Consider the following 230,686-nt stretch of genomic DNA (forward strand, 5'->3'; position numbering starts at 1 on the left):
TACGTGCTGGACTGGAAATCCAACTATCTGGGCGAGCGCCCCGAGGATTATCTTGGCGAGGCACTGGCCCGCGCCATGGTCGAGCACCGCTACGACCTGCAATACGTGCTCTATACCCTCGCGCTGCATCGTCTGCTCAAGGCGCGCCTCGGTGAGGACTACGATTACGAGCGCTGCATGGGCGGGGTGCTGTATGTCTTCCTGCGCGGCCTGGATGCCGGCGGTGATTCACCCGCGCTTGCGGTGGACGCCGAGGGGGAGACGCCCGGAATGGCGACGCCCGGCGTCTTCCAGCGCCGGCCATCACAGGCGCTGATCGAGGCGCTGGATCTCTGGCTGGGTGGCGACAGCTCCGCATTGGATAGCCTGCTCCTCAGCACCAACGACACCTCGCCACTCACGCAAAGCGGCCAGCAGGGGGCCTTCGATGTCTGACACCATGTCTGTGCCAACGCAGCAGTTCAGCGCTGCCCCTGACGCCCCGACTGCCGACACCCTGCTCGCCACGCTCGGCCTGTGGGTGGAGCTGGGCTGGCTTAGGCGCGTCGATGCCCATCTGGTGCGCTTCATGGCGCGCCATGTGCCGGAGGCCCCGGCCAGCGTACTGCTGGCGGCCGCGCTGGCCAGCCACCAGCTGGGGCGCGGGCATGTGTGCCTGTCGCTGTCGCGGGCGCTGGCCGAGCCACGTGCGACCCTGTCGCTGCCGCCGCTGGAGCAGTCCGAGGCGCATCTGGCCGAGGTCAGCGTGGCCCTGCCGGAGTCCTTCCTGGCGGATCTCGATGCCGGGCGCTGGGCCGAGCAATTGGCGGCATCGCGGCTGGTCAGCGTACTGGCGCAGGCCGACTCCCCGGCAGGCCATCTGCCGCTGCGCCCGCTGGTGCTGGTGGGCGAGCGCCTCTATCTACGCCGTTACTGGCAGGCCGAGCGTGAAGTCGCGGCGGGGCTGCGTGCACGGATGGGGCCGAGCGAGGAGGGCGAGACACGGGTCAGCGATGCGCTGGGCGAACGTCTGCGCGAGCTGTTCGCCAGCAATCAGCCGGACCCGCACGGCGAGCCGGACTGGCAGAAGCTGGCCTGCGCCCTGGCGCTGCGTCAGCGCCTGACGGTGATCTCCGGCGGCCCCGGCACCGGCAAGACCACCACCGTCACGCGCCTGTTGGCGCTGTTGCAGGCTCAGGCGCTGGCGGGTGGCGCTGACGGTGCAGAGGGCGAGGTGGAAGGTGATGAGACAGCCCAACCGCACGAGCGGCGGGCGCTGGATATCCGCCTGGTCGCCCCGACCGGCAAGGCGGCGGCGCGGCTGTCGGAGTCGATCCGGGGGGCGGTGGCGAAGCTCGAGGTGCCAGACGCGGTACGCGCCGCCATCCCGCGCGAGGCAAGCACCGTGCACCGCCTGCTGGGCGCACGTCCGGATTCGCGCCATTTCCGCCATCACGCCGGCAACCCGCTGGCGCTGGATCTGCTGGTGGTGGATGAAGCCTCGATGGTCGATCTCGACCTGATGGCGGCGCTGCTCGGCGCGCTGCCCGCTCATGCCCGTCTGATTCTGCTCGGTGACAAGGACCAGCTGGCCTCGGTGGAAGCCGGCGCCGTGCTGGGCGATCTCTGCGAGCATGCGCTGCCGCCGCGCTACTCGCCGGCGCTGTGTGAAGATCTCACCCGCCTGACCGGCGAAACGCTGGAGCAGGCCATCGCCGTGCCTGATGGCCAGGACTTGGAGGAAACATCAGCGACACGTGGCCGACTCGCCGATCACGTGGTGGTGCTGCAGAAGAGCTATCGCTTCTCTGCCGACAGTGGCATCGGCGCCCTGGCTCGTGCCAGCAACGCCGGGGATCGTCAGGCGCTGCGCGAGGTATGGAAGGCCGGTTATCGCGACATCGCCTGGCTCAAGCTCAGTGGCCCGGAGGACCGCGATCTCGAGAAGCTGGTAGTCAACGGCTACCGCCCGGCGCTGGAGGCCGTGCGTGAGCGGCGCCCGGCGCGTGAGGTGATCGACCTGCTGCTCGAGTTCCAGCTGCTGTGCGCGCTGCGCCGTGGCCCTTACGGCGTCGATGGCCTCAACCAGCGCGTGGCGCGGGTGCTGATGCGGCGCGGCCTGATCGCCGACGAGCGCGGCTGGTACGCCGGTCGCCCGGTGATGGTGACGCGCAACGACCGCGCGCTGGGGCTCTACAACGGCGATGTCGGCATCACCCTGCCGGACCCCGCTGCCGGGGGGCGCCTGCGCGTGTTCTTCCCGGTCGAGGAGGAGGCGACGCCAGACACCGAGCGTGATGGGCAGGACACCGACATCCAGCGCTTCCACCGTGGCGTGCGCGCGGTATTGCCGTCACGCCTCGAGGCGGTGGAGACCGTCTTCGCGATGACGGTCCACAAGTCGCAGGGTTCCGAGTTCCGCCATGTGTTATTCGTGTTGCCTGAGGGCGCCAATCCGATTCTGACCCGTGAGCTGGTCTACACCGGCATCACGCGGGCCAAGTCGCGGGTCACGCTGGCGGGTACCCGCCGCGAGACGCTGGAAGGCGCCATTGAACGACGCGTGGTGAGAGCCAGCGGGCTGGTGCTCTAGGCCGGACACCGACGGATGATCGTCATCTCCGGCTCCGCCGCGCTCGACGGGAGGAGGGGACATGACGGATGTCAGCAGCCGCGTGAAGGAAAGGGCGCGGCAACAGAGCGAGATGCATGCCGTGGCGCTGGCCACGGCGGCCAGTCAGCTCAAGGACCCGCAGGCGGCGGTGGCCGAGCTTGCCCGAACGCTTGATCTGGCGCTGGGAAGTCGTGTGCGGCTCGGCGGGGTGCTGTTCTTCTGCTCGGCGGATTATCCGCTGGCGGCATTGGGCCAGGCGCTGGCAGCCACCTTCGCCGAGGTGCCGGTGAGCGGCTGTACCACCGCCGGCGAGATCACGCCCGAGGGCTATGCGCGCGGCTCCATCACCGCCATCGGCCTGGCGCGCAGTGACTTCGCGCTGGCCCAGGTGCTGATCGATGATCTGAGCGGTTTCGATCTTCCGCGGGCCCAGGCGCAGAGTGATGAGTTGCTGGCGCGCTGTCGCGAGCAGGCCGTGGCGCCGGTGATGGGCAACAGCTTCGCGCTGACGCTGCTCGATGGGCTCTCGAGCAGCGAGGAGCAGGTGCTGGCGACGCTGGATGCGGCGCTGGGCAGCATTCCCGCCTTCGGTGGCTCCGCCGGAGATGACAATCGCCTGTCGCACACCTATGTCTACGCCGACGGCGTCTTTCATGATCAGGCGGCGGTCGTGGTGGTGGTCAATACGCGGCTGCCGTTCGAGGTCATCAGCACCCATCACCTCACGCCGCTGGCCGACAAGCTGGTGGTGACGGCGGTGGATCGCGATTCGCGCCGCGTGCTGGAGCTGAATGCCGAACCCGCCGCCGAGGAGTACGCCCGGCTGGCCGGCGTCGCCCCCGAGGCGCTGGAGGAGGCGGTCTTCGCGCGTTGCCCGCTGGCGGTGCGCATCGGCGAGGCGCATTACGTGCGCTCCATCCAGCGCGTGAATGACGATGCCAGCCTGAGTTTCTACTGCGCGGTGGAGACCGGCATCGTGCTCACCGCCATGCAGGCCACGCCGATTCTCGAGCAGCTCGAGCAGCGCCTGGCCGAGGTGGAGGCGCGCCTGGGGCCGCCCGCGCTGACCATCGGCTGCGACTGCTTCCTGCGGCGCATGGAGATCGAGGCGCTGGCACTGGAGGATGAGGCCTCGCGCATGCTCAGGCGGCACCGGGTGATCGGCTTCAATACCTACGGTGAGCAGCACCACGGCATGCACATCAACCAGACCTTCACCGGCGTGGTGATCGGCCAGCGCCGCTCGGTTGCCGACGGCACGGGAGGACAGGATGTCGCCTGATACGCCGCTGACCGAGCAGGGCTTGCTGATCAGGACAGCCCCCCTGACCGAGCCGGATGCCCAGGCCGAGCCGGACGCTCTGACTCAGACGGACGCTCAAAGCGCCGAACTCGCCGCCCTCAAGGCACGCAATCGCCAGCTGGAGAAGATCAACGCCGCTCTGATCGAGCGGGTCGAATCCAGCAGCCCTTCACCGAGCGCGCCCTACGCCGCCTTCGAGCATGCGGTACTGCTGGCGGATCAGGTGCGCGAGCGTACCGATGCTTTGCATCGCACCCTCGATGAGCTTGGGGCGCTCAATCGACGCCTCACCGCCGCCAAGGCCGCCGCCGAGGCGGCCAATCACTCCAAGACCCGCTTTCTCGCCGCCATCAGCCATGACCTGCTGCAACCCCTGAATGCCGCCCGGCTGTTCGCCAGCGCCCTGGAAGAGCAACTGGCGCGGCTGGCGCTGGATGCTTCCCTGCCGGGCGATGCCATTTCTGACGTCACGCCGGGCGATGCTACGCCGGGCGAGCTGGTGGCGCGGCTGGGGCGCTCGCTGGCAGATGTCGAGAGTCTGCTGGGCACGCTGGTCGATATCTCGCGGCTGGATGCCGGCGTGCTGACGGCGGATGTCGCCATCTTCCCGGTGCGTGAACTGCTGGATGTGCTCGCCGAGGAATATCGCCAGCTGGGCGCCGCCCGTGGGCTCGAGCTGCATTACGTGGCCAGTCATCTGAGTATCGAGTCGGACCTGCAATTGCTGGCACGAGTGGTGCGCAACTTCCTGAGCAATGCGCTGCGTCATGTACCGGATGGCTCGACGCGCGGGCGGGTGCTGCTGGGGTGTCGGCGTCGCGGTGACTGGCTGGAGATCACCGTGGCCGACAACGGCCCCGGCATCGCCGAGCATCAGCGCGAGGTGGTCTTCCAGGAATTCCGACGGCTGGCGCCGCGCCAGGACAACGAGCAGCGCGGCCTCGGGCTGGGGCTGGCGATCGTCAAGCGCATCACCGGCCTGCTGGAGCACCCCCTGTCGCTGACCAGCACGCCGGGGCGCGGCGCCGCCTTCGCGGTTCGCGTGCCGATTCGTCAGCCTGCCAGTGTGGAGGGGCCAGCGGCTGACGCGACTTCTCCCGGCCAGCCTTGCGCGTCACCGCTCGCGCAGCCGCTGCTCGATACCGTTATCTGGGTGGTCGAGGATGATCGGGAGGTGTGTGCCGGCATGCAGTCATTGCTCGGGGGCTGGGGCGCGAGTGTTTACTGCGCCGATGATGCCGAGGTGCTGTTGCAGCAGGCCGTGGCCGCGCCGCAGGTCTTGATCGTCGATCATCAGCTTGGGGAAGGGCAGCCCGATGGCCTGGAGCAGGCGCAACGCCTGCGGCAACGCTGGCCGGGCTTGCCGGTGGTGGTGATCAGCGCGGACCACTCGGCGCCGCTCAAGGCCAGGGCGCGTGCGCTCGGTTTCGGTTTTCTGCTCAAGCCGGTCAAGCCACTGCGCCTGCGCCAGTTGCTGGTCAATTGTCGCTAGCCGCTTACAGAAGTGCTGGAAGAGATGCTGGAAGAGATGCTGGAAGAGATGCTGGAAGGGGGGAGAAAAAGAGAAGCTGGAAAGGGGGAGGGGCTGCAAAAGACAATGGCAAATAGGCGTCCGCCACGGGGGTGATTGAAGGAGTCTATCGAGCACCACGCTTATTTTTAATGAGAATCAATGGCATTTGGTGTGTATGCTGATCACATAGCCTCCCGCATATTTCTTTATCTGTTCGCGGGTCATTGATCTGGCAGGTTTCCCCCCCATGCTGAATGTCATGTCCGATAAATCCGTACGTCATGCCGCAAGCATGTCACTGGGCAGCGAAGGCGACGCCTCTGCTGCCGGTGGTGCACACACAGCTTCCCCTGTCCGTCTCGCTGACCGCCTGCGCCGCGCCTTGCCATTCCTCGGCCCGGCGATGATCGCCGCCGTCGCCTATATCGACCCGGGCAACTTCGCGACCAACATCGAGGCCGGCTCCCGCTATGGCTACACCCTGCTGTGGGTGGTGCTGTGGGCCAACCTGATGGCGATGCTGATCCAGACCCTGTCCGCGCGGCTGGGGCTGGCGACCGGCAAGAATCTGGCCGAGGTCATCCGTGAACGCTTCCCGCGTCCGGTGGTGTGGGCCTTCTGGGTGCAGGCGGAGATCGTCGCCATTGCGACAGATCTGGCCGAATTCCTGGGGGCGGCGCTGGCCTTCAATCTGCTGTTCGGGCTCAGCATGCTGGAAGGGGCGCTGCTGACCGGCGCCATCACCTATGCGGTGCTGGTGATGCAGCGTTTCGGCTTCCGCATGATGGAAATGATCATCGGCGCGATGATTCTGGCGGTTTCGGCGGGCTTCCTGCTCGAGATCATTCTGAGTCGCCCGCCGGTGGAGCCGATCATCTACGGTCTGCTGTCGCCGAACTTCCCGGATAGCCACGCCATCTTCCTGGCGGCCGGTATCCTCGGTGCCACCGTGATGCCCCATGTCATCTACCTGCACTCCGCGCTGTCCCAAAATCGCATCCGGGTGCGTGACAGCGGTCAGCGTCGTCGCGTGATGGGCTACTACCGGTTGGATGTCATCATCGGCATGGCGCTGGCAGGGCTGATCAACATGGCGATGCTGGTGCTGGCCGCCAAGGTCTTCCACGGCAACGGCGAGACCGGCGTAGCCTCCATCACCGAGAGCTACAAGCTGCTGTCGCCGCTGATGGGTCAGGATGCGGCGAGTCTCATCTTCGGCTTCACGCTGCTGCTGGCGGGACTGTCCTCGTCCATCGTCGGCACCCTGTCCGGTCAGGTGGTGATGCAGGGCTTCGTCAACTTCCGCATTCCGATGTGGCTGCGCCGCGTGATCACCATGGCACCGGCCATCGCCATCATCCTGATGGAGTTGCCGGAGCAGCAGGTGCTGGTCGCAAGCCAGGTGGTACTCAGCTTCGGGATTCCCTTCGCGCTGGTGCCGCTGTTGATGTTCACCGCCAACCGCCGCCTGATGGGGGATCTGGTCAATCGTCACTGGGTGACGGCCATCGGGGTGCTGGTCGCGGCGATCATCATCCTGCTCAATGGCTATGTGCTGGTCGGCGAGCTGATGTAGGCTCCATGCTTTATGCCCCAGTGCCTATGCCCTTGTGAGAGGTAAAAGCCCTGCTGGTGGCAGGCCCTCGCAACGCCCCGCTGTGTGCCTCATTCGTGAGCGCCCCGGCGGGGCGTTGCGCGTTATGGAGAGGCAAGGGGCGCGCTCGCGCCAGACACGGCAGGCAGGGCGTGGCTGGCCAGCAGAATCGCCTGTACCCGGCTGGCCACCCCCAGCTTGTGCAGGATGGCGGAGACATGCGACTTGACGGTGGTCTCCGCCACGCCCAGCTGCCAGGCGATCATCTTGTTGGATTCGCCCAGCACCATGCGCTCCAGCACGCCGCGCTGCTTGGTGGTGAGGGTCTGCCAGCGCTGCGCGAATTCCGCCTCGCTGAGGCTCGGCGCGAGTTGAGGCGCTGACGATGGCACTGGTGCTGAGGCTGATGAGGCTGAGGAAGCCGCCTGGCTCGCCAGCGGCGGACGCGGGGCGGCGCGCATCAGGCGGGCGGGCACATAGACCTCACCGGCCAGCATGCGCGCGAGCGCCTCGCGCAATACCTCCGCCGAGCTCGACTTGGAGAGATAGCCCACCGCGCCGAGTGCCAACGCCTCCAGCACCGTCTCGCGCGCCTCGTGGGCGGAGAGAATCGCCACCGGCAGCCAGTCTGCCTCCTGGCGCAAGCGCATCAGGCCTTCCAGGCCGTGGCTGTCGGGCAGGTCGAGATCCAGCAGCAGCAGGTCGAGGCTATCGGCATGCGCGTCGATGAGGCTGAGCGTCTCGGCGAGACTGGCGGCCTGCAGCAGCTCGTAGGGCGGTGCTGGGGCGTCAGCGACGCTCAGGCTCAGGGTACGACTGATGGCATCACGGAACAGCGGATGGTCATCCGCGATCAACAGACGGTACATGGAGGCTCCTGGCCGGTGGCGGGCGATATCCTGAGCATAACGTCATGGCGTGGTGTCGTGCCTTGCGGCCTTCGCGGTATGGCGGCGTTCGTTTCTCCCTCCTTTTCTCCTCCCAAGGGATGAGACGGTCTCCGCCCATGGGGGCATGTCGCGATTGGCGTCGGTGGTCAAGACTGTGAGAGTCGCCTGAACAAGTACCGCTTGATGGATCGGGCAGCGAGTCAGCGCCAACGGGGCCACTGCAGAAGGGCCAACACAGGCGTTTCGCTGACACGACAACGACTTTTCAGTAACGACAACGACTGCGCAGCAACGACAACAACAGGCCGTCGATCACGAGCGCCACTCGTGAATCCGGCCAACAGGAGTTCGCCATGATCTACGCCTCCCCGGGCAGCGCCGATGCGCTGGTCACGTTCAAGGATATCTACGGCAACTATATCGGCGGTCGCTTCGTCGAGCCGGTGAAGGGTGAGTACTTCGACAATGTCAGCCCGGTGACGGGCGAGGCCTTCTGCCGTATCCCGCGCTCGAGTGCGGAGGATATCGACCTCGCGCTGGACGCCGCCCACAAGGCAGCCGCTGCCTGGGGCAAGACCTCGGTGCAGGAGCGCTCCAACATCCTGCTCAAGATCGCGGATCGCATCGAGCAGAACCTCGAGATGCTGGCCGTCGCCGAGACCTGGGACAACGGCAAGGCGGTGCGCGAGACGCTGAACGCCGATATCCCGCTGGCGGCGGACCACTTCCGTTACTTCGCCGGTTGCCTGCGCTCCCAGGAAGGCACCGCGGCGGATATCGATGCCAATACCGTCTCCTATCACTTCCATGAGCCGCTGGGTGTGGTCGGGCAGATCATCCCGTGGAACTTCCCGATCCTGATGGCGGCCTGGAAGCTCGGCCCGGCGCTGGCGGCCGGCAACTGCGTGGTGCTCAAGCCGGCGGAGCAGACCCCGGCCTCGATTCTGGTGTTCGCGGAGCTGGTCGGTGACCTGCTGCCGGCGGGCGTGCTCAATATCGTCAACGGCTATGGGGCCGAGGCCGGTCAGGCGCTGGCCACCAGCAAGCGCATCGCCAAGATCGCCTTCACCGGCTCTACTCCCGTGGGCTCGCACATTCTCAAGTGCGCCGCCGACAGCATCATCCCCTCCACGGTGGAGCTGGGCGGCAAGTCGCCCAACATCTACTTCGCCGACATCATGAATGCCGAACCCGAGTTCATCGACAAGGCCGCCGAAGGCCTGGTGCTGGCGTTCTTCAATCAGGGCGAGGTGTGCACCTGCCCGTCACGCGCCCTGATCCAGGAAAGCATCTACGACGACTTCATGGCCCGGGTGATGGAGCGCGTGAAGACCATCAAGCGCGGCAACCCGCTGGATACTGACGTACAGGTCGGCGCTCAGGCTTCCCGCGAGCAGTTCGACAAGATCATGTCCTACATGGATGTCGCCCGCGAGGAAGGCGCCGAGGTGCTCACCGGCGGCGGCAGCGAGCAGCTGGAGAACGAGCTGGCCAACGGCTATTACATCCAGCCGACCCTGCTCAAGGGCAACAACTCGATGCGTGTCTTCCAGGAGGAGATCTTCGGGCCGGTGGTGGCCGTCACCACCTTCCGTGACGAGGCCGAGGCGCTGGCCATCGCCAATGACACCGAATTCGGTCTCGGCGCCGGTGTCTGGAGCCGCGACATGAACGTCGCCTTCCGCATGGGGCGCGGCATCCAGGCCGGCCGTGTGTGGACCAACTGCTACCACCAGTATCCCGCCCATGCCGCCTTCGGTGGCTACAAGAAATCCGGTGTCGGTCGCGAGACCCACAAGATGGCACTGGAGCACTACCAGCAGACCAAGAACCTGCTGGTCAGCTACGACATCAATCCGCTCGGCTTCTTCTAGGCCTGGCTGGCAGCGCCACCGCGACTGGTGGTGCTGCACGCCTCCCGCGATTCTTGCTTGAGAAAATGACATCGATGCCCGCGCCAGATCCGATTGCTTGATCTGGCGCAGGGCAGGGAGCGCTGCGTCTGGTTTCAATGGAGAGGCAAGCTTTGCACTGGCTCGGGCGCAGGCTCGGGCGCTGGAAAAACGCTGGCATGGGCGCTGGCGTATGCAGGCGCAAGCCCACACTCACCGGCGCAACGCTCCGCCGCAACTCTGCTGGTTCGTTTGTCTTGAATGTCCGTCTTTCTTGAATGTTCGTCAGTCTTCAATGGATGAGGAGTACGTCATGGATAACAGCATGAAAGCCGCCGTGGTACGTGAATTCGGTGCACCGCTGGTGATCGAGGAGGTCGCAGTACCGCGTCCGGGGCGTGGCGAGATTCTGGTCGAGATCGCCGCCTCCGGGGTCTGTCATACCGACCTGCACGCCGCGCATGGCGACTGGCCGGTGAAACCCAATCCGCCGTTCATTCCCGGCCATGAAGGCGTCGGCACCATCGCGGCGGTGGGCGAGGGCGTCACCCACGTCAAGGAAGGCGACCGTGTCGGGGTGCCCTGGCTCTACTCGGCCTGCGGCCACTGCGAGCATTGTCTGGGTGGCTGGGAGACGCTGTGCGAGAGCCAGCAGAATACCGGCTACTCGGTGAATGGCGGCTTTGCCCAGTTCACGCTGGCGGACGCAGGCTACGTCGGCCGCCTGCCGGACAGCGTGGGCTTCGTGGAGATCGCGCCGGTGCTGTGCGCCGGGGTCACGGTCTACAAGGGACTCAAGATGACCGACACCCGCCCCGGCCAGTGGGTGGTGATCTCGGGCATCGGCGGGCTGGGACACATGGCGGTGCAGTATGCACGCGCCATGGGCCTGAACGTGGCGGCGGTGGATGTGGATGATGCCAAGCTGGAACTGGCCCGTCGTCTGGGCGCGACCGTAACCGTCAATGCCATGAAGGAAGACCCGGCGAGCGTCATCAAGCGCGAGATCGGTGGCGCGCATGGCGCGCTGGTGACGGCGGTGTCGCCCAAGGCCTTCGATCAGGCCCAGAACATGCTGCGCCGTGGCGGCACCCTGGTGCTCAACGGCCTGCCGCCGGGCGACTTCCCGCTGCCGATCTTCTCCACCGTGCTCAATGGCATCACGGTGCGTGGCTCCATCGTCGGCACGCGCCAGGACCTGCAGGAGGCGCTGGACTTCGCCGCGGAAGGCAAGGTCGCCGCCACCGTGCAGACCGGCAAGCTCGAGGACATCAACGACATCTTCGGACGCATGATCGACGGCAAGATCGAGGGGCGCATCGTGCTCGACATGAAGGCCTGAGGCGTTCGCTGGCCTGAATCCTCACCACCGATGACAGGCCTGCTGGAAACGGCAGGCTGCCAGACACGACAACGCCAGCCCTCGGGCTGGCGTTGTCGTGTCTGGCATGGCCGTGTGCGTGAAGCGTCACGCGGGCACTGCAAAGAGCTCTCTCTGACGAGCTCGGGCTTCTGCTTACACCGTGCCGAATTTCTCGTTCTCGCCCATGTCCGGGGTGTGGTCCTTGTCGAGGTTGGCGCGCGCCACCTCGTAGAGCTGATAGGCCTTGCTCTCCTTGGCCTTCCAGTGCTCGCCGGATTGCACCGAGATCTCCAGCAGGGTGATGTCGGGGTCATCCTTGCCTTCCGGGAACCAGGCGGCCACGAACGGGTTCCAGAACTTGTCGATCAGGCCCTGATCGCGGTGCAGGTTGGCATGACCGCTCAGCGACACGTAGACGCCATCATCCTGATCGGAAAAGCTCAGGCAGACCTCGCTGTCCTTCCTGGCCTCAAATACCTTCTCGGCGCTGGCGCGGGTGAAGAACCACAGGGTGCCGTCGTAGTCATCCTGCACCAGATGCATCGGGCGGGCGTGGGGCATGCCGTCGCCTTGCGTCACCAACATGCCGACCTTCACATCCTTGATCAGCTTCCAGATCTTCTGCTTGTGCTCCGGGCTCGACATCGTGTGTCACTCCTTTGCGTCATGCGAATGAAAATCCGGCTGGCTAGCCGTTGCACAAGACCTTGGAGCGATACCCCACAACTTCAAGGGATGATGGTGAAGCTTTCGCTTGATGAGTCAGGGCTTGTTGAGTCAGAGATTGATGAGTCAGCGCTTGATCAATCGGGGTTTGATTCAGGCGCCGAGGCGACTCACTGCGCTGCCGGGGCCTGCCAGGCGTCGCTGCCCCACAGCGGCACGCTGCTCAGCGCATGCTTGAAGCTGCCACTGGTTTCCTTGGTGCTGTAGGCGATATAGAGCAGGCTCTGGGAGTCGCGATCCAGAATGCGACGAATCTTGAGGCTCTTGAGCAGCACGCTCTTGGATTTGCGATAGACCTCCTCGCCACTCTTGGAGGTATCGATGTCGGCGATCATCTCCGCCGTGATCGGGCCGGTCTGGCGGCAGGCGATGCTCATGTCGGAGGGATCGGAGAAGTCGAGGTCCGCCTCGATGTTGCTCAGATGGCAGGTCACGCCCGGCACCTTGGGGTCGATCAGGCTCTCGATCTTGATGTCCTTGGTGGTGAACAGGCCCAGTGAGACATCTCCGACCTCGTTATCATCACAGCCGGCCAGCAGCAGGCCTGAGGCCATCACACCCAGCAGGGCAGCACGAGAGGAAAGGCGGCGCAGTCGCGTCATGGGGGCATCCTTGAGTCAGTGGTGTCAGGCGATGATAGCGTGTCAGACCCGCGGTGGGCGTCAACCATTGCCCTGGCCTCAATGCTTGCCGCGGGCTAAATGCTTGCCGCGGCCTCACTCGCTGGCGAAGGCAGCGAGATTCAGCGTATGCGAGTTGCCCAGCCACATCACGCCCTGGGTGTGATCGAAGAGGTCATCGCCGGTGCCGGCGTGCACGAAGATGTCCAGCGAGCCGCGGTTGAGTGCCAGCCACGGGATGATGCGCCCGAATTCCTCAGGCAGGAAGGACAGCTGACAGCTCCACAGCGGGTGCGGGCCGACCGGCTGCTGGTGGAAGCGCCCGACGCGCAGCGTGAAGCGCTGCTCGGCCTGGGCCGCCAGTTCGCGAGCGGCGGCCAGGCTCTGTTCATCGGTGTAGTAGAGATGGGCGTGGTAGTAGCTGATGTGGTGTGTCATGGCGTTGTCTCGATCGTTCTCAAGGGGGGCTTCCAGCGCTCGGCCTCAAGGGCCGTGGCGGGAGTTTTCAATGGCTGGCGGCAGTGGTCGTGAGGGCGTGATGGGGCTTGTGGCCGTCAGCCCCAGGCCTTGTAGATCAGCTGCACACCCACCAGCGCCATCGCGATGATGATCAGGCGGAAGAACAGCTTCTCGTTGACGCGGGATTGCAGCCACAGGCCGCTTCTGACGCCCGCCCAGGCCACCGGTACCAGCAGCAGCGAGGTGGAGAGGCTGGTGAGGTTGATCTCGCCCAGCGCCACGTAGGGGCCCAGTTTCATCAGGTTCATGCCAGCGAAGATGATCACCGTGGTGGCGATGAAGGTCTCCTTGGGGTGCTGGCGCGGAATCATGTACAGGTTGTAGGGCGGGGCGCCGGCGTGGGCGAAGAAGCTGGTGAAGCCGGCGGTGGCCCCGGCAGGAATGGCCAGCCAGCGGGGCAGCGGTTTCCTGGCTGTCGGTTTGAACAGCATATAGGCGGCGAACAGCAGAGAGATGACGCCCAGCAGGCCGCGAATCATGTTCTCGTCCAGCTCATCGAACAGCACCACGCCCACCGCGATGCCGATGGCGGCGCTGGGCAGGATGATGCGCACCTCCGACCACAGCTGCTTGCCCCACCAGGCGCGGGAGCTCAGGAAGTCCATCACCAGCAACAGCGGCAGCAGGATGCCGGCGGCTTCCAGCGGCCCGATGGCCAGCGCCATCAACGGCACCGAGAGTGAGCCGAAGCCTCCGGCGAAGCCGCCCTTGGAGATGCCGGTCAGGTAGGTCGAGAAGATGATCACGCTCCAGGCCAGCGCAGAGTAATCGGGCAGTGTCAGCAGGGCATCGAGTGAATCGGTCACGGGCATCTCATGTCGAGAGGGCGGGCAAGGTGAGTCGTGAAGGCCCATTGTTGAACAATTCTGCCCGCGCTTCATCCCGACACGCTGCAATGAAGTCTTTCCCTTGGCGCACCAATGCGCTAAAAGGCGCATGTCGCACAGTGTTTTCTTTCGAGACACTGGGCGAGTAGCCTGATCTGGCGGGCATGTCGCAGTGCCTGCCGCTCGTTGGTCGAACAATCTCTGAGGTGGCGATGTCACGCGCTCCATTTGAAATCAGCGGTACCCGCATCGCGCCGGGAACGCGGGCCCAGGTCGATGTGCCTGTCGCCAAGCTCTACACCCATGCGCCGCTGCACATCCCCGTCGAGGTGGTGCATGGCCGTCAGCCCGGCCCGGTGCTGCTGGTGTGCGGTGCCATCCACGGTGACGAGATCAATGGTGTCGAGATCGTGCGGCGGCTGCTCAAGAGTTCCAGCCTCGCGCGGCTGCGCGGCACCCTGATCGCGGTGCCCATCGTCAACGTGTTCGGTTTCGTGCAGCACACGCGCTACCTGCCGGACCGCCGTGACCTCAACCGCTGCTTCCCGGGCAGTGAGAGCGGCTCGCTGGGCTCGCGGGTGGCGGCGCTGTTCCGTGAGCAGATCGCCGATCAGGCCACCCACATCATCGACCTGCACACCGGCGCGATTCATCGCACCAACCTGCCGCAGATCCGCGCCACCATGACGGGCAGTGATGCCACGCGTCAGATGGCGGATGCCTTCGGCGCGCCGGTGCTGCTGAATGCCGAGCTGCGCGAGGGCAGTCTGCGCGCCTATGCCAGCGAGCGCGGCGTGCCGGTCATCACCTATGAGGCCGGTGAGGCACTGCGCTTCGATGAGTGGGCGATTCGCCCGGGCGTCAGCGGCGTGAAGCGCGTGATGCGCTCCATCGGCATGCTGGCCAAGGACCGCGACCGCAAGCCCAGCTCGCGTGCGGTGGAGATGTCCAACGGCTCCAGCTGGGCGCGTGCCTCCATCGATGGCATCGTCCAGAGCCGCGTGGGCCTGGGGGACCGCGTCGAGAAGCATCAGGTGCTGGGCATCGTCGCCGACCCCTTCGGCAACAGCGAAAGCGAGGTGCTGTCACCCGCGGATGGCATCATCATCGGCATGGCCAATCTGCCGCTGGCCAACGAGGGCGAGGCGCTCTATCACGTGGCGCGCTTCCATGCGATCGACGATGCCGAGAGCGCCGTCGACAACTTCCAGCAGCTGTTCGTGCCGGACTCCATCTAGGCGCTTCACGCCCCTTTACGGCCCTGTTGCTGGCAGCGATAACGCAAACGCCCCGCTCAATGAGCGGGGCGTTTGCGTTGCAGCAGTCTGTCCTCTGGTCGACAGCGATAATCACCGTCACAGAGCACTCAGCCGTGACTGGTCTGGGTCTCGAGCGGGCCGTCATGACGCGCTTCCGCGCCGTGCATCCAGTCCACCAGCTTGCCGGCGAACACCAGCAACAGCAGGCCGCCGAGCACGCCGGTGATGGCGATGCCACCGAACACGCTCATGGCACCGGCTTCGCCGACCAGCGAGCCGATCATCCCGGCCAGATAGTTGGCCAGCGCCACGAAGGCGAACCAGGCGCCCATCATCAGCGCGCCCATGCGCACCGGTGACAGCTTGGTGACCATCGACAGCCCCACCGGCGACAGGCACAGCTCGCCGAGAGTGTGGAAGAAGAAGGCGCCGACCAGCCACATCATCGAGGCGCTGCCTGCGGCTTTCTGTTCCAGCACCGCGCCGATCATGCACACGAAGCCGATGCCGAGAGCGATCAGGCCGAAGGCGAACTTGACCGGCGAGCTGGGCTCGCGGTTGTCCATGCGCGTCCACAGACCCGCCAGCAGCGGCGAGAGCAGGATGATGAACAGCGGATTGAGGGACTGGAACCAGGCCGCCGGCACTTCAAAGCCCATCAGCATGCGGTCGGTGTAGTCCTGCGCATACAGCGCCATCAGGCCGCCGCCCTGCTCGAAACCGGCCCAGAACAGGATGGTGAACAGGCCCAGCACCATGATGACCTTGATGCGGTCACGCTCTTCGCGACTCAGCGGTGTCTTGCGGTTGCTGCTCTTGCTCAGGCGTGCCTCACGGCGGGCGCTGGGTTCGACCCCCAGGTCACCCAGATGGCGCGGCGCGAAGATGAGCTGGATGGCGACCGCCAGCAGCATGCCGACACCGGCCACCAGGAAGCCGGCGTTCCAGCCATAGCCTTCGGCCATGGAGCCCGCGACGATGCCCGACAGCAGCGCACCGATGTTGATGCCCATGTAGAAGATGGTGAAGGCGCCATCGCGGCGGTGATCGCCCTGTTGATAGAGGTCACCGACCATCGTGGAGATGTTGGGCTTGAACAGGCCGTTGCCGACGATCAGCAGGCCGAGGCCGACATACAGCAGCATCTCGGGGTCGAGGCCGCTCATGGCCGGCGGCACGGCGAGCACGAATTGCCCGGCCGCCATGATCAGGCCCCCGATCAGGATCGCACGGCGGGCGCCCAGCCAGTTGTCGGCCAGCGCTCCGCCGAACATCGGCGTGATGTACACCAGGCCCGTGAAGATGCCGTACAGCTGCAGGGCGTCGCCCTGATTCCAGCCCAGACCGCCACTGGTGACGGCATCGGTGAGATAGAGCACCAGCAGGGCACGCATGGCGTAGTAGGAGAAGCGTTCCCACAGTTCCGTGGAGAACAGCAGATAGAGTCCGGCCGGATGCCCGAACAGCTCACGGCTGTTGGCTCCGGTAGGGGAGTGTGTGGACATGGAACCTCGAAGGAAGTGTCAGCAGAAGCAGCGCAGCCCGGATGACGGGGCTGCATGGACCGGCCCACAGGTCTGCAGAGGAGGACTGTGGAGGAATCGCCGATGACGGAGCAGTTGTTTGGCTGACATCACGCAAGCATGGCGTGACGATGTCGAGACCGGTTGTTGTCCGTATGGTCAGCCATTCTGCGTGAGACGGCTTTGTCAGACAATCAAACGAAAGTCATGCATGTTGTTGGTATTTAAGGGGTTATTAGCTTATATGGCGACGCAGGGTTGCGTCAGGTGTCACGCCTGCCAGTGCAGTGTCGTCACTTTGCTGACTGCCGAGACGACGACACCCGGCGCGTGGGCCGGGTGTCGGGGGACTGTCTCTTGAAAGCGCCGCTCTCAAGAGGACAGGGCAGAATAGAGAGGGAAGAAGAGAGGGTAGAAGAGAGGGTAGAAGAGACAGGGCAGAAGCGGCGCGAACAGGCCAGCTCGATCAGGCCTGTTCGACCTGTGCCTCAGGGCGGAGCTCCGGCACGCGCGCCATGGCGTCATCGATGACTTCGATGCCCGCGCCCGGCTTGTGGGCGTTCTCGGAGACATGACGGCGGAACTGGCGACCGCCCGGCTGACCCTGGAACAGCCCCAGCAGATGGCGGCTGATGTGGTTGAGGCGCACGCCTTCGGCGAGACGCTTCTCGATGTAGGGGCGGAAGGCACGCAGCGCATCGTGGCGGCTGGTGTGCGGATTCTCGGCCTCGCCGTACAGCTCGCTGTCCACCGTCGCCAGCAACCAGGGGTTGTGGTACGCCTCACGGCCGACCATCACGCTATCGACATGTTCCAGCTGCTCGTGCAGCTCATCCATCAGCTTCAGGCCGCCATTGATGCCGATATGCAAGGACGGGTGCGCCTGCTTGAGGCGGTGCACGCGGCCGTAGTTCAGCGGTGGCACATCGCGGTTCTCCTTCGGCGACAGGCCCTGCAGCCATGCCTTGCGCGCATGCACGCTGAAGGTGTCGCAGCCGGCATCGGCCACGGTGGTGATGAAGCGCTCGAGGTCGGCGTCCTCATCCTGATCATCGATCCCGATGCGACACTTCACCGTCACCGGAATCTTCACCTGCGCCTGCATCGCCGCCACGCACTTGGCCACCAGCTCCGGATGGCCCATCAGACAGGCACCGATCATGTTGTTCTGCACACGGTCACTCGGGCAGCCGACATTCAGGTTTACCTCGTCATAGCCCCAGCTCTCGGCGATCGCCGCACACTCGGCCAGCGCCTGCGGGTCGCTGCCACCCAGCTGCAACGCCAGCGGATGCTCCGTCTCGTCGTGACCCAGGAAGCGCTCGCGGTCCGGATTGAACAGCAATGCCCCGGTGGTCACCATCTCCGTGTACAGCAGCGTACGACGGCTCAACACGCGCGCGAAGGCGCGGTAGTCACGGGTCGTCCATTCCATCATCGGCGCAACGGAAAAGGTGCGGTCAATCGGTGTCATCGGCATGGCAGTCATATCGGCTGGTGTGGGGGCAGGGATCGGAGCATCAGGTGCAGGCGCTGTCGAGACAAGCGGGCGGTGATTCTAGCAGCTTGTGATGCGAAGCGGCCATTCGGGCAACATGAAATTTCTTGTAGGAATAGCTTTAATGGTCAATATTTGAATAGTCGAATAGTACGAGTTTAAGTTTTATGGGACTAAGGATACAGGGTAGTAAATAAAATTTGAGAAGCTTTGTTGTCGCGTGGGGGACTTATGCCTGATTTGACAGTTTCGGAATTTTCGTATATAGCAGTGTCTGAATTAAAACTAAAAAAGCGTAGGGAAGCTAAAGTCAAAAATAAAGGAGAATATGCACATTTTAAAGACTATTATCTCAGCTTGAGAAATGCCATAAAGAGTCTTTTTAAGAAGAAGCAGAACTTTAATAGCTTGCGTGAAGTTGTTCGAAAAGCTCATGAGAGCAAAAGAGAGAATTATCACGTTGTAGCAGAGAACTTCATTTCTTGGGCTACTGGGAAGGACATCCATCATTATGACCCTCCCAAAGCTGCATATCAATTCAGTAAAACCACGGTTACCTGTAATCCTGAACTGTACTATAGGATCAATGGTCAAGATTGCATGCTGAAGCTTCACTTTAGTGGTGCAGAAAAGATGACACAAAAGAGAGCAAATATAATTTGCTTACTCATGAGTGAGTCTTGTGAAGTCGCGGTCGAGTTGTGTAGAGTTCTTGATCTCAAGCTAAAGAAAGAATACAGGTTCAAGGGAGATGAAAATTCGCAGATGAATTATGTTCAACAGGAAATTGTGAGAATAGAAAAGGAGTGGGATGAGCTTTAGAGTGCAAGTGGTTTTATATCAAAAAAAATGTATTGAGGCTACTAGGATTCACTCGCAGTAGCCTCAATAGTAAAAAGCACTCATGTTTTAATAATCATGCATTCTCAATGCGTGTTGTTGACCTTCAGCGCCTCGATATCCTGGGCGATGTCTTCGGCGAGCTGGCGGACGGCTTCGCTTTCGCCTTCACGCTGGGCGTAGGCGCGCAGGCCCATGACTTCGGCTTGCAGGCGGCGGCCGAGGCGTTCCGGCTGGTGCGCGGGGCGCTCGGGGTCGATGAGTTCACCGGCGTCGCGGGCGTCTGCGAAGGCCTGGCGGAAGCGGGCTTCCATGTTGGCGAGCAGCATCTCGACCTTGTCGCGGGCGGCCTGTTCACGCTCGCCGAGTTCCAGCAGGCTCTTGGCCAGCATGCAGGCGCGGGACGGCACCTCGCAGTCGCGCAGCCCGCCGAGCTTGCGGATATAGGTGGCGAGGGCGGTCAATGGCGAGTCGTGGCTGGCCATCAGGCTTTCCATCTCGCGCAGGCTGCGCGCGGAGTAGCAGTCCAGCGCTTCCTGGAAGAGGCCATCCTTGCTGCCGAAGGTGGCGTAGATGCTGCCGGGACGCATGTCGAGCGCGTGCTCGATATCCTTCAGCGAAGTGGCATGAAAGCCCTTCTGCCAGAAGAGATTGAGCGCCCGTTCGAGGGAATCCTGGCGGTTGTGCAAGGTCGCGCGTGGCATGGCTGTCCTGACGATGGGGCTCGCGAGTGACGCCTGTCTTCGCGCAGTATGGCGAAGCGGACGGTCTGCAAGGAGCAAGGTGTTGAGTGAGTACTCAAGTTTAACTTGAATGATCGCTCAAATCCAGCTAGTGTGTTCCCCGACAACGCAGTGCAGCGGATGGTCAGGCGTTATTTTGAGCGTTTGCTCATATCATGCCCTGCATCCCCAGGGGCGCTGCTCAAGGCTTCATGCCACTGAGTGGCAGCCCGCCCCTGAGGCTCCGCTTATCTCGCTCATCATTCCGAAGGAGTCCTCATGACAGATTTCACGCTGTACACCGCCGACAATGCCCCGCAGGACAGCAAGCCGCTGCTCGGCAAGTCCGTTGAAGCCTTCGGCATGGTACCGGGCCTGCACGCCGTGATGGCGGAAGCGCCGGGTCTGCTGGAAGGCTACCAGGTGCTGCACCAGCTGTTCCTCGACAGCAGCTTCGATGATGAAGAGACCACCGTCGTGTGGCAGACCATCAACGTCGAGCACAACTGCCACTACTGTGTGCCGGCGCATACCGGTATCGCCAAGTCGATGAAAGTGGATGACGCCATCATCGAGGCGCTGCGCAACGAGACGCCGCTGCCGACCGAGCGCCTGGAAGCCCTGCGCACCTTCACGCTGGCCGTGGTGCGTGAGCGTGGCTTCGTCGATGACGCCACCGTGCAGACCTTCCTCGATGCCGGTTACACCAAGCGCAATGTGCTGGAAGTGATTCTGGGCCTGTCCCAGAAGGTGATGAGCAACTACACCAATCACCTGGCCGAGACGCCGATCGACGAGCCGTTCAAGAAGTTCGAGTGGCACAAGCAGGGCTGAAACTGAGGCGAGAGGGCACGGCAAGTGCTTGTGCCACCAATGCTAATGAAAATATTTCTCATTAGTGTTGACGTCTGAGCCCGCGGGTCATATTCTGGGGTCATCGCTTCCCCGCCATGGGTAGCGGTGTCCCGGCCAGCGGAGTCAGGCCCCTGTCCGGGAGGCTTCTCATCAGACAGTTTTACGGTCCTTGCCAGCGGCTCATCCTACGGGGTGGGCCGCTTTTTTATGCGCAAAAAAAGACGCCTCCTTCGCTTGCGCGAGGGAGGCGTCCGGAAGCGCTTCTCGATTCACTTGCTTTCCGTCTGCCAATGACAGGGAGGAAGGCTTGCGAGCCGAGCGGTGCTTCGTGCTCACCAGATTTGGATGTCAGGTCCCTGGCAAGCGTCTCATCAGGCCAGTCACGACCTTGATATTCTGGCGCCATGATACGTCAGCCGGTGAGGGGAGGCCAGCGGCGCGTGAGATAAACGCTGACTCAATGTTAATGAAAATATTTCTCATTAGTATTGACGGCGTCTGCCGGAGAGCATAATCTGGATTCATCGCTTCCCGCCATGGAATGCGGTAGCCAGAACAGCGGAGTCAGGCCCCTGTTCGGGTTTCTCCTCATCAAGCTAGTCACGGTCTTAGGGCGACTCTCACGGGTCGCCTTTTTTCGTGTCTGGCCGTCAGACGCTGCTCTGGCGCGCTATCTCCCTCACTCTCTCGATCTCTCGCACGATCACTCGCTCAATCACTCCTGCGGGCGATCTCTCGCACGCGACCTCGCGCTCACGCCCTCGTGCTTGATAACGCCTCGTCGCTCGGCCTCCGCTGGCGCGCCATCTCGTTTAGAATGACGACATCCTATTCCCACGCCGCCAAGGCGCCCGGGTTTCGCTGCCTTTTCAGACGGTTGGCCATAGTGGCCAGTCATTGTCATCAGTCAGTGCACAGGCGCGACCCGCGGGGCTTTTCGAGGAAGTCATCATGATCACACTCTATCGACTGCACGATGATGGCCGCCTGCGCGGCGAACATATCGTGTTGCCCGACCCGCAGCCCGGCCAGCCCGATGCGCCGCCGCGCCTGGCGGATAGCGCAGAAGAGGCGGCTACCCTGCATGCCGGGCTGCTGGCCGATGACGAGCTGGCACCGCCGATTCTGGTGCGTAGCGATGTGCTGTGGATCGATCTCTGTGAGCCGGATGAGCAGGAAAAGCGCTGGGTGAGTGAGCAGTTCACGGTGGAGCTGCCCGATGTCGAGGAGCTGGAGGAGATCGAGTCGTCGTCGCGCTTCTATCTGGAAGGCGATGGCATCCACGTCGTCTCGCTGTTTCCGCATCGCAAGGGGCGCGAGCCGCAGACGGCCAACGTCGCCTTTCATCTGCATGGGCGCCAGCTGATCAGCATGCGCCACGAGGATATCGGCCTGCTGCGGCTGTTCCGCAATCACCTGCGTCGCCAGCGACTGAGTCCGGAGGATGGCTGGGAGGTGCTGCTGGCGCTGCTGGCGATGAAGGTCGATTACCTGGCCGATGAGATCGAGGATATCTACCGGGCGCTGGAGGCGCTGGGCAAGCAGGCGGTGCACCCCGAGGCGCTGGAAGACACCCTGCACGGCATCCTGTTGCAGGAGCGCTACAACGACAAGGTGCGCCAGTCGCTTCTGGACAGTCAGCGCCTGCTGCGTCAGCTGACGCGCCACCTGCCCTCGGCGCCACGCCAGAAGTCGCGGCGTCAGGAGATTCGCGACATGTTGCGCGACATCGACTCGCTCAATCCGCACACCACCTTCATCTTCGACAAGGTCAACTTCCTGCTCGATGCCTCGATCGGTTTCACCAACCTCGATCAGAGCCGGATCATCAAGATCTTCTCGGTGGCGGCGGTGGTCTTCATGCCGCCGACATTGATCGCCAGTATCTACGGCATGAACTTCCACTGGATGCCGGAGCTGGACGAGGACTGGGGCTATCCCTTCGCGCTGTGCCTGATGGGGGTATCGGCGCTCTCGACCTATCTGTTCTTCAAGTGGAAGAAGTGGCTGTAAGTCACTGAAGACAGGCATAAAAAAAGCGCCTGGCGTCGTGAGACGGCCAGGCGCACAAGAAACTTGCATTACAACACTGAAGATCGCCACCGAGGCCCGGGATGGGCCGACAGCGAAACCGCGCGTGGGGGCGTCGCCATGCAGACCAGTCACCGGGAATCGGTGGGATGAGCAGTGCAACTACCTGAGCGCGAACCTGGACGGTCGGGCTGCGCCACGCAGGCCCGGCCGTCGTCGGTCTAGTCCGGAAGCAGGCGGCCGATGCCGCGGCGCGCCTGCTCCCGCATGTTCGTGGCGCACAGTATAGGGTGCCGCGCTTTGGAGAATAAGCGCGTACAATCGAAAACTAGGGTTTCCATATTGGAAACCTGGAAGATTGATGGGCTGTCTGGCCGTGTTCAGGGGGCCATGGCGGTTGCACAGCGAGGGTGAGGGAGACACATGGCGACACTTGATGCACTGCGCGTATTCGTCGAGGTCGTGCGCGCGGCCAGTTTCACGGCGGCGGCACGGCGACTGGGAATTTCCAAGTCGCTGGCGTCCAAGCGGGTGGCGGCACTGGAAGAGCAGCTGGGCGTCAGCCTGATCAATCGCTCGACCCGCAAGCTGCATCTCACCGAGGCGGGGCGCATCTACTACGAGCACGGCCTGCGCATCCGCGAGGAGCTGGAGTCCGCCGAGGCCCGCGTGCAGTCCGTCACCTCGCAGCCGATGGGCCAGCTCAAGGTGTCGGCGCAGGTATCGTTCGGCTTCATGTATCTGGCCGCGCCGACCACCGCCTTCATGCGTCGCTACCCGGATGTCAGCGTCGAGATTCTGCTCGAGGATCAGCGCTTCGAGCCCATCGATGAGTCGGTGGATCTGGCGATTCGCATGGGGCCGCTGCCGGATTCCTCGATGGTCTCGCGCCCGCTGTGCAAGGTGGTCTATGGCCTGTATGCGGCGCCGGACTATCTGGCGCGCGTCAATGCACCGCCGGTGCAGCCCCAGGACATCCGCGCCTTCGATACCATCTTCTACGGCAATTACGATCTGGGGGCGCATTGGCGCTTCACGCTCAATGGCCAGCCTTTCGATGTGGAGCCGGAGTCGCGGTTGGTGATCAACAATCTGCTCGGCGTGGTGGAGGCGGCCAAGGCCGGCTTCGGTCTCGCCTATCTGCCGACCTTCTCGGCCCGCGCGGCAGTGGAAAGTGGTGAGCTGGTGCCGCTGCTGCAGCCCTACTGGAACGAGCATGGATCGATGGTGGTGCTGTTCCGCTCACGCAAGTACCTGCCCGACAAGACCCGCGCCTACCTCGACTTCATCACCGAGTGGTTCCAGGAGCATCTGCAGCTCTGACGCCGCCTCTACCGAGAGGGTTACCACTCGATGGCCTGGCCGGCCCAGTCGTAGAAGCCGCCGCTGGCGGTGGGCGGGAGTTCGCAGGCGACGCGCAGCAGACGGCGCGCCACGAAGCGCGTGGTGAACAGTTTGCCCTCGGGCACGCGGGCCTGGAAGGGCGTCGACAGGCCGGTGTCAGTGGTGCCGGGATGCAGCGCGACCAGCAGCGCCTCGGGATTGCGCCGCGCGATCTCGATGGCGGCGGTCTTGAGCAGCATGTTGTGGCTGGCCTTGCTGGCGCGATAGGCATACCAGCCGCCGCTGCGGTTATCGGAGATCGAGCCGACCCGCGCCGACAGCGAGGCGAAGATCACCGGCGTGCGTCGGCGCAGACGTGGCGCCAGCATTCCCAGCAGCAGGGCCGGGGCGAAGGCGTTGACCTGATGCAGGCGCGTCAGGGCCGCCAGACTCAAGTCTTCCAGACGCTTCTCCGGCCATAGCTGCTCGCGCTCGTCATGCAGCAGGCCCAGCGCGTTGAGTATCAGCGCCGGTGGCTGTCCCGTCTCGCTCTCCCCATCCAGTTGCTGCGCCAGCCACTCCTCGAGGCTTGCGGTGCCTTGCTCGGTGGTCAGGTCGGCCTCCAGCGTCTCGAGCTCGGGATGCGCCGGAAGGCATGAGACATCGCGACTCACCGCCAGCACTTTTCCACAGTGGGGGTAGGCGAGCAGCTCAGCGATCAGCGCCCGCCCGATCCCGCCGCTGGCACCGGTGACCAGTGCGCAGAAGCCCCGTGGCAGGCGCGCGAAGGTGTCCGCCGCCAATGGCTGATCTTCCAGTCTGCTATCTGCCATGCATGTCTCCCTCTGTAGTGGCCGAATGTGACTGTCGTCAGGCAGTGCGCTCCATCAGCCTGGCGAGACGGGAATCGCGGCTCAGCGTGGTCGGAGTGGCGTCTTCCTGCAGGCGGCCCGCCTCCAGCAGCGCCAGACGCGCAAAGCGCTCCAGCCCCAGCGGCTGGTGGGTGATCATGATCAGGCTGCGGCCCTCGCAGGCGGCGAGAATCGCGCTCATCACCTGCTCGGCGCTGGTGCGGTCCAGTCCTTCGCAGGGCTCATCGAGCAGCACGATCGGCGCCGGTGACAGCAGCGCGCGCGCCACACCGAAGCGGCGCAGCTGGCCACCGGACAACGAGCGCCCCCCTTCATCCGGGAAGCCGGCCAGCCCCTGTGGCTGGCGGGCCAGCCAGTCGCCGAGGCCAAGACTTTCCAGCATGCGCGTCAGTGCCTCATCGCTGGCCTCGGGAGCGGCCAGACGCAGGTTGTCGGCGTAGTTGGCACAGAACAGATGCGTGTCCTGCGGGCAGACCGTGAAGCTTGCGCGCAGCGTGGCCTCATCGAGTGAATCCAGCGCCACGCCGCCCAGCGTGATGCGTCCGGCGCTGGGAATATGGAAGCGACTGAGCACGTCCAGCAGGGTGCTCTTGCCGCTGCCTGATGGGCCGAGCAGTGCCAGATGCTCGCCTGCGGCCAGTGTCAGGGAAAGCTCTGTGAGCACCGGCGTGTCGCCGTGGGTGACGCTCAACTTCTCGATCTCCAGGGCGTGACCCACCGGCGTGGCAGCCTCGGAGTCACTGGGGAACTGGGCCGCCGGCGTATTGGCCTGCACGCTGTTGAGGCGCGCGGCCGCCGACAGGCAGCGACCGAGCCCCTGCCAGGCCAGCGGCAGTGGCGCCAGCGCCTCGAAGGCGCCGAGCACGGCCAGCAGGAACAGCGCCAGCAGGCGACCATCGAGCAGCTCGCCAGAATGCGTCGTCATGTCGTTGTTCGCATATGGCGCCATCTGCATGACGCCGAGCAGGGCGACCCCGGCCAGCGTCAGCCCCAGCAGACTGTGGCTCAGCCAGCTGGCCAGTGCCTGACGGCGTGCCTGGGCGCGCTCGATGCGATCCCGCTCGGCCTGTTGCTCGGCGAGGCGCTCAAGCTCTTCATTCCAGCGACCATAGATCACCAGCTCGCCCAGTCCCTGCAGGCGCTCCAACAGGCGCGCGCGCAGGCGGCTGGCCGAGGACTGATGCCGCATGGCGTCACGGCTGCCGCGCCACCAGGCCAGCCACGGCACCAGTCCGCCGGTCAGTACCAGTCCGATTACCGCCACCAGCGCCAGTGGCGGCGCGAAGATGCCGATCAGCGTGCCGGCGGCGAGGATGGCGCAGACCGCCACCAGCGAGGGAATCAATACGCGCACGTAAAGGCTGTCGAGGGCATCGACATCCGCGCCCAGGCGGGCCATCAACTCTCCCTGGCCGGCATGCTGCAGGGCGGCGGGGGAGAGCGGCTCGATGGCCTCGAACAGGCGACGGCGCAGGCTCGCCAGCAGACGCAGCGTGCCTTCGTGGGTGGTGACGCGCTCGCCATAGCGCCCGGCGGTGCGTGCCAGTGCCAGCCCGCGCACGCCTGCCGCCGGGGTGAAGAAGTTGAAGGCCTGGGTGGCGGCGACGCTCAAGCCGGCCACGGCGGTGGCGGAGAGGAACCAGCCCGACAGCGCCAGCAGACCGGTGGCGGCCAGCAGGGTGATCAGCGCCAGCAGCGCACCGATGCCCAGCCAGCCGCGATGCTCGCGCATCAGGGCCAGATAGGGCGTCAACTCGCGAAGATGTGGGCGCTGTTCGCTATACGCTTCGCTCTGTGCTGGCTCACTGGCCGTGACAGCCGCGGGCGTGTCAGGCGCGGACTTGCGGATGGCGCGGCTCATGCGTCACCTCTCGGCGTAGGGAGGGGGAGCGGGCGGTCCTGCACCAGCTGGCCATCGTCGAGGTGAATCAGGCGCTGGCACAGCGTCAGCAGCTCTGGTCGGTGGGTCAGCAGCAGCAGGGTGCGGCCCTCGCCGAGACGCTTGAGCGCGGCGATCACGCGCGCTTCGCTGTCGGCGTCCAGGCTGGCGGTGGGTTCATCCAGCAGCACCAGCGGCGCGTCATGCAAAAAGGCGCGGGCCAGTGACAGGCGGCGTGCCTGGCCGCCGGACAGCGCCTGACCGCCCTCGCCAAGGCGCGTCTCGAGCCCACGTGGCAGGTGCTGGTACCAGTCAAGCAGGTCGGCATTGTCCAGCGCCGCTTCGAGCTGTGCGTCGCTGGCGTGAGGCCTGGCCAGACGCAGGTTGTCGGCCAGCGTGCCGGACAGGACCACCGTCTCCTGACCGACCCAGGTCGCCATGCCCGGCGGCAGGCCGTGGCTCAGCGGATGGCCGTTGAGATACAGCAGGCCGTCGCTGGCCGCGACGAAGCCGAGCAGCAGATTGAGCAGCGTCGACTTGCCGGAACCGGAGGCACCGGTCAGCGCGACACGCTCGCCCTGGGTGATCCGCAGGGTCAGCGGGCCGAGTGCCGGCGGAGTCAGTGTGCTGGTCTGGCGGTTCCACTGATTGGGATAGCGCACACAGACCTCTTCCAGCATCAGCGAGTGCAACTTGCGGGTCTGAGGGCGCACCGCGGGCAGGTCGCTGTTGGCATTGTGCGCCTGTGCGCCAGCCTCGGCCTCTTGCGTGAAGGGGGCACTGCCGACGATGGGGGCGAGGTCACTGGCGGCAGCCTCGGCCTCGGCCTTGGCGTGATAGTGCACGCCCAGCTCGCGCAGTGGCTGATAGAACTCGGGCGCCAGCACCAGAATGAAGAGTGCGGTCTGCAGGGTCAGCGGTGAGTCGCCCCAGGTGCCGAATTGCAGATGGCCGAGGAAATGGAAGCCGAGGTAGACCGCCAGCAGCGCGATGGACACCGCGGTGAAGAATTCCAACACCGTGGAGGACAGGAAGGCCAGGCGCAGCACGCGCATGGTGCGCTTGCGAAAGGCATGGCTGACCGCCTCGACCTGGGGGCCGCGTCTGGCGCTGCCGAACAGCTTCAGGGTCTTGAGGCCGGTGAGCAGGTCCATGAAGTGGCGGCCCATGCGGTCCATCTCCCGGAACTGCTCCTGCGAGCGCTTGCGCGCCGCGATGCCGACCAGAATCATGAAGATCGGCACCAGCGGTGCGGTGGTGGCCAGAATCAGGCCGGCCGCCCAGTTGAGCGGAAACACCACGCACAGCAGCATCAGCGGAATCAGCCCCGCGAGGCGTGTCTGCGGGCGGAAGTCGGCGTAGTAGCCGTGCAGTGACTCGACCTGGTCCCAGGCGCGGTTGGCGAGACTGGCACGATGCTGGCGACGCACCCACAGCGGGCCGAGTTCGGCGAAGCGCTGCAGCAGGCGCTCGCGCAGGCGACGGCGGATCTGCTGACTGGCGCGGGTGCCGGCATAGCCACGCAGGCCAGTAAGCGCGCCGCGCAGCGAAAGACTGGCGGCGAGCACCGCGATGGCCGGCCACAGTGTCGCCAGGCCTTCGCGGTCGATCGCCACGCCCTGGGCCAGACGGGCGATGGCCCAGGCCTGGGCGAGCAGCACCAGCGTCGAGAGCAGGGCGCACAGGATGGCGAGCTGGGGCCAGCGGCCACCGGCACGTGCCAGTGTCTCCAGCCAGCGGCGTGGCACGAATTCTGCCGATGCAGTGGCATCGGTGGGAGAGGGTGAAACATCGGGTGCAGCGGCAGTTCGGGGCATTCATGCTCCTGCCGGTGGTGGCAGAGATAGTTGCAGGGAGGCGCTGGCGTCACGTCTCAAGGCAGAGAATGACGCATCTGGCGCAAGCTTACCGCCGAGAGAGCGTTGGTACACGGCGACGCACTGTCGCACATCTTCACCTTGCGTATAATATGCCCCAGCACTTGCTGCTGAGACAGCAGCGTGATTTCACGCCCCGGCAGTCAGTCATTGCCGAGACGCTTGTTGCCCTCTCTTCTCGAACTACTGGACTCCACATGACCGTTCGTACGCGCATCGCACCGTCGCCGACTGGTGATCCCCACGTCGGCACCGCCTACATCGCCCTGTTCAACCAGTGCTTCGCTCGTCAGCACGGTGGCGAGTTCATTCTGCGTATCGAGGATACCGATCAGACGCGTTCCACCGGTGAATCCGAGCAGATGATCCTCGACTCGCTGCGCTGGCTGGGCATCGAATGGGCCGAAGGCCCGGATGTCGGTGGTCCGCACGGCCCGTACCGTCAGAGTGAGCGTGGCGACATTTACGCCAGGCACTGCCAGCAGCTGATCGATGCCGGCCATGCCTTCAAGTGCTATCGCACCAGTGAAGAGCTGGACGAGCTGCGCGAGTCGCGCAAGGCCGAAGGTCTGCACATGGCGCTCAAGCCGTCCGATCTCGCGCTGCCGGCAGAAGAAGTGGCACGTCGTGAAGCGGCGGGCGCACCCTTCGTCATCCGCATGAACGTGCCGGAAAGCGGCACCTGTGTGGTCAAGGACATGCTGCGTGGCGAGATCGAGGTCGAGTGGGCCCAGGTCGATGCGCAGATCCTGCTCAAGTCCGATGGCATGCCGACCTACCACCTGGCCAACGTGGTGGATGATCACCTGATGGAGATCACCCACGTGCTGCGTGGCGAGGAGTGGATCAACTCGGCGCCCAAGCATCAGCTGCTGTATGAATACTTCGGCTGGCAGATGCCGGAACTGTGCCACATGCCGCTGCTGCGCAACCCGGACAAGACCAAGCTGTCCAAGCGCAAGAACCCGACGTCGATCCTCTACTACCGTCGCATGGGTTACCTGCCGGCGGCGGTGATCAACTATCTCGGTCGTCTCGGCTGGTCCATGCCGGACGAGCGCGAGAAGTTCACCCTGAGCGAGATGCAGGAGCACTTCGATATCCAGCGTGTCTCGCTGGGTGGCCCGGTATTCGATGTCGAGAAGCTCAGCTGGCTGAACGGTCTCTACATCCGCGATCTGTCCGAGGACGAGCTGCTTAGCGAGCTGCGTCAGTGGGCCTTCAACGAGTCCTACGTCAAGCAGATCCTGCCGGAAGTGAAGCCGCGCATCGAGACGCTGTCCGAGGCGATTCCGCTGGCCGGCCACTTCTTCTCCGGTCTGCCGGCCATCACGCCGGACGACTTCGCCAAGGCGAAGCTGGAAGGCGAAGACCTGGTGCGTCAGATGCAGTTCCTGACCTGGAAGCTTGAAGCCGTGAGCCGCTGGGACAAGGAGCACCTGCTGGCGGAAGTGAAGCTGCTCTCCGAGCACTTCGGGCTCAAGATGAAGGACTTCCTGGCACCGGTGTTCGTGGCGGTGACCGGCTCGGCGACCTCTACCTCGGTGATGGACGCGATGGTCATTCTGGGCTCCGATATGACGCGCGCGCGCCTGCGTCACGCCGTGGCCGTGCTGGGCGGCGTCTCCAAGAAGGCCGCCAAGCGCTTCGAGAAGGAATATCGCGACCTGTAAGAATATCGTGACCTGCAAGAATATCGCGACCTGCAAGGGTGTCTGCGATGTGCAGATGATGGCCCCCGTGACGTATGTCGTCATGGGGGCCATGTCTTGCAGCAGGGCGCTGAACAGCGCTTTCAGTGCTGATCAGCATCACGATGAGAATTGTGTGAAAAAGAAGTTGACGACCCCGAGGGTTATCAGTAAGATACGCCTCGTTCTTGAGAGACGGGGCCTTAGCTCAGCTGGGAGAGCGCAACACTGGCAGTGTTGAGGTCAGCGGTTCGATCCCGCTAGGCTCCACCAAGTTTCTCAAGCGACTGCGTCCCATTCGTCTAGTGGTCCAGGACACCGCCCTTTCACGGCGGTAACAGGGGTTCGAACCCCCTATGGGACGCCACTCTTCAGACATCTCGAGTCACCTTTCAGGTCTCGTGAAGTCAACAAAAAAGCACACCTTGCGGGGTGTGTTTTTTTTGTCCCTGATTCTGGCTTATACACAGCCTGTGTGTCGGCAGAAAAGCATGTTATCCCCAAGTCGCCCTTGACAGACCCCGTGTCTTGTCCACTGTTCGCGCGCTGTCACAACTCCCCCTGCATCTCTTCCCAAAGTGCGGCCCCTGCGGCTGGCGCTTACGTCGTGTTACGAAAAATTTCTTTTATATCAATGGTTTATACGCTGGTTAAATTTTGTGCAATCTGTTGGTAAGCCCGCTGTCATGCTGGTTCGCCGCGCTTGTCTAGGGGTTATCAACGAGGTTATCCACAGATAGTGTGGAAAAACATCATGAGCGCCGCTGCTGTCTGGGATGTTGCGCTGCGGCATGAAAAAACGCCTCATTCCCGCGTCCATATGGCGTTGGAATGAGGCGTTTTCAGTGCGAGGCCGTGTGATGCGATTCAGCTCGCTCGCATGTATTCAGTCCCGCTTCATCTGGAGAGGCGCTTGAGCAGCGAGGAGGTGTCCCAGCGATTGCCGCCCATGGCCTGCACGTCGGCATAGAACTGATCGACCAGCGCGGTCACCGGCAGGCTGGCATCGATGCGGCGTGCTTCCGCCAGACAGATGTCGAGGTCCTTGCGCATCCAGTCGACGGCAAAGCCGTGATCGTACTCGTCCTTGATCATGGTGGCGTGACGATTTTCCATCTGCCAGGAGCCGGCGGCGCCCTTGGAGATCACCTCGATCACCGCCTCGCGATCCAGTCCCGCCTGCTCGGCGAAGTGCAGGCCCTCGGAAAGTGCCTGCACCAGCCCGGCAATGCAGATCTGGTTGACCATCTTGGTGGTCTGGCCGGCACCGGTCTCGCCGATGCGCTTCACCATGCGACCGTAGTGCGTCAGCACCGGCTCGGCGCGTGCGTAATCCGCCTCGCTGCCGCCACACATGATGGTCAGCACTCCATTTACGGCGCCTTGCTGGCCGCCGGACACCGGTGCGTCGACGAAGCCGATGCCGGCCTCGCCCGCGGCGGCGGCCAGCTCGCGTGCCAGGTCGGCACTGGCGGTGGTGTGGTCCACCAGCAGGCTGCCGCTCGTCATGCCGGCCAGCACGCCGTCGTCGCCGTAGGTGACGCTGCGCACGTCATCATCATTGCCCACGCACATCAGCACGATATCGGCGCCCTCGGCGGCTTCTCGCGGGGTGGCGTGATGGCTGCCGCCGTACTCCTCGCTCCACTGCTCGGCGCGTGCACGTGTGCGGTTGTAGACCCGCACCTCAAGGCCTGCGCGTTTCAGATGGCCGGCCATGGGGTGACCCATGACACCGAGTCCGATGAAGGCGGCGGTACGTGGCGTTGTGTGTGTGTCTGACATGCTGGGGGCTCCTTGCCATCAATCAGGAATGAGGTTGCGCCGCTCGCGGTGGGGCGCATGGCGTGCCGGCGCGCACAGGACGTGAAGAGGCCGGTACATCAGCACGCTAGCACGTTCGGGGCGGGGATGGGGCGGCTTTATGGCTTGCTGTCAGGCAGGGGCTGCGCGCATGAGAGGCAACAGGCCAAAAAAACCGCCTCCGAAGAGGCGGTCTGTCCTGCAGGCGCATGACCCGATGTTGCCGGGTGCCTGGTTGCCTGGTGCTGGGTTACTTGGCCGGATAGTCGCGCTGCGGGTGGCCGGTGTACAGCTGACGCGGACGGCCGATGCGGTGGCCGCCGGCGATCATCTCGTTCCAGTGGGAGATCCAGCCGATGGTGCGCGACATGGCGAAGATGACCGTGAACATGTTGGTCGGGATGCCGATCGCCTTGAGGATGATGCCGGAGTAGAAGTCGACATTCGGGTACAGCTTGCGCTCGATGAAGTACTCGTCTTCCAGCGCGATCTGTTCCAGACGCTTGGCGATCTTGAGCTGCGGGTCGTCCGCCATGCCCAGCTGCTCCAGCACTTCGTCGCAGGTCTCTTTCATGACCTTGGCGCGCGGATCGAAGTTGCGATAGACGCGGTGACCGAAGCCCATCAGCTTGAACGGGTCTTCCTTGTCCTTGGCCTTGTCGATGAAGCGCTGGATGTTCTCCTCGGACTCTTCACCGATCTCGTCGAGCATGGCCAGCACGGCTTCGTTGGCGCCGCCGTGTGCCGGGCCCCACAGTGCCGCGATACCGGCGCTGATGCAGGCGAACGGGTTGGCGCCGGTGGAGCCGGCCAGACGCACGGTAGAGGTCGAGGCGTTCTGCTCGTGGTCGGCGTGCAGCATGAAGATGGTGTCCATCGCCTTGGCGAACACCGGGTTGATCTTGTACTCCTCGCACGGGTTGCCGAACATCATGTACAGGAAGTTCTCGCCGTAGGAGAGGTCATTGCGCGGGTACATGAACGGCTGACCGATGTTGTACTTGTGGCACATGGCCGCCAGGGTCGGCATCTTGGCGATCAGGCGCACGGCGCTGACGTAGCGTTCCTTCTCGTTGGTGATGTTCAGGTTGTCGTGATAGAAGGCGGCCAGGCCACCGACCACGCCGCACAGGATCGCCATCGGGTGGGCGTCGCGACGGAAGCCCTTGAAGAAGTTGACGATCTGCTCATGCACCATGGTGTGGTTGCTGATCAGCTGGGCGAACTTGTCGTATTCCTCGTCGCTCGGCAGCTCCCCGAACAGCAGCAGGTAGCACAGCTCGATGTAGTTGGAGCTCTTGGCCAGCTGGTCGATGGGGTAGCCGCGATGCAGCAGCACGCCTTTCTGGCCATCGATGAAGGTGATGGATGATTCGCAGGCGGCAGTGGAGACGAAGCCCGGGTCGTAGGTGAACATGCCTTCGGCGGTCAGGCCGCGAACGTCGATGACGTCCTGGCCGAGCGTGCCGGAATAGACCGGGAACTCGATGCTCTTGTCGATACCGTCTACTGTCAATGTCGCTTTCTTGTCAGTCATGCCGACCTCCTCATTATTCGCGTAACTCTTTGACTTGCTTGCCATGCCGGGCTTGCATCAATCCCGCCCACTATAGAAGCCCGCGAAAGATTGTCAATTCGCCACACGGCGTAGAGACGCGCGCCATGCTGCTGTGCGTCAGTTCCCCGACGTTTACGTATCCCGTGCCGTCAGGTCGCGTCCTGTTCACTGCATTTTGTGCAATCCGTGGTTGCGGCCCTGCGACGTCATGCCATTTGTCATGCCAATGGCCAACCCCTATAATCCACCGTCGCGCGACTGGCGGGAAATTCGGCTCGGTACCGTGGATGGCCTGCGCCCGAGACCCTTCCTCAAACCACCGCCCCTGCGGGCTTGCGTCCGTGTTGGGCCAAGAGAGTGTGTAAGAGCCGTGAATAGCAAACGACCCGTAAATCTCGATCTGACGACGATAAAGTTCCCTCTCCCTGCGCTGACTTCAATCACCCACCGTATTACCGGCGTGATTCTGTTCGTGGGCCTGGTATTTGCGCTGTGGGCACTCGATGCCTCGCTGTCCTCCCCGGAAGGGTTCGAGGCAGTGCGCGACACCCTGGCGACCAACTTCCTGGCCAAGATCGTGGCCTGGGGCCTGCTGTCTGCCCTCGGTTTCCACTTCGTGGCTGGCATCAAGCACCTGCTGATGGACATGGATATTGGTGTCGAACTGGAAAGTGCTAATCGCAAGGCGCAGGTCACTGTCGTGATCAGTGCTGTTCTCGTGGTCCTGGCGGGAGTCTGGGTATGGTAAACAACATCACCAATTTCAGCCGCAGCGGTCTGTCCGACTGGGTGCTGCAGCGTGTTTCTGCCGTGATTCTGGCAGTCTATTCCGTGTTCATGGTCGGCTACCTGCTGCTCCATCCGAACCTCGACTACACCACCTGGAGTGGTCTGTTCGAGAACACTGCGATGCGCATCTTCTCTCTGATGGCATTCATCTCGATTGCCGCACACGCCTGGATCGGTCTGTGGACCGTGGCGACCGATTACATGAAGCCGACCGCACTGCGTTTCGGTTTCCAGGTCTTCGTCATCCTTGCGTTGTTCATCTTCTTGGTCTGGGGCGTTCAAGTCCTGTGGGGAGCCTGATACATGTCCACCATGCGTAGCCTGACATTCGACGCGATCATCATCGGCGGCGGCGGCGCTGGCCTGCGTGCCGGTCTCGAACTGTCCCAGTCCGGCAAGAAGACCGCCGTGCTGTCCAAGGTCTTCCCGACCCGCTCGCATACTGTCTCTGCCCAGGGCGGTATCACCTGTGCCATCGCTTCTGCTGATCCGAATGATGATTGGCGCTGGCACATGTATGACACCGTCAAGGGTGGCGATTACATCGCTGATCAGGACGCTGCGGAATATATGTGTACCGAAGGCCCGAAAGCGGTCTTCGAGCTTGAGCACATGGGGCTGCCGTTCTCCCGTTTCGACAACGGCCGCATCTACCAGCGTCCGTTCGGTGGCCAGTCCAAGGACTTCGGCAAGGGCGGCCAGGCGGCTCGTACCTGCGCCGCGGCTGACCGTACCGGTCACGCCCTGCTGCACACTCTGTATCAGGCCAACCTGAAGAACGGCACCGTCTTCCTCGACGAGTGGTACGCCATCGATCTGGTCAAGAATGCCAACGGCGATATCGTCGGCGTGATTGCCCTGTGCATCGAGACCGGCGAGACCGTGGTCGTGAAGTCCAAGGCCACCGTTCTGGCCACTGGCGGTGCGGGCCGTATCTACGCCTCCACCACCAACGCCCTGATCAACACCGGCGACGGTATCGGCATGGCACTGCGTGCCGGCCTGCCGGTCCAGGACATGGAAATGTGGCAGTTCCACCCGACCGGGATTCACGGTGCGGGCGTTCTGGTCACCGAAGGTTGCCGCGGTGAAGGTGGCTACCTGGTCAACAAGGACGGCGAGCGCTTCATGGAGCGTTATGCGCCGAACGCCAAGGACCTCGCGGGCCGTGACGTCGTCGCGCGCTCCATGGTGCTGGAAATCCTCGAAGGTCGTGGCTGTGGCGAGAATGGCGACCACGTCTTCCTGAAGCTGGATCACCTGGGCGAGGAAGTGCTGAACAAGCGCCTGCCGGGTATCTCCGAGCTGTCCAAGACCTTCGCGCACGTCGATCCGACCAACGCGCCGATCCCGGTCGTGCCGACCTGCCACTACATGATGGGCGGCATCGCCACCAACGTGCACGGTCAGGCCATCGCTCAGAACGAAGATGGCAGCGACCGCATCGTCAACGGCCTCTATGCCGTGGGTGAAGTGGCCTGTGTGTCGGTTCACGGTGCCAACCGTCTGGGCGGCAACTCGCTGCTGGATCTGGTCGTCTTCGGCCGCGCCGCGGGCAAGTACATCGAAAGCGCGCTCAACGAAGGTGTCGAGTACCTCGAGCCGACGCAGAGCGACATCGATGCTGCCCTGGTGCGCCTGAACCGCTGGAACGAGTCCGAAAGCGGCGAGTCCGTGCCGGAACTCAAGCGCGAACTGCAGCAGATCATGCAGAACTCCTTCGGTGTCTTCCGTCAGGAAGACAAGATGGAAGAGGGCGTCAAGCAGCTGTCCGATCTGCGTGAGCGTATCGCCAAGGCGGGTCTGTCCGACAAGTCTCAGGTCTTCAATACCGCGCGTATCGAAGCTCTCGAGCTGGACAACCTGATGGAAGTGGCGGAAGCCACTGCCATTGCGGCCCTGACCCGCAAGGAAAGCCGTGGTGCTCACTCCCGTTACGACTTCCCGGACCGTGATGACGAGAACTGGCTCAAGCATTCTCTGTTCTTCCCGAACGAGAAGCGTGTCGGCAAGCGTGATGTGAACTTCGCGCCGAAGACCGTCGAGCGTTTCGAGCCGAAGATTCGTACCTACTGAGTCTGAACCCAAGGCGCGCGTCGCGACCCGCTCGGGGCGCCGCGCCTTGCTTCAGACCAAGTTCGCACTCGCTCGAGTTCACTCTCGCTTGAGTTCGCCGTGATCGAGGTGCGTGCAGGTCACCGCACGCACCTGACCCGTTTGCCCGGAGGGGAAACCATGCTTCAGGTATCCATATACCGCTACAACCCTGAAACCGATACTGCGCCGTACATGCAGGAGTTTCAGGTCGACACCCAGGGTCGTGACCTGATGGTGTTGAACGTGATGGAAATGCTCAAGGAACAGGACAGCTCGCTGGCCTATCGTCGCAGCTGCCGTGAAGGCGTCTGTGGTTCGGACGGCATGAACATGAACGGCAAGAACGGCCTGACCTGTGTCACCGCGCTGTCCGAAGTCGTCAAGGACAACAAGCTGGTGCTGCGTCCGCTGCCGGGCCTGCCGGTCGTGCGTGACCTGGTCGTCGACATGAGCATCTTCTACAAGCAGTACGAGCGCATCCAGCCGTACCTGCTCAACGACACGCCGGCGCCGGCCATCGAGCGTCTGCAGTCGCCGGAAGACCGTGACAAGCTCGACGGTCTCTACGAGTGCATCCTGTGTGCCTGCTGCTCGACTGCCTGCCCGTCCTTCTGGTGGAACCCGGATAAGTTCGTCGGTCCGAGCGGTCTGCTGCAGGCCTATCGCTTCCTGGCGGACTCGCGTGACACCGCCACCAAGGAGCGTTTGAGCGAGCTGGACGACCCGTTTGCCGTATTCCGTTGTCGCGGAATCATGAATTGTGTCGCGGTTTGCCCCAAGGGTCTGAACCCGACACGTGCCATCGGCAAGATTCGTGAGCTTTTGCTGGCAAACGCCACTTAAAAGCCGCGCCTTAGCTTGCTATGATGCACGTCAGCTGCGGCAGGGTGTCACACCTTGTCGCAGCGCACAGCTTGCTGAAGCCGGTGCCTTGTGCACCGGCTTTTGACGATAAAAGAAGACTCAGATGGTGAAGGCCTCCATGGTTTCGCCATACAGGGCATAATCGAGTGACGCCGACAGCGCTTGTCAGGCGCCTACCCCACCCCATCAGTCAGGGTGACCGAGAGATGCAAGAAGGCACAATGGAGTTGATGTGGCGCACTTCCCATATGAGCGGGGGGAATGTCCACTACGTAGAAGATCTCTACGAGCGTTATCTTGTCGACCCGAATGAGGTTCCCGACGAGTGGCGCAACTACTTTGATACTCTGCCGCGTCATGACGGCAGCCCCTCCCAGGATGTTCCGCTAGCACCGATCCGTGATCAGTTCTACGAGATGGGTCGCAACAGTCGCCGCCCGGTGGCTGTCTCTGCGGGCGAAAGCAGCGAGAACAAGAAGCAGGTACGTGTTCTCCAGCTGATCAACGCCTACCGCTTCCGTGGCCACCAGAAGGCGGATATCGATCCCCTCGGTCTGCGCAAGCCGGCACCGGTACCTGACCTCGAACTGTCCTTCCATCAGCTGTCCGCCGCTGACATGGACGTCGAGTTCCAGACCGGCTCGCTGTTCCTCGGCAAGGATGTTGCACCGCTCAAGGAAATCCACGCCGCGCTGGAGCAGACCTACTGCCGCAGCATCGGCGCCGAGTTCATGCACATCGTCAACACGGAAGAGAAGCGCTGGCTGCAGCAGCGTTTCGAGTCCGTACGTTCCAAGCCGAACTTCTCACGCGATGTCCGTCATCACGTGCTGGAACGTCTGACCGCCGCCGAAGGCCTCGAGAGCTATCTCGCCAGCAAGTACCCGGGCACCAAGCGCTTTGGTCTGGAAGGCGGCGAATCCTTCATTCCGATGATGGATGAGCTGATCCAGCGCAGCGGCAAGTACGGTACCAAGGAAGTCGTGATCGGCATGGCCCACCGTGGCCGTCTCAACCTGCTGGTCAACCTGCTGGGCAAGAGCCCGTCAGAGCTGATCGAGGAATTCGACGGCAAGAAGCAGATTGCCAAGGGTTCCGGCGACGTGAAGTACCACCAGGGCTTCAGCTCGAATGTCATGACCCCGGGCGGCGAAGTCCACCTGGCGCTGGCGTTCAACCCGTCGCACCTGGAAATCGTCTCTCCGGTGGTGGAAGGCTCCGTGCGTGCCCGTCAGGACCGTCGCGAAGACAGCGAAGGCGACAGCGTACTGCCGATCTCCATCCACGGTGACGCGGCATTCGCCGGTCAGGGCGTGGTCATGGAAACCTTCCAGATGTCGCAGACCCGTGCCTACAAGACGGGCGGTACCGTGCATGTCGTCATCAACAACCAGGTGGGCTTCACCACCTCGCGTGCCGATGACGCTCGCTCGACCGAATACTGCACCGACATCGCCAAGATGGTTCAGGCGCCGATCATCCACGTCAATGGAGATGATCCGGACGCCGTGCTGCACGCCGCTCAGGTCGCCATCGACTACCGTCAGCAGTTCAAGCGTGACGTCGTGCTCGACCTCGTGTGTTACCGCAAGCGCGGTCACAACGAAGCCGACGAGCCGTCCGGTACCCAGCCGCTGATGTACGCCAAGATCAAGTCCCAGAAGACTGCCCGCGAGAAGTATGCGGACCGTCTGGTCGAGGAAGGCGTGCTCAGCGCGGAAGAGACCAAGCACCTGGTCGACCAGTACCGTGCCGATCTGGATGCCGGCAACCACGTTGCCAATGCGCTGGTGAAGCAGCCCAACACCGGTCTGTTCGTCGATTGGACGCCGTACCTGGGCCACGAGTGGACCGGCGTTGCCGATACCTCGATGGACATGAAGCAGCTGCAGGCCCTCGCCAACAAGATGTGTGAAGTGCCGGACGGCGTCTCGGTCCAGCGTCAGGTCAACAAGATCTACGAAGATCGTCGCAAGATGGCCGCTGGTGGCATGCCGCTGAACTGGGGCTTCGCCGAGACACTGGCCTACGCCACCCTGGTCGATGCCGACCACCCGGTGCGTATCACCGGTCAGGACGTGGGTCGCGGTACCTTCTCCCACCGTCATGCGGTGGTGCACAACCAGAAGGATGGCGACACCTACGTGCCGCTGCAGCACATCAAGGATGGTCAGGCGACCTTTACCATCCATGACTCCTACCTCTCCGAGGAAGCGGTGCTGGCCTTTGAATATGGCTATGCCACCACCATGCCCAAGGCATTGGTCGTGTGGGAAGCCCAGTTCGGTGACTTCGCCAACGGCGCCCAGGTGGTGATGGACCAGTTCATCTCCTCCGGCGAGAGCAAGTGGGGCCGCCTGTGTGGTCTGACCATGCTGCTGCCGCACGGCTACGAGGGTCAGGGCCCGGAGCACAGCTCCGCACGCCTCGAGCGTTACCTCCAACTGTGTGCCGAGCACAACATGCAGGTATGCATGCCGACCACGCCGGCGCAGATCTACCATCTGCTGCGTCGTCAGGTTATCCGCTCGCTGCGCAAGCCGCTGGTCGTGCTGTCACCCAAGTCTCTGCTGCGTCACAAGGAAGCGACTTCCACCCTCGACGAGCTGGCCGATGGCCGCTTCGAGATGGTGCTGTCCGACAAGGGCAACCTGGAAGCTTCCAAGGTCAAGCGCGTCGTGCTGTGTGCGGGCAAGGTCTACTATGACCTGGCCGCCTATCGCGCCGAGCAGGGCCGTGAAGATGTTGCCATCATCCGTGTCGAGCAGCTCTATCCCTTCCCGAAGGAAGAGCTCCAGGCCGCCATCGCCGACTACGAGAATCTCGAGCAGGTGATGTGGTGCCAGGAAGAGCCGCTCAACCAGGGTGCCTGGTATCAGAGTCAGCACCATATGCGTCAGGTCGCTGAGCAGCACCGTCAGGGGCTTGGCATGAGCCTGGACTTCGCCGGACGCCCGGCCTCTGCGGCACCTGCCGCGGGCTACATGTCCGTTCATAACGAGCAGCAGCGCCAGCTGGTCGACGACGCCTTCAACAAGTAAAGGCTCGCGACCCGCAAGGGCACCGAGAGAGAATTGAGTTAAGGAACTCCAATGGCTATCGATATCAAAGCGCCGTCTTTTCCGGAATCCGTCGCCGAAGGCACTGTGGCGACCTGGCACAAGCAGCCCGGCGACAGCGTCGAGCGTGACGAGCTGATCGTCGAGATCGAGACCGACAAGGTCGTGCTGGAAGTCGTCGCACCGCAGGACGGCACCCTGGGCGAGATCAAGGTTCAGGAAGGCGATACCTGCGAGTCCGAGCAAGTGCTGGGCTCCATCGGTGATGCAGACGCCGCTGCATCTTCAGACGCCAAGGACGACTCCGCGTCTGAAGAGAGCAAGTCCGAAAGCACTGAATCCGAATCCAATGACGACGCCAAGGCCGAGAGCAAGCCGGCCGCCGGTGGCGAAGGCAAGACGCTGGAAGTCAAGGCGCCGAGCTTCCCGGAATCCGTTGCCGAAGGCACCGTCGCCACCTGGCACAAGAAGGTCGGTGAAGCCTGCGAGCGCGACGAGCTGATCGTCGAGATCGAGACCGACAAGGTCGTGCTGGAAGTCGTGGCTCCGGCCGACGGCGCCCTGAGCGAGATCAAGGTCGAGGAAGGCGATACCTGCGAGACCGAAGCCGTGCTGGCACTGTTCAGCGCTGGTGCTTCCGGTGGCGCCGCGCCGGCCGCTGAGGCAAGCGACGACAAGTCCGGCTCTGACGAAGGTCAGGACGAGAAGGTCGGCGACAAGATCCTCGCCCCGGCAGCGCGCAAGATGGTGGCCGAGCACGATCTGGACGTCAGCAAGCTGGTCGGTACCGGCAAGGGCGGTCGCGTGCTGAAGGAAGACGTGGCCAAGGCCGTCAAGGAAGGCACTGCGGCCAAGTCCGCTGCCAAGCCGGCTGCCAAGTCCGGCGCTTCCAAGTCTGATGCCAAGGCCGCGCCGAAATCTGCACCGACCTTCGAGGGCGAGCGTCCCGAGAAGCGCGTGCCGATGAGCCGCATGCGTCAGACCATCGCCAAGCGTCTGGTCAATGCCCAGCAGACCGCCGCCATGCTCACCACTTACAACGAAGTGGACATGAGCGCGGTGATGGAGCTGCGCAAGCAGTACAAGGACACCTTCCAGAAGGTGCACGACACCAAGCTCGGCTTCATGGGCTTCTTCGTCAAGGCGGCCACCGAAGCGCTCAAGCGCTTCCCGGACGTCAATGCCTCCATCGACGGCACCGACATCGTCTACCACGGTTACCAGGACATCGGTGTGGCCGTGTCTTCCGACCGCGGTCTGGTCGTGCCGGTGCTGCGTGATACCGACAGCATGAAGCTCGCCGATGTCGAAAAGACCATCGTCGACTTCGGTCAGCGTGCCCGCGCCGGCAAGCTGGGCATCGATGAGATGCAGGGCGGTACCTTCACGATCACCAACGGCGGCATCTTCGGTTCCCTGATGTCCACCCCGATCCTGAATCCGCCGCAGACCGCTATCCTGGGCATGCACAAGATCCAGGAGCGTCCGATGGCCGTGAACGGTCAGGTCGTCATCCGTCCGATGATGTATCTGGCACTGTCCTACGATCACCGCATGATCGATGGCAAGGATGCAGTCCAGTTCCTCGTCGCCATCAAGGACCTGCTGGAAGATCCGGCTCGTTTCCTGCTCGACGTCTGAGACCGCAATGTCTCACGCCCTTGAGAATCTCGAGGGCGTGAGCGGCCCCGGCGGGTGGCACTGACACTCGCCGGGTTGCCAACCCGAATCGAACTGCACCAACAGGAAGAGACATGGCCGATAAATTTGATGTGATCGTCATTGGCGCTGGCCCTGGTGGCTATGTTGCCGCTATCCGCGCTGCTCAGCTGGGTCTGAAGACCGCCTGCGTCGAGAAGTGGGTCAACAAGGAAGGCAAGGTCGTTCACGGCGGTACCTGCCTGAACGTCGGCTGCATTCCGTCCAAGGCATTGCTGGAAACCTCGCACAAGTACGTCGAAGCGCGTGATGAATACGCCGAACTGGGCATCAAGGCCGACGGCGTCGAGATCGACGTGGCCAAGATGATCGAGCGCAAGGCGCAGATCGTGAAGAACCTGACCGGCGGTATCTCCGGTCTGTTCAAGGCCAACGGTGTCACCGCGCTGGAAGGTACCGGCAAGGTGCTGCCGAACAAGCAGGTCGAAGTGACCGATCACGACGGTGGCAAGGCGACCTACGAAGCCGAGAACATCGTCATCGCGTCCGGTTCCGTGCCGGTCGAGATTCCGCCGACGCCGCTGACCGAAGGTCTGATCGTCGATTCCACCGGCGCGCTCGAGTTCGACGAAGCGCCGAAGCGTCTGGGTGTTATCGGTGCCGGTGTCATCGGCCTCGAGCTCGGTAGCGTGTGGAGCCGTTGCGGTTCTGAAGTCACCGTGCTGGAAGCGGTCGACAGCTTCCTGCCGATGGTCGATGCGGCCGTCGCCAAGGAAGCCCAGAAGCTGCTCAAGAAGCAGGGTCTGGACATCAAGCTCGGCGCCCGTGTGACCGGTTCCGACATCAAGGACAGCGAAGTCGTCGTCAAGTACACCGACGCCAACGGCGAACAGGAACAGACCTTCGACAAGATCATCGTCGCGGTCGGCCGTCGTCCGTACACCCAGAGCCTGCTCGACAGCGATGTCGGCATCAATCTGGACGAGCGTGGCTTCATCCACGTCGACGACCAGTGCGCGACCAGCGTGCCGGGCGTCTACGCCATCGGTGACGTGGTGCGTGGCCCGATGCTGGCGCACAAGGCCTCTGAAGAGGGCGTGATGGTTGCCGACATCATCGCTGGCCACAAGGCCGAGATGAACTACGACGCCATCCCGAGCATCATCTACACCTTCCCGGAAGTGGCGTGGGTCGGCAAGACCGAACAGCAAGCCAAGTCCGAAGGCATCGAAGTCAAGACCGGCAGCTTCCCGTTCGCGGCAAGCGGTCGTGCCATGGCCAACAATGCCACTGAAGGTCTGGCCAAGATCATTGCCGACGCTGAGACTGATCGCGTCCTGGGCGTTCACATCATCGGCCAGCATGCCGGTGAGCTGATCGCACAGGGTGTGACTGCCCTCGAGTTCGGCGCAAGCGCCGAAGACCTCGCACTGATCTGCACGGCTCACCCGACACTGTCGGAAGCCGTGCACGAAGCCGCGCTGGCCGTTGACGGGCATGCGATTCACATCGCAAACCGCAAGAAGCGCAAGTAAGCGTCCTTCCGAACAAGAGGCGCGTCGCCCCGGCCAGGCCGGGGCGAACGGTGGCAGTGGCATCTTGCGACTGCCGTTCGAGTCTAATGCAACCAATGGCATGACACGATGAACCTTCACGAATATCAGGCAAAACAACTTTTTGCCGACTATGGCCTGCCGGTGTCCAAGGGCTTTGCCGTTGACACCCCGGAAGACGCTGCTGAAGCGTGCAAGAAGATTGGCGGCGACAAGTGGGTCGTCAAGGCACAGGTCCACGCAGGTGGCCGCGGCAAGGCTGGCGGCGTCAAGCTGGTCGACAGCGCACAAGCCGCTTCCGACTTCGCGACCCAGTGGCTGGGCAAGAACCTGGTGACCTACCAGACTGACGAAAACGGTCAGCCGGTCACCAAGATTCTCGTCGAGAACTGCACCGACATCGCCGAAGAGCTGTACCTGGGCGCCGTCGTTGACCGCACCACTCGTCGCATCGTCTTCATGGCTTCCACCGAAGGCGGCGTGGAAATCGAGAAGGTTGCTGAAGAGACGCCGGAAAAGATCCTGAAAGCCGAGATCGATCCGCTGGTCGGCGCACAGCCGTACCAGGCGCGTGAACTGGCCTTCAAGCTGGGTCTGAACCCGACCCAAATCAAGCAGTTCACCAAGATCTTCCTGGGTCTGGCGAAGATGTTCGCCGACAAGGATTTCGCGCTGCTGGAAATCAACCCGCTGGTCATCACCGACGAAGGCAACCTCCACTGCCTCGACGGCAAGATCAACATCGACGCCAACGCCGTCTACCGTCACCCGGACCTGCAGGCGATGCACGATCCGTCTCAGGAAGACGAGCGTGAAGCGCATGCTGCCAAGTTCGAACTGAACTACGTTGCCCTCGACGGCAACATCGGTTGCATGGTCAACGGCGCAGGCCTGGCGATGGGCACCATGGACATCGTCAACCTGTCTGGTGGCAAGCCGGCCAACTTCCTCGACGTGGGTGGCGGTGCTACCAAGGAACGCGTTGCAGAAGCATTCAAGATCATCCTGTCCGACGACAACGTCAAAGCTGTTCTGGTGAACATCTTCGGCGGCATCGTGCGTTGTGACATGATCGCCGAAGGCATCATCGGTGCCGTCGAGCAGGTCGGTGTCAACGTGCCGGTCGTGGTGCGTCTGGAAGGTAACAACGCTGAACTCGGCGCCAAGAAGCTGGCCGAAAGCGGTCTGAACATCATCGCTGCTACCAGCCTGACTGACGCGGCGCAGCAGGTTGTCAAAGCTGCGGAGGGCAAGTAATGAGCATTTTGATCGACAAGAACACCAAGGTGATCTGCCAGGGCTTCACTGGCGGCCAGGGTACCTTCCACTCTGAACAAGCCATCGCCTACGGCACCAAGATGGTCGGTGGCGTGACGCCGGGCAAGGGTGGTCAGACTCACCTGGGACTGCCGGTGTTCAACACCGTCGCCGAAGCCGTTGCCGAGACTGGCGCTGAAGCGTCCGTCATCTACGTGCCGGCACCGTTCTGCAAGGATTCCATCCTTGAAGCGGCCAATGCAGGCATCAAGCTGATCGTCTGCATCACCGAAGGCGTGCCGACTCTCGACATGCTGGAAGTCAAGGTCAAGTGCGACGAGCTGGGCGCGCGCGTCATCGGTCCGAACTGCCCGGGTGTCATCACTCCGGGTGAGTGCAAGATCGGTATCATGCCGGGCCACATCCACCAGCCGGGCAAGGTCGGTATCGTGTCTCGTTCCGGCACCCTGACCTACGAAGCCGTCAAGCAGACCACTGACCACGGTTTCGGTCAGTCCAGCTGTGTCGGCATCGGCGGCGACCCGATCCCGGGTTCCAACTTCATCGACATCCTCGAGATGTTCGAGAAGGACCCGAAGACCGAAGCCATCGTCATGATCGGCGAGATCGGCGGTTCTGCTGAAGAAGAAGCCGCTGCCTACATCAAGGCGAACGTCACCAAGCCGGTCGTCTCCTACATCGCTGGTGTGACTGCGCCTCCGGGCAAGCGCATGGGCCATGCAGGCGCCATCATCTCCGGCGGCAAGGGTACTGCCGACGAGAAGTTCGCGGCTCTGGAAGCAGCTGGCGTCAAGACTGTGCGTTCACTCGCGCAGATCGGCGATGCCATCAAGGAAGTCACTGGCTGGTAAGCCATTGATCTCCTGACAGCGATCGGCGCCAAGCGGATCGCATGTCACCGAAAGGGCAGGCCCACAAGGGCCTGCCCTTTTTTCGTTTCTGGCCCTCACCAGTCTCTCTCTAGTGCATGTCGGCGGGGCTACCTGCGGCCGGTGGCGCAGGCGAGGGGAGAGGTGTTTCGGCTGATGCAGGCGGGGCAGGTGCGTTCATATCAAGCAGTTGCTAATCTGATGACTGTTCATTGGCACCTGACCAAGCGACACGTGCAGATGCCCCACGGCGCAACACGACTCACTGATAAGGATGTTCCATGCTCAAGTCATTCCCCGCCCTCACGCATTCCGCGCGCCTGCTGGCGTTGCTGTCTCTGCCGTTGGCTGCTGGCATGCCGCTGTCTGCCAGTGCAGATTCCGGTGCGGCGGCAGCCTCCGCCCCTGAAGCTTCAGCGAGCATGCAGGTGCCTGCCAAGGGCATCGAGTCGGTGACCAGCCGTGATGATGTCGCCTCCGTCCAGGCGCGTCTCGAGACGGCGCTCAAGGCCAAGGGGCTGACGCTGTTCAGCGTCATCGATCATGAGGCGGGTGCCGAGAAGGTCGGCATGGAGCTGCCCGCGACGCATACCGTCATCTTCGGCAATCCCAAGGTGGGCACCCTGTTGATGCAGTGCAACGGGGCGGCCGCCCTGGACCTGCCGCAGAAGATGCTGATTCGCGCCGTGGAGGGCGGCAGCGTGATCGAGTGGAATGATCCCCAGTACATGGCCAATCGTCATGATCTGGGCGACTGCAAGCTGCCGCTGGACAAGATCGCCGGGCTGCTCAAGGGGCTGGCCGCCGAAGCGGCGGGTCAATGAAGGCAGCGCTCATCACGTATCGATGCTGATATCGTGAACTGACAGCGAGCGCTGACGATCATGCAGGACGAAAAAGCCGGACTCCTCATGGAGCCCGGCTTTTTGATGTTCCCCTGCCAAGGACTGCCTGGCTTTAAGGGCTGCTTACAGAGCATCACCGTGCTGCTTCAGCCACTGCACGGCGCGGTCAGGGTAGTCAGTGAAGACACCATCGACCCTGGCGTCGACGAAGAAGGCGCGCAGCATGTCATCGTAATCGCTGGCCCAGTCGGGGATGCGGCCTTCATCGAGGCGGAAGGTGTAGGGCATCACGATCAGGCCCTGCGCATGGGCTTCCTCGACCATTGGTGTGACCTTGATGTCGTCCCGGGTCGAGCTGTCCTCGATCACCATCGGCTTCCACGGCCCGATGCCATCGGCGTAGGTGGCGATGCGCTGCATGCCGCCCTCCTGATACATCCAGTCATAGTCGTAGGGCTCAAGCTTGCCCTCCGCATCCGGCTGGAAGGTCATGTCCCAGCTGGTCTCGCCCATCAGCTGCACCAGACGCAGGTCCATCTTCAGTTCGGGCTGCAACGTGTCGTGGATGCGCTTGAGGCCATTGGGATCGAAGACCTGCACGACGGCATTGTCATCCTGCGCGACGTAGCCGTACTGCTTGAGGGTCTCGAGCACGGCTCGCGAGACCTGCTTGCCTTCCGACTGGTGGAACCAGGGCGCCTTGATCTCCACATACAGGCCGACATCGCGTCCGGTGGAGTGATTCAGGCCCTGAATCATCTCGATCTCTTCACTCAGGGTGTGCAGGCCGAAGTGCGACTTGCCCAGCGGGAAGCGCTCAGGGTAGTCGGCGACCTGCTCGCCATCCTTGACGGTGAAGCCCTCGCTGAACGACAGCTTGCGCAGCTCATCCAGCGTGAAGTCGATGGCGTAGTAGCGGCCATCATCACGCGCACGCTCGGGGAAGATCTCGGCGACATTGGTCACGCGGTCCAGGAAGCGGTCGTGCAGCACCACCAGCTGGTCATCCTTGCTCATCACCACATCCTGCTCGAGGAAGTCGGCGCCCTGGGCATAGGCCATCGCCTTGGCCGCCAGGGTGTGCTCCGGCAGGTAGCCCGAGGCGCCTCGGTGGGCGACCACGACCTTGTCGGTGCCATGTCCGGGGTCGATGCTGCGCAGGGGCCTGTCATCAGCGAGTGCCGCTGAGGTCGAGGTGGCCAGCAGCGAACCGACCACGCCCATCATGGCCAGCGGGCGGCGAATGCGGGCGGAAGTCGGGTGACGCTGGGAAGGATGCGGCATGTGAGATCACCTTGAGCTGTGGTTATTGTATGGCCGTTCAATAAAGCCGCCTGCCAACATAACAAAGTCTTATTCATATGGCGATGATCAAGTGTTTTTTATGATGATGTCTGCAGCGATGCTCGCTCGCCCCGTCATGTGGTCGCCGAGCGACGCTTGAGCAAGCTTCCCAGCATGCTGCGTCCCGCCATCACGAAGAACACCGGGGCGCCGGCGATCAGGTAGAAATAGAAGGTCACCGCACGCCAGATCACCACGGCCGCCGCGGCACTGGCGGCGCCGATCATCGGGCTGAGCAGGGCAGTGGAGGACAGCTCCGCGCCTCCGGCACCGCCGGGCAGCAGCGTCAGCTGGCCCGCTGCCAGCGAGAGCATCTGCACGATGAAGGTCCAGCTCCAGTTAATGTCCTGCCCCAGCCCGGACACGGCCAGATAGAGGATCGAGTAGCGCAGCAGCCAATGGGCACAGCAGAGCAGGAAGATCAGGCTCAGCGTCAGGCGCGGCAGGGCGAGTGTCTCGACCAGCGCATGGCGGAAGTGGATCAGGCCCCGCGCCAGCTTGACGCGTGAGCGATGGCGTACCTTGAGCCAACGCAGCAGGCGTCCGCTGGTCTTGAGCAGGCGCCGATGATGCTTGCCCAGCGCGGCCAGCAGGCCAAAGCCGATGATCAGCAACAGCGCCGGCACGGCCAGCATCCACCCCAGGCGCAGGTCGATGGTATGCGAGAGGGCGTAGAGGCCGATGCTGGCCAGCGCCGAGAGGAAGAACAGCATGTCGGTGATCTGATCGACCGCGAATACCGCCGTGGCCTGCGCCGGGCGCACCCCCTGACGTGACAGCAGCCCCATCAGGGTAAGCGGACCGCCACTGCCGCCGGGGGTGGCGCTGATGGCGAACTCGGTCGCCATCACCATGCCGACGGCGCGCCGTTGCCCCAGGTGACCGCCACGCCCGGCCAGCAGCAGACGCAACCGGCCGGCGTTCAGGTTCCAGCACATCACGATCATGCCCAGCATCAAGAGAAAGGTGTCGAGGGGGAACTGGCGCAACTGGCCGCCCAGTCCGCTGCCGCCCAGCACCAGCGGTATCGCGATGACCATCACAAGGCCAGCACCCAGTAACCAGAGGGCACGATTCATGGCAGATTCCCGCAGCGGGTTGTCACAAGGCCCATACGACGGGACTCATCCGGTGGGTGGGTATCAGGCAGCACTGTGAGCCGCCTGGTGCGAGTTCAATTGCGCCGTGTCAGATGTGGCGGGGGTGAGCAGCCCCTGCTGCGTCAGCCAGCCGATCTTGGTCATCGGCTGGCGCCCTTCATCGAGCAGGCGCTCGACCAGCGTCAGCCAATACTGGCGTGAGCGTGCATGACGCATGTCGACCGGATGCAGACCCAGACGCAACACCGGCGTCTGTTGCTCGCGGCTCAGCTTGCGCTGCGTCACCCACTGCGACATCAGGCGGCGTGGTGCTGAGCGTGCGCTCCACACGAGTCCGGGCGCATCGATGACAGTGAAGTCAGGCAGTCGATAGAGATGCTGGGGGTCACTGGTGTAGCGAAAGTCGAGGGACTTCAGCGCCTTGCGAGTGCCGTCACTCATCAGCCAGGCAGGGGCCACGAATCCGTCCAATGGCCAGCCGAGGCGCTTGAAGAGTGCGGCGCCTTCCAGCAGGCGTCGTCTGGCTTCGGCCTCATCGAGGGGGTAGAACTCGCCCTCCCAGGTCAGCACGCGGCGCATCAGGTAATCGCGCGGGGTGCGGGGGGCTGGCGCGTCATCGCAGTGATGGAAGCCATGCAGGGCAAGCTCGTCCCCCTGTTGGCGGCGAGAGTCCAGCAGGGCGATGAATTCCGGAGCGTCTTCCAGGGCGCTGCGATGATGGAAGTCAGGCACCACCAGCCAGGTGATCGGGCAGGGGTGGTTCAGGCGCTCCTGGCAGAGGGCATCCACCTCGGCGACGAAGTCCCGGTAGTCGGTCCAGGTCTCGGGCGCGACATCATGCAGGACCAGCAGAAAGTGCTGCTTGGCAGCCGGCGATTCAGCCATGGGTCACCTCCTCGAGTACCGGTTGCATGCGAGTCCCGGTGACCGCGTGATAATGCCCGAGCAGACCATCCACGACACGGTCCCAGGCATGGTGCTTCTCGACATGCCGCCGCGCCTGACGACCCAGTGCGGCGGGGTCATTGGCGAAGACTTCCTGCACGGCACGCGCCATGGCATGCGGCGAGTGCGGGTTGCACAGCTGACCGCAGCCCAGTGGCACATTCTCGGCCAGTGCGCCGGCGCGTGCCGCCACCACCGGTGTGCCGCAGGCCATGGCTTCCAGTACCACCAGACCGAAGGTTTCCTGGGTGCCGGCATGCAGCAGCACATCCACCGAGGCCACCAGGCGCGCCACTTCGGTGCTACTGCAGAAATGCCCGGTCACGCTGACATTGTCGGGCAGATGTCGCGGCATGCCCGAGCCGATCAACAGCAGATGGTAGTCGGGGCCGAGCAGGCGAGCGGCCTCCAGCAGCTCATCCAGATTCTTCTCGCGTGAGCCGCGTCCGGCGAAGGCCAGCAGACGCACGTGGTCTTCCAGGCCAAGCTCGCGACGCAGGCTCTCATCGCGGCAGTCAGGGTGGAAGGTGGAAAGATCGACGCCCAGTGGCTGGATATGGACATTGTCGACGCCGAGCCGGTCGAGCCGGTCGGCCATCACCTGGCTGGGGGCCAGCACGCGGTCAAAGTGGCGATAGAGACGTTTGACGTAGCGATCGACGTTGGCCCCTGACCACTCTCCCAGGCGATTGGTGATCAGACGTGGCAGGTCCGAGTGATAGAAGCCCAGCACCGGGACATCGAGCTTGCGACCGGCATCGAGTGCCGCCCACGCCGTGACGTAAGGGTCGCCGGCCTCGATGACATCCGGCTGCAGTGCCAGCAGCGTGCTGACCCAGCCGCCCCGGCGCAGGGGGAAGCGATAGCCGTTGCCGAAGGGAATGGGCGGTGCCGGCACGCTGTAGAGGTCATCACTGACACTGGTGGTCTCGCCGGGGACCAGCAGGCTGTGACGAACATCGGGCCGCGTCCGCAGACGTCGTCGCTTGGCTTCCAGGTAGGTTCTGACCCCGCCACTGGAGGGGGCATGGAACATGGTCATGTCAGCGATATGCACACGGACTCCTCAAGACCGCTTTACCGGTCGTGCGCGATGAAGATGAATCCCGACGTCACTGCCCGCCATGGCTGCCTTGTCGTGCTTCAGGGTGCTCCCGGGTGCTTGAGAAAGACGCAATCGAGCACGCAGATTCCAGCAAGCCAGTGGCAATGACGAACGAGCCTCTGGTCAAGTCATGGGGGGAACCCGACGTGAAACCAAGGGCACGAGGCATGACATGCGGTGTCGCGCGTGACGAGACGCCTCGCCACGCGATGTTCCACACTGCGGCTGGCAATGACGTTACATCAGGAGATGACTGGTCTGTGTGACAACAGGGAACAATGTTGGTGCGATGCGCTCCCGCTCTCGGACATTTGTCATCAAGCTCCTGGCATCACGCCCCTGGCATCACGCCCCTGGCATCAGGTTCACTGCGAGGGGAGGGAAGAAAGACGTTTTGCCATGCTGGCGTGCTCCAGCAGGGAGTGCGGCAGCTGGCCTCTGGTCAGTGCTGCGCAAGAGAAGCCATACGACAGGCAAAAAAAGACCCTGTCCGGAGCCACCGGACAGGGCAAGTGCGTGCACTACAGGAATACAGGGGGCGACAGAGGGGGAGGGTCGCCGGAGCGGGCATTGCAGGGTCTAGCAGAGGATCGACTCAGTCATGTCTGGCATCCGTGCCTGGTGTTGCATGGGGTCCTGGCATCGTTATCTGTCCTGATGGAGGGAGATCGGGCGTCATCACGCCAGTCCATGCTGGGAAAGGTGCAGGGCGCTGGGCATGGACTGGCCAAGCTCCTGCGAGAAGGCGGCTTCCGGCTCGGCTGGGCGCTGGCTGGCGAGCAGTACAAGGCTCAGCAGCAGGCCGGCGGCCAGCAGCAGACGGTTGCGGGTCCGGCGACGATCACGTTCCAGCAGCATCGCGACATGTTCCATCGCTTCACGTTGAATCTCACGCTGGCGCTCCGGAGAGGTGGAGCTGCCATCCGAGCTTCTGCCTGAGCTGCTGTCTGCTCCGGCGTCGACACGGGCATAGCTCATGGCCGGGTGACGAACGATGGCGGCATGCTCGGCCAGGTGACGCAGTGAGGTAGCTGCAGTGGAGCGATGAGTTTTCATTTCCGGGTCCTCGCATGGACGAACTTCATCAGGGACAGGCTTCAGTCATTCGCGCTTGGGTCAATCCAGTAACGCTGCAGCAGTGAAAGCAGATGTCGTGTGTCGATGTGAGGAGTATAGCGTGAGCTCATGTTTCACAAAATTACAATTTTTCACGCTTGGCACACGATGCGTATACGTAGTGCACAAGAACGAAAAACGCCCCGGGCGCAGAGCGCTCCGGGGCGTAGATGGCCGTGGCAATTGCCCGTGATGACAAGGCAGTTACATACGGCAGTGGTGGGTCGCGGCTTATTCGGCCGGACGACCTACCAGTGAACGACGCTCTTCACGGGCTTCGGTCAAGGAGACCTTGATGATGTCGCCCAGTGAGTAACGCAGCTCGTCTTCGATGCGCACGCGGCCTTCCTTGTCATCGATCGCGACCTTCTTGCGATCGCTGTGGATCAGCGGTGCCGGAATGAAGACGCTGGCGCCATTCTCTTCCAGACGCACGCGCATGCCGCCACGACGGATGTCGATGATCTCGCCAGTGAAGATCTGCTGTTCTTCGGCGGCCTTGGTCAGGTAGCGCACGTAGAGCCAGTCCTTCACATCGCGCTCGGCCATGCGGTTGAGACGACGACGTTCGCTGAGGTGCTCGGTCAGCTGCTCGGTGGCTTCCGCCGGCACGTCCTGGCCGAGAATCACGCGCTTGATCAAGCGGTGGTTGACCATGTCGCCGTACTTGCGGATCGGCGAGGTCCAGGTCGCGTAGGCTTCCAGCCCCAGACCGAAGTGCGGTCCCGGCTGAGCGGACATCACGGTGTAACCCTGGAAGCGACGCATGCGCACGTCCAGCCAGGTGTCTTCGCGGCTGTCCAGCTCCTGACGGATCAGGCGGTAGCCTTCCAGGCTGCCCAGCTGTTCCGGCGTGGCGGTGATGTTCTGGCCAGCCAGGAACTCGATGGTGTCGTCGTACTTCTCCGGTGCGAAGCCCTGGTGCACGTTGAAGATACCGTGACCGATGTGCTTGGAGAGCAGACGTGCGCAGCTCAGGTTCGCGGTGATCATGGATTCTTCGATCATGCGATTGCTGATGCGGCGGTGGTCGGCACGTACGTTGAGCACGTTGCCTTCCTCATCCAGCTCGAACTCGAAGTCCGGACGCTCGCGGAAGACCTGGGAATTGCGTGCACGCCAGGCGATACGCGCCTGGGTGAAGGCTTCCAGCTGACGCAGACCTTCGGCCAGCTCTTCGGTTTCCGGCTTCCAGCTGCCTTCCTGGCCTTCGATCCAGTCGGAGACGTTGTCGTAGGTCAGGCGGTGGTGGGAGCGCATGGTGGCCGCGAAGAACTTCGGCTCGCCGATCACGCCATCGGTATCGATGTCGACGATGCACATCAGCGTCGGACGGTCTTCACCTTCCTTCAGCGAGCACAGGTCGTCGGCCAGGATTTCCGGCAGCATGGTGACGTTCTGGCTCGGCAGGTAGACGGTGAAGGAGCGCGTGCGCGCCTCTTCGTCGACACGGCTGCCTTCCGGCACGTAGGCGGTCGGGTCCGCGATGGCGATGCTCAGGGTCCAGCCGCCTTCCGGGCGCTCGACGATGTGCAGGGCGTCATCCATGTCACGGGTCTTCTCACCATCGATGGTGAAGAAGGGCACGTGGGTCATGTCTTCGCGAGTCAGGCCTTCCTCGAGCAGCGGCCAGTCAGTGCCGCCCTCCGGAGAGGCCTGTTCCAGTGCGTGACGCGCCAGGGTGACGCGCCACGGCACACGCGGGTTGTCCACGGTGGCGATGACTTCCTCGATCTGGGCGAAGAAGCTGCGGTCGTCCTTGCGCATCGGGTGACGCAGCAGACGTGCCACGACCCAGTCGCCATCATTGAGGGCTTCCTCATTGATGCCACGCTTCACACGCGCTTTCATGCGCGTGTTGATGGAGGGATGATCCGGCATCACGTTCAGGCGGCCATCACGCTTGCCGACACGAGCGACGAAGCGATCGACACCCGTCTCAATCAGCACTTCCGGCTGTACGGACTTCTTCTCACCTTCCACCTTGACGGTCGCTTCGACGGTATCGCCGTGCAGTACCTGCTTCATGGCGGGTGGCGGCACGAAGTAAGACTCGCCGTCCTCGCACTCGAGGAAGCCGAAGCCCTTGTCGGTGCCTTTGATCACCCCCGTGACACGGGGAATTTCCTGGCGGATTTGATCTTTCAGCTGCGCCAGCAGCGAATTGTTCTGCAGCATTTCGGAAGTTCTGTTGGCGGGGTCAGTGGCTCACTATACGGACATGGAGCATGGGGGGAAAGCTACCAGATGGCCCAACGCCCGCGCGGGCTGCGCGCAGGCGTGGATGAGCGGCAGGTCAAGCGTGGGCAAGCCTGGCGAAAGCGGCCTGCCAGTGCGCTTTGCCACAGGCTCGGGCGCGCGCTCAGTCGGCGGTCGTCGTGGCGTTCAGCAGACCCGAAACCGGCGTATCACCATCGAACAGGGTGAAGATGGGCGCCTTGCGATGACGGCCACCGATCTCGCGGGCCTTGATCAAGCCGAGCAGGAACTCGGCGACATTGGCGCGCGAGACCTGCATCTCGTCGGAGTCATCGGCGTTCTGGGTCAGCTTGCCGCTGCCGCTCTCGTTGGTGAGACGGCCGGGCTTGACGATGACGTGACGCAGGCCACTCTCGGCGAGACACAGGTCGGCTGCCTTCTTGGCCGCGAAGTAGGGGCGCATCGCCGCCGGACCGGCCAGCGGTGTCTCGGAGCGGATCGAGCTGACCTGGATCACGCGCGACAGCCCGAATTCAGCGGCCAGCTCCGCGGTGCGCATCGCACCATGCAGGTCGATGGTCAGTGTCTTGTCCGGGCCGGTATTCGGGCCGGAGCCCGCGACGAACACCACCTGATCGCAGCCGTAGAAGGCCTGGCGCATCTCGCCTTCCAGGTCGCCCAGAACCGTCGGGATGCTGCGTTCATGGAACCAGCTCTGCTGCTCGGTCGAGCGGATCATCGCCACGACGGGTTCGCCGGCGGCCTGAGCCTTCTCGCAGAGTTGACGACCGATCTTGCCGTTGGCACCGATGATGAGCGTCTTGCGCATGCTGTCTGCTCCTTCGCGAATCAAATGGCGAGGCGGCTGGCGAGTGATATTGCCACTCACTGCCATGCCTCTCCTGGTACAGCAAGGTCTGCGGGCTGAGCCACGTGACTTCAAGGGGACCGTTCAATCGCGGGCATTACGCGGCGACTCGCTCGCGGGATGAAGTCTGCGATGGACAAGCATCAAAGGCGGCTGTCATCTCTGTCTGTGGCACGGGAGCCTTGCTAGGATGGCGCTGCCAGGCACGACTCCCTCAAGATTGCGCCAACGACAAGGATGCCCGATGAGCCGCATAGCCCACCCCGACACTGATGATCACAGCGACACCGCCGCATGGCACGGCGCCGCCTTCCCCACCGAGAGCGCGATCCGGGTCGGGCTGATCGGTTATGGCATGGCGGTGCGCACCTTCCACGCACCCTTGATCGAGGCCACGGACGGGCTGGCGCTGGTGGCGCTGTCCACCTCGCGGCCCGAGGTCGTCAGGGCCGAGCGCCCACAGCTGGAGGTGGAGGCCACCCCGGAGGCCTTGCTTGCGCGTGACGATATCGATCTGATCATCATCGCGACGCCCAACGAGACTCACGCCCCGCTGGCCTCTGCGGCGCTGGCGGCAGGCAAGCATGTGGTCGTCGACAAGCCCTTCACGGTGACGCTTGAAGAAGGCGAGGCTCTGACCCGCCAGGCCGAGCAGGCCGGACGGGTGCTGGCGGTATTTCACAATCGGCGCTTCGATGCCGACTTCCTGACGCTGGCGGAATTGATCAACGACGGCACGCTGGGGCGCATCGCGCATCTGGAATCCCACTTCGACCGCTTCCGCCCGACGGTGCCGAACCGCTGGCGTGAGCAGGCACTGCCCGGCAGCGGCCTGTGGTATGACCTCGGGCCGCACCTGCTGGATCAGGCGCTGTGCCTGTTCGGCGAACCAAGCGCCATCCAGCTCACGCGTCGCGCCCAGCGCGAAGGCGCGGTGACCGATGATTTCTTCCATGCCGTGCTCGATTACGCCCACCATCCAAGGCACCCCGGTCTGGTGGTGGAGCTGCACGCCAGTGCACTGACGGCGGCGCCGACGGCACGCTTCGCCGCGCACGGCACCCGTGGCAGCTACGTGGTGTTCGGGCTCGACCCTCAGGAGGATTGCCTCAAGGCTGGTGACTGGCCCTCGCGTGACCCGCAGGAGCGCCAGGCGCGCCAGTGGGGGCGGGATGCGCGTCCGGGAATGCTGACTGTGCTGGAGGCCGACCCGGACGGCGCCGAGGGCGAGCAGGTGCTGGTGGGCGGCACCCATCAGGGCCGCGATGGCGACTATCCAGCCTGGTATGCGGGGCTGCGCGACTGCATTCGCGGCCGGGGCGGCAATCCGACCTCACCCCATGAGGCGCTGCGCGTGATGAAGTGGCTGGAGGCCGGCATCGCCAGCGAAGGCTGAAACCATCGAAGGCTGAAACCATCGAAGGTGAGATGACTCACGAAAGACGCGCGCCCTGAAGGCCGAATGGCCAGCAATCAGAGGCGCGCGTCTTGTTTTCGAGGTAGTGGCAGGGGAGATCGCGGCCTGCTCAGGATGCGTCGTCCTCGCCCTTGTCGGCCTTGCGCATGCGCGAGAACAGCTCCGCGCGCAGCTCACCGATGCGCGGCACCTCCTCGGCATGGAAGGGGATGGGGCGCAGCAGGCGCATGGCTCGCAGGCCGAGACGTGCGTTCATCAGGCCACTGCCCAGCCCCTGACCGGCCTTGGTGGAGAGGCGGCCGGCCAGATTCATCGACAGCAGGTCCATGCTGGCCTCGGCGGCCAGTTCGCTGGCACCGGCGAAGGCCATCGAGGCCAGCACCTCCTTGAACAGCCGCAGGCGGCTGGCATAGCCCAGCTCCAGCCCGTAGAGGCGCGACAGGCGCTCCATCATGCGCAGCCCGCGCCAGGCCACCAGACTCATGTCGACCCAGGTCAGCGGCGAGACCGCCACCATCACCGCTGTCTCGCCACTCATGCGCGAGATGAGACGCCGCGCCTCACGATCCCGCGGCCCCAGCACGTGGAAGGCGAACAGCTCGCGGCGCTCCGACGGGGAGTGATGCGCTTCACAGGCGGCGCGCCAGGCGCGCACGCCGGCATCATCATCGCCGAGCTTCATCTGACGACGCAGCTGTTCGAGCAGGTCTTCCTGCTGGCTGTCGGCTTTGCCGCCTGCCTTGCCCGAGTCCTCGTCAGGCGTGGGCTGCGCATCACCGCGCTGGCCAAAGCTTTTCTGGCCAAAACCCCTTTGACCAAAGCTCTCCTGGCCAAAGTCATCCTGCTGATGTTCTTCCAGCTCGGCGCGCAGCGCGACGTGCTTGCGCAGGTGACGCAGCCTGAAGAGCTCCTTGCCCAGCGCGCGGGCGCCAAGCCCGATGGCGCCAAGGCCCAGCAGGCCCCAGGCACCGGCGATCAGGTCGCCGCCCATGGCCGCCTGATAGAGCGCATGACCGGCCTCGACACCCCCGAGTGTCAGGGTGCCGAGCAGCAGCCATTTGAGGCCGCGATGACGTGGCCGGGCGCTCAGCGTCGCATCCAGTCCCGGCGTGGCGGGTTCCGGCTCGGCTGCCGCCAGGGGCTGGCTTTCCATCTCCGGCGAGAAGTGACGCGCGCCGCGGAGGGCCTCTGCCGCGCTCTCTGATGCGCTCTCGGTGGGGCGCTCGGCATAGGTGGTCGAGGCGGCATTGGCCTGCGCCGAGTCGGCAGAGTCGGGACTCGTGAAGCGTTTGCCCGGGCGCGGATGGCGGGATTCGGTGGTCATTTCAGGTGGTCTCCCAGCAGCCAGTCGAGCACGGCGTCCATGCGAATGTGAGGTGGCGCATTGCCGTCGATCTTCGGCGGCGCGAAGTGGGGGAAGTCGAAGCGGCTTTCGGCCCAGAAATTCGGGTCGGGCAGCCGTGAGGGCACCTCGCCCGGGAACAGCAGCACGGACTCGCGGCCGGCGCCTTGCGTGTCCGAGTCGCTCGCCTCCTCGTGCTCGCCGAGCAGTTGTCCCGCCAGCGCCGGATGACGCTGCCCATTCTCGACCACCTCGCGCGCCTCGCTGGCGCGGATGGCGGCGATGGTGAAGGCCTTGAGCGGCACATCACGATAGCGCAGGCGCTTGAGCGGGTCCGCCAGCAGCTGTTCGAGCAGGTCGCGCATCGCGCCATGCTGCTCTGGCGTGACGTGGTCGGCCTTGGTGGCGGCGATGGCCAGGCGGTCGATACGGCGGTCCATCAGGCGCGCCAGCAGGTGGCGGCGGCCATAGGCGAAGCTGTCGAACAGCTTGTCCAGCGCACGGCTCAGGTCGCGGAAGGGCGCCGGGCCGGCATTCAGCGCGCCCAGCACGTCGATCAGTACGATCTGGCGGTCAAAGCGCCGGAAGTGGTCATGATAGAAAGGGCGCACCACGCGGCGGCGATAGTGATCGAAGCGGCGTGCGAGGGTGCGATACAGGCTGGCTTCCGGCAGCGCGGCCAGCGCGTCGGGTGTCCAGTCACCGAGTCCCGGCAGCGGGAAGAATTGCAGCACCGGCGCTTCGTCCAGCTCGCCGGGCAGCAGGAAACGGCCCGGTGTCAGGTCGACGAAGCCACCCTTGCGGCGCGCGGCGTGCAGATAGTCGGTATAGAGGCTCGCGATCTCGGCGAGGCGGTCTTCATCCACCTCACTGTCCGGTGTCAGACCCTCGATGGCCGCCATCCAGTCATGCGCCCAGTCGCCACGCCCGTCGGCCAGCTGGGTCTCGCACTCGCTGCTCCAGCCGCTGAAGTCCTGCTCCAGCATCGGCAGGTCCAGCAGCCATTCGCCGGGATAGTCGATCAGGTCCAGCGTCAGGGTGGCGCGCTGGCTGTCGAGCATGCGCGCGGCGCGCGAGGTGGGGCGAAAGCCGATCTTGAGGCGCAGCTCGCTGATGCTGCGGGTCGGCGTCGGCCATTCGGGGCCGTGGGGCGAATGCTGGCCGGACAGCGAGCGCAGGCCGGCTTCCAACGGGAAGCGCGGAATGGAGAGGTCCGGCTGGCTGACGCGTTCCGCGCCGAGCAGGCGGCCGTCGCGTGCGGCGGGCAGCAGTTCCAGGCGCGCACCGAGTCCGGCATGGCGCAGCTGTTCGATCAGCGAGACGAGAAAGGCGGTCTTGCCGGCACCGGACAGGCCCGTGACGGCGAGCCGCAGCTGGCGGTCGAGACCGCGCTCCAGCAGGTCATGTGCTTCGCGGCCCACATCGCGGGCAAGCTGGCGGGCGTTGCGGGTCATGGTGTTGAACATCAGGCATTCCCTGTCAGTGGGGGCGAGGCGGCGGCGCGACGTGATGGTGTCCTGGCAGCTGATGATGAGCTGGGTGATGGCCGGGACTTGTCAGCGTGCGCCGCACGGCTCGCCATCATCCCTCTATCTGCGGGCGATCGGCGCGCAAGGCAAGCTGACGCCATGCCAGCAGGGCGATGGGCAGCAGGCAGGCGGGGATCAGCAGCAGGTTGAGCAGCGCCCAGCCCAGCGTACTGACCAGGGGGCCGGCCAGCAGCGCCGTCACCGCCCCGGTGGTGAAGACGAGGAACTCGTTGGCGGCCTGGGTGCGGGCCTTCTCGTTGGGGCGATGGCAGTGGGTCAGCAGCGTGGTGGCGGGCAGGAAGGTGAAGTTCCAGCCGATGCCGAGCAGGATGAGACCGAGGAAGAACCCCTGGGTTCCCGTCAGGTAGTCGGCGGCCAGCAGCTGTGCGGTGGCAAGGCTTGCCAGCAGAAAGCCGCAGCCGGTCACGATCATGGTGCCCGCCCCGAAGCGGGCGACCAGCCGCCCGGTGAAGAAGGACGGCAGGAACATGGCGACCACATGCCATTGAATGGTGGTGGCGACATGATCGAAGCCGTGTCCGGCATGGGCCATGGCCAGCGGTGTGGCCGTCATCGCCAGATTCATCACCCCATAGCCGACCATCGCGCTGAGCACGGCCAGCAGGAAGGTCGGTTGACGCAGGATCACGCCCAATGGGCGTGCCGGCGCCGCTGCATCATGGTCGGCTGACTGGGCGTTGCCTTCACGGGGCAGGCGGATGAAGGCCAGCAGCAACAGCGCCAGCAGATAGAGAGCCCCCAGCCCGATGAAGCTGCCCAGGAAGGGCGTGTCGGCCAGCGCATGACTGGTGCGTGCAAGCCAGGGCCCGAAGAAGGCCGCCAGCACGCCGCCACCCATCACCAGCCCGATGGCGCGCTCACGCTGCTCCTCCGGGGCGGCTTCCATCGCGGCGAAGCGATATAGCTGACCGAAGCCGATACCGATGCCCACCAGCCAGGTGGCAAGCAGGAACAGTCCGAAATGCTGCAGATGCAGCGCCAGCACGGCCAGCCCCGCGCCAGCCAGCCCGCACAGATTGCCGAGCACGAAGCCGCGCCGCCGCCCGAGACGGGCGGTGATCAACGAGGCAGGAATGGTGGCGCACATCAGGCCCAGCCACTGGGTGGCGACCGGCGCGGTCGACCAGCTGCTCGAGGCCAGCTGGGCACCGATCAGCGGCGAGACCGCGATCAGCAGGATGTTGCCGCTGACCAGCAAGGCCTGACACAGTGACAGCAGCGTGACGGCCAGCGGCAGGCGTGCCCGGTCGGCAGCGGAAGAAGATAGTGGCATGAAGGCGCAGCTCCGTCGGATGTCGGCGCCCGGCGCGCCTGACTTGATTATGCCTGTGCTCCGCTCAGGCGTTCCAACTCCGTGTTCAGGATTGCGCTCTCGGCGAGCCTAGTCTCCCGCCCATTCCCGCAGGCTGCCCTGGCGCACGCGGCGAATGGCGTGTGACAGCTCGCCCTGCTCGGCAAGACGCTGGATGACCGCAGGCAGCGCAGCGCGGACTTGCGCGGCTGACATGCCGGGGGAAAGTTCCGGGGCATACAGCATCTTGAGCAGCACGTAATCCAGCGGGCTCAGCCAGGTATCCACCGTGACGTCACTGAAGACGGAGGGGAAGACCCTGTCTGAATCATTGGGCAGCCCCATCAGCTGGGCGCTCTCCTCGACGACGCAGTCCACCAGGCGCGCCTTCTGGCGGGCATAGTCCGCGGGAATCAGGATCAGGCCGCTGGTGATGGCGTGATCCGGCCCGGTCTTGAACAGCGTCAGGCACACGCCTTCACGCAGTGCCTTGCGCATGCCCGGGGTGGCGGCCTGCTGCTTGCCGACGTAGGCGGTGGCCTCGCGCGTCATGTGGTCTCGGGCGATGAAGGCGATGCGCAGGTTGGCCTCTCTGGCGGAGGACACGAAACTCAGCGGCTGGCCGGTAATGGCGGCCAGATGACGAAACTGGACCTCGCTCATCTGTCGCTGCATGCGCGAATTGCCCAGCTGCGAATCGACCCGCACCTTGATGGGCGCCTGCCAGCGTACCAGCGAGGCGCTGCTGCCGGGTTGGTATTCACGCTTGAGCGCCACTTCCATGAAGCTGTCCGTCAGCACATCGGCCCGCTGCCAGCGCTCGGCGGCCTGGCTCGGGCTGACGGTGGCCAGACTGGACAGCAGCAGAGCGATGCCCAGCGCCTTGAGCGCCCAAGGCGCCCTGAGCGAGGAAAAGAAAGGAGCCCTCAGCGAAGAGGAGAAAGGAGCCTTCAGTGGAGGAGAGAACAGCCCCGTGAGCTGGCGATGGGGTAAGCAGGGCATGGGCGACCTCTTCAGGGAACATGCAGTCCAGCATGCCTGAAATGCACACGCCCCGCGTGTCCGAGAGGGCAACGCGGGGCGTGATACTCAATTGATGACGATTTGTCGTTTTGAAGCGGCGGCTTTCAGGCGTCAGATGAAGGCCAGATAGATGGCGATCACCAGCACGACCAACAGCAGCGCGCAGACCTTGGCGCCTTTCCAGGGCGTCATGTCGATGGCGCCGACATCCTGCTGGATCCACGGCTCGTCACGCGGCGCCAGCTTGCCGATGATCAGCATCATCGCGATCAGCAGCACGAACACCAGACCGACGAAGTGGAACTCGTGGATCACGTCGAGCACGCCGGAGAAGGCCGGCACGAAGTAGACCACCCCGATCACGCTGCAACCGATCAGCAGTGCCAGGTTGGCGGCGATGGTCGGCACGCGACGCGTCAGCAGCCCCATCAGCACCACGGCGAAGATCGGGATGAAGTAGATGGCATTCATCTTCTGCAGGTAGCCGAACAGACTTTCCTGACCGGCCAGCAGCGGCGCGAGGGTCATGGAGGAGATCGCCAGCACCCAGCCGAAGCCCTTGGAGACCTTGACCACTTCCTCGTCGCTGGCATCACGACGCAGATGCGCCTTGTAGATACCGGTGGAGAACAGCGTGGTGGTGGCGTTCAGCGCCGAATTGAAGGACGACAGGATCGCGCCGACCATCGCCGCGGCGAAGAAGCCGGTCAGCGGCGCGGGCAGCACATCGAACACCAGCTGGCCGTAGGCGCTGTCGGCCTTGACGCCGGAAGAGGCGTAGAGGTGATAGGCGATGATGCCGGGAATCACCAGATACAGCGGGCCCAGCAGCTTGAGGGCACCGGTCAGCAGGACGCCTTTCTGGCCCTCGGCGAGGGTCTTGGCGGCGAAGGTGCGCTGGATGATCTGCTGGTTGGTACACCAGTAGAAGAAGTTGATGATCATCACGCCGGTGAACAGGGTCGAGAAGGGCACCGACTGGTCTTCACCGCCCATGGAGTTGAATTTCTCCGGATTGGCGGCGGTCAGCGTGTCCCAGCCGGCCATCACGCCCTGGCCATCACTCACCGCATCGAGGCCGAAATAGACGATCAGCATGCCGCCGATCAACAGACCCACGCCGTTCAAGGTGTCGGAGATGGCGATGGAGCGCATGCCGCCGAACAGGGCATAGATGGCGCCGATGATGCCGACCACCCAGATGGTCATCCACAGCAGCGCATTGGGCGAGCTGATGCCGGTCAGCGAGGGCAGATCCAGCATGCCCTGCAGGCCGATGGCACCGGAGTAGAGGATGATCGGCAGCAGGATCACCGCGTAGGCGAACAGGAAGATCAGGTTGGTGATCAGCTCGGTGCTGCGGCCATAGCGCAGGGCCAGCAGCTCGGGCAGGGTGGTGATGCCACTCTTGAGGAAGCGTGGCAGGAAGAACATCGCCATCACCACCATGGCCAGTACCGCCATGACTTCCCAGGCCATCACCGACAGGCCATCGGTGAAGGCGGCGCCATTCAGGCCGACCATCTGCTCGGTGGACAGGTTGGTCATCAACAGGGAACCCGCGATCAGCGGGAAGGTCAGGCTGCGTCCGGCGAGGAAATAACCGGTGGAATGCGAGGTGTCATCGCGGTGTGTCCACCACCAGGTCAAGGCAGCGACCAGGCCGGTAAAGAACACGAAAGAAACAAGTGTCAAGGCATGCATGGGGGAGGATTCCTTTAGGCGTGCGGCGGCGAATCATGAGGCGGTGGGCAGGTGACCCGGGTGGCGATTCGACGCCGATCCAGCCGTGGCGATGCAATGCACACAGCAAGCTGTGCCATCGTCCGTGAAGAGGCTCACCGGTAACATTCGGGGCAAGGCTGGCGCTAGTGTAGATATCTCCCGCTTTCTCGCTATCCGCCATTTGTAGAACATACGTAGGTTTCGGGGTGTGGTTGGCGTCTATTGAGCGTTGAGAATGAACAGGCGGTCATTGCTTCTCAGTCTCTGGTATCAGGTCTTGATCGCAGTGTCGTAAAAAGACGCATGTCGCGGCTTTCACCACGCATTGCGGGTCATCTTTGATGCTCAATCAGAGACGCCAGCGCCCTGCCATAGGTGAAGATGACGGGGCGCTGGCGTGCTCATGTCGTGCGCTCATGTCATACGCTCATGTCGTGAGGTCATTGCGATGACGATGACATGTGGCGTGCGAACGCGCTGGGCGAGTGGGGCGATCAGCCGGCGAAGGCCAGATAGATGGCCATCACCAGTACCAGCAGAATGATGCTGGCGATACGCGTGCCGGCCCAGGGGGTCATGTCGATGGCACCGACATCCTGCTGGATCCAGGGTTCGGCGCGCGGTGACAGCTTGCCGATCACCAGCATCATGGCGATCAACAGCACCAGCACGATGGCGATGAAGTGGAAGTTGTGCACCCGATCGACCAGCTCGGAAAGCGTCGGAACGAAGTAGAACAGGCCGATGACCGCGCAGCCGAGCACCAGCGCCAGGTTGGCGGCGATGGCCGGCACGCGCTTGGACATCAGTCCCACCACGATCACCGCCAGTAGCGGGATGTAGTAGATGGAGTTCACCTTCTGCACGTAGACGAACAGGCTTTCCTGGGTCGCCAGCAGCGGCGCGATGGCCATAGCGGCGGCGGCCATGATCCAGCCGGCCCACTTGGAGGCCTTGACCACCTCTTCATCGCTGGCCTGCGGCTTGAGGCGTGCCTTGTAGACATCGAGGCTGAACAGGGTGGCGGTGGAGTTGAGCGCCGAGTTGAAGGACGACAGGATCGCGCCGACCATCGCCGCGGCGAAGAAGCCGGTCAGCGGCGCGGGCAGCACATCGAAGACCAGCCGGCCATAGGCGGCGTCGGCCTTGATGCCGTCACCGGCGTAGAGCTGGAAGGCGATGATGCCCGGCAGCACCAGATACAGCGGGCCCAGCAGCTTGAGGGCACCGGTCAGCAGCACGCCTTTCTGGCCTTCGGCGAGGGTCTTGGCGGCGAAGGTGCGCTGGATGATCTGCTGGTTGGTGCACCAGTAGAACATGTTGAGCAGCAGCACCCCGGTGAACAGGGTCGAGACCGGCACTGACTGGTCATCACCGCCCAGCGAATTGAGCTTCTCCGGATGGGTCTCCTTGAGCGTCTCCCAGCCGGCGAGAATGCCATTGCCGTCGCCGACACGGTCCAGCCCGTAGTAGACGATGATCATGCCGCCGATCAGCAGGCCGATGCCGTTCAAGGTGTCGGAAATGGCGATGGAGCGCAGGCCACCGAAGAGGGCATAGATGGCACCGGCGATGCCGACGGCGATCACGGTGCCGGTCAGCAGCACCATCTGCGAGTCGATGCCGGTCAGGGCACGCAGGTCGAGCACGCCCATCAGGCCGAGGGCGCCGGAGTAGAGAATGCTGGGCAGCAGGATGATGGCGTAGGCCAGCATGAAGATCAGGTTGGCCAGCAGCTGGGTGGTGCGATCGAAGCGCAGTGCCAGCAGTTCCGGCAGGGTGGTGATGCCGCTCTTGAGGAAGCGTGGCAGGAAGAACATGGCCATCGCGACCAGCGAGACCACGGCCACCACTTCCCAGGCCATCACGGAAAGGCCGTCGGTGAAGGCGGCGCCGTTGAGGCCCACCATCTGCTCGGTGGACAGATTGGTCATCAGCAGGGAGCCTGCGATGATCGGGAAGGTCAGACTGCGCCCGGCGAGAAAATAGCCGGTGGAATGTTGATGGTCGTCACGACGGGTCAGCCACCAGGTGATCACGGCGACCAGCCCCGTGAAGAACACGAAGGAGCTCAGGGTGAGGGCGTTCATGGCATTATCCTTGTTGAACAACAGGGCTCGGAGGCCTGCTTGCTCAGCTGCCCATCGTCTGCAGACCATGCCTCACCGTTGGCGCGCGGTACCACGAGACACGCTGTCAGCGACCGACATCTAGCGTGCCGATCAGTGTCAAAGAAATGCCGGACCCTCACCATTGACAATTTGTCTGACATTTTTCTGCAATTGTCTGATTCGTGCAGACATAGCCCGCCAGCGGCTGTCGACCTGTCGCCATGACCAGAACGCCCCGCCTCTTGCGTGTCGATCGACAGCAGGAGGCGGGGCGTTGTCGTTGTCAGAAGCTGGTATCGGAAGCCGATAGTCAGCAGCGAGTTTCAGAAGCCGATAGTCAGCAGCGAGTGCCACATGCCGACATCAGAAGCGAGTGCCAGAAACCGACACCGCTGTCAGACGCTGGCGCCGGCGGGGGTCAGCACCTGCTGGTAGAGCGAGGCACCGTGGATGTCCTTCAGCGTCACGGTCAGCGCTTCGCTCTCGGGGTCGAGATCCACCTGGCCGAAGAACTGGAAACCCTCGCTGGGCGACATGTTGGCCCGCCCCTCAGGCGGTGCCTTCACGAATTCGAGTTTCGGCCCGAAGGTGTTGTCCAGCTCACCGGGACCGAAGGTGCCGGCGTGGATCGGGCCGCTGACGAATTCCCAGAACGGCGTGAAGTCCTTGAAGACGGCGCGCTCGGGCGAGTAGTGGTGCGCGGCGGTGTAGTGCACGTCGGCGGTCAGCCAGACCAGATTCTGGATGTCGTGATCGCGCACGAACTTGAGCAGTTCGGCAATCTCCTGCTCGCGTCCCAGTGCCTCGCCATCGCCGTTGGCGCCGTTCTCGAAGTTGTCGCCGTCACGCACCAGCAGCCCGATCGGCATGTCGGAGGCGATGACCTTCCAGGTGGCCGTGCTGGCCTTGAGCGACTGCTTGAGCCATGCCAGCTGATCGCGACCCAGGAAGTCGGTCTGTGGCCCACGTCCCGTCTGGCGGTTGGCGGAATTGGCACCGCGGAAGCTGCGCATGTCGAGCATGAACATCTCGAGCCCCGGCCCGAAGCTGAAGTTGCGGTGGATGCGCTCCGGCGCGGCTGGGCCGGTGCGCAGCGGCATGTTCTCGAGGAAGGCGCGACGCGCATTGGCGGACAGCACGTCGAGATTCTTCTCGGTGTAGCGATCATCCTCGAGAATCTCGCCCGGGTACCAGTTGTTGGTGGTCTCGTGGTCGTCCCACTGGGCGAACATCGGCACTTCGGCATTGAAGCGGCGCAGGTTCTCGTCCATCAGGTTGTAGGCGTACTGGCCACGATACTCGTCCAGCGTTTCTGCCACCTTGGACTTGGCGGGCGTGACGATGTTGCGCCACAGGCTGCCGTCGTGCTGGGTGACGCTCTCCTCGAGCGGGCCATCGGCATAGATGGTATCGCCGGAGTGCAGGAAGAAGTCCGGCTTGACCTGACGCATGGTCTCGTAGAGGCGCAGGCCACCGAAGTCCGGGTTGATGCCCCAACCCTGACCGACGGTGTCACCCGACCACACGAAACGCAGCGCACGCGGTGTCTGGGCGCTCGGCGGCAATACCAGGCGACCGGCGGTGGCCTCGCTGATGGCGCGGTGGTCATCCAGCGCCGCGTAGCGCACCCGGTAGAAGACCTCGCCGCTGGCGTTGGCGCGAGTGCCGATGCGGGTCAGGTCGAGCTTGCTGGTCAGGCCGTCCGCCGGCAGGGCCACCGGGCCACGCATCTGGAAGGCGCCGCGCATCTCGGGATTGTCGGCCAGTTCGATCAGCATGCGTGCCGGCTTGTCGCTCTGGCTCCACAGCATGGCGCGGCTGGCGGTCACGTCGCCGCTCATCACGCCGGAGGGCATGCGCGGGCGCCGTCCTTCGGCCATCACGATGGCGGGAGCGCCGAGCAGGCCTGTGGTCGCCAGCAGCCCGACCCCGGCACCTTGCAGGCCGCGCCCCAGCAGCTGGCGGCGGTCCATCCGTGACGGGGCGCCGGCGGGGGTGACTGTCGCAGCACCATTGCCGGCTGGCGCAGCGCCTGGCGAAGCGGGGGATGTGGGGGTGGTTTGAGCGGCGTGGGACTTGCGAGAGGAACGCAAAGGCAGCAGATCAGACAGACGGCGGGACATGACGGGCTTCCTTGTAACGGTCTGGCGTCAGGTTGGGATAGAGAGTGGCAACACAAGTGACATCAGGGCACCAGCCAGCGCGGGACATGCCGCAAAGGCTGACAGCGCTGATGGGAGAGGCTACTTTCCACGCTCAAGATGAAGATCCGGTGTCAGAACCATGATCGCCCCGCGCCGCTCAGGCCCGACACTCGCAGTGAGAGATGTCGCGATCAGCCAGGCCTGTCGCGCGGCTTTCTTCCCGACTCCACGCAAGGACACCTTCGATGCCCCCCTCCATGCCCCCCTCAAGCCCCTCGGAATCCCCGCAACCTGATGCCGCCAAGCTGATCGCGGACAGCCATCCCCAGGCACGGCAGGTGCTCGATTATTGGTTCACTCAGCTGACGCCCAAGGACTGGTTTCGCAAGAGCGATGCCCTCGATGGCCAGCTGCGTGAGCGATTCGCCGCGCGGCTCGAGCAGGCACTTGCCTGTGAGCTGTGGGAGTGGCGAGCGAGCGTCGGTGGGCGGCTGGCGGAAATCCTGCTGCTGGACCAGTTCGCGCGCAATATCCATCGCGATACTCCGCGCGCCTTCAGTGGCGACAACCTGGCACTCGCGCTCTCCCAGCAGGCCGTCACGCTGGGCGACCTGGACCGCCTTCCGCTGGCCTGGCAGCCCTTCGCGATCATGCCGTGGATGCACAGCGAATCGTTGCGCATCCATGAACATGCCGAACAATTGTTCGCACGCCCCGGTCTCGAACACACCTTGCGCTACGAGCATCTGCATGCGGACATCGTGCGTAGATTCGGCCGCTACCCGCATCGCAATGCGATTCTCGGTCGCGAGTCCACGCCGGAAGAGATCGCCTTCCTGGGCCAGCCCGGCTCCTCATTCTGACAAATGAAAGATCGCCCCCTTTTAATTGTGTGACGTCGTCTCCAAGACTTGTACAGCGGCGCCAAGCGCCTGTACATCAGCAAGGAAGGAGACAGCAGATGGGTATCATTCTCGGGTTGATCATCGGTGGTCTGGCCGGCTGGATCGCAGGCAACATCATGCGCGGCGGCAGCTTCGGCATTCTTGGCAACATCGTCGTCGGTGTCGTCGGCGGCTTGCTGGGCAGCGTCATCTTCAAGCTGCTGGGGCTGGCCTCCACCGGCATCATCGGCTCGCTGGTCGTCTCGGTCGTGGGGGCGGTGGTGTTGCTGTGGATCGTCTCGAAGGTCAAGTCCAAGGCCTGACGGCGCGGTGTCGAGCCCCGTCAGGCGGTTGTCAGCAAGCGCAAGCAGCAAGCAGCAAGCGCAAGTAGCAAGTGCAGTCGTCAACAGCAAGTGAAGTCCCTCGCGGGTGTCTGGATGGATTCGATGTAGACACCCGCCGCAGCAACGCCTCTTGTCACCCGGGGCACCTGACTGCCCGGTGATCTGTCACGGCGCCGAGAGGTGCCTTGCTCGAGAAGTGCTTTGACAACAAGCACTTTCACGACAAGTACTTGGACAAGAAGTACGCCGGCAAGAGGCGGCAAGGCCGAATCATCCTTCAGCGCCACAGTAGTGGCGCGTTGCGGATCTAGCGAAAACAGGAGCGTTTGAGCATGGCGAGCAATGAGCACGATTCAGCACCTTCTTCCCAGTCGAATGCCGACAGCGCGAAGTGCCCCTATCACGAGGGCCAGAATCGCTCGGCAGAGGGAGAGAACCCCTATACCCATCCCAACCGCAATGGGCCGCATGACACCAAGCCCAATGCCGGTGATGGCCATGCCAAGGACGAGGCGCTGGAGACCTATCGCGCCGACGCCGAAGGGCATGACCTGCGTACCAACCAGGGGCTGCGCATCGCGGACAACCACAACTCGCTGAAGGCGGGGGAACGCGGTCCGACCCTGATGGAAGATTTCATCTTCCGCGAGAAGATGAACCACTTCGACAATGAACGTATTCCTGAGCGTATCGTTCACGCGCGTGGCGCGGCCGCGCACGGGTATTTTCAGGCCTACGACAATGCCGCCAGGTATTCCAAGGCCGGCGTGTTCAGCGACCCATCCAAGAAGACGCCGGTGTTCGTGCGCTTCTCGACCGTGCAGGGCTCGCGTGGCTCCAACGACACGGTACGTGACGTGCGTGGCTTCGCGACCAAGTTCTACACCGATGACGGCAACTGGGACCTGGTCGGCAATGACATCCCGGTGTTCTTCATCCAGGACGCGATGAAGTTCCCTGACTTCGTGCACGCCGTGAAGCCGGAGCCGCACAACGAGATTCCCCAGGGCCAGTCAGCCCACGATACCTTCTGGGACTTCGTGTCACTGATGCCGGAAACCACTCACACCGTGCTGTGGACCATGTCGGACCGCGCCTTCCCGCGTCATTACCGCAACATGGAAGGCTTCGGTGTGCATACCTTCCGTCTGATCGACCGTGAAGGCGTGTCGCGCTTCGTCAAGTTCCACTGGAAGCCGGTGGCCGGTACCTGCTCGCTGATCTGGGATGAAGCCCAGAAGCTGTGGGGACGTGACCCGGACTTCAACCGTCGCATGATGTGGGATGACATCAAGAGCGGGGCGCCGCTGGAGTGGGAGCTGGGCATCCAGGTGGTCGAGGAGAAGGACGAGCACAGCTTCGACTTCGATATCCTCGATCCGACCAAGCTGATCCCCGAATCGCTGGTGCCGGTGGTGCCGATCGGCAAGATGGTGCTGGACCGCAATCCGGACAACTACTTCGCCGAGACCGAGCAGGTCGCCTTCAATCCGGCCAACATCGTGCCGGGGATCGACTTCTCCAATGACCCGCTGCTGCAGGGGCGTCTGTTCTCCTATCTGGATACCCAGATGCTGCGTCTTGGTGGGCCGAACTTCCACGAGATTCCCATCAACCAGCCGGTGTGCCCGTTCCACAACAACCAGCGCGATGCCCAGCATCGTCAGACCATCAACACGGGGCAGGCGTCCTACGAGCCGAACTCCATCGATGGTGGCTGGCCGGCCGAGACACCGCCGTCCCAGGACGCCCATGGCGGTTTCGAGCCGTATCATGAGCGCATCGAGGCGCACAAGGTACGTGCGCGCAGCGCCTCCTTCGGGGATCACTATTCCCAGGCCACCCTGTTCTGGAACAGCCAGACTGACGTGGAGAAGGAACACATCATCGCGGCCTACACCTTCGAGCTTTCCAAGGTCGAGCGTCCGTGGATCCGTGAGCGGGTGATCACCGAGATCCTGCCCAACATCGATCTGGAGCTGGCACGTCGCGTCGGTGAGAATCACGGCATCGAGACACCGACCAGCAAGCCCGCGCCGGACGGTGAACTGGGCACCAGCCAGGTCGACAGCGACCCGGCACTGAGCCTGATGGCGCGCCTGCCGGACTCCATCGCCACCCGCAAGGTCGCGATCCTGGCCGCCGATGGCGTCGCCATGGAAGATGTTCGCTCGATCAAGGAGCAGCTGGCCGCCGAGGGTGCCGAAGGGCTGTTGATCGCCCCGAGCATGGCGCCGATCAAGGCCGGAGACGGCACCATGCTGTCGCCGGATGCGATGCTCAATGGCCTGCCGTCCGTGACGGTGGATGCCGTCGTCGTCGCTGGCGGCGCGGGCAGCGTCGAGGCGCTGAGCGGCTCGGGCCTGGGACTCTATTATGTCCAGGAAGCCTACAAGCACCTGAAGCCCATCGTGGCGATCTGCGAAGGCAAGGAGCTGCTGGCCGCCGCCCGCGTGCCGGTCGAGGAGGGCGTCATCCTGGTGGATGATGTGCTCGCCGCCAGCCTGCCGCTGCGTGATGCCCTGATGGCTCACCGTGTATGGTCGCGTGATGCGCGTGCCAACCAGATGCCGGCATGAGGCGCTGACGCCCCACAAGGTATGATGTGACCCATATAGCCCCCTGACCTGCGAAGGTCAGGGGGCTTTTTCATGGTCATGATGCGGTCATTTCCGGACGTGAAGATGTGATGGCGGAGAAAGGTGAAAACAGGGTTGGTGACACCTCCGGGTTGAGAGCCGTCCTGCGGTTCACGCCGCTGAGGGTGGCTGATAGGCTCAGTGATAGAGGCTGATTATCGAAGGCATGCTGGTAATTGATTATCGCTAGAAGCACCAGGTGCGTAAGGTAAGCAGGCATCAAGGGGCCACAAGCCAGCACATGCCGGGCAGGCATTGGCCCCGACCCGATTCGACAATGGGCTGCAGGCCTTCACATCAAGCAGCGCATGAAAATGTGACATCAGCAGCATCTGGCCTTGCCAGTCGAGTTTGATAGCGCTTTTTTCTACCTGACAGGAGAACGTCTACATGTCCCAGACTCCACGCTATACCACAGGTAACGGCGCCCCGGTGCCTCACGATGACATCAGCCAGACAGCGGGCCCGAATGGTTCACTGACCTTCGACAACTGGCGTCTGTTCGAGAAGCTGGCGCACTTCAACCGTGAGCGCATTCCGGAGCGTGTCGTCCACGCCCGTGGCGTCGCCGCCTACGGCACCTTCACCCTGACCCGTGACCTGTCTGACCTGACCATCGCCCGCTTCCTGCAGGGCGTCGGCAAGCAGACCCCGTTGCTGGCGCGTTTCTCCACCGTGGCCGGTGGCCAGGACAGCGGCGACAACACTCGCGACGTGCGCGGCTTCTCCTTGAAGTTCTACACCGAGGATGGCAACTGGGACATGGTCGGCAACAACACGCCGGTGTTCTTCATCCGCGAGCCGTCCAAGTTCCCTGACTTCATCCACACCCAGAAGAAAGACCCGCGCACCAACATGGTCGACTGGCAGAATCGTTGGGAATTCTGGGCCAACCATCCGCAGGCGCTGCATCAGGTCACCATCCTGATGTCCGACCGCGGTATCCCGAAGTCGCTGACCACCATGAACGGCTACAGCTCACACACGCTGAGCCTGTGGAACGACAAGGGCGAGCGTGTCTGGGTCAAGTGGCACTTCAAGACCGACCAGGGCCACGAGACGCTGACCGACGATCAAGCGGCGCAGGTCGCACCGGACTTCCACCAGCACGACATGTTCACCCGCCTCGAGCGTGGCGAGCGTCCGAGCTGGACCGTCAACCTGCAGGTGATGACCGAAGCCCAGGCACGTGACTACCACATCAACCCGTTCGATCTGACCAAGGTGTGGCCGCACGGTGACTTCCCGCTGATGGAAGTCGGCAAGATGGAGCTCAACCGCAACCCGGAGAACTACTTCGCGGAAGTCGAACAGTCCGTCTTCTCGCCGTCCAACTTCGTGCCGGGTATCGGCGCCTCCCCGGACCGCGTGCTGCAGGCTCGTCTGTGGGCCTACGCCGATGCACACCGCTACCGTGTCGGTGCCAACGCCGAGCAGCTGCCGGTCAACCGTCCGGTCTGCCCGGTCAACCACTACCAGCGTGATGGCGTGATGGCGGGCATGTGCCCGGTCACCGGTCACGGTGGCGGCCCGCTGGGCGGCCAGGTCGGTCAGGGTGTACCGGGAGAAACGAAGGAAGGTGGCCAGTACTCACGCACCAACTTCTACCCCAACGAGCGTGCCGATCAGGGCGCCCCGGTGCCGGACGCTACCGTCGCCGAGCCGGCGATGCCGCTGGAGCAGAACGCCTGGATGGGCTATCACGACAACAGCGATGAGGATAACTACAGCCAGGCCGGCAACCTCTATCGTCTGTTCGATGAAGGCCAGAAGACGCGCATCACCGACGTCATCGCCGGCACCATGGCAGGCGTCAGCCACGTGGTCCAGGACAAGATGATCGCGCACTTCCGTCAGGCGGATGCCGATTATGGTGATCGTATCGCCACCAAACTGGCCAAGCTCGATCCGCGCTGAGTCAGTCATGTTGCACCCTTCGTCAGGTCAGTAGTTACCCTTTGAGCTGACGAAAACATCAAGGCCCCCGCCGGGTAACCGGCGGGGGCCTTGTCGTATGCGGCTGTCAGGGTGCTATCCGACAGTCACAGCGCTGTGCGAAAGACACGCAAGCACAGACACCTCAGTCGTCGCGCGTGGCCTCATTGCCGTCGGCTTTCTCGCACACGCCCAGCGCCCACAGCAGGAAGGCGTCCTGGCGCGCATTGTCACGCCACGCCTTGAAGCGACCCGAGGCACCGCCGTGGCCGGAGCTCATGTCGGTGCGCAGCAGGACCGGATGCGGCGTGCAGTCCATCTGGCGCAGACGCGCATAGAGCTTGGCCGGCTCCCAGTAGGGCACGCGGGTGTCATGCCAGCTGCCCTGCAGGAACAGCGGCGGATAGGGCGCGGCGCTCAGGTTGTCCAGCGGCGAATAGGCGCGGATGCGACGCCGCGCCTCGTTCTCGTGCGGGTTGCCCCACTCGGTGTATTCCGCGGTGGTCAGCGGCAGCTCCGGGTTTTCCATGGTGCGCAGCACATCGACGAAGGGCACATCGAGCACCGCGGCGCAGAAGGCCTCGGGACGCTTGTTGAGGCTGGCGCCGACCAGCAGGCCACCGGCGCTGGCACCGTAGGCGGCAATGCGATCCGCGGCCCCGACGCCTTGCTCGACCAGCGCATCACGCGCGGCGAGGAAGTCATTGAAGCTGTTTTCCTTGTGCTCCAGCTTGCCGGCCAGATACCAAGGCTCGCCACGGTCCCCGCCGCCACGCACGTGGGCGACCGCGAAGGCGACGCCACGCGTCAGCAGTTCCAGGCGGGCGATCGAGAACCAGGGGTCCAGTGTCTCGCCGTAGGCGCCATAGCCGTAGAGCAATACCGGCAGCGGGGCGTGAGGGTGGCCTGCGTCATCACACAGGTCGCGCCGCATGACCACCGAGACCGGCACCTGCTCACCATCGTCGGAGGTTGCCCACAGACGGCGGCTGATCAGCTGCTCGGGCGCGAGATCGCCATGCACGGTCTGACGCTTGAGCAGGCGGCGCTCACCCGTGTCGAGGTCCAGCTCGATCCAGCTCGGCGGCGTGGTGAAGCTTTCCTCGCGGATGCGCAGGCGGCGAGCGTCGAAATGCGGGCAGTCGCCCAGCCCCTGGCTCAGCGGTTGCTCCGGCATCGCCAGGCGTTCGTCGCGGCAGATCGTTTGTGTCGGCGCCGTGCCCTCGAATTCGATCACCCGCAGCCAGGCCTGGGCCTGACGGTGATCGCGTTCATCGACCATCAGCCCCCAGCTGAAGGCCTCGACGCCTTCCAGCGTCACCTCATCGCGGGTGGCGATCAGCGGCTGCCAGTCGCCGGGCGCATGCTCGGAGGCGATATCGAGCTGGAAGTGCGGCGCTTGCCTGTTGTGCAGCACATAGAAGTGGCCGGGGCGGTGATCGACACCGTACTCGACGCCGGTCTCGCGGGCGCGCACCAGGCGCATCTCACCCAGCGGAGTATCGGCCTTGAGCAACCAGGTCTCGCTGGTGTCCTTGGAGGCGGTCTCCAGAACCAGCCAGGCGCGTGAGCGGGTCTTGCCCATGCCGACCCAGAATTCGCTGTCTTCCTCGCGGTAGAGCAGCGTCTCGGCGCGGCTCGTGACATTCAGACACCAGATCTCGAAGGGGCGCTGGGTGCTGTCATAGCGCGTGAACAGCAGGTGCTGGCCGTCCTCGGCCCACACCAGGTCCGGCCCGATATTCTCCAGCAGGCACTCGTCATCGTGGCCGGCGTTGCGTGAGTCGCCATTCGCCGCGTTCAGTGTTGCAAGACGCAGGCTGAACACCTCGTCGCCGCTGGTGTCCAGAGTCCATGCCAGTTGCTGTTCATCCGGGGAGATGGCCATATCGCCCAGCTCGACGAAATCGTGATGGCGCGACAGGCTCTGCAGGTCCAGCAGGCATTCGTGCTGGCGGGTATCGGCGGGGTCGGCGCCGATCGCATGGCGCCACCAGACCGGGTAGTCGGCGTCAGCGGCGGTCTCGCTCCAATAGACGTAGTGATCCAGTGCCTCGGCCAGGCTTGAGACGGCCAGCTCGCGGCGCGCAAGATGGCCGTGATAGAGGGCGTCGCTCAGCGGCGCGAGCGGGGCGAACCAGCGATCGCTCTCGGCGTTGGCCGCCGTGAGAAAGGTGGTGACCTCTAGCGTGTCGCGTTGTTCAAGCCAGTGCCATTCGGGGTCATCGGCACGATAATGGCGCTGGACGGGGCTATCGGGCATGGCTACCTCTTGAAAGTGGGGTGCTCGAGTGTGTCGGGCGGGCATGGAGTGTAACATTGAGCCTGTCCCACAGCGTGCGCAAGCCCTTGCTTCATGGGAGGCATCGCCGCCGTGAGAGATGAATGCGCAGCCTCTGGTGCCACGCAACGTGTGGCCCCGATGATGGGATGACTCGATGGCTGAACTGAGGTGCCGGCTGCTTCTGCACAGGACAGGTACCCCTCAGAATGTCAGTCTCGACAGGATGTTATGACAGGAGTGAAGGGCATGATGATTTCCGATTCGCTGCCGCAGATGTGGCTGATCTATTTTGGCCTGGCGGCGGTAGTGCTGTTTACCGGCTATATGGCGGTGCGAATACTGCCGCGTTTCCTGCGCTGGATCCTCGTCGGCGGTATCGCCGGCATGATCGCCGTGCCGACCAGTTTTCACGTCACGGCCAGCGTCGCGGAAGATGCCTACACCGGCCTTGCACCGGCCATCGTGGCCTTTGCCGTCAGCGTGGTGCAGAAGGATGGTGGTGGCATGGCCTCGGCCTTCGGCATGCTGGTCCTGGGCATCGGGGTCGGCGTGGTGCTGGGCCTGGTGATCTGGTGGCTGGGACGCGGACGTGAACAGCGTCGCCGCGCCGCCCAGCAGCGCCGCGAGCCTCATGGCCACGAGCAGGAGGATGAGGAAGTGCGCGAGGGCCACGCCGCAGGCGCCAGCTTGCGTAGCGAGAAACGTGGCACCCCGGCACGTGCGTCGGCGCGTACCCGCGCAGGCCGTGACCGTCAGGAACCGTCGCTCTGATCGAGCGTCGTTCGATCAGCGCCAGCCGTGCATTGTCCGAGCGTGGACTAAGGATCTGTCATGCCCCGTGATGTAGCTGTCACTTCGTCTCTTGAGCCAGTCCGTTCACCAGGGCTTGCGTCCGGCTCTTCATCCGGCCCTCTAGCGAAGGGGGCGGGGGCGCGCTGGCTGGCGGCCCTGATGCTGGCGGGTATCAGCCTCGCGTCGCCCTCGGCCTTCGCCGAGCAGGCATCATCAGCGGAGAACCCCTCGGTCAGCGAGCCGGTGAGTGAGCCGGCAAATGAGTCGGCAAGCGAACAGGCTGAGCAGATGCCGTTCGTGGCCCGCGATGTCGCGAGTGACGCGAATGCTGCCAGTGGCTCGGCGCGCGACATTGCGCCTGACCTGCGCATGGCGATCGATGTCTCCGGCAGCATGAAGCATAACGACCCGACCAATCTGCGCGCCAGTGCGCTGGACCTGCTGGTCACCTTGCTGCCGGAGCGCTCGCGTGCGGGGCTGTGGGGCTTCGGTGAGCAGGTGCAGCCCCTGCTGGCACTGGGCGCGGTCGATGCGGGCTGGAAGCAGGCAGCCCGGGGGCTGGAAGGGCGGCTGGACGATTACGAGCAGTACACCGACCTCGAGGCGGGCCTGCGTGCCGCCGCCGAAGGCGCCGATGCGAGCATCGATGGCCAGGGGCCGCGTCAGGTCATTCTGCTCTCCGATGGCATGGTCGACCTGCGTGAGCCGAGCAGCGAGAAGGCCGCCTCGGACAGCGCCTCGCGTCAGCGCATCACCGATGAGCTGACGCCACAGCTGGCGGCGCACAACATCACGGTGCATACCGTCGCGCTGTCGCGCAATGCCGATATCGATCTGCTGCAGCAGGTCGCCGATGGCACCGGCGGGCTGGCGACGGTCGCCGAGACCCCGGAAGACCTGTTGCGTGCCTTCCTCGGGGCGCTCGACCGTATCGTGCCCGGCGAGCTGGTGCCGCTCGAGGACAAGCGCTTCACCATCGATGGCAGTGTCGAGGAATTCACGGCGCTGGTCTTCCATGGCCCCGATGACAGCGCGCCGGTATTGATCGCGCCGGATGGTCAGCGCTACTCGCTGGCCGACAAGGCGTCGTTGCCCGAGAGCGTGCGTTGGGAGCATCAGCCGCGCTATGACCTGATCACCGTGACCGACCCCGAGGCCGGGCAGTGGCGTATCGAAGGGCAGGTAGGCGTCGACAGTCGCATCACCGTGGTATCAGACCTGGCGCTGGTGTCGCGCCCGCTGCCCGCCACGCTGTATCGCGGCTTTGGCTATTCCCTCTCAGCCTCGCTGGTCGACGGCGCACGTGATGTCGCTGAGCAGGACTTTCTGGCGACGCTGGACGGCAATGCGCGTCTGGTGCCGGAAGACGAGGGTGGCATGTCAGCAGAAACGGCAGCCGTGACCAGCGCCCAGCAGCGTGGTCTTGAGCGTGACGGCGCGCAGTTCAGCGTCAACATGCCGCCGCCGCAGCAACCGGGTGGCGCTCGCCTGACGCTGACCATCGAGGGCCAGCGCGATGGCGCGCCCTTTGCACGTCAGTTGAGCCAGCGCACCAGCGTGGTCGACCCACTGCTGGTCGAGCCGATCGGTGGCAATGCGCAGAATGCGACGCCGCCGAGCGCGCTGGAGGTCAGCGCGCGTCATCCGTTGCTCAACACCGCCAACACCCAGCTGGACGCGACGCTGCAGGGCGAGCCGTTGAGTGTGGCGGAAGCGGGCGAGAGTCGTTGGCGTATCGAGCTACCGCCGCTGGAGCGTGACGTCAGTGCCGATGTGCAGATCAGCGCGCGCATCGCACTGGGCGGGAGCTCGCGGGTGATCGATCTGGCGCCCTATACCCTCAATGAGAATGCGGCGCGGCGTGCCGCCAATCTGGACCGCTCGCCCATCGAGGGTGAGTCCTTCGGTGAGATTCAGGGCCTGGATCAGGCGGTAGAGGAGAAGGAAGACCTCAATGATCTGCTGATGAAGGGCCGCCTGCCCATCGACAAGGTGCCTGCGTTGATCAGTCAGTGGTTCGAAGGAGCTTCGGACTTTGCCCAGCGTGAGGCAGAATCACCGCAAAGCCGCATGATCGCTTACGCCGTGGCCGGTGTGATCGGCCTGCTGGTAGTGATCATGTTGGTGCGTCGCATGACGCGCAAGCCGACTCAGCGGGAGGAGCCCCATGTGTGAACTGCTCGGCATGAGTGCCAATGTGCCGACCGATATCTGCTTCAGCTTCGCCGGTTTTCTGCAGCGAGGCGGGGGTACTGGTCCGCACCGCGATGGTTGGGGAATCGCCTTCTATGAAGAGGGCGGTTATCGCGAATTCCGTGACCCGCATCCGTCGGTGGATTCGCCCATCGCGCGCATGATTCTCGATTATCCGATCAAGTCGCAGATGGTCATCAGCCATATCCGTCAGGCCAATGTCGGCCAGGTGACGCTGGCCAATACCCACCCGTTCACGCGCGAGCTGTGGGGCCGGCAGTGGTGCTATGCCCACAATGGTCAGCTGGCGGACTGGCAGGCACTGCCCCTGCCGTACTACCGCCCGGTGGGCAGCACGGACAGCGAGCACGCTGCCTGCTTCCTGCTCGGCGAGATCCGGCGCGCCTTTCCGAATCCGCCGGCGCGGTGCGAAGACCTGTGGCGGCATCTGCACGCCCAGTGCGAGCGTCTGCGCGGGCTTGGCGTCTTCAATCTGCTGCTCTCCGACGGCGTGCATCTCTACGCCTACTGCTCCACCAAGCTGGCGCACATCACGCGCCGCGCGCCCTTCGGGCAGGCGAGCCTCACCGACTTCGAGATGAGCGTCGACTTCCAGCAGCACACCACCGATGCCGATGTGGTCTCGGTGATCGCCACCGATCCGCTGACCGACAACGAGCAGTGGCAGCGCCTGCTGCCGGGGCAGCTGGTGGTGTTCCGCGAAGGCGAGCTGGTCGCCAGTCTTGGCGGTGAGTTGCCGCTGAGCCAGGAAGAGCCAGGGCAGGAGCAGGCTGAGAGCGGGGCGGTCGATCGCACCGCCACCGCGCGCCGCAAGCCGGATTGGCTGGCTTCTGACTTGAGTTGCTGACGTTTGGCTGAGTCGCTGACGCTGAGCGATGGAGAAAGAGCTTGAATGCCGCAAACACGAAGGGCCGCAATCGCGGCCCTTCGTGTTTGCGGCTTTTGCCTGGTCAATGCGTGAGGCTCAGCCTTCGACGTCGTCGAACATGCCGGCGAACATCGGCGAGGACAGGTAGCGCTCGCCGCTGTCCGGCAGGATGACGACGATGGACTTGTCGGCGTAGGCGGGGTCTTCCGCCAGACGCAGCGCCGCGGTCATCGCCGCACCGCAGGAGATGCCGCACATGATGCCTTCTTCCTGCATGATGCGACGTGCCATGGCCATGGCGTCTTCACTGGCGACGGGCTCGACGCGGTCGATCAGCGCCAGGTCCAGGTTGTCGGGAATGAAGTTGGCACCGATGCCCTGGATCTTGTGCGGGGCAGGCGTGATCGACTCGCCCTGCATGCGCTGAGTGATGATGGCGGATTCCGCCGGCTCCACCGCTACGGCTTCGAGTGACTGGCCGCGCACCGTCTTGAAGTAGCGGGCGATGCCGCTGATGGTGCCGCCGGTACCGACGCCCGCCACCAGCACGTCCATCTCGCCATCCAGCGCGTCCCACAGCTCCGGGCCGGTGGATTCTTCGTGGATGCGCGGGTTGGCCGGGTTGGAGAACTGCTGCGGCAGGAAGTAGCGTTCCGGCTCGGCCTTCTGCAGCTCGCAGGCCTTGTCGATGGCGCCCTGCATGCCCTTGGCCGGGTCGGTCAGCACCAGGTTGGCGCCGAGGGATTTCAGCACCTTGCGGCGCTCCATGCTCATGGAGGAGGGCATGGTCAGGGTGACGGGGTAGCCACGCGCCGCGCCGACGAAGGCCAGCGCGATGCCGGTATTGCCGGAGGTCGGCTCGATGATTTCCATGCCCGGCTTGAGCACGCCGCGTTCCTCGGCGTCCCATACCATGCTGGCACCGATACGGCACTTGACCGAGAACGCCGGGTTGCGGGCTTCCACCTTGGCGTACAGGCGTGGATGGCTGCTGAGGCGGTTGATCTTGACCAGCGGCGTATTGCCGATGGCTTGCGAGTTGTCCTGATAGATCTTGGCCATACGAGGTCCTCTGGGTATCTGGCGGCTAGACAGCGAGCATGCCCGCTGCTTGAGTGAAGTGATGACGCTCAGCAGCGGCTGTCGCGACTGTATGAGCATAAGGTTAAGGGCTAGCCGAGCGCGACTCAAAGGCCTGAAGCGCATAACGACATGGCAAGGTTGGCAGTCGCCGCTAGTCTCTGACCAAGGTCGTACAAGAGTAGTGGTTTGATTTAACGACACATTTTCGGATGTGAACGATGGTTTCAATCGGTCGTTTTACATCATTGGCCTGACTGGTTAAGGTGAAGCGCGGCGGCCCTGGAGGTTCTTGCCGGGGTGTCGCCGGTGCGTTGCCGGCACCTGCGCGCGCGCTGTCGCGCCGTCCTTTTCCCCATCGCGCCGTCATTCATGTCATTGTTCACATGTGGGCGTGACGCCCTGATAACAACAAGTGCTGAATTCTCGCCTGTGGCTGCCAGTGAAAGACTCCGCGCCCGGCCACGATCCAGCAGACGAATGCAGTCATGGAGCCCAAGCCATGCATGATGCCAATCCTGCCAACGCCTCGGCAGACCCGGAAGCCGACAAGGCGTCTGATCACGCTGGCCCCGTGACCGGGGACGCCAACCTGATCGTCAGTGGTGAGCCGTTGTCCGGTCTCGAGGATTACCCCTCGATTCTCGAGGTCTTCGAGGCCAGCTGCGCCAACTATGCCGAGCGTCCGGCCTTCAGCTGCATGGACAAGACGCTCAGCTACGCCGATGTGGACTGCCTGTCGCGCAATTTCGCCGCCTGGCTGGAACACGAGACCGACCTTGAGCCCGGTGATCGCATTGCCATCCAGCTGCCGAACCTGCTGCAGTTCCCGGTGGCGGTATTTGGTGCGCTGCGCGCCGGTCTGGTGGTGGTCAACACCAACCCGCTCTACACCGAGCGCGAGATGCAGCACCAGTTCCATGACTCCGGCGCTCGCGCCATCGTGATTCTGGCCAACATGGCGGACAAGCTCGAGAAGGTGCTCAAACGCACGTCCATCGAGGAGGTCATCATCACCGAGATCGGTGATCTGCATGACTTCCCCAAGCGTCCGCTGATCAATCTGGCGGTGCGCTACGTCAAGAAGATGGTCCCGAAGTACCACCTGCCCGAGGCACACGGCCTGCGTGACGTGCTCAAGCGCGGGGCGGGGCTCTCGCACACGCGTGTCACGCGCCAGCCCGAGGACATCGCCGCGCTGCAGTACACCGGCGGTACCACCGGGGTCGCCAAGGGCACCATGCTGACCCACCGCAATCTGGTCGCCAACATGCTGCAGGCGCGCGGCGTGATCAGTGATGTGCTCAATGAAGGTCAGGAGGTGCTGATCGCGCCGCTGCCGGTCTATCACATCTATACCTTCACGGTGAATTGCCTCTACAGCATGGAGAGCGGCAACCACAGCGTGCTGATCACCAATCCGCGCGATATCGATGGCTTCATCAAGACGCTGGCCAGGACACCGTTCACCGCCTTCGTCGGCCTCAACACGCTGTTCTCGGCGCTATGTCAGCGTGATGACTTCAAGGCGCTGGACTTCTCGAGTCTCAAGCTGACCATCTCCGGCGGCATGGCGCTGACGCGCAGCGCGGCCGAACGCTGGGAAGCCGTCACCGGCTGCCCGATCGCCGAGGGCTACGGCATGACCGAGACCTCGCCCATCGTCAGCTTCAATCCGCCGCGCGAGCTGCAGCTGGGCACCATCGGCAAGCCGGTGCCGGGCACCGAGCTCAAGGTGGTGGATGCCGATGGCGTGACGCTGGGGCGCGATGCGCCGGGCGAGCTGTGCGTGCGCGGCCCCCAGGTGATGAAGGGCTACTGGCAGCGTGACGATGCCACGCGTGAGGCGATGGATGACAAGGGCTTCATCCGCACCGGCGATATCGCGGTCATCCAGCAAGATGACTTCGTGCGCATCGTCGATCGAAAGAAGGACATGATCATCGTCTCCGGCTTCAATGTGTTCCCCAACGAGATCGAGGACGTGGTCAGCGGCCATCCGGATATCGTCGAGGCGGCGGCAGTGGGCGTCCCGGACGAGCAGAGCGGCGAGGCGATCAAGCTGTTCGTGGTCTCAAGCAACCCGGACCTGGATCGCGACAGCCTGCGCAGCTGGTGCAAGGAGCAGCTGACCGGCTACAAGGTGCCGCGCTTCGTCGAATTCCGCGATGAACTGCCCAAGACCAACGTCGGCAAGGTGCTGCGTCGTGAGCTGCGCGACAGCGAAGAGAGCGCTGGCAATACGCCGCTACGCGAGCACTGAGGACAGTACTGAGGGCAGCGCTGAGCCGGCGGCATGGCAGGGGACTAGCACCGCCAAGGTTGGGCGCGGCTACGCGCAGGGCTACAATGGACGGCCCGTCACTTGTTGACGGGCCGTTTTGTCATTCAGGTGTCATGGCTTGCTGCCTCGTGCAGGCGAGCGTGAGGCTGAATTCCCGAGAGTTTCCGGCTGCGCGCGTGGCGTGTGGTCGCTGGTTGAGAAGAGGCAGTCCTTGAGCGACACCGCTACCGCACCGTCCGAACATGCGCGTCTTGAAGCCCTCGCGGCTCGCCTTGAACGCGCCCTGAGCCGTGATCAGCGCGAGCTGGGCAAGCGCCTGGCTGGCCTGCGGCGGCGTCTCAAGGAAGGCAAGCCGGTCGATCGTGCCATCAACGATATCGAGAGCCGCCTGGAGGCGAGCATCGCCCAGCGCGCCGCCCGCGAGACGGCACTGGCACGCTGGCAGACCCCCGCCGCGCTCAACTATCCGCCGGAACTGCCGGTGGTGGAGCGTCGCGAAGACATCCTCGCCGCGCTTGCCGAGCATCAGATCGTGGTGGTCGCCGGTGAGACAGGCTCGGGCAAGACCACCCAGCTGCCCAAGCTGTGTCTGGAGATGGGGCTGGGACGCAACGGCCTGATCGGCCACACCCAGCCACGCCGTCTGGCGGCGCGCTCGGTGGCGGCGCGTCTGGCCGAGGAGCTCGAGACGACACTCGGCGAGACGGTCGGGTATCAGGTGCGCTTCAACGACACCACCGGCCCGTCGACGCTGATCAAGCTGATGACCGACGGTATCCTGCTGGCGGAAACCCAGCATGACCCGGACCTGAGCCGCTACGAGGCGATCATCATCGATGAGGCCCACGAGCGCAGTCTGAACATCGACTTCCTGCTCGGTTACCTCAAGCGTCTCACCGCGCGCCGTCCGGACCTCAAGATCATCATCACCTCGGCGACCATCGACGTGGAGCGCTTCAGTCAGCACTTCGCGGCCCAGGATGGCACGCCGGCGCCCATCGTCTCGGTCAGCGGGCGCAACTTCCCGGTCGAGACCCAGTACCTGCCGCTGGTGCGCGATGCCGAGGATGAGGAAGACCTCAGCCTGCAGGAAGGCATCCTGCGCGCGGTGGAAGAGCTGTCGGTGATCGAGCGCGAGAAGGGCTGGATGCAGGGCCCGCGTGACGTGTTGATCTTTCTGCCCGGCGAGCGCGAGATCCGCGCCACCGCGGACACCCTGCGTCGCGCCCAGCTGCGTGATACCGAGGTGCTGCCGCTGTACGCGCGACTCTCGAACGAAGAGCAGAACCGCGTCTTCCAGCCGCATCGTGGCCGCCGCATCGTGCTGGCCACCAATGTCGCCGAGACATCGCTGACCGTGCCGGGCATCCGCTACGTGATCGACCCGGGCCTGGTGCGCATCAGCCGCTACAGCTATCGCTCCAAGATCCAGCGTCTGCCGGTGGAGCCGATCAGCCAGGCCAGCGCCAATCAGCGCAAGGGCCGCTGCGGGCGTATCGCCGAAGGCCTGTGCATCCGCCTCTACAGCGAGGAGGACTTCCTCGCGCGCCCGGAATACACCGAGCCGGAAATCCAGCGCACCAACCTGGCCTCGGTGATCCTGTCGATGCTGTCGCTCAAGCTCGGCGATATCGAGAAGTTTCCCTTCGTCGATGCGCCGGATTCGCGCTTCGTCACCGATGGCTTCCGCCTGCTGCGCGAACTGGGCGCGGTGGATGAACACAACCGTCTGAGCCGTGATGGCCGCACCCTGGCGCGTCTGCCCATCGACCCGCGTCTGGCGCGCATGGTGCTTGAGGGCGCCACGCGCGGCTGTCTGCGTGAAGTGCTGATCATCGTCAGTGCGCTGTCGATCCAGGACCCGCGCGAGCGCCCCGCCGACAAGCGCCAGCAGGCCGATCAGATCCACCACGAGTGGGATGACGACAACTCCGACTTCGTCAGCTGGCTGAATCTGTGGGAAGGCTTCGAACTGGCGCGTGATGCCTTGGGTGCCAACCCGCTGCGCCGCTGGTGCAAGGCGCGCTTCCTCAATTATCTGCGCCTGCGCGAGTGGCATGACACCTTCCGTCAGCTCAAGCAGCTGACGCGCGACCTGGGGCTGGAGATGACCAGCGCCCAGCACGAGCGCGACGCCGAGGCGCAGGCCGAGGTCACCGCGCGGGTACTGGCCTCACCGGGACAGGGCCGCCGCCCGTCGGTGGCCATCGATCACGAGTCACTGCATCGCGCGCTGCTGACCGGGCTGCTCTCCAATCTCGGCCTCAAGCAGGAAAACCGCGAGTATCTCGGCGCGCGCAACCGACGCTTCTTCGTTCACCCGGGCTCCGGTGTGGCCAAGAAGTCGCCCAAGTGGGTGATGGCGGCCGAGATGGTCGAGACCACCAAGCTCTACGCGCGTCAGGTCGCGGCGATCAAGCCCGAGTGGGTCGAGCCGCTGGCCGAGCATCTGGTCAAGCGCAGCTACAGCGAGCCGCACTGGGAGATGAAACGTGCCCAGGTGGTCGCCAGTGAGCAGGTGACCCTGTTCGGGCTGCCCATCGTCACCGCGCGCAAGGTGCATTACGGCCCGCTGGCGCCGGAAGAGTCCCGCGAGCTGTTCATTCGCCGTGCGCTGGTCGAGGGCGAATTCCAGACCCGTGCGCCGTTCTTCGCCCACAATCGCGGCCTGATGGATGAGGTCGGTGAGCTTGAGGACCGCGCGCGCAAGCGGGACATCCTCGTCGACGAAGAGACGCTGTTCGCCTTCTATGCCGAGCGGATTCCGGAAGGCATCTACAACGGGCGCAGCTTCGACAAGTGGCGCAAGGAGGCTGAGCGCGACAACCCCGATGTCCTGCATCTGAATCTCGATGACCTGATGGCGCGCGACGCCGAGGAAGTCACCGTCGCGCGCTACCCCGAACAGCTGCATCACAACAGCGTCGCCTACCCGCTGAGCTATCACTTCGCGCCCGGTGCGGTGGATGACGGCGTGACGATGATCGTACCGGCGGCGATGCTCTCGCAGCTGCCGCGCTATCGCATCGAATGGCTGGTGCCGGGGCTGTTGCGTGACAAGGCCATCGCGCTGATGAAGTCGCTGCCCAAGCAGTACCGCAAGCAGGTGGTGCCGATTCCCAACTGGGTCGATGCCGCACTTGAGGCGCTGACCCCGGACGACGTGCCGCTGACCGATGCGCTGGCCGAGTTCATGCGCATCAAGACTGGCCTGCGCCTGCCGCAGGATGCCTGGGCGCCCGAAACGCTGGAACCGCACCTGAAGATGAACCTGCGCATCGTCGATCAGGACGGCAAGGTGCTGGGCGAAGGGCGTGATCTCGAAGCGCTGGAGGCTCGCTTCAAGGACTCGGCCGCGGCCGCCGCGCGGGCGATGGCCAGCCGCAGTCGTGAAGCCGACAGCGAAGTGCTGGAAGATCTGCCGGAGACGCCGATCGCCACCTCGCACAGCACCACCCAGGCGGGCATCCGCGTCGAGGCCTACCCGGCGCTGGTGGTGAAGGCGGCGGCGCCTGCCGACAGCGGCATGAGCGCCAAGCAGCGCAAGCTGGCGCGCAAGACCGGCAAGAACAGCGCGCCGTCCAGCCATGCGCCTGCCAGCGCGACGGCTCAGGTCGAGCAGAATCTGAGCGTGGAGCTGTTCGATCATCCGGCCAAGGCCGCCGCCGCGCACCGTGATGGCATCACGCGCCTGGCGATGGCACGCCTGCCGGACCAGGTGCGCTATCTGGACCGTGACCTCAAGGCGCTGGAGCGCTGTGCGCTGCTGTTCGCCAAGGTCGGCACGCGTCGCCAGCTGGCGGATGACTTCATCTACAGCGTCTTCGAGCAGGTGATGGCCGTCGAGCCGCTGCCGCGTTCACGTAGCGAACTGCAGGCGCGTCTCGATGACAAGCGGGCCGAGCTGGTGCCGCACGCCGAGGCGCTGCTCAAGCCGCTGGAAGCCGCACTCAAGCAGCATCTGGAGCTTTCCAAGCGCCTCAAGGGCAAGATCGACTTCTCGATGGCGCTGGTGGTGGCTGATCTCAAGGCCCAGCAGGCGCGCCTGATCACGCCGGGCTTCATTCAGGCCTCCGGTGAATGGTTGCATCAGCTGCCGCGCTATGTGGAGGCGATGCTGATCCGTCTCGACAAGGCGCCGCGTGAGCGCATGCGCGACCAGCGTGACATGGAGGAGGTCAAGGGCTTCGAATCCCGTCTTGATGCCCGCCTGAGCAAGGCGCGCGAGCAGGGGCTGCCGGATGCGGAGCTGGAAGAGTTCGGCTGGTGGCTGCAGGAACTGCGCGTCTCGCTGTTTGCCCAGCAGCTTGGCACCCTGGAGACCGTCTCCGCCAAGCGCCTCGAGAAGCGCTGGCAGGAGCTGATGGCGCGCCGCTGATGTCCTGAGGCTGGGCTCTGCCCTGGCTGGAGCTCTGTCCTGGCTGAAGCTCTGCCTTGTCTGGGCCATTCCAGGGCGCTGTGCGTGGCATCAGGGGCTTGCGTGACCGGTACGTGGAGGCGTGCCGCGGCGGGATGGCCCAAGCTGCAGACAGGAATTGCTGTTTAAGCATTCACTGTGATCGCCCGACAAATGTTGACTCGGGCGTCTGGAATCGCCGAGACAGCGTACACTGAACATGGGGCATGACGACGCGGCGCCGGGTCGTGCCCCGCTCAATTCTGGTGATATCCCGCGGGATAGCACTGTCAGGAGTGGATGCATGCCAAACAATGACAATGATCACGCTGCCGATACGCAACACGCCAACGCCGGTCAGTCCATGAGCGCCAGCGGCAATCATCGCGTACTGATCACCGGCAGCGGGCTCTACACGCCGCCCAATGCCATCAGCAACGAGGCATTGGTGGCGTCCTTCAATGCCTGGGTGGCGGCGGACAATGCCGCCAATGCCGACGCCATCGCACGTGGTGAGCGAGAGGCGCGCACCGAGTCCAGCGCCGAATTCATCGTCAAGGCCTCGGGTATCCACAGCCGCTACGTGCTGGATGCCGAGGGCATTCTCGATCCGGAGCGCATGCGCCCACGCCTGCCGGCGCGCGCCAATGACCAGCCCTCGGTGCAGTGCGAGATGGGCGTGGCGGCCGCGCGTGAAGCGCTGGCGGCGGCGGGCGTCAACGCCGCGGACCTGGATCTGGTCATCGTGGCCTGTTCCAACCTCGAGCGCCCCTATCCGGCGGTGGCGGTGGAACTGCAGGCCGCGCTTGATGCCGGTGGCTATGCCTTCGACATGAACGTGGCGTGCAGCTCCGCCACCTTCGGCATCGAGACCGCCGCCAACGCGATTCGCAGCGGCAGTGCCAGGCGTGTGCTGATGGTCAATCCGGAGATCTGCAGTGCGCATCTCAACTTCCGCGACCGTGACAGCCACTTCATCTTCGGGGATGCTTGCACGGCCGTGGTGCTGGAAGCGGCGGATGTCGCCACGCGCACCGATGGCTTCGAGGTGCTCGGCACGCGCCTGGTGACGCGCTTCTCCAACGCGATACGCAACAATTTCGGCTTCCTCAATCGCACGGCAGTGCTTGAGGACGACGTGGCATCCGCGATGACACTCGACAGCGCAAGCCATCGTGTAAAGGCCGATGACAAGCTGTTCATCCAGGAAGGGCGTCGTGTCTTCCGTGAGGTCTGCCCGATGGTGGCCGAGCTGATCACCACCCATCTGGGCGAGATCGAGGCAGACGGCGGTGATCTTGATCGCATGTGGCTGCACCAGGCCAACCGCCACATGAACGACATGATCGCGCGACGTGTGCTCGGGCGTGACCCGTCGAGCGAGGAGGCGCCGATCATTCTCGATCGCTACGCCAATACCAGCTCCGCGGGCTCGGTGATCGCCTTCCACCTCCATCACGCTGATCTGGCGCCGGGGAGCCTGGGGGTATTGTGTTCTTTCGGGGCAGGCTACAGTGCCGGCAGCGTGCTCCTGAAACGCTGCGGTTGAAGCAGGACATTGCGCGAATCCACGTGGCCTGTGCTGGCTCTTGGCGGGCGCGGAACGTATAAAGAAGACCGGACCTGACAGCCAGGGATGTGGCAAGGACCGCTGCAGGAATCCAATAGACTTACAGGTGACAAGATGCACACGATCAAGACTTCCCTGCCGGCACTGCTGGCCATGTCCCTGCTGGCGGGTTGCGCCAGTACCGGAGACAGCGAGCCGAACCCTCAGGACCCCTGGGAGGGCTTCAACCGTAACGTCTATACCTTCAATGACACCCTGGACCGCTATGCCCTCAAGCCGGTCGCGCAGGGCTATGACTATGTGACGCCGGAGCTGGTACAGGATGGCGTGGGCAACTTCTTCTCCAATCTGGGAGAGGTCCGCACCATGTTCAACTCGGTGCTGCAGTGGAAGTGGGCCAATGCCGGTGTCTCCACCGGCCGTCTGCTGCTCAACTCCACCGTCGGCATCGGCGGCCTGTTCGATCCGGCCAGCGAGCTTGGCTGGACAGTGGACGAGGAAGACTTCGGTCAGACGCTTGCCGTCTGGGGTGCAGGGCAGGGGCCGTATCTCGTGCTGCCGCTGTTCGGTCCGAGTACCGTGCGTGATACCGCGGGCATGCCGGTGGATTACTTCGCTGATCCCGTCAACTACGTCGAAGACGACAAGGTGCGTTACGGCCTGAAGGCGCTGGATCTGGTCGATACCCGTGCCGGTCTGCTCGAGCAGGAGAAGCTGATCCAGGGCGATCGTTACAGCTTCATTCGTGATGCCTACCTGCAGCGCCGCAACTTCGAGATCAACGATGGCAAGTTGGGCGATGATCCCTTCGCCAGCGACAGCTTCGATGATGCCGATCTCGACGGTGCCTTCGCACCGGAAGACGACAGCCAGTAACGCGTCACCCGCAGCAGGCGACCGGTACCGTGAAGGGTCAGTGGTGCCGGTCGCGAGGGCAAGCAGCATCAAGACTGCGAGTGGATGGCAGTAAGGACGGGAATGAGGGGTTGGCATGGCGGATGAGCAAGGCAAGCGTCTGTTGATCGGTCTGATTGATCTTCCCGGCTCGCGGCGTGATGCGCTGGCGAACCTGTTGACGGATGAACGCTGTGCGGTGGCGGCCTGTGATGGCATCGCGACACTGCCCAGCGGGGTGGCGGTGGTGGTCGCGCATGTCGAGGCCGTTTCCAGTCATGAGTGGGCGCGGCTGGCCGAGCGCCTGCCGACGGTGGTGGTGGCCGAGAGCCGTGGCGATGAATGCCTGCTGCCGGCGGTGGAGGCCGGGCTGGTCGATTACCTCATCTCGCCGCGCGAGCATGGCTCGGTATTGCGCAGTCTGCTCAAGCGGGCGGCGGAGCATCACCAGCTGGCCCATGAGCACGCCAAGGCACGCGCGCGCCTCGAGGAGCTCAACGAGCACCTGGAGACGCATCTGGCGCTGCTGCGTCAGGACCAGCAGGCCGGTGGCCAGATCCAGCAGCGTCTGCTGCCCCAGAGCGGGCAGCACATCAATGGCGTCAGTTATGAGTACTGCCTGTCGCCGTCGCTGTATCTGTCGGGTGACTTCCTCGAGTATCAGGCGATCGACGAACGCTTCAGCCTGTTCTACTTTGCGGATGTCTCCGGGCATGGCGCCTCGTCGGCCTTCGTGACCGTGCTGCTCAAGCTGTTGTTCGCACGCGCGATCCGCCACTGGGAGGAACATACGCCGGAAACCTTCGGCCCCGAGTGGCTGGCACTGCTCAACCGTGAACTGATCGACAGTGGTATCGGCAAGCATGCCACGGTGATGTGTGGTGTGATGGACCGTGACACGCGCACGCTGCATTACACCCTGGGCGCCCAGCTGCCGATGCCGGTACTGGTCACGCCCGACGGCGAACTGCGTGAGCTGGAAGGCAGCGGTCGGCCGGTGGGGCTCTTCCCAGACACCCGCTATCCAGCGTATCGTGTGGCGCTTCCTGAGCGCTTCCGTCTGTGGCTGGCCAGTGATGGTGTACTGGAATGCCTGCCGGGCGAGGCGCTGGAGGACAGGACTCGAGCACTGCATCAACGGATTCTGAGCAGTGAGGATGTGCAAGGATTGCGTCGTGGACTGGCGCTGGATGGCGAGCTGCCGGATGACCTTACCTTGATGACGCTGACAGGATTCCATGATGGATGAAGGACGTATCCAGGCCGTGTTCGAAGACGGCCTGTTCGTGCTCAAGCTATCCGGTGATGTACGCCTGACGCTGTGTGCCACGCTGGATCAGCAGGTACAGCGCGTGGCTGCGGTTGAGGGACTGGAAAGCGTGATCATCGATCTGCGCGAAGCGACCAATGTCGATTCCACCGCACTGGGCTTTCTGGCCAAGCTGGCGCTGGCGGTCCGCGACCGGCTGGTGATGCCGGCGCAGGTGGTGGCTGCCCATCCCGACGTGCTGACCATGCTCAAGGTGATGGGGTTCGACGAGGTGGCCAGTGTCGTGGACGCCGGCAGCCTGCCGGAGGCGGACCAGGCCGATCTGGACGGGGCTTCCTGCTGCAACGCGCCAGCGCTGAACGCGTCTCAGGATGACGCCGATGCCTCGCCCCAGCAGGAACAGGAGCTGCGCGGACGCATTCTCGAGGCTCACCGGCTGTTGATGTGCCTGAACGGCCACAACCGCCTGGAATTCCAGCCGCTGATCGAGCTGCTGGAAAGCGAGGAGCATCGCCAGCCCCACTGAAGGCGCGCTGGGACGTTGAGCCTGACAGCACGCTGCTGAAAGCACGAACCTGACAGCACAATGCAAAAGCGCCTGCCGTGAAACACGGCAGGCGCTTTTTGTTGCCTTGGCCATTCAATGAGCTCTTGCTTAACAAGAGCTCATCATCGGCGCTATGCTCCGTTGGCTCAGTGGCTGCGCAGTTCGGCCAGCAGAGTCTCGAGCTTGCGCTGATCAGCCATGAACTTGCGGATCCCTTCGCCCATCTTCTCTGTGGCCATGGCATCTTCGTTCATGTCCCAGCGGAAGTTGGACTCGGTCAGCACTTCCGGCACGTTCTGCTCGGCATCGGCGGCCAGCAGGCGACGTTCCAGCGGGCCGGTGCTCTCGGCCAGCTCACCCAGCAGTGCCGGCGAGATGGTCAGACGGTCACAGCCGGCCAGCGCTTCGATCTCGCCGGTGTTGCGGAAGCTGGCGCCCATCACGATGGTCTTGTAGCCGTGGCCCTTGTAGTGCTCGTAGATGGCCTTGACCGACTTCACGCCCGGGTCGTTGTCGCCGCTGAAGTCGGCATCCGGCTGATTGGCCTTGTGCCAGTCGAGAATACGACCGACGAAGGGCGAGATCAGCGTCACGCCGGCATCGGCACAGGCCTGGGCCTGGGCGAAGCTGAACAGCAGCGTCAGGTTGGTGCGGATGCCTTCGCGCTCGAGCTTCTCGGCGGCGCGAATGCCTTCCCAGGTGGAGGCGGTCTTGATCAGGATGCGTTCCTGACCGACGCCATTGGCGGCGTAGCGCTCGATGATGCGATGCGCGCGACGGATGGTCTCGTCGGCATCGAAGGACAGACGGGCGCTGACCTCGGTGGAGACATAGCCCGGCACCAGGCCGGCGATCTCGGTACCGATATCCACGGCCACGGCATCGACGGCATCATCGATGTCGGTGGCCTTGCGCGCGACTTCGGTCAGGCGCTCGCGACGTGACGGGTCCTGAGCGGCCTGCAGGATCAGTGACGGGTTGGTGGTAGCATCAGTGGGCGCGAAGCGACGAATGGCCTCGAGGTCACCGGTGTCGGCGACGACGGTGGTCATTTCCTTGAGTTGGGAGAGCTTGTCCTGTGCCATGCAAGAGTTTCCTGTACTGAGCGTGAGCCACCCGAAGGGGTGAGTGGCCCTCATGAATAAGGCAAGAGGTGAAGGGCAGGAGCCGCCGGAGCGAGCGCTGCCACCGAGTGTGCACCCACGCCTGCCGGCTGTGAAGACATCTCGGGCCGATCGCCCCAAGTGGATGATCCGCGGGGATTTCATCAGCGTGATGTGACATTCGTCACCTGTGTAGGTCAACTGTATCAATTGTGCGGCGGCGCGCCCACTGTCGTCATCTGACGGCAAGGGCGTGGCGTTTTCGGCACGTGGACATACCATCGACAAACGATTGCAGGAGGGGATGTGGACAAGCGTCAAACCCGTCAGCTGGCCTTGCTGGTCGCGGCCAATACGGCCCTGGCTCCATTGGCCATCGATGCCTATCTGCCGGCACTGCCGGCCATGGCAGAAGACCTGGCGACCACGGTGCACCATACGGAGCTGTCGCTGTCGGTCTTCCTGCTCGGCTTCTCGCTGGGGCAGTTGATCTTCGGCCCGCTGTCAGACCGTATCGGGCGCAAGCCGGTCCTGCTGTCAGGCATCTTCGTCTTCCTGCTGGCGAGTCTGGCCATCACCCAGGTCGAGAGCCTCGAGGGGCTCTATGCGCTGCGCTTCCTGCAGGCGCTGGGCGGCGGCGCCTCGGTGGTCAATTCCTCGGCGATCGTGCGCGATTGCTTCAGTGGCCGCGAGGCGGCCAAGGTGCTGTCCACCGTCGCGGTGATCATGATGCTGGCGCCCTTGATCGCGCCTGCCATCGGCAGTCTGCTGCTGGGCATGGCGGGCTGGTGGCTGATCTTCGCCTTCCTGGCCGCCTATGCCGCCTTCCTGCTGGTGGTGCTGCCGCTGCGCTTGCCCGAGACCCGGCGCAAGCGTGAGGCGGACGAGCCGCCGGCCAGCCTCCTGCAGGTCGCGCGTGACTATGCCAGCGTGCTGCGCCACGGGCCGGCGATGGGCTATGCGCTGACGCAGGCGATGGGCTTCGGTGGCATGTTTGCCTTCATCACCGCGTCGCCCTACGTCTATATGCAGCATTTCGGAGTGACGGCGGCCTGGTACCCGGTGCTGTTCGGCGCCAACATCCTGTTCATGTTCACCGCCAACCGTCTCAACGTGCGCCTGCTGTCACGCCTGTCGCCGCCGCGTCTGCTGCGCATCGGCATCGGTATCCAGCTGTCTGCGGCCATCCTGCTGGTATCGGCGCTGGCACTGGGGCTGGACCTGCTCTACGTCATCGCGCCGCTGCTGATGGTGTTCGTCGGGGCCAACGGCATGGTGGCGCCCAACGCGATCTCCTCGGCGCTGGAGTATTTCCCGCGCATCAGCGCCACGGCCAATGCGCTGATCGGCAGCATGCAGTTTGCCAGTGGCGCCGTGATCGGCATGCTGATCGCAGGTCTGGCGATGGACAGCCTGTGGCCGATGATTCTCGGCATACTGGGCACGGCGCTGGTCAGCAATATTCTGCTGCGGGTGCTGGCAGGGCGCCGCGCCCTGGCGCGCCATGAGACGCCGTCCGACTGAGAAAGGCTTGAGCCGGCGACTGTCACACAGTTGTCATGAATGCTTGGCAAGGTACTCCCTGTAGACAAGAAGCCACCTCACTGGCTCATTCCTATCGCAAGGAGTTTCAGGCATGAAGGCGTTCCTCAAGTCCGGTCTCGCAGTGGCTGTCATCGCTGCATCAGTTGGTGCTGCAGAAGCCCGTGAACAGCTGCGCATCGTGGGTTCTTCCACGGTCTATCCGTTCTCCAGCTACGTCGCTGAAGAGCTGGGTGCCACCAGCGATTTCCCGACTCCGGTCATCGAATCCACCGGTTCCGGCGGCGGCATGAAGCTGTTCTGTGAAGGTGTCGGTGACAGCACTCCGGACATCACCAACGCCTCTCGTCGCATGAAGACGTCTGAATTCGAGCGCTGTGAAGAGAACGGCGTGACCGATATCACCGAAGCCATGATCGGCTTCGACGGTATCGCCTTCGCCCAGTCTGTCCGCGATGGCAGCATGGACCTGACCCGTGAGCAGATCACCCTGGCGGTCGCCGCTCAGGTGCCGGTCGACGGCAAGCTGGTCGACAACCCCTACACCAAGTGGTCCGAGATCGACTCCTCCCTGCCGGACCGCAAGATCACCGTCTACGGGCCGCCTTCCACTTCCGGTACCCGTGACGCCTTCGAAGAGCTGGTGATGGAAGTCTCCACCGAAGAGATGGAAGGCTACGGCGGTGAGGGTTACACCAACATCCGTCAGGACGGTCACTACATCGCTGCCGGCGAGAATGACAACCTGATCATCCAGAAGCTGGTCGAGAACACCGAAGCCTTCGGTATCTTCGGCTACTCCTTCCTCGAAGAGAATGCTGACAAGGTCGTCGGTGCTTCCATCGATGGCGTGCAGCCGGAAGCCGATGCCATCTCCTCTGGCGAGTACCCGGTCTCCCGCTCCCTGTTCTACTACGTGAAGAACCAGCACAAGGATGACGTGCCGGCTCAGCAGGCCTACAACGACCTGTTCATGAGCGAGAAGATGATCGGTGAGCTGGGCTACCTGAAGGGCATCGGTCTGATCCCGCTGCCGAAGGAAGAGCGCGCCACGCTTCGCGAGCAGGTCGCTGAGCGCACCAAGCTGACTCTGGCCGATCTCCAGAAGTAAGCAACGCAGCTGACCCTCTGACGCGGCCGGTTGCCCTTGGCAGCCGGCCCGTTTGCTTGACTGGTCGCAGGGTTTCGCAAGGCATGAAGCCTTCCCCCTGTGAACAACGCGACTCCGGGACCCGAAAGATGCAGACTCAGCAGATCTTTCTCTTCTTCATAGGCATCGTGGCGCTGGCTGGCCTGGTGGCCTTCTTCAGCGGCCGCAGCAAGGCACAGCGTGTGCGTGCCAGCGGTGCTGAAATGTACGCCCAGCCGGATCAGTACGGCTGGTTCACGGCAATCTCCAGCGCAGGGCCTGCTCTGCTGGTCGGTCTGGCAGCCGTCGTTGCGATTGCCACCGCAGATATCGATATCGAAGGCATGCAGCTGCTGATCGCCAGTCTGGTCGTCGCAGCCGTCGGCCTGGTCATCGGCCTCGCCCTGGTGAAGCCTGATTTCCATGCGCGCAATGCCATCGAGACCCTCATTCGTTATGTGTTGATCGGCGCGGCGATGATCTCCATCGTCACGACGTTCGGCATTCTGGTCTCGATCATCTTCGAGGCCATCCGCTTCTTCCAGATGGAAAGCTTCTGGACCTTCATCACCGGCACCACCTGGGATCCGGGCAACAGCTTCCAGATGGCCGCCGGCCGTGGTGAAGGTGTCGAGAGTACCGCCAACTTCGGTGCCGTACCGCTGTTCGCCGGTACCTTCATGATCACCCTGATCGCGATGCTGGTGGCCATTCCCATCGGCCTGCTCGCCGCGGTCTACATGGCAGAGTTCGCCCCCGAGAGCGTGCGTACCGTCGCCAAGCCGGTGCTGGAAGTGCTCGCCGGTATCCCGACCGTGGTCTACGGCTTCTTCGCCGCCATCACCGTCGCGCCGCTGATCGTCGACATCTTCTCGCCACTGGGCATCGAGGCGTCCTACAACAACGCGCTGGCGCCGGGTCTGGTCATGGGCATCATGATCATTCCGTTCATTTCCTCACTGTCCGATGACGTCATCACTTCCGTGCCGGACACCATGCGTCAGGGCTCTCTGGCGCTGGGCATGACCCACGGCGAGACCATCCGCAACGTCATCCTGCCGGCCGCGTTGCCGGGCATCATCTCCGCGTCTCTGCTGGCCATGTCACGCGCCCTCGGCGAGACGATGATCGTGGTGATGGCGGCGGGCATGCGTCCGAACCTGACCGCCAACCCGCTGGAAGACATGACCACCGTCACGGTGCGCATCGTTGCCGCGTTGACCGGCGACCAGGAATTCGCGAGTGCCGAGACACTGTCGGCCTTCGCGCTGGGTCTGGTGCTGTTCGTTGTCACTCTGCTGCTGAACATGGTCTCGGTGGTCCTGATCCGCCGCTTCCGTGAGAAGTACAGCGCCAACAACCTCTGAGGCCGAGACTAGACATGAGCCATTCATTCGACGATATCTCGGCCCAGCTGAAGGGCCGTCATCGCCGCACCAAGCGCCTGAAATTCATGTCCATGGGCGCACTCGCCCTGGCCGCCACCTTCCTGGTGGTCTTCATCGGCGACATGGTCATGCGCGGCTATCCGGCCTTCCAGCAGGCAGAACTGCACGTGCCGGTCACCTACAGCGAGCAGTCGCAGGAAATCCCGCTGGCAGCGGTGGAAGAAGACGTGCGTGATCTGGTCAGCCGCGGCTGGCTGCGCCAGCTGCCGCGTGACATGGCCGCTGACGCCAGCCTGATGGGACAGACGATCGACCGCTGGGTGATCGCCGATGACCAGGTCGATCAGTACCTCAAGGGCCACAAGTCACACCTGAAGCCCAAGCAGACTGCCGTGCTGGACCGCATGATCGAGAACGGCACGGCCGAGCTCAAGTTCAACATCAACTTCTTCACCACCGGTGATTCGAAGTTGCCGGAATACGCCGGTATCTGGTCGGCCGCGATGGGTACGATCCTGACGCTGCTGGTCACGCTGGCCTTCGCCTTCCCGGTCGGCGTGCTGACGGCGGTCTATCTGGAGGAGTTCGCTCCGGACAACCGCTTCACCCAGGCCATCGAGATCAACATCAACAACCTGGCGGCGGTGCCGTCGATCCTGTTCGGTCTGCTGGGTCTGGCGATCTTCATCAACTTCTTCGGCATGCCGCGTTCCTCCCCGCTGGTCGGTGGTCTGACGCTGGGTCTGATGACCTTGCCGGTGATCATCATCACCACGCGCTCGGCGCTGCGCAGCGTACCGGACACCATTCGTCAGGCCGCCTTCGGCGTCGGCTGCTCCCGCTGGCAGGTGGTGCGTGACCATGTGCTGCCGCTGTCACTGCCGGGAATCCTGACCGGTTCCATCATCGGCCTGGCACAGGCGATGGGCGAGACCGCGCCGTTGATCATCGTCGGCATGGTGGCCTTCATTCCGGATGCGCCGACCGCCATCACCCAGGCTGCCACCGTGCTGCCGGCCCAGATATTCACCTGGGCGGGCGAGCCGGAGCAGGCCTATGTTGAACGTACTGCGGCGGGCATCCTGGTGCTGCTGTCAGTGCTGATCCTACTCAATGCCGCAGCCGTGATGCTGCGCAAGAAATTCGAGCGTCGCTGGTAGGCAGCTGCGAGGCGGCCCGCCGATTGGCCGGTCGCCTTCCACCCTTAGCCCTGGCCCACGACTCATCAAGGAATACGAGACATGAACAGCACCGTCGCCACTCCCGCCAAGCCTGCCGCCGCCACTCGTCCCGGTAGCCCGGTCGTCATCAACGAAGATGCCAACCACGAGCTGGCCATTCGCGTGGAAGACCTCAACCTGTGGTACGGCGAGAAGCAGGCGTTGAAGAACATCAACATCGATGTCTTCCAGAAGAACGTCACCGCCCTGATCGGCCCGTCCGGTTGTGGCAAGTCGACCTTCCTGCGCTGCCTGAACCGCATGAATGACCTGATCCGCAGCGTGCGCATCGAAGGTCTGGTCGAGATGGATGGCCGTGACGTCAACGCGCGCAACATGGATGAAGTGGCATTGCGTCGTCGCGTCGGCATGGTGTTCCAGAAGCCGAACCCGTTCCCCAAGTCCATCTACGACAACATCGCCTACGCGCCGACCATGCACGACCTGGTCAGCCGTCGCGCCGACAAGGATGATCTGGTCGAGAGCGCGCTGCGTGATGCGGGTCTGTGGGAAGAGGTGAAGGACATTCTCGACCAGCCGGGCACCTCGCTGTCCGGTGGTCAACAGCAGCGTCTGTGCATCGCGCGTGCCATCGCGGTCAAGCCGGACGTCATCCTGATGGATGAGCCGACCTCGGCGCTTGACCCGATCTCCACCGCGACCATCGAAGACCTGATGGACAAGCTGAAGACCCAGTTCTCCATCGTCACCGTGACGCACAACATGCAGCAGGCGGCGCGTGTCGCCGATTACACCGCCTTCTTCCACATGGGTGAGCTGGTGGAGTACAACGACACCAAGACCATGTTCTCCAACCCGAATACCAAGAAGGCCGAGGACTACATCACCGGTCGCTATGGCTAAGCGGCGCCTGCGTCAGGGGCTCGGATGGCTGAGCCCCTGAGCGCTTCCTGAGAGCATCGCAGGCCGCACGACGACACGAGGCCCGGATCCATGATCCGGGCCTCGTGTCGTTTCAAGCATCAGGTTGGCTCAGTGTCTGCTGGTGGATCAGCCTTCCAGTTCGACGGCGATCGCGGTGGCTTCGCCGCCGCCGATGCACAGCGCCGCGATGCCGCGCTTCTTGCCGCGGCGTTCCAGCGCGTTGATCAGGGTGACGATGATGCGCGAGCCGGTGGAGCCCACCGGATGCCCCTGGGCGCAGGCGCCGCCGAAGACATTGACCTTGTCATGCGGGATGTCGTGGGCATCCATCGCCAGCAGGGTGACCACCGCGAAGGCCTCGTTGATCTCGAACAGGTCGACGTCTTCCGTGGTCCACTCCAGGCGCTTCATCAGCGTGTCGATGGCGCCGATGGGCGCCAGCGTGAATTCGCTGGGGTGCTGGGAGTGGGTGCTGTGACCGAGGATACGCGCCTTGACGGCCAGCCCGCGTCGTTCGGCTTCATCGCGGCGCGTCAGCACCAGCGCCGAGGCGCCGTCGGAGATGGAGCTGGCATTGGCGGCGGTGATGGTGCCGTCCTTGGCGAAGGCCGGGCGCAGGGTAGGAATCTTGTCGAGATTGGCCTGGAAGGGCTGCTCGTCCTGCTCGACCACGCTCTCGCCCTTGCGGCTCTTGACCGTGACGGCGGCGATTTCCGGTGCGATATCTCCCGATTCGGTGGCCGTCATGGCACGTCTGAGCGATTCGATGGCGAAGTCGTCCATGCGCTGGCGGTCATAGCCGCGGGCATCGGCCACTTCCTGGGCGAACACGCCCATCAGCTTGCCGGTCTCGGCGTCTTCCAGCCCATCGAAGAACATGTGGTCCTTCAGCTCGCCATGGCCGAGGCGATAGCCGCCACGCGCCTGGGTGAGCAGATGCGGGGCGTTGGACATCGATTCCATCCCGCCGGCCAGCATGATGCGGTTGGTGCCTGCGCGAATCAGGTCATGCGCCAGCATGGTGGCCTTCATGCCGGAACCGCACAGCTTGTTGATGGTGGTGGCGCCGATGCTGTCCGGCACGCCGGCCTGACGCATGGCCTGCCGCGCGGGGCCCTGCTTGACGCCGGCGGGCAGCACGCAGCCGAAGATGCCCTCGTCGACATCGGCAGGCGTAAGGCCTGCGCGTTCGATGGCCGCCTTGATGGCCACGGCAGCCAGCTGTGGTGCGCTCAGCGTCGAGAGTGAGCCCTTGAGGCCGCCCATCGGCGTGCGGGCGCCGGCGAGAATCACGATGTCATCGGCGCTGGCGGCGGGGCTTGGCGTAGTGCGGGAAGCGGTCGTCATGACGGTCTCCTGTGTCTTGTTATTGGAAGATCGAGTCGTGCAGTCGGCGTTGTGATCACTGCGTGGCTATGCTTTGATCCATTCAATCCCATAAACCAAGCAAGCGCTAGTTATACGATGAATGTAGCCACCGCCTCACCCCGTCGCAAGGAGCTGGTCCGTATCGCTGCCCGCCTGTTCGTCGAGGAGGGTTTCGATCGCACCACCGTCCGCATGCTGGCCCAGGAAATGGGCATCAAGTCCGGCAGTCTCTTCCATCACTTTGCCGACAAGCAGGAAATTCTGTGCGCCGTGATCGAGGAGGGCATGTTCAGTGCGCTGGCCATCGCCCGTGAGCATCTGGCGCGCTGCGAGCCGTACCAGGCAAGTGAAGTGACCGCCTCGGCGGCATCGCAGCAGCAGGCGCGTGAGCGACTGCTGGCCCTGGCGCGTGCACATCTGGACACGCTGCTCACCGACCGCAATGCCCATGTGGTCGCGCTCTATGAGTGGCGGCGGCTGGAGGGCCCGGCGCGCGAGCATCTCGTCCAGCTGCGCGATGACTACGAGGATCTGTGGCGTGACGCCATCGCCTCCGCCGTGGCCGCAGGGCTGCTCAAGGGCGACGCCGCGCTGCTGCGCCAGTTCATGCTCGGCGCGCTCAACTGGACGGTACGCTGGTATCGCCCCGATGGAGAGCGCTCCCCCGATGAGCTGGCCGAGGCGCTGGTCGACAGCCTGTGTCGTCTGCCCTGAGCGAGTGTCTGCTGCACAGCGTGCGTTACACGCCGTCTGCAACTTTTGGCCAGTCGAGCGTCACAATGCTTGCCGCCCGATAGGCTTGTCGCTAACTTGACGTTTACGTTAACTGTAGATGGCTGGCGCCCAGTCATCTCACATCGCCCCGGAGCACCACTCAGGAGCCAGTCACGCCATGACGCCAAGCGATACAACAACAAACCGCACGTCACGCGCCGCCTCTGCTGCATCTGTCGCACCTGCGAATTCACACGCCATGCAACCCGCCGCCAGCCAGACGCTGAGCGATTATCTGGCCGCCTTCGATATCCAGGCGCTGCGCGATGAATTGTTCACCACGCCGCTCGACGGCGAGGGCGAGCTCGGCAATGCCTATGAGGCGTGTGTCGGGCGTCATCTGCGCGCCGGGCAGGGCGAGCGTATCGCGCTGGTCCATGAAGACGAACAGGGCCGGGTGCGTGAGCTGAGTTACGCACAGCTCGATGAGCAGAGCGCGCGGATGGCGGCTGCCTTGAAGGCACAGGGCGTGATGGCGGGGCAGCGGGTCGCCTGCATGCTGTCGCGTACGCCGGAGCTGATGATCGCGCTGGCCGCGACCTGGCGGCTGGGCGCCGTCTATCAGCCGCTGTTCACCGCCTTCGGCACCGATGCGCTCGACTATCGCCTGTCGCGCGCCGAGACGCAGATCGTGATCACCGAGACGAGCCAGCGCAGCAAGTTCACTGAGCTTGCCCGCCATCCCGTGATCATCTGCGTGCGCGGTGAGGGAGACGCACTGGAGGCGGGCGATCTCGACTGGCAGACATTGATGCAGAGCGAGCCACTGACCGAGCCGCCGGTGTGGCTGCCGGCGGAGGCGCCCTTCCTGCAGATGTTCACCTCCGGCACGGTCGGCAAGCCCAAGGGTGTGGCGGTGGCGCTGAATGCGCTGCCCGCCTTCTGGCTCTATCAACGCCTGGCGGTGGACCTGCGCCCCGGCGAGCGCTTCTGGAACATGGCCGACCCCGGCTGGGCATACGGCCTCTACTACGCCATCACCGGCCCGCTGTTGCTGGGTGCCACCACCTACTTCATGCAGGCGCCGTTCAGTGCAGAAGGCGGGCTGGCCTTCATGGAGCGTCACCGCATCGACAATTTCGCGGCCGCGCCCACGGCCTATCGCATGCTCAAGGCCTCCGGGCTCGGTGAAGGTGCCTTCGAGCGCCTGAACCTGCGGGTCGCAAGCTCCGCCGGTGAGCCCCTCAACACCGAGGTGGTGGGCTGGGTCGCGCGGGAGCTGGGCTGTGCGGTGATGGACCATTACGGCCAGACCGAGACCGGCATGACCTGCTGCAATCATCACGCGCTGGCCCATGAGGTCGTGGTCGGTAGTGTCGGCTTCCCGCTGCCCGGCTATCGACTGGCCGTGCTCGACGCCGAGTATCGTGAGCTGCCGCCGGGCGAGCCGGGTGTGCTGGCGGTGGATATCGCCCGCTCGCCCGCGCACTTCTTCGCCGGTTACACCTGGCAGGAGAAGCAGCCCTGCGTCGAGGGCTATTACCTGACCGGAGACGTGGTGGTGGCAGAGCCCGATGGCCGCTTCACCTTTGCCGGGCGTGATGACGACATCATCACCACCGCGGGCTATCGCGTCGGCCCGGCGGATGTCGAGAACGCTGTGCTGGTACATCCGGCGGTGGCGGAATCGGCGGCGGTCGGCAAGCCGGATGCGCTGCGCGGCGAGATCATCAAGGCCTATGTGGTGCTGCGCGATGGCCATGTCGGCAGTGACGAGCTGGCGGAGGAAATTCGCGCCAGCGTACGTCAGCGACTCTCGGCGCACAGCTACCCCCGCGAGATCGACTTCGTCGACAGCCTGCCCAAGACGCCATCGGGCAAGATCCAGCGTTTCCTGCTGCGGGCACAGGCGCGCGCGAGCTGAATACCGAGCCATATACCTGGCTTTCAGGCACGGCCGTCTATCCGGCGGGGCTTGTGTGTTACCACGCGCCTGTTACCACGCGCCTGTCACCACAGGTCTGTCATCACCTGGCTCTCATCACCTTTCCTGCCATCACCTTTCGGGAGACTCGTTTCATGAAGATCGCCGACCACTGCTTTCTGATCACCGGCGCAGCATCCGGCCTCGGGGCCGCCACGGCCTCACGTATCGTCGCGGCCGGCGGCCAGGTGGTGCTGGCGGATCTTGCCGAGGCCGCACGTGAACAGGCCGATTCACTGGGGGAGGCGGCACGCTTCTGTCATTGCGACATCACCGACAGCGCCAGTGTCGAGGCCGCGCTGGATGTCGCGGAGCAGACCTTCGGTGCCATTCATGGGGTGATCCACTGTGCCGGCGTGGTGAGCGTCGCCAAGCTGGTGGATCGTGACGGCGAGCCTGCTCCGCTTGAAGGCTTCGAGAAGACGCTGGCGATCAATCTGAGCGGCACCTTCAACGTGGCGCGCCTGACGGCGGCACGCATGGCGCGCAATGCCGCCGAGGGCGAGGACGGCGAGCGGGGCATCATTCTCAATACCGCCTCGGTCGCGGCCTTCGATGGCCAGGTGGGGCAGTGTGCCTATAGCGCCTCCAAGGCCGGGGTCGCCGGCATGACGCTGCCGATGGCGCGTGAGCTGGCACGCCATGGCATTCGCGTGATGGCGATTGCGCCCGGCGTGTTCGAGACACCGATGATGGCCGGCATTCCGGAGCCGGCCCGCGAGGCGCTGTGCGAGGCGGTGCCGTTTCCCAAGCGTCTGGGCAAGCCCGATGAGTTCGCGCGTCTGGCCGAGCACATCATCACCAACAGCATGCTCAACGGGGAGGTGATCCGCCTCGATGGCAGCATCCGCATGGCCTGAGGCTGGCGGGCAAGGCTTTCAGCGTCTGGATCGGGCTCTCCGGATCGGCTTTCTAGAGAAGAGCACGGTACACAAGGAATCTTGCAGGACAGGTTATCTCTGGGGGAGATATTGCTCGATCGCGGCTGCGGTCGGGCTTTTTTGTGTCTGTTTTTTGTGTCTTCTTTTGTGTCTACCGTGCGCGAGGGGCGGCTTGAAGGCAGGGCTTGCCACCGATGAGACAGGGCTTGCCACCGATGAGACAGGGCTTGCCACCAATGTCGCAGGCCAGAAATCAAACGACCGCTTGACGGTATGGCGAAGGAGGCGTTAATTTCAAACACATGTTTGATAGTGTTGCGTCAGACCTGTTCGCCGCCAGCGACTCGCTTCTTCATTGCTCGAGTGAGTGTTGCGCCGCCTGACAAGCGTCCTGCCGCCACCTGTCGTTGTTCAGGTCAGCGCCGCCGCGTCGCGACGGCTCAAGGAGTAAAGCATGCCGGACTATCAGGCGCCGTTGCGCGATATCCGCTTCGTGATGAATGAGCTGCTCGACTATCCCGCGCACTATGCCAGCCTGCCGGGTGGCGATGAGGCCAGCGACGATATCGTGACCGCCATCCTGGAGGAGGGCGCACGCTTCGCTCATGAGGTGCTGACGCCGCTGAACCAGTCGGGCGACCGCGAGGGCTGTACCTTCGAGGGCGGCGAGGTCAAGGCGCCGAGCGGCTTCAAGGCTGCCTACCAGCAGTATGTCGAGGGCGGCTGGCCGAGTCTGGCTGCCTCACCGGAGCATGGCGGTCAGGGGCTGCCGCCGTCACTGGCGATGGTGCTCTCGGAAATGGTCGCCTCCGCCAACCTGTCGTGGGGCATGTATCCGGGCCTCTCGCATGGCGCGATGAATGCACTCGAGCATCACGGCAGCGAGGTGCTCAAGCAGACCTATCTGACCAAGCTGGTCGAAGGCAGCTGGACCGGCACCATGTGCCTGACCGAACCGCATTGCGGCACGGACCTGGGCCTGATCAAGACCCGCGCCGTGCCGCTGGATGACAGCGATGGCAGCAAGGGCTACCGCATCAGCGGCACCAAGATCTTCATCTCGGCCGGTGAGCACGATCTGTCCGAGAACATCGTGCACCTGGTGCTGGCCAAGCTGCCGGATGCTCCGGAAGGCTCGCGTGGCATCTCGCTGTTCGTGGTGCCCAAGTTCCTGCCCGACGCCAATGGCGAGGCCGGTGAGCGCAACGGCGTCAGCTGTGGCTCCATCGAGCACAAGATGGGCATTCACGGCAACGCGACCTGCGTGATGAACTTCGATTCCGCCACAGGCTATCTGGTCGGCCCGCCGCACAAGGGACTGGCCTGCATGTTCACCATGATGAATGCCGCGCGTCTCGGCGTGGGGATCCAGGGCGTGGCGCTGGCCGAGGCCAGCTTCCAGAATGCGCTGAGCTATGCGCGTGACCGTCTGCAGATGCGTGCCCTGTCTGGCGCCAAGGCGCCGGAGAAGGCAGCCGACCCGATCATCGTGCATCCGGACGTGCGCCGCATGCTGCTGACCCAGAAGGCCATCGCCGAGGGCGGGCGCATGCTGGTGATGTACGCCGCCCAGTTCAATGACATCGTCGAGAACGCTCCGGACAGCGAAGACAAGGCACGTGCCGATACCTTGCTCGGCCTGCTGACGCCCATCGTCAAGGCCTTCCTGACCGAGACCGGCTTCGAGGCGACCAATCACGGCGTGCAGGTCTATGGCGGCCACGGCTTCATTCAGGAGTGGGGCATGGAGCAGTTCGTGCGCGATGCGCGTATCACCCTGCTCTATGAAGGCACCACCGGCATCCAGGCGCTGGACCTGCTGGGCCGCAAGATCCTGATGAGCCAGGGCGAGTCGCTCAAGGTCTTCACCAAGGAGATCCACAAGTTCTGTCAGGCCAGCGAAGGCAGCGAGTTTGCCAATCCGCTCGCCGAGCTCAACCGCGAATGGGGCGAGCTGACCATGGCGGTGGGCATGGGCGCGATGCAGGACCGCGAAGCGGTCGGCGCGGCCAGTGTCGATTACCTGATGTATGCCGGCTACGTCACGCTGGGCTACCTGTGGGCGCGGGCCGGTGAGACGGCCAGGGCCGCGCTGGCGGCCGGCGAAGGGGACGCTGCCTTCTATCAGGCCAAGCTGGATACCGCGCGCTTCTACTTCCAGCGCATCCTGCCGCGCACGCAAGGCCATGCCGCGATGATTCGTGCCGGTGGCGAGACGCTGATGGCGCCGACGGTGGAAGGTTTCGGCAGCGGCTTCGAGATCTGATGACGGCTTCAAGCCTGACAGCAGTTTCAAGCCTGACAGCAGTTTCAAGACTCAGCAGTTAGATGTATCGGCAACAGTCGTGTCTTATGCCTCCAGTCAGTGCGCTCTGACTCGGTACCCTTGGGGAGACTTTGGTCTCCCCATTTTTTGTGCGCTTGGTGTCAGGAAGGAGTTTTCCCGACACGAGCAATCAATCTCGTTTCAGTCTTGGCTTGTGACAGGCATGCGCCCAAGATAGGCGCATCGAAGGCTGTCCCGAGGAAACCGCGGGGCAGCGACGCGCATGTACTTATGGCAAGTACTGATGGCAAGTACTGATGGCAAGCACTGACAGGATAGGTGGCGCAGGATGCACCCGAACGATACGCCTGAGGAAAGATCGCGACACGAGGAAATGCCGCCCGAGGCGCAGATGGCCGATGCGCAAGCGCCTGACGATAGCGTTGGCGAGCCACGCAGCGTCAGTGAGGGCACTTCCATCGAGGAGGCCGTGACACGCATGCAGGTGCCACGCGACGAGCGTCAGCAGGAGGCGCTCGAACGCTCCGGACGTTCTCGCCATGCGCCCAACGTGCGCCGCGCGCTGGAGATTCACCCCTTGCTGGTCGGCATGGCCGCAGTGGTCATCATCATCGGCGGCCTCAAGCTGGCGGCGGACCTGGTGGTGCCGCTGCTGCTGGCGGTGTTCGTCGCTGCGGTCTGCGATGCGCCGGTGCGCTGGCTGGCCCGTCACGGCATCGGGCAACGCTTCGGGGTGCCGATCGTCATCCTGACGGTCTGCGTGCTGTTCTCGTCGCTGACGGCGCTGCTGGTCTCGCGCTTCACCCTGTTCAGCGATGAGATGCCCAAGCTTGAGGAGAGCCTGCGCGAACAGTATCAGAGCATGCTGGAATGGCTGGCGGACAGTGGCGTATCCATCGCGCCGGCCCGTTTCAGCGAGCTGGTCGATCCGGCCTCGTTGACCCAGTGGGTGCCGAACCTGCTGACCGGGCTTGGGGGGCTTCTGTCCTCGAGCGTCATCATCGTGCTGACGGCCACCTTCCTGCTCTATGAGGCATTGTCACTGCGCGACAAGCTGGTCAGCACGCTGCGCAGCCCGCATGTCAGTCTGCGCCGCTTCACGCTGTTCTCGCTGACGCTGCGCCGCTATCTGGCGGTCAAGACCTTGATCAGCCTCGTGACCGGGGGGCTGGTCGCGATCAGCTGTCTGGTGCTCGATGTGGAGTTCGCCTTCCTGTGGGCCACGCTGGCCTTCTGCCTCAACTACATTCCCAACATCGGCTCGGCGCTGGCCGCGGTGCCTGCAGTGTTGCTGACGCTGGTGATGCCGGAAGGCGGTGCGGTCAAGGCGCTGATGCTGGGCGGTTGTTATCTGGCGATCAACTTCATTCTCGGCAACTTGATCGAACCGCGCGTGATGGGGCGCACCCTGGGGCTGTCGACGCTGGCCGCCTTCCTGTCGCTGGTGGTGTGGGGCTGGGTGTTCGGGCCGGTGGGCATGCTGTTGTCGGTGCCGATCACCATGACGCTCAAGATCGCCTTCGACTCGCACCCGGGCACGCGCTGGGCGGCGCGTCTGCTGGGCCCCTCCGTGCGCCGGATTCGCCGTCGTCGACGCTTGGCGGAGGAATGACCCGCGAGCCAGCTCTGCGTGGATGACCCGCTGCCAGAATGCCAAAGGCCCCGTCACGCTGTGCGCGACGGGGCCTTTGGTTATCGAATCAGTGCGCGGTGGCTGGCGGGGCAGTCACCTGTCAGCAAGTCGACTCAGAGGTTCTGCTCGATGAACTGGCTCAGCTGACCCTTGGACTGGGCACCGACCAGAGAGGCGACCTTGGCGCCGGACTTGAACAGGATCACGGTCGGCACGCCACGCACGCCTTGCTCGGCAGCGATTTCCGGCGCGTCATCGACATTGACGTTGACGATCTTCAGGCCTTCGCCTTTCTCGTTGGCGACTTCTTCGACGACCGGCGCCATCATCTTGCACGGACCGCACCACGGGGCCCAGAACTTCAGCAGGACCGGGGCTTCAGCGTTGAGAACTTCCTGTTCGAAGTTGGCGCCGGTGACATCGACGTGATTGGACATCTTGTTTCTCCAGGGGATTCGTTTCGCTGTCTGCGGCATTGCCGGACATGCAGGCTGCGTCCGATGGTAGCGCCACTTTGCATCACTGACAAATGGGCATTGTCCATCGGCTCAATAGCACGGGGTTATGATCGCTAGTGTTTTTATAGCTGTTTTATTGGTTTGAGGGAATAGCAACGGGGCAGGCAATGTGGATTGCCCGCCCCGACTTTGGTATTGCCTGTGCGAAGGATCCCGCAGCAAGGAGAGCTCAGAAGAAGGCGTAACGGATGCCCAGCCCCAGCAGCAGTGTCGTCAGCAGGCCCTGCAGCAGGCCGCTGGGCATGTGGCGTGTCAGGCGTGCGCCCAGGCTGATGGCGGGCAGTGAGCCGACCAGCAACGCGCCGAGCAACAGGAAGTCGACATTGCCCAGCCACAGGTGGCCCAGCCCCGCGACCAGTGTCAGCGGTACGGCGTGAGCGATATCGGTGCCGACGATGCGCGCGGTGCTCAACAGCGGGAACAGCATGATCAGCACGGCAGCACCGAAGGCGCCGGCACCCACGGAGGACAGGGTGACGCACACACCGAGCACGATGCCTGACAGCACGGTCAGCGGTGCCGCGTGGCGTACGATGAAGCTTTCCGGGCTGATCAGCCCCAGCAGGCGCTTCTTGAACAGCAGTACGCCGGCGGTGAGGATCAACATCACGCCCAGCATGCCCTTGATCAGGCCCGCGTAGGCGGTGGGGTCAGTGAAGAAGGTATGCAGGACCGCAATCGTCAACAGCGCCGCCGGCAGCGAGCCGATGGCCAGGCGCCGGGCGATGGTCCAGTCCACATGTCCCTGGCGATGGTGCGCGAAGGCGCCGCCCGCCTTGGTAATGGAGGCATAGAGCAGGTCGGTGCCCACGGCGATGTGCGGCGGGAAGCCGAACATCAACAATAGGGGCGTCATCAGCGAGCCGCCGCCCACGCCAGTGACACCGACCGCGAAACCCACTCCGGCGCCTGCCAGCACGTATAGCAGCAGTTGTGTGACTTCCATCCCTACCTACCCCCTTGTCAGGTTACTGTCGCCAATCTACTCTTGAGCGTATATTCCCGAAAGGAATCATTATTCATGATTTTATCGCCCGATCATCTTAGCAAGGTGACCGGCCATGTCCGGGCCACTGTCACGCCGCGTCGCGTCGATGGTGCTTCTCAGGAGAGTGAAGCCGCATGAAACTCCAGCAGTTGCGTTATATCTGGGAAGTCACCCGCCACAACCTGAACGTGTCCGCCACCGCGCAAAGTCTATATACCTCCCAGCCGGGAATTTCCAAGCAGATTCGTCTGCTGGAAGATGAGCTTGGCGTCGAAATTTTCGCACGCAGTGGCAAGCACCTGACGCGGGTGACCCCGGCCGGCGAGTCCATCGTCGAGCTGGCAAGCCAGGTGCTGCGCACGGTGGAGAACATCAAGCACGTCGCCCAGGAGCACAGTGACGACCGTCGCGGCAGCCTGTCGATCGCCACCACGCACACTCAGGCGCGTTATGCCTTGCCGCCGGTGATCGCCGATTTCACGCGCAAGTACCCGGATGTCGCGCTGCACATGCAGCAGGGCACGCCGAAGCAGATCGCCAACATGGTCAGTGAGGGGCAGGCCGACTTCGCCATCTGCACCGAGTCGCTGGAGCTGTTCAACGACCTCATCCTGCTGCCGTGCTATCGCTGGAACCGCTGCGTGCTGGTGCCCAAGGATCACCCGCTGGCCAATGGCGAGGAACTGACCCTCGAGTCGCTGGCCAGTTATGCGCTGGTCACCTACACCTACGGCTTCACCGGCCGCAGCCAGCTGGACGATGCCTTCAAGTCCCACGGCCTGGCACCCAACGTGGTGCTGACCGCCTCGGACGCCGATGTCATCAAGACCTATGTGCGTCTCGGCATGGGCATCGGCATCGTCGCGCACATGGCGGTGGACAAGGTGGCCGATGAGGACCTGGTCGCGCTGGACGCCACGCATCTGTTCGAGAGCTCCACGACCAAGATCGGCATCCGTCGCGGCACCTTCATGCGCAGCTACATGTTCGAATTCGTCGAGCGCTTCGCGCCGCACCTGACGCGCGAGCGTGTCGAAGCGGCATTGGCCGCCGGCCCGCGCCACGAGCACGAAATCTTCCACGACATCGAGCTGCCGGTGCGCTGACCGGTGGGCTGAGTGCCGCTCGCCAGATCTGCCGCAGCGCAGATGAAAAAGCCCGCCTCCTGAGAGGCGGGCTTTTTGCTGGCTGGGCGGCTCGAGCGCACAGCGTCAACCACAGGGCTCAGTGTGCCAGGTGCAGGCCACACTCGCGGTTGTCTTCCGCCTTGGTCGGGTCGACGTAGTCGAACTCGTTGGGCAGGTCGTGGGCGACCAGATACTCGTGCATCTGCTTGGATGACCAGTTGAGCACCGGGGCGACCTTGATCAGGCCATCGCCGTTCAGCGAGACCGGCTGCATGCCGGCACGGAAGGCGGTGTCACTGGCGCGCACGGCGGTGAACCACATTTCGGGGTTCAGCTCGCGCAGCGCACGCTCGAAGGGTTCGAGCTTCACTTCACGGGTGAAGGCTTCATGGCGCGGGTCATCGATATGCGGGGTGAGGCCATCGACGGCTTCACGGTGGGCACGCGTGCGCTGCGGCAGATAGATGATGCGGTTCAGGTTCAGCTTGCGCGTCACCTCATCGGCGAAGCGGTAGGTGGCATCGGTGTTGTAGCCGTTGTCCATCCACACGATCGGGATATCAGGGCGGAAGCGCGTCACCATGTGCAGGATCACCGCCTCGAAGGGTCGGAAGTTGGTGGTGCAGATGGCGTGCTTGTCCAGTGACAGAGCCCAGCGGGTCAGGGCTTCCGGGTCGTTGCCGAATTCGGCATTGATGCGGGCGAGATCGAAGGTATCGGACATGAGGAGTCTCCAGAACGAGGGCACGTCCGATGGAGCGGGGCGCAGGGCTGATCAATGGCCAGCAAAGACCATCAGCAGAGGCGGGTAGCGCTCAAGGAGACGTGCAGGAATGCGCCTACCCTATCAAAGGCAGGCACTGCTTCCCCAATACGAATTCGTTCGAACGTTATATGCCATCGAGTTATGGCGCTCATGACGCCTTATAACGCCGCCTGTCAGCCAAGCGCTTCCATCAGGCGCTGGATCTTGGCCAGGCTCTCGCGGTATTCGGCCTCTTCCTCGGAGTCGGCGACCAGGCCACCGCCGCCCCACAGATGCACCTGCCCCTCGGCGATCACCGCCGTGCGGATCGCGATGGAGGTATCCATGTGGCCGCGGATATCCAGATAGCCGAGGCTGCCGCAATATGCGCTGCGGCGTACCGGCTCCAGCTCCTCGATGATCTGCATGGCGCGGATCTTGGGCGCGCCGGTGATGGAGCCGCCGGGGAAGGCGGCGCCGAGCAGATCCAGCGCATCGCGTCCTTCATCCAGGGTGCTGGTGATGGTGCTGACGGAATGGTGCACGTTGGCGTAGCTCTCCAAGGCGCACAGTGAGGGCACCTTGACGCTGCCGGGCGCAGAGACGCGGCCCAGGTCGTTGCGCAGCAGGTCGACGATCATCACGTTCTCGGCGCGGTCCTTGGGGCTGGCCAGTAGCTCGGCGGCAAGTCGGGCGTCCTCTTCCGGCGTCGCGCCACGTGCGCGGGTGCCCTTGATCGGCTTGGTCTCGACCGCGCGATGATTGACCTCGACGAAGCGCTCCGGCGAGACGGAGACGATCGCCATCTCCTCGCCCTTGGCGTCCTGCCAGCTCAGATAGCCGGCGTAAGGTGTCGGCGTGGCCTGACGCAGGCGCAGGTAGGCATCCCAGCTGTCGCCACTGCAGTCGGCGGAGAAGCGCTGGGTCAGGTTGATCTGATAGCAGTCACCGGCATGCAGATACTCCATCACCTGGCGGAAGCGTTCGCCGTAGCCCGCGCGGTCCAGCAGCGGCGCGAAGGGGGTGTCGAGGACGAAGTCGGCGCTGCGCGGCGCCGGTTGCTCCAGCCACTCAAGCACCTGCCGGCGCCGTTGGGGCGAGGCGATCAGCCAGCTCTGCTGGCGCTGATGGTCACTGATCAATGCCCAGTCATAGAGACCGAGACGCGCCCAGGGCAGCGCGATATCGTCCTCGGTCGTGGCGGGCAGGTCTTCCAGCGCGCGCCCGAAGTCGTAGCTCCAGTAGCCCAGCAGGCCGGCGATGAACGGCAGGTCCTCGGCGCTCAGGTCATGCCGGGCGAGCTCTTCGCCTGCCAGCGTCTGCGGCAGCAGGGTCAGCAGCTGGCGCTGGGCCTCGATCACCGGCAGGCGGGCGAGGCGCTCCAGCGCTTCACTGAACTGGCTCAGGTCACGCATCGACTCAGGCAGCGGGCCAGTGAGCTTGCCGCCGTGTGGGCCTTGCTCCAGCACGGCCAGCGGGTCGCTGCTGATGATGTCGAAGCGGCCACCGGCCAGCGACGGCTGGCCGCTGTCGAGCAGCACGGCGTCGGGACGTGAACGCAGGCGTGCGAAGCGCGACAGCGTGGAGGCTTCATCCTCGGCGGCGAGGGCGTAGGGCAGGGCGTTGATTTCGAGCGAGATGGTCATGACAGCTTCCGTTGGCGGACAGGGCATTCTAGGCATCCGAAGGCGTTTTGTCCGCCCATGCGTGCGGATTCCGGTGAGGGGCTGTCCTTGTTGGCTTGCCGTTCTCCCGTGCGCTGATTAAGGTGCCTGCCTCTGAACGCCCTGCGCCGTCATCGACGACTGCGTTGACGCACGTGCTGACGTTCGCCCAGCCCTCTTGCCCAGTCTCTTGCCCAGCCCCTGGCACCCCACCGGAGCCCCTGCATGCATCCCGAGTTCGAACATGGCCAACATCTGCTGTCACGTCCCGATCAGAACATCTTCTGGCAGCGTCTCAAGCGGTATGACGCACAGGGCGGACGTCGACTGCTGATGCTGCACGGCGCGGGCGTGGCCGGCACGCTGACCTGGGCACCGCTGGTCGGGCATCTCACGGCCCATGATGAGCTGATCATCCCGGACCTGCGTGGCATGGGGCAGACGCTGGCGCCGCAGGGCGGTGAGCCTCCTTTCACCCTCGAGCAGGTGGTCGAGGACGTGATGGCGTTGATCGAGACCCAGCGCATCACGCATTTCGACCTGATCGGCTACAGCTTCGGCGGGCTGGTCGCCATGCGCCTCGTCCAGCGTCTGCGCGCCGAGCGCCCGGAGGTGAAGGTCGGCGACATCAGCCTGCTGGAGCCGGCACTGCTGGAGCGCGAATGCCACGCCACCATGCTCAAGGTGCGTGACGGCTACGCCGAGGCGGCGCGCGCCATGCGCGAAGCCTCAAGCCCCGAGGCGGGCATCACCGCCTTCCTCGATCTCATCTCGCCGCATCGCACGCGCAACCCGCGCGCCGAGCGCATGATGGTGGCGCGATTGGCGCATCGCCATCTGGGCTTCGCCAATGCGCTGGACTGTGTCACGCATGCCGTGCGCGAGATCGACCGCGAGGCGCTGCTGGCCGACGTGCTGGCCTCCGGCAGCGAGGTACGCAGCCTGGTCGGCGGCAAGAGCCCGCAGACCCTGCGCGACTATCACAGCCTGCTGGCCGAACGTCATGCGGGTTGGCAATCGCTGGAAATCCCCGGCACCGATCACTCCCTGCCTTTCCAGAAACCCCGCCGCATCGGCGCGGAGCTCAGCTTCACATAAATCGCGTGATTGTCGACAAGCCGACCGATGAACGGTCTGGCATTGAGACTCAAGACGCCCCGTCAGCCTGTGCTGGCGGGGCGTCTTGAGTCTCGGCAGCTACCGGCTGGAGTGCCTCTGGCCTGTCGATGTGTGAAGACTGGCATGGCGGCGTCTCAGGCGGTTTGGCCTTGTTCTGGCAGCCTTTTGTCCAGCGCATGCCAGCTCTCTTACGCCAAAGGTGTAGAGGATTTGGCGGATTGCATCTTGACCCACTCAGGCTCGCTGGCTAGTCTGGCAGTCATTGAATGATTGTCGACAATGGTGCTGAAAGTCCCTCATCGCCATTGTCCTGTCTCAGCCCCTTGTCCAGCCGGATTGCCTGACCGCCATGACCACCGATGCCTTTCACAATGCCACCACCGCTCGAAGCCTCGCACGCGGCGCCACTGCCGAGCAGGCAGGCCACACCGCCTCCGCGAGTGCTCCGGCGCCTGAGGTGCGCACTCTGGCCGAGCGCGTCTTCCACCAGCTGCAGGACGCCATCGTGCGCGGCGAGCTGGCACCGGGCAGCAAGATCACCGAGCCGGGGCTGGCGCAGGCCTATGGCATCTCGCGCGGCCCGCTGCGTGAGGCGATGCGTCGTCTCGAGGTCCATCGCCTGATCGAGCGCGTGCCCCACGTCGGCGCGCGGGTGGTCAAGCTCTCGATGACCGAGCTGCTGGAGCTGTTCGACGTGCGTGAGGCGCTGGAGAGCATGGCCGCGCGTCTGGCGGCGCGGCACATGACGCAGGAGGAGGTCACGCGGCTGCGCAGCGTGCTCAAGACCCACGAGCAGCAGTCGGACCTCAAGACCGGCACCGCCTACTTCCAGAAGGAAGGCGATCTCGACTTCCACTATCAGATCGTCCTCGGCAGCCATAACCATATGCTGATGACGATTCTCTGCGACGACCTCTACTACCTGGTGCGCATGTATCGCACCCAGTTCAGCGCCAGTGGCTCGCGTCCGCAGAAGGCCTTCGTCGAGCACCACCGTATCGTCGATGCCATCGAGGCCGGTGACGAGGAACTGGCGGAGCTGCTGATGCGGCGCCACGTCAGCGCCTCGCGGGAGAACGTCGCCCGCCGCTATGCCGCCACGCTCAAGGAAGAGCAGGGCGAGGAGTGAACTGCCACACCGCTTGCGACCGGATTACCCCCAACAATTCCAACCCCGTCATGGGCCCAGCCCGGGAGATGTCATGTCACGCCATCTGAGTTCCACCGCCTTGCCAAGCCCCGGCGCCCGCTTCCGCGCGGCGCTGGAAGCCAATCGTCCGCTGCCCATCGTCGGCACCATCAATGCCTATACCGCCATCATGGCCGAGCGTGTCGGGCATCAGGCGATCTACCTGTCCGGTGGCGGCGTGGCCAACGCCTCCTACGGGCTGCCGGACCTGGGCATGACCAGCATGAATGACGTGCTGGAAGACGCGCGCCGCATCACCGCCGCCAGCGAGCTGCCGCTGCTGGTGGACATCGATACCGGCTGGGGCGGCGCCTTCAACATCGCACGCACTATTCAGGAGATGGAGCGCGCCGGTGTCGCTGCCGTGCACCTGGAAGACCAGGTTGCCCAGAAGCGCTGCGGACATCGCCCCAACAAGGCCATCGTCTCCAGTCAGGAAATGGTCGATCGCATCAAGGCGGCCGCCGATGCCCGTCGTGATGACGACTTCTATCTGATCGCGCGTACCGATGCCTTCCAGAAGGAAGGGCTCGAGGCCGCCGTGGCGCGTGCCAATGCCTGCGTCGAGGCCGGGGCGGACGCCATCTTCGCCGAGGCGGTGCATACCCTCGAGGACTACCGCGCCTTCTGTGAGGGCGTCGACGCGCCGATTCTGGCCAACATCACCGAATTCGGCGCCACGCCGCTGTTCAATCAGCGCGAGCTGGGCGATGTCGGCTGCCGGATGGTGCTCTATCCGCTGTCCGCCTTCCGCGCCATGAACGCCGCCGCCCTCAAGGTCTACCAGAACATCCACGACAAGGGTGACCAGAAGGACGTGGTCGACGACATGCAGACCCGCATGGAGCTCTACGACTTCCTCGATTACCACACCTTCGAGCAGAAGCTGGACACCCTGTTCGAGGCCGAAAGCCGCAAGGATTGATGCCAGACGCTCGAGACGGGCGCCATGTCTCGCATCAGGAGGCCATTGGCTTCACGGGCCGGCACTTCCAGCCCGACCGTTTATCCCTCGCTGGCAAACGCCTGGCCGGCGAGGGGCTTGACGCTTTATGCCCTACAAGAAAAAGAACAACTCAATGACGCCACTGCCAAGGAGATCGCGCCATGTCAGATACCACCGCTACCCCGAGCCCTAGTGCCTCCAGCGGCCTGCGCGGCCAGAGTGCCGGCGAGACCGCCCTGTGCACCGTCGGCCAGACCGGCTCCGGCCTGCGCTATCGCGGCTACGATCTGGAGGATCTCGCCGCCCACGCAAGCTTTGAAGAAGTCGCCTATCTGCTGCTCAAGGGCAAGCTGCCCAATCGCGAAGAACTGGACGCCTACATCACGCGCCTCAAGGGGTTGCGTGGTCTGCCGGATGCCCTGAAGTCGGTACTGGAGCAGATTCCAGCCAGCGCCCACCCGATGGACGTGATGCGCACCGGTTGCTCGATGCTCGGCAATCTGGAGACCGAAGAGAGCTTCGATGAGCAGTCCGATCAGGCCGACCGCATGCTGGCGGTGTTCCCGTCGATCATCAATTACTGGTATCGCTTCAGCCATGATGGCGTGCGCATCGACACCGAGACCGATGACGACTCCATCGGCGCGCACTTCCTGCACCTGTTGCACGGCGAGGCCCCCAGCGAGCTGCATGCCGCGGTGATGAATACCTCGCTGATCCTCTACGCCGAGCACGAATTCAATGCCTCGACCTTCACCGCGCGTGTCTGCGCCTCGACGCTCTCCGACCTGCATTCCTGCGTGACCGGGGCCATCGGCTCGCTGCGCGGACCGCTGCATGGCGGTGCCAACGAGGCGGCGATGGCGATGATCGAGCACTGGCGCTCACCGGAGGAAGCCGAGCGCGAGATTCTCGGCATGCTGGAACGCCGCGAGAAGATCATGGGCTTCGGCCACGCCATCTACCGTGAACGTGACCCGCGCAACGCCATCATCAAGGAGTGGTCACGCAAGCTGTCCGAGGATGTGGGTGACACTCAGCTCTACGCCGTCTCCGAGCGCGTCGAAGCCGTGATGTGGCGCGAGAAGAAGCTGTTCTGCAATGCCGACTTCTTCCACGCCAGCGCCTATCACTTCATGGGCATTCCCACCAAGTTGTTCACGCCGATCTTCGTCTGTTCACGCCTGACCGGCTGGGCGGCGCATGTCTTCGAGCAACGCGCCAACAATCGCATCATCCGCCCGAGCGCCGATTACACCGGCCCGGAGCATTGCGACTGGCTGCCCATCGAGCAGCGCGGCTGACCCTTTCCTCGGCCAGTCAGCGTGCTGGCCGATCGTTTTCTTGACCGCCTGATGAGTCCGGATGCCCATGAATACCGAGTATCGCAAACCCCTGCCTGGCACGGCGTCACCGGGTACCCCGGTCGACTACTTCGATGCGCGTGCCGCCGTGGAAGACATCGCCCCCGGCGCCTACGCCGGTCTGCCCTATACCTCACGCGTACTGGCCGAGAACCTGGTGCGTCGCTGCCCGCCGGATCAGTTGCGTGACAGCCTCGTGCAATTGATCGAGCGTCGGCGTGATCTCGATTTTCCGTGGTATCCCGCGCGCGTCGTGTGCCATGACATCCTCGGTCAGACCGCGCTGGTCGACCTGGCCGGCCTGCGCGATGCCATCGCCGAGCGCGGCGGAGACCCGGCCAAGGTCAATCCGGTGGTGCCGACCCAGTTGATCGTCGACCACTCGCTGGCGGTGGAGCACGCCGGCTTCGACAAGGACGCCTTCGCCAAGAACCGCGCCATCGAGGAGCGGCGCAACGAGGACCGCTTCCACTTCATCGACTGGACGCGTCAGGCCTTCGAGAACATCGACGTGATTCCGCCGGGCAACGGCATCATGCACCAGATCAATCTGGAGCGGATGTCGCCGGTGATCGAGTCGCGCGCCGATGAGAAGGGCCATCAGGTCGCCTTCCCGGATACCCTGGTGGGCACCGACAGCCACACGCCGCATGTCGATGCGCTGGGCGTGATCGCCGTCGGCGTCGGGGGGCTGGAGGCCGAGAGCGTGATGCTGGGGCGTGCCTCCTACATGCGCCTGCCGGACATCATTGGCGTGCGCCTCACCGGGCGTCCGCAGCCAGGCATCACCGCCACCGACATCGTGCTGGCGCTGACCGAATTCCTGCGCGCCGAGAAGGTCGTCTCCTCCTATCTGGAATTCTTCGGCGAAGGCGCGGCCAGCCTCACCCTGGGCGATCGCGCCACCATCTCCAACATGACGCCGGAGTACGGCGCCACGGCGGCGATGTTCTACATCGACCAGCAGACGCTGGACTATCTGACGCTGACCGGGCGTGAGCCGGAGAACATCGCGCTGGTCGAGCGCTACGCGCGTGAAACCGGGCTTTGGGCCGACGAGAGCGGCCATATCGAAGGCGCGGTGGAATATGAGCGCGAGCTGACCTTCGATCTGTTCTCGGTGGTACGCACCCTGGCGGGCCCCTCCAACCCGCACAGTCGCGTGCCGACCAGTGAACTGGCCGCACGCGGGATCTCCGGGATGATCGAGCATGAGCAGGACGAGGACGGGCGCGACCTGATGCCGGATGGCGCGGTGATCATCGCCGCCATCACCAGCTGCACCAACACCTCGAATCCGCGCAATGTCATCGCCGCCGGCCTGCTGGCCAGACGCGCCAATGCGCTGGGGCTGACGCGCAAGCCGTGGGTCAAGACCTCGCTGGCGCCGGGCTCCAAGGCCGTGCAGCTGTATCTGGAAGAGGCGGAACTGCTGCCGGAACTCGAACAGCTCGGCTTCGGCATCGTCGGCTTCGCCTGTACCACCTGCAATGGCATGAGCGGTGCGCTGGACCCGGCGATCCAGCAGGAAATCGTCGAGCGCGACCTCTATTCCACCGCGGTGCTGTCCGGCAACCGCAACTTCGATGGCCGTATTCACCCCTACGCCAAGCAGGCCTTCCTGGCCTCGCCGCCGCTGGTGGTCGCCTATGCCATCGCCGGCACCATCCGCTTCGACATCGAGAAGGACGTTCTCGGGCATGCGCCGGACGGCTCGCCGATCATGCTCAAGGACCTGTGGCCGAGTGACGAGGAGATCGACACCATCGTCGGCTCCAGCGTCAAGCCGGACCACTTCCGTCAGGTCTACATCCCGATGTTCGAGGCCCGTCAGGATCGCGACGACACGACCAGCCCGCTCTACGACTGGCGCGAGATGAGCACCTACATCCGTCGTCCGCCGTACTGGGAAGGCGGCCTGGCCAGCGCACCGACGCTCAAGGGCATGCGGGCACTGGCGGTGCTGGGGGACAACATCACCACCGATCACCTGTCGCCCTCCAATGCCATCATGGCCAGCAGTGCGGCGGGCGAGTATCTGGCCGCGATGGGCCTGCCGGAGGAGGACTTCAATTCCTACGCCACTCACCGTGGTGATCACCTCACCGCGCAGCGGGCCACCTTCGCCAATCCCAAGCTGATCAACGAGATGGCCGTGGTGGAAGGGGCGGACGGCAAGCGCGAGGTCAAGCAGGGCTCGCTCACGCGTCTGGAGCCGGAAGGCAAGGTGGTACGCATGTGGGAGGCCATCGAGGCCTACATGCAGCGCAAGCAGCCGTTGATCATCATCGCGGGCGCGGATTACGGCCAAGGCTCGTCGCGTGACTGGGCGGCCAAGGGCGTGCGGCTGGCGGGCGTCGAGGCCATCGTCGCGGAAGGTTTCGAGCGTATTCACCGCACCAATCTGGTCGGCATGGGCGTGATGCCGCTGCAGTTCGCCGCCGGTACCACGCGCAAGACGCTGGCGCTGGATGGCAGCGAGATCTACGCCGTCGAAGGCGAGCCGGCGCCGGGGGCAGAACTCACGCTGGTGATCGAGCGTACCGCCGGCGACAAGGCAGGCCAGCTCGAGCGCGTGCCGGTCACCTGTCGTCTCGATACCCGTGAGGAAGTCTCCATCTACTCGGCGGGCGGCGTGCTGCAGCGCTTCGCCGAAGACTTTCTGAGTTCGCAGGCGCCGGGCGAGACGGTGGCGGAGGTGACGGCATGAGCCAGCAGGCACAGCTCAGGATTCCCGCCACCTATCTGCGTGGCGGCACCAGCAAGGGCGTGTTCTTCCTGCGTGATGAGCTGCCGGAAGCGGCGCAGGTGCCGGGCCCGGCGCGTGATGCCCTGCTGTTGCGCGTGATCGGCAGCCCCGACCCCTACGCCAAGCAGATCGACGGCATGGGGGGCGCGACCTCCAGCACCAGCAAGATGGTGATCATCAGTCGCAGCGAGCAGCCGGACCACGACGTCGACTATCTGTTCGGCCAGGTCTCCATCGACTCGCCCTTCGTCGATTGGAGCGGCAACTGCGGCAATCTCTCGGCGGCGGTGGGACCCTTCGCCATCGAGAAGGGCCTGGTGCCGGCCGAGCGCCTGCCGCGTGATGGCATCGCCGAGGTGCGTATCTGGCAGGCCAACATCGCCAAGACCATCATTGCGCGGGTGCCGATGTGCGAGGGGCGCGTCCAGGAAACCGGCGACTTCGCCCTGGATGGCGTGACCTTCCCGGCCGCCGAAGTGGCGGTCGCCTTCCGCGACCCCGCCGCCGGCGAGGGCAGCATGTTCCCCACCGGCAATGTGGTCGATACGCTGGAAGTGCCGGAATCGGTGGTCGCGGGCGGGCGGATCCAGGCGACCCTGATCAATGCCGGCATCCCGACCATCTTCGTCGCTGCCCGCGATCTCGGCTATCAGGGCACCGAACTGCAGGAAGCGATCAATGCAGACGGCGAGGCCCTTGCGCGCCTCGAGACATTGCGCGCCCACGGCGCACTGCGCATGGGGCTGATCCAGGAGCTGGGCGAGGCCGCCAGACGTCAGCACACCCCCAAGGTCGCCTTCGTGGCGCCGCCGGTGGATCACGTCGTCTCCAGTGGTCGCGAGATCAGGGCTGACGAGATCGACGTGCTGATTCGCGCCGTATCGATGGGCAAGCTGCACCACGCCATGATGGGTACCGCGGCCGTCGCCATCGCCGCGGCGGCCGCGGTTCCCGGCACGCTGGTCAATCTTGCCGCCGGTGGCGGGGCCGATGCTGAGTCTGGGGCCGGGCAGACTGGCTCCGCGCGTGACTCGGTGTGCTTCGGACATCCCTCCGGCACGCTCAGGGTCGGCGCGAGTGCCCATCGTCAGTCACCCTCGGGTCAGGTCAGTGACGGCCAGCAAGGCGAGGGCGAATGGACCGTCAGTGAGGCCGTGATGAGTCGCAGCGCGCGTATCCTGATGGAAGGCTGGGTGCGGGTGCCGGCGGAGACCTTGATGCGCTAGCGCCGGTATTGGCAGGCGATGGTCTATTGTCATGTTCGACAGCCAAGGCCCTCACCTGCGGCATCCCGATGAAAGCCGGCCTGGCATGCATGTGCAAAGGGCCGGCTTTCGCGTGTCTGTGGTGCGGACTCGGGTATTTCGGGGGGCGTGCCGGTATCGCGGGAGATGCATGCGAGCAAAGACGATCCACGACAGGAGATCACACATGAGCACGCCATCCTCTGATCAGACGGGCGAAAGCCGTCTCAGCGCCACTCAGGTCAGTACCAACCAGGCCAGTACAAGTCAGGCCAGCACCAATCAGGCCAGCGCCAACCAGCGCCCGGACTATGACTCGGAGCTGCAGCAGATCGCCGACTATGTGCTGGGGTATTGCGATGATCCTCATGTCGCGAATGTGGATACGGATACGGATACGGATGTGGATGGCCTGGCCGGCAAGAGCGTGCGCTCAGGTCCCTCGGCAGAGGCGATGGACACCGCTCGCCTGTGTCTGATGGATACCCTCGGCTGCGGCATCCTGGCGCTGCGCTTCCCGGAATGCACCAAGCATCTCGGCCCGCTGGTGGCCGAGACCGTGGTGCCTCATGGTGCACGGGTGCCCGGCACCGCCTTCAGTCTCGATCCCGTCAAGGCGGCGTGGGATATCGGCTGCACCATACGCTGGCTGGATTACAACGACACCTGGCTGGCGGCGGAGTGGGGGCATCCCTCGGACAATCTCGGCGGCATTCTGGCGGTGGCGGATCACCTCTCGCGCCAGCGTGTCGCGCTGGGCAAGCCACCCCTGGTGATGCGTGATGTGCTGGAGAGCATGGTGATGGCCCACGAGATCCAGGGCGTGCTGGCGCTGGACAATAGCTTCAATCGCGTCGGGCTCGACCATGTCATGCTGGTCAAGGTGGCGACCACCGCCGTGACGGCGCGCTTGATGGGAGCGAATCGCGAGCAGTTGCTGTCGGCGCTGTCCCACGCCTTCGTCGATGGCCAGAGCCTGCGCACCTATCGTCATGCGCCCAATGCGGGCTCGCGCAAGAGCTGGGCGGCGGGGGACGCCACCTCACGCGGCGTGCGGCTGGCGGACATCGCCCTGCGAGGTGAGATGGGCGTCCCCGGTGCTCTCAGCGCGCCGCAGTGGGGCTTCAATGATGTGTCCTTCAGTCACGGCAATAGCGATCTCGCGCTCAAGCCCGAAGACGAGCGACGTCTTACACTGGCGCGCCCCCTGGGCAGCTATGTGATGGAGAACGTGCTCTTCAAGGTCTCCTTCCCGGCCGAATTCCATGCCCAGACCGCCGCCGAGGCCGCCGTCCAGCTCCATCCCGAGGCGCGCGACCGGCTCGAGGAGATCGAGCGCATCGAGATCACCACCCACGAATCGGCGATCCGCATCATCTCCAAGCAGGGCGCGCTCGCCAATGCGGCGGACCGCGATCACTGCCTGCAATACATGGTCGCGGTGCCGCTGATCTTCGGCGAGTTGAACGCGGACCACTATGAAGATGGCTTCCATGCCGCTCACCCGGAGATCGACCGGCTGCGTGACAGGATGGTCGTCACGGAAGAGGCGCGCTTCACCCGCGAGTATCTGGAAGCCGACAAGCGCTCGATCGCCAATGCCCTGCGGGTAATCTTTTGTGATGGCAGTACCACCGAGCAGGTGACGGTGGAATACCCGCTGGGCCATCGTCGGCGGCGTGAAGAGTCGCTCGCCCCGCTCGAGGACAAGTGTCGGGCCAATCTGGCCACCTGCTTCCCGCCCTCGCGGTGCGACACCTTGATGGCGTTGCTGGGCGATCGCGAGCGACTCGAGGTACTGCCGGTGCACGAGTTCATGGCGCATTGGGTGCCGTGAGGTTGCCGGCCGCATGATGCCCCGTTGGCAATCAGTCATCCAATTGACTGGTGCCGTCATCCGGTATGGGTAAACTGGAAGCGGATTGCACAGGAAGATCGACAGGGGCGCTTGCAAAGACTCGCCGGAGAGCGGGACAACGCCTGCCGGGCCTTCATTGCAAAGGCATCATCACAAGGGACTCATCATGAAAACATTTCTGCTGCTGGGCGCCATCGCGCTGATCGTCATCTACGTGATCTCGATCTACAACAAGCTGGTCAGCCTCAAGGCTCGCTTCGCGAATGCCTTCGCGCAGATAGAGGTGCAGCTCAAGCGGCGCTATGACCTGATTCCCAATCTGGTCGAGACGGCCAAGGGCTATCTGAGTCATGAGCGTGGCACCCTGGAAGAAGTGATCAATGCCCGCAACAAGGCGATGGCCGCCTTGAATGCCGCAGCGGCGCATCCCGGCAGCATGGACAAGCTGGCCAGTCTGGCCGGTGCCGAGCAGGGGCTGGCAGCGAGTCTGGGCAAGCTGGATGTGGTGGTCGAGGCCTATCCTGAGCTCAAGGCGGACCAGACCATGAGCGACCTGATGGAAGAGCTGACCGCCACCGAGAACCGCGTCGCCTTCGCGCGTCAGGCCTACAACGATGCCGTCACCGACTACAACGTCTATCGCCAGAGCTTCCCGCAGGTGGTGTTCGCGCCGACCTTCGGTCATCGCAGTGATGCAGGCCTGCTGGCCTTCGATGACAGCGTGAAGATTCGCCAGGCCCCGGATGTCAGCTTCTCGTGAGTCGACCGGCTGATGCTTCTCTCGCAGCGGCCTTGCGCTGTGATCCTGACTGGGTAGATGGCGAGCGCGAATGAATTTCTATCATGAGCAGGACAGTGCGCGGCGTCGTACGCGGCTATTGCTGCTGGCCTTCACGGCCATGTCGCTGGTGGTGTCTCTTGCCGCCGGCGCCGTGGTGCATGTCGCGATCAGCAGTTTCCTGGGGCGCCCGGCCGCCACGACGTTTGAATATGTCTGGCCAGTGGCGAGCATCATCTTTCTGTGCAATGCCCTGGTCGCGGCGCGCGAGCTGCGGCGTCTGCAGCAGGGCGGTGCGGTCGTGGCCGCACGCCTGGGGGGCAAGCTGGTGGATGTCGAGACCCAGGACTCGAATGAGCGGCGGGCACTGAATGTCGTGGAAGAGATGGCGATCGCCGCCAATCTGCCCACGCCGCAGCTGTTCCTGCTGCCGCATGAGGCGATGATCAATGCCTTCGCGGCGGGCTATCGGCCCCATGATGCGGTGATCGCGCTGAGTCGCGGGGCGTTGGAGCAGCTGGATCGCAACGAGCTGCAGGGCGTGGTCGCTCACGAGTTCGCCCATATCGCCAATGGCGATATTCGCCTCAACCTGCGTCTGGCGAGTGCGGTCCACGGCCTGGTGTTTCTCTCCGAGGCGGGGCGCATTGGCTTCGTGTTGGGCAGGGCGCGCTCCTCCGGTTCCGACAAGAAAGGCGGCATGCCGCAGCTGATGCTGGTCGGTGTGGCGCTGTGGTTGCTCGGCAGTCTCGGCGGGCTGGGTGGCAGGCTGTTGCAGCGCGGGGTCGCGCGCTCACGCGAATATCTCGCCGATGCCAGTGCAGTGCGCCTGACGCGTTTCCCGGATGGCATCGCTTCGGCCCTCAAGCGTATCGGTGGCATGGGCTGGCAGGGACGTATCCAGCATCCACGCGCCATGACGTACAACCACCTCTTCTTCGTCGAAGCGCGCCCGCCATGGCTGACGGGCTGGTTCGACTCGCATCCGCCGCTGGATGAACGCATCAAGCGCCTGGAACCCCGTTGGGACAGGCAATATCTGAGCGCGCGCCAGCAACCGGTGCATACCTTCGAGCAGCAGGGGCCCATCGGGGCAGAAGTGCTTGGCGGGGTCATGGCGAGTATCGCCGGCGCGGCCGTCATGGGCGAGCTGTCGCGTTCCCGGGGTGAGCTCGAGAACCTGACGCTGTCGCGCTTTCTCTGCCCGCAGCTGGTGGTGGCGATGATCGCGCCTTCGGAGCTCACCCGGCGTGGGGTCTGGCTCACCGAGCTTGAGCGTCAGCATGACTGGCTGGATGGCAAGCGCGTGCGCGAGGCGCGGCGCAAGCTCGAGTCCTTGCCGCGGGTCGAGTGGATTCCCTTGCTCAACCGCTTGATACCGCGCTGGCGGGAAGCGGATGAGCGCGCGCATCGCATGCTCAAGGCGCAGACACCTCCGCAGGACATGTTTATCTGGTGTCTGTGGCAGTTGCTGCTGGAGTCACTGGACCCGCGAATCGATCGCAAGAGTGACTCGCTGGCCCTGCAGCAATGCCAGCCGGCCTGTCAGCATTGGCTCATGCTGATGGTCGGACTCATCGGCGATGAAACGCTGCGCGAGAACATCTTCCTGGATGCCAGTGCGGAACTTGGTCTGGCGCTTGCGTATCCGCAGTCGCAGCCGGATGGGGATAACCCTGCGCTGCGCTGCCGTCATCTCACGCAGCTGGCTCACCTGCGCCCGATGGACAAGCAGCGCTGGTTCACGGCGCTTGCCCAGGTGGTGCATGCCGACCAGACGCTGGTCGATGAAGAGGTGGCCCTGCTGACACTGCTGGCGCGCGTCATGCAGCTGCCGGAGGCGCGCCTGGAAGCGGCGCTTGAGACACAGTCGCATTCGCGTGGTGGCTGGCAGGCGCGCCCAGTATCTCGGCCCGCGGACGGCAAGGCGGTCTGAGTATCGACCAGGCGAGTGGCTGTTTTCTGCGTCAAAGCCCTTGCCATCAAGCCGATTCCTGCGTAAAGTACGCATCCGCTGCCGGGGACGCATGGCGTTACCAGCGGTAGAAGAGGTTTGCAGGTGGTTGTTTTGTTTGATGTTTTTGAAGTCCGCTTCGAAGTCATCGATTGACAATCCCGGGCGATTCGCTAGAATACGCCGCACTCCTTACGGAACAGGTGATCGAGCAATGCTCCTCACCGCTTGATGATGCTTAGAGGCAGTCGACTGACTCATCATCAAGTGCTTGACTTCTCAAGCGTTCCGGGTAGAATATGCCTCCTCGCTTAACAGCGACGCTCTTTAAAAATTTGATCAGGTAATTCGTGTGAGCGCTTGCCGATGAGTGGTGACAAGGTCACCAAATATCGGAGCAAGCCTCTCACGAGAAGTTTGACTCTGAACCAAGTTTGGTCTGCTTAACAGACTATCAAGCTTTCAACTGAAGAGTTTGATCATGGCTCAGATTGAACGCTGGCGGCAGGCTTAACACATGCAAGTCGAGCGGAAACGATCCTAGCTTGCTAGGAGGCGTCGAGCGGCGGACGGGTGAGTAATGCATGGGAATCTGCCCGATAGTGGGGGACAACCTGGGGAAACTCAGGCTAATACCGCATACGTCCTACGGGAGAAAGCAGGGGATCTTCGGACCTTGCGCTATCGGATGAGCCCATGTCGGATTAGCTTGTTGGTGAGGTAATGGCTCACCAAGGCGACGATCCGTAGCTGGTCTGAGAGGATGATCAGCCACACTGGGACTGAGACACGGCCCAGACTCCTACGGGAGGCAGCAGTGGGGAATATTGGACAATGGGCGAAAGCCTGATCCAGCCATGCCGCGTGTGTGAAGAAGGCCTTCGGGTTGTAAAGCACTTTCAGCGAGGAAGAACGCCTTGGGATTAATACTCCCGAGGAAAGACATCACTCGCAGAAGAAGCACCGGCTAACTCCGTGCCAGCAGCCGCGGTAATACGGAGGGTGCAAGCGTTAATCGGAATTACTGGGCGTAAAGCGCGCGTAGGTGGCTAAGTCAGCCAGGTGTGAAAGCCCCGGGCTCAACCTGGGAACGGCATCTGGAACTGCTTGGCTAGAGTGCAGGAGAGGAAGGTAGAATTCCCGGTGTAGCGGTGAAATGCGTAGAGATCGGGAGGAATACCAGTGGCGAAGGCGGCCTTCTGGACTGACACTGACACTGAGGTGCGAAAGCGTGGGTAGCAAACAGGATTAGATACCCTGGTAGTCCACGCCGTAAACGATGTCAACTAGCCGTTGGGTCCCTTGAGGACTTAGTGGCGCAGCTAACGCAATAAGTTGACCGCCTGGGGAGTACGGCCGCAAGGTTAAAACTCAAATGAATTGACGGGGGCCCGCACAAGCGGTGGAGCATGTGGTTTAATTCGATGCAACGCGAAGAACCTTACCTACCCTTGACATCCAGAGGACTTTCCAGAGATGGATTGGTGCCTTCGGGAACTCTGAGACAGGTGCTGCATGGCTGTCGTCAGCTCGTGTTGTGAAATGTTGGGTTAAGTCCCGTAACGAGCGCAACCCCTATCCTTATTTGCCAGCGAGTAATGTCGGGAACTCTAAGGAGACTGCCGGTGACAAACCGGAGGAAGGTGGGGACGACGTCAAGTCATCATGGCCCTTACGGGTAGGGCTACACACGTGCTACAATGGCAAGTACAAAGGGTTGCAATACTGCGAAGTGGAGCCAATCCCATAAAGCTTGCCTCAGTCCGGATTGGAGTCTGCAACTCGACTCCATGAAGTCGGAATCGCTAGTAATCGTGGATCAGAATGCCACGGTGAATACGTTCCCGGGCCTTGTACACACCGCCCGTCACACCATGGGAGTGGACTGCACCAGAAGTGGTTAGCCTAACCTTCGGGAGGGCGATCACCACGGTGTGGTTCATGACTGGGGTGAAGTCGTAACAAGGTAGCCCTAGGGGAACCTGGGGCTGGATCACCTCCTTATCGACACTGTCTACTGCTCGCGGCAAGTGCTCACAACGAATTACCTGATCAAGTTAGTTTATCGAGTAGTAGTGTCGGGTCTGTAGCTCAGTTGGTTAGAGCGCACCCCTGATAAGGGTGAGGTCGGCAGTTCAAATCTGCCCAGACCCACCAAAAGCTTCGTGCTTTTGTCGACACGGTTTTGCCGACTTTGGGGCCATAGCTCAGCTGGGAGAGCGCCTGCCTTGCACGCAGGAGGTCAGCGGTTCGATCCCGCTTGGCTCCACCATGAAAGTCCGGTTCAGCTTCTACTACCTGATAACGCTGCACAGTCCACAGTGACAAGCATATCGCCTTCCTCGTGAAGGTTGTGTGACTTCTCACTGTTCTCTGAACAGCCGCTCTTTAACAATGTGAATCATGCTGACGATAGATGTGTGCGCCAAGCACATGTCTATCAAACGATATGTCGGAGAGGTCCGACAGATTCGTAATCCTTGACAGACCCCTTGGGGTTATATGGTCAAGCGATTAAGCGCATACGGTGGATGCCTTGGCAGCCAGAGGCGATGAAGGACGTGATAGCCTGCGATAAGCGTTGGCGAGGTGGCAAATACCCTGCGACCCAACGATTTCCGAATGGGGAAACCCACTCACCATCAGGTGAGTATCTATAGGCCAATACATAACCTATAGAGGCAAACCCGGGGAACTGAAACATCTAAGTACCCGGAGGAAAAGAAATCAACCGAGATTCCCCAAGTAGCGGCGAGCGAACGGGGACCAGCCCTTAAGCGTGACAACTGACAGACGAACAAGCTGGGAAGCTTGACGATACAGGGTGATAGTCCCGTAGTCGAAGTCTGAGTCACGTGAAATCGAGTAGGTCGGGGCACGAGAAACCTTGACTGAACATGGGGGGACCATCCTCCAAGGCTAAATACTCCTGGCTGACCGATAGTGAACCAGTACCGTGAGGGAAAGGCGAAAAGAACCCCGGCGAGGGGAGTGAAATAGATCCTGAAACCGTATGCGTACAAGCAGTGGGAGCACCTTCGTGGTGTGACCGCGTACCTTTTGTATAATGGGTCAGCGACTTATATTCTGTGGCGAGCTTAACCGTATAGGGGAGGCGTAGGGAAACCGAGTCTTAACTGGGCGACCAGTCGCAGGGTATAGACCCGAAACCGGGCGATCTATCCATGGCCAGGGTGAAGATTGAGTAACATCAATTGGAGGCCCGAACCCAAGTATGTTGAAAAATGCTGGGATGAGCTGTGGATCGGAGTGAAAGGCTAATCAAGCCCGGAGATAGCTGGTTCTCCTCGAAAGCTATTTAGGTAGCGCCTCACGTATCACCGCTGGGGGTAGAGCACTGTTTCGGCTAGGGGGTCATCCCGACTTACCAACCCGAGGCAAACTCCGAATACCAGTGAGTGCAGCGTGGGAGACACACAGCGGGTGCTAACGTCCGTTGTGAAAAGGGAAACAACCCAGACCGTCAGCTAAGGTCCCAAAATCCTGATTAAGTGGGAAACGATGTGGGAAGGCTCAGACAGCTAGGAGGTTGGCTTAGAAGCAGCCATCCTTTAAAGAAAGCGTAATAGCTCACTAGTCGAGTCGGCCTGCGCGGAAGATATAACGGGGCTAAATCAGGTACCGAAGCTACGGGTTCATCCTCTGGATGAGCGGTAGAGGAGCGTCGTGTAAGCCAATGAAGGTGGATTGAGAAGTCTGCTGGAGGTATCACGAGTGCGAATGCTGACATGAGTAACGATAAGGGGAGTGAAAAACTCCCCCGCCGGAAGACCAAGGTTTTCTGTTCTACGTTAATCGGAGCAGAGTGAGTCGGCCCCTAAGGCGAGGCGGAAACGCGTAGTCGATGGGAAACGGGTTAATATTCCCGTACCGGATGTGGTTGCGATGGGGGGACGAAGAAGGCTAGGTGAGCCAGGCGTTGGTTGTCCTGGTGAAAGCATGTAGGCCGAGGAATCAGGCAAATCCGGTTCCTCTGAGGTCGAGATGCGAGACGAACTGACCACGGTCAGGAAGTCATCGATGCCACGCTTCCAGGAAAAGCCTCTAAGCTTCAGATCACATGCGACCGTACCCCAAACCGACACAGGTGGTCAGGTAGAGAATACCAAGGCGCTTGAGAGAACTCGGGTGAAGGAACTAGGCAAAATGGCACCGTAACTTCGGGAGAAGGTGCACCGGTTCGAGTGAAGGACTTGCTCCGTAAGCTCCTACCGGTCGAAGATACCAGGTGGCTGCAACTGTTTATTAAAAACACAGCACTCTGCAAACGCGCAAGCGGACGTATAGGGTGTGACGCCTGCCCGGTGCCGGAAGGTTAATTGATGGGGTTAGCTCACGCGAAGCTCTTGATCGAAGCCCCGGTAAACGGCGGCCGTAACTATAACGGTCCTAAGGTAGCGAAATTCCTTGTCGGGTAAGTTCCGACCTGCACGAATGGCGTAATGATGGCCACGCTGTCTCCACCCGAGACTCAGTGAAATTGAAATCGCAGTGAAGATGCTGTGTACCCGCGGCTAGACGGAAAGACCCCGTGAACCTTTACTATAGCTTTACACTGGATGCTGATGTTGTCTGTGTAGGATAGCTGGGAGGCTTTGAAACCACGTCGCCAGATGCGGTGGAGCCAACCTTGAAATACCAGCCTGACATCATTGGCGTTCTAACTCAGGTCCGTTATCCGGATCGAGGACAGTGTATGGTGGGTAGTTTGACTGGGGCGGTCTCCTCCTAAAGAGTAACGGAGGAGCACGAAGGTACCCTCAGCACGGTTGGAAATCGTGCATTGAGTGCAAGAGCATAAGGGTGCTTGACTGCGAGACAGACACGTCGAGCAGGTACGAAAGTAGGTTCTAGTGATCCGGTGGTTCTGTATGGAAGGGCCATCGCTCAACGGATAAAAGGTACTCCGGGGATAACAGGCTGATACCGCCCAAGAGTTCACATCGACGGCGGTGTTTGGCACCTCGATGTCGGCTCATCACATCCTGGGGCTGAAGTCGGTCCCAAGGGTATGGCTGTTCGCCATTTAAAGTGGTACGCGAGCTGGGTTTAGAACGTCGTGAGACAGTTCGGTCCCTATCTGCCGTGGGCGTCGGAAGTTTGAGAAGAGCTGCTCCTAGTACGAGAGGACCGGAGTGGACGAACCTCTGGTGTTCGGGTTGTCATGCCAATGGCATTGCCCGGTAGCTACGTTCGGACGGGATAACCGCTGAAAGCATCTAAGCGGGAAGCCCCCTTCAAGATGAGACTTCCCTGAGGCCTTGCGCCTCCTGAAGGGCCCTTGAAGACTACAAGGTTGATAGGCTGGGTGTGGAAGCACAGCAATGTGTTGAGCTAACCAGTACTAATTGCCCGTGAGGCTTGACCATATAACACCCAAGGGGTTTGCGCAGGCAAACCGCCGGGATTGCGACAGGATCGAGACATATCGGTCAGCATGATTCATATTGCGAGTCGCGAGGCCAAAAGCCTCGGGACTCAGGCATCGCAAGATGCCACCGTTTCGCCTGACGACCATAGCGAGCGTGAACCACCCGATCCCATGCCGAACTCGGAAGTGAAACCGCTTAGCGCCGATGGTAGTGTGGAGTTTCTCCATGTGAGAGTAGGTCATCGTCAGGCACTTATACCGAACCGCCCCTGTAGCCTTGCTGCAGGGGCGGTTCTCTTTGTGGTGAGAAAAGTTGCGCAAAGCAAGAGATGTACGCGCTTCGTGAGGCGTCTGCTGCGCCCATGACGACGGCCTGAGCGTTGTCACAGCCCCATCACGTACATGCACGCTTGTAGAAGGCAGCGGCGAGAGGCTAGACTCCCCAGCCCTCTGTATTGGAGATGATGATGCAACCTCAAGAACTGTTGCTGTATTGCCGCCCTGGCTTCGAGGCCGACCTGGCCGCAGAAGTCAGCGAGAAAGCGGCGTATATCGGCACGCCGGGTTATCCGATTACGGCACGCGACAGTGGCTTCGTGCGTTATGTGGTGACGGGCGAAGAGCCCGCCAACGCCCTGCATCGTGACATGCCGCTACAGGCGTTGGTCTTCGCTCGTCAGACCCTGGTGGCACTGGAGCCGCTGGTCGGCATGTCGCGGGAGAATCGTGTCTCGCCGATTCTGCAGCAGGTGGTCGACGCCGGCTGGAGCTTCGAGGAGATCCGCCACGAGATGCCGGATACCAATGATGGCAAGGCGCTGTCGGGGCTGGGCAAGGCCGTCGGTCGCCCGCTGGAGTCCGCGCTCAAGAAGCGGGGCGCCCTGCGCCGCAAGGCCGGTGGTCGGGCGTTGCATGTCTTCTGGACGGATGGCGATGAAGTCCAGCTGGGCATGAGCTTCCCGGGCAACCGCAGCGAATATGCCAATGGCATTCGTCACCTGCGTTCGCCGAGTCGTGCGCCCAGCCGCTCCACGCTCAAGCTGGAAGAGGCGTGGCACGAATTCGTGCCGCGCGATCAGTGGGAGCGTCGCATCGCCACTGGCATGCAGGCAGCGGATCTTGGTGCCGCCCCGGGTGGCTGGACCTTCCAGCTGGTCGAGAAGGGCATGTTCGTGTTCGCGATCGACAATGGCCCGATGAACAAGGACCTGATGGCGACAGGGCAGGTCGAGCATCTCAAGGAAGATGGCTTCACCTGGGAGCCACCGCTGCACCTGGATTGGCTGGTCTGCGATATCGTCGACAAGCCGATTCGTGTGACCGAGATGGTCGAGCGCTGGCTGAAGAAGCGCTGGTGCAATGAGGCCGTCTTCAACCTCAAGCTGCCGATGAAACAGCGCTGGAAGGAAGTCTCTCGCTGCCTCGACTATCTGGCCGCCAGTCTCGAGCGCTCCAACGTCGGTGCCGAGATTCGCTGTCGTCATCTGTATCACGACCGTGAAGAAGTCACTGTGCACGTGCGCATCACGCACTGATTGGCTGTTGCTCAATCAGCATGCACGAGTGGCACATGCCCCATACAAGAACCCCACGGCCTGCCCAGGTCGTGGGGTTCTTGTATGGGGCGCCTGATGCCTTCGCTCGCCGGAGAGGCGCGTTCAGGTATGCTCCAGCAGGATTATCCGCTCCGGTTGGGATAGCATGGGCGCCAGGCGCGCCATCATGCGATCTCTGGCCGGACTGACCGACCATTCCTGCCACGCTCGCGCATCGCGCCATGAGGTGATCAGGATGCGGTGACCCGCGCGGCCGGTTTCCATCAGGTTCTCGCCCGAGATGAAGCCCGGGACATGCGTAGCCTCGCGTACGACTTCACGCGAGGCCTGTTCGTAATCCTGTTCCAGCCCCGGCATGATATGCCGTTCGATCAGAACCTTGATCATGCCTGTCTCCCCTTTTTTGTACGTGCCGCCAGCCAGGGCGGCAGGATTGTCAGGAGTCTTCGATGACCGATATCACATTGCCCGAGGCCGATGCCGAACTGGAAACCAGTGGCCTGTATTGCCCGGAACCCATCATGATGCTGCACAACAAGGTGCGTGAGCTTGCCTCGGGTGACCTGTTGCGGGTGGTGGCGACCGACCCTGCCACCACCCGTGATGTGCCCAAGTTCTGCGCCTTTCTCGGCCACACCCTGGAACTGAGCCACGAGACGCCGGAACAGTTCCTGTATTACATCCGCATCAGTTGAGCGCCATCCGCATCCGCTGAGTCGCTGGCCATGACTGGCCCTCAGGCTTCACGGTCATGGACCTCGACGCAGACCTGATCGCTCTCGCCGGTCATCATCAGCGCGAGAGCCTCCAGCGTCGCCGGGTCCTGCTCGCGAATCTGGTTGGCGATGGCGCGCTGGAAGAAATAGACCACATCATGCCGGCTGCGCCCCGGGTACAGGCAGTCGTCGCCGGCCAGCACGGGTGTCTGGGTGACGCGAGCCTCATCGACCAGCAAGGCCTCGATGTTGCCATCGCTGTAGAGACGCCAGCCGAAGACCTGCTTGAGCTGCCACTGTGTCTCGCCGTTGGTCATGCACAGCGCATGGGTACCCAGCGTGTCCGGCAGTTGCTGCAGCAGCGTCGTCTTGTCCGAGACTTCATAGTCGTAATAGGCCGCGGCGTGTTCGAGCTCGAACACCTTGTGGTCAGGCGCCAGCATGAAGACTTCGTCGGTTTCCGGGTCGCGATAGCCGACGAAATGCCCCTGCTGGGGGTCTTCCAGCTCGTGGCAGGGCGTCAGCCCCTCCATCCACGGCACCATGCCGACGACTTCACCATCCTCGCGCAGCCCCCAGGCCAGTACCGGAATGCTGTAATAGCTGTCCGGGTCGCTGTCGAGCTGATAGAGCATTTCCAACCCGTCGTGTTCCGGCGCCAGCCGGAGAATACGACGTCGTGCACGCATCCTGTCACGCATGACACTCAGGTCGATGACCTTGGCGGAGCGGGGGGAAGATACTGGTACGCCCATGACGAACCCTCCTCAGCAGCTTGTCGATCGTCCTCGGCGTGTGCTGGTGCGTTCTCTCGCTTCTGCCATGTGTGTCGTCAGCGAGAGAGCACTGCCTTGAATAACCATTAGCACAGCCAGAGCCTTGACGGTAACCCCTCCTTGGACGAAATGACCGTCTATCAGCTTTTTCGTGTTTAAACGCAAAAGCCCCGCGTCACCCTGTCGGGTGTCGCGGGGCTTGCTCATCAAGGCGTTTCAGGCAGCTGTCAGCCCAGCATCCCGGCCGAGCTTCCTGTTGGGATGCAGGCTGAGATGCAGGCGCTATCCGGCAGGCATCACTGGCTCGCCAATGCCTCGTCACGCACGCCACGGCGCGCGATGATCCACAGGCGCCAGCCAAGCAGCAGCGCCGCCACGGTCAGGCCGGCCACCATGCCGATCCAGTAGCCATAGACGCCCATCTGCTCGATGGGCCAGGGCGAGATCGGGAAGGCCTCACTGCCGACGCCCAGCAGGTGTCCGCCTCCCAGCCCGACCACCCAGTAAGCGAACATGGTGATCAGCATAATGATGCGCGTGTCCTTGAAGCCGCGCAGTGCCCCTGCCATGGCGACCTGCAGGGAGTCCGAGACCTGATAGAGCATCGCCAGGGTGATCAGCGACATGGCCAGGGCCTGGACCTTGAGGTTGCTGGTGTAGAGCGCCACGGCCGGCTCGGCCAGTACCCAGATCACGATGTCATTCACCAGCGCCACCACCAGCGAGAAGGCCACGCCATTCCAGGCCACGAAACGTGCTTCGCGCATGTCGCCACGGCCGATGGTGTGGCCGACGCGCACGGTCAGGGCCATCGCCATCGACAGCGGCAGCATGAACAGCAGCGAGGTGAAGTTGAGCGCGACCTGGTGCGCCGCGACCTTGATCTCGCCGAAGCTGGCCACGAACAGGGCGATGACCGTGAACAGCGTGACCTCGAAGAAGATCGCGATCCCGATCGGCAGGCCGACCTTGAGCAGTTCGCCCATCTGCTTGAAGTGGGGGGCGCTGGGCTGGCACCACAGCGCCACGGCGCGATACGCGCTGCTGTAACGCGTGTAGGCGAACATGCTCAGGCACATGATCCACATCGCAAGGCCGGTGGCGATACCGCAGCCGGCGGCGCCCATGGCGGGGATGTCGCCCAACAATCCCGGCAGGGTGATCCCCAGCAGGTCATCCACGCCTGCAGACCCGTAGATCAGCACGTAATTGAGCGGGATGTTCGATATCAGGCCGATCAGGCTGATGATCAGTGCCGGGCGGGTATGGTTCATGCCGTCCGAGTAGGCGCGCAGGACCTGATAGAAGGCGGCACCCGGCATGCCCCAGGCGATGGCCATCAGGTAGAGGGTCGCCTGCTCGGCCACGGCCTCAGGCACCTCCATCAGCGTGAAGATCGGCGCGGCCAGATACCACAGCGCAAGCCCGGACAGGCTGCCGAGCACCAGCGAGATCCACAGCGATTGATGCACGTTGCCACGCACCTCACCGCTGCGATTGCCCCCCATCAATTGCGCGACCACCGGCGTCAGGCCCATCAGGGTGCCCGCCATCAGCAGCAGCAGAGGTACCCACAGGCTTGAGCCCACCGACACGGCTGCCAGGTCCGTGGCCGAGGAACGTCCCGTCATCAACACGTCCACGGCACTCATGCCTGCCTGAGCCAGCTGCGCGCCACAGATCGGCAGCGCCAGGGTCAGCAGGCGTGAGGTTTCCGCTCTGACGCGGGGAATCAGTGGCGGAGGCGGAGAACCGGGGGCCGTCTGAGGCTTGGAGGGGGTGGATGAATCGGCGGGGGGCACGGCAGGCTCCTGCTAGTAATCGAGAATCATTCTTGCTTGGCGCGCCATCCTAGCAGATAAGCAGGTTTCATGAACGCAAGCTGATGAATTATCACGGCTGTGAGCGACACTGTCAGCTGAAATGACGCGCTATACGCTAGCCACGTACAATGAGCCATCCGACAGAGCAGGTCTTCCTGCTGTCACCGAATGCCCACACACTGCCAGCGCTTGCCGAGAATTGCCGTGTCGTCCCATGAGTCCCTACCTGCCGTCCTTTCCTCTGATTCCGCCTGCGGGAGCCCCCGTCGTGCGCATGACCTCGCCACCTTGATGGCATTGTTTGACGGCCTGTTCGGCGACACCTTCAACACCTTGCTGCGCTGTGATCCCGAAGAGCCGCTCTATCTTCCGGCCGGCATGCAGGGGGAAGGCAGGCATGTCCCGGAATCAGAGCTTGGCTATCACCGCATCTATCTGGCACGTGGCTTCTTTTCCAGCGCGCTGCATGAGATCAGCCATTGGTGCATCGCAGGTGCCAGACGGCGGCTCGAGGAAGATTACGGCTACTGGTATGCGCCGGATGGCCGCGACGCCGAGCAGCAGCGTGCCTTCGAGAGTGTCGAGGTCGCGCCGCAAGCGCTGGAGCTGCTGTTTCACCGGGCGGTGGGCAAGCCGTTTCATGTCAGCGTCGACAATCTTGAGCTGGAGGTGGATCGAGACGCCTTCGCGCAACGTGTGATGCAGCGCGCCGCCGATGTCGAGCAGCGCGGCCTGCCCGCACGCGCCGCTGCCTTCCGCCACGCACTCGCCGGTGTCTGGCAGCAGGGGATGCCGCTTGAGCAGGCCATCGCCCATGCCAGGCCCCTGTTGCCTGCGGTGGGGGAGGACGGCCGACTGGCGTGATGCCTTCCTGCGTATGCCAGGCGGCAGTGGCGTCGCCCGCTGGGCTTGCCTCCCGGAACTCGCCTACCTGAGCCGGATTGCATTATCTGCAAATCAGCGTTGCACTCACGTTGCAGGTGTCAGGGCTTTGTGATTAGAATGATTCGCATTGACACAATGGTTCCGCTTTTACTGGCCTGCAGGTCTGCTCATGGCAATCCTCGTCAGGACAGGACACCTTGAACAGGGGTATTCGATGACTGCTGTATCCATGATTTCTGCATCCTCCGCTCGCAAGCTGTTGTTGAGTGCGCTGGTCGGCGTGACGGCTGTCACGGCCATGCCGGCGCAAGCCCAGGAAGAGGTGAACGTCTACTCCTATCGTCAGGCCTATCTGATCGAGCCCTTCCTCAAGGAGTTCACCGAGGAGACCGGCGTCAAGGTCAACGTGGTATTCGCCAAGCAGGGTCTGGCCGAGCGTCTCAAGCGTGAGGGTCGCAACACGCCGGCTGACGTCCTGCTGACGGTGGATATCGGTCGCCTGCAGGAGCTGGTCGACGAGGAGCTGGTCAAGAGCGTCAATGACGACGTCATCGAAGCCAACCTGCCCGAGCAGTATCACGGTCCTGACAACCAGTGGTTCGGTATCACCACCCGTGCCCGCGTGCTCTACACCAGCGTCGAGCGCCTCGAGGCCGGTCAGGTCGCAAGCTATGACGACCTGGCGGATCCGAGCCTCAAGGGCCGTGTCTGTTCACGTGCCGGTGATCACCCCTACAACGTGGCATTGATCGCCTCGCGTATCGCCCACAATGGCGAGGAAGCGACCCGCGAATGGCTGGAAGGCTTCAAGGACAACCTGGCGCGCAAGCCGCAGGGCGGGGACCGCGATCAGATCAAGGCGATTCGTGACAACGTCTGTGACGTGGCCATCGGCAACAGCTACTACTACGGCAAGATGCTCGACAACGACGAGCAGCGTCCGTGGGCCGAGAAGGCACGCATCGAGTTCCCGGACCAGAACGGTGTCGGCACGCACATGAACATCTCCGGCATGGCGATGACCAAGTACGCGCCGCACGAAGAGAATGCGCTCAAGCTGATGCGCTTCTTGACCGAGAAGACCGCCCAGCACATGTATGCCGAGGTCAATTTCGAGTATCCGGCCAACCCGGCTGCCGAAAGCTCGGAGCTGCTGACGTCCTGGGGCGAGTTCAAGCAGGATGACCTCTCGCTGACCGAGGTCGCCAAATACCGCAAGCGAGCTGCTCAGATGGTCAATGAAGTCGGCTTCAACCAGTAACGGCACTCACCGCTGGCGCAAGCCATCGGGTGGGATGTCATGAACGAAGAGGGGCTGTCGCGATGCGACAGCCCCTCTTCGTTTGAGTGAACAATGTAAAATAGACGCAATTGCAGTTGGCAGGTCAGTGAGGAAGAACAGATGACGCAAGGCAAGCGGCTGTTGGCAAAGCGAGGTGCGAGCCTTGAAGAAGAAGCCTGTACGGCAACCAGCGCGACGGAGCTCGCCCTGGAGCGCGCGACTCACAGCACGTCAGGCGCCGAAGACGCGGCGATAAGACGTCGTCAGCGGCGTCTGGGCACGCACATGGGGTGGTTCGCGACGGCCTGGGGGGTCGCCGCGCTGGTGGTGATGCCGGTGCTGGCCGTCATCTGGCTGGCGTTGTTCGGCGATGATGGCAGTGATCAGGCCGGTGACGGCATCTGGCCGCACCTCGTCTCCACCGTGCTGCCTGACTACGTCATGACGAGTCTGGCGCTGGTGGCCGGCGTGGCGGTGCTCAGCGGCAGCATGGGCGTGGTGTCGGCGTGGCTGACCACCATGTATCAGTTCCCGCTGCGGCGCACCTTCGAGTGGTCATTGCTGCTGCCGTTCGCGATTCCCGCCAACGTCATCGCCTACATCTACACCGATGTCTTCGAGTATGCCGGGCCCTTCCAGGGCGCGCTGCGTGCGCTGTTCGGCTGGGACTCGCCGCAGGATTACTACTTCCCCGAGATACGCAGTCTGGGCGGCGCCATCCTGATGCTGTCGCTGGTGCTGTTTCCGTATGTCTTCATGCTGGCGCGCTCGGCATTTCTCGATCAATCGCCGTCACTGCGCGATGCCAGCCGCACCCTGGGCTGCAATGGCTGGCAGAGCTTCTGGCGCGTGGCGCTGCCCAGTGCACGCCCGGCGATCGCCGTCGGCCTGGCGCTGGCGATGATGGAGGCGCTCAACGACTTCGGCACCGTCGATTACTTCGCGGTGCGTTCGCTGACCGCCGGCATCTTCAATGTGTGGCTCAACATGGGCAGCCTGCGCGGTGCGGCCCAGATCGCGCTGTGTCTGATGATCTTCGTGGTCACGCTGATCTGGCTGGAACGACATGCCCGGCGCCGGCAGCGTCAGTTCGGCAAGGGCGATCGCTATCGTCGCTATCGTCGCCCGACCCTGCATGGCTGGCGCGCCGGGCTGGCGACACTGGCCTGTCTGCTGCCGCTGCTGTTCGGCTTCCTGTTGCCGGTTGGGCTGCTGACGCGGCATGCCATTCGCTACTTCGAGGAGTCGTGGACGCCGGACTTCGCCGGTTACGCGCTCAATAGCCTGATGCTGTCGGTGAGTGCTGCCGTGCTGACGCTGATCATCGGGGTGCTGCTGGCCTACGCCAAGCGGCTGGATCGCACCGCCAGCGTACAGCAGGCGCTCAAGCTCTCGAGTCTCGGCTATGCCATGCCGGGGGCCGTGCTGGGGCTGGGCGTGCTGGTGCCGCTGTCCGGTTTCGACAATGCGCTGGACAGCTTCCTGCGCGCCAACTTCGGGTTCTCCAGCGGCCTGCTGCTGACGGGGACGATGGGCGCGATCATCATCGCCTATGTGGTGCGCTTCCTCGCCATCGCCGCGGGTTCCATCGAATCGAGTCTCGACAAGGTCACGCCCTCGATGGACATGGCGGCGCGCTCGCTGGGCGAGAACACCTTCTCGACACTGCGCCGGGTGCACCTGCCCTTGATCCGCCCCGGCTTGCTGACCGCGGCGCTGGTGGTGTTCGTCGATGCCATGAAGGAGCTGCCGGCCACCTTGTTGCTGCGGCCCTTCAACTTCGACACGCTCGCTACCCACGTCTATCAATACGCCTCGGATGAAATGCTCGAGCAGGCGGCGTTGCCGGCGCTGGTGATCGTGGTGGTCGGCATCCTGCCGGTGATCGTGATCTCGCGCACCATCGTGGCCTCGCGCAGCGAGTCATGATGAAGACAGCGTCGGCATCAGCTTATTGCCATATGAGAGTTGTTCCTCGTGTGGAGATCGCCTAGGGTGCAGCGCTCGACACTGACAGGACAACGCCGGAGATGGTTCGCACGATGCTCAAGCCTTACGTAGCCAAGATGCGTGGTGGCCCCCTGAAGCGGGGCAGGCCGCATGTTGCCGATGCCCTGTGGTCGTGGCTCGGGGCCTTTCTGGGCATGGCGCTGATCGGCTGGCTGTCCTCGCACTACCTGGCGGTCAGCTCGCTGTTGCTGGTGGGGTCCTTCGGCGCGACCTCGGTGCTGCTCTACGGCGCGCCGCACAGTCCGCTGGCCCAGCCGCGCAATGTGCTGGGCGGCAACATGCTGTCGGCACTGGTCGGTGTCGCCTGCTATCACTGGCTGGGCGATGGCTGGCTGGCGGCCGCCATGGCGGTCTCGGTGGCACTGCTGGTCATGCAGCTGACGCACACCCTACACCCACCGGGCGGCGCCACGGCCTTGATCGCGGTGATCGGCGGTCAGCCGCTGCACGAGCTGGGCTACTGGTACGCTCTGTTGCCGGTGGGGCTTGGCTGCTTGGCGATGCTGGTGCTGGCGGTGTTGATCAACAATCTGGCGCGTCATCGCCGCTATCCGCTGCACTGGCATTGAACCCATCGGATGCACGCTTCTGCAGGCGACGGCGGAAGATGGTAGACTGGGCCATCGCCTGACGCGAGCGACTGGCAGCAGCCGGATGAGGTCCCTCTGACCGACTCTTTCTTCTCTGCGCCTGATACGCCTCGCTCCCTCTCCCGGCACGTGCCCGGCCAGGCGCCATTCCTTAATGATCGACCAGCACGTGGCCGGTCAGCCGAAGAGATATTGATGACTGAGACTACTGCCAATTCCGTCCCGGCGTTTGCCTCCCTGGGGCTGTCCGCTCCTGTCCTGAAAGCGATCGCCGAGATGGGCTATTCCACGCCGTCTCCCGTCCAGGCAGGTGCGATTCCTGCCGTGCTGGAAGGCCGTGATGTGATGGCTGCCGCGCGCACCGGTACCGGCAAGACTGCCGGTTTCGCCCTGCCGCTGGTCGAGCGCCTCTCACAGAGCGCTCCCGCGGGTGCCCGCAAGATCAAGGCCCTGATCGTCACGCCTACGCGTGAACTGGCCGCGCAGATCGACGAGAACGTCACTGCCTATTCCCGTCACCTGAAGCTGCGCAACGCCGTGGTATTCGGTGGCGTGAAGATCAACCCGCAGATCAGCCGCCTGTCCTCTGGTGTCGAGATCCTGACCGCCACGCCGGGCCGCCTGCTGGACCTGCACTCCCAGAAGGCCATCGACTTCTCCGATCTCGAGACGCTGGTGCTGGATGAAGCGGACCGCATGCTGGACATGGGCTTCATCCACGACATCCGTCGTCTGCTCAAGCTGCTGCCGACCAAGCGTCAGACGCTGCTGTTCTCCGCGACCTTCTCCGATGAGATTCGCGGCATGGCCAACAAGCTGCTGAATGACCCGGTGGCGGTGGAAGCCAGCCCGCGCAACACCACGGCCGAGAAGGTCGAGCAGCATATCCACACCGTGGAGAAGAGCCACAAGCCTTCACTGCTCAAGCACCTGATCATCAAGGAAAACTGGCACCAGGTGCTGGTCTTCACCCGTACCAAGCACGGTGCCAACCGTCTGGCGACCAAGCTCGAGAAGTCCGGCATCAGTGCTGCGGCGATTCACGGCAACAAGAGCCAGAATGCGCGTACCAAGGCACTGGCCGGCTTCAAGAACGGCGAAGTGCGAGTGCTGGTCGCGACGGACATCGCGGCGCGTGGTCTGGATATCGAGCAGCTGCCGCAGGTCGTGAACTACGAACTGCCCAACGTGCCGGAAGACTACGTGCACCGTATCGGGCGTACCGGCCGTGCCGGCGCCAGCGGGCGTGCCATCTCGCTGGTCTCCAGCGATGAGCGCAAGGAACTCGGCGGCATCGAGCGTCTGCTCAAGGGCAAGCTCAAGCGCGTCGAAGTGGAAGGTTTCGTGCCGGAAGTCGATGTCGAGCCGGAACGTGAGCCGCGTCAGCCGCGTGGTGGTCAGCGCTCGGGTGGCCAGCGTACTGGCGGCAAGCCTGCCGCTGAAGGCCGTGGCAATGGCGGCCAGCGCTCTGGCGGCGCACGCTCTGGCGGCCAGCGTTCTGGCGGCCAGCGCACTGGCGGCAAGCCTGCTGGTGAAGGTCGTGGCAATGGCGGCCAGCGCTCTGAAGGTCAGCGTACTGGCGGCAAGCCTCAGCAGACCGCGCGTGTCGATGATGACAACCGCGGCAACCGTGCACCGGTACAGCGTGAAGTCGATGGCAATCGCGTCGCGCCGCAGCCGGAAGTGAACGGCAACCGTGCGCCGAACGCGCCGAGCAATGATGAGCGCCCGCGTCGCCGCTCACGTGGTGGCCGCAATCGCTCCAGCGGTGGCAACGGTGGTGGCCGCTCCAACGGCTGAGCCGCGTCGTAGAGGCCAAGGCTGGAAAAGAAACGCCCCGACAACCTTGCGGTTGTCGGGGCGTTTGCGTGTCAGGAGCGGAAGCGACTGATCAGACGTCTTCTTCCCAGTCGATCTCGTAATCCGGGCCAGTGCCCTGGATGTCTTGCTCACCACGCACGCCATCACCGCGCAGGCGGGTATGGATGGCCAGCATCACCAGCACCTCGTTGTCCGGGCGGAAGGGCTGCAGGCCCTGTTCGAACAGCATGTTGTTGCGCTCGCGCGCCCAGTCACCCGGTGCAAGCTCAGGGTAGAGGCCTTCCGCCGGCGCGAACTCGATGAAGGGGTCCATGTTGTAGGCGTCGAACAGGCGGGCCAGTGCCTGCTCGTCATCCATGACGCCGGTGGTATAGAGCGTGGTCTGGTAGTAGTCCTGCTCCAGCTCCTTGAGCACATCGAGGGGGCTGACGCCGAAGCTGCGCAGGTCGTCCAGGCTGTAGTCGCCCAGCTCCAGCATCTCGCCATCCAGCCATTCGTCATCCGGCTGGATCAGTACATGCTTCATCTGGCCATCGGGCAGCGCCCAGGCGATGGCCAGCGGCAGACTGGAGTCCTCGCCGGTCTCGACGGCGATGAAGGCGGGGAAGTCCCCTGTTTCGGGTTCATATTCGTGCATGGTGATGTCCAGAGCAGGGAAGCGTGCAGGGAAAGTCGTTGATGCCGATTACAGGCGGAAGAAGCGTGTGGCAGTGGCGCTGGTGGCCTCTGCGAGTTCTTCCATGTCGATACCACGCAGCGCCGCGACCTCCGCCATGATCCACACCAGCAGAGAGGGTTCATGACGCCGCCCCTTGAGCTTGGCGGGCAGATTGCGCGGTACCAGATAGGGGCAATCGGTTTCCAGCATCAGGCGTTCGAGGGGAATCTCGCGGCACAGGCTGCGCAGGTGTTCGCCTCGGCGCTCATCACACAGCCAGCCGGTCAGGCCGATGTGCAGATCGAGATCCAGATAGCCGTAGAGCGTCTCGCGCTCACCGGTGAAGCAGTGCACGACGGCGTGACTGATATCGTCGCGCCAGTGCTTGAGCATCTCGAGCATCTGGCGACCGGCGTCACGTTCATGCAGAAACAGCGGCAGGCCTGTCTCGGCGGCCAGCGTCAGCTGCGCTTCGAACGCTCGGGCCTGTTCGGCGGGCGTCGAGAAGTTGCGATTGAAGTCGAGGCCACATTCCCCCACCGCGACGACCTCCGGCTGCGCCAGTAGCTCCCGGATGCCGCGTTCGACACCGTCGTTCCACTGGCTGGCATCATGCGGATGCACACCGGCGGTGGCAGAAAGGCCACGATAGCGTGCCGCCAGCGCCTGGGCCTCACGCGAGCCATCCAGGCTGGTGCCGGTCAGGATCTGCTGGCTGACGCCCGCCGCGCGTGCTCGCAGCAAGGTGCCCTCGATGTCGCGCGCGTAGCTCTCATGCGTCAGGTTGACGCCGATGTCGACCAGCGCAGAGGGGCTGGCGAAACGCAGCTCCGGTGCCAGCAGCGTCAGCGCGGCCGCGATATCGGCCTCGCCGAGTTCAAGGTCATCACACAAGGCGGCAAGCGTCTCGTCGGACAGCCGCTCGCTATCATAGTAGGGCAGGGAGGCAGGATCGGCATGCGGGGGAAGCGCGGACATCGGACACCCTTGGGATCGCGGGGAGGGAGAAGACTCGTGACAGCGCAAGGCCGGGCAATAGCCCGCCGGCCTGGCACTCGATAGCGCTGCATGCCAGGCGGGCCTTGGCAGCGCAGGGCACGTGACGTGATTTCAAGCGGTCGGCCATTCTACCCAAGGCGCCGGCGTCTTTCAGCCCTTGCGGCGTCTTCCATCGCCTGCACGCTGCGCCTCGGGTAGAATGGCAGCATTCTCCGGCGCGCGTCGCTGGCGGCGGCCTGTCCGCCTGACTCCCACTTCCTCCGTGGCCTTCCCGGCCGTGGACCCGTCACGAGTTGCTGCTGCACATGGCATTGTTACGACTGGAAAATCTTCAGCTGGCCTATGGCCATCACGTCTTGCTCAACGGGGCGGACCTTGTCGTCGAGCGCGGCGAGCGTCTGGCGCTCGTCGGCCGCAACGGCACCGGCAAGTCGACCCTGCTCAAGCTGATCACCGGCGAATTCCAGGCCGATGCCGGTGAGCTGTGGAAGGCGCCGGGCCTCAAGATCGGCGTGCTCTCGCAGGACCTGCCGGCCGCCGAAGGACGCACCATCTTCGATATCGTCGCTGAAGGCCTGCCGAAGGCGGGCGCGCTGCTGGCGGAATATCATCACCTGATCAGCGATCCCGAGCCGGACCTCAAGCGTCTCGAGCACGTGCAGGTCGCGCTGGAAAGCGTCGATGGCTGGCAGTTCCAGCAGCGTATCGATACCGTGCTGACCCGCCTGGGCCTGCCGGAAGACACCATGATGGAAGACCTGTCCGGCGGCTGGCGCCGTCGTGTCGCACTGGCGCGTGCGCTGGTGTCCGACCCGGACCTGCTGCTGCTCGATGAGCCGACCAACCATCTGGATCTCGATACCATCGCCTGGCTGGAAGAGCAGGTCGCGGCCTTCTCCGGCGCCGTGCTGTTCATCACCCACGACAGGGCCTTCCTGAAGCGCCTCGCGACCCAGATTCTGGAGCTGGACCGTGGCCGTCTCGGGCGTTATCCGGGCGATTACGCGGCCTACCAGGCCCAGAAGCAGCACGATATGGATGTCGAGGCCAAAGAGAACTCCGAGTTCGACAAGAAACTGGCCCAGGAAGAGACCTGGATCCGCCAGGGGGTCAAGGCGCGTCGTACCCGCAATGAAGGCCGTGTGCGTGCGCTGGAGAAGATGCGTGCCGAGCGTGGCCAGCGGCGTGAAGTGCAGGGCCGTGCGCGTATCGCCGTCGACTCCGCCGAGCGCAGCGGCAAGCGGGTCGTGGAGCTGGAGAACGTCAGCTATCGCTACGATGAGGCGCAGGAGCAGTGGGTCATCCGTGACCTGAGTGTCGAGATCCAGCGCGGCGACAAGGTCGGCCTGCTGGGGCGCAACGGCGCGGGCAAGACCACGCTGCTGCACATTCTGCTCGGTCAGCTGGAAGCCAGCGAGGGCAAGCGCATCGAAGGCACCAAGCTGCAGATCGCCTACTTCGATCAGCTGCGCAAGGGCCTCGACATGGAAGCCACCGTCTACGACAACGTGGCGCGCGGCAGCGACCGTGTCACGGTTGGCGGGCGTGACATGCACGTGATGAGCTACCTGCAGAACTTCCTGTTCACGCCGGACCGCGCGCGTCAGCCGGTTCGCTCCCTGTCAGGGGGCGAGTCCAACCGCCTGCTGCTGGCGCGTCTGTTCACCATGCCGGCCAACGTGCTGGTGCTCGATGAGCCGACCAACGACCTGGATGTCGAGACGCTGGAGCTGCTCGAGGAGCTGTTGCTCGACTTCGACGGTACCGTGCTGCTGGTTTCCCACGACCGTGCCTTCATGGACAACGTGGTCACCAACATCCTCGCCTTCGAGGGCGACGGGGTCGTCAAGCCGTATGTCGGGGGTTACAGCGACTGGATACGTCAGGGCGGGCATCTGCCGCCGGCACCGTGGGAAGTCGAGCGTGAGCGCGAGGAAAAGCACCGTCGTGATGCCCAGGCAGAAGACGAGCGCCGCAAGCGTGAGGCCGCCCAGGCGCAGCAGGCCAACAAGAAGGTCAAGCTGCCCTACAAGTTCCAGCGCGAGCTGGACCTGATTCCGGCGACCATCGAGAAGCTGGAAGCGGAGATCGCGACGCTGGAAGCCGAGATCGCGGCGCCGGAGTTCTACACCGGGGATGCCAAGGCGGTGAAGAACACGCTGGAGAAGCTCAGCCACAAGCAGCAGGTGCTGGAAGAGACGATGGAACGCTGGATGGAACTTGAGGCCATGCAGGAAGGCTGAAGCCGCAAGTGACGGTCCTGCACACGTTCGGTCATGAACTACGGTCATGAGTGACGATGCTTGATGACCGTGCGGTGCAGAAAGCCCGTCAGCTGAACACACAAGAGGGCTGCCCATGGGCAGCCCTCTTGTCGTCCCTCACATGTCATCGACGTGAGGTGTCGTCTGGCATGAGGTGTCGTCTAGCCGGCCGCCATCATTCCTCGCTGTCATCCGCGCCGACGCGCACCGCCAGCACGTCACACTGGGCACCGTGCAGGACACCCGTGGAGGTGGAGCCCAGCAGCAGCGCAAAGCCATGTCGACCATGCGAGCCGACCACGATCAGGTCCACGTCGTGTTCGGCCGCGAAGCGATGAATCTCGCTGTCCGGCATGCCGACCACCACGTACTGGTCTTCGGCGGCGATATCATGGGGGGAGGCGATCTCGCCAAGCCGTTCACGGGCGTGGGAATCCAGCTGGTCCTGGATGCTGGTCAGATCCATCGGGATATCACCGCCATAGGCAAAGCCCAGCGGTTCCAGCGTATGGATGATGGAAATCTTGGCGCCGTTGCGCTTGGCGATCGGCAGTGCCCGCTCCAGCACCAGATGGGAATCCTTGGTCAGGTCGACAGCGACCAGTACATGCTTGTATTCGTTGCTCATCCTGAGGTCCTCCCGCAGAGGTTGGCCATTCGAGTGGCGTCGTGCACCTGCTTCCATGCTAGGCTTGCCGCCCCCTTGAACACAATGACTTACATCAACGTAATGGCAGTGCGTGATACGCAACACTGCGGGGCTGCATAGCCTATCCTGCGCTTTCACGCCACGTCCTGCTTGATGAAACCCTTGAATAGACAACCGTTGGATAGACGATGACGACTGCGCTGATCATCATTTTTGTCGTGCTGGCGATGCTGTCGCCGCTGACCTGGTTACGCCCCAGCAAACGCGAGACGCGCACTTCACTGGTCCGCAAGGCGGTGATCGCCGATGGCATGCGGGTTGATCTCAAGGCGCCGGCGCTTTCTGACGCGCCCAAGGGCATCGTCGGTTACCGCCGCCCCTGGCCGACCGAACGCGATGTCACGCCCTTCATTCTGGTGCAGGATGAATGGGCCAGTGATGCCCTGCGTGAAGCGGTGCCGGGCTATCGCTGGCGCGAAGAGAGTCGCCTGGCGGATGACCCTGATGTTGCCGCGGCGCTGCTGCGCTTCACGCGCACGCTGCCGGAGGATGCCCTGATGCTGGAGTCGTCGCTCTCCGGTCTGACGCTGTGGTGGGGCGAGAGTCTGGATGTGGAGAGCTGCCACGACTGGCGGCGCGAATTCGAGGCCTTGCATGCGTTGTTGATCGACAAGGCGCCTATTTCGCACAAGCGTCGACCGCTGGTGGGCACCGAGCCGAAGATGCCGGACGCCTGACACGCGCAGCCTTCCCGCCTGCAGAAAAAAGCCCCCATCGAGTCACTCGATGGGGGCTTTTTCATGTCCCGCTTGCGCTCATGTCCTGCTGGCGCGGCCGGTCATTATCGGTCGGCGTGTAGGCTCAGGCGCTCTCCGGCACCTTCTCGGAGATTTCCAGGCCATTGCGCTCCATGACGCGCAGGCATTCACAGAATTGATCGACCTGCGCTTCACTCAGGCCCTCGAGCATCTCGATGCGAGTCTGCTCGGCGATGGCATCGATCTTCTCGATCAGTGGCAGCGCCTTGCGGGTCAGGAAGATGCGCTTGGTGCGGCGGTCTTCCTCACAGGCACGGCGCTCGACCAGGCCCTGTTCGGTCAGTTGGTCCAGGGTGCGAACCAGCGACGGGGCTTCGATACCGATGGAGCGAGCCAGATCACATTGGGGCTGACCATCGCCCATGCGCCACAGGTGTACCAGCGTCATCCAGCGAGTCTGGGTCAGCCCTAGTGGGGACAGTCGCTGGTCCAGAATGGCGCGCCACAGGCGCGGCAGGCGGGAAAGCTTGAGTCCGATATCTTCATGCATGGATAGGTCGTCCGCTGAGTGCAAATGTGAAGGGGCTTTTGTCATTGGCGCGCGTCCAGTATCACTCAAACCTGAATGAGACTGATTCCTTGCGCGCGCCGCCCTTCACATCAGCATGCTAGGCAGTCTGGATAATTACAAGCCTGCGAACGAATTTTACGTCCAAGGTCGAGTAACTCAGCGTTCCCGCTTGCAAAGTGACTCATGATGGCGACTGTCACAAACCCGGAATCAGGTTGGTGATACGCCAGCCGGGGATGCCGGGCGGCTGGCTGATGGTGCTGTCGGCCAGGGTCGCCTGCTGCGGATCATCGCTGACCACGAAGCGCAGACTGCCGATGCGCTGTCCGTTCATCGTCTCGACATCGATGCGCCACTCGCCCTCGCTGCCCTGCGGGAAGGCCGTCTTGTGCGTCCAGGCGCGGTAGCCTTCGCTGCGCCCGCCATTGATGTTCAGGGCGATGCGATCGACGACTTCGCCGTCATGCCGCCAGACGTGATAGACCTTCTCCGACAGGCCGCGCGGCGCGCGGATGGCCGTGAAGGCGTAGAGGCCTCGGGCGGAGAGTTGCGCAGGCGTCAGCTGCATCTCGCCACGCGGTGCGCGCGCCGCGGTATCGAAGTCCGGCGACAGGCTGCTGGCATTGATCCACAGCGTGGCGGGCGGAATCCAGGCGCGTGCCCCCCATGCGCCTACCCCGAGCATCACGCTGATGCCGATCATCGCCAGACCGCCGACCACCCCACGCGCGATGCGCAGGTTGGCGACGCTGGGCAGCGCGAACAGGCTCATGGCGGCACAGGCGGCCAGCAGGCTCTCGCCCGTGGTCAGCTCCAGCAGCAGGGGCAGGGTGACCAGTACCACCACGAACACGCACAGGGCGTGGAAGCCGAAGTACAGCCAGCGATGGCGCTCGGCCAGCCGGTAGTAGAAGGGATCGAGAATCGACAGCAGGGTCGCGCCGCACAGCAGCAGCGTGAAGCCCGCCTGGCCGCTGGCCCAGTCGGTGGTCGCCAGGAAGAACGGCAGCGTGAAACACAGTGTCTCCTGCTGGATCAGCTGGGCCACGAAGGTCGCCAGCTTGCGGGGCAGGGCATTCTGGCCGCGATGGCGGCGCAGACGGCTCCACAGGCCTTCGGCGATCAGGATCAACCAGGCCAGCATCATGCCCAGCGCCAGCATGCCGCCTAGCCATTGCTGACGATTGACGAGGAAGAAACTGCAGATGCCGGCGGCGAAGCCGATGGGCGGCCATAGCCAGTGCCAGCGCTTGGTGCGTTCGACAAGGCCGGTCAGGCGCAGATACAGGGCGGTGAGAGTGCTGCTCATGAAAGCATGATATCGATGAGGCCTTTGAAAGCCTGCTGGCGCGCGAGGAGGTGTCGCGGCCAGCCTGCGGGTTGGGAAAGCGTTCAGGGTAACGCGGCTGCCTTGTGCGGTGTAGCGTCGATCTTTGCCTACATCGGCTGTCGATGGCGTGCGCCAGTCAGCCCGGGCCAGTATACAGACGCCCCGTGACCCCCGACCTTTCGCTAATGTCCGCAGGCTTGATCTTTGCCCGTCACTGGCCCAAGCTGGCTGTATTCAAACGCTTGTATGAAGCGCTGTGATGAGAGATGACTCTCGCGCGGTGCCTCTGCCAGCGGCGAGTCCGGCGAGGCCGGTTGCCAGCACCCTCATGGCCAACGCCAAATGGCAGTGACCCTCGAGCGCCCGGCAGCCCCTTCACCTCTTTCTCTTGTGGAGATCCGTGGATGATCTATTCAGGCAAAACGCTAACCGTCGAGGCCAATCAGGACGCCATCGCCCTGTTGACCCTCGATCTTGAAGGCGAATCGGTCAACAAGCTGGCCAGCTACGTACTCAAGGAGCTGGGAGAGGCGGTCGAGGCCATCAAGGCGACGGCCGACCTCAAGGGGCTGGTCATCCGCTCCGCCAAGGAAGCGTTCGTGGTCGGTGCCGACATCACCGAGTTCCATCAGATGTTCGAGAAGGATGAAGCCTTCCTCATCGACATGAACATGAACATCCATGGCATCTTCAATGCCATCGAGGACCTGCCGTTCCCCACCGTCACTGCCATCAATGGGCTGGCGCTGGGCGGCGGCTGCGAGATCACCCTGACCACCGATTTCCGGGTCATGGCCGACAGCGCCAAGATCGGCCTGCCGGAAACCAAGCTCGGCATCATCCCGGGCTGGGCGGGCTGTGTGCGCCTGCCGCGCCTGATCGGGGCGGACAACGCCATCGAGTGGATCTGTGGTGGCACCGAGAACCGTGCCGACAAGGCGCTGGCAGTGGGCGCCGTCGATGCCGTCCTGCCGGTGGCCGAGCTGGACGCGGCGGCACTCGACATTCTGGCGCGTGCCAATGCCGGCGAGCTGGACTATCAGGCGCGTCGTCTCGAGAAGACCTCGCCGCTCAAGCTCAATGCCATCGAGCAGATGATGGCCTTCGAGACCGCCAAGGGCTTCGTGGCCGGCAAGGCCGGTCCGCACTATCCGGCGCCGGTGGAGGCCATCAAGGTCATCCAGAAGGGCGCGGGGGAATCGCGTGAGCGTGCCCAGGCCATCGAGGCCAAGACCTTCGCCAGGATGGCGCTGACCGACGTGGCCTTCAATCTGGTCGGCCTGTTCATGAACGATCAGGTGGTCAAGAAGAAGGCCAAGGGTTACGAGAAGCAGGCCAGCGAGATCAAGCAGGCCGCCGTGCTGGGGGCCGGCATCATGGGCGGCGGCATCGCCTACCAGAGCGCCAGCAAGGGCACGCCGATCCTGATGAAGGACATCAACGGCGAAGCCATCGAACTGGGCCTCAAGGAGGCTCGCAAGCTGTTCGGCAAGGGCGTCGAGCGCGGCAAGCTGACCACCGAGAAGATGGCGCAGGGCCTGTCCAACATCCGCCCGACGCTGTCCTACGGTGACTTCGGCAATGTGGACCTGGTCGTCGAGGCGGTGGTCGAGAATCCCAAGGTCAAGGCCTCGGTGCTGGCCGAGCTCGAGGACAACGTCGCCGAGGACGCCATCCTGACCTCCAACACCTCGACCATCTCCATCACGCGGCTGGCCGAGTCGCTCAAGCGTCCCGAGAACTTCTGCGGCATGCACTTCTTCAACCCGGTGCACCGCATGCCGCTGGTCGAGGTCATCCGTGGCGAGAAGTCCAGCGATGCGGCCATCGCCGCGACCGTCGCCTATGCCCGCCAGATGGGCAAGACGCCGATCGTCGTCAACGACTGCCCGGGCTTTCTGGTCAACCGCGTGCTGTTCCCCTACTTCGGTGGCTTCAGCCTGCTGGTCGAGAAGGGCGCCGACTATCAGCGCGTCGACAAGGTGATGGAGAAGTTCGGCTGGCCGATGGGCCCGGCCTACCTGCTGGATGTGGTCGGCATGGATACCGCGGTGCACGCCAATGCCGTGATGGCGGAAGGCTTCCCGGACCGCATGGCGCGAGACGGCAAGACCGCCATCCAGGTGATGTACGACAACAAGCGCCTCGGCCAGAAGAATGATCTGGGCTTCTACCGCTACGAGGAAGACCGCAAGGGCAAGCCGAAGAAGCTGGCGGATGATGAGGCTCAGGCACTGGTGGCCCAGGTTGTCAGCGAGACGCGCGAGTTCTCCGATGAAGACATCATCGCGCGCATGATGGTGCCGCTGTGCATGGAAACCATCCGCTGCCTGGAAGACGACATCGTCGGCAGCCCGGCCGAGGCCGACATGGCCTTGATCTACGGCATCGGCTTCCCGCCGTTCCGTGGTGGCGCGCTGCGCTATGTCGATGCCATGGGCGTGGCCGAGTTCGTCGCGCTGGCCGACAGCCTGGCCGATGAGCTGGGGCCGCTGTATCGCCCGACCGAGGCGCTGCGCGAGCGCGCCAAGCGTGGCGAAGTCTTCTACTCCTGAGCCTTTGATGGCTGAGCGCCCGAGTGGCCGCCAGCACTATCCGACCAGAATTTTCGGCCCTCGCGACAGCGAGGGCCATGAGGGAGCCAGACAATGAATCTGAATCCGAGAGATGTGGTAATCGTCGATGGCGTGCGTACCGCCATGGCCAAGGCCAAGAACGGTGCCTTCCGACACGTGCGCGCCGAGAATCTGTCCGCCGCGGTGATGCAGGCGCTGTTCGATCGCAATCCCGGCCTGGTGCCGGCCGAGGTCGACGACATCATCTGGGGCTGCGTCAACCAGACCCTGGAGCAGTCCATGAACATCGCGCGCAATGCCGCCATCATGACCGGCATTCCGCGCACCGTACCGGCGCAGACGGTCAACCGCCTGTGTGGTTCCTCGATGAGCGCCCTGCATATCGCCACCGCCAACATCAAGGCCGGCATGGGCGACTTCTATATCATTGGCGGTGTCGAGCACATGGAGCACGTGCCGATGGCACACGGGGTCGACGTCAACCCGGCGGCCAGCAAGCATGCGGCCAAGGCGGCGATGATGATGGGCCTGACCGCGGAACTGCTCGGCAAGATGCATGGCGTGAGTCGTGAGCAGCAGGATGAGTTCGGCGTGCGCTCTCACCAGCGTGCCCAGGCTGCCGCCGATGAAGGTCGCTTCGATGACGAGATCATCGGCGTCGAGGGCCATGATGCCGAGGGGCGTCGCGTGATGGTGACCCGCGATGAGGTCATCCGTGGCGATGCCAGCATGGAGTCCATGGGCAGCCTCAAGCCGGTGTTCGATCCCAAGGGCGGCAGCGTGACGGCGGGTACTTCCTCCGCGCTGTCAGTGGGCGCCTCGGGCATGGCGGTGATGAGCGCCGAGCGCGCCGAAGCGCTGGGCCTCAAGCCTATCGCTCGTGTGCTGTCCACTGGCGTGGCAGGCTGTGACGCCTCCATCATGGGCTACGGGCCGGTGCCGGCCTCCAAGCAGGCGCTCAAGGCGGCAGGTCTGACCATCGAGGACATTCAGACCGTCGAGCTCAATGAGGCCTTTGCGGCGCAGTCGATTCCGGTACTCAAGGACCTTGGCCTCTTGGAGCGTGTCGATACGGCGGTCAACCTCAACGGCGGCGCCATCGCGCTGGGCCACCCGCTGGGTTGCTCCGGTTCGCGTATCTGCACCACGTTGCTCAACGTCATGAAGCAGCAGAACACGCGCCTGGGCCTGGCGACCATGTGCATCGGCATGGGCCAGGGCGTCGCGACCGTGTTCGAGCGCCTCGACTGAACGTCAGCGTCTTCGATAAGCGATCAGGCCCCGCCTGATACCTCAAGCGGCATGTCTTCGGACATGCCGCTTTTTCGTTGGCAGGCTTTTGTCTGGAAACGCGGAGGGCGGCGCAGTATCGTGGCAATGGGCGATCGAGCGTCACGTCGCCCCGGGCTTGATGATTGAGGTTACGCGAGGGAGTCGCATCGATGGACTGGAATCATGTCGAGCAGGATCTGCCGCGCGCCACGCCGCCCAGACCCTTGCCACACCCCCTGACCTTCCGGTTGCCGGCGGGCAGTATTGATTGTCACCTTCACCTGTTTGGTGACCCGGTGCGTTACCCATTGGCGGCGGACAGAACCTATGACCCGGCCCCCGTGGGGCTCAATGAAGCACTTGAGATGCATCATGCACTGGGCGCCAGCCACGGCGTGCTGATACAGCCCAGTGTCTATGGCTATGACAATCGCCTGCTGTGCGACAGCCTGCAGAGCTGTCGTGAGCGTGGGCTGGATTACCGTGGCGTGGCGGTTGTCACCCCCGACATCAGTGATGCCGAGCTTGAGCGGCTCTCCGAGCTGGGTGTCTGTGGCGTTCGCCTCAACCTGATCTTCGCCGGCGGGTTGCGCTGGCGTGATGTGGTGCTGCTGGCGGATCGCCTGGCACGCTTCAAGTGGCACCTGGAATGTCTGATCGATGTCTCGACCTTCCGTGACATGGAAGCGCGCCTCGGCAGCTTGCCGGTGCCGGTGGTGATCGACCACATGGGCCATCTGGCGGCCACGCGTGGCCCTGAATGTCCCGGCTTTGCCGCGCTGTGTCGACTGCTCAAGCAGGGGCGCACCTGGGTCAAGCTGTCGGCGCCTTACCGGCTGACCACGCGCGGACGCTTGCCTTACTCCGATGTCACGGCGCTGGTGCGGGCGCTGGTGGCGGCCAATCCGGAGCGCGTCGTGTGGGGCAGTGACTGGCCGCATCCCTATATCGGCGTCGAGATGCCGGAGGAGGACACCCTGGCCGAGCTGATGCAGCGCTGGTTGCCGGAGCGCGAGATGCGCGAGAAGATCTTCCGCGACAACCCGCGCAAGCTTTATGGCTACAAGGCGTTCGTGAAATCCAAGGCGGATGCGGCGCACTGAGCGAAGAGTTGCCACGCTCGCAGGGCGCAATTGAGTGACGCGGCATCACTTGTGTAAGCCGAAAAGCCGCATAGGGCACAGAAGCCGAATGACAAGACGCCCCCATCAGCCTGCTGGTGGGGGCGTCTTGATGATTGGCGAAGAAAGACAAGAGGGGAGCCGGAGAAAGACAAGAGGGGAGCCGAAGAGAAAGACAAGCGAGGAGCAGGGGAGCAAGTCAAGCGAGGAGAGGCGTGGCCCGCAGCGTCTAGCGGGTCTGGAAGGCCACGCGCGTGCCATGGGCCAGCAGGCTGGCATTGTCGACCGGCGTCGTGGGCAGGCCGATCATCTCATCCTGCACTTCCGCCCAGGTCTGCACGCCGTGGGTCAGCCCCAGCGGCAACAGCAGGCGGCTGATCCACTGGGTGCCGGTGAAACTCAGGGACTGGCCGTTGTCATCGACCAGACGACTGATGCCAGCGGCGTGATGCAGGCGAACCACATGAAGCCCTTGATCCAGCGTCTGCACTTCCACTGTCAGGGTATTGCCCTCGGCGAGCCACAGCCGCAGGGTCTCGACGTCGACGGCTTCGCCAAGCGTGCTGGAGGAAGTCTGCATGTGTTCTCCCGGGTATCTGAATCACACCACCTTGTAGGCGTGAGGCAGTTCGGCCAGTGGGCCGCGTCCGCCGGCGAGTGTCAGGGCGAGATCGACCATCCCGTCCCAGATGGGCAGCGTCATCCCGCCCTTGATCGCCATGTCGAGTCGCTGCGAGAACAGCAGCAGCTTGTGCAGGCGCTTGTGGGGCAGGCGGTTGAGCGCCTGTTGATAGAAGGGGCGACGCTTGTCGAAGATCATCGGCTTCTGCGCCTTGCAGGCATGCTCGAAGCTCTGGCCTTGATCGAGGTGCTGGCGCAGCGAGAGCAGTGTGCGCAGCTCGCGGGTCAGTGCCCACAGGATCACCGGCGGCTCGACGCCTTCTCCCCGCAGCCCGAGCACGATGCGGCCACTGCGCTCGACTTCCCCCTTCAGACACGCATCGGCCAGCGTGAAGACATCATAGCGGGCATTGTCCTCGACGCCCTGGACGATGGCATTGCCATCCAGGCGTGCGCCCGGCGGGTGCAGCAGTGCGAGCTTCTGCAACTCCTGATCCGCGGCCAGCAGATTGCCCTCGATGCGCTCGGCCAGCAGGCGAGCGGCGTCCTGATTCAGCTCGAGGCCGTGACGACGGGCGCGATCGCGAATCCAGAAGCCGAGGCGGGAGTGGTCCACCGGCCACACCGCGATGAAGACGCCGACCTTCTCCAATGCCTTGAACCACGCCGTCTGCTGCACCTTGCGATCGAGACGCGCTGCGGTGATCAGCAGGATGTCGCCATCCTTCTCGATGCGCTCGGCGTAGGCCTTGAGGACCTTGCTGCCTTCCTGGCCGGCACTCTGGGTGCCCATGCGCAGCTCGATCAGCTTGCGCGAGGCGAACAGTGACATGCTGGCGGCAGACTCGGTCAGGCGGCCCCACTGAAAGCCGTTCTCGACATGCAGTACCTCGCGCTCCTCGACACCGGCAGCGCGCGCCGCACGCCGGATGGCGTCGCAGCTTTCCTGGTGAATCAGCGGCTCATCACCGGCCACGATATAGACGGGAGACAGGCGCTTGTTGAGCTGCTCGTCGAGCTTGTCGGGATAGACCTTCATGAATGTCCTTCGATACTGCGCGGGTCTGGTGGGCAAGTGCGCCTAAGGCTCGGGCGGCCAGTCACGAGCAGGGTGCTAGCCCCGGCGTGATGGTGGCCCTGAACAGGCACGGCCCCATGATGATCGGTTGCCCGATATCGTGGAGCCGTGCCTGGCGAACGTTGCGACTTCCAATCTCTACCAACTGCTGCCAGCTTTCTTCCACTTCTCCCGGCCTCGCCTGTCGTCAATCGTCTGGCCTTTCAGCACTCATGGATCACGATTCATGACTCACGAACGGGGGCTTCAGTGCGGAAGCGTGGAGCTCAGGGCTTGATCGCGCGCAGGCGCTCCAGCAACTGACGGCTCAGATCACGATTGACTTCCTTGGCCGCGCGCTCACGCAGGTCATCGGTGTTGAGCAGGTCGTCATCGTTGGTGTAGTAGAGGCTGCTGGCCTGCAGCTCCTGCTGGTTGGCCAGGTAGGCCCCATCGGACTTGCGCTGCAGCGAGTAGGTCAGGCGATAGGTCAGCTCACGCTTGATGCTGCCGGCATCGCCGTAGGTGATCTGCTGCACGTTCTCACGGACCTTGCCCAGGTTGAGGGTCAGCGGTGCGCTGTCGCTCAACTGGACGTCGGCACGCTCGAGGGCGTCGCGCAGGGCGTCGTGGGTCTTGGTGATCGGTGCCTGGACGTCCAGCTCGGTGATGGCCATCGGCGCATCGTTCACGCCGCGCAGCTGGAAGCCGCAGCCGCTCAGCGTCAGCGCCAGGCCGACGCCGAGGGCGGCCAGCACACGACGGCGGCCGAGGCCGCGGGATGCATGCTCTGATGTGTCTGCTGAAACACTGGAAGACTTCGCTTGCGTCACCGTGACCTCCTGTCATGAACGAGTGTCATGAATATCTTGCGAGAGCGCTGCGTGGTGCCTGTCAGCATCACGCAGCGCACGGAATATGGCCGTCAGAGACCGACATCCTTCCAGCTGCCTGTCGGGCTCTGACGGGACCGGCGACTCGGGCCGCCGGTATCTTGCTCGGTCTGGTCGCTATCAGTTGGCGACGATATTGACCAGCTTGCCCGGCACCACGATCACCTTGCGCACCGTCTTGCCATCGGTGTGCTTGGTGACATTGGCATCTGCCAGCGCCGCGGCTTCGATGGCGTCGCGATCGGCATCGGCGGCGAAGGACAGACGCGCACGCAGCTTGCCGTTGACCTGCACGACCAGCTCGATGCTGTCCTTCTTCATCGCCTCGGCATCGGCGGCCGGCCAGCTGGCGTCGATCACGGCTTCGTCGTGGCCCAGTGTCGCCCACAGCGAGTGGCTGGCATGCGGGATGATCGGCGACAGCAGCAGCACGCAGGCCTCGACGGCTTCACGGCTGACGGCCAGACCCTGCTCGGAGGTATCCTCGAAGCGGCTGATGGCGTTGACCAGCTCCATCACGGCCGCGATGGCGGTGTTGAAGGTGGTGCGGCGGCCGATGTCATCGCTGCACTTGGCGATGGTCTCGTGTGTCTTGCGACGCAGCGCCTTCTGATCATCGTTCAGGGCGGTCACGTCCAGCGCGCCCGGAGTGCCGGCGGCGACATGCTCGTGGACCAGACGCCAGACGCGCTTGACGAAGCGGTGCGCGCCCTCGACACCGGAATCGGACCATTCCAGCGACTGCTCCGGCGGCGCGGCGAACATCATGAACAGGCGCACGGTGTCGGCACCGAAGCGATCGATCATCGACTGCGGGTCCACGCCGTTGTTCTTGGACTTGGACATCTTCTCGGTGCCACCGATCACCACCGGCAGACCATCGGACTTCAGCACGGCCTTGATGGCGCGGCCCTTGTCGTCGGTCTCGACGTCCACGTCCAGCGGGTTGAACCAGTCACGGCCGCCCTTGGCGTTGATGCGGTAGTAGGTATCCGCGATCACCATGCCCTGGGTCAGCAGCTGCTTGAACGGCTCGTCGCTGTCGACCAGGCCGAAGTCACGCATCAGCTTGTGGAAGAAGCGCGAGTAGAGCAGGTGCAGGATGGCGTGCTCGATGCCGCCGATGTAGTAATCGACCGGCAGCCAGTAGTTGGCGCGCTCGTCCAGCATGGCATCGGCGTTGTCCGCACAGCAGAAGCGCGCGTAGTACCAGGAGGACTCCATGAAGGTGTCGAAGGTATCGGTCTCGCGCTGCCAGCCATCGCCCAGGTCACTGAAGGACGGCATCTTCTTGATCGGCGAGCCACCGGAGGCGTCGAATTCGACTTCCAGCGGCAGAGCGACCGGCAGTTCGTTGTCGGTCAGCGGGATGGATTCACCGTTCGGGCCATTCTTGACCGGGATCGGTGCGCCCCAGTAGCGCTGACGGGAGACACCCCAGTCGCGCAGACGGAAGTTGGTCTTGACCTCACCACGGCCCTGCTCGACCAGGCGTGCGGCGATGGCATCGAAGGCGCTCTCGAAGTCGAGGCCATCGAAGTCACCGGAGTTGATCAGCACGCCGTGCTCGGTGAAGGCGGCTTCGCTGACGTCAGGCGCATTGCCGTCGGCATCGGCGATCACGGCTTCGATCGGCAGGTCGTACTTGGTGGCGAATTCGTGGTCACGCTCGTCGTGGGCCGGCACGGCCATCACGGCACCGGTGCCGTATTCCATCAGCACGAAGTTGGCGACGAAGACCGGCACTTCACGGCCGGTCAGCGGGTGGATGGCCTTGAAGCCGGTATCCATGCCGCGTTTTTCCATGGTCGCCATGTCGGCTTCGCTGGTGCCGCCACGCGCGCACTCGGCGTTGAACTCGGCCAGCTCCGCATTGTGCTCCGCCGCGGCCTTGGCCAGCGGGTGAGCGGCGGCGACGCCAACGTAGGTCACGCCCATCAGGGTGTCCGGACGGGTGGTAAAGACGGTCAGGGATTCCTGCACCTGGCTGGCCTTGGCATCGAGGCCGAAGCTCAACTCGACACCGCGCGACTTGCCGATCCAGTTGCGCTGCATGGTCTTGACCTGCTCCGGCCACTCGACCTTGTCGAGGTCGGCCAGCAGTTCTTCGGCGTAATCGGTGATGCGCAGGAACCACTGCGGGATTTCCTTGCGCTCGATCAGCGCGCCGGAACGCCAGCCACGGCCGTCGATGACCTGCTCATTGGCGAGCACAGTCTGGTCCGCCGGGTCCCAGTTGACGATGGAACTCTTCTTGTAGACGACACCCTTCTCGACCAGCTTGGCGAAGAACCACTGCTCCCAGCGATAGTATTCCAGGTCGCAGGTGGCGAACTCACGGCTCCAGTCGTAGGCGAAGCCCAGCGCCTTGAGCTGATCGCGCATGTAGGCGATGTTCTCGTGGGTCCACTTGCCCGGCGCGACGTTGTTCTTCATCGCGGCGTTTTCCGCCGGCAGGCCGAAGGCGTCCCAGCCCATCGGCTGCATGACGTTCTTGCCCTGCATGCGCTGGAAGCGCGAGATCACGTCACCGATGGTGTAGTTGCGCACGTGACCCATGTGCAGCTTGCCGCTGGGGTAGGGGAACATCGACAGGCAGTAGAACTTCTCGCGGTTGGCATCTTCCACCGCCTTGAAACACTGATTTTTCTCCCAGTACTGCTGGGCAGCCTGTTCGATCTGATCGGGAGCGTACTGTTGAGAAGTATCCTGTGAATCCATCGGGTCCGTCACTACCTTGGCATTGGCCGCTACCCGTCACCAGGGACAGGCAGGGCGTGAAGAGGTGGGCGGTCACATCGGGATGGGCCGCCGCTGTCTGCGATGGGGTCAAGTCTACCCCAGACGCCAGGACTCAGGTAGGGGAGGCGAGCGCTGTGGCGCCAGGCGAATGCGCTTCATGCTGCCAGTGCCACGCGCTTGATGCGTGTCAGGGAGTGGAAGAGTGTGGCTTGTGTCGCAACGCCAACGCCACCATGCTGAAGGTAGAGCGCCATGCCCTCCCGCAGTACGGGAGAAGGTGAAGACACAAGGAGAGTCCATGAGCCAACCACGTGAACCCCGCGATCCCCATGAGCCGATCAGCGCCACGGATCGTGATACGGCTGCCACGTCCTCGCACGACAGTGGCTTTGAAGATACGCCGATGCCCTCGCGCTCAGCTTCCAGCCAGCCGCAGGGCGAAGGTGAAGGACGTCTCGGCGATGCCTATGGGCGAATCCTGACGCGGCTGGAAGACAGCAGCGGTGAGCTGTCGTGGGATGGCCTCAAGGCCGAGCTGGATGAGGCGGTCAAGTTCGAGGCCGAGGTCGAGGAATTCACGCTCGACGAGCTGGCGCTGCTGCGTGCCTGGGTCGAGCGTGACATGCGTGAATTCCGCCGCCATCTGGCGACCGGTGGAGAAGGGATCGCCAGCTGGCTGGGGATCGACCTCTCGGTGCTGTCGCGCAGTGTCAGTTCCGCGCTGATGTCGATCGCGGACCGCACCGTGGTGGACCGCGCCCACTTCGAGGAAGACCTCGAGGCCGCGCGCGCCGACTACACCAGCGGCGAGGTCATCGCGCCGGGGCTATTGCATTGCGTGCACTGTGAGTCGACCACCATGCTCACGCGGCCCAGCGTGCTGGAACCCTGCCATGCCTGTGGACATCGATTCTTCTCGCGTGGCGCGCCGCCCGTCACTCGTCAGCCTCCCGCGGCCGATGAGAGTGATCAGGGCTGATGGCGACACCGTCAGACTGGTTCGCCCCGGCGCATGCCACCTGGAGCGCCGGGCAGCGCCACAAGGCGTTGCAACAGCTGATCGATCACTTCAATCAGCGCCCGCGTCCACGTGAGGCGGGCCTCTTCAAGCAGATCTCCTATTACCTGTTTCTGCTCGCGGATTATCGCTCGGCCAGCCAGATTCTGGCCCAGGGGCATGTGGAGTGTCCGGCCGATGAAGAGATCGCGCTCAATCAGGTAGTGTGTCTGTCGCGCGCCAATGATGCCGCTGGCTCGCTGGCGGCCGGTGAGGCATTGGCCGCACGGGGCTGTCTCAATCCGGTGCTGTTCGACTCGCTGGCCAGCAGCGCGGCCAGACTCAAGCGTCATGACGAGGCACGCGAGCATGGCAGTCGCGCCCTGGCGCTCAAGGACGAGCAGCATGGGGGGCTGCCGTTGGCGAAGGGCTGGCGACTGCCCGCTGAATCCCCCTCGGCAGTCGCCGCCGGCAAGACGCGTGTGCTGTCCTTCGGCCTCTGGGGCAAGGGGCCGCGCTATTTGAACGGCATGCTGCATAACCTGCTGTTGGCGCCGGTGCTGTATCCGGGGTGGCGGGTTCGGCTCTATCACGATGACAGCGTGCCCGATGATTTCCTGGCTCTGGCGCGGGAACTGGACGCCGAGCTGATCGAGCGTCCCTCCAGTGACACCCTGAGACAGCGGCTGTGTTGGCGCTTCGCGGTCGCCGATGACCCGACGGTGGGCTACTTCGTGGTTCGCGACTGCGACAGCGTCATCAGCCTGCGCGAAGTGCGTGCGGTGCAGATGTGGCTGACGTCCGGGCGCTTCTTCCATGTCATGCGTGACTGGTGGAGTCATACCGATCTGGTGCTGGCGGGGCTGTGGGGCGGGGTGGCCCGAGTCCTGCCGCCACTCGAGACATTGCTGGCCCAATGGCAGCCACAGCATGTCGAGACGCCGAATATCGATCAGTGGTTCATGAAGGAATGCGTGTGGCGCTATCTGCGCGAAAGTCTGGTCAGCCACGACCGGTGTTACTCGCTGCAGATCAAGGGGCGCGACAGCCTGAAGTTCCCGGATGACGTGCTGGGAGAAGCACCTGGCGGCACGGCGCATGTCGGCAGTGACGAGTGGACGCGCGATCGCGCCTTCCAGCTCCGCCAGCTGGGGCCATGGCTCAAGGAGGCCAGCTGGATGCGTGACAGCGACGTCTGAGCGCAATCCGCGATAAGCGTCTGCTGAGCGGGTTATATAGACACACGAAGGGCTGCCCATGGGCAGCCCTTCGTGTGTCTTGCCAGCAGTCCTTCGCTTGTCTTGCCAGCAGTGCTGTCGGGTCTAGCGACCTACCAGCCAGCCGATCCATTCATGCAGTGCCCAGCGTGACTGGGTCAGAGCGGAGCTGTTGGGGATCCAGGCATCGATGCCCAGCCCGGAGACTGTGGTGTAGCCCACCGGCGCCGGGATGATGGTGCGGAAGCCCTGGTTCTGGAAATTGCGCATCGCGCGCGGCATGTGCCAGGCGCTGGTCACCAGCACGATCTTGTTGATGTCGTCCTGCTCGAGCATCTCGCGCGTGAAGAGCGCATTCTGCTGGGTGTTCTCGCTGCGATTCTCCAGCCAGCGCGCCGGGTAGTCGAATTCATCGATCAGCGAGCGCTGCATCAGCTCGGCGAGGGTGCCGTCATCGGAGGACGATACCTTGCCACCGGTGAGCAGAATCGGCAGCTCCGCGTTTCGGGCCACGCGGACGCCTTCGTCCAGGCGGCTGAGCGTCTCGCCATTGATGCGATCGCGGCCTTGCAGCTCCGGGGCGTCGTAGTAGCGTCCGCCGGAAAGCACCACCACGGCTTGCGCCTGGATCCACTCTGCCGGTTCACTGGGCTGAATGCGCTCCAGCCCTGACATCAGGCGCGTGGAGACGACCGGCGAGGACAGCAGCCACATGCTCAGGATGGCCACGACCATCATGGAGCGTGCCAGGCCCGGCCAGCGCTTGAGCACGAGCATGGCCAGAAACAGCAGCAGGAGAGGCCCGCCGGGCGGCAATACCAGGTCCTTGATGATGCCGAGTAACTCGGTGATGCCCATTGTGGTCTCGCTTGTGCAGAGGCAGTGCCGGGCATCGGCCCGGCAACGGGTAAGGTTGAGCGTTCAAGCGTCTGAGGCCCTGGGGGCTCACACGTTCTGGCCCTCAGGCGTCCTGCGGGCGTTGACGGCGCGACTTGAGGCATTCGTTGATGCCCAGCACAAGGCCCGGCGCCAGCAGCAGCGCGATCAGAATCCACACCGGCAGCAGGCCGTAGTGCATCCAGGGCGTCATGCCCAGTTGCAGGCGGATATCGCCAGTGACGGTGGCCTCCTCGAACTGGGGTGCCTGGGCGATGATCTCACCCTGCGGCGAGATGATCGCCGTGACGCCATTGCTGGTGGCACGCAGCAGATAGCGGCCGTTTTCCAGCGCGCGCAGCTGAGCCATCTGCAGGTGCTGCAGCGGGCCGATGGAGTGACCGAACCAGGTGTCATTGGAGACGGTCAGCAGCACGGTAGAGCTCAAGGCGCGCTGGCGGACCAGCTCCGGATAGACGATCTCGTAGCAGATCGCCACGCCGATACGCAGACCGCTGACCATCAGTGGCGGCTGCTGGCTGTCGCCTGACTGCATGCTCGACATCGGCAGGTCCAGGAAGCCGATGATGCCCCGCAACCAGCTTTCCAGCGGCACATACTCGCCGAAGGGCACCAGGTGTTCCTTGCGATACTGGGCCGACGGGTCATCGATGGGAATCACGCTGTTGTAGAAGCGATTGTCGGCGTCACGCTCGACGATCCCGGTGATCAGACCGGTCTTGGGCGGCAGAGTTGCCTGGATGCGCTCGAGGAAGGGCTCGGCCTGGTCGCGCAGCATCGGCAGTGCCGTCTCCGGCCAGACGATCAGGTCGGCATCGTCCTGCACGGCGCGCGTCATCGCGGCGTAGGTATTGGCCGCACGGCGCTGACCTTCGGCGCTCCACTTGATCAACTGCGGCAGGTTGCCTTGCAGCAGGGCGACGCGTGCCGGCTGGCCGCCGGACTGTGTCCAGCTGGTCGGCAGCAGCAGACCCGCGCTCCACAGCACGAGCAGCGGCGCGATCGCCCACCAGCGGCGGCGCAGCGCCAGATTCCACAGCAACGCCCCGGACAGCGCGATGATCAGCGAGATACCGTAGACGCCAAGCACCGGCACCCAGCTGGCCAGCGGTGAGCCCACGGCACTGTTGCCCAGCAGCAGCCACGGGAAGCCGGTGAAGGCCCAGGTACGGAACAGCTCGCTGAGCACGAACACCGCGGCGAATGACAGCACATCGAGCTTGCGCGAGCAGAAGCGCTGCCACAGGCCCATCCACAGCATCGGGAACAGCGCCATGCAGGCCACGAACAGCATCGTCAGCAGTACCGCCAGCGGCATGCCGGTATAGCCATAATCATGGATCGAGACGTAGACCCAGCTGGCCCCGCTGCCGAACAGGCCGACCCCGAACCACCAGGCGCGCAGGAAGCCACCGCCTTCCATGCGCAGCGCCCCGTAGAGCAGGCCTGCGCCGATCGGGCCCAGCCACCACTGCTCGAAGGGGGCAAAGCTCAGGGTGACCAGTACCCCGGCAATGATCGCCAGTACATTGGCCAGCAACGAGGCGCCCGGGAAGCTCCTCGCGCGGGGGGAATCTGACATGCCGCTCTCCTTGTAAAATGCCAGACACATCGGCGGATGTGTCTGGCATTGTCCTCTATCGGGTCAGCCTGTGGTCAGGCCATGAATCACTCGCCGCTGATGTGCGCACGATGCTCGGCCGAGGGCGGCGCGTCACCGGTGGCATCTTCCAGACGACATACCTGTACCTGACGAATGCGACGATTGTCCGCATTGAGCACCGTGAAACGCCAGCCGGCGAAATCGGTGGATTCCTGACGGCGCGGCATGTGACCGAAGCGCTGAATCATCAGACCGCCGATGGTGTCGAATTCCTCATCGGAGAAGTCGGTATCGAAGTGCTCATTGAAGTCATCGATGGTGGTCAGCGCGCTGACGGCGAATTGGCCATCGCCCAGCTCGCGGATGTCCTCATCCTCATCGGTGTCGTGCTCATCCTCGATATCCCCGACGATCTGCTCGAGGATATCCTCGATGGTGACAAGGCCTGCCGTGCCGCCGTACTCGTCGATGACCACCGCCATGTGATTGCGGGTCTCGCGGAATTCCTTGAGCAGGCTGTTGAGGCGCTTGGATTCGGGGATGAACATTGCCGGACGGATCGCTTCGCGCAGATCGAAGCGCTTGCGCTCGCTGTCATTTTGCAGAATCAGCGGCAGCAGGTCCTTGGCCAGCAGGATGCCGAGCACCTCGTCGAGGTTCTCGTCGATGACGGGATAGCGGGAGTGAGCCGATTCAAGAATCAGCGGCAGGTACTCCTCCGGGCGCTGATCGACCTGAATGGCCTGCACCTGGGAGCGGGGGATCATCACCTCGCGCACCTGCTGGTCGCTGATTTCCAGCGCGCCTTCGATGATGGCGATGGCGTCCTGATCGAGGTTGAGGCGTGGGCCTACCTCAGCCAGAAACTGGAGCAGCTCGCTACGGGAGCTGGGTTCGTCGGTGTCGCTTGAGAAGGCGCCGAACAGCTTATCGAGCCAGGTTTTCGATTGGCTTCCCGATCGGTCTTCGCTCATGCGTTAGTTTCTCTTTTCCTCGGTGGCGATACCCCATCGTCGTGGTGGTATCGGGGCAGCCGAGTGACCCGGGGACAAGCCCCGAACCACCCGACGGCGGGTGCTGCCGATGCGCAGGGGCGCCGGCATCAGTGATTCTCTTCCCGGTAGGGGTCGGCGATGCCGAGCCCTGCCAGCACATGACGCTCGAGCGCTTCCATGCGTTCGGCTTCATCGTCCTCGATATGGTCATAGCCGAGCAAGTGCAAGGTGCCATGAACCAGCATGTGGGCGAAATGATTTTCCAGCGACTTGCCCTGTTCCCGCGCTTCGCGGGCGACGACATGCACGCTGATGATCAGGTCGCCCAGAAAGCGCTGCTCATCAAGAGCTTGTTCAGCCGCGGTCTCGGTAGCCGCAGAGCCGAGGGCAGAAGACGCGGTGCCAGAAGTCGAGAAGCCAGAAGGTGCGGCGTCGTCAGTGGCATCTGCCTCGTCAGCTTCGCTCATGGCGTCTGACGCCAGCATGACATCGTCGCTGTTGTGGCCGTCGAGACCTTCCTCTACGCCGGCGTCCAGATCGCCCTCCGGCATGCCCGCAAGCGGCAGGCTGTCGTCATCGCCTTCCTCGGCGAAGCGCGCGGCCAGTTCCGGTGGCAGGGCGAAGTCGTCCAGATCCAGCGGCTCATGCGGGAAGGACAGCACGTTTGTCGGGGAGTCCTTGCCGCGATAATCGCGATTGAGGCCCTGACTCTCGGCTTCTTCCACCAGACGCACGGTCAGCTCGTAAGGCGCCGCGGCGGCGCTGGCATCGCGCTCCAGCGCGCCATCTTCCGCGGCGGCCAGCAGCGCAGCCGCCACCCAGGCTTCCAGCTGATGGCTGGCCGGCAGCGGCTGGCCATCGAATTCACTCTCGCCGATGGCCAGTTGCAGGTCCACGACGACTGCGGGGGCTTCGCTCACTGGCTACCTCCCGTCGGGGTGCTGGCAGGCGGCACGTTGCTCTGGGCATTCAGCGCCGCCATGCGGGCTTCGCGCTCGGCCTGACGCTGCTCGCGACGCTCGCCTTCCTGCTGCTCTTCCGCGGCTTCGAAGGTGTCGTAGGCCTCGACGATGCGCTGCACCAGCGGGTGACGCACGACGTCCTTGGCCAGGAAACGCGTGATGCTGATCCCCGGGGTGTCCTTGAGGACCTCCATCACGTGCGCGAGACCTGACTGGGTGCCACGCGGCAGATCGACCTGCGAGACATCACCGGTGATGACGGCGGTGGAGCCGAAACCGATGCGCGTCAGGAACATCTTCATCTGCTCGCGCGTGGTGTTCTGGGACTCATCGAGAATGATGTAGGCGTTGTTGAGCGTCCGGCCGCGCATGTAGGCCAGCGGCGCGATCTCGATGATCTGGCGCTCGATCATCTTGTTGACGTGCTCGAAGCCGAGCATCTCATACAGGGCGTCGTAGAGCGGGCGCAGGTAGGGGTCGATCTTCTGGGCCAGGTCCCCCGGCAGGAAGCCGAGCTTCTCGCCGGCCTCGACCGCCGGACGCACCAGCAGGATGCGTCGCACTTCGTTGTTGTTGAGCGCTTCCACGGCAGCGGCGACGGCAAGGTAGGTCTTGCCGGTACCGGCCGGGCCGATGCCGAAGTTGATGTCGTGATTGCGCATCTCGGTGACATAGCCCTGCTGGTTGAAGCCGCGCGGGCGCACCAGCACCTTGGGCGTGCGGATCACCACATCACCGTAGGTGGCGCCCTGTTCCTCGGCAGCCTCGACCAGCGCCTCGACGCCGGATTCCTGCAGGAAAAGATGAACGGTCTCGGCATCGACTTCGCCGGCGCCGGTTTCGCGATACAGATGCTCCAGCACGTTGGCGGTCGCCTTCACGGCGGCCGCGGGGCCTGCGATCTGGAAGTCGTTGCCGCGATTGCGCAGGGTGACACCGAGCCGGGATTCGATCAGCTTGAGATGCTCGTCGCGCTGGCCGGTCAGGCTGGCCAGACGCTGCGGGTCTGCCGGCTCAAGCGTCATGTTGAGAATGCGATTGGCTTGCTGTGACTGATGGCTCAAGGCGTCGAATATCCTGATAGTGATGAGTGACGATGATGCTTGGCGATGAGGGGCAGCCGCGATGGCGGATACCTGCGCGTAATGCACGGGGCGCTCTGCCCGCCACGGCGCATGACGGCGCCATTTCAGAGTCAATGGTGACGCGTTGCCGAAGTCTCAAGAGAGCTTAATGCGCGATGGCCGTACAGGGCAATTGTCCTGTACGGCCAGCGTGGCTATCTGCTTGATAGTGGGGGCTGATGGCGCCTCGTCAATGTCGTGAGCGACGAGCGATCAATAGCGGTAGGGCGAGCTGAGCTCACCGCGCAGCGAGTTGGGGTAGGCCTCGGTGATCTCGACATCCACCAGGTAGCCGATCAGCTCGGTCGGGTTGGCGGCGCGGAAGTTGACCACCCGGTTGTTCTCGGTGCGCCCTGACAGCAGACCCGGGTCACGCGGCGAGAAGCCGGAGACCAGGATGCGCTGGGTGGTGCCGACCATCTTGCGACCGATCTGCATCGCCTGCTGGTTGATGCGCTCCTGCAGGATGAGCAGGCGCTCCTTCTTCACCTCTTCCGGAGTGTCATCTTCCAGATTCGCCGCCGGGGTGCCCGGACGTGCGGAGTAGATGAAGCTGAAGGAGTGATCGAAGCCGATCTGGCCGATCAGGTCCATGGTGTCCATGAAGTCCTGATCGGTCTCGCCCGGGAAGCCGACGATGAAGTCGGAGGAGAAGCTGATGTCCGGACGCAGCGCACGGATGCGCTCGAGCTTGTCGATGTAGAGGTCACGCTCGTGGCCGCGCTTCATCGCCGCCAGGATGCGGTTGGAACCCGACTGCACCGGCAGGTGCAGATGGCTGACCAGCTCCGGGATCTCACCGAAGGCCTCGATCAGCGAGTCCTTGAACTCCAGCGGATGCGAGGTGGTGAAGCGGATGCGGTCGATGCCCTCGACCTGCGCCACGCAGCTGATCAGCTCGGCGAGGTCGATCTCCTCACCCAGCTGGTTGAGACCGGCGTAGGCGTTGACGTTCTGGCCCAGCAGGTTGATCTCGCGCACGCCCTGGTCAGCCAGGTGGATGACTTCATCCATCACCTTCTCGAAGGGACGTGAGACTTCCTCACCGCGGGTGTAGGGCACCACACAGAAGGTGCAGTACTTGGAGCAGCCTTCCATCACCGAGACGAAGGCGCTGGCACCGTCGCTCTTGGGCGCGGGCAGGTTGTCGAACTTCTCGATTTCGGGGAAGGTCACGTCGACCACGGAAATCTGCTTGAGGCTGTCGCGGCGGGTGTCGAGCATCTTCGGCACGCGGTGCAGGGTCTGCGGGCCGAACACCATGTCCACATGCGGGGCACGCTTGCGCAGGTTGTCGCCTTCCTGACTGGCCACGCAGCCGCCGACGCCGATCACCAGCTCCGGGTTCTTTTCCTTGAGCTTCTTCCAGCGTCCCAGCTGGTGGAATACCTTCTCCTGCGCCTTCTCGCGGATGGAGCAGGTGTTGAGCAGGATGACGTCTGCTTCGGATTCGTCGCTGGTGACTTCCATCTGATGCGATTCGCCGAGCAGATCCGCCATGCGCGCGGAGTCATACTCGTTCATCTGGCAGCCGTGAGTCTTGATGAAGAGTTTCTTCGCCATTGCCTTGTGTGAACGCTCTGAGCTGCGCGCCCGGGCTTCGTGCGCCTCGCGCCCGGGCACATGGTGGCGGCGGGCAGCGTCAGCGGTCAGGAGAAGCGGGCGCGACTTGTAATGAATGAGCCCCGGCGCCGATGGCTGGCCGGGAATCGAGGGCGCGACGATACTGTGCCAAGCGGCACGCTGATCGGGTCGAGGCCAAAATCGGGACGGCACAGTATAGGAGTCTGCCGGCCATGCGGCCAGCCCTGTCGCATCGCTGGCAGCAATGAGGAGGATGCCTGCCAACCACCGGTTCAGCCTGATGGTGGCTGTGGTATCCTCACGAGAAAGCCCGCGCATGCCCTGACGCTACAACAGGGGCTTGGCATGTTTCATAGTTATCAGGCAGGTGTTGCGCAACGCACATCAGGCTGTCAATGGCTTGATTTGTTGAGGTTTTCATGCCGATAGCCCGGCTGCCTGAGCTGGTTAAAATTTGATCGATTTGTTGGCGGGGCAGGCATTTCGCCGTGCGCAGACCTGCCCCTTTGAGGTTGTCCCAAGACTTATCCACAGAAAGTGTGGATGTCTGAAGACACTGAAATGACAGTCTCGGATTTTTCTCGCGGCAATTTCGTTACCGTACGTCCAAGCGCGACAGCGATGCCAGGCAGGACGCCTTGCATTGCGCAACCTGGCAGACACCGCATGGGCAGACAGGGCGAGCCTTCCTTCGCCCAAAAGCGGTCGATCATGTTCGGCATGTGGGGACGCAGGATTCAGCGCGCTTGCTCCTCGTGCCCACCGCCTGACACGGTCGGCTTACGCCCTTAGACAGCCATGAAGAACACGATATGACGCGATTCTCCATTACCAGCACCCCTTCATCTTTCGGTCTCCTGTCACCCCGATCGCCGTGTTCGACGCTTGCGCGCTCACTGCGCCGTGTGGTGCTGGGGGCTGGCGTCGCCGGCAGCCTGCTGCTGGGCGCACCGCTGGCCAATGCGGCCACCGACCGCTGGGTCGCCGATGACCTCACCACCTTCGTGCGCAGTGGCCCGACGGATGGCTACCGCATCGTGGGCACGGTGGAAGCCGGCCAGCCGGTCGAGCTGCTCGAGGTCCAGAATGACTACAGCAAGATCCGCACCGCCAGCGGTGACGTGGTGTGGATTCCCTCCGCTGACCTGCAGGACACCCAGAGCGTCAATGCCCGGGTGCCCGAGCTGAGCGCCAGGGTCAAGGAATTGACTGCCAAGCTCGACGGCATCAATGAAGAGTGGGAAACCCGTGTCGAGGACATGAAGACCGGCCTCGAGACGCGTCAGGCGCGCATCGAGGAGCTTGAGCAGTCCAGCAACAGCCAGTCAGCCGAGCTTGCCCAGGCGCGTAGCAAGATGCAGGACATGGAAACCAAGCTCGATACCAAGAAGCAGGACCTGTTGATGCGCTACTTCATGTACGGCGGTGGCGTGGCGGGTGTCGGCCTGCTGGTCGGCCTGATCGTGCCACACCTGCCGCGTCGCAAGAAGAAGCGTCACGGCTTCCTGTAAGGCATCCCGGTAACCCCGATAGCAGAGGGAGTGCGCCAGCTCATGTCGGCACAAGACACGACGATGGACGCGACGCCGGCCAGCGACCCCTGGCTGGCGCGATGGCAGGAAGGGCGGATCGGCTTTCATCTGCCCGCCACGCATTCGGCGCTGGAGCGCTGGTGGCCGCGGCTTGAGATCGCGGCGGGCGCCAAGGTGCTGGTGCCGTTGTGTGGCAAGAGTCTCGACATGCGCTGGCTGGCGGCGCAGGGCTATCCGGTGCTGGGCATCGAGCTTGCACGCCAGGCCTGTGAGCAGTTCGTCGCCGAAGGTGCCGGGGATGTCTCGCGCTATCGGCTGGAGCACTTCGAATGCTTCCGCCAGGGCATGGTCGAGCTGTGGTGCGGAGACTTCTTCCACTTCCATATCGATCATGTCGATCATCTCGACGCCTTCTATGATCGCGCCGCGCTGATCGCCTTGCCGCCGGCCACCCGGCAGCGCTACGCCTTCCATCTGGCGCAGCTGCTGCCCCCGGGCGCGCGTGGCCTGTTGATCAGTCTCGAGCGGCAGACGGAGCAGCATCAGGGGCCGCCGTTCCATGTCGCCGAAGACGAGATTCGTCAGCTGTTGAGCGCCAACTTCACGCTTGAGGTACTGGAGCGTCGCGCCCCGGATGAGCGCGGTTTGCGTGAGACGGTATGGAGTCTGGTGCGCAAGGGACCGCGTCGCTGACGACTCAGGGGTGACCTTGTCAGTCAGGTCCAGTCTTCTTGAAGGTCCAGTCCTCATGAAAAACGCCACCGCCGCCCAATGGGCGGCGGTGGCGTTTTCGTTGGTGGCGAGCTGCTGTCGAACTTGCTGATCGAGCTTGCTGATCGAGCCTACTGGTCGAGCTGGCGGATCAGCGTAGTGTCCTGGAAGGCGCGAGTCAGCGCATCGCCGATCACCTCAGAGACCATCTCGGTGTTCTTCTCCTGACTCGGCTTGAGGGCATAGCCCTGATCACGCGTCGCGGTGTAGCTGCCGGTATAGCGCTGCTTGCCGGACACGGCGACGGCCTTGATCACGCCATTGAGTGTCGCGGTATCGGTGATCAGGCCGCCACGCTTCACGCCATAGGCCAGCTCGGTCAACGAGATGGTCAGCTCTGCTGCGCCCTGGTTGGCCTGCTCGGCGGACACCGGCACGAAGCCCATGCGGCGCAGGGCGCTGACGGTCTGGGCCTCAAGCTTGGGCGTCAAGTCACCGGTCGGCACGACCAGATAGCTCGAGGCATTGGTGGCGCCATCTCGAGAGCCGATGCGCTCTGACGGGCGCTCATCGAGAACGTCCACCACCACCTGTTGCCCGTGGCCGACCACGCCCATCTCGCCGACCTGCGGATTGACGTATAGGCGTTGCGGGCTGGTGCCGCAAGCGCTGAGAAGTGCCGCCGTGGCGATCAGTGCCACGCTCATGCAGGTGGTGCGCAACTTGTGCATCATCATCGGGGTTCCTGGGCCTGAGGCCGGTTGTCATGGGAGTCATCTCGGCCATCCGTTGCGAATATCTCGCCTATAGCACGGGATGGCCGGAGCACAATGGCGCGAGTATAGGGCCAGAATGGCGCCTGAGCGTAGTGGAAATTCAGGCTCACGGCTGTCCTCTGCAAGCGACAGTGGTCGAGGTTCATAACCCATAGCTCATGCGCCGTCGACACGTCTGCTCAAGGCCAGCAGGCCCAGCAGCGGGCCGGGCAGCAAGGCCAGCAGCAGCAGGCTGCCGTGGCCGGCGATCAGTGGCGTGAGCAAGGCGATCGAGACCAGTGACAGGCTGAAGCCGAAGGCATTCATCATCGCCAGGGCGCTGGCCTGCAGCTCGACCGGGGTGCCGCCCGCGGCGAGCGCCGAGAACTGCGGCGAGTCGATCACTGCCAGAAGGCTCCACAGCGCCAGCAATGCCAGCAGCACGCCGTAACCGGCCTCAAGCTGCGTGGCGGCGACGAAGACCAACGTCAGCGTCACCGAGCCGGCGAGCCCGAGGCGCGCCACCCACAGACTGCCTCGGCTGCGCGAGAGCCAGCCCCCGATGACACAGCCGGGCGCGCCGATGGCGATCACCAGGAAGCTATGCCAGGCCAGGCTGGCAGGAGAGAGCGTCACGCCTGTCGCGCTGGCCATCTGGGTCAGCAGCAGAGGTGTCAGCGCCCACAGGGTGTACAGCTCCCACATGTGGCCGAAGTAGCCCAGTGCGCCGCGCACGAAGCCGGGATATTGCCAGGCCGCCAGGCCTCGAGTGGCACGCGTGAGAAAGGTGTTGCGGCCGTCTTTCGCCGCTGGTGCTTGACGGGGCGCCGAGGTGGCTTTGGCCACCGGTGGGGCCAGCATGGCGACCAGACCGGCACCGACGATGGCCAGCAGCGAGGCGGTGCTGATGGCCGCGCCCCACGGCAGCTGCATGCCTTCGCCCTGTTGCAGTGCGGCCAGCGCATGCGGCAGCCCGGTGCCAAGCACCAGCATGCCGACCAGCCAGGCGAGTGCGGCACCGGCACGGTCCGGTGCGGTCTGCACCATCAGCTTCAAGCCGATGGGGTAGATGCCGGCCAGTGCCAGCCCCGTCAGCACGCGCAAGCCTGAGGCGCTCAGTAGTCCCGGCGCGATCAACAGCGCCAGATTGGTCAGCGCGCCCAGCACGCAGGAAGCCATGAACAGATGGCGCGCCGCGAAGCGGTCCGCCAGGCCGGCAAGCCCCAGCACCAGGGTGCCGACGATGAAGCCGCCCTGCACCGAGGAGGTCAGCTGGCCGAGTGCCGCGGCGCTATCGCCGGCGAAGTCCCAGCTCGCCAGCATCGGCGTGAGTACTGCATTGGGGGTGAACCACAGGCTGGTGCCGAACAGCTGCGCCAGGGCGATCAAGGCGACCGGATAGCGGTTGGCCCATTGCCGCCAGCCAGAGATGGGCGGCGTGAGTGACTTGGTTGAGGACACGAGGGCACCTTGTAGGGCTGATGGCGTGATGGCACGGCAAGACGTGAACGGGCGACACCGAAGTGTCGCCCGTCACAGATAGCCCGCCCCAACAATGGGGTCAAGGCGTCATTGATGGGGCAGCTCGGCGATGCGATGCAGAGACTACCCCGTCGCAGCCGTCGTCTACAGCCCCATGGCCGAAGAGGTGGAGCGACGCGGGTCAGCACCGCCGTAGAAGGTGCCGTCGTCGATCATGATCGACTGGATGGCGCCCATGGCGTCCTTGGTCACTACCTTGTGGCCCATCGCCTCGAGCAGACGGATGGTGTCCTTGCTGATGCCCGCCTCGATGCGAATCTCGTCCGGCAGCCACTGGTGGTGGATGCGTGGCGCACTGACCGCCGACTGGATGTTCATGCCGTGGTCGATCACGTTCATGATCACCTGCAGCGTGGTGGTGATGATGCGCGAGCCGCCGGGGCTGCCGGTGACGAGGAAGTTCTTGCCATCCTTCATCACGATGGTCGGGCTCATGGAAGACAGCATGCGCTTGTTCGGCTCGATCTTGTTGGCGACGCCGCCGATCAGGCCATAGGCATTCGGCACGCCCGGCTTGGCGGAGAAGTCATCCATCTCGTTGTTGAGCAGGAAACCTGCGCCATCGACCACGATGCCGGAGCCGTAGCTGAAGTTGATGGTGTAGGTATTGGAAACGGCCAGACCATTGCCATCGGCAATCGAGAAGTGGGTGGTCTGATTGGACTCATACGGCTGCGGCTTGCCGGGCTTGACCTCACTGGAGGGCGTTGCCTTGTCGAGCTCGAACTGGGCGCGCAATTCCTTGGCGTAGTCCTTGGAAATGATGCCCGACAGCGGCACATCGACGAAGTCGGTATCGCCCAGATACTCGGAGCGGTCGGCGTAGGCGCGGCGCATCGCTTCTGCCATCACGTGGATAGTGGCGGCGGAATTGAAGCCCATCGCCTGGATGTCATCGCCTTCGAGCATGTTGAGAATCTCGACGATGTGCGCGCCGCCGGAGGAGGGCGGGCTCATCGAGAAGATGTCATAGCCACGATAGGTACCGTGGACCGGCTCGCGGATGGCCGGCTCGTAGGCCTTCAGATCATCCAGCGTCATGATGCCGTCGTGGCGCTCCATCTCGGCGACGATCAGGCGGGCGGTCTCGCCCTCGTAGAACTCGCGCGGTCCATTGGCGGCGATGCGCTTGAGGGTCGCGGCCAGTTCCGGCTGCTTGAACAGCTCACCCGCTTGATAGTTGCTGCCATCCGGCTTGTAGAACACCTTGGCGGTGCTGTCCCACTTGGCCAGGCGGTCCTTGGCATCGCTCAAGCCCTTGGCGAAGCGTGTCGGAATCACGAAGCCGTCTTCGGCCAGCTTGATGGCCGGGGCGAGCGCCTGCTCGAGACTCAGGGTGCCGTAGTCTTCCAGCGCCTTGGCCAGGCCAGCGACGGTGCCGGGCACGCCTGCCGCGCGGTGGGTGAAGCGCGACCACTCGGAGACCGCCTCGCCATTCTCGTCCTGGAACATCGTCTCGCTGGCCGCCGCCGGGGCCTTCTCGCGGTAATCGATGGCGACCACTTCGCCGGTCTTCTCATCCGACACCAGCATGAAGCCGCCGCCACCGATATTGCCGGAGCGCGGCTGGGTCACGGCCAGCGCGAAGCCTGCCACCACGGCGGCGTCGACGGCGTTGCCGCCATCGGCCAGCACATCGCGTGCGACCTGAGAGGCCAGATAGTGGCTGGTCGCGACCATGCCGTGCTGGCCTTCCTGGGGGTGGAAGCGCTCGCCTTCCAGAATCGCGGAAGACTCGGCGAAGGCGGCGGGAATCGCCGTCGGCAGCAGGCCGGCCAGCGGCAACAGTGCGGCGGCGGCCAGCGCCTTGAGATGTCTGCGGTTTGCGAGAGAGGTGTCGAACATGAGAGGTGTCGGTTCCTGTTATCGTTATAAGAGATGCGACATGACGCGTGCAGTGCGAGGAACATGCGCAGAAGGCCAGCGAGCTGCTCACTGGGCCGAGAGAACAGCTTAACTATCAGTTGCTAATGCACCAATTTCAACTTTGCACGGCAATATTCTTGTTGGCGTCTGATCTGGAAGGGGATGAGGTCCTGGTGTGAGGGCGGCTTGAGGGTGTGGGTCGCAGTGGAGTGCTTGGCGTGGGCCGGCGGCGACGGACCGGCAGGCTGGCGGTGCACATTCACACAGCGCCTGTCTTTTGTGAGAGGGTGGCGTAAAATGCTCCTTCCACTTCTCGCTGGCGCCTGATGACATGTCTGAACTACTGCCGAATGACTTCAAGATTGCCCCGTCGATCCTGTCCGCTGACTTCGCCCGCCTGGGGCAGGAGGTCGAGGATGTGCTGGCCTCCGGGGCCGATATCGTCCACTTCGACGTGATGGACAATCATTACGTGCCCAACCTGACCATCGGGCCGATGGTGTGCAAGGCGCTGCGTGACTACGGCATCAGCGCCGAGATCGATGCCCACCTGATGGTCACGCCGGTCGACCGCATGATCGGTGACTTCGCCGAGGCCGGTGCCAGCTACATCACCTTCCACCCGGAAGCCTCCGATCACGTCGATCGCTCGCTGCAGCTGATTCGTGATGCGGGCTGCAAGTCCGGTCTGGTATTCAATCCGGCCACGCCGCTTTCCTACCTCGACTACGTGATGGACAAGGTCGACATGATTCTGTTGATGAGCGTCAACCCGGGCTTCGGCGGCCAGTCGTTCATCCCCGGTACCCTCGACAAGCTGCGTGAAGCGCGTCGTCGCATCGATGCCTCCGGCTACAACATCCGTCTCGAGATCGATGGTGGCGTCAAGGTCGACAACATCGCCGAGATCGCGCGTGCCGGTGCCGACACCTTCGTGGCCGGTTCCGCCATCTTCAATGCGCGCAGCGACAGCGATGCCAACCGCTACGACAGCGTATTGGCGAAGCTGCGTGCCGAGCTTGCCAGCGTGCGCAGCTGATCGCGTGACGGATGACAGCGCGCGAGCTGGCGAGGCAGCCGACGGCTCGGTTCACGCCGCGGCGCTCAGCGAGTGGTCGCTGTATGTGCTCGAGACGGCCCAGGGGCGCCTCTACACCGGTATCAGTACCGATGTGGCGCGCCGCCTGAGCGAGCATGAGGGCGGCAAGCGCGGTGCGCGAGCGCTGCGCGGCAAGGGGCCGCTGACGCTGTGTTATCAACAGGTGGTCGGCGATCGCTCGCGGGCGCTCAAGCTCGAGTATCGCGTCAAGCAGTTGAGTGTGGCGGCCAAGCGTCGCTTGATCACCGGTGAGATGACACTGGACAGCCTGCTCGGCGAGACCTGACGGCCTGCTTGATTGAATGCGTGAAATGAAAACGCCCCCGACGGAATCCGTCGGGGGCGTTTTGTTGACTGGCGACCCTGCCGGGCAGGCTCAGTCTCAGTGCAGTTTCATCTTCGGGCGCAGGTAGCGGTTCAGGCCATCGACCACCACCGTCATGCCGGTCTTGACCACGCCGTGGATCGCCATCTGGTGCATGCGATACAGCGAGGCGTAGAAGAACTTGGCCAGGCGGCCTTCGATGAACAGCGAACGCGCCGAGGCACCGCGCATCAGCGAGCCGACGGCATCGAAGTGTGCCAGCGAGATCAGCGAGCCGTGGTCCTTGAACACGAAGTCCTTGAGCGGCTTGTTGGCCATCGCGGCGCGCAGGTTCTTGACCATCAGGCTGGCCTGCTGGTGAGCGGCCTGGGCGCGCGGCGGGACGCGCTTGTCATCCGGCTGCGGGCAGCTGGCACAGTCACCGAGGGCAAAGATGAACTCATCATCGATGCTCTGCATGGTCTGGTGCACCTTGACCTGATGGTTGCGCTCGGTGGACAGACCCAGCTCGGACAGGAAGGCGGGCGCACGGATACCGGCGGCCCACACGCTCAGGTCGGCTTCGATCAGGGTGCCATCGGCAGTGGTGATGCCGCGTGAGTCGGCGCAGGTCACCCGGGTATCGACGTGGATATCGACGCCCAGCTTGGTCAGCTCCTTGGCGACCGGCTTGCCGATGCGTTCCGGCAGGGCGGGCAGGATGCGCGGTGCGGCCTCGATCAGGTGGACCTTGACCTGACGGTCTTCCAGCGAGGAGAAACCGTAGCTGTGCAGCATCTTGGAGGCATCGAACAGCTCGGCGGAGAGCTCGACCCCGGTGGCGCCGGCACCGATGATGGCGACGTTGAGCTGCTGGCGCTCACATTCCTCACCGTTGGCGCTGAAGCGCAGGAAGGTGTCGAGCATGTCGCGGCGGAATTTCTCGGCCTGCTGCGGGCTGTCCAGGAAGTGGCAATGCTCGGCGACGCCTTCGGTGCCGAAATCATTGGACACGCTGCCCAGTGACAGTACCAGATAGTCATAGCTGAGCTGGCGGGCAGGCAGCAGCACGTTGCCCTTGGCATCGTGGATGGCGGCCAGGGTCAGCTGCTTCTCTTCACGCTCCAGGCTTTCCAGGGTGCCGCGCTGGAACTTGTAGCCGTGGGCCTTGGAATGGCCCTGGTAGGAGACTTCATCGAGACCGGAATCCAGCACGCCGGTGGCCACTTCGTGCAGCAGCGGCTTCCAGATGTGCGTGGAATTGCGGTCGATCAGAATGATCTCGGCTTTCTTCTTGCGGCCCAGCTTGTGGCCCAGTTTGGTGACGAGTTCCAGACCGCCGGCGCCTCCGCCAACGACTACGATGCGGGGAATGGCCATTGAGTGCTCCTCAGTGACAAGATTGATGGGAAGGTGTGAAAAGTGTCGGCCGGCTATCGAGTCAGGACATGCAAGGCCCGGAGTCGATAACTGGCGTCGCGATACCGCTATGATAACAAGATAATGAGCGTGCTAAATAGTGCTGCATGCGCGAGATGTCGTTTTTTTACGTATATTCGCCATGAGCAAGCGAGAACTCGTCGTTGCGCTTTTGGCACCTACACGAATTCTGTCGCTGAAAAGGAGCAAGGATGCACGATCATCCCACATTCACAGGTCCCGTACATCCGTCGCTCAGGGCGATCGAGATGGTCGCCTTCGACCTCGATGGCACCCTGATCGACTCGGTGCCGGACCTCGCCCATGCGATCGACTGCATGCTTGAGCAAGAGGGGCTGGCGGCGCTGGGGGAGGCGCGGGTACGCGACTTTGTCGGCAATGGGTCGCGGGTACTGGTGGAGCGCGCCCTGGCAGCACATGGCCTGGCGACCGATGACCTGGCGCGGGTCGAGCAGGCGCATCAGAGCTTTTTGGCACATTACGCCGCCGACCCCAGCTCGCGTACGCGACTCTATCCCGGGGTGCGGGAATGCCTGGAAGGTCTGCGCCAGGCCGGGATCCCGCTGGTGCTGATCACCAACAAGCCGGAAGCCTTCATCGAACCGCTGCTTTCGCACTTCGCGCTGAGCGAGCATTTCGCGCTGGCGCTGGGCGGCGATAGCCTGCCGACGCGCAAACCGGACCCCGCGCCCCTGCTGTTCGCCGCCGAGCGGCTGGGAGTGCTGCCGCGTCAGGCCTTGATGGTCGGTGACTCGCGTCACGATATCGCGGCAGGCCGCGCCGCCGGCTTCCGCACCCTGGCGGTACCTTACGGCTACAACCATGGCGAGCCGATCTCGCGCAGCCACCCGGACTACCTCGTCGACTCGCTCGCCGAGCTGGTCGTGGCTGGCTGAGTGACGCTGATTGATGGGAATTGACAGAGCGAGGCTGGTGTCCAGCTCGGGCGCGCAGTGAGGCATGAGATGGCAGAACTTGCCTCCACCAGCGCTGCCGCCAGCGACCCGCGATGATAGACTGAGTCCCAGACAAGCCGGCCCCGTGTCGGCAACGCACCCTCCGTGGAAGGAACTGCAGGTCATGATGACCCCACAACACTTCGCTGAACTGGCCGAAGCCGGTTACAACCGCATTCCCGTCACCCGTGACGTGCTGGCGGATCTCGACACGCCACTGTCTACCTATCTCAAGCTGGCCGACATGCCGTGGACCTTCCTGCTGGAGTCCGTGCAGGGCGGAGAGAAGTGGGGGCGTTACTCCATCATCGGCTTGCCGTGTCGTGAGCGCATCGAGGTGCGTGGCCAGGTGGTCTCGCATCTGATCAATGGCGAGCAGACCGGCATGACCGAGGTCGAGGACCCCCTCGACTGGATCGAGCAGTTCCAGACCCGTTTCCGTGTGCCGGTCATCGACGGTGCGCCACGCTTCAATGGCGGTCTGGTCGGCTACTTCGGCTATGACACCGTGCGCTATATCGAACCGCGCCTGCGCGGCGTCGAGAAGCCGGACCCGCTGGGCGTGCCGGACATCCTGCTGATGGTCGCCGACGAGCTGGTGATCTTCGACAACCTGTCCGGGCGTCTGACGCTGTTGACCCACGCCGACCCGGCAACGCCGAACGCCTACGAGGCTGCCTGCGAGCGTCTCGAGCGCCTCGAGATCCAGCTGCGCAGCGCGACGCTGAACACCGTCAGCCCCGGCACCGGCGGCGAGCCGGTCAAGGAGACCGACTTCACCTCCGGCTTCACCGAGGAAGGCTTCAAGGGCGCAGTGGAGAAGATCAAGGAATACGTGCTGGCCGGTGATGTCATGCAGTGCGTGCCGTCACAGCGCATGTCGATTCCCTACCGCGCCGCGCCGCTGGATCTCTACCGTGCACTGCGCAGCCTGAATCCTTCGCCATACATGTTCTTCTTCAATCTGGATGACCACCACGTCATCGGCTCGTCGCCGGAGATTCTCTCGCGTCTCGAGGATGGCGAGGTCGCGGTGCGCCCGATCGCCGGTACCCGCGTGCGCGGCGCCACCGAAGAGGAAGACCTGGCGCTGGAGAAGGACCTGCTGTCAGACCCGAAGGAAGTCGCCGAGCACCTGATGCTGATCGACCTGGGTCGCAACGACGCCGGTCGCATCAGCCAGACCGGCAGCGTCAAGGTGACGGACCAGATGGTGGTGGAGCGCTATTCCCACGTCATGCACATCGTCTCCAATGTCACCGGCAAGCTGAAGGAAGGCCTGGGGCCGATGGACGTGCTGCGGGCCACCTTCCCGGCCGGCACCCTGTCCGGCGCGCCGAAGATTCGCGCCATGGAGATCATCGACGAGGTGGAGCCGGTCAAGCGCGGCATCTATTCCGGCGCGGTGGGCTATCTCTCCTGGCACGGCAACATGGATACCGCCATCGCGATCCGCACCGCGGTGCTCAAGGACAAGGTGCTGCACGTCCAGGCCGGCGCCGGCATCGTGGCCGATTCCGTGCCGCAGTCCGAGTGGGACGAGACACTCAACAAGGGGCGTGCCCTGTTCCGTGCCGTGGCGATGGCGGAGCGCGGTCTGGACAATCTGGACTGATCGGCGCGCCACGCATTTCAGGAGTGACTCGCCAGTGTTCGCGGGTCACTCCCTGCAACGGCGCATGTGATTGACACTCCTGGCAGCTCAACGCACTATTGACCCATGACGCTACGTAACCCGCACGACCTCAGCCAGCAGTGGTGGCGCTCCTGACAAGGGGGCGGCTTTCGCATGTCTGAAGTTCGAGGACGTACGACCAGAAGAATGCCGCCGACCAGGGCGGCATTTTTGTTGCTGGACGGCGGGAACGACACCACAGGAGAGCGGGCAGGCCGGTCAATCACGGCGCATGATCCGCTCCCGAGAATGGACACTGACCATGCAGACATTCACTTCGCAGGACGCCAGCACGCCACGCGTGCTGATGATCGACAACTTTGACAGCTTCACCTACAACATCGTCCAGTATCTGAGTGAGCTGGGCGCGGAAGTGCTGACCGTGCGCAATGACGCCATCACGCTCGAGCAGATCGAGGCGCTCGGTGCATCACATCTGGTGCTGGGTCCGGGGCCGTGTACGCCCAACGAGGCCGGCATCACGCTGGATACCATTCGCCACTTCGCCGGCAAGCTGCCGATTCTGGGCGTGTGTCTCGGTCACCAGGCCATCGGTCAGGTCTACGGCGGCAAGGTGGTACGTGCGCCTCAGGTGATGCATGGCAAGACCTCCGCCGTGCGTCACGACAACAGTGGTGTCTTCGCTGCGCTGGCCGAGCCGCTGGAAGTCACGCGCTATCACTCGCTGGTGGTCGATCGTGAGAGCCTGCCCGAGTGTCTGATCGTCACCAGCTGGACGGATGACGACGATGTCACGCCGCAGTTGATCATGGGCCTGCGCCATCGCGAGCTGGATGTCGAAGGTGTCCAGTTCCACCCTGAGTCGATCCTGACATTGCAGGGTCATGAGCTTCTGGCTAACTTCCTGCGTCGCGGCGAGGCTGCAAAAGCCGCCTGAGCGGGCGTTGATCGCAAGAGTCACATCCTATTTTTTCATGCGTCAGCCGCCGAGGCTGGCGCCTGCGGAGACACAACATGCAGATGCGTGAGGCGATTGGCGCCGTGATGCGCCGCCAGCACCTGAGCTACGACGACACTCATGCGGTCATGACGGCCATCATGACCGGCGAGGCGACCCAGGCGCAGATCGGGGCCTTGCTGATGGCGCTGTCGATGAAGGGCGAGACCGTCGATGAGCTGGCCGCCGCCGCCCAGGTGATGCGTGAGCTGATGACGCGCGTCACGGTGCGCGCCACCGATGCAGTGGATATCGTCGGCACCGGCGGTGATGGTGCCAACCTGTTCAATGTCTCCACGGCGGCAAGTTTCGTGGTGGCGGCCGCCGGTGGCCATGTGGCCAAGCATGGCAACCGCAGTGTCTCGTCATCGTCCGGCAGTGCCGACCTGCTTGAGTCGGCCGGCATCAATCTGGCGCTGGACGCCGAGCAGGTCGCACGCTGCATCGATGATATCGGGGTCGGCTTCATGTTCGCGCCCAACCATCACGCCGCCATGAAGCACGTGATTGGCCCGCGCCGCGAGATGGGCGTGCGTACCATGTTCAATATCCTCGGTCCGCTGACCAATCCGGCCGGCGCCACCCGTCAGGTGCTGGGGGTCTATGACCCGGCGCTGGTACCGCTGATGGCCGAGGTGCTCAAGCGCCTCGGGGCCGAGCATGTGCTGGTGGTGCACAGCGATGATGGTCTGGACGAGATCTCGTTGGCGGCACCGACGCTGGTCAATGAGCTCAAGGATGGCGAGATCCGCGAATACCGCATCGCGCCGGAAGACTTCGGTATCGCGCGCCAGTCGCTGGAAAGTCTGGCGGTGGAGACCTCGGACGCCAGCCTCAAGCTGGTGCAGCAGGCACTGCGCGGTGATGAAGGCCCGGCCAGTGACATCGTGGCGCTCAATGCCGGCGCGGCCCTTTACGTGGCGGGCATCGCGGACAGTCTCAAGGAGGGTGTCAGCATTGCCGAGGACGTGCAGGCCAGCAAGCTGCCGTTCGAGAAGATGAAGGAATTGGCGGATTTCACCCGTGTCTACGCCCAGGTCAATGATGAAGGAGCGACCCGCTGATGAGCACCGAGCAGACGACTGACAAGGCATTGCCGACCATCCTGGCCAGGATTCTGGCGCGCAAGGAAGAAGAGATCGCCGAGCGCAGCGCCGCGGTGAGCGAGGCGGACCTGCAGACCCTGATCGAGAAACAGAGCGCGCCGCGCGGCTTCATCGAGGCGCTGACGTCGCGCATCGACCGTGGCGAGCCGGCCATCATCGCCGAAGTGAAGAAGGCGTCCCCCTCCAAGGGCGTGATCCGTGAAGACTTCGTGCCCGCCGAGATCGCCGTGGCCTACGAGCAGGCCGGCGCCGCCTGTCTGTCGGTGCTCACCGATGCCGACTTCTTCCAGGGGCATGAGGACTTCATGATCGAGGCGCGCGACGCCGTCTCGATTCCGGTGATTCGCAAGGACTTCATCATCCACCCGTATCAGGTGCTGGAAGCGCGTGCCATCGGCGCCGACTGCATCCTGTTGATCGTCGCGGCGCTGGACGATGCGCGCCTGAGTGCTCTGTATCGTCAGGCGCGTGAGCTGGGGATGGATGTGCTGGTCGAGGTGCATGACGGCGAAGAGCTCAAGCGTGCACTGGCGCTGGGCATCGAGCTGGTCGGCATCAACAACCGTGATCTGCGCACCTTCGAGACATCACTGGAGACGACGCTGGACCTGCTGACCGACATGCCGCAGGGCGTGCGCGTGGTCACCGAATCCGGCATCCATACCCGTGACGATGTGGCGAAGATGCGCGACGGTGGTGTCCATGGCTTCTTGGTAGGGGAGGCCTTCATGCGCTTTGATGATCCGGGTGAAGGTCTGCGGGGATTGTTCTTCGCGGATTGATGTCCGGTAGATAACGTTGCTTGTTATCTTGTGGATAACAAAAGCCCGCATGGCAATGCCATGCGGGCTTTTTTCATGTCTGTCTGCTGACTTCTGTCCAAAGGCGTGAGGTCGTCATCCGGCTGGAGGTCTATGCCCGCCATCAGTCACAGGCTCAGGCGTCTGTCTTGACGCTCTCGACTCCCTTGCGTGCCGTAAGCAGAGCCTCGGCGATTTCCTCGACGCCGGCGCCATGACTGTGGCGTGTCACCCAGCTGGGCTCCCAACCGAGTGCCGCGCGGTGCTGGATGATGTTGGCCACGCCCACGGTGTGGCGGAAGGTGGCGAACATCGGCGCATCATTGGGGGCATCGCCGACGTACATCACCTCCTGCTCCAGCTGCATGCGGTCCAGGCCGAAGGTCTCGGTGAGGACTCGCACCGCCATGCGCGCCTTGTCGAACTCGCCCTGCCACGCATTGATGTGGATGGAGCTGGCACGCGCCTGAATACCGGCGGCCGTGAAGCCGGCGATGATGGCGCGTATCTCGCTCTGGGCCAGCGGGCCGACCGCCTGGCAGTGGTCCACCGCGACATCGGCGAAGCGGAAGGGCTGGTCCTGCGCCAGTGCCGCGCGCGGATGGTTGAGCAGCAGCTGGCGGGCGACGGTCATGACGTGGCGCTGGCGAGCGCGCAGGCGCTGCTCGTCTTCCCACCAGGTGGTGAGGATGCGCTGCCCCTGGCGGCGGAAGGCAAAGGCGCCGTTCTCACCGATCACGCTGGCGACCGGCCAGGCGCGTGCGATGTGATCGCACCAGCCCGCACAGCCGCCCGTGACGGGGATGACCTTGATGCCGGCAGCATCCAGACGCTCCAGCGCCGCCAGCGTCGATGCCGCGAGACGCCCTTCATGGGTGAGGGTGTCATCGATATCGGTCAATAGATACCGGATACCTGACAGGGTGCTGGCAGGACAGTGGGCGAAGGCTTGCATGGTGATTCCAGAAATCCTCAGAAGGTAAGCGGGCGCGCGGCTGTCATCAGTCGCGTACCCCTTCAGTATCGTCGATGCGTGCCGGCTTGCGCGACGCGCCTCGGTTCAGGCAGTGAAGCGCACCGACAGGCTCTGCTGGCTGGCAGCCTCCAGCGCGCTGCGATAATCGGGCTGATGGGGCAGCTCATCGGTGACCAGCAGGTCGATCTCCTCGAGCGGGGCGATGCGGCACATGGCGGCGCGGCCCCATTTGCTGGCATCGGCGACCAGGATCCGGCGCTGGGCGTGATGGACCAGCGCACGGCTGACCGCGGCCTCTTCCGGATCGAAATCGAGCAGCCCACCGGCATCAAGACCGCCACAGCCGAGGACCGCGATATCGACCTGATGACGCGCGAAGAAGGCCACGGTGGCGCTGCCGACCACGTCGAGGTCCTGCGGGCGCAGTTGTCCTTCCGCCAACTGGACGGCGACATCCGGATGGGTCGAGAGCGCCTGCGCCACCTGCAGATTGTTGGTGATCACGCGCAGGCCGCGTCGGGCAAGCAAGGCTTCGGCGACCGCCACCACGCTGGTGCCGATGCCCAGCGCCAGGGTGGCGCCATCGGGAATCTCGGCGACCACGCTGGCGGCCATGGCCTGCTTGGCGGTCCGCGCCAGCATGATGCGCTGGGAATGTCCCAGGTTGTAGCCGCCCGGTGGGCGCTCGATGCCGCCGTGGCGCCGCCGCGCCAGCCCGCGCTCACACAGCACGCCCAGGTCACGCCGGATGGTCTGGGGCGTGACGTCGAAGGCGTGGGCCAACGGGTCGACGGCCAGCTGGCCCTCGCGGGCCAGTCGCTCGAGAATCTGTTGCTGGCGCGGCGTCAGTGCATCATTGCTCGCGTGTTCGACGCTGCGACTGTCGCGCTCGATGCCCGGGGTCATGTCTGGGGTAGCCCTTGCGTGGTGGTGTCGTTCGGTAGAGTGGGCTCGCGATCCTCCTCGCTGAAGATGGCCGGGTCATCGCTGATGACGGCATCCACCCCCCAGGCCCAGCGCGGCGCGAAGGCGGCCGCATCGTTGGGCGTGTAGCAGAGCAGCTTGTGGCCCCGGCTGGTGATGGCACTGGCCGCGGCGCGCGTCAGGGCGCGCCAATCGGCATGCACGGAACTTGCGTTCAGCTCATCGGCCAGGCTCTGCCAGTCGTCGGGGATGTCATCGTAGAGCAGGCCGATATGCACCTGCGGGTCGCGTTGACGCGTCAGGCGCAGCGCCTGGGGATCAAACGACGAGATGATCAGATGTGAGGCGGGCAGATGGGCGCTGGCCATCGGGATGGCGGCATCGACCAGCGCCTGGGCATCGTGGCCAGGGCTGAGCTTGAGCTCCAGATTCAGGCGCATGTCCAGGCGTGCGATCAGCTCCAGCGCCTGCTTGAGCGAGGCCATGCGCTCACCGGCAAAGCACGCATTGAACCAGCTGCCGACATCGAAGGTCTGCACGCTGTCCCAATCCAGATTCTTGAGCTTGCCACGCCCATCCGAGCAGCGATTCACGCCGGCATCGTGCCAGATGACCGGCGTGCCATCGCCCAGCAACTGCACGTCCAGTTCCACCCATTGAAAGCCTGCTTCATGCGCCGCCTGAATGGCGGCCAGGGTGTTTTCCGGCGCATAGGCCGACAGGCCGCGATGTGCGATCGCCAGGGGCAGGGACAGGACGCTGTCAGTTGAATGTGATGCGTCGGCTGAATGTGACGATGAAACCATGGTGAATCCTCACAGAAAGAATGGCATGTCTGCCCGCCACGCAGCTGTGGCGCTGATCGGTCGAGGCGGATCACTGATGCTCAGACGCGAGACTGATCAGGGCAGGTCTCAAGCATTACCATCCAATGATGACGTTATCAGGGCAAGGGGTTCCGTCGGCCCGCGACAGGACGGAAGCGCTCATTCGATGGCCGCTGTCGCCTGCTCGCGGGTTGCCAGCCGCTTGCCGTCGGCGCCGAACAGATGGGCACGCGCCGGAAGGATGGCCAGGCGCAGCGTCTGTTCTTCCGCGACGGCGTGCTCGCCATCCAGTCTCACCACCAGCGGCTCGTTCTGGCCTTGCAGCCGGCAGTACGCCAGAGTGTCCGCGCCCAGCGGTTCGACCAGCTCGATGCGCGCCTCAAGCTCCGCGGCCCCTGCGGGCAGGGCGTCGGCTGTTCCCAGTACCTGCAAGTGCTCGGGGCGAATGCCGAGGGTCAGCTCAGCGCCCGTGGTCAGGCCTTCGCCATTCAATGCAAGCTTTGCGCCACAGGGTAGCGACAGGCCGGCCTGTGCCTGGGTGACGCTCAGGAAGTTCATCGCCGGCGAGCCGATGAATCCGGCGACGAACTGGCTGGCGGGCTGATCATAGAGCGCCATCGGCGTGCCGAACTGCTCGACGTGGCCGCCGTTCATCACCACCAGACGATCCGCCAGGGTCATGGCTTCGGTCTGATCATGGGTCACGTAGACGGAAGTGACCTTGAGGCGCTTCTGCAGGCGGCGAATCTCGAGACGCATCTGCACACGCAGCTTGGCGTCCAGATTCGAGAGTGGCTCATCGAACAGGAAGACCTGCGGCTTGCGCACGATGGCGCGCCCCATGGCGACACGCTGGCGCTGGCCGCCGGAGAGCTGCTTGGGGCGGCGATCGAGCAGCCCGGTCAGGCCCAGCAGCTCGGCGGCCTCGCTGACGCGCTGCTGGATCTCGTCCTTGGGCGTGCGCCGATTCCTGAGGCCGTAGGCCATGTTGTCGAACACGCTCATGTGCGGGTAGAGCGCATAGTTCTGGAACACCATCGCGATGTCGCGCTCGGCGGGTTCCAGCTCATTGACGCGCTTGCCGTTGATCTCCAGATCGCCCTCGGAGATGTCCTCCAGGCCTGCCAGGGTGCGCAGCAGGGTCGACTTGCCACAGCCGGACGGGCCGACGATGACGATCAGCTCGCCTTCGCCGAAGGCCAGATCGATGCCATGCAGGGCCTTGTAGCCATTGGGGTACTGCTTCTTGAGCTGCTTGAGCGCCAGTGTTGCCATGAGTTGTGTATCCAGAGCGGTGGCGTGACGGGCAAGTCTGTCCATCACGACGTAACGGAATCAGGGGGCTTGGGGCGATGTGTCGCGGGTCGGAGCGCGAGATCACTTCTCGCTGTCCACCAGGCCCTTGATGAAGTAGCGCTGCATGAACAGGATCACCAGTACCGGCGGGCCCATGGCCAGCAGCGTGGTGGCGGTGACGTCCTGCCACGGCACCAGACCATCACCGGTGGTCAGCATGCGCTTGAGGCTGACGACGATGGTCAGATAGTCGGCATCGGTCGTGATCAACAGCGGCCACAGATACTGATTCCAGCCGTAGATGAACATGATCACGAACAGCGCCGCGATGTTGGTCTTCGACAGCGGCAGCAGGATGTCCTTGAGAAAGCGCCACGGCCCGGCGCCATCGATGCGCGCGGCCTCGACCAGTTCCGCCGGAATGGTCAGGTAGAACTGACGCAGCAGGAAGGTCGCGGTGGCACTGGCGATCAGCGGCAGGATCAGGCCGGCGTAGCTGTCCAGCATGTTGAGGTCGGCCACCACCTTGAAGGTCGGCAGGATGCGCACCTCCACCGGCAGCATCAGGGTGATGAAGATCAGCCAGAAGCACAGCTTGCGGAAGCGGAATTCGAAGAAGACGATCGCGTAGGCGGCCAGCACCGAGATGATGATCTTGCCGATGGCGATGCCCAGTGCCATCAGCATCGAGTTGAACAGCAGGGTCATCACGTCGGCGCCGAGACTGCTGACCGGGTCTGCCAGCAGCTGGCGGTAGTTGTCCAGGCCAGCCTCGCCGATCCAGACGGGGGCGACGTTGGAGTAGAGGTCACCCATCTCGTGGGTACTGGCGCTGAAGGCGATCCAGACCGGCAGGAAGAACAGTGCGCAGCCGACGATCAGCAGGGCATGGCTTGCGATATCAAGCCCGGGGCGGTTGTAGCGCATCAGTACTGCACCTTCTTCTCGACATACTTGAACTGGATCAGCGTCAGCACGCCGACGATGACCATCAACAGCACGGACTGGGCAGCACTCGAGCCCAGGTCCTGCCCGACGAAACCATCTTCATAGACCTTGTAGACCAGAGTGCGGGTCGAGCCGGCCGGGCCGCCCTGGGTGGTGGCATCGATGGTGCCGAAGGTCTCGAAGAAGGCGTAGACCACGTTCATCACCAGCAGGAAGAAGCTGGTCGGCGAGAGCAGCGGGAAGGTGATGGTCCAGAAACGCCGCCAGGGGCCGGCGCGGTCCATCGCGGCCGCTTCCAGCAGGCTCTTGGGGATCGCCTGCAGACCTGCGAGGAAGAACACGAAGTTGTAGCTCATCTGCTTCCAGATCGAGGCCAGCACCACCAGCAACATGGCCTGATCGCCATTGAGCTTGTGATTCCAGTCGATGCCGATGGCGGACAGCAGCTCCGGCAGAATGCCCAGCGTCGGGTCGAACAGGAACAGCCACAGCACCCCGGCCACGGCGGGCGCCACGGCGTAGGGCCAGATCAGCAGGGTCTTGTAGGCGTGTGCGCCGCGCAGCACGCGGTCCGCCAGTACGGCGAGCCCCAGCGCCAGTGCCATGGCGCCGAAGGCCACCGCAAAGGAGAAATAGGTGGTCGTCCATAGTGTCGTGAGATATTCCGGCTCGCTCAGCACGCTGACGAAGTTGCTCAGCCCGGTGAATTCCCGCGAGAGCCCGAAGGCATCCTCGACATAGAAGGCCTGTTCGATGGCCTGGTAGGCCGGCCAGAAGAAGAACACGGCCACGATCAGCAGCTGAGGCGCCAGCAGTATCCAGGGCGTGATGGCGTGTCGATTGAAATGGGCCATGCAGCAGGGGTCTCGCAAGCAAGGAGGGACTGGGTGGTTCCGTCGGTAGCACGGAGTCGGCAAGCCTCGGCCGCTCCTGCGCCATCAAGCCGTGAGAGAAGGGAAAGGACACCGGATGTCGGATGCGCTTTCCGCTCTCTGGCTGGAGAAAATAGCGGGAGGGCGAGCCCGGCATGGGCCCGCCCCCGGTGTGGCGATGATCAGCCGTTGGCGCGTTCGAACTTCTCGAGCAGCGAATCGCCGCGCTTGACGGCGTTGTCGAGGCCGTCCTGCACGCTTTCCTTGCCGGAGAAGATCTTCTCCAGCTCTTCATTGATCACGTCACGAATCTGCACCATGTTGCCCAGGCGCAGGCCCTTGGAGTTCTCGGTCGGCGTCGCGGAGGTCATCTGGGTGATGGCGACGTCGGTGCCCGGGTTCTCGGCGTAGAAGCCCTGTTCGCGCGTCAGTTCTGCCGCGGCAGTGGTGATCGGCAGATAGCCGGTGAACTGGTGCCAGTCGGCCTGCACTTCAGGCTTGGAGAGGTACTGGAAGAACTTGGCGACGCCCTGGTATTCCTCATCGCTGTGACCGGACAGCACCCACAGCGAGGCGCCACCGATGATGGAGTTCTGCGGCGTCTCGATCACGTCGCTGTCATAGGGCAGCGGTGCCACGCCGAACTCGAAGCCCTTGGCGCTTTCCTTGACGCCGGCATAGCTGGCGGAAGAGCCCATCATCATCGCGCACTCGCCGGAGTAGAACTTGGGCGCCGCGTCATCGAAGCGACCGCCGAACACGAAGCGCTTGTCGGCCTGCCAGTCATCGAGACGCTGGATGTGATCGACCACGGCGGTCGTGTTGAATTCGAGGCGGGTATCGGTGCCGGCGAAGCCATTGGCCTGGCTGGCGAAGGGCACGTCATTGCGCGCCGAGAAGTTCTCCAGCATCACCCAGGACGGCCAGGTGGTGGTCAGGCCACAACTGGCGGCGCCGGAATCGACGACCTTCTTGAGCGCAGCGCCCATTTCCTGCCAGGTCTGCGGGAGGGAATCGACGCCCGCCTTGGCCAGCACGTCCTTGTTGTAGTAGGTCACTGGCGTGGAGGAGTTGAACGGCATCGACAGCATCTTGCCGTCGGTGTCGGTGTAATAGCCGGTGACGGCAGACAGGTAGGCGTTCGGATCGAAGGCGGTGCCTTCCTGCGGCGCGAAGTCTGCCATCAGCTGATGCACCGGGACGATCGCGCCCTTGGCGCTCATCATGGTGGCGGTGCCGACCTCGAAGATCTGCACGATGTCCGGGCCCTTTCCGGCGCGGAAGGCGGCGATGGCGGAGGTCATGGTCTCGGAGTAGTTGCCCTTGAAGACCGGCTTGACGACGTAGTCGTCCTGGCTTGCATTGAAGTCGGCCGCGATCTCGTCGACCTTCTTGCCGAGCCCGCCCCCCATGGCGTGCCACCATTCCACCTCGGTGGCGGCGAGGGCACTGGCGGAGGCGGAGGCGAAACCGATGGCCAGCGCGAGGCTGGCGAGGCGACGAGTCGCGGTGGCAGTCGTGCGGGTGCTTGCATGATGAGTTGGGCGGCGCATGGTCAAACTCCTGAGAGGTTCCCCTGGCCAGCTTCCGCAACAAAGAAGAAGGACGCTGGCCGCTGACGATCGATGGCGACGATCAAGTGAACATTTTCTTGTTCTTTTGATGATCGTCCGAAAAGCGTAGACGACTCTATAGCGCCCGCCTTACAACTTTGTGACAGGTAGATGTTCATTCGAGCGAAGCTGAGCTTATGGCTGAACTTATGACAGAATTTGTGACTGAGCAGCCGGCGTGTGGCGCCGCCAGCTCGGCTCAGGTTGGCAAGCGAGGCGCCGGGGGCAACTCAAGGCCGGAATAAGCGGCCGGCGAGCGAGTGTGCTAGTCTTGCGCGCTGAAAATGCCTGTGGCGGAGAACGCGATGAAAGTGGTTGAAGTGAGTGCCGGTGCCCGACGTGATGCCTGTCTGGCGATGCTGTGCGCCGAAGTCCATGGCCGCGAAGGGGGCCTGGATGCGCTGGTGAGTTACGCCGGCGTGCGTGGGGTGTGGTTCGAGAATGAGATGGCGCGCCTGTTCGCGCTGGTCGACGATGCCGAGCGCATCCACTCTGCCGCGCTGCTGGTACTCGACGAGAACGCACGTGGCCTGAATCTGGCGCTGTGGGCGACGCCGACGGTGCATCGCGGGCACGACCACGGCATCGCGCTGGTCTCCCAGCTGTCCGATCACGGCCGCCTGCAGGTGCGCATCACCGACAGCTCACTGGTCAGCGTGCTGCGTCGCGCCGGCATCAACGACTGGCTGGAGGCCGAGGCCCAAGGCGATCAGCCGCGCGAGCTGGTCGGCATGAATCCGGCCGCGCGTGTCGGCAACCTGGCGGCCCTCGACGCGCCGCTGCGCCTGGATCGCGAGCGCATCAAGCGCTCCTTCAAGGCGCGCCCGAAGGACTTCGAGACCTACAAGAACGCCTTCGTGCGTGACCTGGAGCACTTCGCGCGTCATATCTGAGGATGAGATGACGCACGCGAATGGCATGCTCTGCCAAGACAAAGGCCCCGCTCATTGAGCGGGGCCTTTGTGGTTCTGCGATCAGTGATCAGTGATCAATTCCTGTATCGATCAGATGGGCGTCGATCGCGTGGGCGTCGATCAAGCGGGCGTCGGCCAGTCATCAGGCGGCGTCCTGCTGCGGGTTGGAGGCGGTGCCGTCACTCGCCATCGGCTTGCGCACGAAGGCGTCGAATTCGAAGTGGTCGACGGTCAGCATGTCGAGTACCTCGGCTTCGAAGACGCGCATGAAGTCGCCATCCTCGGCGGACAGGATGCCTGCCTCGACCGCCGCTTCGATACGCGCTTCCGGTGACAGTGCGTCGGCCGGAATCTCGCCCTTGTGGTAGGCCTTGGCCAGCGCCTTGTAGATCGGCTCGGCGCGCGGGTAGTCCTTGAGCAGCGCGTTGTAGCGGGCGAGGGCGTTGTCCTGCTGGTCTTCGTCCTGCGCGTCCCAGGTGTTGTCGGTCAGCTTGGCACGCAGTGCAGTGTCGGTGGAGACTGCTCGAGCGATCTCGCGGGTCAGGCTGTCCTTGGGCATGGCGAACTGACGGCCACGCGGCAGGGCGATCACGCGCAGGGCAGTGCCCAGCGCACGGTTGGGCAGGTTGGCGAACAGCTCATCCAGTGCCTTTTCCGCGCGGTGCAGCAGCCACTGCATGCTGTAGTGGAACAGCGCCTCTTCGTGTTCGCAGGCCTCGGATTCGTGCCACTGCTTGAGCGTCAGTGACGCCAGGTAGAGGTTGGAGAGCACGTCGCCCAGGCGTGCCGACAGCATCTCGCGCGCCTTTAGGCTGGAGCCGAGGCTTGCCATGGCCGCATCGGCGGACAGCGAGAAGGCGGCGCTGAAGCGGTTGATGTGGCTGGCGTAGGGCGTGGCGACGGCGTCGAAACCAGTGGCCTTGCCGCCGATGCCGAAGCTCTGGGTGAAGGCGCGTGCCGCGTTGCCGAAGATCAGGCCGGCATGGCGGAAGAAGGCCTTGTCGAAGGCGTTCAGGTCATCGGCGTCCTTGGCGGCCAGCTCTTCCAGCACGTAAGGATGGCAGCGGATCGCGCCCTGACCGAAGATCATCAGGTTGCGGGTCATGATGTTGGCGCCTTCCACCGTGATCGAGACCGGAGTGCCGGCATAGGCCACGCCGATGTAGTTGCGCGGGCCAAGCGTCACGCCGCGTCCGCCGTGGATGTCCATGCCGTCGGCCAGCAGCGAGCGGGCCATCTCGGTCAGCTGGCTCTTCAGGATGGCGGAGGGCACCGCCGGCTTGTGGCCGTTGTCGATCATGTTGGCGGTGTGCAGCACCGACGCCTGGCTGATGTAGTTCATCGCGGCCATGCGGGCCAGCGGCTCCTGCACGCCTTCCATCTCGGCCACCGGCAGATTGAACTGACGACGGATGCGCGCAAAGCCGGCGCTCCAGCCCAGTGCGTAGCGCGAGATGCCCGCGGAACCGGACGGCAGGGTGATGCAGCGACCCACCGACAGACACTCGACCAGCATCTTCCAGCCCTGGCCGGCCATCTGCTCGCCGCCGATCAGGTAGCTGAGCGGAATGAAGACGTCCTTGCCGAAGATCGGGCCATTCATGAACGGCGCGCCGATCGGGTGGTGACGACGGCCGATGTCCATGCCGTCGGTGTCACGCGGAATCAGAGCGCAGGTAATACCGATGTCTTCCACGTCACCCAGCAGATGCTCGGGGTCGAACATGCGGAAGGCCAGGCCGACCACGGTGGCGACCGGCGCCAGGGTGATCCAGCGCTTCTCGAAGTTCAGGCGAATGCCGACGACTTCCTCGCCATCATGCATGCCGCGACACACGATGCCGGTGTCCGGGATGGAGGTCGCGTCACTGCCGGCACGCGGGCCGGTCAGGCCGAAACACGGAATCTCGCGGCCATCGGCCAGACGCGGCAGGTAGTAGTTCTTCTGTTCTTCGCTGCCGTACTTGAGCAGCAGCTCGCCCGGGCCGAGGGAGTTGGGCACGCCGACGGTGACCATCAGTGTCTCGTTGACCGCCAGCTTCTGCAGCACCAGCGACTGCGCCTTGGCCGAGAAGCCCAGGCCGCCATATTCCTTGGGAATGATCATGCCGAAGAACTTCTCGCGCTTGAGGTATTCCCACAGCGCTTCGGGCAGATCGGCACGCTCACGCGCGATCTCCCAGCTGTTGGTCATGCCGCAGGCGACAGAGCATTGATCATCGATGAAGGCCTGCTCTTCGCTGGAAATGCCGTCGTTGCGCTGTGCGGTCAGGGTGTCCCACTGCGGCTTGCCGGAAAAGAGCTCGGCGTCCCAGAACACGGTGCCGGCTTCCAGCGCCACCTTCTCGGTGTCCGAGACCTTGGGGGAGACCTTCTTGAACATCGCGAACAGGCGCGGGCTGAGCCACTTGCTGCGCAGGGCCGGCAGGCCACATACCGCGACCAGTGCCGCGCCGATCAGCAGCAGGCAACCCAGCACCGGCGCGTCGACCGCCAGGCCGACGATACCGATGATGGCGAGAACGCCGATGGCCGCGAGGGCCCCGGCTTCGCGTGCCATGACGGCCAACAGACCGGCAACGGCGACAAGGATGAGGATGAGCTGCGTCATGGCAGGATCTCCGGGTGGCGAGGGATGGTGTCTTTGCATGGCGTTTCTACAGCGTAGCAGCCATGCGTTTAGAACAGTTGTTTGAATTCTCTTCAGCGTATCCCATGTTGCCCGACCCTGCAGTACGTCCAAGGTCTAAGGTGTGCGGATTCATTCTCGAAGAGGGCAGTCGCCCGGGGGAGGCAGTCGGCGAGCGCCAGACCGGGCTGAGTGAAAGCTGTCTGGCAGGCATGAAAAAGGCCCCGCAATGCGGGGCCTTGGACGATCGATAGCGCTTGCGTGCGTGAGGTCAGACTACCTGTCGCAGGCGTTGACTCGCACGGGTTCTGGCGTTGATCAGTGCTCAGTCATTGATCAGTGCTTAGCCATTGATCGGAGCAGAGTCGATCTTGCGCTTGGCGGGCTTCTTGGCCGGCGTGCCGGGTTCGATCACGAAGTAATCGGCGTCGGAGGGCGGCAGCGGCGCGCGGCCACGAATCTTGTCGGCCATCTTCTCGGCCAGCATGATCGTCGGCGCATTCAGGTTGCCGGTCGGGATGACCGGGAACAGCGAGGCATCGACGACGCGCAGGTTGTCGAGGCCATGCACGCGACCGGCACCATCGACCACTGAAGTCTCGTCGCTGCCCATGCGGCAGCTGCCACACGGGTGGTAGGCGGTCTCGGCGTGGTTGCGCACGTACTCGTCGAGCTCGGCGTCGGTCTGCGCCTGGGCGCCCGGTGCCAGCTCGCGGCCGCGGTAGGGGTCCAGCGCGGGCTGGGCGATGATCTCGCGGGTCAGGCGGATGGCGGCGCGGAACTCTTCCCAGTCACGCTCCTCGGCCATGTAGTTGAAGAAGATTGACGGCGCGGCCTTGGGATCGAGTGAGGTCAGGCGTACGCGGCCCTTGCTCTGGGAGCGCATCGACCCGACGTGCGCCTGGAAGCCGTGGCCCTGCACTGCGCTCTTGCCGTTGTAGCTGATCGCGATCGGCAGGAAGTGATACTGCAGGTTCGGCCAGGCTTCGTTGTCATCGCTGCGAATGAAGCCGGCGGCCTCGAACTGGTTGCTGGCGCCGACACCGGTGCCCTTGAGCATCCATTCCAGACCGATGGGCGGCTGGTTGTACCACTTGAGGGACGGATACAGCGAGATCGGCTGGGTGCACTCGTACTGGATGTAGAGCTCCAGGTGGTCCTGCAGGTTCTCGCCCACGCCCGGCAGGTGATGGACCATCTTCACGCCCAGCGGCTCGAGATGTTCACGGTTGCCGACGCCGGAGCGCTGCAGGATCTGCGGCGAGGCGATGGCGCCGGCGCACAGCAGCACTTCCTTGCGCGCACGCACGCGATGATCCTGACCCTTGCGCTCGTACTTCACGCCGACCGCCGTCTTGCCTTCAAACAGGATGACGTCGGTGGTGGCACGCGTCTCGATGGTCACGTTGGAGCGCTTCTTGGCGGTATCCAGATAGCCGCGCGCGGTGGAGGCGCGACGGCCTTCCCTGGTCACGAAGCGGTCCATCGGGCCGAAGCCTTCCTGCTGGTAGCCGTTGACGTCTTCGGTGGCCGGGTAGCCCGCCTCGATGCCTGCCGCGATGAAGGCATGATAGAGCTCGTTGTTGCCCTGCTTGGGCGTGGTGACCGACACCGGGCCGTCGCCGCCATGGTAGTCATTCGGGCCGATATCGCGCGTCTCGCACTTGCGGAAGTAGGGCAGGCACTCACGATAGTTCCAGTCGGCCAGGATGGGGTCCTTGGCCCAGTTGTCGTAATCCAGCGCGTTGCCGCGGATGTAGCACATGCCATTGATCAACGAGGAGCCGCCCAGACCCTTGCCGCGGCCACATTCCATGCGACGGTTGTTCATGTGCGGCTCGGGATCGGTCTTGAAGTCCCAGTTGTAGCGCTGACCCTGCAGCGGATACGCCAGCGCGGCGGGCATCTGGGTGCGGAAGTCGAAGCGGTGGTCGCGGCCACCGGCTTCCAGCAACAGCACGCTGACGTCGGCGTCTTCGCTCAGGCGGGTGGCCAGCACATTGCCGGCGCTGCCGGCGCCGATGATGACGTAGTCGTATTCACGCTCGAATTGGCTCATGGGAGGTCCTCTCGTATCGGGTGCCACATGCGGGCACATGACGCCCCGTTCACGACGGGGAGTGGCCACTGCCGGGCTGCTGGATACGTTTGCTTGTCTGTGGTGAGTCGTCGGGGCACCGCATGACAGCAAGCTGCCATCGGGGGCTCAACGACTCATCGGGATTCGGGCACTGCGCGCGGCGCTGGCGAGCGACGCGGCGTGCAGCCGGCATGGCGAGTGTTCGACATGCCGGCAGGTGGGGCATCTGGCGCTTGGTCGTGCTTGAGGCCCGGTGCTTAGGCCCGGTCTTGAGAGCCGGTACTTCAGCCTCTGGCGCCAGAGGGTGCTGCTGTCATCAGGCCTTGTGGCCAGTGATGGCTCAGAAGGCGGACTCGAACGGGCCCATCTCGATCAGCACGGACTTGGTCTGGGTGTAATGAGACAGCGTCTCGACACCGTTCTCGCGGCCGATGCCGGACTGCTTGTAGCCGCCGACCGGCATTTCGGACGGCGACTCGCCCCAGGTGTTGACCCAGCAGATGCCGGCTTCGAGCTGGTGAATCACGCGATGCGCGCGGTTCAGGCTCTCGGTGAACAGGCCAGCCGCCAGGCCATAGGTGGTGTCGTTGGCGCGACGGATGACTTCCTCTTCACTGTCGAAGGACAGGATGGACATCACCGGACCGAAGATCTCTTCCTGCACGATGCGCATGTCATCGCTGCAGTCGGTGTAGACGGTCGGTGCGACCCAGGCGCCCTTGGCGAAGTCGCCTTCGCTCATGCGCTCGCCGCCGACCAGCAGACGTGCGCCGTCCTGCTTGGCGATCTCCAGATAGGAGACGACCTTGTCCAGGTGCTCGAAGCTGACCAGCGGTCCGAAGGTGGTGGCGCGGTCCTGCGGGTCGCCGGCCTTGATGCGCGCGACGCGCTCGACGATCTTGGCTTCGAAGGCGTCCTTGACGCTGGCTTCGACGAACACGCGGGTGCCGTTGGTGCACACCTGACCGGAGCTGTAGAAGTTGGCCATCATGGCGCCGTCGGCGGCACGGTCGAGATCGGAGTCGGCGAACACCAGCAGCGGGGACTTGCCGCCCAGCTCCATGGTGACTTCCTTGAGGCTGGAAGAGGCGGACGCGGACATGACCTTCTTGCCGGTGCCGGCTTCCCCGGTGAAGGAGATCTTGGCGATATCCGGGTGCTCGGTGAGCATCACGCCGACGCGTGCATCGCCCTGCACGACGTTGAACACGCCGTCCGGCAGGCCGGCTTCGGTGAAGATCTCGGCCAGCTTCAGTGCGCTCAGCGGAGTGACTTCGCTGGGCTTGAAGACCATGGCGTTGCCGGCGGCGAGAGCCGGGGCAGACTTCCAGCAGGCGATCTGGATCGGGTAGTTCCAGGCACCGATGGCGCCGATGACGCCCAGCGGCTCCTTGCGGGTATAGACGAAGGCTTCCTGGCGCAGCGGCATCTGGCTGCCTTCGATGGCCGGCGCGAGGCCCGCGTAGTACTCGAGTGCATCGGCACCGGTGACGATGTCGACCGCTTCGGTCTCGGACAGCGGCTTGCCGGTGTCGAGTGTCTCGAGCAGCGCCAGTTCGTCGTTGCGCTCGCGCAGCAGGTCCACGGCGCGACGCAGGATGCGTGAACGCTCCATGCCGGTCATCGCGGCCCACACCTTCTGACCCTGCAGGGCGCTTTCGACGGCGGTATCGACGTCGGCACCGCTGGCCTGCTGGATCTCGGCGATGACTTCGCCGGTGGCCGGATTGACGGTCTCGAAGGTCTCGCCGGAGGTAGCCTCGACCCGACGGCCACCGATGTAGAGGGTCTGGGTCGGGAAGCTTGCGTTGCCGTTAGCCATGCGTGCGCTCCTTACTGGGTTCAGGGGAAGTGGGGGAGTCTGTCGCGTTCAGGGATGCTGCCATGTGACGTGTCAGCTGGTAGTCGACATATTCGTAGGCGAGGCGGCGTGCGCGCTCGACATCGAGGCCGGTCGGGTCCAGCGTACCGCGCAACCACAGGCCGTCGATCAAGGCGGCCAATCCGGCCGCGGCATCACGTGCCTCGTTCAGCGGCATGCAGCGGCGGAACAGGGCACATAGATTGGAGATCAGCCGCCTGTCGTTGACTCGCTGCAGGCGTTCCAGCGGAATGCGGTGCATGCTGGATGCCCAGAAGGCCAGCCAGGTCTTGGAGACGCTCTGACTGACCTGGCTGCGGTCAAAGTTGCCGTCGATCACCGCGCGCAGATGGCTGCGGACGTCGTCGTCGGCCAGTGCGGCGCGACGCTCACTGACGGCGCTGCGCAGGTCAGTGAGAATCTGGCGCATGGTGGCTTCCATCAAGCCATCCTTGCCGCCGAAATAGTGGCTGATGATGCCGGTGGACACGCCTGCGTGACGGGCAATGCGGGCCACGGTCGCGTCGGCGAGTCCTGCCTCATCGATGGCTTGCATGGTGGCCTGGATCAACTGGCGGCGGCGGATAGGTTCCATTCCCACTTTGGGCATCAACGGAGTCCTTTTCGTATATCGGGTCGGTGTGACACTTGGTGTGGCCATGGTACTGGATCATCACCGGTTTGCCGCGAGCGCTGCACCATGCTGTCGTGCGCAAAGTTTTTATTGAACGTTCAATTAACAAAAAGTGTAGAGGCTGGTTCCCGATGCGTCAAGTTGAGGCAAGGTGGGGCGGTCAGGGGGCGGTCAGGGGGCGGTCAGGGGGCGGTCAGGGGGCGGTCAGGGGGCGGTCAGGGATGGTCAGGAGGGGGAGGCGGGCGAGGCATCGAGGGCCGGTGGCGGCCAGCGACAGGCGGGCGTTCAAGACTGTGGGTTGGCGAGGCCGGTTGGTAAAAGCGCTACAGTGCGGTAGAACATGGAGGGGCAGCATGTCGATCTCAACGTAGGTTGAACGTTGCGCCGACGCTCGAGAGTTGAATGACAACGAACAATAAAACAAGGGGTTAGCATGAAACGATCACCTGGTAAGGTGCTGTTGGCACTGGGCGTCATCGCCGTGCCGGTCATGGCGAATCAGGCCCAGGCCGCCGTGTCGGAGGAATGTCGCACAGTGCGTTTCGCCGAAGTCGGCTGGACGGACATCACGGCCACCACCGCTCTGACGCGTGCCGTGCTGGAGGGGCTGGGTTATGAGACGACCTCTGACACCATCTCGGTGCCGATCGCCTATGCCGGCATGAAGAATGATGACTTCGATGTCTTCCTGGGCAACTGGATGCCGTCGATGGCCTCCATCAGTGACCCCTACATCGACAAGGGGCAGGTCGATCGCCCGCGCGCCAATCTCCAGGGCGCGAAATACACCCTGGCGGTGCCGCAGTATGTACTGGATGCCGGCGTGACCTCGGTGGCGGACCTTGCCGACAATCTCGAGAAGTTCGACGGCCGCATCTACGGGATAGAGGCGGGCAACGACGGCAACATGATCATTGCCGACATGATCGATGACGACGCCTTCGGCATGGGCGAGTTCGAGATGATCGACTCCTCGGAAGCCGGCATGCTGGCGGAAGTGAAGTCGAAGATTGCCGCCGAGGAGTGGGTCGTGTTCCTCGGCTGGGAACCGCACCCGATGAATACCCGCTTCGAGATGGGCTATCTGGAAGGGGCCGATGATTACTTCGGGCCGAATCTGGGGGGTGCGACGGTGTATACCAATACTCGCGCGGGCTACAGCGAGGCATGCACCAACGTCGGGGCCCTGCTTTCCAATCTCGAGTTCACCCTGGAGATGGAAAACCAGCTGATGGGCGACATCATGGATGGCGGCGAAGACCCGGATGATGCGGCGGCCAGTTGGCTCAAGCAGAACCCGCAGGTGCTGGAGGCCTGGCTCAAGGGAGTCGAGACCGTGGAGGGTCAGCCTGGCCTTGCCGCGGTGAAGACATCGCTGGGGATCTGATCGGCCCGTCAGGCTCGTCTGTTGAGCTTTTGATAAAAAGTGCTTGCAATTCAGCAGCCTGACCTGCAATATACGCCTCGTCGTGTGGCTACATAGCTCAGCTGGTTAGAGCACATCACTCATAATGATGGGGTCCCCTGTTCAAATCAGGGTGTAGCCACCAGTGATTCCAAGGCCTGCATCCGTGCGGGCCTTGTCACATCTGGATGTCGCTTAGTGCGCTTTCGGAGGTGGATCCGGCAGGAGGAATCGAACGAGTTCTGCGGTGGTCTGAATGGCCGAAGGTGGTTGACGCCATTGAGTATTTCCGTATAATTCGTCGCGTGTTCAAGGTTGTTCCTCGATAGCTCAGTTGGTAGAGCAAATGACTGTTAATCATTGGGTCACAGGTTCGAGTCCTGTTCGAGGAGCCAATAGCACATGCAGCATGCTTGAAATGTCAGCCTGATAGCATCCATGATGATGTCACTGACAGATGGATTTCCGGTCGTTCCTCGATAGCTCAGTTGGTAGAGCAAATGACTGTTAATCATTGGGTCACAGGTTCGAGTCCTGTTCGAGGAGCCAATCCAAGGCTTCCTGCCAATGCCGGAAATGACGCTGATAGATGAGTTCCTCGTCGTCAGCTTCGATATCGCCCTGATATCGATCGATATTTTGTTGTTCCTCGATAGCTCAGTTGGTAGAGCAAATGACTGTTAATCATTGGGTCACAGGTTCGAGTCCTGTTCGAGGAGCCAATATCACTTCCCTGCTTCCCTTCGTGTTCTCTGTTGGTCGCACCATCGCTGCCTGAGCCTTGCTTGTTGGCCCTGGCCACAAGTCCTGTTTCTGATCTCTGTTCGCAAACCCTGCTTCCTTAGTTCAGCTCGCCAGTCCGTTCCTGCTCCGCATCTTGCTTTGGTATTTCGTGCTGCTTCGGCATTTCGTGCTTTCTGCGTCGAGAGCGTGTTCCCGCGTCGCCAGCATTCTGCTGTCATCCTCTGCGCGGCAGCTGCCTGGCGTTGCGATGCATGCCATTCCGTTTCTGCTGCTACGTTTTCTGTCTTGTCGTTGCTTCGTATGTGTTGCTGCTTGGGTGTTGTGGTGCGCGCGTTGCTGCCTCGCGCGGCCGTGATGCTGCGTGCCATAGACTTTCTTTGTGGCATGAAAAAAGCCCCTGCGCTCGGTGTTGCATGAGAGCAGGGGCCTTGGCAGTCGACCAGCTTCATCAGACGCGGGTCATGGTGCGAGTCACGAGAGTCTAGCGATCACCGGTGAGGTGGGCGTAGTCGAGCAGGATCTCGGCACTTTCCTGAAGCTGGGCCTGATCGATCGGGTCCTTGGCTTCCTTGTCGCTGCTGCCTTCTTCGATATCGGTTTCCTGCTGCGGGTCACTCTCGGGGGAAGAGATGTGGTCGCTGGCGGCATCGAGTTCGGCAAAGCTTGTCAGTGGCTCGAGGTTGAGGGCACGACGGCGCTTGTTTTCCAGTGCCAGCTGCTCGGCTTCCTGGGCATCCATCTCGCGTTTGCGCTGCTCGCGATTGAGGCTGATGCTGGTCTGCTGCGCGCGCAGTGCCTTTGACAGCGCGACTTCGCTCTTCAGGTAGCTGAAGTTGGGGTCCTGTTCGACGCGGCTCTGGTGGCGGGCGCGCAATGCGGCCAGATAGCGTGCCGGATCACCGTAGCGGCGATACTTCACCGGGCGTACCTGGTCCCAGGGCAGCGCGTAGTCGAGGCTGGATTCGCCGATCTCCTGCGGGTCGATGACGCTGGGGAAGGCGATGTCCGGCTTCACGCCCTTGTTCTGGGTCGAGTCGCCGGAGATGCGATAGAACTTGGCGCGGGTCAGCTTGATCTCGCCTTCGCTCAGCGAGGAGATGGTCTGCACCGTGCCCTTGCCGAAGGTCTGGCTGCCGAGTATCGGGCCGCGGCCGTAGTCCTGGATCGCACCGGCGAAGATTTCGGATGCCGAGGCCGAGAGGCGGTTGACCAGCACGGTCAGCGGGCCGTCATAGTGGGTGCCGGCATCGGTATCGCCGTAGAGGCTGATGCGGCCGCGTGCATCACGCACCTGCACGGTGGGGCCGCGATCGATGAACAGGCCGATCATCGAATTGGCTTCCTGCAGGGCGCCGCCGCCGTTGTTGCGCAGATCGAGAATGATGCCTTCCACCTGCTTGGCCTTCAGTTCATCGATCAGGCGCGCCACGTCGCGAGTGGTGCTGCGATAGTCGTCTTCACCGGCCTGCCAGGCATCGAAATCGACATAGAAGGCGGGTACATGAATGACGCCGATCCTGTGGACGCCGTCATCGCGCTTGACGTCGATGACCTTGGCGTTGGCAGCCTGGTCCTCGAGCTTGACGGTGTCGCGGGTGATATCCAGTTCACGCGTCTTGGTGACATCCAGCGACTGGGCCGGAATCACTTCCAGGCGCACGACGGAGCCCTTCGGGCCGCGGATCAAGTCCACGACGTCATCCAGTCGCATGCCGACCACGTTGGTCCACTCACTGTCGCCCTGACCCTGGCCGACGGCCACGATGCGGTCGGCCGGCTTGAGCTCGCCATCCTTCTCGGCAGGGCCGCCGGGCACGAGACTCGAGACCTTGACGTATTCACCTTCGGATTGCAGCAGGGCGCCGATGCCATCCAGCGACAGCTTCATCTGGATATCGAAGGATTCGCCCTGACGCGGCGAGAAGTATTCACTGTGCGGGTCGATGCTGCCGGTCACGGCATGCATCACCAGCGTCAGGATATCTTCATCGTTGGTCTGCTTGATGCGCTTGAGCTGGTTGGAATAGCGCTCGCTGAGCGTCTTGGCGATCTCGTCATCGCTCTTGTCGGACAGCGACATCGATAGCCAGGCATTCTTGAGGCGCTTGCGCCACAGCTCGTCGAGCTCCTGCTCGCTATCGGCCCACGGGCTGTCCTTGCGGTCCAGCGCCAGGCGATCGTCCTTGTCGAAATCGAAGCTCGGCTTGGCGTCCAGCGTCTTCACCAGCCAGGTGAGGCGTGCGGTGAGGCGTTGCTGATAGCGCTCGTAGAGGCCATAGATACGCTCGAGATCACCATCGACCATGGCGTCGTCGAAATCATGACGCAGGTCGCTGAACTCGCTGATGTCCGCATCCAGCAAATAGGCTTTCTGGGGGTCGAGAGTCTTGAGGTATTGCGTAAAGGCGCGGTTGGCCCAGTGGTCATCCAGGGTCACATCTTCGTAATGCCCATAGCGCAAAGACTCGGCAACTTCGCGAGCAGCCTGTGCATCGGCGTCAGTAGGGGGGACCGCGGCGCTGGCAGGGCCGGCCATGGCAAGACACAGGGCAACGAATGCCGTGCGCCGGACGTTTGCGAACAGGCTCATCAATGAAGCACTCCCGATTCATGTACACTCTGCTCCCTGAACGACCTCCCCGCAGGGGGTCGAGCGGGCATTGTAGCAGTCTCACGCACCATACACAGTTGTCTGGCGTTGATGCGTTGGGGTTGTGAAAACTCTGTCAGCGCAGGGCTTTGGCTGGCATGCCGCGCTTCTCGACGCCCCGCTGAATGGTGACTGGATGGCAGTCATGTCATCGAAGGGTCGTCACAGGTTTTCCCCATCATGTTTCTTCTTATACAGTGCCTTGCATATATCTTCGAGGACCAGACGCCATCATGACTCATGCGATTGCGGATTCCCGCGTTCCCGCACTGCTCGACTTCCTGTCTTCTTCTCCCACGCCGTGGCATGCGACAGCTTCCATGGCGCAGCGTCTTGAACAGGCGGGCTATCGTCGCCTCAGCGAGACGTCTTCCTGGCAGCTGGCGCCCGGTGAGCGCGCCTATGTCACGCGCAATGATTCCTCGTTGATCACCTTTCAGCTCCCGAAGGGTGATACGTCGCTGAGCTCACTTCGGATGATCGGTGCGCACACCGATTCGCCCTGTCTGCGCCTGAAACCCAATCCGGCACAGGCCAGTCAGGGCTGGTTGACGCTGGGCGTCGAGACCTATGGCGGCGTGTTGCTGAGCACCTGGTTCGATCGCGATCTGGGCCTTGCGGGCCGTGTCCAGGTGCGGCATGCGGACGGCCGTCGCGAGACGCTGCTGCTGACGGTCATGCGTCCGTTTGCCTGCGTGCCGAGCCTGGCGATCCATCTGGATCGTGACGTCAACAGCGGGCGTGCCATCAATGCCCAGACCCAGATGTCAGCCGTGGTCATGCAGCTGGGGGACGAGGCCGGGACGCCCGCGGAGGTCTTCAATGCGCTTTTGATCGAGCTGATCGAGGAGCAGCACGGCGTGCGGGTCGCGGATGTCGTCGACTTCGAGCTGGGCCTGCATGATCTGCAGCCGGCGGCGCAGTCGGGGCTGAAGGGTGAGTTGATCACCAGTGCGCGCCTCGACAATCTGCTGTCCTGTTTCGTCGGTCTCGAGGCACTGCTGGAGGCCGATGGCAGTCAGGGGGCGCTGTTCGTCACCACCGATCATGAAGAAGTCGGCAGTGCCAGCGCCTGTGGTGCCCAGGGGCCCTTCCTGGCCGATGTGCTCAAGCGCATCAATCACTACGTCGGCTTGGACAGCGAAGAAGGCTATCAGTGCCTCGTGCAGCGCTCCTTGATGATTTCTTGCGATAATGCCCACGCCGTGCACCCCAATTTCGCGGACAAGCATGATGCGGGGCATGGGCCGAAGTTGAATGCCGGGCCGGTCATCAAGGTCAATGCCAATCAGCGTTACGCCACCAACAGCACCACGGCCGGGCTGTTCCGCGAGATGTGTCGCGAGCAGGATGTGCCGGTGCAGACCTTCGTCAGTCGTGCCGACATGGGCTGTGGCAGCACCATCGGGCCGATCACCGCCAGTGAGGTGGGGGTGCCGACCCTGGATGTGGGGCTGCCGCAGTGGGGCATGCACTCGATTCGTGAGACATCCGGCAGTGCCGATGTCGCCATGCTGATCAAGGTGCTGGTAGCCTTCTGCAATCGCGAGCAGCTGGACTGAGTCGAGCTGGATTGTGCTGAGAGAGCGGGCGCGTAGCGTAATATCGTAAAAAAGACGAGCCTGGAAAAAGGGCGGCCTGCGGGTCGCCCTTTTTGATGCCTGTGACCTGGCTCGAGGGCTACGGCGCAGGGCGCTGGATGCGCGAGTCTTGCGTATGGATCGCGCACAACGAAAAAGGCCTGACTGCAAGCAGTCAGGCCTTTCGAATCTTGGTTGGTGGCTACACCCTGATTTGAACAGGGGACCCCATCATTATGAGTGATGTGCTCTAACCAGCTGAGCTATGTAGCCGTCCAACGGAGGCGAATATTACGGATTGTCCGCGATGTTGTCAACGTATCAGCGCGAAAAAGTGGCAGGGAATTCATCAGGCTAGCGTCCCGGCCGCGCAGCGAGGGCATCAGGTAGGCTGTCGGAGAGAGAGCTGGGTATAGCCTCTCGCGAGATGGCGCGTGCGATGAGGTCGCCACTGGCGCAGGCCAGCGTGAAGCCCAGACTGCCATGGCCGACGTTCAGCCACAGATTGTCCGGGCTGTTCGCTTGCCGGGGACGGCCGAGGATCGGCGGCCCTTTGGGCGTGCTGGGGCGCAGTCCGGCCCAGGGAGTGGCCTGCGCGAAATCGCCGGCTGCGGGGAAGGTGTCGCTGGCCAGCTTGCGCAGGGCGGCAATGCGCTGCTCATCCAGTTCGGGGTGGAAGCTGTCGCGTTCCCGCTGGCCGATATCCACCATCGCCGCGACGCGCAGCTGGCGTGATGCCGACGACTCCAGGTCGGCATAGACCACCTTGCGTGCCGAGTCGGTGACGCTGATGCGCGGCGCGGCCGTCTCCGGGGTGTCAGCTGTCAGCGCCAAGGTGAGGCTGTAGCCCTTGAGTGGCTGCAGGGGCAGGCGAATGCCCAGGGGGCGCACCAGCTCGGCGGCATGATTGCCGGCCGCGATGACGACCTCTTCGACGGCGAGGCATTCTCGGCGGCCATCAAGGTGTCTGAGCTCGAGCTGCGCGATGCGGCCGTTGCGTGCGCTCAGCGCGGCGACGCGCGTGTTGGCGAGGCGCGTGTAGCGCCCGGAGACCTGCAGCTTGCGCTCCAGCGCCTGACAGAAGGCATGGCAATCCGCGGTCTCGTCCGAGGCGCTGAAGATGGCGCCTGACAGATGGGCTTGCTGATGGGCCAGTGAGGGCTCCAGCGCGATGCATTGGCGTGCATCGAGCACCTGTTGGTCCTGCGGGGCGACGCGCGCGGCGGCCGCCTTGTCGAGCGCTATCGGGTCACGATGGATCACCAGCTTGCCGCGCTGCTGCCAGGCGAAGTCGCCGAGCGCATCTCGAGTGCGCCACTCGCTCATGATCGCCTGGCTGTGCAGCGCCAGCGAGAGCATCTGCGCTGCGCTGGTCTGATGTGTGCGGTGATTGCAGGCGGCCACAAAGCGGGCCATCCAGCGCCATTGTGCGGGGGCCAGATTCGGGCGCAGTTTCAGCGGTGCCTCATTGCCTGCCAAAAGCCACTTGATGGCCTGGCGGGGCACGCCGCTATCGGCCAGTGGCGCCACATAGCGATAGCTCAGCTGGCCGCCATTGGCGTGGCTGGTCTCGCTGGCGACCTCGGCATGGGCGTCGATCAGGGTCACGCAGTGGCCGGCGCGCACCAGGGCGTGGGCACTGGCGAGGCCGATCACGCCGCCTCCGATGAGGGTCACGTGGCGTTGCATGCTGGGCTCCCGGGTCGTGAAGGTCGTGTCCTGCTCGAGCATGCCGGTCGCTTGCGTAAGTGGCGAATGAAAAGGATGTGCTGCGCCATAACCCGAGGTTATGGGGTAACCTGATGCGCAGGCGCTCAAGTGCGCCCTCAAGTACGCCCTCAAGTAAGCCCTCTAGACAACCGGACAGGGAGATAGCGCATGCGGCTCAGGGACCTGGAGATCTTTCACGCCGTCCTGCAGGCCGGTAGCGTGACCGGCGCGGCGCGGTTGCTGCATATCTCCCAGCCAGCGGCGAGCAAGGCGCTGCAGCAGGTCGAGCGCCAGTGGGGCATCACGCTGTTCACGCGCAGTGCAGGGCAGCTTCATCCCACCGAGGAGGCGCGCAAGCTGGAAGCGGCCAGTCAGGGGATGCTCGGTCAGCTGGACGATGTGAGGCGGCTGGTCGATGGCTTGCGTGAGGGCGAGGCACGCACGCTCAAGGTGGTGGCGACGCCTGCCATCGCCCAGCAATTGCTGCCGCAGGCGCTGGGTCAGTGGCGCCGGCGTCAGCCACGGGTCAGCTGTGAGTTGGCGACCCAGCATACCCGCGAGATCGTCGATGCCCTGTTGCTGCATGAGGTCGATATCGCACTCACGCTGAGTGCGCCGACGCATCCTGCGCTGATGATGCGTCCGCTGGTGCGCATGCCGCTGCTGGTGCTCGCGCCCGCAGGGTATTGGGCACAGGACTGTCAGCAGGCGCCGATGACGGTGGCGGAGTTAGCCGGTCAGCGCCTGATCGCGCTGGGAGCGCACGACCCGCTGGCGCGGCGACTCGATGGTCTGCTGGCGAGCGTGGCGCAGGAAGCTTCAAGCAATTTGCCATCTTCGCCGCGCATCGTGACGCGTGTGCAGACCTATCCACTGGCGGCGGCGCTGGTTCAGGCGGGGGAGGGGTTGGCGGTGGTCGATGCGCTCACGGCGCATGCCGCCACTACAGAGCGCGGCTTGAGCGCTCGTCAGCTGCCTCAGGCGGGTGAGCTGGTGCTGAGCGCCGTGTGGCGACGCGAGGCGGGGCGTTCGCGGCTGGCGCAGTCGCTGGCAGACCAGCTCGCCAGGCAGGCCGCGCAGTGGCTGCAGGTGCCGCTGGCAGAGCCCTCAGCGGTCTGAGCCCTTCGCTGGTTGAGCTCTCTGTTGGTTAAGACCTCCACGGCTTGATCGGTGCCCCTGATTGAACCGTTTGCCGCACCACAACGCAGAACGCCCCTGACCTCGTGAGAGATCAGGGGCGTTCTGTCAGGACAGGCTGTCAGGGCGTCAGCTGGGCCCGGGCGTCGCCGGGCACCGGTGAGCCATCAGACATTGAAGCGGTAGTGCACCACGTCGCCATCCTTGAGGATGTAGTCCTTGCCTTCCAGGCGCCATTTGCCGGCATCCTTGGCGCCTTGCTCGCCCTTGTAGGCGATGAAGTCGTCATAGGAGATGACTTCGGCACGGATGAAGCCTTTCTGGAAGTCGGTGTGGATGACACCAGCGCCTTCCGGTGCGGTAGCGCCGATCTTGACGGTCCAGGCACGTACTTCCTTCACGCCAGCGGTGAAGTAGGTCTGCAGGCCCAGCAGCTCGTAACCGGCGCGGATGACGCGGTCCAGGCCCGGCTCTTCCATGCCCAGCTCGTCGAGGAACATCTCGCGCTCTTCCTCGTCCAGCTCGGCGATCTCGGCTTCGATCTTGTTGCACACCGGCACGACGCTGGCGCCTTCGTTGGCGGCAATGCCGCGCACGATATCGAGGTAGGGATTGTTCTCGAAGCCTTCCTCGCTGACGTTGGCGATGTACATGGTCGGCTTGAGGGTCAGGAAGCCGAAGCCGCGCACGATCTTCAGGTCGTCATCGCTGAGGCCGAAGCTGCGCAGCGGCTGGCCTTCGGCCAGGTGCGGCTGGATGCGTTCCAGCACGGCCTTGGTGGCGATGGCTTCCTTGTCGCCGCCCTTGGCGACACGGGCCAGACGCTGGATGCTGCGCTCGACGCTGTCGAGATCGGCCAGGGCCAGCTCGATGTTGATGGTCTCGATGTCGGCGGCCGGGTCGACGTGGTTGGCGACGTGGATGACGTTGTCATCCTCGAAGCAGCGCACCACGTGCGCGATGGCGTCGGTCTCGCGGATGTTGGCCAGGAACTTGTTGCCCAGACCTTCGCCCTTGGAAGCGCCCGCGACCAGACCCGCGATGTCGACGAATTCCATGGTGGTCGGAATCACCTTCTCCGGCTTGACGATCTCGGCCAGCGCGTTCAGGCGAGGGTCAGGCATCGGCACGATACCGGTGTTCGGCTCGATGGTGCAGAAGGGGAAGTTCTCGGCGTCAATGCCAGACTTGGTCAGTGCATTGAAGAGAGTGGACTTGCCGACGTTCGGCAGGCCGACGATGCCGCAATTGAAACCCATGGCGCTAGATCCTGGTGTGACGTATCGAATGGGGCGTGGCACTGGCAGACGTCTCGACCAGCAGGCTCTGAGTGCACAGGCACTGGGCATGCGGGGAAACGAGTGGGCAGGCACGGAATGAAGACAGGCGGGAAGTGTAAGGCCTCATGCCGCCGAGGTCATCCATTGGGCGCATGTCGCGCGACAAATGATGCCTTTTGCTGCTGATCGCGTGGCGAGACGCGCGCACGCAAGCGAGGTGATGCGCTGAGCGAATCACCGAAATTCGGAGAGGGGTGATGCAGGGGTTCAGCTCTTGAAGGAATGCAGGCGATTCATGGCCCGTGCCCATTCGCCACTGATGGCGTCGGGGAGGGTCATCACCACTTCGTCGATGGCGTCGTCGATAGCCTGGCGTTCAGCCTTGCCGGGACGTCCGAGCACGAAGTTGGTCACCAGCTTGGCATTGCCGGGGTGGCCGATGCCGATGCGGGCACGATGGAACGACTTGTCGTTGCCCAGTGCACTGATGATGTCGCGCAACCCGTTGTGACCGCCATGGCCGCCACCCTGCTTGTAGCGGGCGGTGCCGGGGTCGATGTCCAGCTCATCGTGGGCGACGAGCAGTTCATCCGGGGCGAGCTTGTAGAAGTTGCACAATGCGGCCACGGCCTGACCGCTGCGATTCATGAACGTCGATGGGAACAGCAAATGCAGATCCTGACCGGCGAAGTGGACCTTCGCGTACTGGCCATGGAACTTGCGTTCCGGACGCAACGTGGTGTGACCGTGGCGCGCAAGAGCGTCAAGGAGCCAGACGCCGGCATTGTGACGGGTGTCTTCGTATTCGTTCCCCGGGTTACCGAGGCCGATGATCGCTTTCACTCGTGACATGCGCTGTCTGGCTCCTTGATCAGGCTGCGTTATTCTGCAGCAGGTGCTTCTTCGCCTTCAGCAGCATCTTCTGCGTCAGCAGAGATGTTCGGACGAGTGACGTTGACCACAGCGGTGTCGTGATCGGCACCGTGGGACAGGGCAACGGACTCGGCGCCTTCCGGCAGAGCGATGTCGGACAGGTGCAGGGTGTGGCCAACTTCCAGCTTGGACACGTCCAGCTCCAGGTATTCCGGCAGGGCTTCCGGCAGGCAGCTGATTTCGACGTCAGTCGCCAGGACGTGCAGGACGCCGTCCTGGTCCTTGACACCGACACAGGCTTCCTGACCAGTGATGTGCAGCGGCACGTTCATGGTCAGTTTGTGGGTCGGATCGATGCGCAGGAAGTCGACGTGAGTCAGCAGCGGCTTGAACGGGTGACGCTGCAGGTCACGGATGACGACTTTCTCGGTCTTGCCCGCAACATTCAGGGTGATGATGGAGGAGTAGAACGCCTCATCGTCAACCGCCTTGTACAGGCTCGGCTTGTCGATCATGACCGGAGTCGGAGCCTGGTCGGCACCGTAGATGATGGCCGGCACGAAGTCGTTCGTACGACGCAGGCGGCGGCTCGCACCTTTCCCCAGGTCTTCACGAACTTCAGCATTCAGTTTGAACAGTTTCATTTTGCAGATACCTCAAGGGTCTAATGAGAATCCGGTAGCCCCCGCGACCAGAGCGCTACCGGATCCATGAGGCCGGCCCGGAGATTTCTGGGCCGGCCGCTTGTCGGCAGATGACGGATCATCTGCCGTTGTCAGTGCCTCTTCCTCGAGCAGCGGCGAGCAGGGCCCGCCGACAGGACTCAGTGGAACATGGCGCTGACGGATTCTTCATTGCTGACGCGACGGATCGCCTCGGCGATCAGGCCAGCGACTGTCAGCTGGCGGATCTTGCCGGAACGACGCGCGGCGTCGGACAGCGGGATGGTGTCGGCAACCACCACTTCGTCGAGGACGGAGTTGGTGATGTTGTCGACCGCCGGGCCGGACAGGATCGCGTGGGACGCATAGGCCACGACGCGGTTGGCGCCATGATCCTTGAGTGCCTCGCCCGCCTTGCACAGGGTGCCGGCGGTATCGATCATGTCATCGACCAGCACGCAGGTGCGGTCCTTGATATCACCGATGATGTTCATCACCTGGGCCTGGTTGGCCTGGGGACGACGCTTGTCGATGATGGCCAGCTCGCAGTTGAGCTGCTTGGCGATGGCACGGGCACGTACCACGCCGCCCACATCCGGGGAGACGACGATCAGATTGTCATAGTTCTGACGTTCGATGTCGTCGAGCAGGATCGGTGAGCCGTAGACGTTGTCCACCGGCACATCGAAGAAGCCCTGGATCTGGTCGGCATGCAGGTCCATGGTCATGACGCGATTGACGCCAGCCTTGACCATCATGTCCGCGACCACCTTCGCCGAGATCGGCACGCGAGCAGAGCGCACGCGGCGGTCCTGACGGGCGTAACCGAAGTAGGGAACGACCGCAGTGATACGCGCCGCAGACGCACGACGCAACGCGTCCACCATCAGGATCAGCTCCATCAGGTTGTCGTTGGTCGGTGCGCAGGTGGACTGCATGATGAAGACGTCCTTGCCGCGAACGTTTTCGTTGATTTCTACCGCAATCTCGCCATCGCTGAACTGACCGACGGTTGCATGGCCCAGGCGGGTATCGAGGGCTTCAGCTACCTTGCGGGCGAGAGCGGGATTGGCATTCCCCGCGAATACCATCAGTTTTGACACGCGCAGCCACCTTTGGAGTCTTGTGGGATCTCGGGAGTGGAGAATTCCGGGTTGACCGGGAACGGCCAGGATTGGCTGGGGTACCAGGATTCGAACCTGGGAATGTCGGTACCAGAAACCGGTGCCTTACCACTTGGCGATACCCCAGCAACGTTCACTTCAACCAGTTGCTGTGCTCAGGCCGAAGCCAGAGCGGCATGTAGAGGGGAGATATTGCAACCGCGTGCCGAGAAGGCGTGCCACATCGGGCGCTCGAGTTCGAGTCGACCCAGCACCTCGCTGGCCTGTCGTGCGTCGTCAAACGCACAGAACACACAGGCGCCGGTGCCCGTCAGTCTGGCGGTGCCGAACTGGTCCAGCCAGTCCAGGGCGTCGGCGACTGCCGGGTACAAAGTGCGCACCACGACTTCACAGTCGTTGCGGCCCCCCTGCAGTGCGCGCGCCATACTAATCGCGAGGCTGGAACGTGTCAATTGCGGGTGGCCGAACACGGCGGGTGTCGCGACCTCGACACCGGGGTGGATCACCACGAACCATGGGGTGTCCAGCGGGGCTGGCACCAGGCGTTCGCCGATGCCTTCGGCCCAGGCGGCGAAGCCGCGCACGAACACCGGCACATCCGCGCCGAGCGACAGGCCGAGCTCGGCAATGGCATCTTCGCCAAGTTCAAGCCCCCAGAGTCTGTCCAGCGCCAGCAGGGTCGTGGCGGCGTCGCTGCTGCCGCCCCCCAGGCCGCCACCCATCGGCAGCACTTTCTCCAGCGTGATATCGACACCGGGCAATGCGGTGGGTGACGCGACCTTGCCCTGCGCGTGTGCGGCTTCTCGCAGCAGGCGCGCGGCGCGCACGATCAGGTTGGCCTCTTCGGGTACACCTTCAATAGGCGGCGAGAGGTGGATGGCCTCATCGTCGCGCAGCGTGAAGCTGAGGCTGTCGCCGTGCTCGAGAAACTGGAACAGCGTCTGCAGCTCGTGATAGCCATCGGCGCGCTGGCCCGTGATATGCAGCATGCGATTGAGCTTGGCCGGGGCGGGCAGGGTGAGAGTCATGGTCGATGCGGATGCGGCTGTCGATGTTGTCATGGAAGAAGGAGAAGGTGTCACGATCACAGCGCCTGCCACTGGTTGACGATGAGCGTGGCGGTGAGGTCGCCGTAGTAGAGCTTCATCTTGCGCGGCAGCCACAGGCCTTCGGCGCGGGTCCAGTCCTGATAGTCCACTTCCCAGCCGTCCTGATAGAGGGTGGTCGGGAAGCCCAGCTCATCTGCCTCGATGTCATGCTCGCCAGCGGCCGGTACGCCGCGCACCCAGTTGTCGAGGGCACCCAGCGGCAATGACCAGCCCAGTTGCGCCAGCATCAGACTCTCGGCATCCGGGGCCTCGAAGTCACCCTCGGAGGAGGAGAGGCGCACACCATCGGCGTCGCGCACCAGGGTCGTGCGCCCCGCGCCCAGCGGCCCGGTGATCAGCATGTGGTAGTCATCGCCGTCCTGCTGCCAGTCGAGGTTGGCGCTATGGCCTTCCTCGGGGGTGCGAATGCCGACCTTGCCTGCCAGCTGCCAGTGGGTCAGGGCGGCAAGTTGCGCGTCCTGTTGCTGCCAGTCGCCGTCGCTGCGCGTCAGATCACCGGCATTGTCGCTGGCCATCTGGCTGGCGCAGCCGCTGAGTACCAGTGTCATGGCCAGCAGGGCTGGCCCGAGCAGACGGCGTGCCTGGCTCAGCAGGGGGAGTGACAGGGGAGAAGTGATCATGACGCGAAAGCCTTCCGGATGGCGAGAAGATGAGTGATGGTGAGTGAGACTCCACTCACTGACGGGTCAGGATAATGGACTCGCCGGTGGGCAGAAAGTGCCGGGTAGCGTGGCAGTGCCCTTCAGGGCGCGTCGACGACCGGGCGTAGCTCGGGGATATGCTGGAACAGGGCTTCGAGCTCGCTGGCTTCTTCAAAACGCTCGCTCAGCTCTACCGCCAGGCCACGGGCTTCATCCTCGCGGCCCAGCGCCCACAGCACCTCGATGAGATGGGCGCCGATCTCGGCATCCTGCTGCTGGGCCCAGGCGGCTTCCAGCGGTGCCAGCGCATTGTCGAGGTCGTCGGTCAGATAGCGGCCCCAGCCGAGGCTATCCAGAATGGCCGCGTCGTCGGGCGACAGCGCATGGGCGCGCTCGATCAAGGCCAGTGCTTCCTCGAGGCGGTCCGTCTCCACCAGCAGGGTGTAGCCGAGCGCGTTGTAGGCGCTGGCGTTGTCGGGCTCCAGCGCGATGACTTCCCGCAGGTCTTCTTCCATGCCGCCCAGCTGATCATCTTCCAGATGGCGGATGCCACGCAGGAACAACAGGCTGCCCAGCTCGCTTTCCAGCGTGTTGCGCGTATCGGCCTCCTGGGCGGCGATGGCTTGCGCAAGTGCCTTGCGGCGCGTGGTGATGCTGCTGCTGAGCAGGGCCTCGGCCTCGGCATGCGCCTCCTGGGAGTCGAGCAGGTCGATCTCGAAGCTGAGCAGCGTCATGGCATGACGCGGATGGCGCAGGCGTTCCACGGCCAGGAACTGACGGGCCTCGTCCGTGCGCTCATGTTCGACCAGCAACTGGGCGGCACGGGCGCGGCTGGAAATGTAGCGCTCGCCGTCCGGCACCTGACGGTAGTAAAGGATGGCGTTGTCGACGTCGCCGCTGGACTCGGCGGCCAGCCCCAGCAGGGCATAGGCGGCGTCCGGCACCGGGTCTTCGTCGAGCAGCGGCAGCAGCAGGCGATGGGCGTCCTCGGGGGAATCGGCATCAAGATAGAGGCTGGCCAGCGCCAGGCGCAGGCGTGGCGCGTTGGGGTGGCGGGTGATGAGGCTGTCGATGCGCTCGCGTGCCGCGGCCAGATCGCCGCTGGCCAGTTCGGTCTGCGCAGCGCTCAGGATCAGGCGACTGTCATCGGGGGCGATCTCAAGGCCTTGGGCCACCGCGCGCCGCGCCGCCTCGAGACGCCCCGCACTGCGTTCGATCTCGCTGCGCGCCAGCCAGAGCTCCGCCAACGTGGCGTGAGCGCTTTCCAGGCGTACCAGGCGTGCACGCGCGGCTGTCTCATCGCCCAGCGCTGCCTCGAACAGTGCCGCGGCAATCTCGGGCATCGGCTGCTCGGGATGCTGGGCGATATGCGTCTCCAGCATCGTCAGCAGGGGTTCGAGCTCGGCGCCGGCATCGATCGCCTGCTCGGCCAGGGTCGCCAGATTGCCATTGCCGCCACTGGCGGTGAGCATCAGGCGCTGCTCGAGCGCGGCCTGCCAGTCGCCTCGCTCGACCGCCAGGCGGGCGCGGATGATGCCGGGCTCGCTGGCGGACTCATCGAGTTGCTGCCAGCGTTCGGCGGCGCGCTCCAGCAGAGCCGGGTTGTCGGCGAAACGGGCCGCGAGCACGGCGCGGCGCGCCAGTTCCGGGTCATCGAAGTGACGGCTGGCGGCCAGATAGCCATTGGCGGCGCGGGGATAGTCACCGCGCTGTCCGGCGAGTTCGGCGCTCAGCAGCTGATTGAGGCTGTCGGCATCGAGGCCCTGCTGGATGGGCGGCGCCGTGGCCAACGGGTCGGGCTGCGCCATCAGGGGCGTGGAGTTGCTCATCGACTGACAGCCGGTCATGCCCAGCAGCAATCCGCCCACGACGCAGGACTTCCACCCGGCGCGCGGGCGACGGGGGACATCAAGGCAGGCGTGCGCGTGCGGGGGGCTATGTTCAGCGGCAGTCGAAGCGTGCATGCAACCTCGCGTTTGTCAGTGGGGGCAGGATGAGGGAACGGGGCGGTCGAGCCGCAGGCCTGGTCATGCGCGTAGCGTGGCGCTGACGAAGGCGTCATGTCTCGCAGCATAACGGCTGGCGGCGAGCGGGGATAGCGTTGCCGATGCAAGCAAGTGGCATGACCCACCGGTCCCCTCGTATGCCGACAGATACGCCGCGCGGGCTGATAGCGATAGCCTGCCATCATCATGGAAAATCCTCATCGGCTGCGACGTGCTGCGGGGTCGCGTGGTCCAGACGCTGTGGTAGAATGAGCGCGCTAATATTACGATCTCAGCCGCTTCGGCAGCCCTGTGTGCCTTTATGTCAGCCGCCTTTGTCCCCATTGAGTCGACAGGTGTAAAGGCACCGAGCCTGCGCGGATTACCTGCTGTCCTGGCCTTGGCCTCGCGGCAGGCCAGCACCGAGAGCCGCCTGACATTGACGCCGATTCCTGCCGGCCAGACCCTGACGACTGACTCCATGACCCTTCTTGCCCTTGGCATCAATCACCGCACCGCCGCCGTTGACGTGCGCGAGCGCGTTGCTTTCACGCCTGCGCAGCTCGATGCCGCGCTGGGCGAATTGAAGCGCCTGCCGGCGGTCTCCGAAGCGGCGGTGCTGTCGACCTGCAACCGTACCGAGCTCTACTGCGTGACCAGCGATGGCGCCAAGTCGGTGCTCGAGTGGCTGGGGCGTTTTCATCGCCTGCCGGTGGAGGAGCTGTCGCGTTGCAGCTATCAGCACCTGGGAGAAGAGGCGGTACGCCACCTGATCCGTGTCGCGGTGGGGCTGGACTCGATGGTGCTGGGCGAGCCGCAGATTCTGGGCCAGCTCAAGGACGCCTATCAATTCGCGCGCAACTCGGTGGGGCTGGGCGGTGAGCTCGAGCAGCTCTTCCAGCATATCTTCCAGGTCGCCAAGCAGGTACGTACCGAGACCGGTATCGGCGAGAACCCCGTCTCGGTGGCCTACGCCGCCGTCAGTATGGCCAGCCACATCTTCGATGACTTCTCGCGGGCCAATGCCTTGTTGATCGGTGCCGGCGAGACCATCGAACTCGTCGCGCGCCATCTCAAGGAAGCGGGCATCGCCAACCTGTGCATCGCCAACCGCACCGTGTCGCGCGCCGAGCGTCTGGCCGATGAGCTGGGCGGGACCGCCATCGGCCTGGAAGGCATTCCGCATGCCCTCGAGAATGCCGATATCGTGATAGCCTCCACCGCGTCCCAGCTGCCGATTCTCGGCAAGGGCATGGTGGAACGCGCACTCAAGAAGCGCCGCTACAAGCCGGTGTTCATGGTCGACATCGCCGTGCCGCGCGATATCGAGCCGCAAGTCGGCGACCTCGACGACGTCTTCCTCTATACGGTCGATGACCTGCAGGAAGTGATCGACGAGAATCGTCGCCACCGCGAGCTGGCCGCTGCCCAGGCAGAAGAGTTGATTCGCCAGGGCGTCAACGCCTGGTTGCACCTCAAGCGGGTGCGTAGTGGCGGCGAAGTCATCAAGCGCTACCGCAGCCATGGCGAGCAACTGCGCGCCGAATGCGAGGCGCAGGCGCTGGCGGAGCTCGATCAGGGACGCGACCCCCAGGAAGTGGTCGCGCAGCTGGCACGCCAGCTGGCCAATCGCTTCATGCATCACCCGACGCTGGCACTGCGCCAGGCCTCGGGAGACGATCGCCAGGATATTCTTCAGACGGCCCAGACGCTTCTGCTCGCGCCGGCTGATTCATCACAGGACCCTTCATGAAAGACAGCCTCATCACCAAGCTCGACACCTTCCATGACCGCTTCGAGGAGATCTCCGCACTGTTGTCGGAGCCCGAAGTGATCGGGAACCAGACCAGGTTCCGCGACCTGTCGCGGGAGTATGCCGAGCTTGAGCCATTGATCGAGGCATGGCGCCGCCATCGCGGCCTGAACGAAGACCGTGACGCCGCGCTGGCGATGGCGGAGGACAGTGATCCCGAGATGCGCGACATGGCGCGTGAGGAAGTCCGCGATACCGATGCGGCGCTCGAGACGCTGGAAGCCGAGATCACCCAGCTGCTGATTCCGCGTGACCCGGACGACGGTGCCAATGTCTTCCTCGAGGTGCGTGCCGGCACGGGCGGTGACGAGGCGGCGCTGTTCGCCGGTGACCTGTTCAAGATGTATTCGCGCTACGCCGAGCTCAAGGGCTGGAAGGTCGAGACCATCAGCGCCAGCCACGGCGAGCACGGCGGCTTCAAGGAAGTCATCGCCCGCGTGAAGGGCGAGGGCGTCTACTCGCGCCTCAAGTTCGAGTCCGGCGCGCACCGCGTACAGCGCGTGCCCGCCACCGAATCCCAGGGGCGTATCCATACCTCGGCCTGCACCGTGGCGGTGATGCCCGAGGCCGATGAAGTCGGTGACGTCGACATCAATCCGGCCGACCTGCGCGTGGATACCTATCGCAGCTCCGGTGCCGGTGGTCAGCACGTCAACACTACCGATTCCGCGATTCGCATCACCCACCTGCCCACCGGCGTGGTGGTGGAGTGTCAGGATGAGCGCAGCCAGCACAAGAACCGTGCACGCGCCATGTCACTGCTGGCGGCGCGCCTCAAGCAGGCCGCGGTGGACACCCAGGCACAGGCCACCTCCGATGCCCGTCGCAAGCTGGTCGGCTCGGGTGATCGCTCCGAGCGCATCCGTACCTACAACTTCCCGCAGGGGCGTCTGACCGATCACCGTATCAACCTGACGCTCTACAAGCTCAATGAAGTGATCGCCGGCCAGCTGGACGAAGTGATCGAGCCGCTGGTGGTGGAATATCAGGCCGATCAGCTGACCGCACTGCAGGAGCAATAAGGTGAGAATCGATGTCACCCTGGCAGCCGCGACTGCCCGTCTGAGCGAGGCGGGCAGCGATTCTCCGCGTCTGGATGCCGAGTTGCTGCTGGGCGAGGTAATGGGACGAGAGCGCACCTGGTTCTACACCTGGGGCGATCGGGATCTCGAGAGCGAGGCCGGCGCCGAGGGCGTGGCACGTTTCGAGGCGCTGCTGGCGCGTCGCGCCGAGGGCCATCCCGTGGCGCATCTGCTCGGGCGGCGTGAATTCTATGGCCTGACGCTGGCCTGTTCACCGGCCACGCTGATTCCGCGCCCGGACACCGAGGTCATGGTGGAGTGCGCGCTGGAACTGGCCGAGGCCACCAGCGGCAAGCTGCTGGATCTCGGCACCGGCACCGGCGCCATCGCGCTGGCCTTTGCGCGTCATCGCCCGCAGTGGCAGGTGCTGGGGGTCGATCTCATCGAGGAAGCCGTGCAGCTTGCCCGCGGCAATGCCGAGCGTCTGGCGATCGCCAATGCCGAATTCCGCCAAAGTGACTGGTTCAGTGCCGTCACCGAGAGCGGCTTTGCGCTGATTACCGCCAACCCCCCTTATCTGGCCGATGATGACCCACATCTCGCGCTGGGCGATGTGCGCTTCGAGCCGCGCTCGGCGCTGGTCGCGGCCGAGGCAGGGCTGGCGGACTTCCTGCATCTGATCGCCACTGCGCCGCAGCACCTGGCCGCAGGCGGTCACCTGATGCTGGAGCATGGCCTCACCCAGGGCAATGAAGTGCGCGAGGCACTGCGTGCCGGCGGCTTCGTCGACGTCGAGACCCTGGAAGACCTGGGCGGACGCGAACGCATCACGCTGGGCAAGCTGGCCTGATGCTCGCCGGGCACCGTCTAGCGGTGCCCGTGTAGTGGCGCCCGTGCGTGGCCCCCGCTGACATCCTCGCGCTTGGCACCCCTGTAGTGCATTCCACCGTTTTCAGTGGAGTCTGCGTGGAATCCTCGTCACAGTACCGCCAGTGAAGGCGTATTCCCTGTTGGCCGGGTATGATAGTAATGAACCTGCATGATTGGCATGGTCATCTGATAACCCCCCTTGTTATCCGACGGCCTGACTGCACGGAAGCTAGGAGCACGGATGATCCTGCTGCAAGTCACCCTGCTGGGAAAACTATTACAATGAAAGCAAAATCACGCTCTCTGGACCGCATCGACCTCAAGATTCTGCGTTGCCTGCAAGAGAATGCCCGTATCTCCTATGTCGACCTCGCCTCGGAAGTCGGCCTTTCCACCACGCCGTGCCTGGAGCGCGTCAAACGCCTCGAACGTGCCGGCGTCATCCGCGGTTACAAGGCGGTGCTCGACCCCAAGGCGCTCAAGGCCAATCTGTTGGTCTTCGTCGAGATCAGCCTCGAGACGCAGTCGCCGTCGGTGTTCGATGAGTTCCGCCGCGCCGTCTCCAAGCTGCCGCAGATCCAGGAATGTCATCTGGTCTCCGGTCAGTTCGACTACATCCTCAAGTGCCGGATTCCGGAAATGTCCGCCTATCGTCAGCTGCTCGGCGATGTGGTGCTGACGCTGCCCGGCGTCAAGGAATCCAAGAGCTATGTAGTGATGGAAGAGGTCAAGGAGCAGTTCTCGCTGCATGTGCCCGATATCGAGGAGCTGGATGCCAAGTAATGGCAAGCCCTGTTGTTGTCGGGCAGGGCTCATGGCTTCTCACTTCATTTACCGATAGGCGGCTTTTCTCCCATGCAAGATTCGCAATTGCTGCGCTACTCGCGCCAGATCCTGCTCCCTCAGGTCGACATCGCCGGGCAGCAGCGCCTGTTGGCGGCGCGGGTTCTGGTGATCGGGGCGGGTGGACTGGGCTGCCCGGCAGCGCTCTATCTGGCAGCCGCGGGCATCGGCACCCTGGTGGTGGCCGATGATGACCACGTCGAGCTGTCCAATCTGCAGCGTCAGATCGCCCATGGTGACGCCGACATCGATCAGCCCAAGGCGCAATCACTCGCCGCCTCGCTGTTGGCGATCAATCCCGATACCGAGGTGATCGCGTTGTCAGAGCGCCTGCAGGGTGAGACGCTGGCCGAGCAGGTGGCCGCCGCAGACGTGGTGCTCGATTGCACCGATCGCTTCAGCTCGCGCTTCCCGATCAACGCCGCCTGCGTGGCAGCGGGCACCCCGCTGGTGTCCGGCGCCGCGATACGCTTCTCCGGCCAGCTGGCGGTGTTCGATCGCCGTGAGCCACAGGCGCCGTGTTATGGCTGTCTGTACCCGCCGGATGAGCTGGGCGATGAAGAGCTGACCTGTGCCGAGAGCGGGGTCATCGCGCCGCTGGTCGGCATCATCGGCGCCTTCCAGGCGCTGGAAGCGCTCAAGCTGGTCAGCGGTGCCGGCAGCGTGCATCGCGGCCTTGCCACCTTCGATGGCCTGACCGGTGAATGGCGGCGCATGGGCCTCAAGCGCGACCCCGGCTGCCAGGTGTGTGGTCAAGCGTCATGATGTAGTCGGTCAAATCGACGGTATATCTCCAAGTCGCATGTCTTCAGGACAGCATATCTTTAAAAAGCCCCGCAGCCTTTCTGGCTGGCGGGGCTTTTTTGTCGCATGTTGTGGTGGAGCGGCCGGCGCTGCGCATGCCGCGTGTGCGCACCACCAGGGTGCGCCAATGCCGTGGGGTGTTGAAGATTTCTCCCATGCAGCGCAATCAACATGCAGCATTACAGCGAAACGTGTGGTAAATATCGAAAATATTCCAGTCGATGGTGAATAAACTCAACAAGAGCGGATGAGGAGGTGCATGGGCGGCTTCAGATCAGGCACGCAGAGCGAGTGTGCTGGCTCGTATTCCTACTACCAGGCCAGCCAGCGTGTGACGCTTGACCCATGCCCGCCTCTAGCTGGTGAGCAGCGTGCCGATGTCTGCGTGATCGGCGGCGGTGTCACGGGCTGCTCCGCTGCGCTGCATCTCGCCGAGCGTGGCTATTCGGTCATTCTGCTGGAAGCGCAGACCCTCGGTTTCGGGGCCTCCGGGCGCAGTGGCGGCCAGATCCTGCCGGGGCTCGGCACCGATATCGCGACGGTCGAGAAGGCGCTGGGGCGCGAGCAGGCACGCGCCATCTGGGAGATGAGCCGCGAGTCCGTTCGCCTGACCGCCGAGCTGGTCGCCCGGCATCAGATTCCCTGCGATTTCACCCAGGGCTACCTGCATGCCGCGGTCAAGCCGCGTCATGTGCGCGAACTGCAGGAGTTCCAGGCGCGCATGGCACGCGATTACGACTATCACGCGCTGCAGTGGCTGCAGGGCGATGCGCTGCGCGAGCGGGTCGTCACCGACGCCTATCCGGGCGCGTTGCATGATGGCGAGGGCGGTCATCTGCATCCGCTCAACTATACCCTCGGACTTGCGCGAGCTGCCCAGCAGGCCGGCGTCACGCTCTGCGAACAGAGCCGGGTGCGTCAGCTCGACCACGGCGAGAGCGGCGATACACCCGATGGCACCTCACGGCGTGCTCGTATCCATACCGAGCATGGCTGCGTGAGCGCCGAATTCGTGGTCGTGGCCACCAATGCCTACCTCAATGGCCTCGTCGCCTCGCTGGAAGAGCGCATCATGCGCGTCGCTAATTACATCGTCGCCACCGAACCGCTCAGCGAGGCCCAGGTCGCGCAGGTCCTGCCGCAGGATGACGCGCTTTCCGATGCCAACTTCGTGCTCGACTACTACAGCCTTTCTGCCGACAGGCGCCTGCTGTATGGCGGTGAGGTGAGCTATACCGGTCAGGAGCCGCGTGGCCTCAAGGCGCGCATGGACAGCAAGATTCGCCGCCTGTTTCCGATGCTCGATGGCGTGGCGATCGATTACCGCTGGGGCGGTGACGTGGCCATCACCATGAATCGCGCGCCGGACTTCGGGCGTCTTGCGCCGAATGTCTATTACGCCCAGGGCTACTCGGGACATGGCATGTCGCTTGCAGGATTGGCGGGCAAGCTGGTCGCCGAGACCATCGCCGGTCAGGCAGAACGTTTCGATATCTTTGCCGCCATGCCGCACCGTCCCTTCGTGGGCGGGCGCTGGCTGCGAACTCCTCTGCTGGTCCTGGCGACCAGCTTCTACACGTTGCGTGATCGGCTCTAGGCCGAGGCCATGATGAAGGTGCTGCACATTTGACATTGTTGAACACCCCGACAGCCCAAGAGCTGGAAACGACTGGTGAGTAATCGCAAGGGAGGCGCGATGAGCGCGGTGGATGGCAAGGACGCTGGTACGCCCGAGCAGCACACGACGAAAAAGCCTGCCGGCGTGCGGGCGCCTGGCGGCACGCACGCCAGCGAGAGCGTCAGTGAGCATGTCGGTGAGAGCTTCGACGATAACGCCGGTGAGAACCTTGGCGATACCGTCAATGAGAGCGTCGGCGAGAGCCGCGGCACCAATGCGGATCAGCCCGCGCTGCCGCGACGCGCGGCATCCTCCATCCAGCTCAAGGGGCTGCACAAGCGCTTCGGCAATGAGGTGGCGGCGCTGGATGGCGTAGACCTGAGCATCCAGCCCGGCGAGTTCTTCACGCTGCTGGGGCCTTCGGGCTGTGGCAAGACGACACTGTTGCGGATTCTGGCCGGTCTCGAGGCGCTGGATGAAGGTCAGGTGGTGATCGGCGGACGGGATGTCACCGAGGTGCCGCCGCATCAGCGCAGCGTCAACACGGTCTTCCAGTCCTATGCGCTGTTTCCGCATCTGTCGGTGCGCGACAACCTGGCATTCGGCCTGAAGATGCGCGGTGTCGCCCCCCGAGAGCGCGAGGCCAGGGTTGCCGAGATGGCGGAGTTCATCAAGCTGGGCAGCCTGATCGATCGCCGGGTCGACCAGCTCTCCGGTGGTCAGCGTCAGCGCATCGCGCTGGCGCGGGCGCTGGTCTGCGAGCCGGATGTGCTGCTGCTGGATGAGCCCCTGTCGGCGCTGGATGCCGGCCTGCGCAGCCAGATCCAGATCGAGCTGCTGCGCCTGCAGAAGCGCCTGGGCATGACCTTCGTCTTCGTTACCCATGATCAGCAGGAAGCGATGGTGATGTCGGACCGCATTGCGGTGCTCGACAGCGGCAGCCTCCAGCAGGTGGGCTCGCCGCGTGAGATCTACGAGCGTCCGGCCAATGCCTTCGTGGCGCGCTTCATGGGCCATGCCAATCTGTTCGACGTCACGGCTCGCGATGACAGCCGCAGTGACGCCATCCGACTGACCACGCCGCTGGGCGTACTGACCGCACAGGCGCCGGGCACTGGCAGTCTGCTGCTGTTGCGTCCCGAGACGCTGGACCTGCGCCGGCGACCCGCCAGCGAGTTCGAGCGTCACGACGTGCTGGAGAACCACTTGCCGGGCCGAGTGCAGGAGCGACTCTACCGCGGCAGCCACGCCGAATATCGTGTCGAGGTAGCGGGTGTCAGCGTGCAGGTGGTGGTCAACAACCGGGGTGGCCAGTTGCCGGAAGTCGGCGACCAGGTCGATGTGGTGGTCGCCGCGCAAGACCTGATCACGCTGGGGGAATGACGATGGCCTATCACGCAACCCTGGCCACTGCGCGCAGCCGCGCGGTGGTCGCCGAGTCACGCCACCTGTTGCTGACGGTCGCGCCAGGTGCACTGTGGATCATCGTCTTTCTGGTGCTGCCCAGTCTCTATCTGATGAGCGTGGCCTTCATGACCAACGGCCCCTATGGGTTGCCGGAAATGCCGTTGTCATTGACCTCGTTTCAGCAGCTGGCCGGACAGGGCTTTCTCGGCTGGAGCCCGGGCAACCTGATGACGCTGGGGCGCTCGCTGTGGCAGACCGTGCTTTCCACTGTGCTGGTGGTGCTGGTGGCCTATCCGATCGCCTATTACATCTCGCAGTCAGACCAGCGCTGGCGGCCGATCATGCTGCTGGCGGTAGTCGTACCGTCCTGGACCAATCAGGTCATTCGCACCTTCGGCTGGATGAATCTGCTGGCGCCGGGCACGCCGCTGGCGGAGCTGGCGGAAGCCATGGGCATGATCGCGCCCAACATGGGGCTCTATCCGTCCAATTTCGCGGTCACTCTGGGGCTGGTCTACAACTTCCTGCCGTTCATGGTGCTGCCGCTGTACGCCGCCTTCGAGAAGTTGAATCTTTCACTGGTGGAGGCGGCGCAGGACCTCTACGCCTCGCCGCTCAAGGCCTTCTGGCACGCGGTCTTCCCCCAGACGCTGCCGGGGCTGTTGGCGGGTGTCGTGCTGGTGGCGATTCCGGCCTTCGGCATGTACGTGATTCCGGAGCTGCTGGGCGGCGGCAAGGGCATGATGCTGGGCAATCTGGTCGCCAATCAGTTCGCTGGCAGCGCCAACTGGCCGCTGGGTGCGGCGGGCGCGATCCTGATGCTGATCGCCACTTTCATTGGACTGTATGCGATGCGCCGTATCGGCAAGCGGCTGGGCGGCGGTGAAGAGGTGGTGATATGAAGCGCGGGAGCTTTCACAAGGGATTGCGGGGCTTCTGGTGGCTGACGCTCGGTTTTCTGTATCTGCCGCTGATCGTGGTGATGCTGTTTTCCTTCAATGCCTCCAACAGTGCCGCCAGCTTCACTGGCGTGTCGCTGCGCTGGTATCGGCGCCTGCTGGGCAATGACGCGATTCTGTCGGCGCTGGGCAATTCGCTGCTGCTGGCGGTGGTGTCGTCATTGCTGGCGCTGATGATCGGCACGCTGATCGGGTATGGCATGTATCGCCATCGTCACCGCAAGCTGGGCTGGCTGATCGTGCTGATCTATCTGCCCATCGTGCTGCCGGACATCGTGTTCGGGATCTCGGAAATGACCTTCTTCGTCAAGATCAATGAGCTGACCGGTCTGCTGTCGCCGGGACTGGCCACCATGACCATCGCACACGTCACCTTCCAGGTGCCGTTCGTGGCGTTGATCGTCTACTCGCGCTTCGTCGGGCTGGACCCGACGCTGTTCGAGGCGGCCAAGGACCTCTACGCGACACCGCGGCAGCGCGTGCAGTTCTTCATGTTGCCGACACTCAAGCCGGCATTGATCTCGGGCTTCCTGCTCTCCTTCACGCTGTCGCTGGATGATTTCGTGATCAGTTTCTTCACCGCCGGACCGGAGAGCGCCACCTTGCCCATCTACATCTGGAGCGCGATACGCAAGGGCGTGACGCCCGAAATCAATGCCATCGCCACATTGATGATGGCGGCGGTCGCCCTTGCGGCGCTCACGAGTCTGGTGCTGTCGCGCCGGCGCGCGGCGTCGTGAGCATACGCAATATCCACAGGCGGTCTGACACTGCTGTCCTTGCCGACGTCGGGCCTGATCATTCATCACGCACATCCCATCATTTCTCAAGCACGTTGAGCGGAGCATCACAATGACAAACAACACGCTGCGTTTCGCTGTCGCCATCGGCAGTCTGCTGCTGGCAGGTGCCGTCCAGGGCGAAGACAAGAAGCTGTATCTCTTCAACTGGACCCAGTACATGGATCCGGAAATCATCACCGCCTTCGAGGAGAAGTTCGGCGTCGAGGTAGTCGAGAACTACTACAACTCGCTACCGGAAATGCTGGCCAAGTTGAATGCGGGCGGCGTCTCCCAGTACGACATCATCGTACCCTCCAACTATTACGTGCCGCGCTTGATCGAGACCGGCCTGGTACAGAAGATCGACAAGGCCAAGGTGCCGAACCTGGCCAATGTCGCCGAGCAGTTCAGTGACCCGAATTTCGATCCGGGCGCCGAATATACCGCTCCCTATCAGTGGGGCGTGACGGGACTGGTCTACAACGCCAGCACCTTCAAAGAGGCGCCCAAGAGCTGGGCCTTGCTGTTTGATCCCGCCGTCAATGGCGATTACCCCTTCAGCCTGATGGGCGATGGTCAGGTCAGCATGGGGTCTGCCTGTGCCTATCTGGGGCACGGCTACGACTGCACCGACCTGGATGACTGGCGCGAAGCCGCCAGGCTACTGATCGAGACCAAGCACCGCGACAACTTCAGCGGCTTCTCCGATGGCACGCCGGCGCTTCAGCAGCTGGCGCGCAAGGTCACCCATGGCGCGTTGTCCTACAACGGCGACTACCTGTTCTATCTGGAGGAAAACCCGGAGTCCTTCGCTGACATCAAGTTCGTCATTCCTGACGAAGGTGCCGAGAAGTGGGTGGATTCGATGATGATTCCGGCCAAGGCACCGCACCCGGAGCTGGCGAACGCCTTCATCAACTTCATTCTGGATGCCAAGGTCGGCGCGCAGCTCTCCAACTACAACTACTACGCCAGCCCCAACGCCGCCGCGGCGCCGTATCTGGATGAGGTGCTGACTCAGCCACCGATTCAGCCCTCTGAGGATGACATGGCGCGCCTGCGTTTCTCACCGAGTCTCTCCGGCCAGCAACTGCAGGTATTTCAGCAGCTGTGGTCTGAGGTGCAGTCGCGCTGAACCGAGGGAGCTCTGAACCGAGGGAGCTCTGATTGATGTCTGAGTCGAAGCCACGCATGGAGCATCACGATGACAACTGACACGCTGCGTTTCGCTGCGGCCATCACCAGCCTGTTGCTGGCCGGTGGCGTCCAGGCCGAAGACAGGAAGCTGTATCTCTTCAACTGGACCCAGTACATGGACCCGGAAATCATCACCGCCTTCGAGGAGAAGTTCGGCGTCGAGGTGGTCGAGAACTACTACAACTCGCAGCCGGAAATGGTCGCCAAGTTGAATGCCGGGGGTGTCTCCCAGTACGACATCATCGTGCCCTCCAGCTACTACGTACCGCGCCTGATCGAGATGGGCCTGGTGCAGAAGCTCGACAAGGACAAGGTGCCGAATCTGGCCAATCTCGCCGAGCAGTTCCGTGATCCGGTGCTGGGGGAGGGGCTCGACTATGCCGCGCCCTATCAGTGGGGTGTCACCGGGCTTGTCTACAACGCCAGCACCTTCAAGGAAGCGCCCAAGAGCTGGTCGATGGTGTTTGATCCGACCGTCAATGATGCCTGGCCGTTCGGCTTGATGACCGGTGGTCAGGTCAGCATGGGCATCGCCTGTGCCTATCTCGGCCATGGCTATGACTGCACGGATCTCGACGACTGGCGCGAGGCCGCCAGGTTGCTGATCGAGACCAAGCATCGCGGCAATTTCAGCGGCTTCTCCGACGGCACGCCCGCGCTTCAGCAGCTGGCGCGCAAGGTCACGCATGCCGGGCTGTCCTTCAATGGCGATTATGTGTTCTACCGGGAGGAAAATCCGGACTCCTTCTCTGACATCAAGTTCGTCATCCCCGAAGAGGGCACCGAGAAGTGGGTGGATTCGATGATGATTCCCGCCAGGGCGCCGCACCCGGAGCTGGCGAATGCCTTCATCAACTTCATTCTCGATGCCCGGGTCGGCGCGCAGCTCTCCAACTACAACTACTACGCCAGCCCCAATGCCGCGGCAGAGCCGTATCTGGATGAGGTGCTGACTCAGCCACCGATTCAGCCCTCCGAAGAGGACATGGCGCGACTGCGTTTCTCACCGAGCCTCTCCGGCGAACAGCTGCAGATCTTCCAGCAGCTGTGGTCCGAGGTGAAGGCGCGCTGAGCGCTGGCAATCGGGTCTATCGAAGCAGGCTGCCGAGCGCGTGGCCTGCCCTGTAGCGTTCAAGGAAGGTGTCATGAAGTACGAACCCACTGGTCGCGAAGACGACGAAGCCGTGCTGCAGGAATGGTTCACGGCACATGGCATCACCGAGGTGGAATGTCTGGTCACCGACCTGACCGGCATTCTCAAGGGCAAGATCATGCCGGCGCGCAAGTACCTCAATGGTGGGCGACCGCGCCTGCCGGACTCCATCTTCATCCAGACCGTCACCGGCGGGTATCCGGATGATGAAGACAGCCGCTTCTGGAATCCGGCCGAGCAGGACATGCAGCTGATCCCGGATACCAGTGCCGTCTATCTGGTGCCATGGGCGGAAGACCCCACCGCGCAGATCATCCATGACTGCTATTACCTCAATGGTGATCCGGTGGAGCTGTCGCCGCGCTATGTGCTCAAGCGAGTGCTGGCACTGTATGCCGCACGCGGCTGGAAGCCGGTCGTGGCCCCCGAAGCCGAGTTCTATCTCGTCAAGACCAACAAGGACTCCGACTATCCGCTGGAGCCGCCCGTCGGGCGCAGCGGTCGTCAGGAGAGCAGCCGTCAGTCCTATTCCATCGATGCGGTCAATGAGTTCGATCCGCTCTTCGAGGAGATGTATGACTACTGCGAGGCCATGGGGCTGGATCTCGATACCCTGATCCATGAAGAGGGTGCCGGGCAGATGGAAGTCAATTTCGAGCATGGTGACTCGCTGGCGCTGGCCGATCAGGTCGTGATGTTCAAGCGCACGCTGCGCGAGACGGCATTGCGCCACGGCATGTACGGTACCTTCATGGCCAAGCCGATGGCCTATCAGCCGGGCAGCTCGATGCATATCCATCAGAGCCTGGTGGATGTCGCGACCGGCAGGAACCTGTTCGCGGATGATGAAGGGCGGGCCAGCACCCTGTTTCGCAACTTCATCGGCGGCTTGCAGACCTACATGCCGTCCGCGATGCCGTTCTTCGCGCCCAACGTCAATTCCTATCGCCGCCTGATGCGCAGCGAGACCAGTGGCTCCGCACCGATCAACGTGGAGTGGGGCTTTGACAACCGCAC

173 protein-coding genes, 10 tRNA genes and 3 rRNA genes (2 of these 186 cut by a window edge) are annotated in these 230,686 nt (G+C 63.7%); 107 read left to right on the forward strand and 79 right to left on the reverse strand.

Annotation, left to right across the window (positions count from 1 at the left end):
* The 5 genes from R1T44_RS03995 to R1T44_RS04015 form a co-directional block, all read left to right on the forward strand.
* Positions 1-435 carry the 3' portion of a UvrD-helicase domain-containing protein gene (locus R1T44_RS03995; RefSeq protein WP_317292621.1) on the forward strand. The gene continues 3,798 nt to the left of window position 1, outside the view, so the window shows 435 of its 4,233 coding nt (coding positions 3,799-4,233); the start codon falls outside the window, past its left edge; the stop codon is at positions 433-435.
* A gap of 4 nt (positions 436-439) precedes the next feature.
* The gene (gene recD, locus R1T44_RS04000) at positions 440-2,572 is read left to right on the forward strand and encodes an exodeoxyribonuclease V subunit alpha (RefSeq protein ID WP_317292622.1); all 2,133 of its coding nucleotides are present in this window, start codon (positions 440-442) and stop codon (positions 2,570-2,572) included.
* A gap of 112 nt (positions 2,573-2,684) precedes the next feature.
* A complete protein-coding gene (gene nosP, locus R1T44_RS04005; RefSeq protein ID WP_317292920.1) occupies positions 2,685-3,875 on the forward strand; it encodes a nitric oxide-sensing protein NosP in 1,191 nt (396 codons plus the stop codon).
* Positions 3,865-5,388, forward strand: coding sequence for an ATP-binding response regulator (locus R1T44_RS04010; protein WP_317292623.1), 1,524 nt, complete (start codon positions 3,865-3,867; stop codon positions 5,386-5,388). The genes nosP and R1T44_RS04010 overlap by 11 nt, the downstream gene beginning before the upstream one ends.
* 280 nt (positions 5,389-5,668) lie before the next feature.
* Positions 5,669-6,985, forward strand: a complete 1,317-nt coding sequence (locus R1T44_RS04015; protein WP_317292624.1) for an Nramp family divalent metal transporter — start codon at positions 5,669-5,671, stop codon at positions 6,983-6,985.
* 122 nt (positions 6,986-7,107) lie between these two features.
* On the opposite strand, the gene R1T44_RS04020 is transcribed toward R1T44_RS04015, so the two are convergent.
* Positions 7,108-7,872 carry a response regulator transcription factor gene (locus R1T44_RS04020; protein WP_317292625.1) on the reverse strand — a complete coding sequence of 255 codons (765 nt, stop codon included), beginning with the start codon at positions 7,870-7,872 and terminating at the stop codon, positions 7,108-7,110.
* Between the two features lie 374 nt (positions 7,873-8,246).
* On the opposite strand from R1T44_RS04020, the gene exaC reads away from it, so the two are divergent.
* Both exaC and adhP read left to right on the forward strand, forming a co-directional pair.
* Positions 8,247-9,767, forward strand: a complete 1,521-nt coding sequence (exaC, locus tag R1T44_RS04025) for an acetaldehyde dehydrogenase ExaC (RefSeq protein WP_317292626.1) — start codon at positions 8,247-8,249, stop codon at positions 9,765-9,767.
* A gap of 331 nt (positions 9,768-10,098) precedes the next feature.
* On the forward strand, positions 10,099-11,127 hold the full coding sequence (gene adhP / locus R1T44_RS04030; protein ID WP_317292627.1) for an alcohol dehydrogenase AdhP: 1,029 nt from the start codon (positions 10,099-10,101) through the stop codon (positions 11,125-11,127).
* A gap of 174 nt (positions 11,128-11,301) precedes the next feature.
* Here the strand turns inward: adhP and R1T44_RS04035 are convergent, their stop codons facing one another.
* The 4 genes from R1T44_RS04035 to R1T44_RS04050 form a co-directional block, all read right to left on the reverse strand.
* Entirely contained in the window at positions 11,302-11,793 is a 492-nt protein-coding gene (locus tag R1T44_RS04035) for a pyridoxamine 5'-phosphate oxidase family protein (protein WP_317292628.1), read from the reverse strand.
* A 191-nt stretch (positions 11,794-11,984) separates the two neighbouring features.
* Positions 11,985-12,476: a CreA family protein gene (locus R1T44_RS04040; protein ID WP_131431280.1), complete on the reverse strand. Its 492-nt coding sequence runs from the start codon at positions 12,474-12,476 to the stop codon at positions 11,985-11,987.
* 114 nt (positions 12,477-12,590) lie between these two features.
* The gene (locus tag R1T44_RS04045) at positions 12,591-12,932 is read right to left on the reverse strand and encodes a DOPA 4,5-dioxygenase family protein (protein ID WP_043333117.1); all 342 of its coding nucleotides are present in this window, start codon (positions 12,930-12,932) and stop codon (positions 12,591-12,593) included.
* Positions 12,933-13,048: 116 nt separating this feature from the next.
* On the reverse strand, positions 13,049-13,819 hold the full coding sequence (locus R1T44_RS04050) for a sulfite exporter TauE/SafE family protein (protein ID WP_317292629.1): 771 nt from the start codon (positions 13,817-13,819) through the stop codon (positions 13,049-13,051).
* Positions 13,820-14,052: 233 nt separating this feature from the next.
* Between R1T44_RS04050 and R1T44_RS04055 the strand changes: the two genes are divergently transcribed.
* Positions 14,053-15,078, forward strand: a complete 1,026-nt coding sequence (locus R1T44_RS04055; RefSeq protein ID WP_043333116.1) for a succinylglutamate desuccinylase/aspartoacylase family protein — start codon at positions 14,053-14,055, stop codon at positions 15,076-15,078.
* 128 nt (positions 15,079-15,206) lie between these two features.
* On the opposite strand, the gene R1T44_RS04060 is transcribed toward R1T44_RS04055, so the two are convergent.
* Positions 15,207-16,604 (reverse strand): peptide MFS transporter, encoded by a 1,398-nt coding sequence (locus tag R1T44_RS04060; RefSeq protein WP_317292630.1) that lies wholly within the window; start codon positions 16,602-16,604, stop codon positions 15,207-15,209.
* Positions 16,605-17,088: 484 nt separating this feature from the next.
* Entirely contained in the window at positions 17,089-18,096 is a 1,008-nt protein-coding gene (gene dusA, locus R1T44_RS04065) for a tRNA dihydrouridine(20/20a) synthase DusA (protein ID WP_317292631.1), read from the reverse strand.
* 255 nt (positions 18,097-18,351) lie between these two features.
* Between dusA and R1T44_RS04070 the strand changes: the two genes are divergently transcribed.
* A complete protein-coding gene (locus R1T44_RS04070) occupies positions 18,352-18,942 on the forward strand; it encodes a hypothetical protein (RefSeq protein ID WP_317292632.1) in 591 nt (196 codons plus the stop codon).
* Positions 18,943-19,046: 104 nt separating this feature from the next.
* Here the strand turns inward: R1T44_RS04070 and R1T44_RS04075 are convergent, their stop codons facing one another.
* Positions 19,047-19,664, reverse strand: a complete 618-nt coding sequence (locus R1T44_RS04075) for a TetR/AcrR family transcriptional regulator (RefSeq protein WP_131431284.1) — start codon at positions 19,662-19,664, stop codon at positions 19,047-19,049.
* Positions 19,665-19,961: 297 nt separating this feature from the next.
* Between R1T44_RS04075 and R1T44_RS04080 the strand changes: the two genes are divergently transcribed.
* The 3 genes from R1T44_RS04080 to R1T44_RS04090 all read left to right on the forward strand — a co-directional run bounded on the left by R1T44_RS04080 (position 19,962) and on the right by R1T44_RS04090 (position 23,891).
* Positions 19,962-20,516 carry a carboxymuconolactone decarboxylase family protein gene (locus R1T44_RS04080; protein ID WP_043333113.1) on the forward strand — a complete coding sequence of 185 codons (555 nt, stop codon included), beginning with the start codon at positions 19,962-19,964 and terminating at the stop codon, positions 20,514-20,516.
* A gap of 972 nt (positions 20,517-21,488) precedes the next feature.
* Positions 21,489-22,550 carry a magnesium/cobalt transporter CorA gene (gene corA, locus R1T44_RS04085; RefSeq protein ID WP_317292633.1) on the forward strand — a complete coding sequence of 354 codons (1,062 nt, stop codon included), beginning with the start codon at positions 21,489-21,491 and terminating at the stop codon, positions 22,548-22,550.
* 441 nt (positions 22,551-22,991) lie between these two features.
* Positions 22,992-23,891, forward strand: a complete 900-nt coding sequence (locus R1T44_RS04090) for a LysR family transcriptional regulator (RefSeq protein WP_043333112.1) — start codon at positions 22,992-22,994, stop codon at positions 23,889-23,891.
* 20 nt (positions 23,892-23,911) lie between these two features.
* Here R1T44_RS04090 and R1T44_RS04095 read toward each other — a convergent pair whose 3' ends face one another.
* From R1T44_RS04095 to cydD, 3 genes are read right to left on the reverse strand one after another with little or no spacing between them, the layout of a single operon-like run.
* Positions 23,912-24,724, reverse strand: coding sequence for an SDR family NAD(P)-dependent oxidoreductase (locus R1T44_RS04095; protein WP_317292634.1), 813 nt, complete (start codon positions 24,722-24,724; stop codon positions 23,912-23,914).
* A gap of 37 nt (positions 24,725-24,761) precedes the next feature.
* Positions 24,762-26,624, reverse strand: a complete 1,863-nt coding sequence (gene cydC, locus R1T44_RS04100; protein WP_317292635.1) for a thiol reductant ABC exporter subunit CydC — start codon at positions 26,622-26,624, stop codon at positions 24,762-24,764.
* A complete protein-coding gene (gene cydD / locus R1T44_RS04105) occupies positions 26,621-28,459 on the reverse strand; it encodes a thiol reductant ABC exporter subunit CydD (protein ID WP_317292636.1) in 1,839 nt (612 codons plus the stop codon). The genes cydC and cydD overlap by 4 nt, the downstream gene beginning before the upstream one ends.
* 257 nt (positions 28,460-28,716) lie before the next feature.
* On the opposite strand from cydD, the gene gltX reads away from it, so the two are divergent.
* The 3 genes from gltX to R1T44_RS04120 all read left to right on the forward strand — a co-directional run bounded on the left by gltX (position 28,717) and on the right by R1T44_RS04120 (position 30,577).
* On the forward strand, positions 28,717-30,192 hold the full coding sequence (gene gltX / locus R1T44_RS04110; RefSeq protein ID WP_043333111.1) for a glutamate--tRNA ligase: 1,476 nt from the start codon (positions 28,717-28,719) through the stop codon (positions 30,190-30,192).
* 215 nt (positions 30,193-30,407) lie between these two features.
* A tRNA-Ala gene (locus R1T44_RS04115) sits at positions 30,408-30,483 on the forward strand.
* 18 nt (positions 30,484-30,501) lie between these two features.
* Positions 30,502-30,577, forward strand: a tRNA-Glu gene (locus R1T44_RS04120).
* 530 nt (positions 30,578-31,107) lie between these two features.
* On the opposite strand, the gene R1T44_RS04125 is transcribed toward R1T44_RS04120, so the two are convergent.
* Complete coding sequence (locus R1T44_RS04125; RefSeq protein WP_317292637.1) at positions 31,108-31,995, reverse strand: NAD(P)-dependent oxidoreductase; 888 nt, start codon at positions 31,993-31,995, stop codon at positions 31,108-31,110.
* Between the two features lie 268 nt (positions 31,996-32,263).
* Positions 32,264-33,550, reverse strand: coding sequence for a citrate synthase (gltA, locus tag R1T44_RS04130; protein ID WP_043333109.1), 1,287 nt, complete (start codon positions 33,548-33,550; stop codon positions 32,264-32,266).
* A 391-nt stretch (positions 33,551-33,941) separates the two neighbouring features.
* On the opposite strand from gltA, the gene sdhC reads away from it, so the two are divergent.
* The 10 genes from sdhC (at position 33,942) to R1T44_RS04180 (ending at position 46,563) form a co-directional block, all read left to right on the forward strand.
* Complete coding sequence (gene sdhC / locus R1T44_RS04135; protein WP_043333108.1) at positions 33,942-34,319, forward strand: succinate dehydrogenase, cytochrome b556 subunit; 378 nt, start codon at positions 33,942-33,944, stop codon at positions 34,317-34,319.
* On the forward strand, positions 34,313-34,660 hold the full coding sequence (sdhD, locus tag R1T44_RS04140) for a succinate dehydrogenase, hydrophobic membrane anchor protein (RefSeq protein WP_043333107.1): 348 nt from the start codon (positions 34,313-34,315) through the stop codon (positions 34,658-34,660). The genes sdhC and sdhD overlap by 7 nt, the downstream gene beginning before the upstream one ends.
* Before the next feature lie 3 nt (positions 34,661-34,663).
* On the forward strand, positions 34,664-36,436 hold the full coding sequence (gene sdhA / locus R1T44_RS04145; RefSeq protein WP_043333106.1) for a succinate dehydrogenase flavoprotein subunit: 1,773 nt from the start codon (positions 34,664-34,666) through the stop codon (positions 36,434-36,436).
* A 159-nt stretch (positions 36,437-36,595) separates the two neighbouring features.
* The gene (locus R1T44_RS04150) at positions 36,596-37,300 is read left to right on the forward strand and encodes a succinate dehydrogenase iron-sulfur subunit (protein ID WP_043333105.1); all 705 of its coding nucleotides are present in this window, start codon (positions 36,596-36,598) and stop codon (positions 37,298-37,300) included.
* Between the two features lie 227 nt (positions 37,301-37,527).
* Positions 37,528-40,362 (forward strand): 2-oxoglutarate dehydrogenase E1 component, encoded by a 2,835-nt coding sequence (locus tag R1T44_RS04155; RefSeq protein ID WP_317292638.1) that lies wholly within the window; start codon positions 37,528-37,530, stop codon positions 40,360-40,362.
* Between the two features lie 51 nt (positions 40,363-40,413).
* Complete coding sequence (odhB, locus tag R1T44_RS04160) at positions 40,414-42,021, forward strand: 2-oxoglutarate dehydrogenase complex dihydrolipoyllysine-residue succinyltransferase (RefSeq protein ID WP_317292639.1); 1,608 nt, start codon at positions 40,414-40,416, stop codon at positions 42,019-42,021.
* A 113-nt stretch (positions 42,022-42,134) separates the two neighbouring features.
* Complete coding sequence (gene lpdA / locus R1T44_RS04165) at positions 42,135-43,574, forward strand: dihydrolipoyl dehydrogenase (RefSeq protein ID WP_317292640.1); 1,440 nt, start codon at positions 42,135-42,137, stop codon at positions 43,572-43,574.
* 108 nt (positions 43,575-43,682) lie between these two features.
* Positions 43,683-44,849: an ADP-forming succinate--CoA ligase subunit beta gene (sucC, locus tag R1T44_RS04170; protein ID WP_043333999.1), complete on the forward strand. Its 1,167-nt coding sequence runs from the start codon at positions 43,683-43,685 to the stop codon at positions 44,847-44,849.
* Positions 44,849-45,721 (forward strand): succinate--CoA ligase subunit alpha, encoded by an 873-nt coding sequence (gene sucD / locus R1T44_RS04175; protein ID WP_043333998.1) that lies wholly within the window; start codon positions 44,849-44,851, stop codon positions 45,719-45,721. Before sucC ends, sucD begins: the two co-directional genes overlap by 1 nt.
* Positions 45,722-46,020: 299 nt before the next feature.
* On the forward strand, positions 46,021-46,563 hold the full coding sequence (locus R1T44_RS04180) for a DUF302 domain-containing protein (RefSeq protein ID WP_317292641.1): 543 nt from the start codon (positions 46,021-46,023) through the stop codon (positions 46,561-46,563).
* Between the two features lie 144 nt (positions 46,564-46,707).
* Here R1T44_RS04180 and glpQ read toward each other — a convergent pair whose 3' ends face one another.
* The 7 genes from glpQ to R1T44_RS04215 form a co-directional block, all read right to left on the reverse strand.
* Positions 46,708-47,868, reverse strand: coding sequence for a glycerophosphodiester phosphodiesterase (gene glpQ / locus R1T44_RS04185; RefSeq protein WP_317292642.1), 1,161 nt, complete (start codon positions 47,866-47,868; stop codon positions 46,708-46,710).
* A gap of 134 nt (positions 47,869-48,002) precedes the next feature.
* Entirely contained in the window at positions 48,003-49,007 is a 1,005-nt protein-coding gene (locus R1T44_RS04190; RefSeq protein WP_317292643.1) for a lysylphosphatidylglycerol synthase transmembrane domain-containing protein, read from the reverse strand.
* 63 nt (positions 49,008-49,070) lie between these two features.
* Positions 49,071-49,913, reverse strand: a complete 843-nt coding sequence (locus R1T44_RS04195) for a polysaccharide deacetylase family protein (RefSeq protein ID WP_317292644.1) — start codon at positions 49,911-49,913, stop codon at positions 49,071-49,073.
* A complete protein-coding gene (locus tag R1T44_RS04200) occupies positions 49,906-51,030 on the reverse strand; it encodes a glycosyltransferase family 4 protein (RefSeq protein ID WP_043333996.1) in 1,125 nt (374 codons plus the stop codon). Before R1T44_RS04200 ends, R1T44_RS04195 begins: the two co-directional genes overlap by 8 nt.
* Positions 51,031-51,756: 726 nt before the next feature.
* Positions 51,757-52,134, reverse strand: coding sequence for a hypothetical protein (locus tag R1T44_RS04205; protein WP_317292645.1), 378 nt, complete (start codon positions 52,132-52,134; stop codon positions 51,757-51,759).
* A gap of 291 nt (positions 52,135-52,425) precedes the next feature.
* Complete coding sequence (locus tag R1T44_RS04210) at positions 52,426-54,372, reverse strand: exoribonuclease II (RefSeq protein WP_153635098.1); 1,947 nt, start codon at positions 54,370-54,372, stop codon at positions 52,426-52,428.
* A 184-nt stretch (positions 54,373-54,556) separates the two neighbouring features.
* A complete protein-coding gene (locus R1T44_RS04215; protein WP_317292646.1) occupies positions 54,557-55,222 on the reverse strand; it encodes an NAD(P)H-binding protein in 666 nt (221 codons plus the stop codon).
* A 283-nt stretch (positions 55,223-55,505) separates the two neighbouring features.
* Between R1T44_RS04215 and R1T44_RS04220 the strand changes: the two genes are divergently transcribed.
* Positions 55,506-56,657 carry an oxidoreductase gene (locus tag R1T44_RS04220; protein WP_317292647.1) on the forward strand — a complete coding sequence of 384 codons (1,152 nt, stop codon included), beginning with the start codon at positions 55,506-55,508 and terminating at the stop codon, positions 56,655-56,657.
* 130 nt (positions 56,658-56,787) lie between these two features.
* On the opposite strand, the gene R1T44_RS04225 is transcribed toward R1T44_RS04220, so the two are convergent.
* From R1T44_RS04225 to R1T44_RS04255, 7 genes are all read right to left on the reverse strand, one after another.
* Entirely contained in the window at positions 56,788-58,002 is a 1,215-nt protein-coding gene (locus tag R1T44_RS04225) for a TIGR01620 family protein (protein WP_317292648.1), read from the reverse strand.
* Complete coding sequence (locus R1T44_RS04230) at positions 57,999-59,486, reverse strand: YcjX family GTP-binding protein (RefSeq protein WP_317292649.1); 1,488 nt, start codon at positions 59,484-59,486, stop codon at positions 57,999-58,001. The genes R1T44_RS04225 and R1T44_RS04230 overlap by 4 nt, the downstream gene beginning before the upstream one ends.
* Positions 59,487-59,601: 115 nt before the next feature.
* Entirely contained in the window at positions 59,602-60,807 is a 1,206-nt protein-coding gene (locus tag R1T44_RS04235; RefSeq protein WP_153636762.1) for an MFS transporter, read from the reverse strand.
* A gap of 144 nt (positions 60,808-60,951) precedes the next feature.
* On the reverse strand, positions 60,952-61,863 hold the full coding sequence (locus R1T44_RS04240) for a DUF2927 domain-containing protein (protein WP_317292650.1): 912 nt from the start codon (positions 61,861-61,863) through the stop codon (positions 60,952-60,954).
* A 132-nt stretch (positions 61,864-61,995) separates the two neighbouring features.
* Entirely contained in the window at positions 61,996-63,588 is a 1,593-nt protein-coding gene (locus tag R1T44_RS04245) for a solute:sodium symporter family transporter (RefSeq protein ID WP_317292651.1), read from the reverse strand.
* A 515-nt stretch (positions 63,589-64,103) separates the two neighbouring features.
* Complete coding sequence (locus tag R1T44_RS04250; protein WP_054555382.1) at positions 64,104-65,699, reverse strand: solute:sodium symporter family transporter; 1,596 nt, start codon at positions 65,697-65,699, stop codon at positions 64,104-64,106.
* A 416-nt stretch (positions 65,700-66,115) separates the two neighbouring features.
* Complete coding sequence (locus tag R1T44_RS04255) at positions 66,116-67,843, reverse strand: alkaline phosphatase D family protein (protein ID WP_317292652.1); 1,728 nt, start codon at positions 67,841-67,843, stop codon at positions 66,116-66,118.
* 266 nt (positions 67,844-68,109) lie between these two features.
* Between R1T44_RS04255 and R1T44_RS04260 the strand changes: the two genes are divergently transcribed.
* The 4 genes from R1T44_RS04260 to R1T44_RS04275 all read left to right on the forward strand — a co-directional run bounded on the left by R1T44_RS04260 (position 68,110) and on the right by R1T44_RS04275 (position 73,648).
* A complete protein-coding gene (locus R1T44_RS04260) occupies positions 68,110-68,727 on the forward strand; it encodes a DUF924 family protein (RefSeq protein ID WP_317292653.1) in 618 nt (205 codons plus the stop codon).
* Positions 68,728-68,825: 98 nt separating this feature from the next.
* Complete coding sequence (locus R1T44_RS04265; RefSeq protein ID WP_043333988.1) at positions 68,826-69,071, forward strand: GlsB/YeaQ/YmgE family stress response membrane protein; 246 nt, start codon at positions 68,826-68,828, stop codon at positions 69,069-69,071.
* A gap of 353 nt (positions 69,072-69,424) precedes the next feature.
* Positions 69,425-71,671, forward strand: a complete 2,247-nt coding sequence (gene katE, locus R1T44_RS04270) for a catalase HPII (protein WP_225347539.1) — start codon at positions 69,425-69,427, stop codon at positions 71,669-71,671.
* Between the two features lie 450 nt (positions 71,672-72,121).
* Positions 72,122-73,648: a catalase gene (locus R1T44_RS04275; protein ID WP_317292654.1), complete on the forward strand. Its 1,527-nt coding sequence runs from the start codon at positions 72,122-72,124 to the stop codon at positions 73,646-73,648.
* Between the two features lie 163 nt (positions 73,649-73,811).
* Here R1T44_RS04275 and R1T44_RS04280 read toward each other — a convergent pair whose 3' ends face one another.
* Entirely contained in the window at positions 73,812-75,929 is a 2,118-nt protein-coding gene (locus R1T44_RS04280; RefSeq protein WP_317292655.1) for a S9 family peptidase, read from the reverse strand.
* A 267-nt stretch (positions 75,930-76,196) separates the two neighbouring features.
* Between R1T44_RS04280 and R1T44_RS04285 the strand changes: the two genes are divergently transcribed.
* From R1T44_RS04285 to R1T44_RS04295, 3 genes are read left to right on the forward strand one after another with little or no spacing between them, the layout of a single operon-like run.
* Positions 76,197-76,721, forward strand: coding sequence for a hypothetical protein (locus R1T44_RS04285; RefSeq protein WP_317292656.1), 525 nt, complete (start codon positions 76,197-76,199; stop codon positions 76,719-76,721).
* 60 nt (positions 76,722-76,781) lie between these two features.
* Positions 76,782-78,917 carry a vWA domain-containing protein gene (locus tag R1T44_RS04290; protein ID WP_317292657.1) on the forward strand — a complete coding sequence of 712 codons (2,136 nt, stop codon included), beginning with the start codon at positions 76,782-76,784 and terminating at the stop codon, positions 78,915-78,917.
* On the forward strand, positions 78,910-79,803 hold the full coding sequence (locus R1T44_RS04295; protein ID WP_225347544.1) for a class II glutamine amidotransferase: 894 nt from the start codon (positions 78,910-78,912) through the stop codon (positions 79,801-79,803). Before R1T44_RS04290 ends, R1T44_RS04295 begins: the two co-directional genes overlap by 8 nt.
* Before the next feature lie 117 nt (positions 79,804-79,920).
* On the opposite strand, the gene cysK is transcribed toward R1T44_RS04295, so the two are convergent.
* Positions 79,921-80,886, reverse strand: a complete 966-nt coding sequence (cysK, locus tag R1T44_RS04300; protein WP_317292658.1) for a cysteine synthase A — start codon at positions 80,884-80,886, stop codon at positions 79,921-79,923.
* Between the two features lie 520 nt (positions 80,887-81,406).
* On the opposite strand from cysK, the gene R1T44_RS04305 reads away from it, so the two are divergent.
* From R1T44_RS04305 to R1T44_RS04330, 6 genes are all read left to right on the forward strand, one after another.
* Positions 81,407-83,167: an AMP-binding protein gene (locus R1T44_RS04305; protein WP_317292659.1), complete on the forward strand. Its 1,761-nt coding sequence runs from the start codon at positions 81,407-81,409 to the stop codon at positions 83,165-83,167.
* Between the two features lie 232 nt (positions 83,168-83,399).
* The gene (gene hrpA, locus R1T44_RS04310; RefSeq protein ID WP_317292660.1) at positions 83,400-87,566 is read left to right on the forward strand and encodes an ATP-dependent RNA helicase HrpA; all 4,167 of its coding nucleotides are present in this window, start codon (positions 83,400-83,402) and stop codon (positions 87,564-87,566) included.
* Positions 87,567-87,948: 382 nt separating this feature from the next.
* Positions 87,949-89,133 (forward strand): beta-ketoacyl-ACP synthase III, encoded by a 1,185-nt coding sequence (locus R1T44_RS04315; protein ID WP_317292921.1) that lies wholly within the window; start codon positions 87,949-87,951, stop codon positions 89,131-89,133.
* A gap of 135 nt (positions 89,134-89,268) precedes the next feature.
* On the forward strand, positions 89,269-90,030 hold the full coding sequence (locus R1T44_RS04320) for an MlaA family lipoprotein (RefSeq protein ID WP_107335497.1): 762 nt from the start codon (positions 89,269-89,271) through the stop codon (positions 90,028-90,030).
* Between the two features lie 115 nt (positions 90,031-90,145).
* Positions 90,146-91,297, forward strand: a complete 1,152-nt coding sequence (locus tag R1T44_RS04325) for a PP2C family protein-serine/threonine phosphatase (protein WP_043333982.1) — start codon at positions 90,146-90,148, stop codon at positions 91,295-91,297.
* Entirely contained in the window at positions 91,290-91,844 is a 555-nt protein-coding gene (locus R1T44_RS04330) for an STAS domain-containing protein (protein ID WP_317292661.1), read from the forward strand. The genes R1T44_RS04325 and R1T44_RS04330 overlap by 8 nt, the downstream gene beginning before the upstream one ends.
* A gap of 167 nt (positions 91,845-92,011) precedes the next feature.
* Here R1T44_RS04330 and tal read toward each other — a convergent pair whose 3' ends face one another.
* Positions 92,012-92,950, reverse strand: a complete 939-nt coding sequence (gene tal, locus R1T44_RS04335; protein ID WP_043333980.1) for a transaldolase — start codon at positions 92,948-92,950, stop codon at positions 92,012-92,014.
* 324 nt (positions 92,951-93,274) lie between these two features.
* Here tal and R1T44_RS04340 point away from each other — a divergent pair, with 324 nt between their 5' ends.
* The 5 genes from R1T44_RS04340 (at position 93,275) to pstB (ending at position 99,111) form a co-directional block, all read left to right on the forward strand.
* Positions 93,275-94,492 (forward strand): Bcr/CflA family multidrug efflux MFS transporter, encoded by a 1,218-nt coding sequence (locus R1T44_RS04340; RefSeq protein ID WP_317292662.1) that lies wholly within the window; start codon positions 93,275-93,277, stop codon positions 94,490-94,492.
* Between the two features lie 112 nt (positions 94,493-94,604).
* Positions 94,605-95,621, forward strand: coding sequence for a substrate-binding domain-containing protein (locus R1T44_RS04345; protein WP_107335494.1), 1,017 nt, complete (start codon positions 94,605-94,607; stop codon positions 95,619-95,621).
* Between the two features lie 128 nt (positions 95,622-95,749).
* Positions 95,750-97,006, forward strand: a complete 1,257-nt coding sequence (pstC, locus tag R1T44_RS04350; protein WP_043333977.1) for a phosphate ABC transporter permease subunit PstC — start codon at positions 95,750-95,752, stop codon at positions 97,004-97,006.
* 14 nt (positions 97,007-97,020) lie between these two features.
* Positions 97,021-98,187, forward strand: coding sequence for a phosphate ABC transporter permease PstA (gene pstA / locus R1T44_RS04355; RefSeq protein WP_043333976.1), 1,167 nt, complete (start codon positions 97,021-97,023; stop codon positions 98,185-98,187).
* Positions 98,188-98,268: 81 nt separating this feature from the next.
* On the forward strand, positions 98,269-99,111 hold the full coding sequence (gene pstB, locus R1T44_RS04360) for a phosphate ABC transporter ATP-binding protein PstB (RefSeq protein WP_153635115.1): 843 nt from the start codon (positions 98,269-98,271) through the stop codon (positions 99,109-99,111).
* Positions 99,112-99,258: 147 nt separating this feature from the next.
* Here pstB and R1T44_RS04365 read toward each other — a convergent pair whose 3' ends face one another.
* Positions 99,259-100,479: an acetyl-CoA C-acyltransferase gene (locus R1T44_RS04365; RefSeq protein WP_279834538.1), complete on the reverse strand. Its 1,221-nt coding sequence runs from the start codon at positions 100,477-100,479 to the stop codon at positions 99,259-99,261.
* A 117-nt stretch (positions 100,480-100,596) separates the two neighbouring features.
* On the opposite strand from R1T44_RS04365, the gene R1T44_RS04370 reads away from it, so the two are divergent.
* The 5 genes from R1T44_RS04370 (at position 100,597) to R1T44_RS04390 (ending at position 107,978) form a co-directional block, all read left to right on the forward strand.
* On the forward strand, positions 100,597-101,214 hold the full coding sequence (locus R1T44_RS04370) for a TetR/AcrR family transcriptional regulator (protein WP_213113527.1): 618 nt from the start codon (positions 100,597-100,599) through the stop codon (positions 101,212-101,214).
* Between the two features lie 259 nt (positions 101,215-101,473).
* Positions 101,474-103,138, forward strand: a complete 1,665-nt coding sequence (locus tag R1T44_RS04375; protein WP_317292663.1) for an AMP-binding protein — start codon at positions 101,474-101,476, stop codon at positions 103,136-103,138.
* Between the two features lie 155 nt (positions 103,139-103,293).
* A complete protein-coding gene (locus R1T44_RS04380) occupies positions 103,294-104,058 on the forward strand; it encodes an SDR family NAD(P)-dependent oxidoreductase (protein ID WP_043333973.1) in 765 nt (254 codons plus the stop codon).
* Positions 104,059-104,533: 475 nt separating this feature from the next.
* The gene (locus R1T44_RS04385) at positions 104,534-106,345 is read left to right on the forward strand and encodes an acyl-CoA dehydrogenase C-terminal domain-containing protein (RefSeq protein WP_192838534.1); all 1,812 of its coding nucleotides are present in this window, start codon (positions 104,534-104,536) and stop codon (positions 106,343-106,345) included.
* A 412-nt stretch (positions 106,346-106,757) separates the two neighbouring features.
* Positions 106,758-107,978, forward strand: coding sequence for an AI-2E family transporter (locus R1T44_RS04390; protein WP_245162994.1), 1,221 nt, complete (start codon positions 106,758-106,760; stop codon positions 107,976-107,978).
* A gap of 134 nt (positions 107,979-108,112) precedes the next feature.
* On the opposite strand, the gene trxA is transcribed toward R1T44_RS04390, so the two are convergent.
* The gene (trxA, locus tag R1T44_RS04395) at positions 108,113-108,436 is read right to left on the reverse strand and encodes a thioredoxin (protein WP_043333971.1); all 324 of its coding nucleotides are present in this window, start codon (positions 108,434-108,436) and stop codon (positions 108,113-108,115) included.
* A gap of 250 nt (positions 108,437-108,686) precedes the next feature.
* Complete coding sequence (locus R1T44_RS04400; protein WP_043333970.1) at positions 108,687-109,463, reverse strand: sulfite exporter TauE/SafE family protein; 777 nt, start codon at positions 109,461-109,463, stop codon at positions 108,687-108,689.
* A gap of 176 nt (positions 109,464-109,639) precedes the next feature.
* Here R1T44_RS04400 and cysB point away from each other — a divergent pair, with 176 nt between their 5' ends.
* Positions 109,640-110,611 carry an HTH-type transcriptional regulator CysB gene (gene cysB / locus R1T44_RS04405; RefSeq protein WP_317292664.1) on the forward strand — a complete coding sequence of 324 codons (972 nt, stop codon included), beginning with the start codon at positions 109,640-109,642 and terminating at the stop codon, positions 110,609-110,611.
* A 118-nt stretch (positions 110,612-110,729) separates the two neighbouring features.
* On the opposite strand, the gene R1T44_RS04410 is transcribed toward cysB, so the two are convergent.
* Together R1T44_RS04410 and pabB are read right to left on the reverse strand one after the other, a co-directional pair.
* Positions 110,730-111,356 (reverse strand): phosphoadenosine phosphosulfate reductase domain-containing protein, encoded by a 627-nt coding sequence (locus R1T44_RS04410; protein WP_054555396.1) that lies wholly within the window; start codon positions 111,354-111,356, stop codon positions 110,730-110,732.
* Positions 111,357-111,571: 215 nt separating this feature from the next.
* Positions 111,572-113,023 (reverse strand): aminodeoxychorismate synthase component I, encoded by a 1,452-nt coding sequence (pabB, locus tag R1T44_RS04415; protein ID WP_317292665.1) that lies wholly within the window; start codon positions 113,021-113,023, stop codon positions 111,572-111,574.
* 243 nt (positions 113,024-113,266) lie between these two features.
* On the opposite strand from pabB, the gene R1T44_RS04420 reads away from it, so the two are divergent.
* The 15 genes from R1T44_RS04420 to rlmM all read left to right on the forward strand — a co-directional run bounded on the left by R1T44_RS04420 (position 113,267) and on the right by rlmM (position 133,169).
* Positions 113,267-114,139: an alpha/beta fold hydrolase gene (locus R1T44_RS04420; protein ID WP_279834543.1), complete on the forward strand. Its 873-nt coding sequence runs from the start codon at positions 113,267-113,269 to the stop codon at positions 114,137-114,139.
* Positions 114,140-114,509: 370 nt separating this feature from the next.
* The gene (locus R1T44_RS04425; RefSeq protein ID WP_107335487.1) at positions 114,510-115,289 is read left to right on the forward strand and encodes a GntR family transcriptional regulator; all 780 of its coding nucleotides are present in this window, start codon (positions 114,510-114,512) and stop codon (positions 115,287-115,289) included.
* A 73-nt stretch (positions 115,290-115,362) separates the two neighbouring features.
* The gene (gene prpB, locus R1T44_RS04430) at positions 115,363-116,274 is read left to right on the forward strand and encodes a methylisocitrate lyase (RefSeq protein ID WP_043333964.1); all 912 of its coding nucleotides are present in this window, start codon (positions 115,363-115,365) and stop codon (positions 116,272-116,274) included.
* A gap of 182 nt (positions 116,275-116,456) precedes the next feature.
* Positions 116,457-117,599, forward strand: a complete 1,143-nt coding sequence (gene prpC / locus R1T44_RS04435) for a bifunctional 2-methylcitrate synthase/citrate synthase (RefSeq protein ID WP_317292666.1) — start codon at positions 116,457-116,459, stop codon at positions 117,597-117,599.
* 67 nt (positions 117,600-117,666) lie between these two features.
* Positions 117,667-120,369, forward strand: a complete 2,703-nt coding sequence (gene acnD / locus R1T44_RS04440) for a Fe/S-dependent 2-methylisocitrate dehydratase AcnD (RefSeq protein ID WP_317292922.1) — start codon at positions 117,667-117,669, stop codon at positions 120,367-120,369.
* Positions 120,366-121,634, forward strand: coding sequence for a 2-methylaconitate cis-trans isomerase PrpF (gene prpF, locus R1T44_RS04445; RefSeq protein WP_317292667.1), 1,269 nt, complete (start codon positions 120,366-120,368; stop codon positions 121,632-121,634). The genes acnD and prpF overlap by 4 nt, the downstream gene beginning before the upstream one ends.
* Before the next feature lie 205 nt (positions 121,635-121,839).
* Entirely contained in the window at positions 121,840-123,489 is a 1,650-nt protein-coding gene (locus R1T44_RS04450; RefSeq protein ID WP_317292668.1) for a bifunctional 2-methylcitrate dehydratase/aconitate hydratase, read from the forward strand.
* A 187-nt stretch (positions 123,490-123,676) separates the two neighbouring features.
* Complete coding sequence (locus R1T44_RS04455; RefSeq protein ID WP_317292669.1) at positions 123,677-124,270, forward strand: LemA family protein; 594 nt, start codon at positions 123,677-123,679, stop codon at positions 124,268-124,270.
* A gap of 70 nt (positions 124,271-124,340) precedes the next feature.
* Positions 124,341-126,224: a M48 family metallopeptidase gene (locus R1T44_RS04460; RefSeq protein WP_317292670.1), complete on the forward strand. Its 1,884-nt coding sequence runs from the start codon at positions 124,341-124,343 to the stop codon at positions 126,222-126,224.
* 481 nt (positions 126,225-126,705) lie between these two features.
* Positions 126,706-128,246: ribosomal RNA gene (locus R1T44_RS04465) — 16S ribosomal RNA — on the forward strand.
* 76 nt (positions 128,247-128,322) lie between these two features.
* A tRNA-Ile gene (locus tag R1T44_RS04470) sits at positions 128,323-128,399 on the forward strand.
* 39 nt (positions 128,400-128,438) lie between these two features.
* Positions 128,439-128,514, forward strand: a tRNA-Ala gene (locus tag R1T44_RS04475).
* A 232-nt stretch (positions 128,515-128,746) separates the two neighbouring features.
* A 23S ribosomal RNA gene (locus R1T44_RS04480) occupies positions 128,747-131,632 on the forward strand.
* A 137-nt stretch (positions 131,633-131,769) separates the two neighbouring features.
* Positions 131,770-131,885 (forward strand): 5S ribosomal RNA (rrf, locus tag R1T44_RS04485).
* Together the 16S, 23S and 5S rRNA genes with 2 tRNA genes alongside form the textbook arrangement of a ribosomal RNA operon.
* 210 nt (positions 131,886-132,095) lie before the next feature.
* Positions 132,096-133,169: a 23S rRNA (cytidine(2498)-2'-O)-methyltransferase RlmM gene (rlmM, locus tag R1T44_RS04490; protein ID WP_317292671.1), complete on the forward strand. Its 1,074-nt coding sequence runs from the start codon at positions 132,096-132,098 to the stop codon at positions 133,167-133,169.
* Positions 133,170-133,292: 123 nt separating this feature from the next.
* On the opposite strand, the gene R1T44_RS04495 is transcribed toward rlmM, so the two are convergent.
* Positions 133,293-133,577 carry an antibiotic biosynthesis monooxygenase family protein gene (locus R1T44_RS04495; RefSeq protein ID WP_043335322.1) on the reverse strand — a complete coding sequence of 95 codons (285 nt, stop codon included), beginning with the start codon at positions 133,575-133,577 and terminating at the stop codon, positions 133,293-133,295.
* A 62-nt stretch (positions 133,578-133,639) separates the two neighbouring features.
* Here R1T44_RS04495 and tusA point away from each other — a divergent pair, with 62 nt between their 5' ends.
* Positions 133,640-133,885: a sulfurtransferase TusA gene (gene tusA / locus R1T44_RS04500; protein WP_054555155.1), complete on the forward strand. Its 246-nt coding sequence runs from the start codon at positions 133,640-133,642 to the stop codon at positions 133,883-133,885.
* A gap of 41 nt (positions 133,886-133,926) precedes the next feature.
* Here the strand turns inward: tusA and R1T44_RS04505 are convergent, their stop codons facing one another.
* Entirely contained in the window at positions 133,927-134,661 is a 735-nt protein-coding gene (locus R1T44_RS04505) for a hypothetical protein (protein WP_317292672.1), read from the reverse strand.
* 317 nt (positions 134,662-134,978) lie between these two features.
* Positions 134,979-136,418 (reverse strand): MATE family efflux transporter, encoded by a 1,440-nt coding sequence (locus R1T44_RS04510; protein ID WP_225348098.1) that lies wholly within the window; start codon positions 136,416-136,418, stop codon positions 134,979-134,981.
* Positions 136,419-136,796: 378 nt separating this feature from the next.
* Between R1T44_RS04510 and R1T44_RS04515 the strand changes: the two genes are divergently transcribed.
* The 5 genes from R1T44_RS04515 to R1T44_RS04535 all read left to right on the forward strand — a co-directional run bounded on the left by R1T44_RS04515 (position 136,797) and on the right by R1T44_RS04535 (position 143,072).
* Complete coding sequence (locus R1T44_RS04515; protein WP_107335481.1) at positions 136,797-137,369, forward strand: elongation factor P hydroxylase; 573 nt, start codon at positions 136,797-136,799, stop codon at positions 137,367-137,369.
* Between the two features lie 235 nt (positions 137,370-137,604).
* Positions 137,605-138,651, forward strand: coding sequence for a Fe(3+) ABC transporter substrate-binding protein (locus R1T44_RS04520; protein WP_225347558.1), 1,047 nt, complete (start codon positions 137,605-137,607; stop codon positions 138,649-138,651).
* Positions 138,652-138,792: 141 nt separating this feature from the next.
* Positions 138,793-140,601 carry an ABC transporter permease gene (locus R1T44_RS04525; RefSeq protein WP_240548692.1) on the forward strand — a complete coding sequence of 603 codons (1,809 nt, stop codon included), beginning with the start codon at positions 138,793-138,795 and terminating at the stop codon, positions 140,599-140,601.
* Positions 140,602-140,714: 113 nt separating this feature from the next.
* Complete coding sequence (locus R1T44_RS04530) at positions 140,715-141,251, forward strand: HPP family protein (RefSeq protein WP_043335366.1); 537 nt, start codon at positions 140,715-140,717, stop codon at positions 141,249-141,251.
* Positions 141,252-141,467: 216 nt separating this feature from the next.
* The gene (locus R1T44_RS04535; protein WP_317292673.1) at positions 141,468-143,072 is read left to right on the forward strand and encodes a DEAD/DEAH box helicase; all 1,605 of its coding nucleotides are present in this window, start codon (positions 141,468-141,470) and stop codon (positions 143,070-143,072) included.
* Between the two features lie 91 nt (positions 143,073-143,163).
* Here R1T44_RS04535 and R1T44_RS04540 read toward each other — a convergent pair whose 3' ends face one another.
* Entirely contained in the window at positions 143,164-143,730 is a 567-nt protein-coding gene (locus R1T44_RS04540) for a hypothetical protein (protein ID WP_225347560.1), read from the reverse strand.
* Between the two features lie 48 nt (positions 143,731-143,778).
* Positions 143,779-144,729 carry a TatD family hydrolase gene (locus tag R1T44_RS04545; protein WP_317292674.1) on the reverse strand — a complete coding sequence of 317 codons (951 nt, stop codon included), beginning with the start codon at positions 144,727-144,729 and terminating at the stop codon, positions 143,779-143,781.
* 326 nt (positions 144,730-145,055) lie between these two features.
* On the opposite strand from R1T44_RS04545, the gene R1T44_RS04550 reads away from it, so the two are divergent.
* On the forward strand, positions 145,056-146,993 hold the full coding sequence (locus R1T44_RS04550; RefSeq protein WP_317292675.1) for an ATP-binding cassette domain-containing protein: 1,938 nt from the start codon (positions 145,056-145,058) through the stop codon (positions 146,991-146,993).
* Positions 146,994-147,189: 196 nt separating this feature from the next.
* On the opposite strand, the gene R1T44_RS04555 is transcribed toward R1T44_RS04550, so the two are convergent.
* On the reverse strand, positions 147,190-147,642 hold the full coding sequence (locus tag R1T44_RS04555) for a universal stress protein (protein WP_043335309.1): 453 nt from the start codon (positions 147,640-147,642) through the stop codon (positions 147,190-147,192).
* Between the two features lie 209 nt (positions 147,643-147,851).
* Here R1T44_RS04555 and R1T44_RS04560 point away from each other — a divergent pair, with 209 nt between their 5' ends.
* A complete protein-coding gene (locus R1T44_RS04560; RefSeq protein ID WP_054555152.1) occupies positions 147,852-148,400 on the forward strand; it encodes a hypothetical protein in 549 nt (182 codons plus the stop codon).
* 124 nt (positions 148,401-148,524) lie between these two features.
* On the opposite strand, the gene slyA is transcribed toward R1T44_RS04560, so the two are convergent.
* Positions 148,525-148,971: a transcriptional regulator SlyA gene (gene slyA, locus R1T44_RS04565; protein ID WP_043335305.1), complete on the reverse strand. Its 447-nt coding sequence runs from the start codon at positions 148,969-148,971 to the stop codon at positions 148,525-148,527.
* 217 nt (positions 148,972-149,188) lie between these two features.
* Positions 149,189-150,301, reverse strand: a complete 1,113-nt coding sequence (locus R1T44_RS04570; protein WP_043335301.1) for a DUF5924 family protein — start codon at positions 150,299-150,301, stop codon at positions 149,189-149,191.
* Between the two features lie 425 nt (positions 150,302-150,726).
* On the opposite strand from R1T44_RS04570, the gene fadB reads away from it, so the two are divergent.
* The 3 genes from fadB to R1T44_RS04585 all read left to right on the forward strand — a co-directional run bounded on the left by fadB (position 150,727) and on the right by R1T44_RS04585 (position 155,273).
* On the forward strand, positions 150,727-152,877 hold the full coding sequence (gene fadB, locus R1T44_RS04575) for a fatty acid oxidation complex subunit alpha FadB (RefSeq protein ID WP_317292676.1): 2,151 nt from the start codon (positions 150,727-150,729) through the stop codon (positions 152,875-152,877).
* Between the two features lie 93 nt (positions 152,878-152,970).
* Positions 152,971-154,149: an acetyl-CoA C-acyltransferase FadA gene (gene fadA, locus R1T44_RS04580; RefSeq protein ID WP_054555151.1), complete on the forward strand. Its 1,179-nt coding sequence runs from the start codon at positions 152,971-152,973 to the stop codon at positions 154,147-154,149.
* 191 nt (positions 154,150-154,340) lie between these two features.
* On the forward strand, positions 154,341-155,273 hold the full coding sequence (locus tag R1T44_RS04585) for an amidohydrolase family protein (RefSeq protein WP_107335475.1): 933 nt from the start codon (positions 154,341-154,343) through the stop codon (positions 155,271-155,273).
* A 247-nt stretch (positions 155,274-155,520) separates the two neighbouring features.
* Here R1T44_RS04585 and R1T44_RS04590 read toward each other — a convergent pair whose 3' ends face one another.
* From R1T44_RS04590 to leuS, 4 genes are all read right to left on the reverse strand, one after another.
* A complete protein-coding gene (locus R1T44_RS04590) occupies positions 155,521-155,871 on the reverse strand; it encodes a hypothetical protein (RefSeq protein WP_317292677.1) in 351 nt (116 codons plus the stop codon).
* 21 nt (positions 155,872-155,892) lie between these two features.
* Positions 155,893-156,951 carry a DNA polymerase III subunit delta gene (gene holA / locus R1T44_RS04595; RefSeq protein ID WP_043335288.1) on the reverse strand — a complete coding sequence of 353 codons (1,059 nt, stop codon included), beginning with the start codon at positions 156,949-156,951 and terminating at the stop codon, positions 155,893-155,895.
* Positions 156,952-157,256: 305 nt separating this feature from the next.
* Positions 157,257-157,802, reverse strand: coding sequence for an LPS-assembly lipoprotein LptE (locus R1T44_RS04600; RefSeq protein ID WP_279837237.1), 546 nt, complete (start codon positions 157,800-157,802; stop codon positions 157,257-157,259).
* 180 nt (positions 157,803-157,982) lie between these two features.
* Positions 157,983-160,583 (reverse strand): leucine--tRNA ligase, encoded by a 2,601-nt coding sequence (leuS, locus tag R1T44_RS04605; protein WP_317292678.1) that lies wholly within the window; start codon positions 160,581-160,583, stop codon positions 157,983-157,985.
* A gap of 319 nt (positions 160,584-160,902) precedes the next feature.
* On the opposite strand from leuS, the gene R1T44_RS04610 reads away from it, so the two are divergent.
* Both R1T44_RS04610 and R1T44_RS04615 read left to right on the forward strand, forming a co-directional pair.
* Positions 160,903-161,583: a zinc ribbon-containing protein gene (locus R1T44_RS04610; RefSeq protein ID WP_317292679.1), complete on the forward strand. Its 681-nt coding sequence runs from the start codon at positions 160,903-160,905 to the stop codon at positions 161,581-161,583.
* Positions 161,583-162,800: a tetratricopeptide repeat protein gene (locus tag R1T44_RS04615; RefSeq protein WP_317292680.1), complete on the forward strand. Its 1,218-nt coding sequence runs from the start codon at positions 161,583-161,585 to the stop codon at positions 162,798-162,800. Before R1T44_RS04610 ends, R1T44_RS04615 begins: the two co-directional genes overlap by 1 nt.
* A 123-nt stretch (positions 162,801-162,923) precedes the next feature.
* Here R1T44_RS04615 and R1T44_RS04620 read toward each other — a convergent pair whose 3' ends face one another.
* From R1T44_RS04620 to miaB, 6 genes are all read right to left on the reverse strand, one after another.
* Positions 162,924-163,676: a YdcF family protein gene (locus tag R1T44_RS04620; RefSeq protein ID WP_317292681.1), complete on the reverse strand. Its 753-nt coding sequence runs from the start codon at positions 163,674-163,676 to the stop codon at positions 162,924-162,926.
* Positions 163,677-163,779: 103 nt separating this feature from the next.
* The gene (gene lnt / locus R1T44_RS04625) at positions 163,780-165,297 is read right to left on the reverse strand and encodes an apolipoprotein N-acyltransferase (protein WP_317292682.1); all 1,518 of its coding nucleotides are present in this window, start codon (positions 165,295-165,297) and stop codon (positions 163,780-163,782) included.
* A gap of 86 nt (positions 165,298-165,383) precedes the next feature.
* Positions 165,384-166,292: an HlyC/CorC family transporter gene (locus R1T44_RS04630; protein WP_052384764.1), complete on the reverse strand. Its 909-nt coding sequence runs from the start codon at positions 166,290-166,292 to the stop codon at positions 165,384-165,386.
* A 128-nt stretch (positions 166,293-166,420) separates the two neighbouring features.
* On the reverse strand, positions 166,421-167,233 hold the full coding sequence (gene ybeY / locus R1T44_RS04635; RefSeq protein ID WP_409338246.1) for an rRNA maturation RNase YbeY: 813 nt from the start codon (positions 167,231-167,233) through the stop codon (positions 166,421-166,423).
* Positions 167,230-168,339, reverse strand: coding sequence for a PhoH family protein (locus R1T44_RS04640; RefSeq protein WP_317292683.1), 1,110 nt, complete (start codon positions 168,337-168,339; stop codon positions 167,230-167,232). The genes ybeY and R1T44_RS04640 overlap by 4 nt, the downstream gene beginning before the upstream one ends.
* 273 nt (positions 168,340-168,612) lie before the next feature.
* Entirely contained in the window at positions 168,613-169,962 is a 1,350-nt protein-coding gene (gene miaB, locus R1T44_RS04645; protein WP_043335279.1) for a tRNA (N6-isopentenyl adenosine(37)-C2)-methylthiotransferase MiaB, read from the reverse strand.
* Positions 169,963-170,795: 833 nt separating this feature from the next.
* On the opposite strand from miaB, the gene R1T44_RS04650 reads away from it, so the two are divergent.
* Both R1T44_RS04650 and tmpT read left to right on the forward strand, forming a co-directional pair.
* Positions 170,796-171,494, forward strand: coding sequence for a TIGR04211 family SH3 domain-containing protein (locus R1T44_RS04650; RefSeq protein ID WP_084589559.1), 699 nt, complete (start codon positions 170,796-170,798; stop codon positions 171,492-171,494).
* A gap of 42 nt (positions 171,495-171,536) precedes the next feature.
* Positions 171,537-172,208, forward strand: coding sequence for a thiopurine S-methyltransferase (tmpT, locus tag R1T44_RS04655; RefSeq protein WP_225996460.1), 672 nt, complete (start codon positions 171,537-171,539; stop codon positions 172,206-172,208).
* A gap of 149 nt (positions 172,209-172,357) precedes the next feature.
* Here tmpT and R1T44_RS04660 read toward each other — a convergent pair whose 3' ends face one another.
* The 3 genes from R1T44_RS04660 to ggt all read right to left on the reverse strand — a co-directional run bounded on the left by R1T44_RS04660 (position 172,358) and on the right by ggt (position 176,368).
* On the reverse strand, positions 172,358-172,963 hold the full coding sequence (locus R1T44_RS04660) for a YajG family lipoprotein (protein ID WP_052384762.1): 606 nt from the start codon (positions 172,961-172,963) through the stop codon (positions 172,358-172,360).
* A gap of 195 nt (positions 172,964-173,158) precedes the next feature.
* Positions 173,159-174,442, reverse strand: a complete 1,284-nt coding sequence (locus tag R1T44_RS04665) for an MFS transporter (protein ID WP_245163073.1) — start codon at positions 174,440-174,442, stop codon at positions 173,159-173,161.
* 165 nt (positions 174,443-174,607) lie between these two features.
* Positions 174,608-176,368 carry a gamma-glutamyltransferase gene (gene ggt / locus R1T44_RS04670; RefSeq protein WP_107335466.1) on the reverse strand — a complete coding sequence of 587 codons (1,761 nt, stop codon included), beginning with the start codon at positions 176,366-176,368 and terminating at the stop codon, positions 174,608-174,610.
* Between the two features lie 352 nt (positions 176,369-176,720).
* Between ggt and rpe the strand changes: the two genes are divergently transcribed.
* Both rpe and R1T44_RS04680 read left to right on the forward strand, forming a co-directional pair.
* Positions 176,721-177,428, forward strand: a complete 708-nt coding sequence (rpe, locus tag R1T44_RS04675) for a ribulose-phosphate 3-epimerase (RefSeq protein ID WP_043335268.1) — start codon at positions 176,721-176,723, stop codon at positions 177,426-177,428.
* A gap of 4 nt (positions 177,429-177,432) precedes the next feature.
* Positions 177,433-177,774 carry a GIY-YIG nuclease family protein gene (locus R1T44_RS04680; protein WP_347421885.1) on the forward strand — a complete coding sequence of 114 codons (342 nt, stop codon included), beginning with the start codon at positions 177,433-177,435 and terminating at the stop codon, positions 177,772-177,774.
* 96 nt (positions 177,775-177,870) lie between these two features.
* Here the strand turns inward: R1T44_RS04680 and R1T44_RS04685 are convergent, their stop codons facing one another.
* Complete coding sequence (locus R1T44_RS04685; protein WP_043335266.1) at positions 177,871-179,172, reverse strand: NAD(P)/FAD-dependent oxidoreductase; 1,302 nt, start codon at positions 179,170-179,172, stop codon at positions 177,871-177,873.
* 251 nt (positions 179,173-179,423) lie between these two features.
* Between R1T44_RS04685 and R1T44_RS04690 the strand changes: the two genes are divergently transcribed.
* From R1T44_RS04690 to trpC, 5 genes are all read left to right on the forward strand, one after another.
* The gene (locus R1T44_RS04690; RefSeq protein ID WP_043335263.1) at positions 179,424-180,128 is read left to right on the forward strand and encodes a phosphoglycolate phosphatase; all 705 of its coding nucleotides are present in this window, start codon (positions 179,424-179,426) and stop codon (positions 180,126-180,128) included.
* A 187-nt stretch (positions 180,129-180,315) separates the two neighbouring features.
* Positions 180,316-181,803 carry an anthranilate synthase component I gene (gene trpE / locus R1T44_RS04695; RefSeq protein WP_043335326.1) on the forward strand — a complete coding sequence of 496 codons (1,488 nt, stop codon included), beginning with the start codon at positions 180,316-180,318 and terminating at the stop codon, positions 181,801-181,803.
* 322 nt (positions 181,804-182,125) lie between these two features.
* Complete coding sequence (locus R1T44_RS04700) at positions 182,126-182,761, forward strand: anthranilate synthase component II (RefSeq protein ID WP_052384770.1); 636 nt, start codon at positions 182,126-182,128, stop codon at positions 182,759-182,761.
* A 77-nt stretch (positions 182,762-182,838) separates the two neighbouring features.
* On the forward strand, positions 182,839-183,885 hold the full coding sequence (gene trpD / locus R1T44_RS04705) for an anthranilate phosphoribosyltransferase (RefSeq protein ID WP_043335260.1): 1,047 nt from the start codon (positions 182,839-182,841) through the stop codon (positions 183,883-183,885).
* Positions 183,885-184,709, forward strand: coding sequence for an indole-3-glycerol phosphate synthase TrpC (gene trpC, locus R1T44_RS04710; protein ID WP_043335258.1), 825 nt, complete (start codon positions 183,885-183,887; stop codon positions 184,707-184,709). The genes trpD and trpC overlap by 1 nt, the downstream gene beginning before the upstream one ends.
* Positions 184,710-184,863: 154 nt before the next feature.
* On the opposite strand, the gene R1T44_RS04715 is transcribed toward trpC, so the two are convergent.
* From R1T44_RS04715 to ugpB, 7 genes are all read right to left on the reverse strand, one after another.
* Positions 184,864-185,682 (reverse strand): HAD-IIB family hydrolase, encoded by an 819-nt coding sequence (locus R1T44_RS04715; protein ID WP_107335461.1) that lies wholly within the window; start codon positions 185,680-185,682, stop codon positions 184,864-184,866.
* Positions 185,683-185,787: 105 nt separating this feature from the next.
* On the reverse strand, positions 185,788-186,609 hold the full coding sequence (locus R1T44_RS04720) for a DeoR/GlpR family DNA-binding transcription regulator (RefSeq protein WP_064503346.1): 822 nt from the start codon (positions 186,607-186,609) through the stop codon (positions 185,788-185,790).
* On the reverse strand, positions 186,606-187,433 hold the full coding sequence (locus R1T44_RS04725) for a glycerophosphoryl diester phosphodiesterase (RefSeq protein WP_052384814.1): 828 nt from the start codon (positions 187,431-187,433) through the stop codon (positions 186,606-186,608). Before R1T44_RS04725 ends, R1T44_RS04720 begins: the two co-directional genes overlap by 4 nt.
* Positions 187,434-187,613: 180 nt before the next feature.
* Positions 187,614-188,729 (reverse strand): sn-glycerol-3-phosphate import ATP-binding protein UgpC, encoded by a 1,116-nt coding sequence (locus R1T44_RS04730; RefSeq protein WP_043335927.1) that lies wholly within the window; start codon positions 188,727-188,729, stop codon positions 187,614-187,616.
* Positions 188,730-188,831: 102 nt separating this feature from the next.
* A complete protein-coding gene (gene ugpE, locus R1T44_RS04735; RefSeq protein WP_043335925.1) occupies positions 188,832-189,677 on the reverse strand; it encodes a sn-glycerol-3-phosphate ABC transporter permease UgpE in 846 nt (281 codons plus the stop codon).
* Entirely contained in the window at positions 189,677-190,552 is an 876-nt protein-coding gene (gene ugpA, locus R1T44_RS04740) for a sn-glycerol-3-phosphate ABC transporter permease UgpA (protein ID WP_317292684.1), read from the reverse strand. The genes ugpE and ugpA overlap by 1 nt, the downstream gene beginning before the upstream one ends.
* A gap of 200 nt (positions 190,553-190,752) precedes the next feature.
* A complete protein-coding gene (gene ugpB, locus R1T44_RS04745; RefSeq protein ID WP_052384813.1) occupies positions 190,753-192,123 on the reverse strand; it encodes a sn-glycerol-3-phosphate ABC transporter substrate-binding protein UgpB in 1,371 nt (456 codons plus the stop codon).
* A gap of 365 nt (positions 192,124-192,488) precedes the next feature.
* Between ugpB and R1T44_RS04750 the strand changes: the two genes are divergently transcribed.
* Positions 192,489-193,076, forward strand: a complete 588-nt coding sequence (locus tag R1T44_RS04750; protein ID WP_052384812.1) for a hypothetical protein — start codon at positions 192,489-192,491, stop codon at positions 193,074-193,076.
* A 163-nt stretch (positions 193,077-193,239) separates the two neighbouring features.
* Here the strand turns inward: R1T44_RS04750 and R1T44_RS04755 are convergent, their stop codons facing one another.
* The 4 genes from R1T44_RS04755 to betI form a co-directional block, all read right to left on the reverse strand.
* Positions 193,240-195,708, reverse strand: coding sequence for an acyl-CoA dehydrogenase (locus tag R1T44_RS04755; protein WP_043335919.1), 2,469 nt, complete (start codon positions 195,706-195,708; stop codon positions 193,240-193,242).
* Between the two features lie 361 nt (positions 195,709-196,069).
* A complete protein-coding gene (betA, locus tag R1T44_RS04760; protein ID WP_043335917.1) occupies positions 196,070-197,785 on the reverse strand; it encodes a choline dehydrogenase in 1,716 nt (571 codons plus the stop codon).
* A 361-nt stretch (positions 197,786-198,146) separates the two neighbouring features.
* Complete coding sequence (betB, locus tag R1T44_RS04765; protein ID WP_043335915.1) at positions 198,147-199,628, reverse strand: betaine-aldehyde dehydrogenase; 1,482 nt, start codon at positions 199,626-199,628, stop codon at positions 198,147-198,149.
* Positions 199,621-200,277, reverse strand: coding sequence for a transcriptional regulator BetI (betI, locus tag R1T44_RS04770; protein ID WP_043335913.1), 657 nt, complete (start codon positions 200,275-200,277; stop codon positions 199,621-199,623). Before betI ends, betB begins: the two co-directional genes overlap by 8 nt.
* Positions 200,278-200,734: 457 nt before the next feature.
* Between betI and R1T44_RS04775 the strand changes: the two genes are divergently transcribed.
* The 5 genes from R1T44_RS04775 (at position 200,735) to R1T44_RS04795 (ending at position 202,428) form a co-directional block, all read left to right on the forward strand.
* Positions 200,735-201,688 (forward strand): choline ABC transporter substrate-binding protein, encoded by a 954-nt coding sequence (locus tag R1T44_RS04775; protein WP_043335911.1) that lies wholly within the window; start codon positions 200,735-200,737, stop codon positions 201,686-201,688.
* 86 nt (positions 201,689-201,774) lie between these two features.
* Positions 201,775-201,851: transfer RNA gene (locus tag R1T44_RS04780), tRNA-Met, on the forward strand.
* A gap of 174 nt (positions 201,852-202,025) precedes the next feature.
* A tRNA-Asn gene (locus R1T44_RS04785) sits at positions 202,026-202,101 on the forward strand.
* Positions 202,102-202,179: 78 nt separating this feature from the next.
* A tRNA-Asn gene (locus R1T44_RS04790) sits at positions 202,180-202,255 on the forward strand.
* A 97-nt stretch (positions 202,256-202,352) separates the two neighbouring features.
* Positions 202,353-202,428 (forward strand) — tRNA-Asn (locus tag R1T44_RS04795).
* Positions 202,429-202,931: 503 nt separating this feature from the next.
* Here the strand turns inward: R1T44_RS04795 and R1T44_RS04800 are convergent.
* Entirely contained in the window at positions 202,932-205,040 is a 2,109-nt protein-coding gene (locus tag R1T44_RS04800; protein WP_317292685.1) for a carboxy terminal-processing peptidase, read from the reverse strand.
* Positions 205,041-205,333: 293 nt separating this feature from the next.
* On the opposite strand from R1T44_RS04800, the gene R1T44_RS04805 reads away from it, so the two are divergent.
* Entirely contained in the window at positions 205,334-206,662 is a 1,329-nt protein-coding gene (locus tag R1T44_RS04805) for a M18 family aminopeptidase (protein ID WP_317292686.1), read from the forward strand.
* Positions 206,663-206,876: 214 nt separating this feature from the next.
* Here the strand turns inward: R1T44_RS04805 and R1T44_RS04810 are convergent.
* Positions 206,877-206,953: transfer RNA gene (locus R1T44_RS04810), tRNA-Met, on the reverse strand.
* 81 nt (positions 206,954-207,034) lie between these two features.
* Entirely contained in the window at positions 207,035-208,369 is a 1,335-nt protein-coding gene (locus R1T44_RS04815; protein WP_317292687.1) for an FAD-dependent oxidoreductase, read from the reverse strand.
* Positions 208,370-208,558: 189 nt separating this feature from the next.
* Here R1T44_RS04815 and R1T44_RS04820 point away from each other — a divergent pair, with 189 nt between their 5' ends.
* Entirely contained in the window at positions 208,559-209,509 is a 951-nt protein-coding gene (locus R1T44_RS04820) for a LysR family transcriptional regulator (protein WP_317292688.1), read from the forward strand.
* Positions 209,510-209,694: 185 nt separating this feature from the next.
* Here the strand turns inward: R1T44_RS04820 and ychF are convergent, their stop codons facing one another.
* The 8 genes from ychF to R1T44_RS04860 all read right to left on the reverse strand — a co-directional run bounded on the left by ychF (position 209,695) and on the right by R1T44_RS04860 (position 217,084).
* Positions 209,695-210,786 (reverse strand): redox-regulated ATPase YchF, encoded by a 1,092-nt coding sequence (gene ychF, locus R1T44_RS04825; RefSeq protein ID WP_107335448.1) that lies wholly within the window; start codon positions 210,784-210,786, stop codon positions 209,695-209,697.
* Between the two features lie 288 nt (positions 210,787-211,074).
* On the reverse strand, positions 211,075-211,659 hold the full coding sequence (pth, locus tag R1T44_RS04830; RefSeq protein ID WP_043335900.1) for an aminoacyl-tRNA hydrolase: 585 nt from the start codon (positions 211,657-211,659) through the stop codon (positions 211,075-211,077).
* Positions 211,660-211,688: 29 nt separating this feature from the next.
* On the reverse strand, positions 211,689-212,324 hold the full coding sequence (locus tag R1T44_RS04835) for a 50S ribosomal protein L25/general stress protein Ctc (RefSeq protein WP_043335898.1): 636 nt from the start codon (positions 212,322-212,324) through the stop codon (positions 211,689-211,691).
* A 179-nt stretch (positions 212,325-212,503) separates the two neighbouring features.
* On the reverse strand, positions 212,504-213,445 hold the full coding sequence (locus R1T44_RS04840; RefSeq protein WP_172978614.1) for a ribose-phosphate pyrophosphokinase: 942 nt from the start codon (positions 213,443-213,445) through the stop codon (positions 212,504-212,506).
* Positions 213,446-213,517: 72 nt separating this feature from the next.
* A tRNA-Gln gene (locus tag R1T44_RS04845) sits at positions 213,518-213,592 on the reverse strand.
* Between the two features lie 29 nt (positions 213,593-213,621).
* The gene (ispE, locus tag R1T44_RS04850; RefSeq protein WP_317292689.1) at positions 213,622-214,494 is read right to left on the reverse strand and encodes a 4-(cytidine 5'-diphospho)-2-C-methyl-D-erythritol kinase; all 873 of its coding nucleotides are present in this window, start codon (positions 214,492-214,494) and stop codon (positions 213,622-213,624) included.
* 56 nt (positions 214,495-214,550) lie between these two features.
* Positions 214,551-215,195 carry a lipoprotein insertase outer membrane protein LolB gene (gene lolB / locus R1T44_RS04855; protein ID WP_107335447.1) on the reverse strand — a complete coding sequence of 215 codons (645 nt, stop codon included), beginning with the start codon at positions 215,193-215,195 and terminating at the stop codon, positions 214,551-214,553.
* A gap of 122 nt (positions 215,196-215,317) precedes the next feature.
* Positions 215,318-217,084, reverse strand: coding sequence for a tetratricopeptide repeat protein (locus R1T44_RS04860; protein ID WP_317292690.1), 1,767 nt, complete (start codon positions 217,082-217,084; stop codon positions 215,318-215,320).
* Positions 217,085-217,682: 598 nt separating this feature from the next.
* Here R1T44_RS04860 and hemA point away from each other — a divergent pair.
* The 12 genes from hemA to R1T44_RS04920 form a co-directional block, all read left to right on the forward strand.
* On the forward strand, positions 217,683-218,954 hold the full coding sequence (hemA, locus tag R1T44_RS04865; RefSeq protein ID WP_043335883.1) for a glutamyl-tRNA reductase: 1,272 nt from the start codon (positions 217,683-217,685) through the stop codon (positions 218,952-218,954).
* Complete coding sequence (gene prfA, locus R1T44_RS04870; RefSeq protein WP_317292691.1) at positions 218,951-220,036, forward strand: peptide chain release factor 1; 1,086 nt, start codon at positions 218,951-218,953, stop codon at positions 220,034-220,036. Before hemA ends, prfA begins: the two co-directional genes overlap by 4 nt.
* A 1-nt stretch (position 220,037) precedes the next feature.
* On the forward strand, positions 220,038-220,886 hold the full coding sequence (gene prmC / locus R1T44_RS04875; protein ID WP_192838327.1) for a peptide chain release factor N(5)-glutamine methyltransferase: 849 nt from the start codon (positions 220,038-220,040) through the stop codon (positions 220,884-220,886).
* A gap of 302 nt (positions 220,887-221,188) precedes the next feature.
* On the forward strand, positions 221,189-221,689 hold the full coding sequence (locus tag R1T44_RS04880) for an Lrp/AsnC ligand binding domain-containing protein (protein ID WP_043335877.1): 501 nt from the start codon (positions 221,189-221,191) through the stop codon (positions 221,687-221,689).
* 72 nt (positions 221,690-221,761) lie between these two features.
* Entirely contained in the window at positions 221,762-222,514 is a 753-nt protein-coding gene (locus tag R1T44_RS04885; RefSeq protein ID WP_317292692.1) for a HesA/MoeB/ThiF family protein, read from the forward strand.
* A 298-nt stretch (positions 222,515-222,812) separates the two neighbouring features.
* Positions 222,813-224,150 carry an NAD(P)/FAD-dependent oxidoreductase gene (locus R1T44_RS04890; RefSeq protein ID WP_317292693.1) on the forward strand — a complete coding sequence of 446 codons (1,338 nt, stop codon included), beginning with the start codon at positions 222,813-222,815 and terminating at the stop codon, positions 224,148-224,150.
* A 75-nt stretch (positions 224,151-224,225) separates the two neighbouring features.
* The gene (locus R1T44_RS04895) at positions 224,226-225,554 is read left to right on the forward strand and encodes an ABC transporter ATP-binding protein (RefSeq protein WP_317292694.1); all 1,329 of its coding nucleotides are present in this window, start codon (positions 224,226-224,228) and stop codon (positions 225,552-225,554) included.
* Between the two features lie 2 nt (positions 225,555-225,556).
* Positions 225,557-226,480: an ABC transporter permease gene (locus R1T44_RS04900; protein WP_107335442.1), complete on the forward strand. Its 924-nt coding sequence runs from the start codon at positions 225,557-225,559 to the stop codon at positions 226,478-226,480.
* A complete protein-coding gene (locus R1T44_RS04905) occupies positions 226,477-227,277 on the forward strand; it encodes an ABC transporter permease (RefSeq protein WP_279837019.1) in 801 nt (266 codons plus the stop codon). Before R1T44_RS04900 ends, R1T44_RS04905 begins: the two co-directional genes overlap by 4 nt.
* A 112-nt stretch (positions 227,278-227,389) precedes the next feature.
* Positions 227,390-228,454 carry an ABC transporter substrate-binding protein gene (locus tag R1T44_RS04910; protein WP_317292695.1) on the forward strand — a complete coding sequence of 355 codons (1,065 nt, stop codon included), beginning with the start codon at positions 227,390-227,392 and terminating at the stop codon, positions 228,452-228,454.
* 69 nt (positions 228,455-228,523) lie between these two features.
* Positions 228,524-229,588 (forward strand): ABC transporter substrate-binding protein, encoded by a 1,065-nt coding sequence (locus R1T44_RS04915; protein WP_317292696.1) that lies wholly within the window; start codon positions 228,524-228,526, stop codon positions 229,586-229,588.
* Between the two features lie 73 nt (positions 229,589-229,661).
* Positions 229,662-230,686, forward strand: the 5' portion of a protein-coding gene (locus tag R1T44_RS04920) for a glutamine synthetase family protein (RefSeq protein WP_317292697.1). Its footprint extends 358 nt past the window's final position; the window shows 1,025 of its 1,383 coding nt (coding positions 1-1,025); the start codon lies at positions 229,662-229,664; the stop codon falls past the right edge of the window.

This window comes from Cobetia amphilecti (assembly GCF_032923285.1).
Lineage (GTDB): Bacteria > Pseudomonadota > Gammaproteobacteria > Pseudomonadales > Halomonadaceae > Cobetia > Cobetia amphilecti.

Excerpts from the sequence above, each read along its gene's own strand:
- recD (WP_317292622.1), top strand. The coding sequence starts at position 440 with ATGTCTGTGCCAACGCAGCAGTTCAGCGCTGCCCCTGACGCCCCGACT.
- nosP (WP_317292920.1), top strand. The coding sequence starts at position 2,685 with ATGCATGCCGTGGCGCTGGCCACGGCGGCCAGTCAGCTCAAGGACCCG.
- R1T44_RS04010 (WP_317292623.1), top strand. The coding sequence starts at position 3,865 with ATGTCGCCTGATACGCCGCTGACCGAGCAGGGCTTGCTGATCAGGACA.
- R1T44_RS04015 (WP_317292624.1), top strand. The coding sequence starts at position 5,669 with ATGTCCGATAAATCCGTACGTCATGCCGCAAGCATGTCACTGGGCAGC.
- R1T44_RS04020 (WP_317292625.1), bottom strand. The coding sequence starts at position 7,872 with ATGTACCGTCTGTTGATCGCGGATGACCATCCGCTGTTCCGTGATGCC.
- exaC (WP_317292626.1), top strand. The coding sequence starts at position 8,247 with ATGATCTACGCCTCCCCGGGCAGCGCCGATGCGCTGGTCACGTTCAAG.
- adhP (WP_317292627.1), top strand. The coding sequence starts at position 10,099 with ATGGATAACAGCATGAAAGCCGCCGTGGTACGTGAATTCGGTGCACCG.
- R1T44_RS04035 (WP_317292628.1), bottom strand. The coding sequence starts at position 11,793 with ATGTCGAGCCCGGAGCACAAGCAGAAGATCTGGAAGCTGATCAAGGAT.
- R1T44_RS04040 (WP_131431280.1), bottom strand. The coding sequence starts at position 12,476 with ATGACGCGACTGCGCCGCCTTTCCTCTCGTGCTGCCCTGCTGGGTGTG.
- R1T44_RS04045 (WP_043333117.1), bottom strand. The coding sequence starts at position 12,932 with ATGACACACCACATCAGCTACTACCACGCCCATCTCTACTACACCGAT.
- R1T44_RS04055 (WP_043333116.1), top strand. The coding sequence starts at position 14,053 with ATGTCACGCGCTCCATTTGAAATCAGCGGTACCCGCATCGCGCCGGGA.
- R1T44_RS04060 (WP_317292630.1), bottom strand. The coding sequence starts at position 16,604 with ATGTCCACACACTCCCCTACCGGAGCCAACAGCCGTGAGCTGTTCGGG.
- dusA (WP_317292631.1), bottom strand. The coding sequence starts at position 18,096 with ATGACACCGATTGACCGCACCTTTTCCGTTGCGCCGATGATGGAATGG.
- R1T44_RS04070 (WP_317292632.1), top strand. The coding sequence starts at position 18,352 with ATGCCTGATTTGACAGTTTCGGAATTTTCGTATATAGCAGTGTCTGAA.
- R1T44_RS04075 (WP_131431284.1), bottom strand. The coding sequence starts at position 19,664 with ATGCCACGCGCGACCTTGCACAACCGCCAGGATTCCCTCGAACGGGCG.
- R1T44_RS04080 (WP_043333113.1), top strand. The coding sequence starts at position 19,962 with ATGACAGATTTCACGCTGTACACCGCCGACAATGCCCCGCAGGACAGC.
- corA (WP_317292633.1), top strand. The coding sequence starts at position 21,489 with ATGATCACACTCTATCGACTGCACGATGATGGCCGCCTGCGCGGCGAA.
- R1T44_RS04090 (WP_043333112.1), top strand. The coding sequence starts at position 22,992 with ATGGCGACACTTGATGCACTGCGCGTATTCGTCGAGGTCGTGCGCGCG.
- R1T44_RS04095 (WP_317292634.1), bottom strand. The coding sequence starts at position 24,724 with ATGGCAGATAGCAGACTGGAAGATCAGCCATTGGCGGCGGACACCTTC.
- cydC (WP_317292635.1), bottom strand. The coding sequence starts at position 26,624 with ATGAGCCGCGCCATCCGCAAGTCCGCGCCTGACACGCCCGCGGCTGTC.
- cydD (WP_317292636.1), bottom strand. The coding sequence starts at position 28,459 with ATGCCCCGAACTGCCGCTGCACCCGATGTTTCACCCTCTCCCACCGAT.
- gltX (WP_043333111.1), top strand. The coding sequence starts at position 28,717 with ATGACCGTTCGTACGCGCATCGCACCGTCGCCGACTGGTGATCCCCAC.
- R1T44_RS04125 (WP_317292637.1), bottom strand. The coding sequence starts at position 31,995 with ATGTCAGACACACACACAACGCCACGTACCGCCGCCTTCATCGGACTC.
- gltA (WP_043333109.1), bottom strand. The coding sequence starts at position 33,550 with ATGACTGACAAGAAAGCGACATTGACAGTAGACGGTATCGACAAGAGC.
- sdhD (WP_043333107.1), top strand. The coding sequence starts at position 34,313 with ATGGTAAACAACATCACCAATTTCAGCCGCAGCGGTCTGTCCGACTGG.
- sdhA (WP_043333106.1), top strand. The coding sequence starts at position 34,664 with ATGTCCACCATGCGTAGCCTGACATTCGACGCGATCATCATCGGCGGC.
- R1T44_RS04150 (WP_043333105.1), top strand. The coding sequence starts at position 36,596 with ATGCTTCAGGTATCCATATACCGCTACAACCCTGAAACCGATACTGCG.
- R1T44_RS04155 (WP_317292638.1), top strand. The coding sequence starts at position 37,528 with ATGCAAGAAGGCACAATGGAGTTGATGTGGCGCACTTCCCATATGAGC.
- odhB (WP_317292639.1), top strand. The coding sequence starts at position 40,414 with ATGGCTATCGATATCAAAGCGCCGTCTTTTCCGGAATCCGTCGCCGAA.
- lpdA (WP_317292640.1), top strand. The coding sequence starts at position 42,135 with ATGGCCGATAAATTTGATGTGATCGTCATTGGCGCTGGCCCTGGTGGC.
- sucC (WP_043333999.1), top strand. The coding sequence starts at position 43,683 with ATGAACCTTCACGAATATCAGGCAAAACAACTTTTTGCCGACTATGGC.
- sucD (WP_043333998.1), top strand. The coding sequence starts at position 44,849 with ATGAGCATTTTGATCGACAAGAACACCAAGGTGATCTGCCAGGGCTTC.
- R1T44_RS04180 (WP_317292641.1), top strand. The coding sequence starts at position 46,021 with ATGCTCAAGTCATTCCCCGCCCTCACGCATTCCGCGCGCCTGCTGGCG.
- glpQ (WP_317292642.1), bottom strand. The coding sequence starts at position 47,868 with ATGCCGCATCCTTCCCAGCGTCACCCGACTTCCGCCCGCATTCGCCGC.
- R1T44_RS04190 (WP_317292643.1), bottom strand. The coding sequence starts at position 49,007 with ATGAATCGTGCCCTCTGGTTACTGGGTGCTGGCCTTGTGATGGTCATC.
- R1T44_RS04195 (WP_317292644.1), bottom strand. The coding sequence starts at position 49,913 with ATGGCTGAATCGCCGGCTGCCAAGCAGCACTTTCTGCTGGTCCTGCAT.
- R1T44_RS04205 (WP_317292645.1), bottom strand. The coding sequence starts at position 52,134 with ATGAAAACTCATCGCTCCACTGCAGCTACCTCACTGCGTCACCTGGCC.
- R1T44_RS04210 (WP_153635098.1), bottom strand. The coding sequence starts at position 54,372 with ATGCTGCAGAACAATTCGCTGCTGGCGCAGCTGAAAGATCAAATCCGC.
- R1T44_RS04215 (WP_317292646.1), bottom strand. The coding sequence starts at position 55,222 with ATGCGCAAGACGCTCATCATCGGTGCCAACGGCAAGATCGGTCGTCAA.
- R1T44_RS04220 (WP_317292647.1), top strand. The coding sequence starts at position 55,506 with ATGAGCCGCATAGCCCACCCCGACACTGATGATCACAGCGACACCGCC.
- R1T44_RS04225 (WP_317292648.1), bottom strand. The coding sequence starts at position 58,002 with ATGACCACCGAATCCCGCCATCCGCGCCCGGGCAAACGCTTCACGAGT.
- R1T44_RS04230 (WP_317292649.1), bottom strand. The coding sequence starts at position 59,486 with ATGTTCAACACCATGACCCGCAACGCCCGCCAGCTTGCCCGCGATGTG.
- R1T44_RS04240 (WP_317292650.1), bottom strand. The coding sequence starts at position 61,863 with ATGCCCTGCTTACCCCATCGCCAGCTCACGGGGCTGTTCTCTCCTCCA.
- R1T44_RS04245 (WP_317292651.1), bottom strand. The coding sequence starts at position 63,588 with ATGCATGCCTTGACACTTGTTTCTTTCGTGTTCTTTACCGGCCTGGTC.
- R1T44_RS04250 (WP_054555382.1), bottom strand. The coding sequence starts at position 65,699 with ATGAACGCCCTCACCCTGAGCTCCTTCGTGTTCTTCACGGGGCTGGTC.
- R1T44_RS04255 (WP_317292652.1), bottom strand. The coding sequence starts at position 67,843 with ATGTCCCGCCGTCTGTCTGATCTGCTGCCTTTGCGTTCCTCTCGCAAG.
- R1T44_RS04260 (WP_317292653.1), top strand. The coding sequence starts at position 68,110 with ATGCCCCCCTCCATGCCCCCCTCAAGCCCCTCGGAATCCCCGCAACCT.
- R1T44_RS04265 (WP_043333988.1), top strand. The coding sequence starts at position 68,826 with ATGGGTATCATTCTCGGGTTGATCATCGGTGGTCTGGCCGGCTGGATC.
- katE (WP_225347539.1), top strand. The coding sequence starts at position 69,425 with ATGGCGAGCAATGAGCACGATTCAGCACCTTCTTCCCAGTCGAATGCC.
- R1T44_RS04275 (WP_317292654.1), top strand. The coding sequence starts at position 72,122 with ATGTCCCAGACTCCACGCTATACCACAGGTAACGGCGCCCCGGTGCCT.
- R1T44_RS04280 (WP_317292655.1), bottom strand. The coding sequence starts at position 75,929 with ATGCCCGATAGCCCCGTCCAGCGCCATTATCGTGCCGATGACCCCGAA.
- R1T44_RS04285 (WP_317292656.1), top strand. The coding sequence starts at position 76,197 with ATGATGATTTCCGATTCGCTGCCGCAGATGTGGCTGATCTATTTTGGC.
- R1T44_RS04290 (WP_317292657.1), top strand. The coding sequence starts at position 76,782 with ATGCCCCGTGATGTAGCTGTCACTTCGTCTCTTGAGCCAGTCCGTTCA.
- R1T44_RS04295 (WP_225347544.1), top strand. The coding sequence starts at position 78,910 with ATGTGTGAACTGCTCGGCATGAGTGCCAATGTGCCGACCGATATCTGC.
- cysK (WP_317292658.1), bottom strand. The coding sequence starts at position 80,886 with ATGGCCAAGATCTATCAGGACAACTCGCAAGCCATCGGCAATACGCCG.
- R1T44_RS04305 (WP_317292659.1), top strand. The coding sequence starts at position 81,407 with ATGCATGATGCCAATCCTGCCAACGCCTCGGCAGACCCGGAAGCCGAC.
- R1T44_RS04315 (WP_317292921.1), top strand. The coding sequence starts at position 87,949 with ATGAGCGCCAGCGGCAATCATCGCGTACTGATCACCGGCAGCGGGCTC.
- R1T44_RS04320 (WP_107335497.1), top strand. The coding sequence starts at position 89,269 with ATGCACACGATCAAGACTTCCCTGCCGGCACTGCTGGCCATGTCCCTG.
- R1T44_RS04325 (WP_043333982.1), top strand. The coding sequence starts at position 90,146 with ATGGCGGATGAGCAAGGCAAGCGTCTGTTGATCGGTCTGATTGATCTT.
- R1T44_RS04330 (WP_317292661.1), top strand. The coding sequence starts at position 91,290 with ATGGATGAAGGACGTATCCAGGCCGTGTTCGAAGACGGCCTGTTCGTG.
- tal (WP_043333980.1), bottom strand. The coding sequence starts at position 92,950 with ATGGCACAGGACAAGCTCTCCCAACTCAAGGAAATGACCACCGTCGTC.
- R1T44_RS04345 (WP_107335494.1), top strand. The coding sequence starts at position 94,605 with ATGAAGGCGTTCCTCAAGTCCGGTCTCGCAGTGGCTGTCATCGCTGCA.
- pstC (WP_043333977.1), top strand. The coding sequence starts at position 95,750 with ATGCAGACTCAGCAGATCTTTCTCTTCTTCATAGGCATCGTGGCGCTG.
- pstA (WP_043333976.1), top strand. The coding sequence starts at position 97,021 with ATGAGCCATTCATTCGACGATATCTCGGCCCAGCTGAAGGGCCGTCAT.
- pstB (WP_153635115.1), top strand. The coding sequence starts at position 98,269 with ATGAACAGCACCGTCGCCACTCCCGCCAAGCCTGCCGCCGCCACTCGT.
- R1T44_RS04365 (WP_279834538.1), bottom strand. The coding sequence starts at position 100,479 with ATGACGACCGCTTCCCGCACTACGCCAAGCCCCGCCGCCAGCGCCGAT.
- R1T44_RS04370 (WP_213113527.1), top strand. The coding sequence starts at position 100,597 with ATGAATGTAGCCACCGCCTCACCCCGTCGCAAGGAGCTGGTCCGTATC.
- R1T44_RS04375 (WP_317292663.1), top strand. The coding sequence starts at position 101,474 with ATGCAACCCGCCGCCAGCCAGACGCTGAGCGATTATCTGGCCGCCTTC.
- R1T44_RS04380 (WP_043333973.1), top strand. The coding sequence starts at position 103,294 with ATGAAGATCGCCGACCACTGCTTTCTGATCACCGGCGCAGCATCCGGC.
- R1T44_RS04385 (WP_192838534.1), top strand. The coding sequence starts at position 104,534 with ATGCCGGACTATCAGGCGCCGTTGCGCGATATCCGCTTCGTGATGAAT.
- R1T44_RS04390 (WP_245162994.1), top strand. The coding sequence starts at position 106,758 with ATGGCCGATGCGCAAGCGCCTGACGATAGCGTTGGCGAGCCACGCAGC.
- trxA (WP_043333971.1), bottom strand. The coding sequence starts at position 108,436 with ATGTCCAATCACGTCGATGTCACCGGCGCCAACTTCGAACAGGAAGTT.
- R1T44_RS04400 (WP_043333970.1), bottom strand. The coding sequence starts at position 109,463 with ATGGAAGTCACACAACTGCTGCTATACGTGCTGGCAGGCGCCGGAGTG.
- cysB (WP_317292664.1), top strand. The coding sequence starts at position 109,640 with ATGAAACTCCAGCAGTTGCGTTATATCTGGGAAGTCACCCGCCACAAC.
- R1T44_RS04410 (WP_054555396.1), bottom strand. The coding sequence starts at position 111,356 with ATGTCCGATACCTTCGATCTCGCCCGCATCAATGCCGAATTCGGCAAC.
- pabB (WP_317292665.1), bottom strand. The coding sequence starts at position 113,023 with ATGACCATCTCGCTCGAAATCAACGCCCTGCCCTACGCCCTCGCCGCC.
- R1T44_RS04420 (WP_279834543.1), top strand. The coding sequence starts at position 113,267 with ATGCATCCCGAGTTCGAACATGGCCAACATCTGCTGTCACGTCCCGAT.
- R1T44_RS04425 (WP_107335487.1), top strand. The coding sequence starts at position 114,510 with ATGACCACCGATGCCTTTCACAATGCCACCACCGCTCGAAGCCTCGCA.
- prpB (WP_043333964.1), top strand. The coding sequence starts at position 115,363 with ATGTCACGCCATCTGAGTTCCACCGCCTTGCCAAGCCCCGGCGCCCGC.
- prpC (WP_317292666.1), top strand. The coding sequence starts at position 116,457 with ATGTCAGATACCACCGCTACCCCGAGCCCTAGTGCCTCCAGCGGCCTG.
- acnD (WP_317292922.1), top strand. The coding sequence starts at position 117,667 with ATGAATACCGAGTATCGCAAACCCCTGCCTGGCACGGCGTCACCGGGT.
- prpF (WP_317292667.1), top strand. The coding sequence starts at position 120,366 with ATGAGCCAGCAGGCACAGCTCAGGATTCCCGCCACCTATCTGCGTGGC.
- R1T44_RS04450 (WP_317292668.1), top strand. The coding sequence starts at position 121,840 with ATGAGCACGCCATCCTCTGATCAGACGGGCGAAAGCCGTCTCAGCGCC.
- R1T44_RS04455 (WP_317292669.1), top strand. The coding sequence starts at position 123,677 with ATGAAAACATTTCTGCTGCTGGGCGCCATCGCGCTGATCGTCATCTAC.
- R1T44_RS04460 (WP_317292670.1), top strand. The coding sequence starts at position 124,341 with ATGAATTTCTATCATGAGCAGGACAGTGCGCGGCGTCGTACGCGGCTA.
- rlmM (WP_317292671.1), top strand. The coding sequence starts at position 132,096 with ATGATGATGCAACCTCAAGAACTGTTGCTGTATTGCCGCCCTGGCTTC.
- R1T44_RS04495 (WP_043335322.1), bottom strand. The coding sequence starts at position 133,577 with ATGATCAAGGTTCTGATCGAACGGCATATCATGCCGGGGCTGGAACAG.
- tusA (WP_054555155.1), top strand. The coding sequence starts at position 133,640 with ATGACCGATATCACATTGCCCGAGGCCGATGCCGAACTGGAAACCAGT.
- R1T44_RS04505 (WP_317292672.1), bottom strand. The coding sequence starts at position 134,661 with ATGGGCGTACCAGTATCTTCCCCCCGCTCCGCCAAGGTCATCGACCTG.
- R1T44_RS04515 (WP_107335481.1), top strand. The coding sequence starts at position 136,797 with ATGGCATTGTTTGACGGCCTGTTCGGCGACACCTTCAACACCTTGCTG.
- R1T44_RS04520 (WP_225347558.1), top strand. The coding sequence starts at position 137,605 with ATGACTGCTGTATCCATGATTTCTGCATCCTCCGCTCGCAAGCTGTTG.
- R1T44_RS04525 (WP_240548692.1), top strand. The coding sequence starts at position 138,793 with ATGACGCAAGGCAAGCGGCTGTTGGCAAAGCGAGGTGCGAGCCTTGAA.
- R1T44_RS04530 (WP_043335366.1), top strand. The coding sequence starts at position 140,715 with ATGCTCAAGCCTTACGTAGCCAAGATGCGTGGTGGCCCCCTGAAGCGG.
- R1T44_RS04535 (WP_317292673.1), top strand. The coding sequence starts at position 141,468 with ATGACTGAGACTACTGCCAATTCCGTCCCGGCGTTTGCCTCCCTGGGG.
- R1T44_RS04540 (WP_225347560.1), bottom strand. The coding sequence starts at position 143,730 with ATGCACGAATATGAACCCGAAACAGGGGACTTCCCCGCCTTCATCGCC.
- R1T44_RS04545 (WP_317292674.1), bottom strand. The coding sequence starts at position 144,729 with ATGTCCGCGCTTCCCCCGCATGCCGATCCTGCCTCCCTGCCCTACTAT.
- R1T44_RS04550 (WP_317292675.1), top strand. The coding sequence starts at position 145,056 with ATGGCATTGTTACGACTGGAAAATCTTCAGCTGGCCTATGGCCATCAC.
- R1T44_RS04555 (WP_043335309.1), bottom strand. The coding sequence starts at position 147,642 with ATGAGCAACGAATACAAGCATGTACTGGTCGCTGTCGACCTGACCAAG.
- R1T44_RS04560 (WP_054555152.1), top strand. The coding sequence starts at position 147,852 with ATGACGACTGCGCTGATCATCATTTTTGTCGTGCTGGCGATGCTGTCG.
- slyA (WP_043335305.1), bottom strand. The coding sequence starts at position 148,971 with ATGCATGAAGATATCGGACTCAAGCTTTCCCGCCTGCCGCGCCTGTGG.
- R1T44_RS04570 (WP_043335301.1), bottom strand. The coding sequence starts at position 150,301 with ATGAGCAGCACTCTCACCGCCCTGTATCTGCGCCTGACCGGCCTTGTC.
- fadB (WP_317292676.1), top strand. The coding sequence starts at position 150,727 with ATGATCTATTCAGGCAAAACGCTAACCGTCGAGGCCAATCAGGACGCC.
- fadA (WP_054555151.1), top strand. The coding sequence starts at position 152,971 with ATGAATCTGAATCCGAGAGATGTGGTAATCGTCGATGGCGTGCGTACC.
- R1T44_RS04585 (WP_107335475.1), top strand. The coding sequence starts at position 154,341 with ATGGACTGGAATCATGTCGAGCAGGATCTGCCGCGCGCCACGCCGCCC.
- R1T44_RS04590 (WP_317292677.1), bottom strand. The coding sequence starts at position 155,871 with ATGCAGACTTCCTCCAGCACGCTTGGCGAAGCCGTCGACGTCGAGACC.
- holA (WP_043335288.1), bottom strand. The coding sequence starts at position 156,951 with ATGAAGGTCTATCCCGACAAGCTCGACGAGCAGCTCAACAAGCGCCTG.
- leuS (WP_317292678.1), bottom strand. The coding sequence starts at position 160,583 with ATGGATTCACAGGATACTTCTCAACAGTACGCTCCCGATCAGATCGAA.
- R1T44_RS04610 (WP_317292679.1), top strand. The coding sequence starts at position 160,903 with ATGAGCCAACCACGTGAACCCCGCGATCCCCATGAGCCGATCAGCGCC.
- R1T44_RS04615 (WP_317292680.1), top strand. The coding sequence starts at position 161,583 with ATGGCGACACCGTCAGACTGGTTCGCCCCGGCGCATGCCACCTGGAGC.
- R1T44_RS04620 (WP_317292681.1), bottom strand. The coding sequence starts at position 163,676 with ATGGGCATCACCGAGTTACTCGGCATCATCAAGGACCTGGTATTGCCG.
- lnt (WP_317292682.1), bottom strand. The coding sequence starts at position 165,297 with ATGTCAGATTCCCCCCGCGCGAGGAGCTTCCCGGGCGCCTCGTTGCTG.
- R1T44_RS04630 (WP_052384764.1), bottom strand. The coding sequence starts at position 166,292 with ATGAGCGAAGACCGATCGGGAAGCCAATCGAAAACCTGGCTCGATAAG.
- miaB (WP_043335279.1), bottom strand. The coding sequence starts at position 169,962 with ATGGCGAAGAAACTCTTCATCAAGACTCACGGCTGCCAGATGAACGAG.
- R1T44_RS04650 (WP_084589559.1), top strand. The coding sequence starts at position 170,796 with ATGACGCGATTCTCCATTACCAGCACCCCTTCATCTTTCGGTCTCCTG.
- tmpT (WP_225996460.1), top strand. The coding sequence starts at position 171,537 with ATGTCGGCACAAGACACGACGATGGACGCGACGCCGGCCAGCGACCCC.
- R1T44_RS04660 (WP_052384762.1), bottom strand. The coding sequence starts at position 172,963 with ATGATGATGCACAAGTTGCGCACCACCTGCATGAGCGTGGCACTGATC.
- ggt (WP_107335466.1), bottom strand. The coding sequence starts at position 176,368 with ATGTTCGACACCTCTCTCGCAAACCGCAGACATCTCAAGGCGCTGGCC.
- rpe (WP_043335268.1), top strand. The coding sequence starts at position 176,721 with ATGTCTGAACTACTGCCGAATGACTTCAAGATTGCCCCGTCGATCCTG.
- R1T44_RS04685 (WP_043335266.1), bottom strand. The coding sequence starts at position 179,172 with ATGGCCATTCCCCGCATCGTAGTCGTTGGCGGAGGCGCCGGCGGTCTG.
- R1T44_RS04690 (WP_043335263.1), top strand. The coding sequence starts at position 179,424 with ATGCACGATCATCCCACATTCACAGGTCCCGTACATCCGTCGCTCAGG.
- trpE (WP_043335326.1), top strand. The coding sequence starts at position 180,316 with ATGACCCCACAACACTTCGCTGAACTGGCCGAAGCCGGTTACAACCGC.
- R1T44_RS04700 (WP_052384770.1), top strand. The coding sequence starts at position 182,126 with ATGCAGACATTCACTTCGCAGGACGCCAGCACGCCACGCGTGCTGATG.
- trpD (WP_043335260.1), top strand. The coding sequence starts at position 182,839 with ATGCAGATGCGTGAGGCGATTGGCGCCGTGATGCGCCGCCAGCACCTG.
- trpC (WP_043335258.1), top strand. The coding sequence starts at position 183,885 with ATGAGCACCGAGCAGACGACTGACAAGGCATTGCCGACCATCCTGGCC.
- R1T44_RS04715 (WP_107335461.1), bottom strand. The coding sequence starts at position 185,682 with ATGCAAGCCTTCGCCCACTGTCCTGCCAGCACCCTGTCAGGTATCCGG.
- R1T44_RS04720 (WP_064503346.1), bottom strand. The coding sequence starts at position 186,609 with ATGACCCCGGGCATCGAGCGCGACAGTCGCAGCGTCGAACACGCGAGC.
- R1T44_RS04725 (WP_052384814.1), bottom strand. The coding sequence starts at position 187,433 with ATGGTTTCATCGTCACATTCAGCCGACGCATCACATTCAACTGACAGC.
- R1T44_RS04730 (WP_043335927.1), bottom strand. The coding sequence starts at position 188,729 with ATGGCAACACTGGCGCTCAAGCAGCTCAAGAAGCAGTACCCCAATGGC.
- ugpE (WP_043335925.1), bottom strand. The coding sequence starts at position 189,677 with ATGCGCTACAACCGCCCCGGGCTTGATATCGCAAGCCATGCCCTGCTG.
- ugpA (WP_317292684.1), bottom strand. The coding sequence starts at position 190,552 with ATGGCCCATTTCAATCGACACGCCATCACGCCCTGGATACTGCTGGCG.
- ugpB (WP_052384813.1), bottom strand. The coding sequence starts at position 192,123 with ATGCGCCGCCCAACTCATCATGCAAGCACCCGCACGACTGCCACCGCG.
- R1T44_RS04750 (WP_052384812.1), top strand. The coding sequence starts at position 192,489 with ATGAAAGTGGTTGAAGTGAGTGCCGGTGCCCGACGTGATGCCTGTCTG.
- R1T44_RS04755 (WP_043335919.1), bottom strand. The coding sequence starts at position 195,708 with ATGACGCAGCTCATCCTCATCCTTGTCGCCGTTGCCGGTCTGTTGGCC.
- betA (WP_043335917.1), bottom strand. The coding sequence starts at position 197,785 with ATGAGCCAATTCGAGCGTGAATACGACTACGTCATCATCGGCGCCGGC.
- betB (WP_043335915.1), bottom strand. The coding sequence starts at position 199,628 with ATGGCTAACGGCAACGCAAGCTTCCCGACCCAGACCCTCTACATCGGT.
- betI (WP_043335913.1), bottom strand. The coding sequence starts at position 200,277 with ATGCCCAAAGTGGGAATGGAACCTATCCGCCGCCGCCAGTTGATCCAG.
- R1T44_RS04775 (WP_043335911.1), top strand. The coding sequence starts at position 200,735 with ATGAAACGATCACCTGGTAAGGTGCTGTTGGCACTGGGCGTCATCGCC.
- R1T44_RS04800 (WP_317292685.1), bottom strand. The coding sequence starts at position 205,040 with ATGAGCCTGTTCGCAAACGTCCGGCGCACGGCATTCGTTGCCCTGTGT.
- R1T44_RS04805 (WP_317292686.1), top strand. The coding sequence starts at position 205,334 with ATGACTCATGCGATTGCGGATTCCCGCGTTCCCGCACTGCTCGACTTC.
- R1T44_RS04815 (WP_317292687.1), bottom strand. The coding sequence starts at position 208,369 with ATGCAACGCCACGTGACCCTCATCGGAGGCGGCGTGATCGGCCTCGCC.
- R1T44_RS04820 (WP_317292688.1), top strand. The coding sequence starts at position 208,559 with ATGCGGCTCAGGGACCTGGAGATCTTTCACGCCGTCCTGCAGGCCGGT.
- ychF (WP_107335448.1), bottom strand. The coding sequence starts at position 210,786 with ATGGGTTTCAATTGCGGCATCGTCGGCCTGCCGAACGTCGGCAAGTCC.
- pth (WP_043335900.1), bottom strand. The coding sequence starts at position 211,659 with ATGTCACGAGTGAAAGCGATCATCGGCCTCGGTAACCCGGGGAACGAA.
- R1T44_RS04835 (WP_043335898.1), bottom strand. The coding sequence starts at position 212,324 with ATGAAACTGTTCAAACTGAATGCTGAAGTTCGTGAAGACCTGGGGAAA.
- ispE (WP_317292689.1), bottom strand. The coding sequence starts at position 214,494 with ATGACTCTCACCCTGCCCGCCCCGGCCAAGCTCAATCGCATGCTGCAT.
- lolB (WP_107335447.1), bottom strand. The coding sequence starts at position 215,195 with ATGATCACTTCTCCCCTGTCACTCCCCCTGCTGAGCCAGGCACGCCGT.
- hemA (WP_043335883.1), top strand. The coding sequence starts at position 217,683 with ATGACCCTTCTTGCCCTTGGCATCAATCACCGCACCGCCGCCGTTGAC.
- prfA (WP_317292691.1), top strand. The coding sequence starts at position 218,951 with ATGAAAGACAGCCTCATCACCAAGCTCGACACCTTCCATGACCGCTTC.
- R1T44_RS04880 (WP_043335877.1), top strand. The coding sequence starts at position 221,189 with ATGAAAGCAAAATCACGCTCTCTGGACCGCATCGACCTCAAGATTCTG.
- R1T44_RS04885 (WP_317292692.1), top strand. The coding sequence starts at position 221,762 with ATGCAAGATTCGCAATTGCTGCGCTACTCGCGCCAGATCCTGCTCCCT.
- R1T44_RS04890 (WP_317292693.1), top strand. The coding sequence starts at position 222,813 with ATGGGCGGCTTCAGATCAGGCACGCAGAGCGAGTGTGCTGGCTCGTAT.
- R1T44_RS04900 (WP_107335442.1), top strand. The coding sequence starts at position 225,557 with ATGGCCTATCACGCAACCCTGGCCACTGCGCGCAGCCGCGCGGTGGTC.
- R1T44_RS04905 (WP_279837019.1), top strand. The coding sequence starts at position 226,477 with ATGAAGCGCGGGAGCTTTCACAAGGGATTGCGGGGCTTCTGGTGGCTG.
- R1T44_RS04910 (WP_317292695.1), top strand. The coding sequence starts at position 227,390 with ATGACAAACAACACGCTGCGTTTCGCTGTCGCCATCGGCAGTCTGCTG.
- R1T44_RS04915 (WP_317292696.1), top strand. The coding sequence starts at position 228,524 with ATGACAACTGACACGCTGCGTTTCGCTGCGGCCATCACCAGCCTGTTG.